This is a genomic window from Streptomyces sp. P6-2-1 (genome assembly GCF_050613165.1).
Lineage (GTDB): Bacteria > Actinomycetota > Actinomycetes > Streptomycetales > Streptomycetaceae > Streptomyces.
In genome coordinates this window covers 4,986,389-5,217,074 of record NZ_CP192513.1, presented here as the reverse complement: position 1 = coordinate 5,217,074, position 230,686 = coordinate 4,986,389, and the positions used below count along the sequence as shown (strand labels likewise).

The following is a 230,686-nucleotide window of genomic DNA, read 5'->3' as shown; positions in this document are numbered from 1 at the left end:
GAGCGAGGAGCCGGGCGATCTGCTGAGCGCCGAGGAGTACACGGCCTTCGCGGGCTCCGACGACTGACGACGCCACCGATCGCCCTCGATCTCGATAGGGACTGCACTCTTGTCTTCGCTCCTCAACACCCCGCTCCACGCACTCGACCCCGAGGTGGCCTCGGCCGTCGACGCCGAGCTGGGCCGCCAGCAGTCGACGCTGGAGATGATCGCCTCCGAGAACTTCGCCCCCGTCGCCGTCATGGAGGCGCAGGGCTCGGTTCTCACCAACAAGTACGCCGAGGGTTACCCGGGCCGCCGTTACTACGGTGGCTGCGAGCACGTCGACGTCGTCGAGCAGCTCGCGATCGACCGGGTCAAGGCGCTCTTCGGTGCCGAGCACGCCAATGTGCAGCCGCACTCGGGTGCGCAGGCGAACGCGGCGGCGATGTTCGCGCTGCTCAAGCCGGGCGACACGATCATGGGCCTGAACCTGGCCCACGGTGGTCACCTGACCCACGGCATGAAGATCAACTTCTCCGGCAAGCTCTACAACGTGGTCGCCTACCACGTCGACGAGGAGACCGGCCGGGTCGACATGGACCAGGTCGAGAAGCTGGCCCGCGAGTCGCGCCCGAAGCTCATCGTGGCCGGCTGGTCCGCGTACCCGCGCCAGCTCGACTTCGCCGCGTTCCGCCGGATCGCGGACGAGGTCGGTGCGTACCTCATGGTCGACATGGCGCACTTCGCCGGGCTGGTCGCGGCCGGGCTGCACCCCTCGCCCGTGCCGCACGCGCACGTCGTCACGACGACGACGCACAAGACGCTCGGCGGCCCGCGCGGTGGCGTGATCCTGTCGACGGCCGAGCTGGCGAAGAAGATCAACTCGGCGGTCTTCCCCGGTCAGCAGGGCGGCCCGCTGGAGCACGTGATCGCGGGCAAGGCGGTGGCCTTCAAGATCGCGGCATCCGACGACTTCAAGGACCGCCAGGCGCGGACCCTGGAGGGCGCGCGCATCCTCGCGGAGCGCCTCGTCGCCGCCGACGTCACCGAACACGGCGTCTCGGTCCTGTCGGGCGGTACGGACGTGCACCTCGTCCTCGTCGACCTGCGCCACTCGGAGCTGGACGGCCAGCAGGCGGAGGACCGGCTCCACGAGGTCGGCATCACCGTCAACCGCAACGCGGTCCCGAACGACCCGCGGCCCCCGATGGTCACCTCGGGGCTGCGCATCGGCACCCCGGCGCTCGCGACGCGCGGCTTCGGCGCGGCCGACTTCGCCGAGGTCGCGGACATCATCGCCGAGGCTCTCAAGCCGGGCTACGACGCGGCCGCGCTGCGTGCCCGCGTGACGGCGCTCACCGAGAAGTACCCGCTGTACCCGGCGCTGGGCGCCTGAGTCCCGGCACAGCCGCAGGGGTCTTTTCGCCCCTTTACGGCCCGTCCCGCACACTGGGGAGTGACCCCGGCGTGCGGGACGGGCCGCGCGCCCCTGCCCCTTCGTCCCGCGCGCCCCGTACGCCCCTCGTCCTTCCACGCATCCCCCTGTTCTTCCGCACGTCCCCCCGTTCCCGGACGGACAACGACGTCCGTCTTTTGAGGAGTGTCCCGTGGCCATCTCGGTCTTCGACCTGTTCTCCGTAGGCATCGGCCCCTCCAGCTCGCACACGGTGGGCCCGATGCGGGCGGCGCGCATGTTCGCCCGCCGTCTCAAGAACGAGGGGCTGCTCGTGCCGACCGCGCGGGTGCGCGCCGAGCTGTTCGGCTCGCTCGGCGCCACCGGGCACGGGCACGGCACCCCGAAGGCGGTGCTCCTCGGCCTGGAGGGCGCCTCGCCCCGTACGGTCGACGTCGAGCACGCCGACGAGCGCGTCGACGCGATCCGCACCGGCGGCAGGATCGCGGTGCTCGGCGCGCACGAGATCCCCTTCGACTACGACGAGGACCTGCTCCTGCACCGGCGCGAGGTGCTGCCGTACCACGCGAACGGCATGAGGATGTTCGCGTACGACGAGACGGGCGCGGTGCTCCTGGAGAAGACGTACTACTCGGTCGGCGGCGGTTTCGTCGTGGACGAGGACGCGGTGGGCGAGGACCGCATCAAGCTCGACGACACCGTCCTGAAGTACCCCTTCCGCACGGGCGACGAGCTGCTGCGGCTCACCCGGGAGACGGGCCTCTCGATCCCTGCGCTCATGCTGGAGAACGAGAAGGCCTGGCGCACCGAGGACGAGATCCGCGCGGGGCTCCTGGAGATCTGGCGCGTGATGAAGGACTGCGTGGCGCGCGGCATGTCGCGCGAGGGCATCCTCCCGGGGGGGCTGAAGGTCCGCCGCAGGGCGGCCGCCTCGGCGCGCCAGCTCCGCGCCGAGGGCGAGCCGCTCGCCCGCGCGATGGAGTGGATCACGCTCTACGCGATGGCGGTGAACGAGGAGAACGCGGCGGGCGGCCGGGTCGTGACGGCGCCGACGAACGGTGCGGCGGGCATCATCCCCGCGGTCCTGCACTACTACATGAACTTCGTGCCGGGGGCCGACGAGGAGGGCGTCGTGCGCTTCCTGCTCGCGGCGGGCGCCGTCGGGATGCTCTTCAAGGAGAACGCGTCGATCTCGGGCGCCGAGGTCGGCTGCCAGGGCGAGGTGGGCTCGGCGTGCTCGATGGCGGCCGGGGCGCTCGCCGAGGTCCTGGGCGGCAGCCCCGAGCAGGTCGAGAACGCCGCCGAGATCGGCATGGAGCACAACCTGGGGCTGACCTGCGACCCCGTCGGCGGCCTCGTGCAGATCCCGTGCATCGAGCGCAACGGCATGGCGGCCGCGAAGGCCGTCACGGCCGCCCGCATGGCCCTGCGCGGCGACGGCAGCCATCTCGTCTCGCTCGACAAGGTCATCAAGACGATGCGCGACACGGGCGCCGACATGTCCGTGAAGTACAAGGAGACGGCGCGGGGCGGGCTCGCGGTGAACATCATCGAGTGCTGAGCCGGGGCCCTGCCGCGGCCCGAGTGGACCTCGTGGGGCGTGCTCCCGCTGGTCGTACGGGTGGGACTCGGTGCGGCGTGCGGGGGTGGGCGGGGGTGCGCGCGCTAGAACTTGGTCATGCGTGCGACAGAAGCCCTCCGGCGTGCGCGGGCCCTGGTCCCGCGCCGCCCCCACAGCCTCGCGGGTCAGGTCTTCGTCCTCCAGTTGCTCGTGGTCGTCGTCTTCGCCGTGGTGATGGCCATCGTGTTCGTGTACGAGGTGCACGACCGGGCGAGGCGGGAGGCGTACGACCGTTCCCTCGCCGTCTCCGAGGCCTTCGCGCACGCCCCGGGCACCGTCGCGGCGATGCGCTCGCGCGACCCGAGCGCGATCCTCCAGCCGCGCGCCGAGGCCGCGCGCAAGGAGGCGCGCGTGACGTACATCGTGGCCTTCGACCCGGACGGCGTCCGCTGGAGCCACCCCGATCCCTCGCTCATCGGCGGGCGCGTCTCGGGGGAGTTCGCCCCGGCACGTTCGGGCGAGCCGTTCCAGGAGACCTTCGACAGCACCCAGTTCGGCAAGGCCGTCGACTCGACCACGGCGGTGCGCGACGCGCGGCACGGGATCGTCGGCTTCGTCTCCGTGGGCATCAAGCTGCGCAGCGTCAACGACGTGTTCCAGGGGCAGCTTCCCGTCATCGGCGGACTGCTCGCTGTGGCGCTCGCCCTCGCGGTCGGCGCGACCGCGCTCGTGAGCAGGCGCCTGCGGTCGCAGACGCACGGGCTCGGCCCCGCGGGCATGACCCGGATGTACGAGCACCACGACGCGGTGCTGCACGCGGTGCGCGAGGGCGTCGTCATCGTCGGGCCCGACGGGCGGGTGCTGCTCGTCAACGACGAGGCGCGCAGGCTGCTCGGCCTGCCCGCCCAGGGGGTGACGGACCACCATGTGCACAAGGTCGGCATGGCACCCGCCATCGCCTCGCTGCTCGCCTCGGGACGCGCGGCCAACGACGAGGTGCGCGCGGTCGGTGACCGGCTCGTCTCCTTCAACCAGCGCCCCGTGGGCGGCAGCGGCGGCGGGCGCCCCGGCTCGGTGGCCACGCTGCGCGACACCACCGACCTGCGCGAGCTGGCCAGCAGTGCCGCCTTCGCGCACGACCGCCTCCAGCTCCTCTACGACGCGAGCGTGGGGATCGGGACGACGCTCGACACGGTGCGCACGGCCGACGAGCTGGCCGAGATCGCGGTGCCGCGCTTCGCGGACTACGTGAGCGTGGAACTGCTCGAACCGGTGCTGCGCGGCGAGGAGCCGACGCTCCCCGGCACCGAGATGCGCCGGGTCACCGCGCGCGGCCTGCGCACCGACCACCCGCTCGTCCCCGCCGGTGAACTCATCGACTTCCTGCCCGGCAGCCCTGTGGCCGACGCGGTGCTGACCGGGCGGACGCAGCTGCGGACCGATCTCGCCGATTCCTCGGGCTGGCACGCGCAGGCCCCCGAGCGGGCCGAGCGGGTCCTGGAGTTCGGCATCCACTCGCTCCTCTCGGTGCCCTTGCGGGCCCGGGGTGTCGTCCTCGGCATGGCGGACTTCTGGCGCGCGGAGCAGGCCCCGTACGACGCCGATGACGTGTCCTTCGCCGAGGAGCTGGCCGCCCGCGCCGCTGTCGCCATCGACAACGCGCGCCGGTTCACGCGCGAGCACTCGATGGCCGTGACGCTCCAGCGCAGCCTGCTGCCCAGGGCGCTGCCGGAGCAGACGGGGCTTGAGGTGGCGTACAGGTACCTGCCGACGAAGGCGGGGGTCGGCGGGGACTGGTTCGACGTCATCCCGCTCTCCGGGGCCCGGTTCGCGCTGGTCGTCGGGGACGTCGTGGGGCACGGGGTGCACGCGGCGGCGACGATGGGGCGGCTGCGTACCGCCGTGCACAATTTCTCCGCGCTCGACCTCGCCCCCGACGAACTCCTCGCCCATCTCGACGAGCTGGTGGCCCGGATGGACGAGGACGAGGAGAACGCCGAGACGCCGGGCGGCGACGGTCCCGTCGTCACCGGCGCCACGTGCCTGTACGCGGTCTACGACCAGGTCACCGGGGTGTGCGCCATCGCGAGGGCCGGGCATCCCGGGCCCGCGCTGGTGACCCCGGACGGGGTGGCCTCGTACCCGGACATCCCCGGTTCGCCGCCGCTGGGCCTCGGCAGCGGGCTGCCCATCGAGAAGACGGAGCTGTCCGTGCCTCCGGACAGTCTGCTCGTGCTGTTCACGGACGGGCTCGTCAAGGACAGGGAGCGCGACATCGGCACCGGGCTCGCCCTGCTGCGCGGCGCGCTCGCCGTGCCGGGGCGCGGTCCCGAGGAGACCTGCGCGGCCGTCATGGACCGCCTGCTGGTGCCGGAGCCCGCCGATGACGTCACACTCCTCGTGACCCGTACCCGGCGCATGCCGCCCGAGCGGATCGCGGAGTGGGACATCCCCACGGACCCGGCCGCGGTCTCCCGGCTGCGTGGCGAGGTGCTGGCGCGGCTCGACGCGTGGGGGCTCGAAGACCTCTCGTACACGACCGGGCTGATCACCAGTGAGCTGGTCACCAACGCGATCCGCTACGGGGCCCCGCCCGCCAGGCTCCGGCTGCTCCACAACGGCTCGGGACTCATCTGCGAGGTCGCCGACAGCAACAGCACGGCCCCGCACCTGCGGCGTGCCAGGAGCAGTGACGAGGGCGGCCGCGGGCTCTTCCTGGTCGCCCAGTTCGCCGACCGCTGGGGCACCCGCTATTTGAACCGCGGCAAGGTCATCTGGACCGAACAGCTCCTGACGAACGGGACCGGGGACCCCGGGGAACAGGACGAGGACGCCCTGCTCGCCCAGTGGTCGGACGAGGACCCGGACGACCTGTGAGCTGTGACGTGTGACCTGTGATGTGTGACCTGTGGCTTGTGACGTGTGGCTTGTGACGTGTGAGCTGTGAGCCGTGACCGCCTGCGCCCCGGGGGACGCGGAGCCTGTCTGTGTGCGGGGGAGGGGGGGGAACGCGGCGCCCGTCGGGGTGCGGGAGCTGCTCGCCGGTGCGGACGACTGCGGTGTCGCCCGGACGGTGCCGCGAGCCGAGCCGACGCACCCGTCACGAGGCCACGGGCTCGCGAGCGGTGCTCCCGGCGGCCGGTGCTCCCGGCGGCCGGTGCTCCCGGCGGCCGGTGCTCCCGGCGGCCGCGTAGGCGCCGGGCCCTGGGGCAGGCGTTCTTCCGGGCGGGCCCGGCGCGTGTGATATTTGTCGGGCGGCAATTGTCCTGGGTTTTGCCGGGGCCCGGGCCGGGCGGCGTAGGGTCGGGTGCTCAGCCGGGGCGTGGTCCCCGTACCCGTGACGCCGAGGAGGAAGCGAGCCGATGGCGACTGCCGGGAACGTGGAGAGGCTGGCGGAGCTGCTGGCCGCAGAACAGGAAAGACTCACCGCGGAGTGGGTGGAGCGGGCGCTGCCCGCGCTCCGGGGCCGGGTGAGCGCACCCGAAGTGGGGCAAGAGCTGCGGGAGTTGTACGCGGCGGTGCTCGGCGCCCTGCGCGAGGGCTCACTCGACCACCGCACGGAGCGGTACACGGAGGTGCGCGGGCTGCTCGTGGAGCTGTCGCGCAACCGGGCCAGGCAGGGGTTCACGCCGACCGAGACGGCGCTCGGCGTCTTCCTCCTCAAGGAGGTCGTGCAGCCGGAGCTGGCGGGCTCGCGCGCGGACATGGACGCGTTCCTCGACTTCTCGCGGCTCGTGGACGGTCTCGGGCTCTTCACCGTCGAGGCGCACGCCACGACGCGCGAGGCCATCATCACGGCGCAGGCCGAGCAGCTCCTGGAGCTGTCCACGCCGGTCGTGAAGGTGTGGGACGGGGTCATCGCCGTGCCGCTCGTCGGGACGCTCGACTCGGCCCGTACCCAGGTCGTCATGGAGAAGCTGCTCCAGGCGCTCATCGACCACAACTCGACCCAGGCGATCATCGACATCACCGGGGTGTCGGCCGTGGACACGCAGGTCGCGCAGCACCTCCTGAAGACCGTCGTCGCGGCGCGGCTCATGGGCGCCGAGTGCACGATCTCCGGTATCCGTCCGCAGATCGCGCAGACCATCGTCGGGCTCGGCATCGAGTTCGGCGACATCGTCACGAAGTCCTCGCTCGCGGACGCGCTCGCGCACGCCCTGCGCCGTATCAAGGCGGAGCACGAGGCGGACGAGGCGGACGGCTCGATCGTGCCCGGGGGGCTGCTGTGAGCGAACGTGTCCCGATCCTGCGGATCGGCGGGACGCTCCTCGTACCGATCCAGGTCGAGCTGGACGACCAGAGCGTCCTCGATCTCCAGGAGGACCTTTCGGAGGAGATCGTGCGGACGGGGGCGCGGGGGGTCGTGATCGACATCTCGGCGCTGGAGATCGTCGACTCCTTCGTGGGGCGGATGCTCGCCACGACGGCCGCCGTCTCGCGGGTGCTCGACGCGGAGACGGTCGTCGTCGGGATGCGCCCGGCGGTCGCGATGACGCTCGTGGAGCTGGGGCTCTCACTCGGCGGCGTCCGCACCGCGCTCGATCTGGAACAGGGGCTGCGGGTGCTGCGCCGCGCGGGACGGACGGGTCCGGAACGCGGATGACGAGTCCTCAGCCGGCGGCCGCGCCGGCCCAGACGATGACCATCGCCACCAACAACGACGTGGTCAAGGCCCGTCAGCTGGTGCGCGCGCTCGCCCAGGAGAGCGGGCTCTCCCTCGTGGAGCAGACGAAACTGGTGACAGCGGCGAGCGAACTGGCCCGCAACACGCTCGTGCACGCGGGGGGCGGTGAGCTGCTCGCGCGCCGAGTCAGCGCGGGCGGGCACGAAGGCGTGCGGCTCGTGTTCCGCGACGAGGGCCCGGGCATTCCCGAGCCGGATCTCGCCCTCACCGACGGCTGGACCTCGGGGGACGGCATGGGGCTCGGGCTCAGCGGTTCGCGACGGCTCGTCGATGACTTCGCCCTCGACACGGCGGTCGGAGAGGGAACGACGGTGACGGTGACGAAGTGGGCGCGCTAGAAGGACCGTACGAGCAGGAGCCGGACGGCCGGGAGCCGGACGAGCAGGAGCCGGACGGCCAGGAGCCGGACGGCCGGGAGCCGGGCGAGCGCGGCCCGTACGGGCGGGGGCCGTACGGGCAGGAGCCGCACGGGCGGCAGGCCGACGCGTACGACATGCCGCGCGCCGAGGACGTCGCGTGGCTGCGCGTGGACGTCGCGCTGCCCGCGGCGGCGAGGAGCGCGGCGGCCGATCTGTGCCACCGGCTCGGTTTCGGCGAGCGCCGCACCTCGGAGGTCGCGCTCGCGGTGACCGAGGCGGCGACGAACCTCCAGCGCCACGCGGGCGACGGCTCGCTGCTCCTTCGCCTGGTCCGCACCCCCGACGAGGCCGCGCTCGAATTCCTCGCGCTCGACAGCGGCCCCGGGATGTCCGACGTCGCCTACGCGCTGCGCGACGGGGCCTCCTCGGCGGGGACGCTCGGCGTGGGGCTCGGCACGATCGCGCGGCTCGCCGACAGCTTCGGCATCCACTCGCTGCCCGGGCGCGGCACGGTGCTCACGGCGCGGTTCTGGCCGGACCGCGAGCGCGGCCCGCACCGGCCGGAGCCGCTCGTCGCGGGACTGACGCGGCCGATCAGCGGCGAGACCGTGTGCGGGGACGCGTGGGCCGCGCGGCCGCTCGCGACGGCGGACGGCGGGCCGGGTGCCGTCCTCGTGATGATGTGCGACGGGCTCGGGCACGGGCCGCTCGCCGCGCGGGCCGGGGAGCTGGCCGTCGAGGCGTTCCGCGGCACGGCGGCGCGGGAGCCCGAGGAGGTGCTGCGGGTCCTGCACGAGGCGCTGCGGGGCGGGCGGGGCGCGGCGGTGGGCGTCGCGCGGCTCGATCTCGCGACGCGGCGGGTGCGGTTCTGCGGGGCGGGGAACATCAGCGCGTACGTGATCGGTGAGGGGCGGCGGCGGTCGCTGGGCTCCGCGCCGGGGATCGTGGGGCACCAGCTGCCGAGGCTGCGGGTGTTCGATGAGGTCATGGCGGGCGTGGACGGGACGCTCGTGCTGCACTCGGACGGGCTGACGTCGCGGTGGGAGCCGGGGGATTTCCCGGGGTTGTTCGCTTTGGCGCCGTTGACGGTGGCGGGGCAGATCTTCAACCAGGCGGGGGTCCGCAGGGACGACGGGGGCCTGGTGGTGGTACGGGTCTCCTGACGGGGCCGGGGTACGGGGCGGGCGCCGCCGGGCCCCGTACGCGCGCCGCCGCCCGCCGGGTGCGGGGGTCCCTGTCCCGCGTGCGGCCCGCCCGAGTGGTGGCCGCGGCGCCGGGGCAGCAGGCTGGGGGCATGACGACGGCGACGGGTGAAGTCAGCGGGGCGCGGCAGGAGCCGCCGGAGCTTCCCGAGGCGCGCGGTGATCTCTCCGCGCACCTGCTCACGGCCCTGCGCGCGGGGCGCGACGCGCCGCCCTGGGGTCCGCAGGCCGCGCGCGTGGACCCGCTCGGCGAGGACCTGCACCTCACCCTCTTCGTCCTCTACGGGCTCCAGCGCGGCGGCTGGGCGGGGCTGCCGCCCGCCGCCGAGTGCGATCCGCACCTCCTCGGCCTGCGCCGCCCCCTGGAGCGGCGCTTCCTGGAGGCGCTGCGCGGCCTGACGCGCGGGGCCGACGACGTCTCCGCGGCCTTCGCCGATCTGCTCGTACAGCCCGAGGGCGGTGATCCGACGAGTGTGAGCGGGGCACTGGAGCGGGACGGGAAACCGTGGCAGATCCGCGAGTACGCGGTGCTGCGGACGCCCGCGCGTGCCTTCGAGGACGACGGGCCCGCCTGGGCGCTGCCCCGGCTGCCCACGCTGCCCCGCGCCGGGCTCCTCTCCGTCCTGCACGCGCGCGCCGGGCACGGGCAGCCCGCGCGCGGCCACGCGGCGCTCGCCGGGGAACACCTGCGCGCGCTCGGCCTCGACCCGGCACCCGGCAGGTACGTGGACGCGGTGCCCGGCGAGTCGCTGGCGCTCGCCAACCTGGGCGCTCTGTTCGGTCTGCACGGGTCGCTGCGCGGCGCGCTCGTGGGGCACGCGGCGGCGTGGGGCGTCCTGCTGCCGCGCGCGGCGGGCCGGGTGCGCGCGGCGCTGGAGCGGACCGGGGCGCCGGACGAGGCGCAGCGCTACCCGAGGGCGCGGGCCGAGTCGGGCGCGGCCGAGGAACAGGTGCTGCGCTCCGAGGTGCTCGCCCAGCTCCTCGTCGCCGAGCCGGGGCTGGAACGGGACGTCGTGCTCGGCATCGAGGCGACGAGTCTCCTGGAGGACAGGCTCGCGGGCGTCGCGCTCGCCGCGTGGGGCGCGGGGGAATCGGCGCTGCGGCTCCCGGTGGCGGTCGCGGAGGACTGAGCGCGCGGGGAGGGGGAGGGGCGGGGCGGGGCCGTGCTGCGCGTGACGGCGCCCCCTCCCCCGTACCGTCGCGGGCTCGTCCGTATCGTGAACGGCCCGGGCGGGCGCCGCGCGCACGGGCGTACCTTTCGGTGCACTATGACCACCACTCCCGTACACGAAACGGCAGCAGAGGACGAGGCCCGGGCGACAGCGGTACTGCGTGCCGACGAGGTCGCGCTCGTCAGGGACGGCGCGCTCCTCCTGGACCGGGTGTCCCTCACCGTCAGCGAGGGCGAGCACTGGGCGCTGCTCGGCGCCAACGGCGCGGGCAAGACGACGCTCCTGAGTCTGCTCGGCGCGCTCGCCCATCCCACACGCGGGCAGGTCGACGTGCTCGGACGCCGGCTCGGGCGCGTGGATCTGCGCGAACTGCGCACGTACGTGGGGCATGTGAACCCGCGCCACCCCTTGCGCAGTGCGCTGAAGGTACGGGACGTGGTGCTGACCGGGCTGACGAACAGCGTCGAGCCGCTGCCGCGCTGGCGACCCGAGGCGGAGCAGCGCGAGCGCGCCGAACGGCTCATCGCGACGCTCGGGCTCGCGCACCGCGCCGACGCCACGTGGCCGACGCTCTCGCAGGGCGAGCGGGGGCGCGCGCTCATCGCGCGGTCGCTCATGCCGGAGCCCCGGCTGCTGCTGCTCGACGAACCGGCGACCGGGCTCGACGTCGCGGGCCGTGAGCAGCTCATCGAGAGCATCGAGGCGCTGACGGCGGGGCGGCCCCGGCTCGCCTCGGTCCTCGTGACGCACCACCTGGAGGAGCTGCCGCCCGGCACGACGCACGCGCTGCTGCTGCGCGGCGGGAAGGTGCTCGGGAGCGGGCCCGTGGACGAGGTGCTGACCAGCGAGTCGGCCTCGGAGTGCTTCGGGCACCCGCTGCGGCTCGAACGGCACGAGGGACGGTGGAGCGTGCGGACGGCGGGTCGGGCGCGCGCCGTGGAGGTCTGAGCGACGCGGGGCCCCCGGCGGGCGCACCGCCGGGGGCCCCGCACGCCACGGGCCGCGCGCCACGGGCCGCGCGCCACGGGCCGCGCGCCACGGGCCGCCCGTCACGGGCCGCCCATCACGCGCCGTGCGTCTCAGCCCTTGTGGACGCCCGCCCAGAACTCCTCGAAGGAGAGGAGCTTGTCGCCGTTGGCGTCCTTCGAGGCGATGATGGCCTCGGCGACGGAAGCGGTGACGTAGAAATCGCCCATGCGGGCCATTGCCGACTTGTACTCGTCGGCGGTGATGAAACCGTCCCCGTCGGCGTCGAACTGCTGGAACGTCTTGCGTGCCTCTTCGATGTCGGCCATCGGCCCGTCCACCCCTTCTCGGTGCTGCTGTACGGCGGTCAGGGTATCCGGCCCGCACGCGCCGCAGGGGGACGAGACCGCGACGGGCAGAAGGAGTACGGATCGTGACGGACCTGAGCACGCTCTTCAAGGGCCTCGCGCAAGGGCGGTTCCCCGCGGCCGACGGGTCGACGACGGTGTGGCCGCTCGACGGGGAGCGCGACGCCGGGGTGCTCGCGCTGACGGCGCGTTCCTTCGTCTACGCCGACACGGACGAGGAGTGGATACGGGACCGGCTCGCGCGCACCGGGACCGACCCGCTCGCCGCGAGCCTGCACCCGTCCTTCCTCGCCGCGCTGATGGAGAGGACCGGGCGGCGGATGGAGGTGGTGGACCTCCTGACGGTCGCGCCCGCGCTCCCCGGGCCGCCCGCGCTGGAGCTGCGCGAGGTCGGGCCGACCGCGCACCCGCGTGTGGCCAGGGCGCTGCGGCGCCGTACGGAGGTACGGGTGTGGGAGACCGCCGAGGGCGACGTGGTGCTCATCGGCAGGGGCCCGGGCGGGCGCTGGGAGACGGCGATCGAGACGACGCAGGGCGTGGGGGCGGTACGGGGCAGGGGCCGCGCTCTCGCACTGGCGGCCCGCCACCTCGTCCCGGACGCGGCGGTGTGGGCGCAGCAGGCGCCGGGGAACGCGCGCAGCGTCCGGGCCTTTCAGGCGGCGGGGTACCGGCCGGTGGGCGCGGAGGCGCTGCTGTGGCGGGCGCCGGAGGGGGCGGCGTGAGCAGGCGGGGCGTCAGGTGGGGCGCGGTCGCAGGAGTTCGCCCGCGGGGACCGGCTGGAGCGTGCGGTCGCCGAGCGCGCCGAGGAGGGCGGGGAGAGCCTGGAGGGTACGGGGGCGGCCGAGGTGGAGGGTGACGATGCTCCCCGCGCGGGCGGCGGCCAGGACGCGGGCGCGGATCGTGGCGGCCGCGGGGTCGCGCCAGTCGACGGGGTCGGTGTCGTAGGCGAGGAGATGGGGGTATCCGGCGCGCTGGGCGGCGCGTACGACGCGGGGGTCCGACTCGCGGTGGCGCGGGGAGCGCAGCCACGGGCCGATGCCGCCGCCGAGGCGGTACAGGCGGTGGGCGCACCGCTCGATCTCGGCGCGGAGGTCCGCGTCGGGGAGCAGGCTCAGGTCCCTGTGGTGCTCGGTGTGGTTGCCGAGTTCGTGGCCTTCGTCGATGAGGCGGCGCGCGAGGGCGGGTGCGGCGGCGAGCCACGTGCCGACGGCGAGGACGGTGACGCGTACCCCCCGGTCGCGGAGCACGTCGAGGGTGCGCGCGGCCACGGCGGGGTCGCTGCCCGGCTCGGCGTTGAAGGTGAGCGCGAGCCGCGTGCCGGTGCGCGGTCCGTGGGTGAGCTGGGCGGGGGCGCCGGGGATGCGCAGGGGCGCGCGGCGGGCCGGGGTGATCGCGAGGGGCTGGGCCGCCACGGGGGCGGGCTCGGCGCCCGGCCCCGTACCGGTGGCCGGGGAGGCCTCCGGTGCCGAGCAGCCGCCGAGCAGCGCGGGGGCCAGGGGGAGGGCGGAGAGCGCGGCGCCCGCGCGCAGCACGGCACGACGCCCCGGATCATTGGTCATATCGGCATTCAATCTGCCGTATACGAGGGAGGTGGGAGCGACACGAGGCACCCACCCGCGCGGGCGAGGCGTCTCAGCGGTCCGTCACGCGCAGCTCGAACCACGTCTTCTTGCCGACGGGCAGCAGGTCCACGCCCCAGCGCTCACTGAGCCGTTCGACGAGCGCGAGCCCGTACCCGCTCGTGACGGCCTGGCCGAAGGACGGCATGACGCAGGGCAGGGCCCGTGAGGGGTCGCGGAACTCGACGCGGATGCGCCCGGGCCTGCGGGTCATGCGGAGCCCGAAGGAGCGCGCGCCCGCGTGCCGTACCGCGTTGCCGAGCAGCTCCGAGACGAGGAGCGCCGTGGTCTCGGCAAGTGCCGGGGACAACCGCCACTCCTCCGTGACCACGAGCGCGGCGAGGCGGCGCAGCTCGCCTCCCGACTCGGGAGTCGCGGCGACCCGGATCTCCGACTCCGCCGGATTCCCGTGCGCGTCCAAGGCCGCCAGGGCGCGCTCGTCCTTCGCGCCCGGCGTCCACCGTGCCGCGGCCCCTGCCTGCTCGGCCCGCCGCGTGTGCTCTGTGCCCTCCAGCCCCGCCATGCCCCCCATGATGGCGCTCCCCAGCCGTACGCGGGCGCGTTCCCGCGGAATATGACGGAGCCCCGGGCGGCTCGTGAAGACCACGTTCGGCATATGCCGAAGGCAAAAGGAAAGCTCCGGCGGGGGTCACCGGGGGTGATGACGCTGTGCGGGCGAGTGATCACGCCCCGGGTGCGCACCGTTTCTTAAGGTTCACTTAAGGCGGACATAAGACGTCGCACGCGGGGCGTGCGCGCCCCTGCGCTCCCGGGGCGGTGGCGGACGCGGAAGCGCCCGGGGCGGCGGCGCCGGAGGCTGCGCGGCCTGGGACCGGCTCAGCCGAACTGCGCCTTGCCCGGCCCGTCCTCGACGAAGCTCCGCATCCCGGTCTCGCGGTCCTCGGTCGCGAACAGCCCGGCGAACCATGTGCGTTCGAGTGCGAGCCCGGTGTCGATGTCCGTCTCCAGGCCGCCGTCGACGGCCTCCTTCGCCGCGCGCAGCGCGAGCGCCGGGCCCTTGGCGAGCTTCGCCGCCCACGCGTGCGCGGCGGCGAAGACCTCCTCGGCGGGCACGACCTGGTCCACGAGCCCGATCCGCAGCGCCTCGTCCGCGCGGACCTGCCGCCCGGTGAAGATGAGGTCCTTGGCGCGCGAGGGACCGACGAGGCGCGCGAGCCGCTGCGTACCGCCCGCGCCGGGGATGAGGCCGAGGAGGATCTCCGGCTGCCCGAGCTTGGCGTTCTCGGCCGCGACGCGGTGGTCGGCGCACAGCGCCAGTTCGCAACCGCCGCCGAGCGCGTAGCCGGTGACGGCCGCGACGACGGGCTGGGGGATGCGCGCGACGGCGGTGAACGCCTCCTGTAGGGCGCGCGAGCGCAGGACCATGTCCTTGTGGCTCATGTCGCGCATCTCCTTGATGTCGGCCCCGGCGGCGAAGACCTTCTCGCTGCCCCGGATCACGACGGCCCGCACGTCGTCCCTGCGGGTGATCTCACCGGCCAGCTCGTGCAGGCGGTCCTGCACGGCGACGTTGAGCGCGTTCATGGGGGGCCGGTCGATGCTGAGGGTGGCGACACCTTCGTCGACGTCGAAGAGCACAGTCATGCCTGCACCTTATGTGCCGAGGTCACGGGCGCGGACGTGCGCTTTGCCACAGGGGCGGGACGGGGCGCGGTACGCGGCGGGGGACCCGCCGTACGGGGACGGGGCGCCGCCCGCGCGAGGCGCCGCCCCGTCCCCGTACCGCCGCGGCGGCCGAACTCAGCTCTCCCACTGGTCCCACGGCAGATTCCAGCCGTTGAGGCCGTTCCACCACTGGATCTGCTTGTCGTCGGAGTGCGAGACGACGACGACGTCGCCGAGGAGCGAGTGGTTGTAGAACCAGGCCGCGGGCGTCGAGGGGTCGCCGCCGCCGCGCACGTCGCGCAGCCCGACGCAGCCGTGGCTCGCGTTCTGGTGGCCGAAGACGCCGGGCCCGGCCCAGTAGTTGCCGTGCGCGAAGGTGCCCGATGTGGACAGGCGCATGGCGTGCGGGACGTCGGGGATGTCGTACTCGCCGCCGTAGCCGACCGTGTCACCGTTCATGCGGGTCACCGGGTACTTCTCGCTGATGACCATCTGCCCGTTGTACGTCGTGCTGCTGGGGGCGCCCGCCGTGATCGGGATGTTCTTGACCGTCTTGCCGTCGCGGGTCACGCGCATCGTGTGGGCGCGCGCGTCGACGTAGGAGACCTGGTTGCGGCCGATCGTGAAGCGCACCGTCTTGGCCTGCTTGCCGTAGACCCCCGGGCGGCCCTCGACACCGTCGAGCGCGAGCGTGAGCGTGACCTTCGTGCCGGGCGCCCAGTACTTCTCGGGGCGGAAGTCGAGCCGGTCGTTGCCGTACCACTTGTGGCGGATCTCGACCTCGGGCTCGGACGTGACCTCGATGCCGCGCTCGACGGCCTTCGGGTCGGTGATGCCGCGCGAGAAGGTGAGCGAGACGGGCATGCCGACGCCGACGGTCGAGCCGTCCTCGGGCGTGAAGCGGCCGATGAAGGTGTTCTTGGGCACGAGCGTCGTGAACGTCGTGTCCTTCGCCGACGCGCGGCCGTGCGCGTCCTTCGCGACGGCGTGCACCTTGTACGTGGTCGAAGCGGCCAGGTGCAGCTTCGGCTTCCAGGCCGCGCCGCCCCCGACGATCTCGCCCGCCACCTCGGTGCCCTTGGCGTCGGCGACCTTGACCTCCGTGAGCTTCCCCTTGCTCGCGGTGATCTTCAGGGCGCCGCTCGTGTCCACGTTCTTCGCGCCGTCCTTCGGCGCGACCGTCACGACCGCCTGCGACAGGGTCGGGCTCGGCCTGACCCGGCCGCCGCTCTTGCCCTCCGTGCCCGCGCTGTCCCCGTCGCCGCCCCCACTGCACGCCGTCACGAGCAGCAGGAGCACCCCGAGCAGCAGCGCGCCGAGGCCCCGCGCCCCGCCACCGCTCCCCCGCAGCCAGCCCGCACCCGCGTACCCCGTCGGTCGCCCGCTCACTCCCGTGTCTCCCCTCGCACACACGCGCGGGGACCGCCTGTGCGCCCCCCGCGTTCGATCCGCACAGTCAGATAACCACACCCCCGGACGGGCGAGACCCCCGCGTTTGTCACCGTTGCGTTCCAACTCCCGCCCCCCACCTGCGCTCTTCCCGAAGGGCGTCCCTGAGCCCGCCCCGCGCGGGGGCCGGAGCCGGGGCGAACGCCCCGCGTCGCGAAGGGGAAACGTGAGCGAAGCGCCGGGGAGGGGAAGAACAGGGGTGGGACGAAGCCGCCGAGCCACGGCCGGAACGCGCCCCCTGCCTGCGGCCGGGGGCGCCCCCGCACGCCGTACCGCGGGCACACCACGCGCCACGTGCCCCTGCGTCGCGCGGCATCCGCGTCCCCGGAGCCGCCAGGAGGCCGGAAGTGACGAGCGCAGCCGAGCAGGAGGAGACCGGGGCCCGCGGGGACGGGACGGACCCCGGACCGCCGCCCACGACCGGCGCGGGGCACGGCCCGCCCCCGCGCCCCGCGCGGCCCGCGGCACTCGCCCGCGACGTCGCCCGGCCCGGCGCCCCGACGCCGCTGGGAGCGCGCCGGCACCGGGGCCCCGAGGGGCGCACGGGCACCAACTTCGCGCTGTGGGCGGGCGGCGCCGAGGCCGTCGAGGTGTGCCTGTTCGCCGAGGACGGCAGCGAGCGGCGCGTGCGGCTCGCCGAGTGCTCGGACCAGATCTGGCACGGCTTCGTGCCCGGCGTCGCACCGGGCACGCGGTACGGCTACCGGGTCCACGGCCGCTGGGACCCGTGGACGGGCGCGCGCTGGAACCCGGCGAAGCTCCTGCTCGACCCGTACGCGCGCGCCGTGGACGGCGACTTCACGCTGCCGCCCGAGGTCTACGGGCACGTACGCGACTGGCCCGAGCAGCACCTCGCCGACACCGTGCGCGACGACCGCGACTCGGCCCCGTACGTCCCCAAGGGCGTCGTCGTGCACGACGAGTCCCCCGCCGCCGAGTGGATCGACGACCGCAGGCCGAAGACGCCGTGGGCGGACACGGTGCTCTACGAAGTGCACGTCAAGGGCTTCACGATGCGGCACCCCGGCATCCCCGCGCACCTGCGCGGGACGTACGCGGGCCTCGCGCACCCGGCCGCGCTCGCGCACCTCAAGCGGCTCGGCGTGACGGCTGTCGAACTGCTGCCGGTGCACCAGTTCGCGCACGAGGACCACCTGCTCCGGCGCGGCCTCACCAACTACTGGGGCTACAACTCCATCGGCTACTTCGCGCCGCACGCCGCGTACGCCTCGCGCGGGACGCGCGGCGAGCAGGTCGGCGAGTTCCGCGACATGGTGCGCGCACTGCACGCCGCGGGGATCGAGGTCATCCTCGACGTCGTCTACAACCACACCGCCGAGGCCGACGAGCGCGGGCCGACGCTCTCGCTGCGCGGCATCGACAACCGGGGCTACTACCGGCTCACGGAGGACGCGCGCCGCTACCGCGACTTCACGGGCTGCGGCAACACGCTGAACGTCGTGCAGCCGCACGTCCTGCGCCTGCTCACGGACTCGCTGCGGTACTGGGTCGGCGAGATGGGCGTCGACGGCTTCCGCTTCGACCTCGCCGCCGCGCTCGCGCGGGCGGGCAGCGACGGCGAGGAGCAGCGCTTCGACATGCTCGCGCCCTTCCTCGCCGTCATCGCGCAGGACCCGGTGCTGCGCCGCGTCAAGCTCATCGCCGAGCCGTGGGACGTGGGCTCGGGCGGCTACCAGGTGGGCGCCTTCCCGCCGCTGTGGGCGGAGTGGAACGACCGCTTCAGGGACGCGGCCAGGGACTTCTGGCGCGGGGCGCTGCCCGACGTACGCGACCTCGGCTACCGGCTCTCCGGGTCGAGCGACCTGTACGCGTGGAGCGGGCGCAGTCCGCAGGCGAGCGTCAACTTCGTGACGGCGCACGACGGTTTCACGCTGCGCGACCTCGTGAGTTACGACCACAAGCACAACGAGGCGAACGGCGAGGACAACAGGGACGGCACGGACGGCAACCGCTCCTGGAACCACGGCGCCGAGGGCGAGACGGAGGACGCGGGCATCCGCGCGCTGCGGCGGCGCCAGCTGCGCAACCACCTCACGACGCTGCTCCTCGCGACGGGCGTCCCGATGCTCGTCGCCGGTGACGAACTGGGGCGCACCCAGGGCGGCAACAACAACGCGTACTGCCAGGACAACGACATCGGCTGGCTCGACTGGTCACTCCTGGACGCGCCCGAGTGGCGCGCGCAGTGCGCGCTCGTCGCGCGGCTCGTCGCGCTGCGCCGCGCGCACCCGGTGCTGCGCAGGCGGTCCTTCTTCACGGGCCGCGCGCTCTTCGCCGACGGGCGGCGCGACGTCGCGTGGTTCACGGCGCGCGGCGAGGAGCTGACCGAGGACGACTGGTACGCGCCGGGCCGCAGCCTCGGCATGTACCTCTCGGGCCGCGACCTGCCGGAGCGCGACGCCGGGGGCGCGCCCGTCGTGGACGACAGCTTCCTGCTGTTCTTCCACGCGGACCCCGAGCCCGTCGGGCTGACGCTGCCGGGCCCGCCGTGGGCGGCGGCGTACGAGGTCGTGGTCGACACGGCGGCCGAGGAGCAGGAGACGGCCCCGGGGACGGTGCACGCCGCGGGCGCGACGGTGCCGGTGGCGGGGCGGTCGGTGGTGGTGCTGCGGGTGCGGGAGCAGGAGCCCGACGCCGCGGTTACGCGAGCGGTTCGTACGCGGTCGTGACGAGGCACGAGGCGTCGCCGTCGACGCGCAGCTCCGTGTTCTTCGGGAGCCGCGCGGGCGGCGTCCCGCGCCACTGCCTGGGCTTGCCGTCGGTGCCGACGACCGCGTAGCGCAGGCCGTCGCGGGTCACGGTGAGCGTCTTCGGGTCCGGCGCCCCGTTGACCGGCTCGGCGGCGGCGAGTCCGGCGCGGCAGGCGGCGAGCGGGAGGCCGTCGAGCCCGTCGACGCTGTGGAGGGTGCGCGTGTACGTGCCGCTCGGGAACTTCCACAGGTCGTGCGGGTCCGCGCAGTCGACGGGGACGAGGGCGCGGCGGCCGAGGCCGAGGAGCTGCGTGTCGGCGCAGGCGCCGGGCCGGAGGCCGCGCGCCGTGCGGACGGTCTCCGTCGAGGTGACGAGGCGGTGCGCGCCGGGGAAGTCCTCGCGCTGCCAGCGTCCGTAGCGGCTCAGGCGCAGCTCCGAGCGGAGCGTCGTGACGTCGCTCAGGAGGCCCTGCGCGTGCAGCGGGGCGAGCAGCGGTGCGAGGTCGGCGGTCATCGTGACGACGCGGCCCTTGCCGTCGGTCGTGACGGTGACGGTGAAGCCCTTGGCGTGCCCGAGGCGTTCGGCCTGGCGCAGGGGGCGGGCGAGGTCGGCGGGCAGCACGTCGGGGGCGTGCGCGGCAGGCACCCTCGCGGTGTAGCGGCGGCCGCCGCCCGAGAGGTGGACGGGCTCCTTGGCGGGCTTCGCGTAGGGCAGGACCTCGGCGAGGGTGCCGCCGTAGGGCAGGACGGCGCCGTTGAGGCGGTTGAGGTCGCTGTCGCCGTTGAGGCCGCGCTTCTCGCGCTCGGCGGGCGTGAAGCGCACCCAGGTGCGGCCCTGCTTGCCGTCGACGGCGACGTACACGCTGCCGTGGCCGCGTACCGCGTACGTCTGCCGCACGTCGCGGCGCCCCTCGCGCCCGCCGATGACGCTCGCGTCGGCAGCGGCGAGCGGCGCGGGCACGTGGACGGCGCGCTCGGCGCGGGCGACGTCCTGGTCCCAGTCGAGCGTGCCCGCGACGACGTCGGTGGCCTTCGTGCCCGTACCGCCGTAGTCGAGGCGCGCGGTGAAGCGGGCGGTGAGCCCTTCCTGGCTCGCCCGTGAGGCGGCCTTGAGCTGCTGGGCGAGCGGCTTCCCGAAGACGGCGTGCCCGTCGTCGAAGGGGCTGTCGCAGGCACTCAGCCCGCCGAGCACCCCGGCGAGCGCAAGGCCGCTCCCGGCCACTCGCACCACACGCCGCATGGCCGCCGCCTCCGCTCCGCTCCGTGATTCCGCCGGGGAAGGACCCCGCCCGGGACGCCCCACCCGGGCTCCCGCGCGTCACCGGTACGGGGCGCGGGGGTGTCCTGGGGGTGAATCCTACGGGGCGGGGGAAGCGGAGCGGGCCCCGCGTCCCGCACTCCGGGAGGGCGTCGCTCCCCCGGCGCCGTCACTCGCCCGCGCGCCCCGTCCCGAGGATGCCGCGCTCGTAGCCCGCCGCGACGGCGGCGGCACGGTCGGCGACGCCGAGTTTGGCGTAGAGGTGCGTGAGATGGGTCTTGACGGTGGCCTCGCTGAGGAAGAGGGCGCGGGCGATCTCGCGGTTCGGGGTGCCGCGCGCGACGAGCACGAGGACTTCGCGTTCGCGGGCCGAGAGGGCGGTACGGGGCGGGGCCCCCTCGGTACGGGGCGCGCGCAGCGAGGTCACGAGGCGTGAGGCGACGGCGGGCGAGAGCACGCTGCGCCCTGCGGCTGTGGCCCGTACCGCGGCGAACAGCTCCTCGCGCGGGGCGTCCTTGAGCAGGTAGCCCGTCGCGCCCGCCTCGATGGCGGGCAGCGTGTCGGTGTCGCTGTCGTACGTGGTGAGGACGAGGACGCGGGCCCTGGCGCCGCGGGCCCGCAAGGCGGCGATGGCGGCGACACCGCCGCCCTCGGGCATGCGCAGGTCCATGAGCACGACGTCGGGGTCGAGCGCGAGCGCCCGCTCCACGGCCTCGCGCCCCCCGGCCGCCTCGCCCACGACCAGGAAGCCGGAGTCCCCGGCGAACATGCCGCGCAGCCCGTCCCTGACGACGGGGTGGTCGTCGGCGATGAGGAGCGTGAGCGGGGCGCCGTCCCCGTCCGCACCGCTCGCGCCGTCCGCACCGCTCGCGCCGTGCGTGCTGTGCGTGCTGTGCGTGCTGTGCGTGCTGTGCGTACCGTCCGCGCCGTGCGTGCTGTGCGTACCGTCCGCGCCGTCCGCGCCGTCCGCGCCGTCCGCGCCGTCCGCGCCGTCCGCGCCGTCCGCGCTTCGTACCGTGTCCGTCCCCACAGCCCGCTCCCCCGCTTTTCCCACCGGCCTCACTGCCCCGCGTCCCTCCCCGGCACGGGCGCGGCTACCGGCGCAGGCGCAAGCACCGGCACCGGCACCGGCACCCGTGCCGAGATCGCCGTTCCGCCGCCCGGTTCCGACTCCACCGCGAGCGTTCCGCCGAGGCGCTCCGCGCGGGAGCGCATCGCGGCGAGGCCGTAGCCACCCGTGTGGTCCGGGCCGCGGGGCGGCCCCGAGGGGTCGAAGCCCTTGCCGTCGTCGCGTACGTCGAGGGCGAGTTCCGTGTCCATGAAGGAGAGTGTGACCCCGAGGCGGGCCGCGCCCGAGTGGCGGGCCGCGTTGGCGAGGGCCTCCTCCGTGATCCGCAACAGCGTCGCCTCCATGTCGCCGCGCAGCGGCACGGGCGTGCCGGTCACCGTGCACACCGCCTCGATGCCGGTCCGCGCCGCCCACGAGCGCACCGTCTTGGTCAGCGCCTCGCAGAGCCCGTCGTGCTCCAGGGCGGCGGGGGCGAGGTCCTGCACGGAGCGGCGGGCCTCGCCGAGCCCGTGCCTGGCGAGCGCGGCGGCACGATCGATGTGGGCACGGGCCGCCGCCCGGTCGGCGGTCGCCGTCGCGGCCTGGAGCTGGGTGATGACACCGGTCAGCCCTTGCGCCAGGGTGTCGTGGATCTCGGCCGCCAGCCGCCGCCGCTCGTCCGCGACGCCCGCCTCGCGCGCCTGCACGAGCAACTGCGCCTGGAGGCCCGCGTTCTCGGCGAGCGCGGCGGCGAGCCGCTCGTTCGTCTCCTCCAGCGCGTCGATGGTCTCGCGCTGCACGCGGGCGCGCCGCTCCTCGGTGATGCTGAGGTGCCAGAACACCGCGCAGAGCCCGGCGTGCAGCGCGTACATCACGGGGAAGGCGGCGATCCCCCACGAACCGAGCGGGAATCCGCCGGAGTTGGAACCGGCCATCACGACGGCGGTGAGCAGCATGCCCCCGTAGGGGAGCCGCCCGGGGAGGTAGCGGAAGGCGCCGAAGTAGCCGATGACGGCGTAGGCGGAGAGGAAGGGGTTGCACCACGTGAGAGCGAAGGAGAGCGCCCAGCGCAGGAAGTAGTACGCGATCCCCGCGGGCCCCCGCGCGGGGCGCGCCCACAGCGCCCACGCCTCCAGGAGCCCGGCGCCGCCCGCGAGCCAGGGGAGCGCCCGCAGGTCCCCTTCGCTCATGATCGCGTCGGCGGTGAGCACGGAGGCGCCGAGACTCACGGCGAGCAGCGCGAGCGGACCCCAGCGGTGGAAGGCGTCCCACCGCCGGTCGAGGGTCGCCGTGGCGGAGCGGTGCGCGGGCATCCCGGCAGCGGCCGCCGCCTTCGCCCCCGGTACGGGCACCTCGTTCACTCCCACCGGAAGAAACGTACGGCTCCCACGAGGAGCAGTACAGACCACAGGACGAGGACGCCGAGGTGGCTCCAGGCGGGGAAGTGGCCCGCTGCCGCCTGGTCGAGGGCGCGGGCGCCCGCGCCGAAGGGCGTGTACGTCACGACGCGGCGCAGGGCGTCGGGCATCGCCGCGACGGGGAGCCAGACGCCGGAGCAGAACATCGCGGGGAAGTAGACCGCCGAGCCGACCGCCTGCGTCACCTTGATGTTCGAGGAGACGGAGGTGACGACGCAGCCGAGGGCGAGCGCGGCGAGGACCACGAGGAGCAGCGCGAGGACGTAACCGCCCGGCTGCCGCGGCAGCGCGACGCCGAAGGCGAGGCGGCCGACGGTGAGCGCGAGGCACACCGAGACGAGCGCGGCGACGGCGTGCACGACGAGTTGCGCGCCGAGGAGCGTCGCCGGGCTCACGGGCGTCGTGGCGAGGCGGCGCAGGATGCCGCGCTCGCGGTACATGCCGAGGACGCCCGGCATGACCTGGAGCCCGCTCGTGACGAGGGCGAGCAGGACGGCGACCGGGACGTAGAGGTCGATGACCCGCAGGCCGCCGAGGCCGTCCTGAGAGGTGCGGAAGGAGGGGACGAGGCCCAGGATCGTGAGGAGGAGGGTGGGGAAGAGGAGGGTCCAGAAGTTCCCCGCGGGTTCGCGCAGGAAGAGGCGCGTCTCGGTGCGCAGGACGGTGGCGGTGGCGCGCGTGGGCATGGGGCTGGGGCTCCTTCGGAGGTACGGGGTGGGGGCGGCCTTGCGCGGGCGCGCGGGAAGCGGCGGGGCGGTGTGGCGGCGGGAACGGCAGGGTGGCGGACGGGCAGGGGCGGGACGGGCAGGGGGGGCGGAGGCGCCGGATGGCGGGGCGGTGTGGCGGCGGAAGCGGCGGGGCGCGGGGCCGGGCGTCAGGCGCCCGTGAGATCGAGGTAGGCGCTGTCCAGGCCCGCGTCCGTCACGCGCAGCCCGTGGGCCGTGATCGCCGCGCGCGCCAGGAGCGAGAGGAGGGCCTGCACCGTCTCGTCGGTGCCCTCGACGGTCCAGCGCTCGCCCCGCACCCGTACCGCCGCCGTGCCGGGCAGTGCCTCGACGGCGGCGCGGTCGGGCGGGACCGAGGGCGTGAAGGAGGCGACGGTGGTGACGCTCGTGGCCCGCACGAGCCGGGCCGGGGTGTCGAGGGCCCGTACCCGCCCGCCGTCGATCACGGCGACCCGGTCGCACAGGCGCTGGGCCTCCTCCATGAAGTGCGTGACCAGGAGGACGGTGACGCCGCTGTCGCGGATCTCCTCGACGAGTTCCCAGGTCTCGCGCCGTGCGCGGGGGTCGAGGCCGGTGGTGAGTTCGTCGAGGAGGAGGACGCGGGGGCGGCCGACGAGGGCGAGGGCGATCGAGAGGCGCTGCTTCTGCCCGCCCGAGAGCTTCCCCCAGCGTGCGTCGAGGCGTGCGCCCAGCCCGAGCCGCTCCGCGAGGGCGCGCCAGTCGGCGGGCTCGGGGTGGAAGGAGGCGTAGAGCACCAGGGCCTCACGCACAGTGATCTTCGGCGGGAGGGCGCTCTCCTGGAGCTGTACGCCCAGGAGGCGGCTCACCGCGGGGTGTTCGGCGCGCGGATCGAGTCCCGCGACGCGGACGGTGCCGCTGTCGGGGGCGCGCAGTCCGGCGACGCACTCGACGGTCGTCGTCTTCCCCGCGCTGTTGGGGCCGAGGACCCCGAAGACCTCCCCCTCGTGCACGCGGAAGGAGACGCCGTCGACGACGGTGCGGCCCTCGTAGCTCTTGCGCAGGTCATGAACGTCGACGAGGACGGGCGCCGAGCCCGTGGCGGGGCCTGCCGGGCCCGGGTGTGCGGTCATGGCACCAGGCTCGCGCGGCGGACGGCCGCTCGGTATCGGCCAGTTCGCCAGGGGCCATCATCCGATCGGCTGAGGGTGTCCCCGCGACGGGTCCCCGGAGCCGCGGGGCGGCCGAACCGCCGTGCCGTGGCCGAATGGTGGGGGCGTACTTGGGGCGTACAGGGAAACCCGGTGGGCATTGTCAGTGGCGGAACGTAACCTCGCCGATGTGACAGCAGAACTTCCCGACTCCCCCAAGGGCCGCTCGGCGGCGCGGACCCTGGCGCGCCTGTGGCCGTACGTCAGACCGGTGCGGGCCCGGATCGCGACCGCCGCGGTCATCGCGGTGCTCGCCTCGTGCGTCGGCCTCGTCGTGCCACTCGTGCTCAAGGCGATCGTGGACGGCCCCGTCGCCGACCACGACCCGGGCGGGGTGTGGCTCGGGGCGCTCGGGCTGCTGCTGCTCGGGATCGCCGAGGCGGTGCTCTTCGGGTTCCGGCGCTGGCTCGTGGCGCGACCGCTCGCGGGGGTCGAGGCGGAGTTGCGGCGGGACCTCTTCGGGCGTCTCCAGCGGCTGCCCACCTCCTTCCACGACCGCTGGGCCTCGGGCCAGTTGCTGTCGCGCGCGACGACCGACCTCATGATGCTGCGCCTGTTCCTCGCCTTCCCGCTCACCTTCCTGCTGGTCAACGGCGTGACGATCGTGGTCGGCGTGGTGATCCTGGTGATCCAGGACTGGGGGCTGGGACTGCTGCTGCTCGTCCCCGTCGCGCCGCTGGTCCCGCTGTGCACGTACTTCGAGCGCAGGTACAGCATCGCCGCGCGCCGGGCGCAGGACCAGATCGGGGACGTCACGACGCTCGTCGAGGAGAGCGTCCTCGGTATCCGCGTCGTGAAGGGCTTCGGCCGGCACCGCAGTCAGGCGCGCGTCTTTCGCGCGCGGGCCAAGGAGCTGCGGGCCACGGAGCTGCGCAAGGCGCATCTGCTCGCGTGGATCTGGGGCGTCATCACGACGCTCCCCGAGCTGGCGATCGTGACGGCGCTCGTGCTCGGCACGATCCGGGTCGCTGACGGTGACCTCTCGGCGGGCACCCTCGTCGCCTTCCTGTCCACGGCGCTCGCGCTGCGCTGGCCCGTCGAGTCGATCGGCTTCCTGCTCGCGATGTGCCAGGAGGCCGCGGCAGCGGCGGAGCGGTACTTCGAGGTCATGGACGAGCGGCCGGAGGAGGACGTCCCCGCCCCGGCCCGGGCGGGGGACACGGCGGACGCACCCGCTCCCGCGGCGAAGGCGCTGGTACGGGGCGGACCGCCGCGCGAGCGCGACGGGCTGCGCTTCCAGGGGGTCGGCTTCCGCTTCCCGGACGCGGCGCCCGGTTCGCCCGCGCTGCTCGACGGCGTGGACCTGCACGTGCGGCCGGGTGAGACGGTCGCGCTCGTGGGCGCCACGGGCTGCGGCAAGACGACGCTGACGCACCTCGTGCCGCGGCTCTACGAGCCGAGCGCGGGACGGATCACGCTCGACGGCGAGGACATCACGGCGATGCCGCGCGAGCGGCTGCGTGCGCTCGTCGCCGTCGCCTTCGAGGAGCCGACGCTCTTCTCGGCCTCGATCGCGGAGAACGTGCTGATGGGCGCGGGTGCCGACGCGGGCCCGAAGGACCTGGCGCGGGCGCTCGACGTGGCGCAGGCCGGTTTCGTGAAGGACCTCCCGCACGCGGAGCGGACCGAGGTGGGCGAGCAGGGGCTGAGCCTCTCGGGCGGGCAGCGGCAGCGGCTCGCGCTCGCCCGCGCGGTGGTGGGCTCGCCGCCCTTCCTCGTGCTCGACGACCCGCTCTCGGCACTCGACGTCGCCACCGAGGCGGCCGTCGAGGCGGCGCTGCGGCGGGTCCTGGAGGGCACGACGGCGCTCGTCGTGGCGCACAGGCCGTCGACGGTGCAGCTCGCCGACCGGGTCGCGCTGCTGTCGGGCGGCCGGATCACGGCCGTGGGCACCCACCATCAACTGCTGCGCGAGAACGCCGAGTACGCCTGGCTCATGTCAGGCGCGGACCGGGCCCTGGAGGGACAGGCATGACGACGGGAGCCGAAGAACGCGAACCGGAGGAAGCACTCGCCGATCCGGGCACGCCAGGAGGAGGCCGGACGGCCTCGGGCACGGGTACCGGTACGGGCACGGGCACGGGCACGGGTGCCGGTACGGGCGCGGGCACGGGTGCCGGTACGGGCGCGGGCACGGGTACGCAGGCGCCGCCGGCCCCCGCGCCCGCGCGCCCCGCCGGGACGTCCCCCTCCCCCGACCCCTTCGACCAGGACGATCTGCCCGTCGCCGAGGGCGCCACGCGCGCGCTGCTCGGCGCGCTCCTTCGCCCGCACCGGGGGCGCGTCGCCGGTACGGTGCTCTTCCTGCTGCTCCAGCAGGCGGCCATGCAGGCGGGCCCGCTGCTGGTCGCGTACGCGATCGACCACGGCGTCCCCGCGGTGCGGCGGAACGACTACGGGCCGCTCATCGCGCTCGGCGTGGCCTACGCGCTGTGCGCGCTCGGCTCGGGCGTCTTCCAGTTCGTGTACACGAAGCTGTCGGGCCGCGTGAGCCAGGACGTGCTGCTCGATCTGCGCGGGCGGATCTTCCGGCACGCGCAGATCCTGAGCGTGGACTTCCACGAGCGGTACACGTCGGGGCGGCTCATCTCGCGTGCGACGACGGATGTCGAGTCGTTGCGCGAACTGCTCGACGAGGGCTTGCAGGAGCTGATCAACACACTCCTCTCCTTCTTGTCGATCTCACTCGTGCTGCTCGTGCTCGACGGGTGGACGGGCGCGCTCGCCGTGCTGTCCTTCGTACCGCTGTACCTGCTCGTGCGGCTCTACCAGCGGCGCGCCGGACGGGTCTTCGCCCGGCGTTCGACGGCGATCGCCTCGGTCATCGTGAAGTTCGGCGAGACGATGAACGGCATCCGCCCGGTGCGGGCCTTCCGGCGCGAGGCGGTCAACGACGCGGAGTTCGACGCACTCAACAGGAAGCACGAGCGCAGCAACGGCGACGCGCTCATCGAGATGGCGCGGTACGTGGTCGGCTCGCGGCTCGTGGCGAACACGACGATCGCCGCGATCGTGCTGTGGGACGCCTACCGGGTCGCGGACGGGACGCTCGCGCTCGGCACACTCGCGGCGGCGGCGCTGTACCTGCGGCGCCTGTACGACCCGATCGACCGGCTCGGCCAGTTCCTCAACGCCTACCAGTCGGCGGCGGCCTCGCTGGAGAAGGTCGCCGGGCTGCTCGCGCAGGAACCGGGCGTGCCGGAGCCGGCCGTACCGCGCGAGCTGCCCCCCGCGCGGGCCGACCTCCCGGGCCGCCAGGTCGACTTCGACGGTGTCTCCTTCTCGTACCGCACGGGCGGCGAGGTGCTGCCGCGCTTCGACCTGCGGCTGGAGGCCGGACAGACGGTCGCCGTCGTGGGCTCGACGGGCGCGGGCAAATCGACGCTCGCGAAGCTCCTGGCGCGCTTCTACGACCCGACCGAGGGCCGCGTGCTGCTCGACGGGACCGATCTGCGGGACCTGCCGATGCCGGAGCTGCGGCGCGGGGTCGTGATGGTGACGCAGGAGGCGTTCCTCTTCTCGGGGACGATCGCCGACAACATCGCGATCGGCCGCCCCGACGCGGGCCGCGCCGAGATCGAGCAGGCGGCGAAGGCGATCGGGGCGCACGAGTTCATCGCCGCGCTCCCGGAGGGCTACGACACGGACGTACGCAAGCGGGGCGGCCGCATCTCGGCAGGTCAGCGGCAGCTGGTCGCCTTCGCCCGCGCCCTGCTCGCCGACCCGGCCGTCCTGATCCTCGACGAGGCGACCAGCTCGCTCGACATCCCGGGCGAACGCGCGGTCCAGGAGGCGATGGAGACGGTCCTCCACGGCCGCACGGCCGTCGTGATCGCCCACCGCCTCTCCACCGTGGCGATCGCCGACCGCGTCCTCGTCATGAGCCAGGGCCGCGTCATCGAGGACGGCTCCCCCGAGCAACTCATCGCCGGGACGGGCACGTTCGCCGGGCTCCACAGGACATGGCGGGAGAGCCTGGCCTGACAGCGCGCGGAGGCGGGGGCCCTCCGGGAGCGGCGGGGGCGCCGGGAGCGGGCAAAGGGGGGCGGCCGCGCAGGACGAGTGCGGCGGTCCCGCGGGAGAGTACGGCGGTCCCGCGGGACGAGTACGGCGGCCGCCCCTCCGTCGCCGTGCCCCCCACCCGCCGCTTTCCAGCCAACGGCGCGTACCCATCAGGCCCTTGACAGTTCCGCGCACAGCCCTCGCACAGGCCCCGGCGAACCTCCTTCCGGCATGTGCGGGGAAACCGCTCCCCCGGCCTCGTTGAGCTACCGACGCGTAACCAGGGCGCACCCGCGCGCCGCGCGGAACGCCCGCCACCGCCACCACAAGCGGGTGACACGGTTCCGGCCAAGCTCTCCTCGTGGTCATGACACGCGGTGCCCCGCGATGCGAAGGTGGCGATGCGCCACCCCCCACGGTCGGCCACACCCCCCACCCCCCGGGGTCGGGTCGCCCTCGGACGATCCGGCCCCGCAGCACCCGCACACCCGTCAGTTCACCGCGCGGCCCGTCGCCCGCCTCCCGCGGGAGGCACGACCCCGCCGAGGCGCCGCCCCTTCGGGTCACCACCCGCCGGGCCGCGTCCCGCCCGGTCACGGCACCGGTCCGCGCTCCCCCCACTGGAACGAATCGACTGGGAGTCAGCGTTGTCCCGTAACCCCGGCACGTCCCGTACCTCCCGTTTCTCCAGAACGGCTCTCGTGTCCGCCACCGCGGTCGCCTCCGCCGCTCTGCTCGCCGGCGCTCTCGGCGCCCCCGCCACGGCGGCGGACCGCACCCCCTCCGCGACGCCGCTCGCGATGAGCGTCTCGCTGCGGGCCGACCTCCTGAAGGAGGCGAAGGCGGACACGGCGGAGACGGCGCGCACCCTCGGGCTCGGGGCCCAGGAGGAGTTGCACGTCAAGGACGTCGTGAAGGACCGCGACGGCACTGTCCACACCCGCTACGACCGCACGTACCAGGGCCTCAAGGTCCTCGGCGGCGACCTCGTCGTGCACACCGCGAAGGGCGGGAAGCAGCTCGGCGTCAACCGCGCGAGCAAGGCCGAACTCCAGGTCGACACGAGCCCGAAGACGCTCAAGGCGGCGCCCGAGAACGCCACGAAGGTCGTGTGGGCGCCCCGCCACGGCAGCCCCGTCCTCGCCTACGAGTCCGTCGCGAAGTCCGTCGAGAAGGACGGCACTCCGAGCGAGACCCACACCGTCACCGACGCGACGAGCGGCGCGCGCCTCGCGAGCTGGGACGCCGTCGAGACCGGCCTCGGGCACAGCGAGTACAACGGCGACGTCGAGATCGGGACCAGCCCCGCTTCGGGCGGCGGCTACGAGCTGACCGACGCGGACCGGGGCGGCCACAAGACGTACGACCTCGGCAACAGCTCCGCCGGGACCGGCACGCTCTTCACCGACGACGACGACGAGTGGGGCGACGGCACGGCGAGCGACCCGCAGACCGCCGCCGTCGACGCCGCCTACGGCGCGGCCGAGACGTGGGACTACTACAAGGACGTGCACGGCCGCTCCGGGATCGCCGGGGACGGCAAGGGCGCGACCTCGCGCGTCCACTACGGCAACAACTACGTCAACGCCTTCTGGCAGGACAGCTGCTTCTGCATGACGTACGGGGACGGGGCGGGCAACGCGGCGCCGCTCACCGCGCTCGACGTCGCCGCGCACGAGATGAGCCACGGCGTCACCGCCGCGACCGCGGGGCTCATCTACAGCGGCGAGTCCGGCGGGCTCAACGAGGCGACGAGCGACATCATGGCGACCGCCGTCGAGTTCTACTCGAACACCGACGAGGACCCGGGCGACTACCTCATCGGCGAGAAGATCGACATCAACGGCGACGGCAGCCCGCTGCGGTACATGGACGAGCCGAGCAAGGACGGCGCCTCGCGCGACTACTGGTCCGCCGACCTCGGCAACACCGACGTCCACTACTCCTCGGGCCCGGCGAACCACTTCTTCTACCTGCTGTCCGAGGGCAGCGGAGCGAAGACCGTCAACGGCGTCTCCTACGACTCGCCGACGTACGACGACTCGACGGTCACCGGGATCGGCATCGAGAAGGCCGAGCAGGTGTGGTTCAAGGCGCTCAGCGAGTACATGACCTCGACGACGGACTACGCGGACGCCCGCGAGGCGACGCTCAGCGCCGCCGGGGACCTGTACGGGACCGACTCCACCGAGTACGCGGCGGTGGACGCGGCCTGGGCGGCCATCAACGTGAGCTGACCGCGGGGCGAGTGACGTGAGGTGAGGGGCGTTCACGCGGTGAACGCCCCTCACCCGTGCCTCTGTGCGCCGGATCAGCGCATCAGCACGCCTCCCGCGTCCCCCTTCGCCTCGGCGGGTACCGCCACGAGCCCCAGTTCGGCGGGCGAGGCGAGCAGCCGGTGGGCGGGCAGGACGCGCACCGTGTAGCCGAAGCTGCCCGTGCGGTCGAGCGCGAGAGGGCCCTCATACGTCCAGCGGCCTTCCAGATCGGGCCCCGCACCCACCGGCTTGAGCGGTACCGTGTGCGGCTCGCCGATCCGGTCGTCGGCGTCGACGCGCCCGGAGACCACCTGCACCTCGACGTCCTCGGGCGCGAGCGCCCCGAGCGAGACGTGCACGCGCAGCCCGAGACTCGCCCCGTACTCGGTGCCCGCGCCCGCCGCGGTCGTCTCCGGCTGCTCGATCGCGACCTGTCCCCAGGCCCCGCGCACCTTCGTCTTCCACGCGGCGAGCCCCGCGGCCGCCTCGGGCGTGAGGGCGCGGTGAGCACGCGCGGCCGGGGCGTAGAGGTCCTCCACGTAGGACCGCACCATGCGTCCCGCGAGGACTTTGGGGCCCAGGCTCGTGAGGGTGCGGCGGACCATCTCGATCCAGCGGCCCGGCAGGCCCTCGGCGTCGCGGTCGTAGAAGCGCGGCGCGACGCGCTCTTCGAGGAGGCGGTAGAGGGCCTCGGACTCCAGGTCGTCGCGCCGGTCCTCGTCGAGGTGGGCGCTGCCGTCAGCGGTGGGGATCGCCCAGCCGAAGTCGGGCTCGTACCACTCGTCCCACCAGCCGTCGAGCACGGAGAGGTTGAGCGCGCCGTTGAGGGCGGCCTTCATGCCGCTCGTGCCGCAGGCCTCCAGGGGCCGCAGCGGGTTGTTGAGCCACACGTCGCAGCCGGGGTAGAGGGTCTGCGCCATGCCCATGCCGTAGTCGGGCAGGAAGACGATGCGGTGGCGCACGCGCGGGTCGTCGGCGAAGCGGACGAGTTCCTGGACGAGGCGCTTGCCGCCGTCGTCCGCGGGGTGCGCCTTGCCCGCGACGACGATCTGCACGGGGCGCTCGGGGTGGAGCAGGAGGCGCGTGAGGCGCTCGGGGTCGCGGAGCATGAGGGTGAGGCGTTTGTAGGAGGGGACGCGGCGGGCGAAACCGATCGTGAGGACATCGGGGTCGAGCACCCCCTCGATCCAGCCGAGTTCGGCCGTGCCCGCGCCGCGCTGGCGCCAGGACGCGGCGAGGCGGCGGCGCACCTCGCCGACGAGGCGGGTGCGCAGCTGCCCCCGTACCCCCCAGATGTCCGCGTCGGGGATGTCGGCGACGGCGTCCCAGCGGGGCGAGCCGCCGACCGCGAGTGCCTCCTCGGCGCGGCCTGCGCCGATGCGTCCGGCGCCGAGCGCGAAGACCTCGGGGGCGACCCAGGTCGCCGCGTGCACGCCGTTGGTGACGGAGGTGAGGGGCACCTCCTCGGCGTCGAAGCCGGGCCAGAGCCCGGCGAACATCTCGCGGCTGACCTGCCCGTGCAGGGTCGAGACGCCGTTGGCGCGCTGGGCGAGGCGCAGGCCCATGACCGCCATGTTGAACAGGTGCGGCTGCCCGCCCTCGTACGTCTCGCGGCCCAGGCGCAGGACGTCGTCGACGTCGAGCGCGGGCAGTTCGGCGCTCGGCCCGAAGTGGCGGGCGATCAGCTCGGCGTCGAAGCGGTCGATACCGGCGGGGACGGGGGTGTGGGTGGTGAAGACGGTCCCGGCGCGTACGGCTTCGAGCGCGGTGGCGAAATCGGGCCCTCCGGGGTGCGCGGCGGTCAGGATCTCGTGGACGCGCTCCAGGCCGAGGAAACCGGCGTGTCCCTCGTTCGTGTGGAAGACCTCGGGCTCGGGGTGCCCGGTGAGGCGGCAGTACGCGCGCACGGCGCGGACCCCGCCGATGCCGAGGAGCATTTCCTGGTGGAGGCGGTGCTCGCTGCCGCCGCCGTAGAGCCTGTCGGTCACCTCGCGGGCCGCGCGGTCGTTGTCCTCGACCTCGGAGTCGAGGAGCAGGAGCGGTACGCGGCCGACCGCGGCGTGCCAGATCCTCGCCCGCAGGACGCGCCCGGCGGGGAGCGTGAGGGCGACCTCGGCGGGGCTCCCGTCGGCCTCGCGCAGCAGGCTGAGGGGCAGCTCGCCCGGGTCGAGCACGGGGTACGTCTCCTGCTGCCAGCCCTCGCGCGAGAGGGACTGGCGGAAGTAGCCGTGCCGGTACAGGAGGCCGACGCCGATGAGCGGGACGCCGAGGTCGCTGGCCGATTTGAGGTGGTCCCCGGCGAGGATGCCGAGGCCGCCCGAGTACTGCGGGAGCGCGGCGGTGACCCCGAACTCGGGCGAGAAGTAGGCGACCGCGCGGGGCAGTGCCGCCGCGTCCTGCTCCTGGTACCAGCGGCCGTCGGCGAGGTAGGTGTCCAGCGCGGCGGCCGCCTCGGCGACGCGCCGCACGTACCGCTCGTCGGCGGCGAGGGTGGCGAGCCGGTCCTGTGTGAGCGCGGCGAGCAGCCGCAGCGGGTCCTGGCCCGTCTCCTCCCACAGGACGGGGTCGGCGGCGCGGAACACCTCACGCGTCGGGGGGTGCCAGGACCAGCGGAGATTGCGGGCGAGCGCGTCGAGGGGGCGCAGGGGTTCGGCGAGTACGGGACGCACGGTGAATCGTCGGATGGCCTTCACGTTGCCGCCTTCGCGTCAGGAAGCTGAACAGACGGCCCGTCACCGGTCGGCTGCGGGAACCGTCACCGGGACTGCCACCGGCTCCGTTACCGGGACAAAGGCCGCTTCCCGGCGACCCTAGCGCGGGGTGCGCCCGGCCAACCACGGCGCGCGCGATCGGCCCGTACGCTCCCCGCGCCCCTCCAATGCGCCCGCCGAATCGCCGCGTCCCCGCTCACCAGCCACAATCCGAGAGGCGGGGCCGTACCCCCGGGTGTCGTGTGACGTGGCCGGAATCGTGTCCGTGTTGACGAGCGAGTAGTTAACACGCCGCCGGGTTGCCCATACGGATACCGGGGGAAGGCTTCCGCGGTAGCCCACCGCAGCACCCCCTTTTCATCCGCCCACTCGGGTGAACGCGGACAGGAGCGGCCATGCCTCAGGGACGCCGGCGAGCGAATCGGGTGAAGGCCCGGTCAACGGACGGCTCGGCGCTGCCGATAGACGGTGCGAAGGCGCAGGCGGGCCCCGAGGAGCCCGCGCGCGACGTACGGCCCGGACGAGCCGTGGGTCGCGGGCGGCCCGTACAGCCCGTACGCGACGCACCCCCGAAGCCACGCCGTGCCGCCTCACCACCCGCACCCGCACCCGCTACGTCACCAGGTGATGCCGTGAAAACCCCGATCGGCCGCATCCCCGTGCTGGATGTGTCCCCGCTCGTCGACTGCGGCCGCAGGCCCGCCAAGGCCGTCGTCGGCGAGACCTTCGAGATCAGTGCCACCGTCTTCCGCGAGGGCCATGACGCGGTCGCCGCCAATGTGGTCCTGAAGTCCCCTGACGGCCGTCCGGGCCCCTGGACCCCGATGCGGGAACTCGCGCCCGGCACCGACCGCTGGGGCGCCGATGTGACCCCGGACGTCGAGGGCCGCTGGACGTACAAGGTGGAGGGCTGGAGCGATCCGCTCGCCACCTGGCGGCACGCCGCGGGCATCAAGGTGCCCGCGGGCATCGACACCGCGCTCGTCCTCGAAGAGGGCGCGCTGCTCCACGAGCGGGCCGCGCGCAAGGTCCCCAAGCAGGACGGCAGACGCGAGGTGGTGCTCGCGGCCGCCGACGCGCTGCGCGACACCTCGCGCACCCCGGGGCAGCGGCTCGCGGCCGCGCTCGCGCCCGAGGTGGTGGAGGTCCTGGACCGGCACCCGCTGCGCGAGCTGGTCAGCTCGTCGAAGCCGCTGCCGTTGCTCGTCGAGCGGCGCAGAGCGCTCGTCGGCTCGTGGTACGAGTTCTTCCCGCGCTCCGAGGGCGCGCGGGTCACCGCCGAAGGGCACAGCCGTTCGGGGACCTTCCGGACAGCGGCGGAGCGGCTTCCCGCGGTCGCCGCGATGGGCTTCGACGTCGTCTACCTGCCCCCTGTCCACCCGATCGGGACGACGCACCGCAAGGGCCGCAACAACTCGCTGGACCCGGCCCCCGACGACGTGGGCGTGCCGTGGGCGATCGGCTCCGCGGACGGCGGGCACGACGCGGTGCACCCGGACCTGGGCACCCTGGAGGACTTCGACGCGTTCGTGGCGCGGGCGAAGGAGCTGCGGCTGGAGATCGCGCTCGACTTCGCGCTCCAGTGCTCGCCCGACCACCCGTGGGTCAAGGAGCACCCGGAGTGGTTCCACCACCGCCCCGACGGCTCGATCGCGTACGCCGAGAACCCGCCGAAGAAGTACCAGGACATCTATCCGATCGCCTTCGACAAGGACATGCCGGGGCTGATCGCGGAGACGTGCCGCATCCTGCGCTTCTGGATGGACCACGGGGTGCGGATCTTCCGTGTGGACAATCCGCATACGAAGCCGGTCGTGTTCTGGCAGAAGGTGATCGCGGAGATCAACGGGCGCGATCCCGACGTCATCTTCCTGGCGGAGGCGTTCACCCGCCCGGCGATGATGCGGACGCTCGCCGCCGTCGGCTTCCAGCAGTCGTACACGTACTTCACCTGGCGGAACACGAAGCAGGAGCTGACGGAGTACGCGCAGGAGCTGGCGGGTGAATCCGCGTGGGTCATGCGGCCCAATTTCTTCGTCAACACGCCGGACATCCTGCACGGCTACCTCCAGCACGGCGGGCCCCCCGCCTTCGCGACGCGGGCCGTGCTCGGGGCGACGCTCTCCCCCACGTGGGGGGTGTACGCGGGCTTCGAGCTGTACGAGAACCAGGCGCTGAGGCCCGGCTCCGAGGAGTACCTGGACTCGGAGAAGTACCAGCTCAGGCCGCGTGACTGGGAGGGGGCCGAGCGCGCGGGACGCTCGCTGGCCCCGCTGATCACGACGCTCAACCGGCTGCGCCGGCTGCACCCCGCGCTCCAGCAGCTGCGCCGGGTGCACTTCCACCACGCGGATCAGGACCAGGTCATCGCGTACTCCAAACGGGCGGGCAACGACGTCGTCCTCGTGGTCGCGAACCTCGATCCCCACCACACCCAGGAGGCCACGATCTCGTTGGACATGCCGGCGCTCGGCCTGGACTGGCACGAGACCGTCCCGGTGCGCGACGCGCTCACCGGCGAGACCTACCACTGGGGCAGGGCCAACTACGTGCGCCTTGAGCCGGGCACCACGCCCGCGCACGTGTTCACCCTGCGACCGTCCCCGCTGATCGGAGGGTCACCCGCATCATGATCGTCAACGAGCCCGTCCCCGACACGTTCGAGGACACCCCGCGCAAGGACCGTGATCCCGACTGGTTCAAACGCGCCGTCTTCTACGAGGTCCTCGTCCGGTCCTTCCAGGACAGCAACGGCGATGGCGTCGGCGACCTCAAAGGCATCACAGCGAAGCTGGACTACCTGCAATGGCTCGGCGTGGACTGCCTGTGGCTCCCGCCGTTCTTCCAGTCCCCGCTGCGCGACGGCGGCTACGACGTCTCCGACTACACCGCCGTGCTCCCCGAGTTCGGCGACCTCGCCGACTTCGTCGAGTTCGTGGACGCCGCGCACCAGCGCGGCATGCGCGTCATCATCGACTTCGTCATGAACCACACGAGCGATCAGCACATGTGGTTCCAGGAGTCCCGCAAGGACCCCGAAGGCCCGTACGGCGACTACTACGTCTGGGCCGACGACGACAAGGCGTACAGCGACGCCCGCATCATCTTCGTCGACACCGAGGCGAGCAACTGGACCTTCGACCCGGTCCGCAAGCAGTACTACTGGCACCGCTTCTTCTCGCACCAGCCGGACCTCAACTACGAGAACCCGGCGGTGCAGGAGGAGATCATCGCGGCGCTGCGCTTCTGGCTTGACCTCGGCATCGACGGCTTCCGCCTCGACGCGGTCCCCTACCTCTACGCCGAGGAGGGCACCAACTGCGAGAACCTGCCCGCGACGCACGAGATGCTCAAGCGGGTACGGGCCGAGGTGGACGCGCACTACCCGGACACCGTGATCCTCGCGGAGGCCAACCAGTGGCCCGAGGACGTCGTCGACTACTTCGGCGACTTCTCCAAGGGCGGCGACGAGTGCCACATGGCCTTCCACTTCCCGGTCATGCCACGCATCTTCATGGCGGTACGGCGCGAATCGCGCTACCCCGTCTCCGAAATCCTCGCCAAGACCCCGGCGATCCCCGCCGGGTGCCAGTGGGGCATCTTCCTGCGCAACCACGACGAGCTGACCCTCGAAATGGTGACGGACGAAGAACGCGACTACATGTACGCGGAGTACGCGAAGGACCCGCGGATGCGCGCCAACATCGGCATCCGCCGCCGTCTCGCGCCGCTCCTCGACAACGACCGCGACCAGATCGAGCTGTTCACGGCGCTGCTGCTCTCGCTGCCGGGCTCTCCCATCCTCTACTACGGGGACGAGATCGGCATGGGGGACAACATCTGGCTCGGCGACCGCGACGCGGTGCGCACGCCGATGCAGTGGACGCCCGACCGCAACGCGGGCTTCTCCTCCTGCGACCCGGGACGGCTCTTCCTGCCGACCATCATGGACCCGGTCTACGGCTACCAGGTGACGAACGTCGAGGCGGCCATGTCGGCGCCCGCCTCGCTCCTGCACTGGACCCGCCGGATGATCGAGATCCGCAAGCAGAACCCGGCCTTCGGGCTCGGTTCGTATACGGAACTGCCGTCCTCGAACCCGGCGGTGCTCGCCTTCCTGCGCGAGCTGCGCTCGGAGGACGGGACCTCGGACGACCTGGTGCTGTGCGTGCACAACTTCTCGCGCTTCGCCCAGCCGACCGAGCTGGACCTCCGGGCCTACGCGGGCCGCCATCCGGTGGAACTCATCGGAGGCGTGCGCTTCCCCGCGATCGGTGAACTGCCGTACCTGCTCACCCTCGCGGGCCACGGCTTCTACTGGTTCCGGCTGCGCAAGGACCCCGCCGAGCGCTGAACGGGCGCGGCCCCCGCCCCGCGCGGGGGCCGCGACACGCGTGCGGGGCCGCGGCGCTGCGGTCGCCGCCACCGGCACGTACCCGTATGGTTTCGGCCAGGGAAATCCCGTACCAGACCCGTACGTCCGTTGGGTCCCGACCCGCATACTGTGTCCCACCCCGGGCACCCTCCCGGAATACCGGCACCATCGACGGGCCGGCGGACGAACGGCCCGTCACCGTACGGAACTTCCCTACTGCCCCACCGGTCACCGTGGGGCCTGCGCGCCAGGGTCTTACCGCTTCGCGCGGGGCGCGTGAACCTGCTGGTGTACCCGGGGAAAGGACACGACCGCCGCCATGTCGGATGCCCCAAGGACGCGCGTCCCTTCCCCCAGCCCCGTCCCTGACGCGGGGGAACTGCTCGCCTCGCTCGACCCGCTGCTGCGCGGCTGGCTGCCCCGGCAGCGCTGGTTCGCCGGCAAGGGCCGCCCCGTCACCGGCTTCACCCTCGTCTCGCTCACCGAACTGCTCCCCTGGCGCGGCGGCCGCGCCGGAACGCCCGGGCTCCTGCACCTCCTGGTCCGCGCCGACCAGGAAGCGGACCGCCCGGGCGACTGCTACCAGCTGTTCCTGGGGGTACGGGCCGAACTGCCCCCGCACCTCGCGCACGCGCTCATCGGCCGCCCGGAGGCGGGGCCCCTCGCCGGGCACACCGTCTACGAGGCGCTCCAGGACCCGCGCCCCGCCGAACTGCTGCTGGAACGCATGCGGCTGCCGGGGCGCCTCGGCGAGCTGCGCTTCGGGCGCGACGCGCGGGTCACGATCCCGACCGGGCTCGCCCCGAGGCCGCTCGGCTCGGAGCAGTCCAACTCCTCGCTCGTGTACGGCGATACGTTCATCCTCAAACTCTTCCGGCGGGTCGTGCCGGGCGCCAACCCTGACCTGGAACTGCCCCTCGTGCTCTCGCGGCAGGGCTGCGCGCGGGTGCCCGCGCCCGTCGCGTGGATGCAGGCCGAGCCCGCGGGCGGCGCGGGCGGCGAGCCGTACGTGCTCGGCGTGCTCCAGCCCTTCCTGAAGGGCTCGCAGGACGGCTGGGAGCTGGCGCTGCGGCGGCTCGCGGCGGGTGAGGACTTCACCGCGGAGGCGCGTGCGCTCGGGCGGGCGACGGCCGAGGTGCACACCGCGCTCGCGGGGGCGCTGCCCGCCCTGACGCTCGGGCCCGAGGGGCTCGCCGCGCTCGCCGACGCCATGACGCGGCGCCTGGAGGAGGCGGCAGCGGCGGTGCCCGAGCTGCGGCCGTACGTGCCGGGGCTGCGCACCGCCTTCGCGCGCCTGGGCCGGGCGGGCCGCGAGGGCAGGACGTGGACCGCGCAGCGCGTGCACGGCGATCTCCACCTCGGGCAGTGCCTGCGCTCGGCGGACGGCTACTGGTCGCTCATCGACTTCGAGGGCGAGCCGGCGAGGCCGCTCGCCGAGCGCCGCCGCGCCTTCCCGCCCGTGCGGGACGTGGCCGGGATGCTGCGTTCCTTCGACTACGCGGCCCGCTCGCACGAGCCGTGGGCACCCGAGTGGGCGAGCGCCTGCCGCGCCGCCTACTGCGAGGGGTACGCGGAGATCGCGGGCCGCGACCCGCGCGAGGACGCGGACCTGCTCACCGCGTACGAGACGGACAAGGCGGTGTACGAGGTCCTGTACGAGGCCAGGCACCGCCCCGACTGGCTCCCCGTACCGCTCGCGGCGATCGCGCGGCTCGCGGGCGACTCGCAGGCGCGGGAAGCGCGGGAGGTACGCGGGGCGCGCGAGACGCGGGAGGTGCGCGAGACGCGCGAGACGCGTGCGGTGCCGGATGCGGAGCCCGTGCCGCCGCCCGATCCCGGCCACGTCGCTCCCGCCCGCCAGTCGCCCGCGTCCCGCGAGGAACCCGGCACGGGACGCCGGACCACCAAGCTGCTGTGACCCGCCGGGGCACCCGCCCCTGCTCCCCTCCCCCCACCCTCCGCTCGACCCGCACCGGCCCCAGGAGGTTTTACCCGTGACCCCCCGCTCCTCGTCCTCGTCCCGCCCCGCCGCCAAGAAGCCCCGCCGACCGGCCACCCCGCCGAAGGACGCCGTACCGCACGAGGCCGTACCGCACGAGGCCGTGCCCCAGGACCTCCCGCCGCAGGACGCCGCGCCGCAGGCCCCCGCGGCGAAGCCCCCCGTCCCCGCGCCCGCGCACGAACCCGCCGACGAGTCGCTGCGGCGGCCCGCGCCCGAGTCGCCGTACGCGGTGAGCGCCTGGGACAGGGGGCGGCTGCTCGCCGGGGCGCACCACGACCCGCACGCGGTGCTCGGCGCGCACCCCACGGAGGGCGGCGCGGGAACCGTCGTACGGGTCCTCAAGCCGCACGCCCGGGCGGTGACGGTGCTGCTCGGCGGAGGCGAGGAGGCGCGGGTGCCGCTGCACTCCGACGGGGACGGCTTCTTCTCGGGCCGGCTCCCGGCGGGGACGCGGCCCGGTGCCCCGTACCGGCTCCTCGTCGCGTACGACGAGGGAGAGGGCGCGCCGGTCGACGACCCGTACCGCTTCCTGCCCGCGCTCGGCGAGATGGACCTGCACCTCATCGGCGAGGGACGGCACGAGGAGCTGTGGACGGCGCTCGGCGCGCGCGTCATGGAGCGGGACGGCGTGGTGGGGACGCGGTTCACGGTGTGGGCGCCGAACGCGCAAGGGGTGCGCGTCATCGGGAACTTCAACTACTGGGACGGGACCGGGCACCCGATGCGCTCGCTCGGCGCGACGGGCGTGTGGGAGCTGTTCCTGCCCGGGCTCGGGGCGGGTGAGCTGTACAAGTACGAGATCACGACGCCCGAGGGCCACCACGTGCGCAAGGCGGACCCGATGGCGCGGCGCACGGAGGTGCCGCCCGCGACCGCTTCGGTCGTCGACGAGTCCGCGTACGCGTGGGGTGACGCCGAGTGGCTCGCGCACCGCGGCGACCGCCCGGTGCACGAGGCGCCGTTCTCGGTCTACGAGGTGCACCTGGCCTCGTGGCGGCCCGGACTCACGTACCGGGAACTCGCCGAGGAACTGCCCGCCTACGTGAAGGACCTCGGCTTCACGCACGTGGAGCTGATGCCGATCGCCGAGCACCCCTTCGGCGGCTCCTGGGGCTACCAGGTCACCGGTTTCTACGCGCCGACGTCGCGGCTCGGCACGCCCGACGACTTCCGCTTCCTCGTCGACAGCCTGCACCGCGCCGGGATCGGCGTCCTCATGGACTGGGTGCCCGCGCACTTCCCGCGCGACGCGTGGGCGCTCGCGAACTTCGACGGCCGCCCCCTCTACGAGCACGCCGACCCGCAGCGGGCCTCGCACCCGGACTGGGGCACGCTCGTCTTCGACTTCGGGCGCACCGAGGTGCGCAACTTCCTCGTCGCGAACGCCACGTACTGGTGCGAGGAGTTCCACATCGACGGGCTGCGCGTGGACGCGGTCGCCTCGATGCTCTACCTCGACTACTCGCGCGAGTACGGGCAGTGGTCGCCGAACGCGTACGGCGGGCGCGAGGACCTGGACGCGGTGCGGTTCCTCCAGGAGATGAACGCGACCGTCTACCGCCGCAACCCGGGGGTGGTCACGGTCGCCGAGGAGTCGACGGCCTGGGACGGCGTCACGCGCCCGACCGACCGGAGCGGGCCCGGCGGCTTCGGCGGCCTGGGCTTCGGCCTGAAGTGGAACATGGGCTGGATGCACGACTCGCTCGAATACCTCGCGAAGGAGCCCGTCCACCGCAAGTACCACCACAACGAGCTGACGTTCTCGATGGTGTACGCGTACAGCGAGAACTACGTGCTGCCGATCTCGCACGACGAGGTCGTGCACGGCAAGCAGGCGCTCGTCTCGAAGATCCCGGGCGACTGGTGGCAGCGCCGCGCGACCGCGCGCGCCTACCTCGGCTTCATGTGGTCCCACCCGGGCAAGCAACTCCTTTTCATGGGGCAGGAGTTCGCGCAGGGTTCGGAGTGGTCGGAGGCGCACGGGCCCGACTGGTGGGTGCTCGATCCCGCGTACGAGGCGGCAGGGGACCACCGCGGCGTGCAGCACCTCGTGCGCGACCTGAACACCGTCTACACCGCGACGCCGCCGCTGTGGCAGCGCGACACGGACCCGGGGGGCTTCGCCTGGGTGGTCGGCGACGCGGCCGAGGACAACGTCCTCGCCTATCTCCGCTACGACCACGAGGGCACCCCGTTCCTCGCGGTGTGCAACTTCTCGCCCGTCGTCCGCGAGCACTACCGCGTCGGCGCCCCCGAGGGCCACTGGACGGAGGCCCTCAACACGGACGCGACGCGCTACGGCGGCGGGGGCGTCGCGGCCACCCCCGAGGGCGGCGCGACCACGGAGCCGACCGGCGCGCACGGGCACGCGCAGAGCCTGGAGCTGACCCTCCCGCCTCTCGCGACGGTGTGGCTGCGGAGGTCCTGACCAGGCACGTCCTCGCTGTTACAGGGCCCTGACAGTTTTTCGTGAACTGCGCGGGGGGCGGTGATCATCAGAGAGACCGTACGCATCGCTACGGAAAGAGATCCCATGTCGCTCCTCACCCCCCGCGCAGCCCGTACCACCGCCGCCGCCCTCGCCGTGCTCGCCTTGGGGGCCGGGGTCGCCGCCTGCGACTCCGGTGACGACTCGCCGAAGGCGGCGTCCGCCGCGACGCCGAGCGGGGGCGCTCCCGCGCAGGACGCCTCGCAGGAGGACGACGGCGGCCGGGGCGCGGCGTCGGGCGCCGCCCCGCAGGAGAAGGGGCAGAACGACGACGGGATCAACGGGCCGACCGAGCAGGCGAAGCCGCGCGGCGCGCACTGCGATACGAGCGAGCTGAACTTCGACTTCCACGCCCCGCACGGCGGGAAGCCCGACATGGAGCAGGAGAAGTACCAGCAGTCCGTGACCGTGCGGCTCACGAACCACGGCGAGCGCAGCTGCACGCTCAAGGGCTTCCCCGGCGTCCAGCTCGTGAGCGCCAAGGGCGAGCGCTGGGACCTCGCCCGCTCCGGGGACCGGCCCGACCTGATCACCCTGAAGCCCGGCGACGACACGGCCGCCATCAAGTTCACCGTCATGCCGTCGACGGACCCCGAGGCGAGGACCTTCGTCCCGCAGGACGTCGTCATGACGCTCCCGGACGAGACGGAGCACATCACGCTGCCCTGGGAGTTCGGCGGCGCGATCCTCGACCAGTCGGGCGCCACGCACCCGGGCACCTTCGTGGACCCGATCGGGTACTGAGCGCCCGGGCGGTCCCCGCCGCGCGGGGAAGGGACCGCCCTCGCGCCTCAGGCCTTGAGCGCTATGGCCAGCGCCTCGGGCAGCGGCTCGCTGTGCAGGAGGCCGAGCCGCTGCGTGGGCCGGGTGAGCGCCACGTACAGGTCCGACTCCTCGTACCGCTGCGGCTCCACGGCCAGCACCTCGTCGAATTCGAGGCCCTTCGACTGGCGCGGCGTCAGCAGGACGACGGGCCTGGTCAGATCCGGGCTCTCGCCCGCCGAAGCGCCCGCCAGGTGCGGGAGCAGGACGTGGTGCAGCTCGCGCGGCGCGATCACCGCGACGCGCCCCTCGTCCTCGGTCGCGCGCGCGGCCGCCTCGCCCACCGCGCGCGGCAGTCCCTCCGCCTCGTACGCGCGCGCCCACGGCCGTACGCCCGTCGAGCGGACCGAGCGCGGCGGCGCGAAGTCCGGGTCCGTGGCGCGCGGCACCGCGGCGGCGACATCCATGATCTCGGCCGGGGTGCGGTAGTTGACGTCGAGACGGCGGTAGGCGTAGCGGTCGCCGACGTACGGGGCGAGGATGCGGTCCCAGGAGCGGCAGCCGGCCGGGTCGGCGGTCTGCGCGGGGTCCCCGACGAGGGTCATCGAGCGGTTGGGGCCGCGCCGCATGAGCAGCCGCCACATCATCGCCGACAGCTCCTGCGCCTCGTCCACGATGATGTGCCCGAAGGCCCACGTGCGGTCCTCAGCCGCGCGCTCGGCGGCGCTGCGCCGGTCCCGCTCCTCGTGCCGCTCGGCGAGCCGTTCGGCGTCCACGATGTCCTGCGCGCCGAGGACCTCGGACTCCTCGTCCTCGAACTCGTACGTGCGCGAGGCGGCCGCGACGTCGAGGACGCCCTGCGCGTACGCGGCCTCCTCGCGCCGCCGCCGCGCCTCGGCGGCGCGCCTCATGCTGTCGTCCTCGCCGAGGAGTTCGGCGGCCTCGTCGAGGAGCGGGACGTCGGCGGGGGTCCACGGCGCGGGCGTGAAGACGCTCCCCGACCAAGTGCCGGGGGCGCGGCGGATGGCGTCGGCGTCCTCGGCGGGCAGGTGCCCGCCCGCGTCCGGTGCGGCGAGGAAGCCGGTGAGGAACTTCTCCGGTGTGAGCCGGGGCCACAGCGTGTCGATCGCCGCCTGCACGGCGGGGCTCGCCGCGATCTCCTTGCCGAGTTCCGCGACGTCGGTGGGGTCGAGGAAGTTGGGCCCCCCGAAGGGGTCGGCGCCGAGCCGGTCGGCGAGCTGCGCGGTGAGCGCGTCGATGACGCGGAAGGCGAAGTGGGGGCGCGCGAGGTTGTGCGGCACGAGCGCGTTACGGGCCCGCTCGCGCGCCTCGGCGGCGGTCTCGCGGTCGAGGGTGAGCGTTCCGTAGTCCTCGTGCGCGATCTCCAGGACGGGCTCCGGCAGCGCCTGGAGGTCGGCGAGCGTCTTCGCGAGCACGTCCGCCATGCGCACGTCGCCCTTCACCGCGGTCGCGCGCGGCGTGTCCGTGCCCGTCGCCTTGATGCCCGGGTACAGCTCGCCGGGCGTCGCGAGCCACACGCCGGTCTCGCCGAGCGAGGGCAGGACCTCGCCGATGTAGTTGAGGAAGGCGCCGCCGGGGCCGACGATCAGGACCGCGCTGCGGTTCAGGCGCTCGCGGTCCGCGTAGAGGAGGTACGCGGCGCGATGCAGCGCGACGGCGGTCTTGCCGGTGCCGGGGCCGCCCTCGACGACGAGCACACCGCGATGGGGGGCGCGGATGATCTCGTCCTGCTCGGCCTGGATGGTGCGGACGATGTCGCTCATGCGGCCGGTGCGCGCCGCGTTGAGCGCGCCGAGCAGCACGGCGTCACCGCTCGGGTTCTCGAAGGCGCCGGGCGCGCTCTCCTCGATGTCCAGGGTCTCGTCGTGCAGCGCGGTGACGGTGCGGCCCTTGGTCGTCAGGTGCCTGCGGCGGCGCAGGCCCATCGGGCGCAGCCCGGTGGCGAGGTAGAAGGGGCGCGCGACGGGGGCGCGCCAGTCGATGAGCAGCGGCGTGCGCTCGGCGTCCTCGGCGCGCAGGCCGACGCGGCCGATGTGGTGGGTCACGCCGTCGCGCTGGTCGATGCGGCCGAAGCAGAGTCCTTCCTCGATGCCGTCGAGTTCGGCGAGCGTCCTGCCGTACTCGAAGGCGGCGATCGAGCGCTCCAGCTGCGCCTGGTGCCCCTTGCCGACCGGGCGCAGGGCGTCCTCCGCGGCGCCCGCGGCCCGGTCCCTGAGCGCGTCGAGGCACTCGTGCAGGAGATCCACGTACGCCTGCTCGGCGCGCAGCTCCTCCTGGCCCCGCTCCTCTTGACCGTTCCCGGCCGTGCCGGTCTCGTTTGACAAGACTGCTCCCTGCCCGTTAATATTCGAGTACATGCACTTCCGCGTGCCCTTATTCGTGCTGCACGGAATTGCCCAATATACGCGTCGAAACGCCCCGGCCTCAAGTGGCCGGGGCGTTTTCGCGTAGCGGGAGCCGTCTCCTCCGGGCGCTTCTCCGAGCCTTCCGCGGGCGTCAGGCGGTCATCCGGTCCAGTTCCTCGCGCAAGCGGCGGCCCGAGCGGGCGCCGACGAGCGTGCCGAGCGGCTCGCCGTCGCGGAAGAGGATCATCGTGGGCGCGGCGAGCACCCGGTAGCGCGCGGCCGTGAGCGGCGCCTCGTCCACGTCGAGCGCGAGGACCCGCAGCTCCCCGGCGCGCTCGCGCGCGAGGCCGGCGAGGACGGGCGCGAGCTGACGGCACGGCGGGCACCAGGTCGCGGTGAACTCGACGAGGACGAGCCCCGGGGCGTGGAGCACGTCGCTTTCGAAGCGGTCGTCGGTGAGGTGGGGGACGTCAAGGGCGTCGAGCACGGCGGGTCTCCTCGGGCTGTCGGGACATCGGGGGGTCGGGTACGACGGGTACCGGTACGGGGGCGAGGCCGCAGCCGGGCTCCGGGGGCGCCTTGCCCGCCAGGGCCCGTACCGCCTCTTCCGCGCGCGCCAGTTGCGCGGCGACGCGGGCGCGGGCCGTGCGGACCTGGGCGACAAGGGCGTCCATCTCGGCGAGCTTGCGGCGGTAGACGCCGAGCGAGGCGGGGCACGTATCGCCCTCCTCGTGGCCCGCGCGCAGGCACTCCACGAAGGGACGTGTCTCCTCCAGGCCGAAGCCGACCTCCTGGAGTGTGCGGATGCGGCGCACGAGGCGGAGGTCCTCCTCGCCGTAGACGCGGTGCCCGTGCGCGTCGCGGCGCGCGGCGAGCAGCCCGCGCGCCTCGTAGTAGCGCAGGGCCCGCGTCGTGGTCCCGGCACGCTCCGCCAGCTCGCCGATGCGCATCTCGCCGTCGTCCATGCACCCGACCGTAGGGCTTGACCCCGGCGTCAAGGCCAGCCCGGGGCGTGGCCGCCGGTTCCGCGAGCGGTCAGCGCGGGCCCGGATGCTGTCGATGACGCGGGTCCAGTCGTACATCGCCCGGTAGTCGGTGAGGCCGAGGATCACGAGGTCACCCGCCTCGACGGCTTCGGCGGGTGTCGCCGCCCGTCGCGCTCCGTCGGTGCCGACGCCTTCGGCCCGGGCGGGGGTGCGGTTCCAGACGGTGACCGGGTGTCGGCGGTGAGGAAGGCGCGGGCCGTGCAGCTGCCGCTCACCACGTCGCGCTCGACGTGGTGAGCGGCAAGGGGAAGGGGCTGATCCTCTGGAACTCGACACCCATCGCGTACGCCGCTTCGCGCGGCTCCGCCGTGGTCTGCCGGGCGTGAGCGAGAAGCTGCTGACGCAGCACCTGCGCGAGAGGGAGGAGGACGGTCCGGTGCGCCGGGCGGTCCACGCCGAGGTGCCACCGCGCGTGGAGTGCTCCCTGACCGCGCACGGGCGCACGCTCCATCAGGCGCTCGGGCCGCTCGGCGCCTGGGGGACCGAGCGGATACGCCGCGAGGACGCGGCCGCGGCCGACGTGCCAGGGACCTCAGGAGTCCCGGGCCGGGCGGCAGTTGATCCGGGCCATGAGTTCCGGGTGCGCGGTGCGTGAGGCGGGACCGCTTCGGTTCGACGGGATCGGCACGGGCGGGCGGTGACGCGGACGGGTACGCCGCCGAGCGGCCTGCGCCCTTCGGGCGGTGGCGCGCGGGGGGGGCGGGGTGACTCGGCCGCGCCGGGCGCGTGCCGACGGGGGTCCTCGTGACCGCGACGGCCTTCGCGGGCTCCGGCGACCTCCAGGACGCCCGGGCCGAGCCCGGTGACGACCCCGCGTTCGACACGGGCGCGCGGGAACGCGTACGGGTCTCGCGGGAGCGGTACGAGGAGGTACGGGCCGCCGGGCGGCGCGGCTCCCTCGCCCCGCGGCACGCTCCTCGCGGCGAGCGGCACGCCGGCGCTCGCGCGGGGCGAGCGGAACGCGGCCGGCCCGGCGGGGCGGACGGCTGAGGCGGGCCGGGCGCGAGCGACCGGAAACGGGCGCGGCGCCACGTAGAGCCGCGGCGCGCGCAGGGAAGCCCCCGCACGCGCGGGGATGCCCCCGCCGGTCCCTCGCCGCCGTCTCCCCCGCCGCCGCGAGCCCCCTCAGCCCAGCCCGAGCCTCCGGTTCCCCAGCACCGGAATCGCCTTCCTCACCCTCTCCACCTCGGCCACGTCCACCTCCGCGAACACCACCCCCGGCTCCGCCCCCGCCGAGGCCCGCACCACTCCGTCCGGCCCCGCCAGCAAGCTGTGGCCGATTCCCGTCGGGGCCTTGCCGGAGCGGGGCAGGCCGCTCGCCCCCGGGTCGGCCTGGTCCACCGCGGCCACGTACAGCGTCGCGTCCAGGGCCCGTGCCCGGACGAGGAGTTCCCACTGGTCCCGTTTGCCGGGGCCCGCGCCCCAGGAGGCCGGGAGGAGGCTCAGGACCGCCCCCGCGTCCGCGTGGGCGCGGAAGAGTTCGGGGAAGCGGACGTCGTAGCAGGTGGCGAGGCCCGTACGGACGCCGTCGACGTCGATCGTGACGACGTCGGAGCCCGGCGCGACCGTGGCCGACTCGGCGAAACCGAACGCGTCGTAGAGGTGGATCTTGTCGTACGCGGCCTCGACCCCGGGCCCGGTGGCGAGCAGCGTGTTCGTCACGCGCCCGTCAGGGGCAGGCGTGAACATCCCCGCCACCACGACGATCCCGTACTCGGCGGCGATCGCGCGGACGCCCTCCGCCCACGGCCCGTCCAGGGGCTCCGCCACCGGGCCCAGCGGGATGCCGAAGCACGCCATCGTCGCCTCGGGGAAGACGACGAGCCGTGCGCCGCCCCCGGTGGCCTCGCGCGTGCGCTCGCGCACGAGGTCCAGGTTGGCCGCGGGCTCGGGGCCCGAGGTGAGCTGGCCGAGGGCGAGCCTCAGTGGTGTCGCGGTCATCGTCGTACGTCCTCCCTGTCGCCACCGTCCGCCCCATCGTCGCCCCTGCCCGCCACGAAGGCACCCGCCACCCCCTTGACTCCCTCTCAGCCTCGGCACAGACTCCTCAGCGACACGTGACAACGATGTCAGCCATCACGCCGGTGCCGCCGCGATGGAGGAGAACCACGTATGTGGGGATTCAGGAACAGAGCGCGCGCGGTGCGCGGGACCGGGGCCGCCGCCCTGGTGCTGGCCGTGTGCGGGCTCGCCGTACCGCCCGCCGCCGCTGCCACGCAGCACGGGCACGGGCACGGCGGCAGGGACAGCGGCGGGGCCGCGCTCGTCGCCGACCCGAGCCGCTACGTCGACCCGTTCATCGGGACGCAGAAGGGGAGCGACTGGGAGAACACCTGGCCGGGCGTCACCGCGCCCTTCGGGATGATGCAGTTCAGCCCGGACACGACCGAGGGGCCGACCGGGTACTCGTACGACTCCGACGAGATCAAGGGTTTCAGCGTCGACCACTTCTCGGGCGGCTGCTCCTCGTTCGGGAACATCCCGCTGCTGCCCGTGACGGGCGCCGTCGGGGAGAAGCCCGCCGCGCGGACCGAGCACTACTCGCACGCGAAGGAGAAGGCCGGGGCGGGCGCGTACGAGGTCAGGCTGGCCGACTCGGGGATCGACGTGTCGATCGGGGCGCGCACCCGTGCGGGCATCGCCTCCTTCACGTACCCGAAGGGGTCCGAGGCGCAGGTGCTCGTGAAGTCGGGGACGAGCCTGGGCGGCGACTACGCGGCCGAGGCGCACCTCGTCGGTGACCGCGAGGTCGCCGGTACGGTCACGCCGCACGGGCTGTGCAACAACAGCAGGTACACGCTGCACTTCGACATCAGGTTCGACCGTCCGTTCACCGCGCACGGCACATGGGACGGCGCGGGCGAGGTGACCGAGGGCGCCTCGAAGGCCGAGGGGCCCGACTCGGGCGCGTACCTCACCTTCGACACCGCGCGCGAGCGGAAGGTGACTGCCAAGATCGGTATGTCGTACGTGAGTCAGGACGGCGCGGCGCGCAACCTGACGACGGAGATACCGGGGTGGGACACCGGCAAGGTCCAGGCGCAGACGCGCGCGGACTGGCGCACGGCGCTCGGGAAGGTCGAGGTGGGCGGCGGGACGACCGGCCAACTGACCACCTTCTACACGGCCTTGTACCGCTCCCTCCAGTCGCCGAGCATCTTCGACGACGTCGACGGCCGCTACATCGGCTTCGACGACAGAATCCGCCGGGTGGCGCCGGGGCACCACCAGTACGGGACCTTCTCGGACTGGGACATCTACCGCTCGCTCGCCCCGCTCCAGACGATGCTGTACCCCGGGCGCGCGGGCGACATGGCCAACTCGCTGCTCAGGGACGCCCAGCAGCAGGGCGGCTGGTGGCCGAAGTGGCCCGCCCAGAACATGACGGGCAACGTCATGAACGGCGACAACGGGGTCCCGCTCTTCGCGCAGTACGTCGCCTTCGGCGCGAAGGACGTGGACATCGAGTCGGCGCTGCCGATCATGAAGAAGAACGCGACCGTGTCCGAGAAGGTCGGCTGGGGCTGGATCGCCCGCCCGGGCGTCGAGGACTACGTACGGCTCGGGTACGCGCCCAACAACAGCGACTCACAGGGCGATCACGGCCTCCAGGGCGCTTCCGAGACGCTGGAGTGGGCGATCGACGACTTCTCGATCTCGCAGCTCGCCGAGCGCGTCGGGGACAAGGCGACCGCGCGCGAGTACGCGAAGCGCGGGCAGAACTGGCAGAACATCTACGACCCGGCGACCGGCTACCTGCGCCCGCGCGACGACAACGGCTCCTTCCCGGCCGGGCCCGGCTTCGTCAAGCCGCCGGACAGCGCCTTCGGGCAGGACGGCTACGACGAGGGCAACGCGGCGCAGTACAACTGGCTCGTCCCGCAGAACCTCGCGGGGCTCGTGACGGCGATGGGCGGCAAGGACAAGGTCGTTCCGCGCCTCGACGCGTTCTTCACGCAGCTCAACGCGGGCGGCAACGAGCCGTACGCGTGGATGGGCAACGAGATCGACACGGCGGCGCCGTGGGTCTACGACTACGTGGGTCAGCCGTGGAAGACCCAGGAGGTCACGCGGCGCATGGTCAACGAGATCTACACGACCGCGCCCGACGGGCTCCCCGGCAACGACGACAACGGGGCGCAGTCCTCGGTCTACGTGTGGGCGGCGCTCGGCATGATGCCCGCGACGCCCGGCACCCCTGTCCTCGCGCTCAACAGCCCCCTGTTCAAGCGCGCCGAGATCCACCTCGGCACGGGCCGCACGCTGAGCGTCCACGCCCCGAAGGCGGCGACGAACACCCCGTACGTCACCGGCCTCAGGCTCAACGGCCGTTCCCACGAGGCGACTTCGCTGCCGGACGAGGTCGTGACGCGCGGCGGGGAGCTCGACTTCTCGCTCTCGACGCGCCCCGACAGGCACTGGGCGACCTCCGCGAAGGCGGCACCGCCGTCCTGGCGGCAGTACGAGAAGTCCGCCGTCGGCTACCTCACGCCGAACGGCACGCGGGTCACCGAGGCGGGCAAGGGCCTCAAGGGCACGGTGGGCGTCTCGGCGCTCGCGGGCCGGCCCTCCTCCGTACGGTGGACGGCCTCGACCGACGACCCGCACGTCAAGGTCTCGCCGTCCTCCGGGACACTGAGCCTGAAGCACGCGCGGACGGCCGAGGTGCCGGTCGCGATCAGCACGGCGAAGGACACGCCGTCCGGGTACCACCCGGTGAAGGTGTCCTTCCGTACGTCCTCGGGCGAACAACTCCCGGGCGGGGCGGTCGTGGTGACCGTGCCCGACCCGGACGGCACGGCCACGGCGTGCGCGACGCTCGGCACGGAGGACACGGAGTGCGGGCTGCGCGCGCGGGACAACGGCGACGGGCACTGGAACGCCGTCGAGAAGGCGGGCCGTTCGGGGCACGAGACGACGGACGGGTCCCCGTTCCAGTACTTCGACGTCGACAACACGACCGTTCCCGGCGGGAATTACCACGCCACCGTCACCGTGGACTACTTCGACCACGGCACCGGCGGCTGGAGTCTCCAGTACGACGCGGTCGGCGACGCGTACACGTCGACGCCCGAGGTCGCGAAGACCGGGACCGACACGTGGAAGACGGCCGTCTTCGAGGTCGACGACGCGGCCTTCCACAACGGAGAGAACGGCGGGACGGACTTCCGCCTCGCCAACAGCGGGGACGCGGGGGTCGTCGGCAAGGTGACGGTCGCCACGCGGGGGGACGGGGTGCTCGCACTCCATCTCTGCCCTGAGGCATGACGGGACCGGAGGGGCTGAGGAGTTCAGCCCCTCCGGGGTCTCCCCGTCCGCAGGCGGGGCGTTGCGACGCGCGGGGGTCCGGGGACGGAGCCCCTGGGGGCTCAGGCGTTGACGGGTTCCCTCTGCTCGGGAACCTCGGTCTCCGCCTCCCCCTCCTCCACAAGGGTCTTCTCGTCGAACGGCAGCTTCCCCGCGAGGACCTGGTCCACGCGCTCCTTGTCGATCTCCTTCGTCCATGTCCCCACGAGGACCGTCGCCACCGCGTTCCCCGCGAAGTTCGTCAGGGCGCGGGCCTCGCTCATGAAGCGGTCGATGCCGACGATCAGGCCGACCCCGTCGACGAGTTCGGGACGGTGGGACTGGAGGCCGCCCGCGAGCGTCGCGAGCCCCGCTCCCGTGACGCCCGCCGCGCCCTTCGAGGCGATGATCATGAAGACGAGCAGGGAGATCTGCTGGCCGATCGAGAGCGGCTGGTCCATCGCCTCGGCGACGAATATGGACGCCATCGTGAGGTAGATGGCGGTGCCGTCGAGGTTGAAGGAGTAGCCCGTCGGGACGGTGATGCCGACGACCGGGCGCGATACGCCGAGGTGCTCCATCTTCGCGATGAGGCGCGGCAGCGCGGACTCGGACGAGGAGGTGGACAGGATGAGCAGGAATTCGCGGGCGAGGTACTTCAGGAGGAGCAGGATGTTGACGCCCGCGACGAGCCTGAGCAGCGCCCCGAGGACGAGCACGACGAAGAGGACGCACGTCACGTAGAAGCCGATCATGATGACGGCGAGCGATTTGAGCGCGTCGACACCCGTCTCGCCGACGACGGCGGCCATCGCGCCGAAGGCGCCGACCGGGGCCGCCCACATGATCATCGACAGGACGCGGAAGACGAGCTTCTGGATGTGGCCGATGCCGCGCAGGACCGGCTCGCCGCTCTTGCCGAGCGCCTGGAGCGCGAAGCCGACGAGGAGGGCGACCAGGAGCGTCTGGAGGACCTTCTCGCTCGTGAACGCGGAGACGAGCGTCGTCGGGATGATGCCGAGGAGGAAGTCGACCGTCGACTCGGGGGCCTTCGGGGCCTGCGCGGCGCCCACCTCCCGCACCGACTCGGTCAGGTGCAGTCCCTGGCCCGGCTCCAGGAAGTTGCCGACGAGGATGCCGATCGCGAGCGCGACGGTCGACATCACGAGGAAGTAGCCGAGCGCGAGCCCGCCCACGGCGCCGACCTTCGCGGCCTTGCGCACCGAACCGATGCCGAGCACGATCGTGCAGAAGATGATCGGCGAGATCATCATCTTGATCAGGTTCACGAAGCCGGTGCCGAGCGGCTTCAGCTCCACGGCCACCCCGGGCGCGGCGAAGCCCAGGATGATGCCGAGGATCACGGCGCCGATCACGGCCAGGTAGAGGTAGTGGCTCTTGTCGCGGCGTCTCGGCGCGGCGGGCGGCGGGGTCGTCGGCCCGTGTCCCTCGGGCTCGGGGACGGCTGCCTCGGTGGCTGACACGGGTTCCTCCTGGGGACGTCATCGTCTGGGGCGGCGTGCGGGGACTGCGGCTCGCTCCGCACGCCGGGCTGCGGCGACTATCCCGCACGGTGTGACCGGGGTCACGGTTTCGTTCATTACGGTCGTGCCCCCGCGACCGCGCGCTCGCTCGCCTTCGGCACACTGGCCCGATGCGCCTCCCCCGTCCCCGGAGCCTGGCCGGTCAGCTCTTCGCCATGCAGGTGCTCCTCGTGGCGCTCGTCGTCGCGGGCTGCGCCCTCTTCACGTACGTGAGCGACCGCCGCCAGGCCCGTACCGCAGCCGAGCGCCAGGTCACCGCCGCCGCGCTCGCCATCGCCGCCGCGCCCACGGTGCGCGAGGCGATCAGCGCGCCCGAACCGACCCGCACCCTCCAGCCCTACGCCGAGAAGGTCCGCCGCGAGGCCGACCTCACCTTCGTGACGATCATGTCCCCCGAAGGCATCCGCTACACGCACCCGACGCCGGGGCAGATAGGCGAGCGCTTCCTCGGGCACCGCGCGGCGGCGCTGCGCGGGCGGACGTTCTCGGAGACGTACCGGGGGACGCTCGGGGTCTCGGTACGGGTCGTGACGCCCGTCAAGGACGGCGAGCGCGTCACGGGGCTCGTGAGCGCGGGGATAGACGTCACCGCGATCAGCGAGCGCCTGCGCCACCAGGTGCTGCTGCTCCTCGTGACAGCGGCGGCGGCGCTGCTCCTCGGCGGTACGGGCACGTACGTGATCAACCGGCGCCTGCGACGGCACACGCACGGCATGAACGCGACCGAACTCGCCCTCGTGCACGACTACCACGAGGCAGCGCTGCACGCGGTGCGGGAGGGGCTGCTCATGCTCGACGGGCACCGGGCCGTGGCGCTGCTCAACGACGGGGCGCGCGAACTGCTCGGGCTGCCCCCGGGCGCGTATGTGGGGCGCCCCGTCGCGGAGCTGGGGCTCCCGCGCGGGCTCACCGGGGCGCTGCTCGCCTCGGAGCCGCGCGTCGACGAGGTGCACCTCACCGAGGAACGCGTCCTCGTCGTCAACACCTCGCCGGTCTCCGGGGGCCAGCGCTCGGGAACGGTGGTGACCTTGCGGGACCACACGGAACTGCGGGCGCTCATGGGCGAGCTGGACGCGGAGCGGAGTTTCGGCAAGGCGCTCAGGGCGCAGGCGCACGAGGCGGCGAACCGGCTGCACACGGTGGTCTCGCTCGTCGAACTCGGGCGCCCCGGCGAGGCGGTGGACTTCGCGACGGCCGAGCTGGAGCTGGCGCAGGCGCTCACCGACCGCATGACGGGCGCGGTCGGTGAACCGGTGCTCGCCGCGCTCCTGCTGGGCAGGACGGCGTACGCGCACGAGCACGGAGTGGAGCTGGTCCTGAGCGAGGACAGCGGGCTCGATGACGGACTGCTCCCCGCGAGCCTGCCGCCCCGCGACCTCGTGACGATCCTCGGCAACCTCGTCGACAACGCGGTGGAGGCCGCGCAGGGCACCCCCGGCGCCCGTGTCACCGTGACCGCGCGCCCCGAACACACCCCGCACGGCGATGAGTTGCTGCTCCGCGTCACCGACAACGGCCCCGGGCTCGACCCCGCGCACAGGGAGGACGCCTTCCGCGACGGCTGGTCCACGAAGGCCCACGAGCCGGGCGCGCACGGTCTCGGCCTCGCGCTCGTGCGGCAGGCGGCCGGGCGCGCGGGCGGCACGGTGGTGGCGCGCCAAGGCCCGGAGGGCGGCGCGGACTTCACCGTACGGCTGCCGCTCGCGGCGTCCGCGGGAGGGACGCGATGAGCGAGCCCGTGCGGGTCCTCGTCGTGGAGGACGAGGCCGTCGCCGCCGACGCGCACCGCCTGTACGTCGAGCGCGTTCCCGGGTTCACGGTCGCCGCGGTGGCACACTCGGCGGCGGCCGCGCGCCGAGCCCTGGAGCGCACGCCGATCGACCTCGTCCTGCTCGACCTGTACCTCCCCGACGGGCACGGGCTCCAGCTGCTGCGCGGGCTGCGCTCGGCGGGGCACCGCGCCGACGTCATCGCCGTCACGTCCGCGCGGGACCTCGCCGTCGTGCGCGAGGGGGTCTCGCTCGGGGTCGTGCAGTACGTGCTCAAGCCGTTCACCTTCGCGACGCTGCGCGACCGGCTCGTGCGGTACGGGGAGTTCCGGGCCGCGGCGGGCGAGGCGGCGGGCCAGGACGACGTGGACCGCGCGCTCGCCGCGCTGCGCGCCCCGCGTCCCGCCGACCCGCCGAAGGGCCTGAGCGCCCCGACGCTCGACCGCGTGACGCTGGCCCTGCGCGCGGCGGGCGAGGAAGGGCTCACCGCCCAGTCGGCCGCGACCCTGGCAGGGCTCTCCCGCATCACGGCCCGCCGCTACCTCGAACACCTCGTCACGACGGGCCTCGCGACCCGCGCCCCGCGCTACGGCCAGGTGGGCCGCCCGGAGTTGCACTACCGGTGGGAGGCGCGGGGGTGAGGCAGCAGGCGGCGGCCCGGCCTTCTCACGCCTCCGGGGCAGCCGCCGCCTCCCGCGTGATCCGCGCGAACCGCGCCCCCATCGCCTCGGCGAGCGCCCGCGCGCCGGACAGGGGGCGCACCATGACCGTGAACCCGTCGATCAGCCCGGCCTCGTTGACGTGCAGGACGTCGCAGCCGGTCAGCTCGCGGTCGCCCACGCGGGCCGCGAAGACGAGCGCGTGGTCGGCCCCGTCCTCGTCGCCGATCTCCCGCACGTACCGGAAGTCCTCGAAGACGCGCGGCACCCCGCGCAGGATCGCGGCGGTGATCGCCCTGCCCCGGTACGGTTCGTGGACCACCGGACTCGTGAACACGACGTCCTGGGCGAGCAGGGCATCGCCGGCCGCCATGTCCCGGGCCTCGACGGCCGCACGGAACGCGCGCATACGCACACCTCTTCCTCGGGGAACAACGCCGGCGTCACACTGGACCCGGCCCTCGCACACGGCACCGTAGTCCCCGCCGACGCGCGGTCCCGGGGGACCGCGACCGCATCGACCCCGAGGAGACGCGACCCGATGCCTGTCTCCCCGCCCCGAGCGGAGCACACGGACCGGTCACCGGTCCGCCTGGGCGCGCTCGTCCCGCTCACGCGGCCCGGCTGGACCGCGGCGGGCCGGCACCTGCTCGCCGGGCTCGACCTGGCCGTGCGCGAGGTCAACGACGGCGGCGGCATCGACGGCAGGCCGCTGGAGCTGGTGGTCAGGGACACCGCCGCCGACCCGGAGCGGGCCGCGGCGGCCGTGGCGGAACTGGCCGCTCTGGACGTGGCGGCCGTGGCGGGCGAGTACCACAGCGTGGTCGCCCGCGCCGCCGCCGCCCGCGCCGCCGCGCTCGGCCTGCCGTTCCTCTGCTCGTCCGCGGTGCTCGACGCGCTCACCGACGCGCCGACGCGGTGGGTCGCGCGCCTGGCACCGGCCCAGTCCCGGGGCTGGCGGGTCTACGCGGACTTCCTCATCGGTGCGGGCCTGGACCGGATCGCCGTGGCCGCCCAGCCCGGTGTCTACTGGGCGTCCGGGGCGCGCGTCCTGCGCGACCACCTCGCTCCCCGCGGCGGCACGCTCCTCGCACTCGACGCGAACGCCCTCACCCCCGGGGCCCTGTGCGACGCGCTCGCCGGCCACGGCGCGACGGCGCTGCTCCTGCTGACCGGCCATCCGGAGCCCGCGGTACCGCTCGTCGAGGCCGTACGCGGCGACCGGCGGCTCGCGCAGATCCTGATCGGCGCCCCGGCCGGGCAGCCGGAGTTCGCCGCATGGGAGACGGCGCTGGGCGGGGAAGGCGCCGCGATCCCGTTCCTGCGCTACCTGCCCGGGCGCCTGGGCCCGCTCGGCGAACGCGTCGGCAAGGCGCTCGGGGAACGGCTGGGCCAGGTCCCCTCCTTCGTCGCCTTCGAGGGCTGGGACACCATCGCCGTCCTCGCCGCGGCGATGCGCTCCCACGGCACGGACCGGGCCGCCATCGCCGCGTCCTGGCCGCACGTGGCCATCGAGGGCACCCGCGGACCGATCCGGTTCTCCCGCACGCCGGGCATCGAGGTCTGGCAATGGGCGTGGCCGCCGATCCAGGTCGTCGACCGCGACCCGGCGGACCCCCGCCGTTTCCGGGTGCTCCACACCGGCTGAGGCCACGTGGCCGGAGGAGGGCAAGGCGCGAGGGGCGGGTACGGGGCAGGGTACGGGTACGGGGCGAGCGGCGGGGGCGGCCCCGTACCCGTACCAGCGCACGACCCCCGTACCGCCGCCGCACGACCCCCGTACCGCCGCCGCGAGGCCCCCGTACGGCCACAAGGGCCGCGCCGCCGTACCGCCGGGGCCGCCTAGAACACCGACTCCGCCTCTTCCATCCGTTCCGCCGGCACCGTCTTCAGCGCCGTCACCGCTTCCGCCAGCGGGACCATGACCACGTCCGTGCCGCGCAGCGCCGTCATGTTGCCGAAGTCGCCGCGGTGGGCGGCCTCGACGGCGTACCAGCCGAAGCGGGTGGCGAGGACGCGGTCGTAGGCGGTGGGGGTGCCGCCGCGCTGGACGTGGCCGAGGATGACCGGGCGGGCCTCCTTGCCGAGGCGGGTTTCGAGTTCGTAGGCGAGGGCCGTGCCGATGCCGCGGAAGCGCTCGTGGCCGAACTGGTCGATCTCGCCCTTGCCGTAGTCCATCGTGCCCGCGGCGGGGTGGGCGCCCTCGGCGACGCAGATGACGGCGAACTTCTTGCCGCGCGCGAAGCGTTCCTCGACCATCTTGACGAGGTCGGCCGGGTCGAAGGGCCGCTCCGGCAGGCAGATGCCGTGCGCGCCGCCCGCCATGCCCGACTCCAGCGCGATCCAGCCCGCGTGGCGGCCCATGACCTCGACGACCATGACCCGCTGGTGGGACTCGGCCGTGGTCTTGAGGCGGTCGATCGCCTCGGTCGCGACGCCGACGGCGGTGTCGAAGCCGAAGGTGCGGTCGGTCGAGGAGATGTCGTTGTCGATCGTCTTCGGCACGCCGACGACGGGCATCCCGCTCTCGGAGAGCATCCGCGCGGCGGTCAGGGTGCCCTCGCCGCCGATCGGGATGAGGACGTCGATGCCCAGTTCGCGGGCGAGTTCGGGGGCGTTGGCGCAGGCCTCGGCGAGGCGGCCGCGCTCCAGGCGGGCCGAACCGAGGATCGTGCCGCCCCTGGCGAGGATGCCGCTCACCGCGTCGAGGTCGAGTTCGCGGTAGTGCCGGTCGAGCAGGCCCTTGTACCCGTCCTCGAACCCGATCACCTCGTCGCCGTGATGCGTGACGGCACGGTGCACGACCGACCGGATCACTGCGTTGAGGCCCGGGCAGTCGCCGCCTGCGGTGAGAATTCCGATGCGCATCGTGCTGTTCTCCTGCTCGCTTACTAGAGGTGCGCGGGGGTTGAGAGGACGGGAAGGGACGCGAAGAACGCGGATGGACGGTGCGGGTTCCCCCTGAACTCGGGCCGATTCTCGCACGCCTGTGGAAAGCCCGGAACATACGTCCGTCCCGGGGGCGCGCGTTTACCACCGCCGGAGCGGAACAACGGTAGGGGGCGCGCGGAAATACGGACGCGCCGGGGGGCCCGCGGAAGCGGCATACCGAGTGCTGTGGGTAGTGTCAAGGGGGCAGGTTCAGCAGATCAGGTGTTTTTGTCCTATGAGTTCTCCGGCATTCTCTTGCGCTTGGCGCGAGATGTCGAGAACGATTCCGGGTGCTCTGATGAGTACTCCCGAATTCGTATGAGTAGGGAAAGGGAGAAATACCGGTGGCGCGCAGTGTCTATGTGACCGGGACCGACCGGGGGGACGGGCGGCAGGTCGTCGAGCTGGGGGTCATGGAACTGCTGACCCGCAGGGTCGACCGGGTCGCCGTCTTCCGGCCGCTCGTCCACGACGGCCCCGACCGTATGTACGAGCTGTTCCGCGAGCGCTACCGGCTCCCCCAGCCGCCCGACTCGGTCTTCGGGATGCACTACGCGCGGGCGAACGCGCTCCAGGCGGAGCAGGGCCTGGACGAACTCGTCTCGCGCCTCGTGGAGCGCTACCAGCGGCTCGCCGCCGCGTACGAGGCGGTCCTCGTGATCGGCACGGACTTCGCGCACACCCAGCTCCCCGACGAACTGGGCTTCAACGCGCGGCTCGCCAACGAGTTCGGCGCCTTCGTCCTGCCCGTCGTGGGAGGCAAGGAGCAGTCGGCCGAGTCCGTGCGTTCCGAGGCGCACAACGCGTACCACGCCTACGCGGGCCGCGGCTGCGACGTCCTCGCGATGATCGTCAACCGTGTCGCGCCCGCCGACCGCGACCTCGTGCAGGAGCGTCTGACGGGCCGGATCGGCGTACCCGTGTACGTGCTGCCCGACGAGCCGAGCCTTTCGGCGCCGACCGTCGCGCAGATCACGCACACGCTCGGCGGAACGGTTCTGCTCGGTGACGAGGCGGGCCTCTCGCGCGACGCGCTCGACTTCGTCTTCGGCGGCGCGACGCTGCCGAACTTCCTGCACGCGCTCACCCCCGGCTGCCTCGTCGTGACCCCCGGCGACCGCTCGGACCTCGTCGTGGGCGCGCTCGCCGCGCACTCGACGTCGGCGCCCGCCATCGCGGGCGTCCTGCTGACCCTCGGCGAGCGCCCCGACCAGGGTGTCCTGCACCTCGCCGAACAGCTCGCCCCCGGCACGCCGCTCGTCTCCGTACCGGGCAACAGCTTCCCGACGGCGACCGAGCTGTTCACCCTCGAAGGGCGCCTCGGCGCGGCGACCCCGCGCAAGACGGAGACGGCACTCGGCCTCTTCGAGCGCTGGGTCAACGGCCCGGCGCTCCTGGACCGCATCCGCGTCGCGGGCAGCGGCCGTGTCACGCCGATGATGTTCGCGCACAAGCTCATCGAGCAGGCCCGCGCGCACCCCCGCCGCGTGGTGCTGCCCGAGGGCACCGAGGAGCGGGTGCTGCGCGCGGCCGACATCCTGCTGCGCCGCTCGGTGTGCGCGCTCACGCTGCTCGGTGACCCCGCGGTCATCCGCAAGAAGGCCGCCGACCTCGGCGTGGACGTCGAGGGCGCCGAGCTGCTCGACCCGCGGGACTCCGAGCTGCGCGGGCGCTTCGCGCGCGAGTACGCGGCGCTGCGGGCGCACAAGGGCGTGACCGAGGAGCTGGCGCACGACGTCGTCGCCGACGTCAACTACTTCGGGACGCTGATGGTGCGGGCCGGGCTCGCCGACGGCATGGTCTCGGGCGCCGTGCACTCGACGGCGGCGACGATCCGCCCGGCCTTCGAGGTCATCAAGACCCGCCCGGACGCGAAGCTCGTCTCCTCGGCCTTCTTCATGTGCCTCGCCGACAAGGTCCTCGTCTACGCGGACTGCGCCGTCAACCCCGACCCGGACGCCGAGCAGCTCGCCGACATCGCGATCCAGTCGGCGGCCACGGCCGCGGCCTTCGGCGTCGAGCCCCGCATCGCGATGCTCTCGTACTCGACGGGGACCTCCGGCTCGGGCGCCGACGTCGACAAGGTGCGGCAGGCGACGGAGCTGGTACGGGCCGAGCGCCCCGATCTGCTCATCGAGGGCCCCATCCAGTACGACGCGGCCGTCGACCCGTCCGTCGCGGCGACGAAGCTCCCCGACTCGCCCGTCGCCGGGCGCGCGACGGTGCTGATCTTCCCCGACCTCAACACGGGCAACAACACGTACAAGGCCGTGCAGCGTTCGGCGGGCGCCGTCGCCGTGGGCCCGGTGCTCCAGGGCCTGCGCAAGCCCGTCAACGACCTCTCCCGCGGCGCGCTCGTCGAGGACATCGTGAACACGGTCGCCATCACCGCCATCCAGGCGGGGCAGGCGGCGAACGGGGACGGAGCGCCGTAGCGTGCCGGTGTCCCGCCCCGCGCCCGCCCACGGCTCCGACGAAAGGCCCCCGTGTCCGCCTCACCCACCCGCGTGCTCGTCCTCAACTCCGGCTCCTCATCGGTCAAGTACCAGCTCCTCGACATGCGGGACGGGTCGCGGCTCGCGACCGGTCTCGTGGAGCGGATCGGGGAGCGCACCTCGCGCGTCGAGCACACCCTCCTGACCGGCACCGAGCCCAGGACCCGCGGCCGTGACGGCCGCGTCGCCGACCACGACGAGGCGCTCGACGCGGTCGCCGCCGAGCTGTCCGGCGACGGGCTCGGCCTCGACTCGCCCGAGCTGCTCGCCGTCGGCCACCGCATCGTGCACGGCGGGCGGCTCTTCGACGGGCCGACCCTCGTGGACTGGCACGTGGAGCGCGAGATCGAGCGGCTCATCCCCGTCGCCCCGCTGCACAACCCGGCGGGGCTCGCGGGCATCCGTACCGCACGGCGCCTGAACCCCGCGCTGCCGCAGGTCGCCGTCTTCGACACCGCCTTCCACGCGCACATGCCCGACGCCGCCTCGCGGTACGCGCTCGACACCGCCGTCGCCGAGGCGCACCGCATCCGCCGCTACGGGGCGCACGGCACCTCGCACGCCTACGTCTCGCGCGCGACGGCGGAGCTGCTCGGACGGCCCTACGAGGAGACGAACACGATCGTCCTGCACCTGGGCAACGGGGCCTCGGCCTGCGCCGTGCGCGGGGGCCGCAGTGTGGACACCTCGATGGGACTGACCCCCTTGGAAGGGCTCGTGATGGGCACCCGGTCGGGGGACATCGACCCCGCAGTGGTCTTCCACCTGATGCGGAACGCCAGTATGTCGGCCGAGGATGTGGACGTGCTGCTGAACAAGAAGAGCGGCCTGTACGGCCTGTGCGGTGACAACGACATGCGCGAGATCACCCGCAGGGCCGGGGAGGGCGACCGCACCGCGCGGCTCGCCTTCGACGTGTACGTGCACCGCCTGCGCAAGTACATCGGCGCGTACACGGCGGTGCTCGGCCGCGTCGACGCGCTCGCCTTCACCGCCGGTGTCGGCGAGAACTCGGCGCCCGTGCGCGCGGCCGCCGTGGAGGGACTGACCGGTTTCGGGCTCGCCGTGGACCCGGAGCGCAACGCGGCGCGCGAGAAGCGGGCCCGGGTCATCTCGCCGGAGGGAACCCCCGTCACCGTCGCCGTCGTACCGACCGACGAGGAACTGGAGATCGCGCGGCAGACGTACGGGCTCGTCGCGGAAGGAGCGGAAGGGGGTGTACGGGGCTGAATTTCGCGCGAGGCGGTCGCGCCGCGATTTCGGGCCGTGTTTCCGGGCCGTTCTCACGGTATTCCGGGCGGCCCACCTGAGCGCGACAGCGCCCATGTGTCGCTCTCCCGCGCGGTTCTCGCGGCCTGGGAAACCCTTTCGTCTGAGCGGCCCCGCGCCCATGTGTTCTTCCGGTAGTCCGTTAATCCCGCCCCGAAACAAACCGATAGGATTTGGCTCATGCGCCGTTCCAAAATCGTCTGCACTCTCGGTCCAGCGGTCGACTCGTACGATCAGCTGAAGGCCCTTATCGAAGCCGGCATGAACGTGGCCCGGCTCAACATGAGCCACGGCTCGCACGAAGAACACCTCGGGCGTTACCAGCGCGTCCGCCAGGCCGCCGCCGACGCGGGGAAGACCGTCGGTGTCCTCTTCGACCTCCAGGGCCCGAAGATCCGCCTGGAGACCTTCGCCGACGGACCCGTCGAGCTGACCCGGGGCGACGAGTTCACGATCACCGTGGAGGACGTGCCGGGCGACCGCACGATCTGCGGCACGACGTACAAGGGCCTCCCCGGCGATGTCGCCAAGGGCGACCCGATCCTCATCAACGACGGCAACGTCGAGCTGAAGGTCACCTCGGTCGAGGGACCCAAGGTGCACACGATCGTCATCGAGGGCGGTGTGGTCTCGGACCACAAGGGCATCAACCTGCCCGGCGCGGCCGTCAACGTGCCCGCGCTCTCCGAGAAGGACGTCGAGGACCTCCGCTTCGCGCTGCGCACCGGCGCCGACATGATCGCGCTCTCCTTCGTGCGCGACGCCTCGGACGTCAAGGACGTGCACAAGATCATGGACGAGGAGGGCACGCGCCTCCCCGTCATCGCGAAGGTCGAGAAGCCGCAGGCCGTCGCGAACATGGAGGAGGTCGTCCTCGCCTTCGACGCCGTCATGGTGGCGCGCGGCGACCTCGCCGTGGAGTACCCGCTGGAGAAGGTCCCGCTGGTGCAGAAGCGCCTCGTGGAGATGTGCCGGCGCAACGCCAAGCCGGTGGTCGTGGCGACCCAGATGATGGAGTCGATGATCACCAACTCGCGCCCGACGCGTGCCGAGGCGAGCGACGTGGCGAACGCGATCCTGGACGGCGCCGACGCGGTCATGCTCTCGGCCGAGTCGAGCGTGGGCGCGTACCCGATCGAGACCGTCAAGACGATGTCGAAGATCGTCACCGCGGCCGAGGAGGCGCTGCTCGCGCAGGGCCTCAAGCCGCTCGACGAGGGCAAGAAGCCGCGTACGCAGAGTGGTTCGGTCGCCCGTGCCGCCGCAGAGATCGCGGACTTCCTCGACGCGAACGCGCTCGTCGCCTTCACGAAGTCGGGCGACACCGCGCGCCGCCTGGCCCGCTACCGCACGGCGCAGCCGGTCCTCGCCTTCACGACGGACGAGTCCACGCGCAATCAGCTCGCGCTGAGCTGGGGCGTCACCCCGTACCTCGTGCCGCACGTGGACACGACGGACGCGATGGTCGACCTCGTCGACGGCGAGGCGGTCAAGCTGGGCTCGCTCAAGGACGGCGACACCGTGGTGATCACGGCGGGCTCGCCCCCCGGGGTCCCCGGCTCGACGAACCTCGTCAGGGTCCACCACCTGGGCGACAACCGGCAGGGCTGAGCGAGGCTCCGGCCGCGGAACGGCATACGAGTGAGGGGCGCCTCCCGGTCTTCCGGGGGCGCCCCTCGCGCGTGTCTCAGCTGCCGCTCTTGTCCAGGTAGTTGTGGAGTCCGGGGATGGTGAGCGTCCCGCCGAACTGACCGGCCTGGACGACCGTCACGTCCGTGAAGAACAGCTCGGGCAGCGTCAGCGGCGGCGGGCTGTCGGGGGTGAAGTCGACCGGGATGAGGCCGAGCAGCTTCCCCTTCAGCTCCTCCGTGTACATCGTGACCTTGCCGTCGCGGATCTTCGACGTGGAACCCGGAGCGCCCTTGACGTGCGTCGTGTACTCGCCGGGCCCGACGGCGGTCTGGTGCAGGTCCTTGATGTCGATGCCGCTCGCGGTGAACTTGAGGACGTTCTTGATCCTGCCGCTCGACGTGCGGACCTTGACGATGCCGTCGTAACCGAGCCCGTGCAGGCTCAGCTTCGTGGTGTGCAGGGTCCAGGGGTCCTCGGCGACGCGCGGGTAGCTCTCGTCCACGTCGGCGTCGGCGAGCGCCTTGGCGTCGTGGGTGGGGCAGGGGTAGGGCTCGGGCCCGTCGCTCGTGCCCGCGTCGGCCTTGCCGGCCTTCTCGGTCTGCGGGCCCTTGGCGTTCTGCTCCTCGGCCTTGCGGGCGCCCTCCGCGATGTCCTTCTCGGAGGCACCTGCGGCGCGCGCGGCGTCGCTGAGGTCGTCCTTGAGGGTACGGGGTGCCGCGGCGCCGCCGGACGTGTCGCCGCCCGCGGTGTCCTTGGTACCGGAGTCCTGGGTACCGGAGTCCTTGGCAGCGGAGTCCCCGGCCTTGTCCCCGGCCTTGTCCCCGGCCTTGTCGTCCGCCTTGGTGTCCGCCGTCTTGTCGTCCTCGGCGGTCTTCTCCTCGCCGGACGCGTCGGTGTCCTCGGCCTTCTTGTCCTTCGGCGTGAAGAGGTCCTTGAGGGCGTCGCCGAGACCCAGCGGGTCGAGCGGGTTCTTCTTCTCGGACGTGCTGGGCGAGGGGCTCGCCGATGGCTCGTCCTGCGCCTCCTTCGCGGACTTCGCCCCGGGGCCCGTGTCCGCCTTGTCGTTCGCGGCGGCATCGGAGCCCGAGGCGTCCTTCGCCGCGTCGTCCTTCGCCTCGTCCTTCGCCGCGTCCCCCTTCGCCTCGTCCTTCGCTTCGTCCGAAGCGGTGGGCCGCGGCGTCGTGGAGGGGCTCGGCGAGGTGGACGCGGAGGCGGAGGGCGAGGGCGAGGGCTTCGCCGACGCGGAGCCGCTGGGCTCCTGGCTCGGCTCGTCGGAGCGGGTCACACAGGGGCCTGGCGCGAACGGCAGGTCGGTCTTGTCGTCGGCGAGGGCGAGGCGCGGAGTGAGGCCCATGCCGACGAAGACGGCCGTCGGCATGGCCGCGAGGGCCATCGCCTTGCCCGCGGGTATCCGGAACTTGGTCAGGACCGACTTGCGCGGCGCCGCGTGCCGGGGACCCGATCCGCGCTCCCCCGGGGACAGCTCGTCATTCGGCACGGTGCCCACCACCGTCGGCCAGGTGCGCGAGGGGCCGCCCGCCGTCCCCGGCCGGGGCGTCGTCCCCCGCGGGTCCTGGCTGGCGGGGCAGTGCGGGCCCGGGGCCGGCGTCCGGGCCCTGGCCCTCGGGCGCGGGATCACCGCCCGGCTCGCCGCTCGGGTCTCCCGCCGGGTCACCGGCCTCGGCGTTCTTCCCGTACGGGCCCTTCTTGTCCGGCACCCAGGCGAGCGCGAGGCTGCCGCCGAAGAGGGCGAGAAGGAAACCGACGAGGAAGCCGCCGAAGTTGGAGACCGGGAGCGAGACCAGGGCGAGGAGGATCGCCGCGACTCCGGCGAAGACCCGTACCTGCGCCTGGTACCACATCGTCAGGCCGAGGGTGATGAGCAGAACCCCGATGATGAGGGAGCCCGCACCCGCCGTCGTCGACATGCGGACGGTGAGCTGCCCCAGCTTGAGGTCGTGATAGGGGATGTAGGCGATGGGTATGCCGCCCAGCAGTGTCAGCACACCTGCCCAGAAGGGCCGGGTGCCCCGCCAGTCGCGGAACCGCGTTCGCCAGACGTGCAGTCGGTCGTCGCTCAGCCCTGGGGACTCGGCGCTCATGGAAAACAGCTCCCTGGAACCGGCTATGCGTGGATGAGGGGGCACGGGGTCGCCCGTGCGGGGCGGGACGGTGACGCCGCCCCGGCCCGTACGGAAGGAACCCGCGTGCCGAAGGGCCCGCGCCCCGCGGGCGGCCCGCCGGGGCCGCCCACGGTCGCGAGGTCAGAGCACGGCGGGACGGGAACGCGTGGGACCCGTCCCGTCGGGAGTGCTCAGTAGCACTCCTTGACGCCCTTGTGCAGCGACATGTGCAGCCCGCTCAGCTTGAACGTGCCGGCCGTGGTGGCCCAGGCCGTCTGCTTGACGTTCTCGATCGTGGCCTTCCTGGCCTGCTGCGCGAAGGCACCGGTGGGGGTGTTCTTCGCGAGCGCGGGACCGCGGGTCTTGGCCCCCGCCGCCACGCCGATGTCGATGTCCTCGAACGTGGCCTCACCGGAGAGGTCGTCCAGGTCGACGTAGAGGTTCTTCGCCTCCGCCGGGGTGCCCTTGGTGCCGGCGTTGAGCCTGAGCGTGATCGTGCCGACGAGCGGCACGTTCGGCGTCACGACCGACTGGCACATGTTGTACAGCTTGGCGTTCTCGAACGACGAGACGGCCACGGCGTGACCGGTCTTCCCGTCCGACTCGACGTCCATGCCGCCGTACTGGGCGAAGCCGTCACCTTCGAGCTTGTCCGCCGAGACCTTGAACTGCTGGCCCGACACACTGAACGAAGCCGCGAGCGCGCCCTGCGCCACCGCGACCCCGATCGCCGCCGTGGCAGCGACACCCGGGACCATGACGACGGCGAAGCGACGCCATCTGGTCCCGCCACGAGCGACAGATTCCATGATTTCCTCCTTCTCGGACGTACATCCCCGGCCCGTGCCTGCCGCCGCTCGGGCGGCGACTGGGGGCAGGGATGGGAGAAGCGCTACGTCCTCGGGAAGAAGCGCCGGGGACTCGCTGCGCGTGAAGCGCGCTGATCTCCGGCGATCACCCCCGAGCGACAACCACTTGGCTGCGCCTTCACGCAACCCGCGGACAGGCCCCGCCACCGGCGGAGACCCCCCTGTCCCGGCCGGCGCCCGCGAGGACCCCGGCCCGCCCGGTGGGGACCCATGAACCCCCGGGCGCCGATTGGCTGTCGGACCGGAGGCAGTGGACCGAGCGTGCCCGATCGTGGTGCATTCGGCGGTCCCGCACAAGGGGTTCGTTACTGACTAGTAACGCCGATATGACCGCGAGGCATCACGCACACCCCCCGGCGGCACGGAAAGTCGCTTCGCACAAGGGCGCATAACGGGACATCACCCCACGGCGAGCGACGGAAGGTCGGGCTCCTCTTACTGCAAGTAACAGCACCCCCTCTTTGCCAAGTTTTGGCAAAGAGGGGGTGCTGAAGTCGCCGTGTCGCCAAATCACCGGGGCGCGGAACGCGGGCATATGCCCGGTTACCGCGCGCTCCGGCGCCCCGCATGGACCGTTACCCGCTCAGAAGAGCACCCGCGCGAGGGCCTGACGGGCCGCCACGACGCGCGGGTCCTCGGGGCCCACCACCTCGAAGAGGTCGAGGAGGCGCAGGCGCGCGGTGTCGCGCTCCTCGCCGAAGACCTGGCGGATGGTGTCGACGATGCGCCCGAAAGCGTCCTCGACGTGGCCGCCCGCGAGATCGAGGTCGGCGGCCGCGAGCTGGGCGGCGACGTCCTTGGGGCGCTCGGCCGCCTCACCGCGGACCTTCGCCGGGTCCAGGCCGGAGACCCGGCTCAGGAGTTCGGCCTGCGCGAGCCCGAGCTTGGCCTCCGTATTGGCCGGGTCCTCGCTCAGGACGTTGCGGTACGCCTGGACCGCACCGGCGAAGTCGCCGGAGTCGAGGGCGTCCACGGCGGCCTGGAGGAGGTGGTCATAGGGCCCCGCGGGCTCTTCGGCGGGTGCCTGCTCGGCGGCCGAGGCGTCGACCTGGACACCGGTGAGGCCGAAGCGCTCCTCACCGACCTGGATGAGCTGGTCGAGGAGCTGGCGGACCTGCTCCTCGGGCGCGGCCCCCTGGAAGAGCGGCAGGGCCTGACCTGCGACGACGGCGAAGACGGCGGGGATGCCCTGGACCCCGAACTGCTGCAACAGCATCTGGTTCGCCTCGGCGTCGACGCGCGCGAGGACGAAACGGCCGTTGTACTCGACGGCGAGGCGTTCGAGCACGGCGCTCAGCGCCGCCGACGGCTCGGCCCGCGGGACCTGGAAGTCGATGACGACAGGGACTTCGGTGGAGAGCTGGAGGACTTCGCGCTCGAAGCCCGCCTCGTCGACGTCGATGACGAGCCCCGAGGGCGGGACCGCTCCCGTGTCGCCCGCGCGGGCACGCTCGGCGCGGGCCTGCTCGGCCTTGGCCTTGGCCTCCTGGGCCGCCTTCACCGCGGCGAGGTCGACGACCCCGCTCATGGACATGTTCCGTGGCTGCATGAACCCATCCTCCCCCTTCGGCCGCCACAGCGGAAAAGTCAGGTGCAGGATGCACCGGCTCTCCCCGCGTCCCCCCGGGGGCGGACCGTTCCTTCGACCGCACGACGTCACTCGTACGGGGTGTGCGCGCACCACGCGGGGCGGCGGGTGCGGCACGGGTTCCCGGGGTCCCCACCCCGGGCGCGGTTGTCGCTCGAAGCACTCGCCCAGGGCGAGAAGCCTTTCGCTACGAGTCGTAGCGTAACTCCTGAAGCTCTCGCGCGCGCGGTGATCTCGTTCACACGCCGCAGTGCTACTGGCCGGTATGGTCACGCCATGCCCGCCTCCGACCTCCCTCCGTCCGGCGCGAAACCCGCCGCTGCCCCGGCCGCGCCGCCCGCTCCGTCGCCGCCCGAGCGGCACCGCTCCGGGCGGCCGCGCAGTGCCGCCGCCGACGCGGCGATCCTCGCGGCGACGCGCGAGGTCCTCGTCGAGTCGGGGTGGTCGGGGCTGACGCTCGGGGACGTGGCGGCCCGCGCGGGCGTCGCGAAGACGACCCTGTACCGGCGCTGGGCCGGAAAGAACGAACTCGTCGTCGACGCGGTGGCGGTGCTCTTCGACGAACTCGAACTCCCGGACTGCGGCAGCCTCGCGGGCGATGTCTCCGCCGTCGTACTGCGCTTCGCGCAGCTCCTGGACCGCCCGGAGACCCGTACGTCCCTCATGGCCGTCATCGCCGAGTCGACGCGCGACGAGGCGCTGCGCGACCGCATCCGCTCCGCCATCGTCGACCGCCAGAAACGCCTCGTCCTGCTCGGCCGCCGCCGCGCCCAGGACCGCGGCGAGATCCCCCGCGACACCGACCCCGTCTCGGCCGCCCGCAACGCTGACCTCATCTTCGACGTCATCGCCGGCACGGTCGTGCACCGCGCGCTGGTGAGCGCGGAGCCGGTCGACGAGGAGTGGTCACTGCGCCTCGCCGCCCTCCTCATCGAGGGCCTGGAGCACTGAACACGGAGGTGATCGGGGGGGACTTCCGGCCCGCGGCAGCGAGGCCCCGGGAGGCGAGCGCGAGCGCGGGCCCAGGCCCGAAGACGAGGTTGCCGGGGGTGCGGGAGCACGGGGGTGCGGGAGCACGGGGGTGCGGGCGTGCGGGCGTGCGGGCGTGCGGGGGTGCGGGGGTGCGGGCGTGCGGGCGTGCGGGGGTGCGGGCGTGCGGGGTGAGCGCTCACGCGCCCCGCGCGAGGCCCCCCGGGCCCGAACCACCGGCCCCCGGGCCCGTACCGCTGCCGCCCGGCCCCGTACCACCGCCCGGGACCGTCGTCCTCGGCGCCCGCTCCGTCAGCCCGCGCAGCAGGGCCTCCTCGCGCGAGCCGGGTGCCGCCGTGTAGAGGACGACGCGCTGGTCGTGCTCCTCGTCGAGGAGCACGTCGCAGTCGAGCGTGAGGGGGCCCGCGTCGGGGTGGTGGATGGTCTTGCGGTCCTCGCGGTGGCGGCCCACGAGCCCCTCGTCCCACAGCGCGGCGAAGCGCGCGTTGCCCGCACGGGTCTCGGCGAGGAGGGCGAGCAGGTCCGGGTCGCCCGGGTAGCGCGCGAGGGCGCGGCGCAGGTCGGCGACGAACGTACGGTCCGTACCCGCCGGATCGCTGAACTCGACCGGGACGGGGCCGTCCGCGCGCGTCGCGCCCGGCACGGGGAAGCGCCTGCGGATGAGGTTCAGGCGGCCGGGGCCGGGGTCGCCGAGCAGCGCGGCCCACGCCGGGTTCCACCACAACAGGGTCCAGTCGGCGGCGAAGACCGAAGCGGGCGCGTCACCGAGCCTGCGCAGCAGACGGCGCACCCCCGGCGAGACGGTACGGGGCACGGGACGGACGCCAGGAGGGCGGAGCCCGGCGAGCAGGTGCAGGTGCTCGTCCTGGTCGGCGTCGAGGCGCAGGGCGCGGGCGAGGGCGGCGACGACCTGCGCCGAGGGGTGGTCGGCGCGGCCCTGTTCGAGCCGTACCACGTAGTCGACGGAGAGCCCGGCGAGCGCCGCCAGTTCCTCGCGCCGCAGCCCCTTCGCGCGCCGTCCGCGGCCCGCGGGCAGCCCGGCCTCCTCGGGGCTGACCCGGTCGCGCCACCTGCGCAGCGTGGCGCCGAGCCCCTCGGCATCCGTCGTGGTCATACGGCCAGCCTACGAGCGCACGGCCTCCGGGGGCGCGGCGAAGGTGGTACGGGCGTTCCTACCGTCGAAGGGTGCCTGGATACGGGCGTACCGGAGACGCACTCTCGAAGACATGACGACCACGATCACTCTCATCAGCGGGGCCGCACGCGGCCTCGGACGCGAAACAGCGCGCCGCCTGTCGGCACTCGGCCACACCGTCCTCGTCGGCGCCCGTGACCCGGAGCGGGGCCGGGCGGTCGCCGAGGAGGTCGGGGGCCGCTGGGTGGCGCTCGACGTCACGGACGCGGCGTCCGTGGAGGCGGCGGCGAAGGACGTCGCCGCGCACGAGGGCCGCATCGACGTCCTGATCAACAACGCGGGCATCACGGGCCCCTTCAAGGAGGCCGCCGCTCTCACCGGGGACGACGCGCGCGCGGTGTACGAGGTGAACGTCCTCGGCGTCGTGCGCATGACGCACGCCTTCCTGCCGCTGCTGCGCGAGTCGGCGGACCCGCGCGTCGTGAACGTGACGAGCGGGCTCGGCTCGCAGACGCTGACGCACGACCCTGAGCGGGTCGAGTACTCGGTCGTCTCGCCGCTGTACACCTCGTCCAAGGCGGCGGTGACGATGCTCACGACGCAGTACGCGCGCGGCGTCGAAGGCGTCCGCTTCAACGCGGCGGACCCCGGCTACACCGCGACGGACCTCAACCACCACACGGGCACGCAGACGGTGCGGGAGGGCACCGACGCGATCGTGGCGCTCGCCACGGAGGACGCCTCGGCGGGCACGGGGCGCGCGGTGGACCGCGTGGGAACGCTGCCGTGGTGACGCGGGGCTGGTGACGCGGGCGTGGTGACGCGGGGCTGAGGCAGAACGGCTACGGGCACGAGGAGGCCGGGCACCGCTCAGGAAGCGGGGCCCGGCCTCGTACGCGTAGCCTGCCGACGCTCGCACCCGTGCGCGGCGTGGGCGCGCGGGCGGCGTGGGCGCGCGGGCGGCGTGGGTGCGCGGCCCGTGCGAAGAGGCTTCTCCGGCCTCAGCCCTTCTTGGCCTCGGCGCCGGCGGCGGCGCGGGCGGGCGGGACTGCCTTCGCCTCCTGGGCGGCGACCTTGGCCTCCAGCTCGGGCGTGATCCGGCGCTCGACGAAGAACGCGGCCGTGGGGATCGTGCCCGCGATCAGCACCCAGAGCTGCTTGCCGACCTTCCACTTGGCCTTGGAGCCGAGGTCGAAGGCGACGACGAGGTAGACGACGTAGAGCCAGCCGTGGGCGATGGCGATGACCCGGGTCGGGCCGGAAGCGCCGTCGATGTCGAGCACGTACTTGGCGATGACACCGAGGGTCAGCAGGACCAGCAGCACACCGGTGACGTAGGCCATCACGCGGTAGCGGGTCAGCACGCTCTTCTTCATGGGGCGAGCCTAACCGGGCGGATCGGGCGAACGGTACGCGGGTCCGGGCGACGGGTGTCGTCGCTGGTCAGCTCTCGAAGTCGCCCGCGGCGACGCGCAGCGGGCGCAGGAGCGCGAAGATCTCCGCGCACTCCTCGGCGTCGTAGGCGCCGAGGCCGAAGTCCATGTCCATGAGGTCCTTCGTCGCCGTCTCGACGACCTCGCGGCCCTTGGGCGTGATCGAGGCGAGGGTGCCGCGCCCGTCCTGCGGATTGGGGCGCTTGGCGACGAGACCGGAGCGCACGAGGCGGTCGACGGTGTTGGTCACCGAGGTGGGGTGGACCATGAGCCGCTCGCCTATCTTCGACATCGGCAGCTCACCCGCCTTGGAGAAGGTGAGCAGCACCAGCGCCTCGTAGCGCGCGAAGGTCAGTCCGTACGGCTTGACGACGGCGTCGACCTCGGCGAGGAGGATCTGCTGGGCCCGCATGATCGAGGTGATCGCGGCCATCGAGGGGACGTGTCCCCACCGCTGCCGCCAGGAGTCATCCGCGCGGGCGATCGGGTCGAAGGAGAGACTGAGCGGCTTCGGCACACCCCCGACCCTACCGGCCGGTCATATTGTGGTCAGCCCCGTCTCACCCTTCGGCCCCGGGGCGTCCGCGGCACGGCGCGCGCGGCGCGCGGCGAGGGCGAGCGGGAGGCAGCAGACGGTACCGGCGAGCCCGGCGCCGGCGACGACGAGGTGCGGCGCGAGGTGCTCGGCGACGGCACCGGCGAGCGCGGTGCCGAGCCCCTGCGCGGTCATGAGCCCTGCGGTCTGCACGGTCATCGCGCGGCCGCGCAGGGCTTCCGGCACGGAGTCGACGAACCAGCGGTCGAGGCCGAGGGTGTACGCGGCGGAGGCGCCGGTCACGAAGAGGAGTGCCAGAAGCGGTACGTAGCCGGGGCGCAGCAGGCACAGGGCGAGCGGGAGGGTGCCGAGCGCGGCGAGCGGGAGGGCGATGCGGGCGCGGGTCACGGGGCTCGCGAGGGTGCCGGTGAGGAGTTCGCCGGTGATCATCCCCGCGGAGAGCGCGGCGAGGAGCAGCCCGAGACCTGCTCCGCCGACGCCGAGCGAGGCGGCGTAGGGGGCCGCGAGCCCTTCGGGGACGACGGCGAAGGCCGGGGGCAGCCAGAAGAGGAGAAGCGCGAGGCGGGGCGCACGCAGGGCGAGCACGGCACGGACGCCGGAGAGCGAGTCACGGACGAGGCCGCCCGCGCCGGTACGGGCCCGGGCGGGCCTGTGCCGCGTACCCCAGCGCAGGAGCGCGGCGGAGCCGAGGAAGGTCGCGAGCGTGACGAGGAGCGCGCCGCGCGGCGGCACGAGCACGAGGAGCAGCCCGCCGACGCCGTACCCGCCGAGGAGTGCGGTCTGCGAGACGATCCGCAGCAGCGAGCGCCCGAGGACGAAGGCGTCCCCGTTCCCGAGGATGTCGCCGAGCGTGGCCATCCGGGTCCCGGCGAAGACGGGCGCGACGAGCGCGAGCACGACGCGCAGCGCGAGCAGCCCGGCGACGGGCGTGACGGGCAGCGCCATGACCGCGACGCAGGCGGCGCAGACGAGATCGCACCCGACGAGCACGCGCCGGGGCGGACAGCGATCGGCGAGCCCGGCGAGGAGGGTCCCGCCGACGAGGTAGGGCAGGAAGCCGAGCGCGAAGGCGAGGGCGGAGAGGAAGGGGGAGCCGGTGAGCGAGAAGACGAGGACGGTGAGGGCGATCTCGCTGACGACGGTGCCGAGGAGGGAGCAGAGGTGGGCGAGGAAGACGGCGCGGAACTCGGGGAGGCGGAAGAGGGTGAGGTAGCGGGGGCCCGGCGCGGGGGCGGGGGCGGACGTGGGGTTCGGCGCGGGGGCGGGAGCAGGTGCGGGGTCCGGCGCGGGAGCGGAGGCAGACGCGGCGTCCGGCGCGGGAGCGGAGGCAGACGCGAGGTCCGGCGCGGGAGCGGAGGCAGACGCGAGGTCCGGCGCGGGAGCGGGTGGCGAGGCGGATGGGGTGGGTTGCGGGGTGGCGAGGGGTGGGGTGTCGGGCATGGGGTGAGCTTCGGGGGGCGGGCGCGTGGCGCGTATCGTTTCGGCCTCTGCCGAATCGGGGTGGTGAGCGATGCCGCAGCGTCTGCACCTGGGGGACCGGGATTTGTTGCGGTGCCGGTTCGCCGTCTCGCCGTTGTGGGAGACGCAGGAGGCCGTCCGTACCCTGACCAGGCCCGACCGTTTCCCGTACCACCAGGGGCGCCTGGAGTGGATGCGCGAGGCGGCCGCGGGGCTCGACCTGCGCCCGCTGTGGCGGCTCATGCCGCACCGGGGGCACTCCCCCGACTTCTGGGCGCCGCCCCCGCTCGGCGCGACGGCGGAGATCGGCGACGAACTGGCGCGGGTACGCGCGACCGATCCGCTCGACGCGCGCAGGGACACCTCGCGGCGGCGTTGCGCTCGGTGCGGGGCGGTACGGAGTCGGCGTGGGGGCGGAGGCTGCTCGCCGATCCCGCGCGGGCCGTGGCGGAGACGGCGGACCTCCTCGAACGGGCGTGGCACGCGCTCGTGGAGCCGGAGTGGCCCCGGCTGCGGGCCCTGCTCGAAGCGGACGTGGCGCACCACGCGCGGCGGCTCGCGGAGGTGGGGCTCGGAGGGCTGCTGCCCGAGCTGGACACGCGGGTGCGCTGGGAGGGCCGGACGCTCACGGTGGACAAGGCGTATCACCACGAACGGTGGTTGCGGGGCGAGGGCCTGGTGCTCATGCCGAGCGTCCACACGTGGCCCGACATCGTGACGGGGGTGGAGGAGCCCTTCCAGCCGACGCTGGTCTATCCGGCACGCGGACTGGCCTCGCTGTGGACCGGCGTCCCCGAGCGGGCGCCGGACGCGCTCGTCGGGGTCCTCGGCACGGGCCGCGCGACGGTGCTCGCCGCACTCGCGGTCCCGGGCACGACGAGCGGCCTCGCCCAGCGCCTCGGCCTCGCCCCCTCCTCCGTCTCGGCGCACCTGACGGCCCTGCGCGCCGCGGGCCTTCTGCACGCGCGGCGGTACGGGCGGGAGGTGGTGTACCGGCGGACGGGGCTGGGGACGGCGTTGGCGGAGGGGCGGGGGTGAGGGGGGAGCAGAGGGTGGGCGGCGCCGGCGGTGGGGCGGCTCGCGGCACAACCCCCGTGTGGGCAGCCCCCTCCCTCCCGGGGGGCGACCCCAATACCATCCTCCCCCACATCTCCCCCCGCACCGCCCCATCCCGCCGAATCTGTGGATAACTCGGCGAAACTCGCCCACCGTCTCACTCTTCGCGGTGACGCGAATTCCCGGCTTCCACGACAGCGGCGTGGCTCCTTGACGCACTCCGCGCACGCCACGCGCCGGCCACACGGTCCGTCCGTACGGGACCGAGCCGCCGCCCCTCGCCTCGGGCACCCCGCCCGCTCCGCCCCGTACCCCGGACAGCACGTGGCCCCCTCGCACACGTGCCAGGGGGCCAGGGCCGGGAAGGACGGGTCAGGACTTCGGGGTGTCCTCGCCGAGGATGCGGTCGATCGTCTCGACCTTGCGGGTGAGGCCGTCCTCGACGCCGGGGCGGATGTCCGCCTTGAGGACGAGCGAGACGCGTGAACTGCGGGCCTCGACGGCGGCGGTGGCGCGCTTGACGACGTCCATGACCTCGTCCCACTCGCCCTCGATGCTCGTGAACATCGCGTCGGTACGGTGCGGCAGGCCGGATTCGCGCACGACGCGGACCGCCTCGGCCACGTACGCGCCGACCTCGTCGCCGACGCCGAGCGGGGAGACGGAGAAGGCGACGATCACGCGTTCACGATCCCTTCGCGGCGGGCACGGCCCGCGATGACGGCGTCCTCCGCCTCGCGCTTGAGCTTGCGCTCGGCGAAGAAACCGCCGGTGGGCAGGACGGAGAGGACGAAGTAGAGGATGCCCCGCCCGGCCGACCACTTGGCGCGGTTCCAGGCGTCGATCCAGAAGATCACGTAGAGGACGAAGAGGACGCCGTGGACCATGCCCATGACGGGCACGGCATTGAAGTCGGTGGTGCGCTTGAGGACCGAGCACACGAGAAGGAGGAGGAAGGAGACCGCCTCGGGGGCCGAGACCAGGCGGAGGCGGCGGAGGGCGGAGGCTGTCTTGATGTCCACGGCGCGGAACTTTCGGTCGGGGGGCAGGGGAGAGCGGACGGGATGGGGATACCCGTGCGGGCACTCACGCGATCTTGTGAACGCGCGCACAAGCCGCCTCATTCTCGCAGCCGACCGGGGCGGGGAGCGACGGGGGTGGGGTGGCTCCGCTCACTCCGACGCCTCGCGGCCCCCCGCTCACGGCTCCCGCTCACTCCGGCCGCTCACGGCCCGCCCGCGCCCCCGCTCGCCCCGGCCCCTCACGCCCCCGCTCACGCCACCCGTCCGCCCGCAGCCGGGGCGCGCCCCTCACGCGCCGCACGCCGCCCCGCGCGCCCCGCGCGCCCCTGAGGTCTCTCGGGGTCGGATCTCAGGGTCGAATCAGGGTCGAAACGGCTCCCCGTGCCGCCCCGCGCCCAGTACCTTCGAAGGCGTGGCTCACCTCCGACTCCAGGGCAGCAAAGTGCTCGCCGTCCAGCTCACCGGCGACGCCGTGCGCGCCAAGAACGGCTCGATGGTCGCGTACGACGGGCGGATGAACTTCAAGAAGCTCACCGGCGGCGGCGACGGCCTGCGCGGCATGGTCACGCGCCGGCTCACGGGGGAGCAGATGGAGGTGATGGAGGTACGCGGCGAGGGCACCTGCTGGTTCGCCGACAAGGCGACGGAGATCAGCGTGGTGAGCCTGCGCGGCGAGAAGCTGTACGTGGAGGCGAGCAATCTGCTGTGCACGGACGGCGGGTTGCGGACGGGGACGACGTTCACGGGGCTGCGCGGGGCGAGCCAGGGGCAGGGGCTCTTCACGACGACGGTCGAGGGGAGCGGGCAGGCGGCGCTGCTCTCGGACGGTCCGGCGATGGCGCTGCGGGTCAGCTCCGCCTACCCGCTCCAGGTCGACCCCGGCGCGTACGTGGCGCACCAGGGGCAGCTGCGCCAGCAGTTCCAGTCCGGCGTCAACTTCCGCACGGTGATGGGAGAAGGCGGTGGCGAGGCCTTCCAGATCCGTTTCGAGGGCGAGGGTGTCGTGTGGGTGCAGCCGAGCGAGCGGAAGACGTTCGGGGGTGACCTCTGATGCCGTTCAGGGAGATCAACTCCAAGATGGTCGAGGCGCAGGTGCTGCCGGGGCAGCGGCTCTTCAGCCAGCGCGGCGCGATGCTCGCGTACCGGGGCGAGGTGAGTTTCACGCCGAACGTGACCGGCGGCCAGGGCGGGGTCATGTCGATGATCGGGCGTCGGGTCGCCGGGGAGGCGACGCCGCTCATGACGGTCGAGGGGCACGGCACGGTGCTCTTCGGGCACGGCGGGCACCACGTGCAGGTCGTCAACCTGTCGGGCGACACGCTGTGCGTCGAGGCGGACCGGCTGCTCGCCTTCGACGGCTCGCTCCAGCAGGGCACGCTCTTCCTCGGCGCACAGGGCGGCGTGAGGGGGCTGGTGCGCGGCCAGGTGACGGGCCAGGGGCTCTTCACGACGACGCTCAAGGGGCACGGCGCCGTCGCGGTGATGGCGCACGGCGGGGTCATCGAGCTGCCGATCACGCCCGGGCGCTCCGTGCACGTCGATCCGCAGGCGTACGTGGCGCACTACGGCGAGGTGCGGAACAAGCTCTCCACGGCCCTCGGCTGGCGCGACATGGTGGGCCGGGGCTCGGGCGAGGCGTTCCAGCTGGAGCTGTCGGGGCAGGGCGCCGTCTTCGTGCAGGCATCGGAGGAGAAGCTGTGAACCCCCTCGTCCCCGACGGCACGCCCGTCCTCGACCCGCGGTCGCTGCCCGCCGATGACAACGTCAACGCGTACACGTTCTGCGTGGAGTTGCGCGGCTCGCAGTGGTTTCTCCAGAAGGGGAAGATGATCGCCTACTACGGGCGGATCTCCTTCGACGGGATCGGCAGCGGGCGCTTCGACCGGCTCCTGCGGACGAGTTTCCACTCGCCGTTGCACGCGAGCGACTGGGTCGTGGCCGAGGGCGAGGGCAAGATGCTCCTCGCGGACCGGGCCTTCGACGTCAACAGCTTCGACCTGGAGGACGGCAACCTCACGGTCCGCTCGGGCAATCTCCTCGCCTACGAGCCGAGCCTCGCGCTCAAGCAGTCGATCGTGCCCGGCTTCCTCACCCTCATCGGCACGGGAAAGTTCATCGCCGCTTCCAACGGTCCCGTCGTCTTCATGGAGCCGCCGCTGCGCGTGGACCCGCAGGCGCTCGTGGGCTGGGCGGACTGCCCCTCGCCGTGCCACCACTACGACCACGGCTACCTGAGCGGTTTCCTCGGCGGCGTCCGCGCCCTCACCGGGCTCGGCGGCGCCTCCGGCGAGGAGCATCAGTTCGAGTTCGTCGGGGCCGGGACCGTACTCCTCCAGTCGAGCGAGCAGCTCATGGCGGAGAAGGACATCGGTACGGCACCCGCGGAACCGGGCGTGCCGGGCGGCGGGGCCCCCGGCCGCCCAGGAATGCCCGGCCACACGCCGGGCGGAACGCAGGGCAAGCCCAGGATGCCGGGGCAGCTGGGGGACATCCAGCGGAGATTCGGGCTGTAGCGGGCGGGTTAAGGTGGCTGTTCGTGGGGCAGCTCACCCCCAGATTTCGTACGGGTTTCAACTTCTTCGGTAGAATGTCCTCATGGACACGGAGAAGACGACGAGCGAGGCCACACCGTGGCTCAGCCAGGACGAACAGTGCGCCTGGCGCACCCACCTGGAAGTGAACCGGCTCCTCACCCACCAGCTCGAACGTGATCTCCAGCCGTTCGGGCTCACGATGAACGACTACGAGATCCTGGTGAACCTCTCGGAGGCCGAGGAGCACCGGGTGCGGATGAGCGATCTCGCCGCGGCGACCCTCCAGTCCAAGAGCCGCCTCTCGCACCAGATCACCCGCCTGGAGAAGGCGGGCCTGGTCCGCAGGGAGAACTGCGAGTCGGACAGGCGCGGCCTCTTCGCCGTGCTCACCGAGCCGGGCCTCACCACGATGCGCCAGGTCGCCCCGCACCACGTGGCCTCGGTGCGACGCCACTTCATCGACCGTCTCACGCCCGAGCAGCTCACGACCCTGCACGGCTTCCTGCGCCCGATCGCCGAAGGGCTGCGCGAGGCACGCGGGGAACGCTGAACGGCCCCGGCCCTCCGCGCACCCCTCGGCCGCGGCACCACGCTCCCGCCCTCCTCGCCTCCTCACTGCGCCAACGGCACCCGCACCACGAACTCCGCTCCCCCGCCCCGCCGTTCGCCCACCGTCAGCGATCCCCCGTGGCGGTGGGCCGCGTCGCGGGCGATGGCGAGGCCGAGGCCCGCGCCGCCCTCGTCCCTGGCGCGGGCGTCGTCGAGGCGGACGAAGCGTTCGAAGACGCGCGCGCGTTCGCCGGGCGGGACGCCTGGGCCGTCGTCGGAGACCGTCACGACCGCCTCGCGACCCTCCTGGCCCACCTGCACGGTCACTTCGGAGCGGGCGTGGCGGCGGGCGTTGTCGATGAGGTTGCCGAGGACGCGCCCGAGCTGCGGGGCCGAGCCGCGTACCGCGTAGCCGTCCGGCCGCTCCGGCTCGATCGTGGCGCGCAGGCCGTGCTCCGCCGCCTCCCGGGCGGCGAGGTCCGCGAGCCGTACCAGGCGGTCCGGGGGCCGCTCCCCCGCGTCGAGCCGGGCGAGGAGCAGCAGGTCGGCGGCGAGGTGCTGGAGTCGCACGGTGTCCTCCACCGCCCCGTCCAGGTCGAGCAGCTCCGGGTGTGCCGCGCCCACTTCGAGCTGGGTGCGCAGCGAGGCGATGGGACTGCGCAGTTCGTGCGAGGCGTCGGCGACGAAGCGGCGCTGCTTGTCGACGGCGTCTTCGAGCGCGGCCAGCGTCGCGTTGGTGGTACGGGCCAGGGCCGCGATCTCGTCGTGGGTCGCCGGTTCGGGGACGCGGCGGGCGAGGTCGCGCGAGCCGGTGATGGCGTCGAGTTCGGCGCGGATGCCCTCGACGGGCCGCAGCGCGCGCCGCGTCACGGCCCAGGTGACGGCGGCGACGACGCCGAGCAGCACGGGCAGCCCGATGAGCATGACGGTGAGCGCGGTGCGCACGGCGCCGTCGGCGGCGTCGAGGGGCGCCCCCGCGTAGACGGTGAACGTCCGCGCGTCGTCGTCCCCCGGGGAGCGGGAGGCACCCGAGGAGCCCGAGCCACCCGAGGAGCCCGGGGAGTCCTCCTCGTCGTCGTCCCTGGAATCGTCGTCCTCCTGCGGCTTCACCTCGACGGCCGCCCACCGGTACGTGTCCCTGTCGCCGTCGATGACGGCCTCGCCGTCGCTCAGGCTCACGTCGTCGTCGAGCGCGCCGGGCCGGGGCGCGGGGCCGGCGAACGGCTTGACGCCGCTCGTCCCCGTCCCGCTGACGGCTTCCAGGTCCTCGCTGACGGCCCGCACGCGGCCCGTGCCGTCGACGATCTGGACGGGTTCGTCGTCATCGTCGGGGAGGTCGAGCGCGTCCCAGGGGGTGCCGCTCGCGAGGCGCGCGGCGACCTGGCGCGCCGCGGACTCGGCGTCGGCCCCGGCGCGGTCGACGAGGTTGGCGCGCAGCGAGAGGACCACGGCGGTGCCCGCGGCGACGAGGACGAGGGCGACGACGAGCGTCGCCGCGACGGTGGCCCTGGCCCGTACGGAACCGAGGAGGCGCCTCACGGCCGTTCCAGGAGGTACCCGGCGCCGCGCACGGTGCGGATGAGACCGGCGCCGAGCTTGCGGCGCAGCGCGCTCACGTACACCTCGACGATGTTCGGGTCGCCCGTGTAGGCGAAGTCCCAGACGTGTTCGAGGATGTCGGCCTTGGGGACGACCTGCCCGGCGCGGAGCACGAGGTGTTCGAGTACCGCGAACTCCTTCGCCGTGAGCGGGATCTCCTCGCCCGCGAGCCGGACGCGGCGCGCGCCGGTGTCGACGCGGAGCGCGCCGAGTTCGCGCACCGGCGCCGCTCCCGTGCCGCGGCGCCGGAGCAGCGCCTTGACGCGGGCGCGCAGGACGACGTACGAGAAGGGCTTGGTGAGGTAGTCGTCGGCGCCCGTGTCGAGTCCCTCGGCCTCGTCGTACTCGCCGTCCTTCGCCGTGAGCATGAGGATCGGCGTCTCGTCGCCCGCCGCGCGGAGCGCCGCGCAGACGCGGTAGCCGTTCATGCCGGGGAGCATGAGGTCGAGGATGATCAGGTCGTAGCCGCCCCCGGTCGCCCGGTGCAGGCCCTCGGTCCCGTCGTGCGCGACGTCCACGGCGTATCCCTCGGCACCGAGGCCCAGGGCGAGGGAGCGGGCGAGACGGCGTTCGTCCTCCACGATCAGCAGGCGCATGCCGCACAGCCTGCCAAATCCTCCCTGAAGCGGCCTTCAGGAAGCTTCACGCGGCCTCCGGGGCCCTCGCCGCCCCGGCCCGTCCTCGCTCCCGCCGCCCTCACCGCCCTCGCCCCCGTCCCCGCCCGCGGCGCCCTCACCGCCCCGCCCCGACCCCACTTCCGCCGCCCTCGCCCCCGCTCCCGCTCCCGCCACCCTCGTCACTCACCCGCCCCGCCCCGCCCCCGGCGTCGGGCGGGCTCGCCCTGGCGGAGGGTCCCCGCGGCCGAGTCCTGTCACGTTCGCGCCCCCTGCCCGGTCATCCCGGCGAAGCCGCCCGCTCCCGCACCGGAGGCCCGCCGTGGAATGGCCGCAGCACGCGCATCCCGCCCCTCTCGCCCCGCTCCTCGCCCTGTCCGCCCTCGCGCTCGTCCAGCTCGTCGACGCCGTGCTCTGCTTGCGTCCGGTGGGCTTCGTGCGCGACTGCCTCACCGATGTCGGGCTGCCGCGCCCCTGGTGGCGCCTGCTCCCGGTGGTGAAGACCGCGTCGGCGGCCGGGCTCGTGGCCGGGATCTGGTGGCGGCCGCTCGCCGTCGTGACCTCGGCGGCGCTCGTCCTCTACTTCCTGCTCGCGATCGGTGCGCACGTGCGGGCCAGGGACTTCGGCCGCAACCTCTTCCTGAACGCGAGCGGGATGCTCGTGCTGTGCGCGGCGACGCTGGTGAGCACGCTGACGGCGTGAGGCCGGGCGGGCAGGGGAAAGGGGCGGACTCTCCGCACGGAGTCCGCCCCTTTCCCCTGCCTCCTACTTCTTCGGTACCCGCACCACCAGCGCGTCGCCCTGCCCGCCGCCCCCGCACAGGGCCGCCGCGCCCACGCCGCCGCCGCGGCGCTTCAGCTCCAGGGCGAGGTGGAGGACGAGGCGGGCGCCCGACATGCCGATCGGGTGGCCGAGGGCGATCGCGCCGCCGTTCACGTTCACCTTTTCCGGGGTGACGCCCAGGTCCGCCATCGACTGCACGGCGACGGCGGCGAAGGCCTCGTTGATCTCGATGAGGTCGAGGGCCTCGACGCCGATGCCCTCCTTGGAGAGCGCGTGCTTGATCGCGTTCGACGGCTGGGAGTGGAGGGAGTTGTCCGGCCCGGCGACGTTGCCGTGCGCGCCGATCTCGGCGAGCCATTCGAGACCGAGTTCCTCGGCCTTGGCGCGGCTCATCACGACGACGGCGGCGGCCCCGTCGGAGATCTGCGAGGAGGTGCCCGCGGTGATCGTGCCGTCCTTGGTGAAGGCCGGGCGGAGCCTGCCGAGCGTCTCGGCGGTCGTGTCGGCCCGTACGCCCTCGTCCGTGGTGAACAGGACGGGCTCGCCCTTGCGCTGCGGGATCTCGACGGGTGTGATCTCCGCGTCGAAGGTGCCGTTCTTCTGCGCGGCGGCCGCGCGCTGGTGGCTCAGCGCGGCGAACTCGTCCTGCGGGGCGCGCGCGATGCCGAGTCGGGTGTTGTGCTTCTCGGTGGACTCGCCCATCGCGATGTTCTCGAAGGGGTCGGTGAGCCCGTCGTGGGCCATCGCGTCGAGCATCTCGATCGCGCCGTACTTGTGGCCCGCGCGGGAGTTCGGGAGCAGGTGCGGGGCGTTGGTCATGGACTCCTGACCGCCCGCGACGACGATGTCGAACTCACCGGCGCGGATGAGCTGATCGGCGAGCGCGATCGCGTCGAGCCCGGAGAGACACACCTTGTTGACGGTGAGCGCGGGCACGCTCATGGGGATGCCGGCCTTGACGGCGGCCTGGCGCGCGGGGATCTGCCCGGCGCCCGCCTGGAGCACCTGGCCCATGATCACGTACTGGACCTGGTCCCCGCCGATCCCGGCCCGCTCCAGGGCCGCCTTGATCGCGAAGCCGCCGAGGTCCGTGCCGGAGAAGGTCTTGAGCGAGCCGAGGAGGCGGCCCATCGGGGTGCGGGCGCCCGCGACGATCACGGACGTGGTGCCCTGGGTTCCAGCTGTTCCAGCCATGACGCACAGCCCCTATGCAGTGAGAGTGAACGAGGGTTTACCTCAATGTACTGAGCGGTGAGCGGGCGGTCACCGGCCCGTACGTGTGACGGGGCGCACCCCGCGCACGAGCGCGCCCGAGCACGTACGCGGCGCACCACCGAGCACGTACGCGGCGCACCACCGGGCACGTACGCGACGCCCCCCACACACACGTACGCGGCACGCCGCCCCGCACGTACGCCGCCCGCCGCCCCGCGCCTGCGCGGCACACCGCCGAGCGCCTGCGCGCCGGTGTGCCTGCCACGTGACAGAGCCTCGCCTGGCGAGAAGCTGACGGAGGACTGACCTCCGGATAGGGGTGCCGGTAGGGTTGGCCCCCGGCTCCCGGTCGCGACCGTGGGCCCGGCCACGCGGTCGTGATCGCGGGGTCGCGGGCCGGGGTCCGGGTGGCGGGGCGTTGTCGGGGCGGCGGTGCGCGCCGGGGCGGCTGTCTGACACCATTCCCCGGAAGACGGGAGCACGTCCGCAGGACGGGTACCCGCACAACGGGAGCACGCCCGCAGGGCGGGCACCCGCACGAAGGGAACCGGTCCGCCGGACGGGTCCCCGCAGGACCGGAGCACGTCCGAAGGGCGGGCGGGCTCGCTCGGAGTGTCACGACCAGGGGACGGATGGGACCGCGCGGTGCGGGGCTACGAACGCCAGGAGAGCCACCAAGCTGCTGACGACGACCACCTCTCACGGTTCGAAGCCGAGATGAAGCGGCTGAAGACCGATCGGGAGAAGGCCGTCCAGCACGCCGACGACCTCGGCTACCAGGTCGAGGTCTTGCGCGCCAAGCTGCACGAGGCGCGGCGCGCGCTCGCGCTCCGTCCTCGGTACGAGAACGGCGACATCGCCTACCAGGCCGAGCAGATGCTGCGTACCGCGCAGATGCAGGCCGATCAGCTGCGCATCGACGCCGAGCGCGAGCTGCGCGAGGCCCGTTCCCGCACCCAGCGTCTGCTCCAGGAGCACGCGGAGCAGCAGGCGCGGCTCCAGGCGGAACTGCACCAGGAGGCGACGAGCCGCCGTCAGCAGCTCGACCAGGAGCTGGCCGAGCGCCGCGCGACCGTCGAGTCCCACGTCAACGAGAATGTCGCCTGGGCCGAGCAGTTGCGCGCCCGCAGCGAGGCGCAGGCCAGGCAGCTCGTGGACGAGGCGCGCGCCGAGTCCGAGCGGGCGCTTGCCGCCGCGCGCGCCGAGGCGCAGCGCCTCGTCGAGGAGACCAGGCAGCGCATCGGCGGCGAGGCGGACAGTGCCCGCGCCGAGGCGGACGGCCTGGTCCGCCGGGCCCGCGCCGAGGCGGAGCGGCTGCTCTCCTCCGCGGCCACGCAGGCGCAGGAGGCCACCGAGCACGCCGAGCGGCTGCGCGCCTCCGCCGCGAGCGAGACCGAGGAGGCGCGCCGCCAGGCCGCCGAGCAGGCCAGGGCGGCCGAGAAGCGGCTCGCCGAGGCCGAGCGGGTGCTGCGCGAGGCGCGTACCGCCGCCGAGAAGGTCACGGGCGAGGCCGACGAGCGGGCCGCGAAGGTCCTGTCCACCGTCGAGGCGGACAACGAGCTGCGCACCCGTACCGCCAAGGAGCAGATCGCGCGCCTGGTGAGCGAGGCCACCAAGGAGGCCGAGGCGCTCAAGGCGGACGCGGTACGGGAGCGGGACGAGGCCGTCGCCGAGGCGGAGCGCGTCCTCGCCGAGGCGGCCGAGAAGGCCCGCAGCTCCGCCGCCGAGGACGCGGCCGCGGCGCTCGCGAAGGCGGCGCGCAGTGCCGAGGAGGTGCTGCACAAGGCCGAGGAGGACGCGCGCGCGACGACGGGCGCCGCCTCCGACGAGGCCGAACGGATCAAGGGCGAGGCGCAGGCGGAGGCCGACCGGCTGCGCGCCGAGGCCGAGGCGGCGGCCGACGAGCTGCGCGGCGCGGCGAAGGACGACACCAAGGAGTACCGGGCGCGGACCGTCGAGCTCCAGGAGGAGGCGCGGCGGCTGCGCGGCGAGGCCGAGCAGTTGCGCGCCGAGGCGGTCGCCGAGGGCGAGCGCATCAGGGGCGAGGCGCGGCGCGAGGCGGTGCAGCAGATCGAGGAGGCCGCCGGTCGCGCCGAGGAGCTGCTCACGAAGGCGCGTTCGGACGCCGAGGAGCTGCGCGGCACGGCGGCGGAGGACGCCGAGAAGGCGCGCGCCGAGGGTGAGCAGAAGGCCCGCGCGCTGCACGAGCAGGCCGAGGAACTCCTCGCCGAGGCCCGGACGGAGGCCGAGCGGCTCACGACCGAGGCGGCCGAGCGCGGCGAGGCGGAGCGGGTACGGGCCGAGGAGGCCGCGGCGGAGCTGCGCGCGGAGGCGGAGCGGGCCGCGCAGGCGCTCAAGGACGACGCGGCCGAGGAGCTGACGCGGCTGCGTGCCGAGGCCGAGCAGCGCCTGACGAGCGCGGAGGAGGCGCTGAGCGAGGCGCGTGCGGAGGCGGAGCGGCTGCGCGCCGCGAGCGCGGAGGACGCGGAGAAGGTACGGGCCGAGGCGGCCGAGCGGGCCAGGGCGGTGCGCGAGGAGGCCGAGGCCGAGGCGGAGCGGCTGCGCACCGAGGCGGCCGAGGAGGCCGCCGCCTCGCGCGCCGAGGCCGAGACCACCGCCGTACGGCTGCGCGCCGAGGCCGAGACCGAGGCGGCGCGGGTACGCAACGAGGCGCGGGAGACCGGCGAACGGCTGCGCGCCGAGGCCGCGGCGGCTGCCGAGCGGGTCACGACGCAGGCGGCCGAGGAGCTGGCCGCCGCGCAGGAGGAGGCCGAGCGGCGGCGGCGTACGGCCGAGGAGACGCTGGAGTCGGCGCGTACCGAGGCGGGCGAGGAGCGGGAGCGGGCGCGCGAGCGGGCCGAGGAGCTGCTGACCAAGGCGCGCACGCGCGTCGAGGAGGCGGAGGCCGAGGCCGTACGGCTCGTCGAGGAGGCGGAGACCAGGGCCGGGGAACTCGTCTCGGCCGCCGAGCAGGCCGCGCAGCAGGCGCGCGAGGCCGTCGCGGGCATAGAGGAGCGGGCCGAGGAAGCGGCGAAGGGGCTGCGCGCGGCCGCCGAGCACGCCGCCGAGCGGACGAGGAGCGAGGCGCAGGAGGAGGCGGACCGGGTCCGCGCGGACGCCTACGCGGAGCGCGAGCGGGCGGGCGAGGACGCGGCGCGGCTGCGGGCCGAGGCGCGCGAGGAGCGCACGCAGGCCACGGAGCTGGCCGAGCACACGGTGCGCGAGGCGGCCGAGGAGGCCGAGCGGCTGCGCACCGGGGCCCAGGAGACGGCCGAGCGGCTGCGGACGGAGTCGGAGCAGGCCGCCGACGAGCTGCGCACCGAGACCGAGCGGGCCGCCGAGGCGCTGCGGACGGAGACGGAGCGGGCCGCCGACGAGCTGCGCACCTCGACCGAGCGGCACGCGGAGCAGGTACGTGCCGCGCTGGCCGCCGAGCGCGAGAACGCCGAGCGCGAGGCGCAGGCGGCGCGGGCCGAGGCCCGCGAGGACGCGAACCGTATCCGTACCGAGGCAGCCGAGGCGGCGGACACGCTCCTGACCGGGGCGCGCACGGAGGCCGAGGAGCTGACGGCGCGGGTCGCGGCGGAGACGGCGCGGCAGCGCGAGGAGGCGGCGGCCGAGGCCGAGCGCGAGGTCGTCACGGCGACGGCGGAGGCGAACCGGCGGCTCACGCGCGCCAAGGACGAGTCGGAACGGCTGCTCATCGAGGCGAAGGCCGCGGCCGAACAGCTGCGCGGCGAGGCCGAGTCGGCCGCCGCTGACGCCCGGGAGGCCGAGCGCGGGGCGAAGGAGCGCGCGGCGGAGCTGACGGCCCGTACGGCCGAGGAGGCGGAGCGGGTCAGGACCGAGGCGCGTGCCGAGGCGCAGCGGCTGCTCGACGAGGCGCGCGCGGAGGCGAACAAGCGGCGTACCGAGGCGGCCGAGCAGGTCGACCGGCTCGTGTCGGAGGCGAGCGCGGAGGCCGAGAAGCTGTCGAACGAGGCGCTCGAAGCGGCGCTCAAGACGACGGCCGACGCGGAGGAGCAGGCCGACCGGATGGTGGGCGCCGCGCGCTCCGAGGCCGAAAGGATCGTCGCCGAGGGCCGTGCCGAGGGCAACGCGGCGGTCGAGAAGGCCCGCGCGGACGCGGACGAACTCCTCGTCGGCGCGCGGGGCGACGCGACCCGGGTGCGGGAGCGTGCCGAGGAGCTGCGCGAGCGGATCACGACGGAGATCGAGGAGCTGCACGAGCGGGCGCGCCGCGAGTCGGCGGAGGCGATGCGTACGGCGGGCGAGCGCTGCGACGCGCTCGTCAAGGCGGCCGAGGAGCAGCTCGCCGAGGCCGAGGCGAAGGCGAAGGACCTCCTCGCCGACGCCAACTCGGAGGCGGGCAAGGTCAGGATCGCCGCGGTCAAGAAGGCCGAGACGCTCCTGAAGGAGGCCGGTCAGAAGAAGACCGAGGCGGAGGCGCTCGCCGACCGGCTCATCGCCGACGCGAAGACGGAGGCGGAGCGGATCACGACGGAGGGGCAGCGCGAACTGGACATCCTGGTGCGGCGCCGGCAGGACATCAATGCCGAGATCGGCCGTGTCCAGGACGTACTGGAGGCGTTGGAGAACTTCGAGGCCCCCGGCGGCAAGAGCGCCGGCGGGTCGGGCGAGGGGTCCGGGAAGGGCGCGGGCGGCAGGGACGCGCAGAGCGGCGTCAAGGCGGGGGCCGTGGCCGGATCGACTCGTTCGGGTGGAAAGCAGACGGAGCGGTAGTCACAGTGTCAGGAGTGCGCACAACGTCCGGAGTGCCGCGGGTGTGCGAGCCGGAGAGACGGTGCCCCCGGTGACGACGGCAGGTCAGTCGTCCTGTGGGGGCGCTGTGTTGACGGTGGATCGGAAGATTACGGTCCACGCACGCACAAAAGGGGTGGCATTCTCCAGATCAAACGGGCATTTACTCGATGACACGCCGCCCCGACCCCTAGGATTCCCCCTATCACCTCACCGGTCTCTTTCGACAGGAACCCCATGAGCGACACTTCCCCCTACGGCTTCGAGCTTGTGCGGCGTGGGTACGACCGCGCTCAGGTGGACGAACGCATCTCGAAGCTCGTCTCCGACCGTGACAGCGCCCTGAACCGCATCACCGCCCTGGAGAAGCGGATCGAGGAGCTGCACCTCGAAACGCAGAACGCCCAGGCGCAGGTGAGTGACGCGGAGCCTTCGTACGCGGGCCTCGGCGCCCGGGTCGAGAAGATCCTGCGGCTCGCCGAGGAAGAGGCCAAGGACCTGCGTGAGGAGGCCCGCAGGGCCGCCGAGCAGCACAGGGAGCTGGCCGAGTCCGCGGCGCAGCAGGTGCGCAACGACGCCGAGTCCTACGCCTCCGAGCGCAAGGCGAAGGCCGAGGACGAGGGCGTCCGGATCGTCGAGAAGGCCAAGGGCGAGGCCGGCAACCTGCGGGCCGAGGCGCAGAAGGACGCGCAGTCGAAGCGCGAGGAGGCGGACGCCCTCTTCGAGGAGACCCGCGCCAAGGCCGCGCAGGCCGCCGCCGACTTCGAGACGAACCTCGCCAAGCGCCGCGAGCAGTCCGAGCGTGACCTCGCCTCGCGTCAGGCGAAGGCCGAGAAGCGTCTCGCGGAGATCGAGCACCGCGCCGAGCAGCTCCGCCTGGAGGCCGAGAAGCTCCGTACGGACGCCGAGCGCCGCTCGCGCCAGACGATCGAGACGGCGCAGCGCCAGGCCGAGGACATCGTCGCGGACGCCAACGCGAAGGCCGACCGCATCCGCAGCGAGTCCGAGCGCGAGCTGGCGGCCCTCACCAACCGCCGCGACTCGATCAACGCGCAGCTCACCAACGTGCGCGAGATGCTCGCGACGCTCACCGGGGCCGCTGTCGCCGCGGCGGGCGCGCCGGCCGAGGACGAGACCGTCACGCGGGGTGTCCCCGCGCAGCAGTCGCGCTGACACGGCACCACCTCGTACGGGGTGACGACCGGATGACCGGGCGGAGGCAGGATGCCTCCGCCCGGTTTCCGTACGGCGGTGTTCCGCTCCCGCGAGGCGGCGTTCCGGTTTCCGTTACGGAGCCGAGTCCGTCTCGCGCGCCTGCCGCCGGGCGTTCGCGCGGGGACTTCGTTAGCGTGGACACATGATCGAGGTCTCAGCGCTGACGAAACGCTACGGCGACAAACTCGCCGTGGACGACCTGTCTTTCACCGTGCGCCCCGGCGTGGTGACCGGCTTCCTCGGCCCCAACGGCTCGGGCAAGTCGACCACCATGCGCATGATGCTCGGTCTGGACAAGCCGACACGGGGCCGCGTGCTCATCGACGGCAAGCCGTACGCGGCACTCGACGATCCCCTCACGCAGGTCGGCGCGCTGCTCGACGCGAAGGCGATGCACGGCGGGCGCAGCGCCCGCAATCACCTCCTGTGCCTGGCCCAGTCCAACGGCATTCCCGCCAGGCGCGTCGACGAGGTCCTGGACGTCGTGGGCCTGACGGCGGTCGCGAAGAAGCGCGCGAAGGGTTTCTCGCTCGGCATGGGCCAGCGCCTGGGCATCGCGGGGGCGCTCCTCGGTGATCCGCGCATCCTCATGTTCGACGAGCCGGTGAACGGTCTCGACCCCGAGGGCATCCACTGGATCAGGAACCTGATGCGCTCGCTCGCCCACCAGGGCCGTACCGTCTTCGTCTCCTCGCACCTCATGAGCGAGATGGCCCTGACGGCCGAGCACCTCGTCGTCATCGGGCGGGGCAAACTCATGGCCGACACGTCGATGGCCGACTTCATCCGCGACAACTCGCGGACCTTCGTCCGGCTCCGCTCCCCCGAGCGCGAACGCCTCCTCGACGTACTGCGTCAGGAGGGCATCTCGGTGACGGAGGGCGCCGAGGGCACCCTGGAGGCGGATCACGCCGACCCGGCGCGCCTCGGCGAGCTGGCCCACGAGCACGGCCTCGTACTGCACGAGCTGAGCCCGCAGTCGGCCTCCCTGGAGGACGCGTTCATGCAGCTCACGGCCCAGACGGTCGAGTACCACGCGCACACGGGCGCGGGGCGGACCGCGCCGCCGCCCGGCAGCCAGCCACCGCCGCCCCCCGCGGGCGGCCAGGGCTGGGGCGGGAACCGGGACCGGAAGGGGAACTGAGCGATGGCCGTGCCACAAGTACTCCACTCGGAGTGGACGAAGATCCGCTCCGTCGCCTCGACCGTGTGGACCCTCGGTCTCGCCTTCGTCGTCACGCTGGGCCTCGGCGTGCTCATCAGCGTCGTGTCGCTCAACGACTTCGACTCCATGAGCCGCGAGGACAAGCTCACTTTCGACCCCACCTTCATCAGCTTCGCGGGGATGGGCCTCGGCCAGCTCGCGATGATCGTCTTCGGCGTACTCGTCGTCTCGAACGAGTACTCGACGGGGATGATCCGCACCTCGCTCGCCGCGGTGCCGCGCCGGGGCGTGTTCTTCTTCTCGAAGGTCGCCGTCGCGACGGCGCTCGCCTTCCTCATCGGCCTGATCACGGCCTTCGTCTCGTTCTTCGTCGGCCAGCTCATCCTGGGCGACCACGGGACCTCGATCGGCGACGCGGGCGTGCTGCGCGCGGTCTTCGGCGCGGCGCTCTACATGACGCTCATCGCGATGTTCTCGATGGGGATCGCCGCGATGCTGCGCAGCCCGCTGCTCTCGCTCGGCATCCTCATGCCGTTCTTCTTCATCATCTCCAACATCCTCGGCAACGTGAACGCGACGAAGAAGGTCGGCCAGTACCTCCCCGACCAGGCGGGCACGAAGATCCTCCAGGTCGTTCCGCCGCTGCACGACGACGCCCCGTACGGTCCCTGGGGCGGGCTCCTCATCATGGTCGCCTGGGTCGCGGCGGCGCTGATCGTCGGTTACGCGCTGCTGCGCCACAGGGACGCCTGACGCCCGGCGCCCCGGGCCGCCCCGCCGTTCTTCTTTGCCCGATCTTGGCGGGAACCGCGGGGCGCCCGATAGCCTCCTCACCCATGCGGGGCGACATGTGCCCGCACGGGGACAGAGGACGGCGAGGACGGGTGCGCGGATGATCGAGGCGAACGGCCTCAGCAAGTGGTACGGCGCGAAGAAGGCCGTGGACGACCTCACCTTCACGGTGCGGCCCGGGGTCGTCACGGGCTTCCTCGGGCCCAACGGCTCGGGCAAGTCCACGACGATGCGGCTCATCCTCGGCCTGGAGCAGCCGTCGGCCGGGCACGTCACGATCGGCGGCGTCCCCTTCCGGCAGCTCGCCAACGCGCCCCGCGAGGTCGGCGCGCTGCTCGACGCGAAGGCCGTGCACCGCGGCCGCACCGCCCGCAACCACCTCCTCTCGCTCGCCCAGCTCTCCGGCATCCCGGCCCGCAGGGTCGACGAGGTGCTCGGCGTCGTGGGCCTCCAGGACGTCGCGAAGCACCCGGCCGGGGGCTTCTCGCTCGGCATGGGGCAGCGCCTCGGCATCGCCGCGGCGCTCCTGGGCGACCCCCGTGTCCTCCTCTTCGACGAGCCGGTCAACGGTCTCGACCCGGAAGGCATCCTGTGGGTGCGGCGCCTCATGCGCGCGCTCGCCGCCGAGGGCCGTACCGTGCTGGTCTCCTCGCACCTCATGAGCGAGATGGCGCTCACGGCGGACCACCTCGTCGTCATCGGGCGCGGCCGGCTCCTCGCCGACATGAGCGTGCGCGACTTCATCGCGCACAACGCCACCGACTTCGCACGGGTACGGGTCCCCGACGACGCCCCCGGCGAGGCGGAGCGGCTCGCGGGCCTGCTGCGCGGGGCGGGCGGGCAGGTGCTGCCCGAGCCGGACGGGGCGCTGCGCGTCACGGGGCTCGCGCTCCCCGTGATCAGCGATCTCGCGCACGAGGAGCGGGTGCGGCTGTGGGAGCTGTCGCCGCACCACGCCTCGCTGGAGGAGGCGTACATGCGGCTGACGCAGGCGGAGGTGGACTATCGCTCGACGGCCGACTCGCTCGAAGGCTTCGAGGAGCCGGACCCGTTCGGCGAGAGGCCGCCCGCGCAGCCCCCGGCGCCCGGCACGGGCCAGCCCGGCTGGTACGCCCCGCACACCCCGTACCCCCGCACCGCCGACGCCCCCGCCGCCGACGCCCCCGCCGCCGCGCCCTGGCCCGCCAAGGCTCCCGCGGGCGGCCCCCAGGAGCACGAGGAAGCCCGATGAGCACCCCGCAGCAGCCGCACCCCGCCCCGTACGCCTCCGCCGAGGCGTACACGGCCCCCGCGCCGTACGAGTCGCCCATCCCGATCGTGCGGGCGCACCTCGGGCACGCCCTGCGCGCCGAGTGGACGAAGATCCGCAGCGTGCGTTCGACGCTGTGGACCCTCGGCGTCTTCGTGCTGCTCGTCATCGGCGTCGGGCTCGCCTTCGCGGCGACCGTGGGCGATCACATGGGCCACGACGACCGTGTGACGCTCTTCGCCTTCCCCGGTCTGCTGCTCGGCACGATCTGCCTGCTGACCCTCGGCGTCCTCGTCGTCTCGTCCGAGTACGGGACCGGGCTCATCCGCCCGACGCTGACCGCCGCGCCGCAGCGCCACCGCGTGCTCGCCGCGAAGTTCCTCGTCTTCTCGGCGATCAGCTTCGTCGCCGTGCTCGTCTCGACGGGGATCGTCTCGACCGCGAGCGCGCCCTTCGCCTCGTCCGGCGCGGACCTGCACTGGGGGCGCCCCGCGCTCCTCACGAGCCTGTACGTCTCGCTGCTCGGCGTGTTCGCGCTCGCGATGGGGACGATGCTGCGGCACTCGGCCGGGGCGATCGCGGCGATGCTCGGCGTCTACCTGCTGCCGACGATCCTCCCCGTCTTCCTCGTCGGCATCGAGGCGACGAAGGAGTTCGGGCAGAAGATGATGGAGTACAGCGCGCCGACCGCCCTCTCGCTCCTGCTCACCCCGGGGGAGGAGGGCGACGGCACCGCTCAGCTCGGTTTCCTCGCCGTCATCACGGCCGCGATCGTCGGCTGCGCCTTCACCGTGCTGCACCGGCGGGACGTGTAGCCCGGGCCCCGCTCAGTAGCGGGGCGCGTTGCGCGGGCGCCGCACGCGCGTCGCGCGGCGGTCGCGGGCGTTCCAGCAGGCCTTGTGCCAGTGTCTGCGCTCGTCGACACCCGAGTACTCGGACCAGGCGACGACGTGCGGGACGCCCGAGGGGATCTCCTGGTCGCAGCCGGGGCAGCGGTACGTCTTGCCCACGGCGCTCGCGCCCGCGACGTGCCGGACGGACCACTCCTCGCCCTGCCAGGTCTCGGTCTGGTGCAGCCCGTAGCGCTTGCCCGGGTCCTCGTCGGCCCGCTGGCCGGAGCCAGGGGCTCCCTTGGGGCGGTTGCGGCGGGGGGACACTGAAACACCTCGCAGGGCTGCGGCCGGACGGGAATACCGTCCAGCGTACGCGCGCGCCCGCGAGGGCACCGCGCGCCGGGGGCGCACGCCGGGAGCGAGGAGCGAGCCCTGCCCCGTCCCCCGCCCCGTGCCCTCAGGGGCCCGGTGCCGAGACAAGCGGCCCCCGATCCCGCCGCTTCCCGGACAATCCGCCAATCCTCCCGGCAGGCCGTGCCTTTGGCACGTGTCAGGCGTTGTTGCCGTAAGCGGGCGATCCTGCCCGTACGGCACGAAGGAGGCGTCAACGGCTCATGCGGATAGGGAGTTTCGTCCTGGCGGGGCAGTACCCGGGCCAGGGCCACGGAGAGGCGCTGCACCGCGCGGTGCGCTCGGCGGAGGTCGCCGAGGAGGCCGGTTTCGACGCGGTCTGGCTCGCCGAGCACCACTTCGTGCCGTACGGCACCTGCCCTTCGGCGGTCACGCTCGCCGCGCTACTGCTCGGCCGCACACGGCGGCTGCGCGTGGGCACGGCGGTGAGCGTGCTGCCGACCGCGCACCCGGTCGCGCTCGGCGAGCAGGCCGCGCTCCTGCACCTCGCCGCCGAGGGACGGTTCTCGCTCGGGGTCGGGCGCGGCGGGCCCTGGGTGGACCTGGAGGTCTTCGGGGCCGGGATCGACGCCTTCGAACGGCACTTCCCCGAAGCACTCGACCTGCTCCTGCGCTGGCTGCGCGAAGGCCGCGTCGGCGCGAGCGGCGAGCGCTACGCCTTCCGCGAGGTGAGCGTCGTGCCCCGCCCCGCGCAGGCGCTGCTGCCCGGACAGCCGGGCCCCGAGGTCGTCGTGGCGTGCACCTCGCCGGGTACGGTGCGGCTCGCCGCGCGGCGCGGCCTGCCGATGCTGCTCGGGATGCACGCGCGGGACGAGGAGAAGGCCGCGATGGTCGCGTTGTGGCGCACCGAGGCGCGCGCGGCCGGGCTCGCGCCCGAGCGGATCGCGGGCGCCGCGCACATCAGCGCGGGCGTGCTCCAGCTCGCCGACCACGACGCCGAGGCCCGCGACACCCTCGTCAAGGCGATGCCCGAGTGGTTCCGCGAGGGGCTCGGCGCGCACGTCACGGTGGACGGCAGGCAGCGCAGGATGCGCGATCCGGTCGCGTACACCGAGTTCCTGTGCGGTATCCACCCGGTCGGCACCCCCGAGACGGCCGCGCGGCGGCTCGCGACGACGGCGGAGCGCACCGGGATCACGCGGTTCGCGCTGCTCGCCGAGGGCTCGGGCGATCTCGCGACGACGGAGGCGAACCTGCGACGGGCGGGGGCCGAGCTGCTGCCGTTGCTGGGCTGAACGGAGTGCCGTCCGGGACGTACGGGCGGCGAGTGGCGTAGGAAACGTGCTCCACGTGGCCTGAAAACAGACGGACGCGAGGCGACGGAGTGATGAGTTCCGGCTACGCCGGGGGACGGAGTGCCCCCCGACGCGGCGGGAGAGCGGTGCGGGGTCAGCAGTCGCGCAGCTCCGGGGACTGGTTGAGGAGCTGGGCGCGGACCGAGGTGAAGCGCGTGAGCCGTTCGTCGACGGCGGGGTCGAGGGGGAAGACCGCGACCCTGTGGCAGTTCTGGAAGGCGAGGCGGACGCCGAAGTGGCGCTGGAGCGCGCCCCTGATGGCGTCGCTGGCGAGCGCGCGCAGCAACTGGCCGCGCTCCTTCTCGCTGGGCGGAGGCGTCTGGTTGTCGGCGAAGTCCCCTCCGTCCACCTTCAGCTGAGCCACCAGGGAGCTGATCATCTCCCAGGCGTAGGGCAGCGAGGTCCGGACGCAGTCGACGAATTCGGCCTCGTCCACCTCGCCTCGCTCGGCCTGTGCCAACAGTGCCGGTGAGACGTCGAGCGACATGGATACTCCTCTCGCACCCCCGAGCGGCGGGGGTCCACGGACAGGGCGGGAGGCCCGGACACGCAGCGTGCTCGTGTCGCGACCTCCTGCCAACACGTTATGCACGCCTTCGGGAGCACACCAGGAGCGCGCGCACACAACCGGCCACCGCGCGGGCCCCCGTTCCGGGGCGGATCGCGAGCAGGGGTCCGGGTCGGATAGCGTTGCCGACCATGCGCCTTGTCATCGCCCGTTGCTCCGTGGACTACGCGGGGCGGCTCACCGCTCACCTCCCCCTCGCGCCCCGGCTGATCCTCGTGAAGGCGGACGGCAGCGTCTCGATCCACGCGGACGACCGGGCGTACAAGCCCCTGAACTGGATGTCCCCGCCGTGCACCCTCAAGGAGGGCGAGGCCGAGGGCACCCCGGTGTGGACGGTGGTCAACAAGGGCGGCGAGAAGCTCGTGATCACGATGGAGGAGGTCCTGCACGACTCCTCGCACGAGCTGGGCGTCGACCCCGGCCTCATCAAGGACGGCGTCGAGGCGCACCTCCAGGAACTCCTCGCCGACCGCCTGGACACCCTCGGCGAGGGCTACACGCTCATCCGCCGTGAGTACATGACGGCGATCGGCCCGGTCGACATCCTGTGCCGGGACGGCGAGGGCCGCACGGTGGCGATCGAGCTGAAGCGCCAGGGCGGCATCGACGGTGTCGAGCAGCTCACGCGTTACCTCGAACTCCTCAACAGGGACCCCCACTTGGCGCCCGTGCGCGGTATCTTCGCCGCCCAGGAGATCAAGCCGCAGGCCCGTGTCCTCGCGACGGACCGCGGTATCGACTGCGCGATCCTCGACTACGACGCGCTGCGCGGCATCGAGGACGACAAGCTCCGGCTCTTCTGATCCGGACGCCCGCCGGTCCCGCCGCAGCCCGCACGTCCCGCCGCAGCCCTTGGCATATGCCATGCGACTGTGTGGGTTCGGCCAAATCACGCGCCTGTCCGGGCCCCGAACGGGGAGAAACCCGGCAGGCGCTCACGCGGGGCGATCCGGCGGACGCTCACGGTGTGTGGTCGGCGTCCGGGGACCAGGGGTCTTCGAGCACCGGGAAGGGCTCGCCGTTCGCCCCGCCACCGCTCGTCACCCCTCCTACGCCTACGGGCTCACGCGACCTGCGGCCCCTGCGGGTCGTCCGGGTCCCCCGCCGTGACGGTCGCGACAGGTTCACTCGCGGAATTGCTCGTCTCGGGCTCGGAGGGGCCGGTCTCGCCGGGGTCGCCCGGGTCCGTGGGGTCGTCGGTGGGGTCGGTGGGCTCCTCCGAAGGCTCGCCCGAGTCGCTGGGGGTGCCGGTGGGAGACGTCTGGCTCGGGCCGGGGCCCGTCGGGGGCTTCGTGGTCTTGCCCGGACCCGAACCCCCGGGCTTGTGCGAATCGCTCGGCTCGGAGTCCGGCGTGGACTGCTCGTCGCCCGGCGCGGAGGCCGAGGTACCGGGCGCCCCGCTCGCGTCGGTGGAGGGCGCGGGGTCGTCGGCCGTGCCGAGCACACCGTCCTCGCCGGGGTCGGTCGCCGAGGCCGAGGGGGCCGGCCGCTCCGTGGTGGAGCCGCTCTCGCCCGGCGGCGTGTCGGCGCTGAGCCCGTCGCTGTCGTCGTCGGTGCTCGCGGAGTGCTCGGTCGTGACGCGGTCGGCGGGGGCGTCGTCGTTGTCGGAGAGCGTGCCCAGCGTGACGACCGTGCCGAGCACCGCGACGAGCAGCGCGCCCGCCCCTGCCGCGACGAGGTTGCGGCGGCTCCCCGCGAGGGCCGAGCGCCGCACACTCCCCTTGGGTTCGCTCCCGGGTGCCGCCTCGGGGTCCTGGCGCGGGAAGATCTCGGTGGCGGCCCGCGGGTCGAAGAACGGCTCCGCCGCGTCGTAGCCGCCGGGAAGCTGCGCGACGACGGCGGTCGCCGCTGTCGTCGTCTCGGGCGGCTGCGGTACGAGGCCGCCTTCCGCCTCGTCGGCGTCGGGCCGCCGCGGGAGTCCCGCGCGGTCGTCGGCGAGCGCGAGGGTACGGCGCCCGGCGAGGGTGCCGCGCCGGTCGGAGAGCGCGCCGCGCAGCCCGATCGCGGACTCCAGCTCGGCGCGGGCCGCTTCGGGACGGTCCTCGCACAGCGCGAGAACGCCGAGTTCGTGGTGGAAGTACGCCTCGTCGGCGACCCGCCCCGCGCGCCGCGCGGCGTCCTGCCCGTATCGCAGCACGCGGTCCCAGGCACCCCAGCGCAGCGCGGCGGCGAAGGCGGGCGCGACGGCGCGGGCGAGGAGCACCGCGGCGCCCGGGTCGTCGTCGGCGCCCTCGCCCTCGACGGGCGGGAGTGGTTCGGCGACGCAGGCGGCGAGCGCGGCGAGCACCGCCTCGGCCTCGGCGGCGACCCGCTCGGGGGTCACCGAGGGGTGCGCGGCCCACCAGGCGTAGTGCCGGGCGACGGCGTCGGCGCGGGCGGGCGCGTCCTCGGCGTACCCCGCGGCCTCCAGCTGGACGAGGACGCCGGTCGCGAGGCGGTGTCCGCTGCCCGCCGGGGTGACGAGGACGGTCGCCGTGAGGTCGGCGAGCGCCGCGTCGGCGTGGGTGTCGCCGGTGAGCGCGGGCAGGTGGGCGGGGTGCGGGAGTTCGCCGCCGAGCGCGACGGCGTGCCGCAGGGTCTCGCGGGCCGCCTCGCTCAGGCGGGCGGCGAGCGCCGCCGCAGGGGCCGCGCCCTCGGCGAGGGTCGGCAGCGGGATCTCGCCCTCGGGGCCGGGGCGGGCCTGGTCGGGCTGGCTGTCGGCGAAGTACGCGAAGTCCTCGTCACCGGCGTCCTCGGTCCGGGCGAGGAGCTGGTCGCGCTGCTGGAGCAGGGCACCGGCCTGGACGAACCGCAGCGGGAGGCCCTCGGACTCGAACCACAGGTCACCCGCCCAGTTGGCCTCCTCCTCGGTGAGCGCGCGGCCCACGGCGCGCTCCAGGAGGGCGAGGCCGCCGGAGCGCCCGACGCCGGGCAGCGCGATCTCCTCCAGGCGGGCTTCCGCGGAGGGGGCGGGGACGTCGGGGGTCGTGGCGACGAGGAAGGCGCACTCGGGGGTCGCGTCGAGTATCTCGTCGAGCGCGGCGGCGCCGAACTCCAGGTCGTCGACGATCACGACGGCGCCGATCTCGGCGAGGAGTTCGCGCAGGAGCGCGGGGCCGGGGCGGTGGCGGGTGAGTTCGAATACCTCGGCGGCGAGGTCGCCGAGGAGGTCGGCGGGGGTGCGGCCGCGGCCGCTGAGCAGGACGACGCCGTCGGGGGCGAGGTCGGCGCAGGCGTCGACGAGTTCGGCGAGCAGGGCGCTCTTGCCGCTGCCGCCGGGGCCTGTGAGCCGTACGGAACGGCCGCGGGCGAGCAGCCGCGTGACGCGCTCCCGTATCTCCGTGCGCTCCAGGAGGCGCCCCGGGCCGCCGGTGGCGCCGCTGGGCAGCGGCGGCCTGGCGGCGCGGGAGCGCTCGGCGCGGACGGCGGGGCCGCGCTTGGCGGGGCGTTCGGGCAGCTCGCCCGGCGGGCAGAGGGTGACCTCGGAGCCGTCGACCGGGTTGACGGTCAGCAGGAGGTCATCGGCGACGATGCGGGTGGTCCTGGCGGGCCCGGTGGGCGGCCCGAAGTCGGGCCCGAGCGGGTCGCGCGCGGGGCGGGGGCGCCGGCGCAGCGCGGAGGTCATGTCCCGTACGGGCTCGGGCGCGGCCTCCGCCGCTTCCGCGGCGGGCGGCGGGGTGGGCTCGGGGCGCGGGGCGGGCGCGGAGCCGAAGAAGGAGGGTGCCGCGGTCTCCTCGGGGGCGGAGCCGAAGACGGACTCCCGCTGCGCGGGGCCGGAGTTCCTGGGGGCCGAGGTACGTCCCGGTTCGCGCTTGGGCAGTCCGCTGGGCAGGACGACGGGGGCCTGACCGCCGGGCGTCCGCTCGCCGGGGGCCTGACCGCCGGGCGTCAGGTCGCCGGGGGCCTGATCGCCGGGCGTCCGCTCGCCGGGGGCCTGATCGCCGGGCGCCCGCTCGCCGGGTGCGGGCTCCGCGGGCTTCCCGGCGGCGGGAGGCTCCCCGAAGGGGGCGAGGAGGTCGGTGACCTCGTCCTCGACGGACTCGGCCTCGGCCTCGTCCCGTACCCCGAAAGCGTCGAACGGCGTGCCGCCCCCTGATGCGGCGGCGGCCTCCACGGCCTCGATGGCCTCCGCCGCGGTCGCCGGAAGCTCAGGCTCGCGCTCGTCCATTGGTCCTGTGCCCCCCAAGAAGCGTCTGAGCGTCTGTACCGTCGGTAAGCGAAGGCACCCTAAAACCTCAGGCCAGTATTGCCGACCCCGCCCGTCGGAACAGCTGCGGGTACATCACGGTCTCGTGTGGATTCGAGGAGGATGAATCGCCGGGACCGCGGCAGCCCCTCCGGCGTGCGGGGAGCGGCGCGGCGGCGGAGCCCCGGGACGCGGGGCCACCTGCGGGGGCCACCGCCCCGGTCTACGGGGCGACCGCCTCGATCGCCAGAATCCGGTGCAACCGCGTCGCCACCAGGAGCCGCTGCATCTGCGCGGGAACCGCGCGGAGGACGAGCCGCCGCCCGCAGCGCCCCGCCCTCCGGTGCGCGCCCATGATCACCCCGAGCCCCGTCGCGTCCCAGGAGTCCAGCTCGGAGAGATCGAGCACGAGATCCCCCACCCCGTCGTCGACGGCCGAGTGCAGGATCGAACGGGCGTCCGCCGCGCTGCGGACATCGAGGCGGCCCCCGACGACCAGCTCGCTGTGGTCGCCCCTGATGTGCATAACCCACTCCCCGATGTGTTCATGTCAGCGATCGCGTGTCCCTGTATGTCACAGCAACTGACTGCCGTCCCGGAACAGAAGTTGCCGCCTGTGAGCGAACCGATACCGAATTCACCCCGAAGGGTGAGGCGGCGTCCGCGCGGGACGCCGCCACCCCCCTCACCCGAAGGCCCGTGCGAAGCCCCGCGCGAAGGCCCGTACGAAAGCCCGTCCGAAGCTCAGTGCTTGTAGAAGCCCTGCCCGCTCTTGCGCCCGATGTCACCGGCGTCCACCATCCGGCGCATCTGCTCGGGCGCGGCGAACTTCTCGTCCTGCGACTCCGTGTAGATGTTGTCGGCGGCGTGCAGCAGGATGTCGACGCCCGTGAGGTCGGCGGTGGCGAGCGGACCCATCGCGTGGCCGAAGCCGAGCTTGCAGGCGAGGTCGATGTCCTCGGCGCTCGCGACGCCCGACTCCTCCAGCTTGGCCGCCTCGACGACGAGCGCGGTGATGAGACGGGTGGTCACGAAACCGGCGACGTCGCGGTTGACGACGATGCAGGTCTTGCCGACGGACTCGGCGAACTCCTTCGCGCGCGCGAGGGTTTCGTCGCTCGTCTTGTATCCCCGCACCAGCTCGCAGAGCGCCATCATCGGCACCGGCGAGAAGAAGTGCGTACCCACGACGCGCTCGGGCCGCGAGGTGACGGCGGCGATCTTGGTGATCGGGATGGCGGAGGTGTTCGAGGCGAGGACGGCCTCGTCCTTCACGATGCCGTCGAGGGCGCGGAAGATCTCGTGCTTGACGTCGAGCTTCTCGAAGACGGCCTCGACGACGATCTCGGCCTCGGCCGCGACATCGAGATCGGTGGTCGTCGTGATCCGCGCGAGCGCGGCCTCCGCGTCCTTCGCTTCGAGCGTGCCCTTGGAGACGAACTTGTCGTACGAGGTCTTGATGGCGTTCGTGCCCCGGGCAAGCGCCGCGTCGGTCACGTCCCGCAGCGCCACCTCCCAGCCGGCCTGCGCGGCGACCTGCGCGATACCCGACCCCATGAGCCCGGCTCCGACGACGACGAGCTTCCTTGCCACTTCCGCACCTCTTTGTGTTGATTCGGCTGTGTTGGACCGGCCGCATTGTCCCGGCTTGTGGCCGCATTGTTCCGCCTGCCGCGGAGCCGCCTCGCGGTCGTGCCGCCCTGGCGGAGACGGGGAGCCGCCCGTGCCGCCCCGCGTGTGACGCCGGTTCAGTCACCGGCCCCCGGCGGAGATTAGCGCCGTTGCGGCGCCCGGTGGCGCCGAAGAGATGCGCGTCACGTCCCCCGGGACGTGCATCACACGCTCGCCCCGTCCGGCTCGCGCGCGGCGCCCCGGATAGGCTGCCCGCATGGTCCACCTGACCCGTATCTACACGCGCACAGGCGACAAGGGCACGACGGCGCTCGGCGACATGTCCCGTACCGCCAAGACCGACCCGCGTATCGCTGCCTACGCGGACGCGAACGAGGCGAACGCGGCGCTCGGCACCGCGCTCGCGCTCGGGAACCCCGGCGCGGACATCGCCGCGGTGCTGACGCGCGTGCAGAACGACCTCTTCGACGTGGGCGCCGACCTGTGCACGCCCGTCGTCGAGAACCCCGCGCACCCGCCGCTGCGCGTCGAGCAGGCGTACATCGACCGCCTCGAAGCCGATTGCGACCGCTTCCTCGCCCCGCTCCCCAAGCTCGACAGCTTCATCCTCCCGGGCGGCACCCCTGGCGCGGCGCTCCTGCACCAGGCGTGCACGGTGGTACGGCGCGCGGAGCGCTCGACGTGGGCGGCCCTGGAGGCGTACGGCGCGTCCATGAACCCCCTCACGGCGACGTACCTCAACCGCCTCTCCGACCTGCTCTTCATCCTGGCCAGGGCGGCGAACGCGGAACGCGGGGACGTGCTGTGGGTGCCCGGCGGGGAGCGCTAGACCGGGGAGCGGCGGGTTCGCTTACGCTGGGGGCATGCCTCGTGGAATCACCGCCAAGGGTCTCGCGACCCGACACCGCATCGTGGAGCACGCGGCGGCGCTGGTGCGGGAGCACGGAACGGGCGGGACGGCCCTGGAGGACGTCCGGCACGCGGCCGGGGTGAGCAGCAGCCAGCTCTTCCACTACTTCCCCGAGGGCAAGTCCGAACTGCTCCTCGCCGTGGCCCGCAGGGCCGGCGAGCAGGTCCTGCTCGACCAGGAACCCCAGCTCAGCGCGCTCGCCGACGGCGGCTCCTGGCGCGCGTGGGCGGAGCGGGTCTACGCGCACTACGAGGCGCAGGGCCCGAACTGCGACCTGAGCGCGCTCACCGCGCAGCTCGGCATGGGCGACCCCGGCATCCGCGAGGTCGTCTCGGGGATGCACATCCGCTGGCAGGCCGCCCTCGCCGCCGGCCTGCGCGCCCACCAGTCCCGGGGCGCGGCCAGGCAGGACGCCGACCCGGACCGCGCCGCCGCGGCGCTCCTCGCCGCCGTCCAGGGCGGCGTGCTCATGATGGCGAGCACGGATTCCTCGGCGCACCTGCGCGCGGCGGTGGAGACGTGGCTCGACGGCATGGGGCTCACCGCCGCCCCTCCGGCTCAGGCGCCGCCCCACCCGTAGGCGTGGTCGATGGTGAAGGAGACGACCAGGCGGCCGTCCTCGACCATGACCCTGCGGTACTCGTCCCAGTCGGGGTGCTCGCCGCGCACCGCGCGGTACAGGTCGACGAGTTCCTCGACGGCCGCGTCGTCGGGGGCCGCGGCGACGTCCGTGAGCGAGGCGGTGCCCTCGTAGACGCCGTAGGCCCCGCCGTCCTCGCTCGTGACGTAGAGGCTGACGCGGGGGTCGCGGCGCAGGTTGCGGACCTTGGCGCGGTCGTGGGTCGTCGAGAAGCGGATACGGCCCGTCGCCGGGTCGTGGGCGAAGTCGACGGTGGAGACCTGGGGGCGGCCGTCCTTCTTCAGGGTGAGCACACCGCCCCGGCCACGCTCGCCGAGGAGTGCGAGGACGGGGGCGCGGTCGTCGTTCGAGGGCATGTCCGGTCCTTCGTTGGTCGCTGCGACAGCGGTCGCCCCGGGTGGCGGCGACCGCACCCGGCACAACGCGGGAACCGTCAACTTCGTTCCGCGGGCGGCGCCTTGTCGTCCGAGGCGCGATGGGGCCAGATCACGAAGGAGAGCGCGATGAGGCCGTGGACGACGAGCACGCGCCGGGCGAGGGACTGCCAGGAGCGGAGCGGGGCGGAGGCGTCGGCGTCTCCGACGTAGAGGATCGCGAGCTGGAGGAATCCCCAGGCGAGGGCGGCGGCGAGGAGGGTACGGAGCCAGAGGCGGACCTCGTGGGCGGCGCGGGCGCGGCCGTACCTGGGCGGTTTCGGCGGGCGCGGGCCGCCCGCGAGGCGGTGGCGGGCGTGGCCGTCGAGCCACTGGAGGGTGTAGTGGCCGTAGGCGAGCGTGAAGCCGACGTAGAGGGCGGCGAGACCGTGCGACCAGGAGGGCTCCGCGCCCCGGCGCAGGTCGAGCGCGGTCACGGCCAGGAGCAGCACCTCAAGGAGCGGTTCCACGAGGAGCACGGCGAGCCCGGCCCGGGGCTTGCGGGCCGCGTACCGCAGCAGCAGCCCGGCGACGAGCAGCACCCAGAAGGCGACCTCGCAGACGATGATCAAGGCGAAGACCACGGCAACTCCCTCCGGCCACGTCCCTGCGGCCACGTCCCCGCGGACACGTTCTGGCCCTCTCCCCGAAGCCTCCCCGCCGCCCGCCCCCGCCGCCTCGGCCCCCGTGCCGATTCCCGGCTCAACGAAAGGTGCAGTTCCCCCGCCCCGGAGCCCTGGCCGGGGAACGATGCCCTCGCCGCGCCCTTCGTGCTGTGATGGCCGCATGTCCCCCGCGCCCGGCCGGCTCCCCCGCCCCCACCGCGCTGACGCGCTGCTCGCCGCCGCCGGGCTCGCGGGCGGGGTGCTCCTGTGGGCGCTCGGCGTGGCGAGTTACGGCGGGGCGCGGCCGCTCGGCGGGGCATGGGTCCTCGTACCGCTCACGGTGGCCTCGCTCGCCGAGCTGTACCGGCGGACGCTGCCGCGCGCGGGCTTCGCCGCCGGGTGCGCGGCGGTGCTCGCCGACCTGTGCACGAGCGGCTCCATCGCCACCGTGCTGCTCGGCACCGACCTCTGCTACGCGGTCGTCGTGTACGGGCCGCCGCGCTGGGCCCGCGTGCTGCCGCGCGCGACCGCGCTCGTGACGCTGGGCGGGACGGCCGCGCTGCTCCTGTGGCTGCGCGAACCGGTGGCGCTGCTGCTCGGCGCCTTCCTCGGCATCGTGAGCTTCCTGCCCGCGTCCTCGGGTGCCGTCGTGCACGGCCACCGCGAGGAGGCGCGCGCGGCGCGGCTGCTCGCCGAGCGGACCGCGCAGCTCGCCGAACGCGACCGCGTCGAAGCGCTCGCGGCCGAACGGGCGCGGATGGCACGGGAGTTGCACGACATCGTCGCCGGGCACCTGTCCGCGATCGCCGTGCACTCCTCGGCCGCGCTCGCCACCGATGACCCCGTGCTCGCGCGCGAGGCGCTCGGGGTCGTCCGCGCGAACAGTGTCGCGGGCCTCACCGAGATGCGCCGCCTCATCCACGTCCTGCGCGCGGAGGACGAGGAGCCGGCTCCCGAGCCGCGTCTCACCGGTGTGGGCACGCTGCTGCGGCAGGCGGACGAGGAAGGCGCTCCGCACGGACTGCGGTTCCGCCTGGAGGAGGCGGTGCGGGTCCCGCTCCCCGCGCCGGTCGAACTCGCCGCGTACCGCATCGTGCAGGAGTCCGTCACGAACGCGCTCAAGCACGCGGCGCCCGGCGAGGTGCGCGTGCGCCTGCGGCACACGGACGGGCTGCTCCGTATCGACGTCACGAGCCCCCGGGACCCGGGCGCTGCATCCCGCGCGCCCGGCGCGGGGGCCGGGCTGCTCGGCATGGGCGAGCGCGCCGCGCTCCTCGGCGGCACCTTCCACGCGGGCCCCGGGCAGAGCCTGTGGACCGTACGCGCCACCCTCCCCACCCAGGAAGAGACGCCCCTCCCATGACCACTCCGCCGCCGTCCTCGCCCCCGCCGTCCTCGCCGCCGCCCTCGCCCCCGTCGCCGTCCTCGCGGCCCCTCCGCGTCCTGGTCGCCGAGGACCACGCCTCCGTGCGTGCCGGGCTCGTGCTGATCCTGCGCGGTGCGCCGGGCATCGAGGTCGCGGGGGAGGCTGCGGACGGCGAGGAGGCGCTCGCGCGGGCGCGCGCGCTGCGCCCCGACGTCGTCCTCATGGACGTCCAGATGCCGCGCGTCGACGGGGTCGCTGCGACCCGCGCGATCGTCGCCGAAGGGCTCGCCGACGTACTCGTCCTGACGACCTTCGACCTCGACGCGTACGTCTTCGGCGCGCTGCGCGCGGGCGCGGCCGGGTTCCTGCTCAAGACCGTCGAAGCGGCGGAACTCGTCGCGGCGGTACGGACCGTGGCGGCCGGGGACGGCGTCGTGGACCCGGGCGTCACGCGCCGGCTGCTCGCCGCGTTCGCGCGCGGCGGCACGGAGCCGGGGCGTGAGCCGCCGGAGGGCCTCGCGCGGCTCACACCCCGCGAGCGCGAGGTGCTGAGCTGCCTCGGCGAAGGGCTCGGGAACGCGGAGATCGCGGAGCGGATCGCTGTCGCCGAGGGCACGGTGAAATCGCACGTGAGCCGCCTGCTCGCGAAGCTCGGGCTGCGCAACCGCCTTCAAGCATCGCTCCTGGCCAGGGACTTGGGCCTTTAGGCGGAGCAGCCCGCGGGCCACCCGTCCGGGGTCCGCGCCCCCGTACACCCCGCGGGCACTTTTGGTCCAGACCTCTTGACCGCTGGTCCAGACCTTTCTACGCTCCCCCCATCTGCGGTGAACATGCCACCCCTCGCCCGAGGGGCCGTGTTCACGGGCGTCGCAGGGTTCCACCCCCACCATCGGTACTCAACTCCTGGAGTACGCCTTGAGTTCAGGAACCCCCCGCAGACCGGGCCGTCTGCGCAACAGAGTCCTCGCCGGGCTCACGACCCTGCTCCTTCCTCTGACCGCCCTCGTCGGCCTCGGCGCCTCCCCCGCGCAGGCCGCCGAACAGGCCACAGCGAGCTACACCCGTACCCAGGACTGGGGCAGCGGCTTCGAGGGCAAGTGGACGGTGAAGAACACCGGCACCACGCCCCTGAACGGCTGGACCCTGGAGTGGGACTTCCCCTCCGGCACCGCGGTCACCTCGGCGTGGGACGCCGACGTCACCAACACGGGCGACCACTGGACGGCGAAGAACAAGAGCTGGGCCGCCGACCTCGCCCCCGGTGCCTCCGTCTCCTTCGGCTTCAACGGCACGGGCAGCGGCTCCCCCGCCGGGTGCACGCTCAACGGCGGTTCGTGCGACGGGACCTCGACACCGGGCGACACCCCGCCCACCGCGCCGGGCACGCCCACCGCTTCCGCGATCACGGACACGTCGGCGAAGCTGAGCTGGAGCGCCGCGAGCGACGACAAGGGCGTCAAGAACTACGACGTGCTGCGCGACGGCGCCAAGGTCGCGACGGTGACGACGACCTCGTACACCGACTCGTCGCTCACGGCCGGCACGGACTACTCGTACACCGTCCAGGCACGTGACACCGCCGACCAGACCGGCCCCGTATCGGGCGCCGTCAAGGTGCGCACGACGGGCGGCGGCGGCACCGAGCCCGGCAACCCGGGCGCGGGCGGCGACAAGGTCAAGCTCGGGTACTTCACCGAGTGGGGCGTCTACGACCGCAACTACCACGTCAAGAACCTGGACAGCTCCGGCTCCGCGGGCAAGATCACGCACATCAACTACTCGTTCGGGAACGTCACGGGCGGCAAGTGCGTCATGGGCGACTCCTACGCGGCCACCGACAAGGCGTACACCGCCGACCAGTCCGTGGACGGCGTGGCCGACACCTGGGACCAGCCGTTGCGCGGCAACTTCAACCAGCTCCGCAAGCTCAAGGCCAAGTACCCGGACCTCAAGGTCCTGTGGTCCTTCGGCGGCTGGACCTGGTCGGGCGGCTTCACCGACGCGGCGAAGAACCCCGCGGCCTTCGCGCAGTCCTGCAAGGACCTCGTCGAGGACCCGCGCTGGGCCGACGTCTTCGACGGCATCGACATCGACTGGGAGTACCCCAACGCCTGCGGCCTGAGCTGTGACACGAGCGGCCCCGCCGCGCTCAAGAACCTCGCTTCGGCGCTCCGTACGACCTTCGGCAACGACTACCTCGTCACCGCCGCCATCACGGCCGACGGCAGCGACGGCGGCAAGATCGACGCCGCCGACTACGCGGGCGCCGCGCAGTCCTTCGACTGGTACAACGTCATGACGTACGACTTCTTCGGCGCCTGGGACGCCCAGGGCCCCACGGCCCCGCACTCCCCGCTCACCTCGTACAGCGGCATCCCCGCCGCCGGCTTCAACTCCGCCGACGCCATCGCCAAGCTCAAGGCGCAGGGCGTCCCCGCGGCCAAGCTCCTGCTCGGCATCGGCTTCTACGGGCGCGGCTGGACCGGCGTCACGCAGGACGCCCCCGGCGGTACCGCGAGCGGCCCGGCGCCCGGCACGTACGAGCAGGGCATCGAGGACTACAAGGTGCTCAAGGCGAACTGCCCGGCCACCGGGACGATCGCGGGCACCGCGTACGCGCACTGCGGCACCCAGTGGTGGAGCTACGACACCCCGGAGACGATCAAGAGCAAGATGGCGTGGGCCAAGAGCCAGGACCTCGGCGGCGCCTTCTTCTGGGAGTTCAGCGGCGACACCAGCAACGGCGAACTCGTCACGGCGATCAACGACGGTCTGAAGTGACCCACCGGGCACGCCGGGCAGGCCCAGCACACCGGACACGCCCAGCACACCGGACACGCCGAGCACGCCAAGCACCCCAGGCACGTCCGGGGCACCGGGCACCGCACCGGCCGCACCACTGAGCCACCCCCCGAGGACGAAGCCGGGGAGACGGGAACGCCCCCCGTCTCCCCGGCTTCTCGCTCGTACGCCCGAAGTGCCCCCGTACGACGTGAGGTTGACGACACCCGTCGGCCCCGCCGCCGCGCGGCCTACGCCACGTTGACCCGCTGCCCCGGAGGCGCCGCCTCCAGCCACGCGAGGAAGCCGGTCAGCGCGTCCTCGCTCATCGCGAGTTCGAGCCGCGTACCCCGGTGGAGACAGCCGAGTACGACCGCGTCCGACAGGAGCGCGAGTTCCTCCTCGCCCTCCGGCAGGCGCCGGTCGGTCACCTCGATCTCGGAGCGCTCCAGGAGCCTGCGCGGGCGGGGCGAGTACGAGAAGACGCGGAACCACGCGACCCGGTCGCCGTTGTAGCGGGCGACCCCGTAGATCCAGCCCTTGCCGCTCGCTTCGCCGCGCGCGGGCGCGTTCCAGCGCAGCGAACAGTCGAAGGTGCCGCCCGACCGCTGGATGAGCCGTCTGCGCAGCCCGAAGACGAACAGCCCCGCCGCCACCAGGACCACGACCAGCCCGCACACCAGGAGAGTGAGGAACACCAGTACCGACCTCCTCGCCTCTTCGATGACGGTTGTGCGGGGCCCGGGGAAAGGGCTGACCCTATGGTTTCAGCCGCGGCCCGGTCTGGACGAATCCAGGCCGGGCCGCGGCTGAGGTACTACGTTATCGCGCGTGCGGTCAGTGCGACGCCGCCGCCCGCAGCCGGACCTCGGCCCGGCGCTCGGCGTGGGCGTCCGCCTCGGACTTCGCGCGCTCCAGCGCGCGCTCGGCGCGCTGGACGTCGATCTCCTCGGACAGCTCCGCGATCTCCGCGAGCAGCGACAGCTTGTTGTCCGCGAAGGACAGGAAGCCGCCGTGCACCGCGACGACGACGGTGCCACCGTCGGTGGTACGGATCGTCACCGGGCCCGACTCCAGCACACCAAGGATCGGCTGGTGACCGGGCATGACGCCGATGTCCCCGGAGGTGGTGCGGGCGACGACGAGGGTGGCCTCGCCGGACCAGACACTGCGGTCCGCGGCCACCAGCTCGACATGCAGTTCAGCAGCCAAGAGGTGCTCCTCGGGTCACCACCCGGCGCGCCGGCCGGGTGTGGGAAAAGATTCTACGGGGCGGGTACGGGCCCCGGGCCGGGGCGTGCGCCCCGGGTGCCGCCGGCCGGGACGGTGCCCGGCCGGACGGCGGTGAAGCGCGGGGGTCAGGAGACGCCCAGCTCCTTGGCGTTGGCCTTCAGGTCCTCGATGCCACCGCAGAGGAAGAACGCCTGCTCCGGGAAGTGGTCGAACTCGCCGTCGCAGATCGCGTTGAACGCGGCGATCGACTCGTCCAGCGGCACGTCCGAGCCGTCCACGCCGGTGAACTGCTTGGCGACGTGGGTGTTCTGGGAGAGGAAGCGCTCGACACGACGGGCGCGCGAGACGACCAGCTTGTCCTCCTCGCCCAGCTCGTCCATACCGAGGATGGCGATGATGTCCTGGAGGTCCTTGTACTTCTGAAGGATGTTCTTGACCCGCATGGCGGTGTCGTAGTGGTCCTTCGCGATGTACCGCGGGTCCAGGATGCGGGACGTGGAGTCCAGCGGGTCCACGGCCGGGTAGATGCCCTTCTCGGAGATCGGGCGGGAGAGCACCGTCGTCGCGTCGAGGTGCGCGAAGGTGGTCGCCGGGGCCGGGTCCGTGAGGTCGTCGGCGGGCACGTAGATCGCCTGCATCGAGGTGATGGAGTGACCACGGGTCGAGGTGATGCGCTCCTGGAGGAGACCCATCTCATCGGCCAGGTTCGGCTGGTAGCCCACCGCGGAGGGCATGCGGCCGAGCAGCGTGGAGACCTCGGAACCGGCCTGCGTGAAGCGGAAGATGTTGTCGATGAAGAACAGCACGTCCTGCTTCTGGACGTCGCGGAAGTACTCGGCCATCGTCAGGCCGGCGAGCGCGACGCGCAGACGCGTCCCCGGGGGCTCGTCCATCTGGCCGAAGACCAGCGCGGTCTTGTCGATGACGCCCGAGTCGCTCATCTCGTCGATGAGGTCGTTGCCCTCACGGGTGCGCTCACCGACACCGGCGAACACCGAGACACCGTCGTGGTTGTTGGCGACGCGGTAGATCATCTCCTGGATGAGCACCGTCTTGCCGACACCGGCACCACCGAACAGACCGATCTTGCCGCCCTTGACGTACGGGGTCAGCAGGTCGATGACCTTGATGCCGGTCTCGAACATCTCGGTCTTCGACTCAAGCTCGTCGAACTTGGGCGCGGTGCGGTGGATCGCCCAGCGCTCGCCGACGTTCGCGTTCTCCTCCGGCTTGTTCAGCACCTCGCCGAGGGTGTTGAACACCTTGCCCTTGGTGAAGTCGCCGACCGGGACCTTGATGCCCTCGCCGGTGTCGGTCACCGCGGCCTGGCGCACCAGGCCGTCGGTGGGCTGCATGGAGATCGCGCGGACCAGGCCGTCACCCAGGTGCTGGGCGACCTCAAGGGTCAGCGTCTTGCGCGTGCCCTCCTCGGCCGGGTCGTCGATGTCCACGTGCAGCGCGTTGTAGATCTCCGGCATCGCGTCGACGGGGAACTCCACGTCGACGACCGGGCCGATCACCCGGGCGACGCGGCCCGTCGCGACGGCCGTCTCCACACTGGTCGTCATTACTTTTCACTCCCCGCGTTCGCGTCGGCCAGGGCACTGGAGCCACCGACGATCTCGCTGATTTCCTGGGTGATTTCGGCCTGGCGGGCCTGGTTGGCAAGCCGGGACAGCGTGTTGATCAGCTCTCCGGCGTTGTCCGTGGCCGACTTCATCGCGCGCCGCGTGGCAGCGTGCTTGGAGGCGGCGGACTGGAGCAGCGCGTTGTAGATCCTGCTCTCGACGTACCGCGGCAGGAGGGCGTCGAGTACGTCCTCCGCCGAGGGCTCGAAGTCGAAGAGCGGGAGGATCTCGCCCTCCGGCGCCGCTTCCTTCTTGACCTCGTCGAGACGGAGCGGCAGCAGCCGGTCGTCTCGCGCGGTCTGCGTCATCATCGAGACGAACTCGGTGTAGACGAGGTGGAGTTCATCCACGCCGCCCTCGGCCGTGTCCTTCTCGATGGCCTCGATCAGCGGTCCTGCCACCGTCTTGGCGTCGGCGTAGGTCGGCTCATCCGTGAAGCCGGTCCACGAACCCGCGAGGGCACGCTCACGGAAGTTGTAGTGCGCGATGCCGCGCCGGCCGACGACATAGATGTCGACCGTGCGGCCCGCGGCCTCCAGCTTCGCGGTCAGCTGCTCCGCCTGCTTGAGCGCGTTGGCGTTGAAGGCACCGGCCAGACCGCGGTCGCTGGCGAGTACCAGGACAGCGCTGCGGACGGGCTTCTCGGCCTCGGTGGTCAGCGGGTGCTGCGTGTTCGAGCCGGTCGCGACCGCCGTGACCGCGCGGGTCAGCTCGGTCGCGTACGGGGTCGACGCCGCCACCTTGCGCTGCGCCTTGACGATGCGCGAGGCGGCGATCATCTCCATCGCCTTGGTGATCTTCTTGGTCGCCGAGACGGACCGGATACGCCGCTTGTAGACCCGGAGCTGGGCTCCCATGAGTCAGGTCCCTTCGGTCGTCACTTGGCGGCGGTCGCGGAGGCGTCGTCGCCCAGCAGCTTGCCGTCCGAGGTCTGGAACTGCTTCTTGAACTCCTCGACCGCGTCGCCGACCGCCGTGATGGTGTCGTCGGACATCTTGGCGCCCTCCTTGATGGAGGTGAGGAGCGGCTGCCGCGTGCTGTGCAGCCAGCTGAGCAGCTCCTTCTCGAAGCGGCGCACGTCGGGGACGGGCACCTCGTCCATCTTGCCGTTGGTACCCGCCCAGATGGAGACGACCTGGTCCTCGGTCGCCATCGGCTGGTACTGGTCCTGCTTGAGCAGTTCCACCAGGCGCTGACCGCGGGCGAGCTGCGCCTTCGACGCGGCGTCCAGGTCGGAACCGAAGGCCGCGAAGGACTCCAGCTCGCGGTACTGGGCGAGGTCCAGGCGCAGACGCCCGGAGACCTGACGCATCGCCTTGTGCTGTGCGGAGCCACCGACGCGGGAGACCGAGATACCGACGTTCAGCGCGGGGCGCTGACCGGCGTTGAAGAGGTCGGACTCCAGGAAGCACTGGCCGTCGGTGATGGAGATGACGTTGGTCGGGATGAACGCCGAGACGTCGTTGGCCTTCGTCTCGACGATCGGCAGACCCGTCATCGAACCGGCGCCCAGGTCGTCGGAGAGCTTCGCGCAGCGCTCCAGGAGACGCGAGTGCAGGTAGAAGACGTCACCCGGGTACGCCTCGCGCCCCGGCGGGCGGCGCAGCAGGAGGGAGACGGCGCGGTAGGCGTCGGCCTGCTTCGACAGGTCGTCGAAGATGATCAGGACGTGCTTGCCGTCGTACATCCAGTGCTGGCCGATGGCCGAGCCGGTGTACGGGGCGAGGTACTTGAAGCCGGCCGGGTCGGAGGCCGGCGAGGCGACGATGGTCGTGTAGTCGAGCGCGCCGGCCTCTTCGAGGGAGCTGCGCACCGAGGCGATGGTGGAGCCCTTCTGACCGATGGCGACGTAGATGCAGCGCACCTGCTTGTTGGGGTCGCCCGACTCCCAGTTGGCGCGCTGGTTGATGATCGTGTCGACGGCCAGCGCGGTCTTGCCGGTCTGGCGGTCGCCGATGATCAGCTGACGCTGGCCGCGGCCGATCGGGGTCATGGCGTCGACGGCCTTGTAGCCCGTCTCCATCGGCTCGTGGACCGACTTGCGCTGCATGACGGTGGGAGCCTGAAGCTCCAGCGCGCGGCGCCCCGTGGTCGCGATCTCGCCGAGACCGTCGATCGGGTTGCCCAGCGGGTCGACGACACGGCCGAGGTAGCCGTCGCCGACGCCGACCGAGAGGACCTCGCCGGTACGCGTGACCGGCTGCCCCTCCTCGACGCCGCTGAACTCGCCGAGGACGATGGCACCGATCTCGCGCTCCTCAAGGTTGAGGGCGAGGCCGAGGGTGCCGTCCTCGAACTTCAGCAGTTCATTCGCCATCGCCGAGGGCAGCCCCTCGATACGGGCGATGCCGTCGCCCGCGGTGGTGACAGTGCCGACCTCCTCGCGCGAGGCCGCGTCCGGCTTGTACGACTGGACGAAGTTCTCCAGTGCGTCCCGGATCTCCTCCGGCCGGATCGTGAGCTCCGCCATCTGAGTTCCCTGCTCTCCTTGTTGGGCCCGAAGTCTTTGGGGGTTCCTGGGGGAACCCCCCAGAACTTCTTCATCCTGTGGACGGCCCAACCGGGCCGTTTGATCGTGCATGTCTCAAGCTGCTCGGTGTCGGAGGCCTTCAGGCCCCGAAGCCTCGCAGCCGCTCGGCGTCCGAAGCCGCTCGGTCTCCGCGACCGCTCGGGTCCGCGAGCCCGGCCGCGCAGGGCCGGGCGGCGCCGACCTGGTCAGCCAGCCATCCGGCGGCTGACCTCGTCGATGCGGTCGGCGAGCGAGCCGTTGATGACCTCGTCACCGATCTGGACGCGGATGCCACCGAGGACTTCCGGGTCCACATCGAGGTTGAGGTGCAGCTCCTTGCCGTACAGCTTCGCCAGGGACCGCGCGAGGCGGTCGCGCTGGGCATCGCTGAGGGGTACCGCGGAGGTGACCACTGCCACGAGCCGGTTGCGTCGCTCGGCGGCGAGCCGGGCGAGCCTTTCCAGTCCGCTTTCCAGGCTACGTCCTCGGGGGTGTGCCGCGAGCCGGGCGAGAATCCGCTCGGTGCTCGCGTGGGCACGGCCCGCGAGGAGGGTGCGCACCAGGCTCGCGCGCGCCTCGGCCGGGGCCGAGTCGTCGGTGAGCGCGGCACGCAGCGCGTGATCGGAGACGACGATCCGGCCGAAGCGGAAGATCTCGTCCTCCACGTCGTCCAGGCCGCCGGCCCGCTGCGCGGCGGTCAGCTCGGCGAGGGTCGCCAGCTCCTCCAGGGCGTCCGTGAAGTCGCGCGAACGCGACCAGCGGGAACGCACCAGGCCGGCGACGAGGTCGGCGGTGGGACCGCTGACCTGGCCGCTGAGCAGGCGCTCGGCGAGCTGCGCCTTGGCCTCGGCGGGCTGCGCCGGGTCGGTGAGGACCCGACGCAGGGACACCTCGCGGTCGAGCAGCGTGGTGGTCGCCGTCAGCTCCTCGGCCAGCGTCGTGGCGTCGGCGGACGTCGAGTCCGTCAGCGCGTCGAGACGCTGGACCGCGGCCGACAGCGCCTCGCGGCTCGCTCCGTTCATCGTGCCGCCTCAGCCTTCGCGTCGAGTTCGTCGAGGAAACGGTCGATCGTGCGGCTCTGGCGCGCGTGGTCCTCCAGGGACTCGCCGACCAGCTTGCCGGCCAGCTCGGTCGCGAGGCGGCCGACGTCCTGGCGCAGAGTGTTCGCCGCGGCCTTGCGGTCCGCCTCGATCTGGGTGTGGCCTGCGGCGATGATCTCCTCACGCTGCCGCTGGCCTTCCGCGCGCATCTCGGCGATGAGCGTGGCGCCCTGTTCCTGGGCCTCGGACCGCAGCCGGGCGGCCTCGTGCCGTGCCTCGGCGAGCTGGGCCTTGTACTGCTCCAGCACGCTGTCGGCCTCGGTACGAGCGGCCTCGGCCTTCTCCATCCCGCCCTCGATGGCCTCACGGCGCTCGTCCAGAACCTTGTTGATGTTCGGGAGGAGCTTCCAGGCGAGGAGGCCGAAGACGATGACGAAGGCGAGGGCGCCGATGACCAGCTCGGGGATCGGCGGAACGAGGGGGTTCTCCTCTTCCGCCGCGAGCATCAGCAGTGAGCTCACTTGGGTGCCTTTCGTCTAGTGGGCGTACGAGATCGGGTGATCAGGAGCCGTAGACGAACGGCATGACCAGACCGATCAGCGCGAGCGCCTCACAGAAGGCGAAGCCGAGGATCTGGTTGGCGCGGATCAGGCCGGCCGCTTCGGGCTGGCGGGCGAGCGCCTGGGTGCCGTTGCCGAAGATGATGCCGACGCCGACGCCGGGGCCGATGGCCGCGAGGCCGTAGCCGATGGAGCCGAGCGCCTTGAGGTCACCGGTGAGGCCGTCGGCGGCGAGGGTCTGGAGAGCGGACATGCCGGTTCTTCCTTCTCTTTACAAGGGCCGGTGGGGGTTGACCACCGGACGATCAAGGTGGGGGCGGGCCGAGGTCAGTGGTGCTCGGCGACGGCACCCTGGAGGAAAGTGCAGGTGAGGAGCACGAAGACGTACGCCTGAAGGGCCTGGATGAACAGCTCGAAGGCGGTCATCACGAGGGTCATGATGAAGGAGACGCCCGCGTAGGCGATCCCGATGCCGTTGAGCAGGTACCAGCTCGCGATCGTGAAGAGCAGGATCAGCGTGTGGCCCGCGAACATGTTGGCGAAGAGTCGCACCGCGTGCGTGAAGGGACGCACGAGCAGGTTCGAGAACAGCTCGATGAACGCGGCGAGGTAGGCGACCGCGCCGAGCGACTTGTCGAAGCCGGTGACGTTCTTCCAGAAGCCCGTCCAGCCGTGCCGCTTGAACGTGAGGCTGATCCAGGTCACGTAGACGACGAGCGCGAGCACCGCGGGGTACGAGATGACCGACGTGACCGGGAACTGCGCGACCGGAATGATCGACCAGAGGTTCATCATCCAGACGAAGAAGAACAAGGAGACGATGAGCGGAACCCACTTCTCGCCTTCCTTCTTGCCCATCGTCTCGTAGACGACCCCGCGCCGGATGAAGTCGTAACCGGCCTCGGCGACCATCTGGACCTTGCCGGGAACGACCTTCGGCTTGCGGAAGGCGACCCAGAAGAAGCCGATGATGATGATCGAGCCCAGGAGGGCGAGCAGCATCGTCTTGTTGAAGTAAAGATTGCTGTCCCCGTCGCCCCAGAGCGGCTTGAACAGGAACGAGTGCAGGCCCGGAGCCGGGAAACCGCATCCGTCGAAGATGTGGCAGTCGGTCTCGAAGGCGAGCACCTGCGTCGGGTCAGCACTCACCGCGGGCTCCTTCAGCGTGGCGCATAGGTACGGCAACCTCGTTGTGTCGGCGCGGCGCGGAGCCGCTGGTCGGCACGGGACTGGTGTTACGGGTGTGGGGACGGCTCTCGCTCGACGAGCCTCGCGGTCCAGCAGGACAAGGCTCGGATGGCCGCGTCCGCGATGCCGCAGTTGGAACCGGACAATAGCAGTCGCGTCCGCGACCCTTTATCCCGCCCCTACCCCTCATGCGCGGGACCCCGACTTCGTCGCGCTCCCGGCCTTGTTCGCGGCCTCGGGGTCGACGTAGAGGATCTTCGCCTTCGTGTGTGCGCGGGCCTGCGCCGCGACCCAGATCAAGGTTCCCGCCACGATGACGGCGGCGAAGACCTTGGGGTCGAAGAGATCGGTGTTCTTGAACGCGGCCACGAAGACGAAGAGGAGCAGGAGCTGGCCCGTGTAGAGCGCGAGCCCCATGCCCTGGAAGATCTGCGGGTAGGTGCGGCCGACCCACTGGAGGAGCGCGAGGCCGCCGCCCATGAAGAGCAGCACGATGACCGTCGCGACCACAGCGCCGAGGGCTCCCTTTCCGCCTGCCACGATCGCGGCGACAACGGCTGCGATCGCGCCGGCGGCGGCTGTGGGCACAGCGGTCCGCTGGAGGAGGAGGGTTTCCTGGGAGGGCATGGCGGCAACTCCGCTACGTGGGTGGGCAAAGCACAGGGGTACTGCACAAGGGGGACTCGTCGGGGACGAGCGTAGACCGGGTGGGAGACGGGAGCCTCCGGGTGACAGGGGTCAACGAGCCGTCTCAGCACGGCCCTTCGACCCTGTTCCCCCGGCCTCGTGAACGCTATCACAAACTATTTGATGAGGTCTTTACCTCGAACGTGTGCTAGTTGTCACACGTGAGCGTTAATTCGCCGCTCAGCGCGTGACCTCCCCTCAACTTGTCTGCTATTAAGGGGATTTTGCCATCGGTTGAGGCGACCCGGCACGTCCAGGTGAACTCTCGGTGGAGCCCGTGACCTTTCCGTATTCAGTGCCGCGAGCCCGCCGAGGGCGCGGGATCGCGCTTCTCGTACGCGCCGAGTGCCGTCGCCCCGTGGGCGGTACGCGCCGGAGCGGCCCCCTCCGCCGCCGCGTCCACCGCCGCGGCCGCCGCCTGCGCCCTCGCCCGCCGCAGCGCCGCCCTGCGCCGTCGGTAGCGCGGCGGCACGGCCTTCTCCGCCCAGTGCGGCACGCGGGGCTGGAAGCGCGGCAGCAGGAGCAGCACGAGGCCGACCGCGCTCCCCGCCATGATCGCCAGCACGATCCACATCGAGGCCGAGTTCACCGAGTACGCGAGCGTCCCGAAGGAGATGAGCGCGCACCAGAAGTACATGATCAGCACGGCCCGGGACTTGGAGTGCCCGAGCTGCAACAGACGGTGGTGGAGGTGGCCCCGGTCGGCGGCGAACGGCGACTGCCCGCGCCAGGTGCGCCGCACCACCGCGAGCACGAGGTCCACCGCGGGCACCGCGATGATCGAAAGGGGCAGCAGCAGCGGGATGTACGAGGGCACCATCTCGTGGACCGAGGCGCGCTCCGAGCCCGTGAAGAGGTTGAGCGCGTCCGGCTCGACCTGCCCGGTGATCGAGATGCCGCCCGCGGCGAGCACGAGCCCGATGAGCATCGAGCCCGAGTCGCCCATGAAGATCCTCGCCGGTGGCATGTTGTGCGGCAGGAAACCGAGGCACATGCCGATGAGGATCGCCGAGAAGAGCGTCGCCGGCGCGGCCGCCTCGATGGCGTGCCCGTACCAGATCCGGTAGGCGTACAGGAAGAACGCGGTCGCCGCGATGCAGACCATCCCGGCGGCGAGGCCGTCGAGCCCGTCGACGAAGTTGACCGCGTTGACGGTGACGAGGACGAGCGCGACCGTGAGCAGATTGCCCTGCCAGGCACTCAGCAGGATCGTGCCCTCGCCGGGGATCGGCAGCCACAGGATCGTGAGGCCCTGGACGACCATGACACCGGCGGCGATGAGCTGGCCGCCGAGCTTCACGAGCGCGTCGATCTCGTACTTGTCGTCGAGCACCCCGACGATCCAGATGATCGCGGCCCCCGAGAGCAGCGCCCTGGGTTCGTGCGAGGTCACGAAGACGCTGTTGAGATTGGTGAGGTGATCGGCGACGAGCAGCCCCGCGCACAGCCCCGCGAACATCGCGATGCCCCCGAGCCGGGGGGTCGGTTCGCGGTGCACGTCCCGGGCCCGGATCTCGGTCATGGCGCCCGCGACGATGGCGAACTTCCGCACCGGTCCGGTCAGCAGATAGGTCACCGCCATCGTGATGCAGAGCGTCAGCAGGTATTCACGCACGGGCTTCCCCACAGATCGAGCGGCCATCCTCCAGCGCACACCTTAGCTTCGCGCGCATACCGCCCTGACCTTCCGGGTAGCCCCTCTGGTTGCCCCGAAACGCCCCCGTAGCGGGTCACGGGACCCCCGAACGCCCCAAATCCCCCGCACCGCACATCCGTCGCACGGGGGACGTTCCGCGCCTTCCCGCGCGGGCCCTCCTCGCCCCGCGCACCGGGCGCAGCGAGCCCGTAACCGCCGGGCCCTGCCCCGGATCACCGGGCCACTTCGGCCCCTGTCAGCGCGTTGATCACGGGGTCGAGCGCCTCGCTGATCTCCCCGCCGATGGCCTCGAAGAACGTCAACGGAGCCCCGTAGGGGTCGTGCACCTCGTCCGCCTCGGGGGTGGGCGCGAGCAGCCAGCCGCGCAGCGCGGCGGCGGCCCGTACCAGCGCCCGCGCGCGGGCGGCGAGATCGGCGGTGTCCGGCAGCGTCGCGGGGTCTATGGCGCGTACGAGCCGGGTGAACTCCTTGAGCGTGAAGGTGCGCAGGCCCGCCGAGTGTCCCATCGAGATCACCTGCGCGCGGTGGTCGCGGGTCGCCGTGAGGACGAGGTCGGCGTGGATGACGTGCGCGTCGAGCAGCTCCCTGGCGCGGAAACCCACCGGGTCGGCGCCCAGTTCCCGCAGTACGGCGGCCGCGTTCTCCTCCATCGGCGCGCCCTCGTGCCCCCAGGTCCCCGCGCTCTCCACGAGCAGCTCGGCGCCCGCGCGCTCCCCGAGCCTGGCCATGAGGGCATGGCGGGTCAGCCGCTCGGTGATCGGCGAGCGGCACACGTTCCCCGTGCTGACGTGGAGGATGCGGAAGGGAGGGTCGGGCGGGTCCCCGGGTATGTCCCGGCCTTCGCCGGGGGCCGTCAACTGGCCACCTTGAGATGGGGTACCACCTTGCGCAGCTCTTCGGCGTCGATGACACCGGCACGCAGCAGCACGGGCACCTCGCCGCTCACGTCGACGATCGAGGAAGGAACGTTTCCCGAGGTGGGGCCGCCGTCGAGGTAGACGGAAACGGAGTCGCCGAGCATCTCCTGCGCGGCATCGCAGGTCTCGGGCGCCGGGTGGCCCGTGAGGTTGCCCGAGGAGACGGCCATCGGGCCGAAGTCGGTGAGGAGTTCGATCGCGACCGGGTGGAGCGGCATCCGGATCGCGACGGTGCCGCGGGTGTCCCCGAGGTCCCAGGCGAGCGAGGGCTGGTGGCGGGCGACGAGCGTGAGGCCGCCGGGCCAGAAGGCGTCCACGAGGTCCCAGGCGGTCTCGGAGAAGTCCGTGACGAGACCGTGCAGGGTGTTCGGCGAGCCGATGAGCACGGGCGAGGGCATGTTGCGCCCGCGGCCCTTGGCGGTGAGCAGGTCGCCGACCGCTTCGGCGCTGAAGGCGTCGGCGCCGATGCCGTAGACGGTGTCGGTCGGCAGGACGACGAGTTCGCCGCGCCGGACGGCGGAGGCGGCCTCGCGCAGGCCGGTGGCGCGGTCGGTCGCGTCGTCGCAGTCGTATCGCCGTGCCATCAGCGGGTCTCCTGTTCGCGGGGAAGGTGCGGGGGGTCGTACGGGGCGTGGGAGGGGCCGTACGGGGCGTGGGGCGGCTCGTACGGGCGTGCGTGCGGGTCGTGCGGGCCCGGGCGGCTCACGGCAGGGCCTTGCGGGCCGTCGCGAAGCGCGGGCGGTTGTTGAGGTCGGGGTGGTCGGCGGCGTCCGCCCAGCCGCGCTCCTCGGTGAAGAGCCACGGCACCTGGCCGCCCTGCGTGTCGGCGTGCTCGACGACGACGACACCGCCCGGGCGCAGCAGGCGGTGCGCGGTGCGCTCGATGCGGCGGATCGTGTCGAGTCCGTCCTCGCCGGAGAAGAGCGCCATCTCGGGGTCGTGGTCGCGGGCCTCGGGCGCCACGTACTCCCACTCGGTGAGCGGGATGTACGGCGGGTTGGAGATCACCAGGTCGACCTGCCCGTCGAGCGCGGGCAGGGCCGCGAAGGCGTCGCCCTGGTGGAGGTGGACGCGGGAGCCCTCGACGTTCTTGCGGGTCCACACGAGGGCGTCCTCGCTCAGCTCGACGGCGTGCACCGTGGAGCGCGGCACCTCCTGCGCGAGCGCGAGCGCGATGGCACCCGAGCCCGTGCACAGGTCCACGACGAGCGGTTCGACGACGTCCATCGCGCGCACGGCGTCTATGGCCCAGCCGACGACGGACTCGGTCTCGGGCCTGGGCACGAAGACGCCGGGGCCGACCTGGAGTTCCAGGTAGCGGAAGTAGGCCCGCCCGGTGATGTGCTGGAGCGGCTCGCGCGCCTCGCGGCGGGCGATCGTCTCCCAGTAGCGGGCGTCGAAGTCGGCGTCCGGGACGGTGTGCAGTTCTCCGCGCTTGACGTCGTGCACGTACGCGGCCAGCTCCTCCGCGTCGTTGCGGGGAGAGGGCACACCGGCGGCGGCGAGCCGCTGGGTGGCCTGGGCCACCTCGGCGAGCAGGAGGTTCACGCGCCTGTCCTTCCTCTGGCGCCGGCGCCGCCGGCTGCCGCGGCCCTGCGGCCGCTCTCGGTCACGCTTGCGCGCGCTGTCACGGGTGCGCGCCCGCGGTCACGCCGCGGCGAGCTTGGCCGCGGAGTCCGCGTCCACGCACGCCTGGATGACCGCGTCGAGGTCCCCGTCGAGCACCTGGTCGAGGTTGTACGCCTTGTAGCCGACGCGGTGGTCGGAGATGCGGTTCTCGGGGAAGTTGTACGTACGGATCTTCTCCGAGCGGTCCACGGTGCGCACCTGGCTGCGGCGCGCGTCGGCCGCCTCGCGCTCGGCCTCCTCCTGGGCCGCCGCCAGGAGTCTGGAGCGCAGGATGCGCAGGGCCTGCTCCTTGTTCTGGAGCTGGCTCTTCTCGTTCTGGCAGGAGGCGACGACGCCGGTGGGCAGGTGCGTGATGCGCACGGCCGAGTCGGTCGTGTTGACGGACTGGCCGCCGGGTCCCGAGGAGCGGTAGACGTCGATGCGCAGGTCGTTCGGGTTGATCTCGACGTCGACCTCCTCGGCCTCGGGGGTCACGAGGACCCCGGCGGCCGAGGTGTGGATGCGGCCCTGGGACTCGGTCGAGGGGACCCGCTGCACGCGGTGCACGCCGCCCTCGTACTTCATCCGCGCCCAGACCCCGTGCCCGGGCTCGGGGTTCGCGTTGCCCTTCGTCTTCACGGCGACCTGGACGTCCTTGTAACCGCCCAGTTCGGACTCGGTGGCGTCGAGGATCTCGGTCTTCCAGCCGACCCGCTCCGCGTACCGCAGGTACATGCGCAGCAGGTCCCCCGCGAAGAGCGCGGACTCGTCGCCGCCCGCGCCCGCCTTGATCTCCAGGATGACGTCCTTGTCGTCGCTCGGGTCGCGCGGGACGAGCAGGAGGCGCAGCTTTTCGGTCAGCTCCTCGCGGCGCTCGTCCAGCTCCTTGACCTCGGCGGCGAACTCGGGGTCCTCGGCGGCGAGTTCACGCGCGGTGGCGATGTCCTCGCCGGTCGAGCGCCAGGCCCGGTAGGTGCCGACGATGGGGGTCAGCTCGGCGTAGCGCTTGCTGAGCCGCCTGGCGTTGGCCTGGTCGGCGTGGACCGAGGGGTCGGCGAGTGTCCGCTCCAGTTCGGCGTGCTCGCCGATGAGTTCCTCGACCGCCTCGAACATCTCCGGGCTCCAAATCGCGTGCGTGGAAGGGCTGCGGGGCTGGGCCGCAAGGGGGACCGCGGGGGCGTGGCGCGCGGGACGGCGTGCCACCGCCGAAAAAGCGCCGGCCCCGGCCGCCCCGAGGGGCGGCCGAGGACCGGCGCGTTCGGCTCGCTACTTCTTGGCGGAGCCGGTGGCGGCCTTGCCGAAGCGGGCCTCGAAGCGGGCCACGCGGCCGCCGGTGTCGAGGATCTTCTGCTTGCCCGTGTAGAACGGGTGGCACTCGGAGCACACGTCGGCGCGGATGGTGCCGGACGGGACGGTGCTACGGGTGGTGAACGACGCGCCACAGGTGCAGCTGACCTGCGTCTCGACGTACTCGGGGTGGATGTCGCGCTTCAAGGTGTCTCCTAGGTTCTGGAGGGTGCCGGGTCGCGGAGCCGGGAATGGCGCCACGTGAACCGGGACCGACGTACCAGTTTGCCAGCACTGGCCGTATCCCCCAAAACCGGGGTCGGGGCGCTCGTATTCCCGTACGGAGGGTCGCCCGCCGGCACCGGCCGGTGACCCCTTCCGGGCCTCAGCCCTTGACGACCCCGTCGGCCCCGCCCTCGGTCGTGCCGTGCCGCGCGGCGGCGGGGACCGGGGCGTCGGCGCGCAGCGCCTTCCACAGCAGCGTGTCCTTGGCGGCGTCGGGCAGGACGCGGTTGGCGTTCTGGGGGTCGTAGCCGACGGGCAGCGTCACCATCGTCATGCCCGAGGTCCTGACGCCCTTGAGCGAGGTGCCGAGCTTCGCGAGCCCGCTCACCGAGTCGAGACCCGAGTCGGTCGTGAGGGCGCTCGTGGCCGCCCCGGCGAGCTTGTACGCCTTCGCGGGGTTGCCGAGGACGCCGACGTGTTTGACGCGCTCGATGAGCGCCTTGACGAAGGCCTGCTGGAGCTGGATGCGGCCGAGGTCGCTGCCGTCGCCCACGCCGTGCCGGGTGCGCACGAGGCCGAGGGACTGCTCGCCGTCCAGGGTGTGCTTGCCCGCGGGGAGGTTCAGGTGGCTGGAGGCGTCCTGGATGGGCTTCGTCGTGGTGAGCGGGACACCGCCGAGCGCGTCGATGAGCTTCTTGAAGCCCGTGAAGTCGACCTCGACGTAGTGGTCCATGCGGATGCCGGACATCGACTCGACGGTCTTGACGGCGCACGCGGGCCCGCCGGCCGCGTAGGCGCTGTTGAACATCGCCTGACGGGCGGCGGCGACGGTCTTCCCGTCGTCCGTCGTGCACGCGGGGCGGTCGACGAGGGTGTCGCGCGGGATGGAGACGACGCTCGCCTTCTTGTGGCCCTCGTAGACGTGCACGACCATCGCGGTGTCGGAGCGTGCGGCGCCCTCGTCGCGCCCGTACTTCCCGTTCGCGCCCGAGCGCGAGTCGGAGCCGAGGACGAGGATGTCCATCGAGCCGTCGTCGGTGTCGGCCGGCCTGTCCTTGCCGAGCGCCGCGTCGATGTCGACGCCCTTGATGTTGTGGTTGAGGTGCCAGTACGCGTAGCCGAGGCCCGAGCCGCCGAGTACGACGAGTCCCGCGGTCGCCCAGGCGGCGATCAGCAGGCCCTTGCGGCGGGCGCGCGGCTTGCGGCGGCGCCCCTTGCCGCCCCGGCGGGGGCGGGACCCCTCCTCGGGGCTCGCGGGGGTGTCGGTCATGCGCTCCTCAGCTCTGTCGCGTGGCTCCCCCGTCCCGGCGTGCCCACGTCAGCACGACGCCGGATCTCGCCAGCGTCGCACAACGCGCTGTGATCACGACGGGGCCCGATTCAGCCGATCGCTGCGCCCTCCACGCGGACTGCCTGGGGTTTTCCGGTGCGGCGAGGGGACGGGGTCGCTCACGGGCTGTGGCGAAGGACACGCGGGCACGGGGTGCGGGGGTACGGAGCGCGAGGTACGGGGAGCGGGGGTACGGGGAGCGAGGTACGGGCCGACGGGCCCGCCGCACGCGAGGGCGCGTCCCCGCGGGTCCCCGTACGTGTCTCCGTGCGTGGCTCCGCGCCTGTCTTCGTACGTGTCTCCGTGCGTGTCTCCGTACCGCCGCCGTGGCAGCGCGAAGGCCGGGGGCCGCCCTCCCTGGTGGGAAAAGCGGCCCCCGGCCTTCGTCATACGGTCCCGCCACGGGTCCCGCGGGCCCTTGGGGCCTCAGGTCCTCCGGACCTCACTCGCCGCCGTTGCTGCCGGTGCCGGGCGTGGTCTTCTGGATCTGGAGCAGGAACTCCGCGTTGGACTTGGTCTTCTTCATGCGGTCCAGGAGCAGTTCGATCGCCTGCTGCTGGTCGAGCGCGTGGAGCACCCGGCGCAGCTTCCAGACGATGCCCAGCTCGTCACCGGCGAGGAGGATCTCCTCCTTGCGGGTGCCGGAGGCGTCGACGTTGACCGCGGGGAAGATGCGCTTGTCGGCGAGCTTGCGGTCGAGGACCAGCTCCATGTTGCCGGTGCCCTTGAACTCCTCGAAGATCACGTCGTCCATGCGCGAGCCGGTCTCGACGAGCGCGGTGGCGAGGATGGTGAGCGAGCCGCCGTCCTCGATGTTGCGCGCGGCGCCGAAGAAGCGCTTGGGCGGGTAGAGCGCCGTGGAGTCGACACCGCCGGAGAGGATGCGCCCGGAGGCCGGGGCCGCCAGGTTGTAGGCGCGGCCCAGGCGGGTGATCGAGTCGAGGAGCACGACGACGTCGTGGCCCAGCTCGACGAGCCGCTTGGCCCGCTCGATCGCCAGCTCGGCGACCGTGGTGTGGTCCTCGGCGGGCCGGTCGAAGGTCGAGGAGATGACCTCGCCCTTCACCGAGCGCTGCATGTCGGTGACCTCTTCGGGCCGCTCGTCGACGAGGACGACCATGAGGTGGCACTCGGGGTTGTTCGTGGTGATCGCGTTGGCGACCGCCTGCATGATCATCGTCTTGCCGGTCTTCGGCGGGGCCACGATGAGCCCGCGCTGGCCCTTGCCGATCGGGGCGACGAGGTCGATGATCCGCGTGGTCAGCACCCCGGGGTCGGTCTCCAGGCGGAGCCGGTCCTGCGGGTAGAGCGGGGTGAGCTTCTGGAACTCGGGGCGGCCGCGCCCGGTCTCGGGCGCCATGCCGTTGACCGAGTCGAGGCGCACGAGCGCGTTGAACTTCTCGCGCCGCTCGCCGTCCTTGGGCTGGCGCACCGCGCCCGTGACGTGGTCGCCCTTGCGCAGGCCGTTCTTGCGGACCTGGGCGAGCGAGACGTACACGTCGTTCGGGCCCGGCAGGTAGCCGGAGGTCCTGATGAACGCGTAGTTGTCGAGGATGTCGAGGATGCCCGCGACGGGGATCAGGACGTCGTCCTCGTTGACCTGCGGCTCGTTGATCTCGTCGCGGCCGCGACGGCCCCTGCGGTCGCGGTAGCGGCCCCGGCGCCCGCGGCGTCCGCCGTCGTCGTCGAAGTCGTCCTGCGGGCGGTTGTCGTGCTGCTTCTGGCGGTTCTGGTTGCCGCCGCCGCCCTGCTGGTCGTCGCCCTTGTTGCCGCGGCGGTTGTTGTCCCGGTCGCGGTTGTTGTCGCGGCCGTCGCGGTCGCGGCCCCTGCGGCGATCACGGTCGCGGCCCGAGCGGCCCTCGGCGTTGTCGCCGTCGTTCTGGCCGTGCTGGCCGCCCTGCTGGCCGTGCTGGCCGCCGTCCTGGCGGTCCTGCTTGGCGCGGTTGTCACGAGTGTCGCGGTTCTCGCGGCCTTCGCGGTTCTCGCGCTGCGGCTGCTCGGCGGCCTGCGGCTGCTCGGCGGCCTCGGGGCTGCCCGCCTCGGCCGTGGCGCGGCGCCTGCGGCGCTCGCCGCCCGGGGCCTCGTTGGCGGGCTGCCCGGGGATGTCGATCTGCTGCTGCCCGCCCTCGGACGCCTGCGCCTGCTCCTTGGCGGGAGCGGCGGCGGGAGCCGAGGCCGCGGCCTCCTTCGGGGCCTCCTCGCCGGTGCGCGCCTTGGAGGTCGCGCGGCGCTTGGGCTTGGCCTCGGCACTCGGCTCGGCCGCGGGCGCGCCTCCGCCGGACTGCGCCTCCTTGATGGCGTCGATCAGCTGGCTCTTGCGCATCCGCGCGGTGCCCTTGATCTTGAGCCCTGAGGCGACCTGCTGGAGTTCGGCCAGCACCATGCCCTCAAGCCCTGTGCCGCGGCGGCGCCGGGTCCCGGCGGAGGGGGCGGCGTCCGTGGTGGGCGCAGCCTCAGCCGTGCTGTCGGCACTCACGCCCATCAGATCGGTGGTGTCGCTCACGAAGGGTCCTTCCCTGGAGCGGACGTCGGCCTGTCTGGCTCGGCGACCGGTTGTGCTGTCCGGCTGTGGTCCTCTGTGAAGGGGATGCGCCGGGGCGATGGACCGCCAAAGAGGCGGAGGAATACGGTGGTGAAGACGCCTGACTCAGCCGTGTCACCAGAAGTGCGTGTCACGGGATGGGGTCACGCCCGTTCCGGAGCGCTTCGCTGTCGCTCTGTGCGTGGCACGGCGCGATACGGGGACTCCCGGAAGATGAGGTGTCCCGCCCCTGTGGCCCGAGAAAATTCGGCGCTCCGGGTGGCCCCGGATGTGCTCCGAGTGGCCCCGGATTCCTGGCGAAGACACGCGGCACCTCGCCGTAGGGCGATTGGGTGCGCAGTTGAGATTAACAATACCGTATCCCACACATATTCCCCCTCTCCTGTGCGGCGACCGTGGAGTCACGGCGCCAGCGGCAGCACACTCGCGCCCGCGGTGTCGACGGGGACGCGGGCCGCTGCCCACTCCTCGCCCGCGAGCCCGGCGACCTTGTCGGCCGCCTCCTCGTCGACCAGCGCGAGGACGGTGGGTCCCGCGCCGGAGATCACTGCGGGCACCCCGTCCGCCCGCAGCCGTTCCACCAGGGCGAGCGACTCGGGCATCGCAGGGCCCCGGTACTCCTGGTGGAGGCGGTCCTCGGTCGCCGTGAAGAGCAGCCCGGGGCGCCTGGTCAGGGCCTCGACGAGCAGCGCGGCACGGCCCGCGTTCGCCGCCGCGTCGGCGTGCGGCACGGTACGCGGAAGAAGTCCCCTGGCGGTCTCGGTGAGCACCGGGCGCCCGGGGACGAAGACGACGGGGACGACGGAGTCGGCGGGCGTCATCCTGACCGCCCTGGCGAGCCCGCCCTCCATCCACGAGAGCGTGAACCCGCCGAGCAGGCAGGCGGCGACGTTGTCGGGGTGGCCCTCGATCTCGGTGGCGAGTTCCAGGAGGGCCTGCGTGTCGAGGCGGCTCTCGCCGCCGGTCGTCACAGCGCGCGCGGCGACGATCCCCGCGCAGATGGCGGCCGAGGAGGAACCGAGCCCGCGGCCGTGCGGGATGCGGTTGGCGCAGACGATCTCCAGGCCGCGCGGCTGCCCGCCGAGCAGGTCGAAGGCGGCGCGCAGGGACCGTACGAGGAGATGCTTCTCATCACGCGGCAGCGTCTCGCTGCCCTCACCGGCTATGTCGATGCGCAGCCCCGAGTCGGCGACCCGCACCACGACGTCGTCGTAGAGGCCGAGCGCGAGCCCGAAGGCGTCGAAGCCGGGACCCAGGTTGGCGCTTGAGGCGGGGGTGCGCACCCGGACGGCGGCGGCGCGAAAGGCGGGACCGGCCATCGCGTGGGGACTCTCCTTGTGTTCCTCGGGCGGGGACTGCACCGTACGGCGCGGGGCGGGCCGCTGGAGGCGGCAGCCCTCACGGTGACTGTCGCGGGGCGGGCTGGTGGGGATTGGTGTGCGGGGGCGGGGATGGTCCACGCTTCCGGCGAATCCCCCCGGAACGTCCGGATCACATCCGGGCGCGTGGGATCGTACGGCCACAACGGCAGCGGCACCGCGGCACAAGCGGCGGGGCAGGTGGGGCACAGCCTATCGAAGGAAGCGTCCCCCGCGACATAGGGCGCACGGGAGGCGCATGACGCGTGTCGCCCGGACGCCGTGCGACCCCCGCCACTTGGGCCGGGTCCCGTATGTCTTGTCCTGATTCGGCCGGGCGTCCCCCCGCTCCCCGCGGGCGGATCGCGGGGCGCCGCTGTCCCTCGTACGAGGAAAATCCGCGTACGAGGGACGGCGTCGCCCGCGCGTGTCAGCCCCGTGCCGGGCCGTCGGGACCGGAATCGCGGACCGTCCGGCCGAGAACCGGGACCGTCGGACCGAGGTCTCAGCCCGTCAGGCCGAGGTCTCAGCCCGTCAGGTCGAGGTCTCAGCCCGTCAGGCCGAGGCGCCGCGCCGCCGCCGCGGCGTCGACCGGGATGACCGTGGGGCGCGGGGCGCCCTCGGTCGCGCGGTCGGGGTCCTTGAGGCCGTTGCCCGTCACCGTGCAGACGATGCGCTGCCCCTTGTCGACGAGGCCCTGCTCGGCGGCCTTGAGCAGCCCGGCCACGGACGCGGCGGACGCGGGCTCGACGAAGACACCTTCCTGACCGGCCAACAGCCGGTAGGCGGCGAGGATCTGGCGGTCGGTCACCTCGTCGATGAGACCGCCCGACTCCTCGCGCGCGGCGAGCGCCTGCTGCCAGGACGCCGGGTTGCCGATGCGGATCGCCGTGGCGAGGGTACGGGGGTCCTTGACGACCTCGCCGCGCACGATCGGCGCCGAACCGCTCGCCTGGAAGCCCCACATGCGCGGGGTGCGGGTCGCGACCTTGTCGGCGGCGTACTCGCGGTACCCCTTCCAGTACGCGGTGATGTTGCCCGCGTTGCCGACCGGCAGGAGGTGGAGGTCGGGCGCGTCACCGAGCGTGTCGACGATCTCGAACGCGGCGGTCTTCTGTCCTTCGATCCGGACGGGGTTGACCGAATTGACCAGCGAGACGGGGTAGTTGTCGGCGAGCGCGCGGGCGAGCGTCAGGCAGTCGTCGAAGTTCCCGTCGACCTGGAGGATCTTGGCACCGTGCACGAGGGCCTGGCCCATCTTGCCGAGCGCGATCTTGCCCTGCGGCACGAGGACGGCGCTGACCATGCGGGCGCGCACGGCGTAGGCGGCGGCCGAAGCGGAGGTGTTGCCCGTCGACGCGCAGATGACGGCCTTCGCGCCTTCCTCCTTGGCGCGCGTGATCGCCATCGTCATGCCGCGGTCCTTGAAGGACCCGGTCGGATTGGCGCCCTCGACCTTGAGGTACACGTCGCAGCCGGTGCGCTCGGAGAGCACCTGCGCGGGGACGAGAGGCGTGCCGCCCTCGCCGAGCGTGACGACCTCGGTCGTGTCCTTGACCGGGAGCCGGTCCCGGTACTCCTCGATGATGCCGCGCCACTGGTGGACCATGACTGCCTACTCTCCTTCAACCCGCATGATGCTGGCGACGCCCCGGACGGTGTCGAGCTTGCGCAGCGCCTCGACGGTGCTGCTGAGGGCCGCGTCGGGGGCCCGGTGGGTGACGACGACGAGGCTCGCCTCGCCGCTGCCGTCGCCCCTGCCCTGCTGACGCACGGTGTCGATCGACACGCCCTGTTCGGCGAAGACCGTCGCCACCTGGGCGAGCACGCCGGGCTTGTCGGCGACGTCCAGGCTGATGTGGTACCGCGTCACGACCTCGCCCATCCCGGAGACGGTCAGCCCCGCGTACGCGGACTCGCCGGGCCCGGTGGCCCCCGCGAGCCGGTTGCGGCACACGGCGACGAGGTCGCCGAGCACGGCGGAAGCGGTCGGCGCGCCGCCCGCCCCCGGCCCGTAGAACATGAGCCGCCCGGCGGCCTCGGACTCGACGAAGACGGCGTTGTACGCCTCGCGGACGCCCGCCAGCGGGTGGCTGAGCGGGAGCATCGCGGGGTGCACGCGCGCGCTGACGCTCCTGCCGTCGGCGGCGCGTTCGCAGATCGCGAGGAGTTTGATGGTGCAGCCCATCGCGCGCGCGGAGGCGAAGTCGGCGGCGGTCACCTCGGTCATGCCCTCGCGGTGCACGTCGTCGATGCCGACACGGGTGTGGAAGGCGATCCCGGCGAGGATCGCGGCCTTCGCCGCGGCGTCGAAGCCCTCGACGTCGGCGGTCGGGTCGGCCTCCGCGTAGCCGAGCGCGGTGGCCTCGTCCAGGGCCTCCTGGTAGCCCGCCCCGGTGGAGTCCATCTTGTCGAGGATGAAGTTCGTCGTGCCGTTGACGATGCCGAGGACGCGGTGCACGTGGTCGCCCGCGAGGGATTCGCGCAGCGGGCGCAGCAGCGGGATGGCGCCCGCGACGGCGGCCTCGTAATAGAGGTCCTGGCCGTGCTCGACGGCGGCGGCGTGCAGCGCGGGGCCGTCCTTGGCGAGGAGCGCCTTGTTCGCCGAGACGACCGAGGCGCCGTGCGCGAAGGCCGTCGTGATGAGGGTGCGGGCGGGTTCGATGCCGCCGATGACCTCGATGACGACATCGAGGTCGCCGCGTTTGACGAGCGCGGTCGCGTCCGTCGTGATGAGCGCCGGGTCGATGCCCTCGCGCACCTTGTCGGGGCGGCGCACGGCGACCCCGGCGAGTTCGACGGGGGCCCCGATGCGGGCGGCGAGGTCGGCGGCGTGCGTCGTCATGATGCGCGCCACCTCTGAGCCGACTACCCCACAGCCAAGGAGCGCCACCTTCAGCGGACGCGTGCGCATCATCCGACCTCGTTTCGTCTTTCCGTGTCGTTCCGCGGGCCGCCGCGTGTTCCGTGGCGCGGAGCCTGTGTGTCGCGGTGGGTCCAGTCTCACGCACGGCCCCGGGGTTTCAGCCCCCGCGTCCGATGCGTGAGACAAGCATTCCGTACGGGTGCGGGGCGCCGTGACCCGCCCCGTCACGGCGCCCCGCACCCGCGTGCGCGCTCAGCCGACGTCGAGCCTGAGCAGGTCTTCCTCCGTCTCGCGGCGCACGATGACGCGGGCCTGCCCGTCCCGTACGGCCACGACGGGCGGCCGCAGCGCGTGGTTGTAGTTGCTCGCCATCGAGCGGCAGTACGCGCCCGTCGCGGGCACGGCGAGCAGATCGCCCGGCGCGAGGTCGGCCGGGAGGAAGGCGTCGCGCACGACGATGTCGCCACTCTCACAGTGCTTGCCCACGACGCGGACGAGCATCGGCGCGGCGTCCGAGGTCCGCGAGGCGAGCGCGACGGAGTACTCGGCGTCGTACAGCGCGGTACGGATGTTGTCCGACATGCCGCCGTCGACGGACACGTACGTGCGCAGCCCCTCAAGCGGCTTGATCGTGCCGACCTCGTAGAGCGTGAAGGCCGTGGGCCCGACGATGGCGCGGCCCGGTTCGACGGAGATACGGGGCACGGCCAGCCCGGCGCTCTCGCACTCGCGCGTCACGATGTCGCCGAGCGCCTTGGCGATCTCGTGCGGCTCGCGCGGGTCGTCGTCGGAGGTGTACGCGATGCCGAGGCCGCCGCCGAGGTCGATCTCGGGCAGTTCGACGCCGTGCTCGTCGCGGATCTCGGCGAGAAGCCCGACGACGCGGCGCGCGGAGACCTCGAAGCCCGCCATGTCGAAGATCTGCGAGCCGATGTGCGAGTGGATGCCGACGAGTTCGACGCCGTCGAGGCTCAGGGCCCGGCGCACGGCCTCGGCGGCCTGTCCCCCGGCGAGCGCCAGGCCGAACTTCTGGTCCTCGTGCGCGGTCGCGATGAACTCGTGGGTGTGCGCCTCGACGCCGACCGTGACGCGGATCTGCACGCGCTGGACGCGGCCGAGCGCCTGCGCGGTGTGCGCGACACGTACGAGTTCCTGGAAGGAGTCGACGACGATGCGGCCGACCCCCGCGGCGACGGCGCGCTCGATCTCGGCCGCCGTCTTGTTGTTGCCGTGGAACGCGATGCGCGCGGCCGGCATCCCCGCGTCGAGCGCGGTGAGCAGCTCGCCGCCCGAGCACACGTCGAGGTTGAGGCCCTCCTCATGGAGCCAGCGCACGACGGCGCGGCTGAGGAACGCCTTGCCCGCGTAGAAGACGTCGGCTCCCTCGCCGAAGGCGGCGCGCCAGTCGCGGCAACGGGCCCTGAAGTCCTCCTCGTCGAGGAAGTACGCGGGCGTGCCGAACTCCTCGGCGAGGCGCGTGACGGGCACACCGCCGACGCTCAGCGCGCCCTCGGCCGCGGGCTCGCGGCGGACGGTACGGGCCCAGACCTTCGGGTCGATGGCGTTGAGGTCGGCGGGCGGGGCGCTGTAGTGCCCCTCGGGCAGGACGTCTCCGTGGCGGGGCCCTGCGGGGTGGGCGGAACGACTCATGCTGTCGTGCTCTTTCTCGTTCAGACGTACAGGGGTGCGCTGACGCCGAGCAGGGTCAGGCCACCGGCGAGCACCGTCCCGGCGGCTTCGGCGAGGGCGAGCCGGGCGCGGTGGGCGGCCTGGGGTTTGAGCCCGCCGAGCGGGAGCAGCCCGCCGGTGCGGTCGTGGAAGTCGAGGAGGGCACCGGCGACCCGGACGAGTCGGCGGGCGAGCCGGTCGGGCGCGCGGTGCTCGACGGCGCGGCGCAGCACGGCGGGCTGTTCGGCGAGCAGCGCGAGGAGCGGAGCGGCGTGCGGCCCGCTGTCCCCGGCGCGCGGCCCGTACCCGAGGTCGGCGGCGTTGCGCACGAGGGCGCGGGCCCGGGAGTGCGCGTACCGCACGAGGAAGAGAGGGTTTTCGACGCGCTGCACGAGGAGCGGGGCATCGAGGCGCGGCCGGTCGGCGGGGGCGGTGTGCAGCAGGGCCCAGCGGCGCGACTCGGGGTCCAGCGGCGCGGTCCGCTCGTACGGGGGCGCGGCCCGCAGGGGTTCGCCGTGCCGGTGGTCGACGTGGAGGTCGCCCCCCTGCGCGCGGGCGATGCGCACGAGGGCCTCGGCGAGGACCTCCGCGCGCGCGTCGCACGGCCGGAGGGTGACGCTGAGGCCGGCGAGGGCGTCGCCGGGGCGGCCGGCCTCGGCGACAAGGTCGCGCTCGTACGTGGCGGGGTCGGCGAGCGCGAAGTTGAGGAAGCCGGGACCCGTGACGCGGATGTCGGCAAGGCGCGGATCGTGCCGCAGCCGCTCGCGGAGCAGGGCGGCGAGGGCGAGCGCGCCGACGCGGGCGGGCCCGGCGGCGACGAGCGCGACGTTGCAGGCGTAGTCCCCGTACCCCCCGGGCCTCGGCACGGCAACGGTGACCCGCCCGAGCACCTCCCCCGGCACAGCGGAAACCTCCCCCGCGGCAACGGCATGCCGCAGCGCACCGAGCACGGTGCGGGAGAGCTCTGCGGGGGTCACGGGTCCAGCGTAGGCGAGGGGGGCGGGGTGGAGGCGAACGGATACGGGCGAGGTCCCGGAATGTGGACGGGGTGGGGGTGAGGCGGGGGCGGGGGGGGCGATGGGGGCGGTGCGGAGGAGGAGGAACGGGGACGTGCGGGGCGGAGCGGGGCGAGACGGCACGAGGCGGAGGCGCCGGCGGAAGGCGGAGGGGGGTGCGGGAGGGTTCTGGGGGGTGCGGGGCGAGGGGGCGAGCCGAGGCGGGGCGGAGCGGGGACGTGCGGGGCGGGGGCGGAGCAGGGACGGTGCGGAGCGAGGGCGCGAGCCGCGCCGGAGCGGGGAGGGGCGCATCGGGACGAGACGGCGCAGGGACCGGGTCGGCACGGAGGAAGGTGGGAGGGACGGGGGCGGCGTCGGCGGAGACGGGCGGAACGGGCAGGGTGAGGCCGGGACGGCGCGGGGGCGCGGCGGGGCGGCGGAGGCGGAGGCGGGGGAAGCCCTGGGGCGCGGGGCGAGGGAGCGAGCCGCGCTGGGGCGGGGCGGAGCTGGTCGTATCGGGACGAGAGGGTGCGGGCGCGACTGGAACGGAAGCGGGGCGGGACGGGCCGAGACGGCACGACGCGGGGCGGCGCCCGGGGCGCCGACGGAGACGGCGGAGACGGCGGAGACGGCGGAGACGGCGGAGACGGCGGAGACGGCGGAGGGCGTATCGGGAGGAGACGACGCGGGGCGCGATCGGGACGGCGCGGAGGGAGGCCGGACGCGGCAGCGCGGGAGCGGGGCGGGGCGGAGGCGGGGCAGCGCGGCGCGGAGACGGGGCAGCGCGGCGCGGAGGCGGGGCGGGACGAGACGGGTGAGGCCGAGACGGGTGAGGCCGAGACGGGTGAGGCCGAGACGGGTGAGGCCGAGACGGGTGAGACGGGGCGGCGCCAGCGGAGACGGGGTGGAGCGGGGGGGCCAGCCGCGCCGGGGCTGGGGGGAGCGGGTCGGCACGGGGTATATCGGGACGAGACGGCGCGAGGGGAGGCGACCGGGACTGCGCGGGGAGGTGGGATGGGGAGAAACGGGCCGCGACGGCGCTGAAGCGAGACGGGACAAGCCAGAGCGGAAGCGGGACGGGACAGGCCCGGGGCGGGACGGGGCGGCGCGGGGGCGGGAGCGGAAACCGGCGCAGGGCCGTTACTCCCCCTCCTCCTTCTCGACGGAGACCTGGCGGCCGCGCTCGGCGAGTTCCCGCACGGCGGCGACGAGGCTCTCGGGCTCGAAGGGCTTGGCGAGAAAGAGATCGACCTCGGGCAGGGACCGGTCGACCTCCTCGGCGCTGGAAGCGCTGACGAGGGCGAGCGGCACATGACTCGTCCGCGGATCGGCACGCAGCCGCTCGGCGGTCCGCACCCCATCGAGCCGCGGCATCGCGATATCGAGCGTGATGACGTCGGGCCGCACCTCGTGCACGATCTCCAGGCACTCGGCACCATCGGCCGCGGTCACCACCTCGAAGCCTTCGAGTTCGAGATTGACCCTGATCAGCTGCCGGATCATCTTGTTGTCATCGACCACAAGAACCCGGCCGGTCGCCCCTGGCACAACCCCGAGACTAGGCGCGCCCCCCTCCCCCCGTCCCGACTTTCCCCACATCCACCCCGACGGAGGGACCCACCCGGACACCCGTACGGAGCCCCTCATACCTGGTCACGCCCTCCCACCCGAAGCTGGTACTGTTCTACCCGTCGCCGCCCCACAGCGGCCGACACGCCCCCGTAGCTCAGGGGATAGAGCAACGGCCTCCGGAGCCGTGTGCGCAGGTTCGAATCCTGCCGGGGGCACCTGATCAGGTGTTTTCCTTCCAGACAGCGGCGAGCTGCCTACCCATCCATCGTGTTGGGCAAGGTGCCTCGCCGCTTCTGCGTTCTCTAGGTTCCTTGCTGACACAGACAACGGGAGCAGTCCCCATGTCGGCACGTCGCAGCACAGTCCTCAAGTCCCCGATGGCAGCCACACAGTCCAAGGGGGCGCCCGTGAGGGGCGCCCGTACGAAGACGGCAACTCCCCCTGTCCGACTGCTCATGACAGAGGAGAAGGACGTTTCAGCCGTTCGCCGGGAATTCCTCTCCGAGTTCCGTACGCACCTGCGAGCCAGCACCAACAAGCAGAACCGCCCCTACTCCGAGAAGACCATCACGGCGTACTGCAAGGCCGTTGAACGGCTCACGGTGTGGATGGAAGAAGTCGAGTACCACGGGGACTACCTGACTCTCGACGCTCCCACCCTGAACACCTTCTTCCGTACGTACTTCAACGAGCACGAACAAGGGGGAACGAACACGGTGCAGAGGAACCTTCGGAACTTCTTCAACTGGCTTGAGGAGGAGTACGACACCCCCCACCCGTACAAGGACCGACGATTCCAGAGGTACGCGCCCATCAAGGGCGCGAAGCCCAAGACCCTCAGCACTGAGTTTGTGGCCGACATGCTCAAGACCGTTGGCAACGGTCATCCGAGGATCAGGGACTTTGAGCGACTGAGGGACTACGCAATGATGCGTGTCCTTACGGAAGGAGTGAGGGCGGAGGAGCTGCTTTCTCTCCGAATCGATTCCCTCTTTCTTGAGCAGGGGCTCATGCAGGTGGTTCCCCTCAAAGAGGCTCGGGCTGCCGGAGAGGGAAGGATCGTCCCCTTGCAGCCCAAGACCGTGATTGCCCTCAAGCGCTACATCCGAGCCCGCGAAAGTCACAAGCTGAGCAGAGACCCTTGGCTTTGGCTGGGAACCCGAGGAAGGGCCAAGCTCACCTACTCCGGTCTCTATCGGATGCTCAAGCGTCGGGCAGAGGAGGCAGGTTACGAAGGAGTCGGGGCCCACGCATGGCGTCACATGACGGCGAACGAACTGCTTGAGAGCGGAGTACAGGAGACCGATGTCATGACTCTGCTCGGCTGGAAAGATCCCACGATGCTTCGGGTGTACGCGGCTGACATGGCTACGGGAAGGGCCGTGAAGGTGGCTAGAGCAATGGGAGACCGACACTAGATACCCGGCAGCTCCCTGGGCGGGAGCGGCCGTCAGACAGTCTCACAGGGGTTCTTGTTCAAGCAGGGACCCCTGTGTCATTCCCTCAAGACCCGCAAAGGATTTGCATCACATGTCCAATTCCTCTACTATAAGTGCTTGAGGAACCCTGCCTGAAAACAGGGGAGACTTCAGGTCTCAGGGCTTCCTCTCCCCGTTGGTGGTTCCTCGGGTCTCTCTCGGATCAGGGTCCGGCTCTCACGAGTCGGGCCCTTTTCTTTTGCCCGCAGTCATCCAAAACCCCGCATCCTGCATGGAATGAACCACCACATCCATCAAGCGAGGTACCCAAACCTCAAACCCGAAAGGACCGCCATTATGACTCGACACTTCACTCTCACTGATACCGGTTGGCGCTGCGTTGCCTGTCGCAATGAGTTCGAATTGCTCAAGAATCTGTGCGACCACTACGCCAAGGGCGGCAAGTGTAAGCATCCGATCACCATTGGCTGTGTCATAGCAGTTGAGGTCAATGACTACCACTGGCGAGAGGCAGCAATATGAGTTTCGGGAACACTCGCGTGAAGCAGTGGGGAGAGAGGAATCCCAACCCTTTCAAGGCATGGCAATGTCCGCGCTGCCACAAGTGGATACGGAGTAAGGCACAAGAGATCGAGCACACCAACCCTTTGACGCGCAACAGAGTGTGCTTCATTCCTGATCCCGACCGCTTCCGCTTCTACGCAACAACCAGTTGGCCGAAATCTCCCACACACTCGGGAAATCCTCAGCTCCCTGAGAGAGACCCGCTCCCGGGAGGAGCGGTCATCTCCCCGATACCCAATCGAATCTAGCGGTACTCATAACTGAACATCGAACCTGCAAGCCCTCAGCAATCCCGCTGGGGGCTTTTCTCATGCCCGCATGGAGTGAGCAGGAATGCCATAGCAGAGAAGGGCCGGGGGCAGCGAGCCCCCGTCCTCATTCCGAAAGAGGAATCACTAATGAAGAAGAACAAAGCCCCGGAAGGGATGACCTGTGTAATTGTAGTCGATGGAAAGTTCTGCGGAGAGGAGCCGAACAGAGGACAGCTTTACGGGGCACCCAATGCAAAGGTCCCTCTGTGTGGTCGTCACGCGGCGGAGACCTACGCATGGAGCACAAGCCAGTACCGAGACAAACTCATTGCTCAGCTAGTAGAGATAGGGGCGCTCAGCTTCCATTCCCCGGGGGTCACCTACATCGTCAAGCTCCCCAACGGCAGGGTCAAAATCGGCATGGCGGGAGAAGAACGCATTGCCAAGCGACTTGAGGATGTGAGCAGGGAATACGCCAAGGCCGGATACAAGGAGCCGCTGACTGTCCTTGCCCTGATCAAAGGAGGGGGAACCGTGGAGGCATCGCTACATCACAAGTATCAAGAACTGCGCGTGACTGATGAGCTTGGCGAACAGTTTCGGGCTGAGCCGGAACTACTGGACTTTGCCACTGAGACTGGAGTGTCTGAGGAATTCGCTTGGGTCGTTGTCTCGTACGAGCAATGGTGGAACAAGTGCAGTAAGAAGTACACAGGGCAAGACCCGACCGAGAAAGCACCCACGATTGATGATGATGAGTGGGACTTCTGAGAGGAGCAGCATGTACAAGGTGACGGCAACAGACTTTCGCGATGAGGTAGCAGCTCTCATCCGTAGAGCGGAAGCAGGCGAAAGCGTAGGGGTGACGAAGTATGGAGAGGTGAGGGCAGTCCTCATCTCCTCCGAGAGATACGAACGACTCACCCGAGAACTCATGAGCAAGTAAGTAGCTCTCAACAGTTAGGGGCACGGCGGCGAGCCGTGCCCCTTTCTCATGCCTACACACAAGCCCCCGCCATGAGGGCGGGTGCTTCTCGTAACTGGAGGGAAAGCAGACATGCCACGGAAGAAGAAAGAGCGTCCCCAGGTTCCACCGTTCCTCACCCTGTACGCAGACGAGATAGAGGAACGCAGAGAGAAGTACAGGAAGCGTAAGGCCCCTATGGCTCAAGAGAACATGCCGCCAGTCGGCTTCTCGTACGTCTGGTATCAGACCGTTGTTCACTATGTGCCTCGCAGTGGGATGGCTGTAGCTAAACAACTGGCACGGCTGGCTAAAGGGGAGGCCACGGTAACCATTTCCAATCGCTCTCTTGCGGACGCTGTAGGAATATGGAACAAGGCCGGGAATCTTCGCTCATACACAGAGCGGGGAGTGGAGATCTTGATAGAGGCAGGGTGGCTCAAGAAGGAGATTGCAGGAACGAAGAGGGGAGCGACGACCACCTACTACCTGAAAATGGGTGACTTCACCGATCAGAGCCGGTCTGAAGAGGAAGAAGACGGCTTCACTGAGGAAGACCTCTTGGAGTCGTTCTAGGCAGGTGCAACTTATGGCCCTAAGAATGTGAGCGAAGCGAACTGACAAGCAGGTACAACTTATGGCCCTAAGTATGTAAGCACTACGAGCGAAGGATCTGAGGAAGGTGTGAGCACTGTAGGCATCTGTTTGGGACCCGCCCCCTGGCGGGGACCTAGGTACAACTTATGGCCCTAAGAATGTGGACGCCTATGATACGGGGCTCGCCGTCAAGGCGACCCCGGAGTGTGTAGACATACTGCAACTCAAACGCCGTGCGGCTCATCTGAAGCGCTGCGCTGCGCTTCGCTGTATCGGAGAGGAATAGACAGCATCGACACTACCGAGGTCATGAAAGGGGGTAGTCGTTACCGACACCCTCTCATGTCTTCTTCTCTCCGATGCTCAGTAACACGGGGGGCATCCAGCCCCCCGGGAACCTCTCTCAAGAGGGCAAGGGACAGATAAACACATCCCACCCACTTTCTCTCCGGTTAGCAATGCGGGGGGCGTCCGGCCCCCCGGACATTGTCTTTGACCTTCTCTCAAACTCTCCTGCCACTGGAGAGTTGCCCTGTCTCCTTTCGGCACCAAGAGCGGGAGGCGTCCGGCCTCCCGATCCATCTTTCACACAGCCGCAAAACCCGTTGATTCCCAATCTCACGACGTCGGCGGAACCGACGTCTTGGCTAACCCAATACATCCACGGTGCGGATATGTGAACACCGTCTCTGAGTCTGAGTGGAATACCAGACATCGGTAGTACCGACCCCAGCTCTAGAGCTGACCTCCACACTACGGACCTCAGCTTCCCTCCGGTACAAGACGGCACCCGTCAGGGGTGCCGTTACTCATTCCATCAAGCGTTACTTACGCGTTAGCACTCTCCCAGTTACGCGCAACCGTTACCAACCATCTGCGTAACCCGTCAGGGGTTACGCGTTAACACTCACTTTGTTACGCGTAACTAACTCCGTCACTCGTGTAGCTCGCCAGGAGTTACGCGTTACCCGAACCACCATCAACGTAAGGAAAAAACCATGACTGACGTTACTTCTGAGCTTCGCTCTATCCGCAGAACTGCCAAGGTCGTTAACACCATGCTTTGGCTCATCGTCTCCGTAGCGGTCTTCTACTCTCTCATGACCTCCACTCCCCTAGTGGCTTCTCACTCACAATGGGAATGGTCTGGTTGGGCTCTAGGGGTTCTTACGGATGCCGCATTCATCCTGTCCATCACTGCTGACGCAGTTCTGTCCAAGCATGGAATGAGGGCCGGTCCTTGGGGGACCGGCTTTAGGTGGGTAACAGGATTCTCCTCCCTGTTCCTCAACGCTTGGTCTTCCTTCTCCGAAGATGATTGGGTCGGTGTGGCCATTCACTCCATAGCCCCTGCCATCCTTATATGCGCTGCGGAGGTAGCCCCCAGCTACCGACGTAAGTTCAAGGAACTAGAGGTAACGCTTACGCGTAAGTCCGAAGAGGTAACGGTTTCGCAAGCATTGGTTACGCGTAAGTCGAACACCAGTAACGCCAAGCCGAACGTAACTAACGCCGTAACCAAAGACAGTGACGCCGTAACTAACACTCCCGTAAGTAACGCCAGGACTAAGGCCACCCCTGCGGGGGGTGGCACAGCTGAAGGGAAGTACAAGCAGCCCCGGAAGGGAAATGCCCAGTCGGAGAAGAACAAGGAAGCCATCCAGAAGGCATTCCTTGACAAGCTCTCCCCGACCGAAGCAGCCGAGAAGATTGGCGTAAGCCGCTCCTACGTTTCTCAGAGGTACAAGAAGATTCGTGAGGAACTAGAGAAGGCAGCGTAACTAGTTGGGGGTGTGGCGCCCGGGGCGCCATCCCCCCTTCTCATGCAGTCGGCCAGCCGGTAGCGTCCCTCGCATGATCACAGTTCAATGGATGATGTTGACGCCGAAAGGCCCTGCTGTCGGAGAGAAGGACGTAGCCACGCTTGAAGAGGCATGGCCTGTCATCGAATCCGAAATGCGAGGTTCGTACGGAAAGTCTTGGGGAGAGCATCACGAACTGGCACTAAGGCAGATGAAGAATGCCTTTGGCAACATGGCAAGCCCCTCCCTGGCGGAGCATGGCGAATGGGGAATCCGAACGCTTGGCGTCTCGATCACCCTTACGGAGAAGAAGCCTTAGCGGTATCCTCCCGAGTCATGAAGTGGAACTATGACATGAACTTAATTCGCAGATCCCGGTATGAGGCCCGACTCATCGACGGGACAAGCAAGTGGGGAGTTTGGGACAACGAACTCCGAGCGTTCTGCACTCTCCCTGATCGTCCTTGGTCCGGAAGTCCCAAGGATGAAGCACCCAACCTTCTCCCCCTGGAATGGGACAGGCGTGCCCCCGCACAGGCGTGGATCTTCCGTTGCCGTCTCGCTTGGGGGGCCGGGACAGTCCCGGCCCCCAGGAATTGGGCACCCGTCTACGTGGAACCCAAGAGGCCAGTAAGCAAGCGGCGACAGAGGTCTTAGTCCCTTGTCGGTCGAGAACGGGTCCACCCTTGAGGGGTGGGCCCTTCTCTTTGCCTAAAAAGGATTCCCCAGGAAGAGCAAGATGCTTCCCGTGTGTGACAATTCCTCTCCGAAGTGTAATTACGCCGGAGAGAACGAGGGACTGTACCTTCCTACCCATTACCCATCACACACCCTAACCATCGCAGTACACCATCCTCCCTACCCCTTGAGGACGTACCCCAATGAGGGCACACCCGGGTAAAGCGTGACCCAATATGTATGCTAGAAATTTCAGAGGACTCTACTATCACATGAGGACGCGCTTTTAATAACCTGGGGTCAGGATTCCACCTTACTTCTCTCCTGAGAAATGCAAGCCCTTTGTCTGCTTCCCTCCGGGACCTTCTCTCATTCGATGGAGAATGCCCAGAAAAGGAGGGCGGAGCAGGCAGAGACTTTCTTTATCAAAGAAGTGGCCATGCTCCTTCTATCTATTGGGACAGCAACTCGACGGCCCGTGCGGGGCCGTCCCTCTCTCATCGGAGGAGAACAGGGACACTCAGCTCACGAGTCCTCAGACAGCCCTCACAGCCCTTCTTGACAGCTCCCACCCCCTCACTCCTGCCTAACCCCCTCCCTACCCCCTACGGCCTCTGGTGGGCCTTCTCTCTCCGAGCCCATCTGGCAGCCCGTGCAAGGCCGCCTCAGGTCCACAGAGAGTGACGAAGAGGCGTGGCAGCGACAGAGGTTGGCAGACACTCAGACGGGCGCACAGAGCCTCAGAGGGAGCCTTCCAGGTCAGAGCAGGTACACGCTTCCGAGGAGTGCTACCAGGCAGCACAGCTAGGCATCTTCACTAGGGAGTCTTAGGCAAGGTGCCTACAACGGTCTAACAACGATCCGCTCGTGGGGGCGTCTCGGACTAGCTCTAGAGAAAACCCCTGGTAGATTCGTTTTCGGCTCGCTAATCGATGGCGGTCCGGAGCCCCCGTAGCTCAGGGGATAGAGCAACGGCCTCCGGAGCCGTGTGCGCAGGTTCGAATCCTGCCGGGGGCACTCGCCAGAGATCAGCGGAAATATCGCGCTGAGCTGGGCGGATGCCGACAGAGGAGAGCGGGAGCCAGTCTCACTGGCTCCCGCTCTTTCTCGTTGTCTCGCAGAGTTCACGCATCACCTGCGATACACCCGCTACGCCGTATCGCCGTCCTCTTCCATCGCTCGCGCGATCTTGTCGTTGGCCACCTGCTCGTGGCCGTCGATGCAGCCCTGGTACCGGCGATGGATGACCTCCGGGGAGTTCCCGACGCGACGGGCGACCTCGGCGACGGGGACGCCGGCGTTGAGCCAGCGGGTAATGCAGGCGTGGCGGAGGTCGTACGGGCGCCCCGCGAGCGGGGAGGCGGCCCGGTCGGGCGGGAGGGCGAGTGTGCGGGCTTCCTCCCACACGCGCCAGTACGTCGAGGAGCCGACGACGTCCCCGCGCTCGTTGCCGAAGACGCGGCCCTCCTTCGCCGTGCCGAAGGTGTCCAGGTGCTTGCGGAGGATGGCGACGAGGACGGGCGGGATCGGGACGGGCCGGTCGGTCTTGACCTCACGGGCTTTCAGGCCGCGCCTGTCGTGCCGCTCCCCCGAATCCGTCCACTGCTTCCCCGCCACGGGACGCGTCTCCCACAGCGTGAGCGTGCCCCACCCCTCCTTCGGCAAGTCGCAGTCAGCCCGCCGGAGCCCGACGACCTCGGCGGGGCGCAAGGCGGCGCAGTACATGACGGCGGGCCAATCGGCCCCGGCCGCACGGGGACGCTCCGGCGGGCTTGCGGGGCCCTCCTGGGGGGCGTCAGGAGGCCTTCTTGCGCGCGGACGCCGTCTTCTTCTTCGGTGCCGGCTTCTTCGCCGCGGTCTTCTTCGCCGGGGCCGACTTCTTCGCTGCGGTCTTCTTCCCCGACGCCGCCGTCTTCTTCTTCGGCGCCGCCTTCTTCTTCCTGTCCTCCAGCTTGTGGACCTCGGCGACCTCCTCGTCCGAAGGGTCGCCCCCGCGTGACTCCTGGGCCGCCTTCACGCTGCTCTCCAGGGCCGCCATCAGGTCGATGACCTTGCCGCCGCCCGCCGGGCGCTCGGGGGCCGGGAGTTCGTGGCCCTGCGTCTTCGCCGCGATCATCTCCTCGACGGCCTCGCGGTAGTCGTCGTGGAGGTCGTTCACGTCGGCCTCGCCGAGCGTGTCCATGAGGGATTCCGCGAGGTCGAGTTCCTTGTCGCGGACCGTGACGTCCTCGTCGGGCGCCACGCCCTCGGGGACGCGGATCTCGTCGGGCCAGTGCAGCCCGTGCAGGACGATGACGTCGCCGACGACGCGGAGCATCCCGAGGCGTTCCTTGCCGCGCAGGGCGAACTTCGCGAGCGCGACGCGGTTGCTGCGCTTGAGCGCCTCGCGCAGGAGGGTGTACGGCTTGGCGGCGTTCGCTCCGCCCGACGCGAGGTAGTAGGCGGCGTCCATCTGGAGCGGGTCGATGCTGTCGGCGGGGACGAAGGCCACGATGTCGATCGTCTTCGTGGTCGGCAGCGGGAGCGAGGCGAGGTCCTCGTCGGTGATGGGGATGAGGCTGCCGTCCGCGTCCTCGTACGCCTTGCCGATCTCGTCGCCGGGGATCTCCTTGTCCTCCAGTTCGCACACCTTGCGGTAGCGGACGCGGCCGCCGTCCTCGGTGTGGATCTGGCGGAAGGAGACGGTGTGGTTCTCGGTGGCGTTGACGAGTTTCACCGGGATGCTGACCAGGCCGAAGGAGACCGCGCCGTTCCATATCGATCGCACGTCGCTGCCTTTCGCCGGGGGCGGGGCGGGGGCCGGGGGGCCGGTCCCGGGGGGGCCGGTCCCGGGGGGCCGGTCCCGGGGGGGGCCGGTCCCGGGGGGCCGGTCCCGGGGGGGGCCGGTCCCGGGGGGCCGGTCCCGGGGGGGGCCGGTCCCGGGGGGCCGGTCCCGGGGGGCCGGTCCCGGGGGGGCCGGCCGGTCTTTCCCCGGGGGCCGGGAGTCGGGCTGGGAGTCGGGCGGGCGGGGCGGGTGCCACTGCCCGCTTTGCGTGGAATTCTTATCGTATGACGCCGATCACGCATGTGGCGGGGCGACGGCTCGCGCTGAGCAATCTGGAGAAGGTGCTGTACCCGGGCGACGGCTTCACGAAGGGCGAGGTACTGCACTACTACGCGGGGGTCGCCGACGTCATGCTGCCGCACCTGCGCGCACGCCCCGTCTCGTTCCTGCGGTATCCGGACGGCCCCTCCGGGCAGCGTTTCTTCTCCAAGAACCCGCCGCCCGGTACGCCCGACTGGGTGCGGATCGCGCGGGTCGAGCGCTCGGAGGGGGCGGGTGAGCAGGTGGTGATCGACGACCTGGCCCCGCTCATGTGGGCGGCCAACCTGGTGACGGAGTTCCACACGCCGCAGTGGCGCCTGGACGCGCCCGCGCAGGGACGCGCGGACCGGCTCGTACTCGACCTCGACCCGGGAGAGCCCGCGACGATCGTGGAGTGCGGGACCGTGGCGCGGTGGCTGCGGGAGCGGCTCGCCGCGGACGGGCTGACGGCGTACGTGAAGACGTCGGGCTCGAAGGGCCTGCACCTGCTCGCGCCGCTGGTCCCGACGCCGTCGTCCGACGTCACGGCGTACGCGAGGCGGCTGGCCGTCGAGGCGGAGAAGGAACTCCCCGGCCTCGCGCTCCACCGCATGACGAAGAAGCTCCGCGCGGGCAAGGTCTTCGTCGACTTCAGCCAGAACGCCGCCGCGAAGACCACGGCGACCCCGTACACGCTGCGCGCCCGCGACTACCCGACGGTCTCGGCCCCGCTCACCTGGACGGAGATCGAAGGCTGCACGCGTCCGGAGGACCTGAGGGTCCTGGCCCAGGACGTCACGGGCCGCCTGGACCGGCACGGCGACCTGCTCGCCCCACTGGTGGCGGGCGAGGGAGCGGGGGAACTGCCGTGAGGGGCGGCCGGGGGGAGGAGGCGCGGGCGGGCGGGCGGGGCGCGAGGTCATGGGCGGGTGGAGGGGGCCGCAGGGTACGGGCGCGCGGCCGGGGCAAGCCGTCCCACACGGGTGGCCAGGACACGGCACCGCACACGGGCTGCCGGTGCAAGCCGTCCCACACTGGCTGCCGGGGCACGGCATCGGGCACGGACCGCCGGGACAGAGCGCCGGGCACAGGCGGCCAGGGCGTGGCATGGCGCCCAGGCGGCCGAGACACCGCAGCGCACGCAGACGGCCAGGACAGGGCAGCGCGCACAGACGGCCGGGACACGGCGTCGCGCACAGGCCGCCTTGGCAAAGCACCCCGCGCAGGCGGCCGAGGCGCGGCGTCGCACACAGACGGCCACGGCGGGGCACCGCGCGCGTGCGACCCGGGCGAGACACCGCGAACAGGCGACCGCGACGAGGCACCACGCGCGGACAGCCGGGACACGGCAGCACGCACAGACGGCCGGGACGAGACACCGCGCGCAGGCGGCCGCGACGAGACACCGCGCGCAGGCGGCCGCGATACGGCGCCACCCCCCGGCGGCCGGAACGCGGCGCCGCGCACAGGTGGCCCGGACACCGCGTCGTCCCCCAACGGCCGTCATGCCGTGCCGCGCCTACGCCGTCGGGGGGAATGTTCGCGGGTGCGTGTGGGGTGGGGGTGCCCGTGAGTTCTCTGCCCTGTGGGTTCGGCTTGCCGCTGCGGGTCGCGCTTGCCGAGGCCGTCGACCTGCTGCCGTCCGGGGGCGGGTGGGTGTACGAGCCGAAGTTCGACGGGCATCGGCTGCTCGTGGTGCGGGGGGACGAGGTCGTGTTGCAGGCGCGGTCGGGGCGGCGCGTGACGAGGGCCTTTCCCGATCTCGTGGCGGCGGCGGAGCGTCTGCCCCGGGGGACCGTGCTCGACGGGGAGGTCGTGGTGTGGACCGACGGGCGGACCGATTTCGCCGCCGTGCAGCGCCGCGCCGCTGCGACCGCCGCGCGGGCTCCCGTGCTCGCGCGGGCGCTGCCCGCCTCGTACGCCGCCTTCGACGTGCTCGCGCTCGGCGGCGATGACCTGCGGCGGCGCCCGTACGAGGAGCGGCGCGCGCGGCTCGTCGAGCTGCTGGAGCCGCTCGGGCCCCCGCTCCAGCCCGTCCCCGCCACGGACGCGCGCGACACGGCGCTCCAGTGGTACGAGGCGCTCGCCGGGACCGGTGTCGAGGGCATCGTCGCCAAGCGCGCGCGGCAGGGCTACCCGGCGGGGCGGCGCGCGTGGCGCAAGGTGCGGCACCGCGACACGAAGGACGCGCTCGTGCTCGGGTACGTGGGGAGGCGGCGCGCGCCGCGGCTGCTCGTGCTCGCCCTGCCGGGTGACGGCACCCCCGTGGCCTCGCGGCCGCTCGCCCCCGCGCTGCGGGCCGGGGCGGCGCAGGCGCTTCCCGCCGACGACGAGCGGGCGGCCGAAGCGGTGGTCACGGCGGCGGGGGTCGGCGAGGTCGCGTACACGCCCGTACGGCCCGGCGGGGTCGTCGAGGTGCGGCGGGAGACGACGCGGCAGGGGACCGTGGAGGCGGTGCGGTTCCGGGGCGGGCCCGGGGAGTGAGCGGCGGCGTGACGCCTTGTGGTCTTTTGCGATCTCTCTGTGCGGCTTTTATGTTGATTCGTGACTGTTCGTGGTCATTTCCTCGCACCTCAGGAGCCTTCCCCATGCCGTACAGGAAACCCGCCGCGCTCGCCCTCCTCGCCGCCACCGCCACCCTGCTCTCCCCCCTCGCGACGGCCCACGCCGACACGAGCCCCCGCGCGGCCTCCGGCGAGACGGAGCCGAGCGCGCACGGGCGCGTCATCGCGCGCGAGGGCCTGAGCCTGCGCGACTCGCCGCGCAGGGCAGGGACCGAGGTCGGGCGCCGCCCGTACGGCGACAGCGTCGCGATCCACTGCGCCATGCGCGGCGAGCGCGTCCAGGGCGAGGACCGCTGGTACCTCCTCACGGACGGCACCTGGGTCCCCGCGCCGAGCCGGTCGATCGCGACCGAGGGCGCCGCGCCCCGTACCTGCTGAGCCGACCCCGTACCGGCCGGGCCGCCGCGGAACCGGGCCCGCGCCACGAGGCCCGCCCACGCCACGGACCCCACGCCACGGACCCCGCACCACGAGCCCGCGCCACGGGCCCCGGATAACGAGGCCCCGCATAACGGGACATTCCGTACCCCGCTTGCTACGTTCCCGGCATGACCGGAACCAGGACGGCCGACGCGGCGGCGGGCCTCGCGGCGCGCGCCGTGCCGCCCGTCCACCGGCGCGGGGTCGAGCTGGGGCTGCTCGTGCTCGCTGTGGGGCTCGTGCTGCTCGGATACGTCGCCGTGGGGCTCACGCGCGAGGACCGCGTCCCGCCCGACGCGCTGCGCAATCTCGCCGGGCTCGCGGGCCTCGCGCTCCTGGCCCACCTCGTCGTCCGCCTGCGTGCCCCGTACGCGGACCCCCTCCCGCTGCCGATCGGCGTGCTGCTCAACGGCATCGGCCTCGTCCTCATCTACCGCCTCGACCTCCAGACACCAGGCGATCGCGCGGCGCCCGCGCAGCTCGTGTGGTCGATGACCGGTTTCGCGCTCTTCCTCGCCGTCGTGGCGCTGCTGCCCGACTACCGCGTCCTCCAGCGCTTCGCGTACCTCGCGATGGTCGCCGCGCTCGTCCTGATGATCGTGCCGATCTTCTTCCCGGCCGTGAACGGGGCGCGGATCTGGCTGCGGTTCGGGGACTTCTCGCTCCAGCCGGGCGAGTTCGCGAAGGTGCTGCTCGCCGTCTTCTTCGCGAGCTACCTCGCGGCGAACCGCGAGGCGCTGCGCCACACGGGCCGCAAGCTGCTGTGGACACGGCTGCCGAGCGCGCGCGTCATCGGCCCCGTCCTGACGGTGTGGCTGCTGAGCGTCGGTGTCCTCGTCCTGGAACGCGACCTCGGGACGTCGCTGCTCTTCTTCGGGCTCTTCGTCGTGCTGCTGTACGTCGCGACGGGGCGTACGGGCTGGATCGCCGCCGGGCTCGTCCTGGCCTCGCTCGGGGCGTGGGCGGTGGGGACGCTCGAACCGCACGTGCACCAGCGGGTCGAGGACTGGCTGCACCCCTTCGCGTCGATCGACGCGGGCGAGGGCCCGGGGCAGCTCGCGCAGTCGCTCTTCGCCTTCGCCGCGGGGGGCTTCACGGGCACGGGGCTCGGCGCGGGCCACTCGATCCTCATCGGCTTCGCGACGAAGTCCGACTTCATCCTCGCGACGGCGGGCGAGGAACTGGGCCTCGCGGGCCTCACGGCGCTCTTCCTGCTCTACGCGCTGCTCGTGGCGCGCGGCTTCCGTACGGGTCTGGAACTCCCCGACGCCTTCGGGCGGCTGCTCGCGACCGGGCTCGCCTCGATCGTCGCGCTCCAGGTCTTCGTCATCGCGGGCGGCGTGACGGGCCTCATCCCGCTCACCGGGATGGCGATGCCCTTCCTCGCGCAGGGCGGCTCGTCCGTCGTCACGAACTGGGTCATCGTGGCGCTGCTCCTGCTCATGAGCGACCGCGCCGCGCGCGTGGGGAGCGCACACGCGGGGGGCGAGGCATGAGCCGCTACCAGCGGCGTGCCGCCTTCTTCTGCCTCCTGCTCCTGATCGCCCTCGTGCTCAACGCCGTCCGCGTCCAGCTCGTGCGCGCGTCGGCCTACGAGGCCAGCCCCGCCAACCGCCGCGCCGCGATCGCCCGTTGGGACCGCCCGCGCGGCGACATCCTCGTCGGGGGGCGGGCCGTCACCGGCTCGCGGGACACGCACGAGCAGCTGCGGTACGAGCGCACGTACACCGACGGCCCGCTCTACGCGCCCGTCACCGGCTTCGCTTCGCAGGTGTACGGGAGCACGCTCCTGGAGCGCGCCGGTGACCGGCTCCTGACCGGCACGGACCCGGATCTGAGCGCGTTCCCGCTGTGGAACGACCTCGTGCGCGCGCGGCCCGCGGGCGGGAACGTCGCCACCACGATCGACGCGAAGGCGCAGCGGGCCGCGTACGAGGGGCTCGCGGGCCGCACGGGGGCCGTCGCCGCGCTCGACCCGTCGACGGGCCGCGTCCTCGCACTGGTCAGCTCGCCCTCGTACGACCCCGGCGTGCTGTCGGGCACGAGTCGCGCGGTGACGGCGGCCTGGGCGCGCCTGACGGCCGATCCGGCGCAGCCGCTCCTCAACCGCGCGCTGCGGCAGACCTATCCGCCGGGCTCGACGTTCAAGATCGTGACGGCGGCCGCCGCGCTGGACGCGGGAACGGTACGGGACGTGGACGACGCGACGCGCGCGCCCGATCCGTACCGCCTCCCGGGGAGCGACACGACGCTCACCAACGAGGTGGACGGCTGCGGCGACGCGAGTCTGCGGTACGCCTTCCGCTGGTCGTGCAACACGGTGTTCGCCGCGCTCGGGGTACGGACCGGGCTCGACGGGATGGTGCGCGCGGCCGGGCGCTTCGGCTTCAACGACGCGGGCCTGAGCATCCCCTCGCCCGTCGTGCGCTCCGCCTTCGGCACCCGGCTCGACAAGGCGCAGCTCGCGCTCTCCTCGATCGGTCAGTACGACACGCGCGCCACGCCGCTCCAGATGGCGATGGTCGCCTCGGCCGTCGCCTCGGGAGGTGCGGTGCCGCGCCCGCGTCTGGTCGAGCGCACCACGACGCACGGCGGGCGGCTCGTGGACGCGCCGCCCTCGCGCACGCTGCGGCAGGCGATGACTCCGTCGACGGCGGCCCGCCTGCGCGACCTCATGGTGGACGCGGTCCAGAAGGGCACGGGGCGGCGCGCGGCGATCGCGGGGGCGACGGTGGGCGGCAAGACGGGCACCGCGCAGCACGGGGTGGGCAACGAGGGGACTCCGTACGCGTGGTTCGTCTCGTGGGCGCAGGGGGCGCGGGCGCCCTCGCCGCAGATCGCCGTGGCCGTCGTGGTCGAGGACGCGTCGGCGGACCGGGGCGAGATCAGCGGGGGCGGGAACGCGGCCCCGATCGCGCGGGCGGTGATGGCGGCGGTGGTGGGCGAGGAGAGGAAGAAGGCGAAGCGGTGACGCCTTCGGGCCGCGCCCGATCGCGGGACGGGCCCGGGCCGGGCAGGCCCCGGCGGGGGCACGCCGCCACCGGGCAAGCCCCCGCCCGGCGCGACTTCGCACGGCGCGCCTTCGCACGGCGCGCCCTCGCACGGCGCGCCCTCGCACGGCGCGCCCTCGCACGGCGCGCCCTCGCACGGCGCGCCCTCGCACGGCGCACCTTCGCCGCGCCCTCCCCTCAGCACACGCCCTTCTCGCCCGGGCAGTACGGCTTCGTCATCTGTGAGCGCACCTTCGCGACGCGCTTCGCCGCCGCCGCCAGGTCGACGTCGGCGACCTTCGCGCCGACGCTCTTCGGGGTGATCTCGGCGACCGTCGCCGCCGTATTGCCGTCCGCCCAGGCGCACATGGGGAAGACCACGGTCACGGAGCCCTGCGTCGTGGACATCGTCTGGCAGCTCACGACCATGTTCCCCGTCTCCGCGCCGTCCGCGCCGCCGAAGCTCTTCGCGGGCGCGAGCAGTTCGGCGCCCTTGGCGCCCGCCGCGCCCTTGAGCATCGCCGCGCGCGTGTCGTCGGGGTTGCGGATGCGGCCGTTGAAGCCCGAGACGACGAGCGAACCGCCCCCGCCCTCGGCCGGTTCGCCGACGTACGTGACGACGACGGCCGAGGCGTCGCGCACGTCGCGGGCACCGCGCGCCTCGGTGTTGATCTTCGCGCCCTCGTTCCGCGAGAGGTCCTGGTCGCGCGTGTAGGCGCCGTCGAGCAGGACGTCGGGGGGCGCGAGCCGCTGGTGGACCTGCGGGAAACCCGCGTCCGGGTCGGAGCCGCCGCCCCCACCCCGCAGCGCGAGCAGCGCGCCCACGACGACGAGGACGGCGACACCGGCACCGATGCCGAGGAACAAGGGGCGCCTCGACCTGCGCGGGGGCGCGGGTGGATCGCCGAAGGCGGGAGCGGCGGTCGTGGCGGCGCCGGGGGGCGCCTCCGGGCCGTACAGCGCGTCGTAGGCGGTCCCGTACGAGGGCGGCGGGCCCGAGGACGGCGGCGGGCCGGGCGGCTGGGGGCTCGTGTCCTGCGCCGCCGACGGGGCTTGGCCGTAGGGGGCCTCGGTGCCGTGGGGGGCCTCGGTGCCGTAGGGGGCCTCGGTGCCGTACGGGGCCGGTTCCGGCGCCCCGTAGGCGGGCTGCGGCGCCGAGTCCGGCGTGCCGTAAGGGGGCTGCGGGGCCTGCGACCAGTTCCCGTAGGCGTCGGGGGCCGCGGCGGGCTGCCCGCCGTACGGCGCGGGCGCCTGCTCCCCGTACTGACCCCCCTGGTGGCCTCCGTACGCCTGCTCCCCGTACGCCTGTTCCCCGTACGCCTGCTGGGTCCCGTACGGGTCCTGGGCCGGGTAGCCGTAGCCCGCCCCCTCCTGCGGGTAGGGCTGCTGCTGCTCGTAGGGGTACGGGGGCTGCGCGGGCGGCTCGCCGTAGGGGGCTCCGTGGGGATCTCCGTAGGGGTCCCCGTACGGGTGCTGCGGCGGCGGAGGCGTGGACATGGCCAAACGGTAGGCGATACGCGGGACGGCCGGGACACGTATCCCCCGCCGCTCACCCCAACGCAAAGTTCGCGCAAGGGGATTGACGCCCTTACTGACGCGGAGTCTCATAGTGGTGTGACCGCCGGTAACGCGGCCGGAGCCGGCACGACGGAGAACGAGGGTGGCAGGACATGGCGACGGTGACGGACTTCGAGCTCCTCCGTGACGCGCTGGGGACGCTCAAGAACAGGGAATCGGTGGCCGAAAGGCTCCTGGAGTCCTCGGCCAGGCACTCCTTCGACCCGGACAAGGAGCTGGACTGGGACGCGCCCTTCGAGCCGGGCAAGTGGTTCTGGCCGCCCGAGCTTGTCTCGCTCTACGGGACGCCGATGTGGGAACGGATGAGCGAGGAGCAGCGCATCACCCTCTCGATGCACGAGGCCGCCTCGCTCGCCTCGCTCGGGGTGTGGTTCGAGATCATCCTCATGCAGCTGCTCGTGCGGCACATCTACGACAAGGACATCACGAGCGCGCACACGCGCTACGCGCTCACCGAGATCGCCGACGAGTGCCGGCACTCGATGATGTTCGCGCGTCTCGTGAAGACGGGCGGCGTGGACCCGTACCCGGTCACGCGCTTCAACCACAACATGGGCCGCGTGCTCAAGACGATCTCGACGACGCCCGGCTCCTTCGCGTGCACGCTGCTCGGCGAGGAGATCCTCGACTGGATGCAGCGGCTCACCTTCCCCGACGAGCGCGTGCAGCCGCTCGTGCGCGGCGTGACGCGTATCCACGTCATCGAGGAGGCGCGGCACGTGCGCTACGCGCGCGAGGAGCTGCGGCGGCAGATGGTGACGGCACCGAAGTGGGAGCGGCACCTGACGCGGCTCTCGGCCGGTGAGGCGGCGCGGATCTTCTCCGTCGCCTTCGTCAACCCGGACGTCTACACGAACGCCGGGCTCGACAAGCGCGAGGCGCTGCGCCAGGTGAAGGCGAGCGCGCACCGCCGCGAGGTGATGCAGAACGGTGCGAAGCGGCTGACGGACTTCCTGGACGACATCGGGCTGCTCGAAGGCGTGGGCAGGCGCATGTGGCGCTCTTCGGGGCTGCTGGCCTGAGCGGAGCGGCACGGGGCCGGGCGGGGCGGCACGGGGCCGGGTGGGGCGGCACGGGGCCGGGTGGGGCCGTACGCGGAGTCGGGCGGTACGGGGTACGGGGGCCGGGCGGCCGGTACGGCGTGAGCGGCGGCGGTACGGGCCGGGCGGCGGGCGGGGTGCCTGCCGCTCGGGGACACTGGACGCGTGAAGACCGAGAACGTCGTGTTCGTGGGCGGCCCGCTGGACGGCCGGACCCTCCCCGTACTGACAGGCCCCACCGGCCAGCCCCCCAAGCAGTACAAGGTGCCCGTCCCGGCTCCCGCGGGCGAGACCCTGCTCGTCTACAACCGCGAGCCGCTGCTGCGCCCCGGCAGCAGGCTCGGGACGCCGCGCGGCTGGCGGTACGTGTACGACCCCGAGGGCGTGGTCGAGCGGCGCCGGTGGCCGTGGCGCCCCCGGCCCAAGGAGGCGTGAGGAGGGACGTGCCCCTCACACGGTGCCAGCCGTTCGGCTCGGGGGCGACGGTCCGCCCGCCTCCCGGGGCCCCGTGCCACGCCCTGCCTCCTCACGGAGGCCCCCGTGTCCACGCCGTACCTCGGTTCCGGCCCGTACTGCTGCGCGAACGCGCTCGGCCGGGACCCCGAGCGGGGTACCCGCTGGTGCGGCGGGGGCCCGGGCCGAAGCGGCCGGCGCCGAGGTCGTCGGCGGGCAGCGGTGGCGCCTTCGGGAACCGTGCGGTGCTCGCTCGTGATCCGCGCCGGAAACACACGACCGTACGGACGAGGCGAAGAGCGCCGGGCCGGGGGTCCGCCCCGCGGACGGGAGGAGGGCGGACCCGGCCCGCTCACGGCAGGCGGTCAGGCCGCCGCCCGCACCGACTCCAGGTAGGCGTTCGTCTTCTCCGGCTCGAAGAAGAAGTTCTCGAAGTCCGACGGGTCGTTGAAGCCGTTGGCGAAGCGGTCGGCGACCGGCTGCAACTGGCCTGCCGCGCCTATCAGGTTGAGGACGTGCTCCGGGGGGACGCCGAGCATCGCGTTGGTCCACTTGACGACGGGCTGGGCGGTCTCCCAGTAGCGGTCGAAGGCGGACCGCATCCACGCCTCGTCGAAGGGCCGGTCGCCGTGCTCGATGATCGAGGACAGGTAGCTCGCGGCGCACTTGGACGCGGAGTTCGAACCCTGCCCCGTTATCGGGTCGTTGGCCACGACGACGTCGGCGACCCCGAGCACGGCGCCACCGCCCGGCAGCCGCCCTATCGGCTTGCGGACCGTCGGCGCGTACCGGCCCGCGAGGGTGCCGTTCGCGTCCGTCAGCTCGACCTTGGTGGCGCGCGCGTACTCCCACGGCACGAACTTCTCCATCAGCTCCAGCGTCAGCGCGAGGTGCTCGGAGGGGTCCTTGACGCCCTTGAAGGCGTCCAGCGGGCCGCCGGGGACGCCCTCCCAGAAGAGGATGTCGGCGCGGCCCGTGTTCGTGAAGGTCGGCATGACGAACAACTCGCCGATCCCGGGCACGAGGTTGCAGCGCACGGCGTCGAAGTCCGGGTGCTCGGGGCGGGGTCCGAGCCCGTGCACGTAGGCGACGGCGAGCGCGCGCTGCGGGGCGTCGAAGACGGAGCGCGAGGCGTCCCGCTCGAACATCGAGACCAGCTCGCCCTTGCCCGCGGCGACGAGCACGAGGTCGTACGTGCGCGAGAAGTAGTCGAGGTCGCCGACGGCCGCGCCGTGGATGACGACCTGGCCGCCGCGCTGCGCGAAGGTCTCCATCCAGCCCGCCATCTTCACGCGCTGGTCGACGGACTGCGCGAAGCCGTCGAGCTTGCCGACCCAGTCCACGGCGCGGCTGGAGTCGGGCGCGGCGACCGAGACGCCGAGGCCCTCGATGTGCGGCGCCTGGTTCTCCCAGAAGTTCAGTTCGAGGTCGCGTTCGTGCTGGAGCGCGGTGTGGAACATGCACTGCGTCGACATGACCCGTCCGGAGCGGATCTCGTCCGCCGTACGGTTCGACATGAGGGTGACCTCGTAGCCGTGGGACTGGAGGCCGAGAGCGATCTGGAGACCGGACTGCCCGGCCCCCACGATGAGTACCTTCCGCATGCCTTGCGGTTCTCCTTGCCTGGGCGGGCGTCCGTGGGCCGCGAGGCGGGGCGCCCGGGGTGTACGGGAGCGTCGTCGCCGGCCCGGTTTCCGTACGGGCCGTCATGCCCCGTACGGAAACCGGCACCCCGCCTACTCGGGCAGGGCGTCGAGCGCGTGACCGACGAGCGCGAGCAGGGTCTCGACTACCGATATCCTGCGCCGCGCATCCATGATCATCACAGGTACGTGCACGGGGATCGTCAGCGCCTCCCGTACGTCGTCGGGCTCGAACCGCTCCGAGCCGTCGAAGTGGTTGACGGCGACGACGTAGGGCAGCCCGCAGCTCTCGAAGTAGTCGAGCGCGGGGAAGCAGTCCCCGAGCCTGCGCGTGTCGGCGAGCACGACGGCGCCGACGGCGCCGCGCACGATGTCGTCCCACATGAACCAGAAACGCTGCTGGCCCGGGGTGCCGAAGAGGTACAGCACGAGGTCGTCGTCGAGCGTGATGCGCCCGAAGTCCATCGCGACCGTCGTCGTCGACTTCTCCGGGGTCGCCGAGAGGTCGTCGGTGTCCTCGCTCGCGCGGGTCATGACGGCCTCGGTCTGGAGCGGCACGATCTCCGACACGGCGGCGACGAGCGTCGTCTTGCCGACACCGAAGCCGCCCGCGACGACGATCTTCGTCGAGGCGGGGGCGCGGCTCGTGTCCAGCTGCCAGGGTTTCAGCTCCTCCTCGGCGGGAGCCGGGGCCCGCGTGCCCACGTACGCGGGACGGCCGAGGAGATCAGAGGCGGCGGAGTCCACTCAGCACCCTTTCGAGCAGCGCGCGGTCGGGCTGCCCGGGCTGCTGCCCGGTGCCGTAGACGCGGATCTTTCCCTGGTCGGCGAGGTCGCTGAGCAGCACGCGGACGACCCCGAGCGGCATGCGCAGGAGGGCCGCGATCTCGGCGACCGTGCGCATCCTGCGGCACAGTTCGACGATCGCGCGCATCTCCGGCATGACCTTCGTGCGCAGGTCGCCGTTGACCAGCTCGGGGCGCTCCTGGGGCGCTTCGAGCGCGGCGACGAAGGTCTCCACGAGCAGCACGTGCCCGAAGCGGGTGCGGCCCCCGGTGAGCGAGTACGGGCGCACCCGCGAGGGTTTGCGATCGGCCCCCCTCGTCGGGAGCTTCGGACTCTTGGGCTCGCTCACTGCGCGGCTCCCTTCGCCGTGCCCTGCCCCGGCACCGTGCCGGGAGCCGTGCCGGGGGCCTCGTCAGGGGCCGGGCCCTCCATCGACTGCCGCAGCTCGCTGCGGAGTTCGGGTGTCAGGACGTGCCCGGCACGGCCCACGAAGAGCGCCATGTGGTAGGCGACGACGCTCATGTCGCAGTCGGCCGCCGCGTGCACCCCGAGGAGGGAGCCGTCGCTGATCGCCATGACGAAGAGCGCGCCTTCGGCCATCGAGATCATGGTCTGCTTGACGCCGCCCGCGTCCATGAGCCGAGCCGCGCCGACGCACAGGCTGCCGAGCCCGGAGACGATCGTGGCGAGGTCGGCGCTGGAACCGCGCGGGCCCTGCGGGCGGTCCGCCTCGGAAGCGGCGCGCTGGTGGGCGGGGTCGGAGGAGAGCAACAGCAGCCCGTCCGAGGAGACGACAGCGACCGAGAGGAGCCCTGGTACCTCCTCGACGAGGTTGGTGAGCAGCCACTGGAGGTTACGTGCCTCTTTGCTGAGGCCGTAACCGGTCCGGTCGCCGCCCGGCGTGGTTGAGTCGACGGTGCGTGCCGTACCTGTGGTACGGCCGGGCGCAGTCACCTGCGTTCCTCCTCGGCTGAGTCCCCCTCGGCTGATACCTCGCGCGCGTCCGCCGTGGTCGGGGCGGCGGGCGGTCGGCTGCTCCCGGGGCGCGCTGCCGCGCTGTCCCCGGCGGGCTCCCCGTCCTCGGCTCCGGGAAGGGTCAGGCTCCCGGTCTCCTCGGCGAGGGCGGCCTCCACGTCCTTGCGGCCCTGGGTGGCCCCTTGGTGGAAACCGCCGAGCCTGCGGCGCAGGGCCTCGGCGTCCACGCCCGGAGCGGCCGCACGGGGTGCGGGCGCGGGCGCGGAGATCTTCGGCGTGCGCTTGGGCAGGCCCTTGTCGGTGACCCGGTCCCAGCTCTCCACCCGCTCCGCGGCGGCGGCCTCCGCCTCGGCGGTGTCCGGGATGCGCGCGTGGGCGTCGGGCCCTATGGCGTAGGGGGAGGCGGGGGGTTCGGGTACCGATGCTGGTTCCGGTGCGGATGTTGGTTCCGGTACGGATGCTGGTTCCGGTACGGATGCTGTTGCTGGTGCGGGTCCGGCGGGCTGGGCGGCGGGGGGCGCCTCGCTCGCGGGCGCCTCGCCGGTCGCGCCGGGCTGTTCGGGTACGGAGGCGGGGGCGCCGTCCCGCGCGGGTGCGCCCGTGCCGTCCTGGCCCTGGGGTGTGCCCTCCGGGGTGAGCGGGAGGTGGAGCACCATCGTGGTCTCGGTCGGCGGCTCGACCGTGGGGGCGGGGGCGACACCGGGACCGGAGGCGGCGGACGCGGGCCGCTCGGTGGCGGGCTCCTCGGCGGGGGCGGCCTGGGCGGGGGGCTCGGCGGCGGGCTCCTCGGCCGGGGTGCCCTGGGCCGCGGCGACGCTCGCCTCGGCCGCCGCGATGAGCGGGTCCGTGCCGGGCGCCGTGGCGGGGGTGACGCGGCCTTCCGCGGCGGGGGGTTCCTGCTCCGCACCGGCGGCGGGGGCGGCGGCGCCCGTACGGGTGCCGGGGGCGGCGGCGCCCGCACCGCTGGCGGGGGCGCCCGTACGACTGGCGGCGTCGGCGCCCGTACGACTGGCGGGGTCGGCTCCCGTACCGGTGGATTCCGTGCCCGTACCGGCGGCCGACGGCGCCGCGGTCTCCCTGCCGGGGAGTTCGTTCGAATTGGCCTCGGCCTCGGAGCCGGGGAGCGCGACGGCCGGGGCCCCGCCCGGGATGTGGCCGCCCGCGTGCGGGGTGACGACCCCGGCTGCCGGGGTCGCGAGTATCGGCGGCGGCAGGACCACGACGGCCGCGATACCGCCCTGCTTCTGCTCGCGCAGCCGGACCCTGATGCCGTGCCGCGAGGCGAGCCGCGCGACGACGTAGAGGCCGAGCCCGAGCCCTTCCTGCTCCTCCTTGAGCGTGTCGCCCGGCTCGAAGGAGGAGAGGCGTTCGTTGACCTCGTCGAGGCGCGCGGCCGACATGCCGATGCCCTCGTCCTGCACCGAGAGCATCACCTCGCCGTTCTCCAGGAGCCAGGCCGAGACCTCGACCTGCGCGTCGGGCGGCGAGAACGAGGCGGCGTTCTCCAGGAGTTCGGCGACGAGGTGGCTCAGGTCGTCGGCGGAGAAGCCCGCGATGTGCGCGTGCGGGGGCAGCGCGGCGATCCGTACCCGCTCGTACCGCTCGATCTCGCTGACCGCCGCGCGCAGCACGTCCACGAGCGGCACCGGGTTCGGGTTCTGCACACCGTGCTCGGCGCCCGCGAGGACCAGCAGGTTCTCGCTGTGGCGGCGCATGACGGTCGCGAGGTGGTCGAGCTTGAAGAGCGTCGCGAGGCGGTCGGGGTCCTGCTCGCGCTCCTCCAGGTTCTCGATGACGCCGAGCTGGCGCTCGACGAGGCCGAGGGTGCGCAGCGCGAGGTTGACGAAGGTCCCGTTGATCGAGCCCTTCGCCAGCTCCAGCTGCTCCTGGACCCCGGCCAGTTCGGCGCGGAGCGTGTCGCGTTCGGCGGCGACGGACTGCCGCTGACCGATCAGGTGCTTGCGGTCGCCCTCCAGCGTCCCGATCCGCTCGTGGAGCGAACCCGCGTGCGCGTGCAGGAGGTTGACGGAGTGCACGACCTGGGCGAACTCGTCGTTGCGGCCCGTGAAGCGCACCGGCTCCTCGGCGGCGGGGTCCTCGGCGTCCGCGAGGCGCTTCGCGCCGAGGCGCAGCACGGCGAGCGGACGGGTCAGGGAGCGCGCGGTGGCCATGCCCACGCCCGCGGCGGCGAGCAGCAGGACCCCGACGAGCAGGACCCGCAGTTCCAGGGACTGCACCTCGTCGTCGCGCAGCGCCTGGGCGCGGTGCGAACGGTCCACGGCGAGCGCCGCGTCGGCCGAGCGCATCAGCTCGATCCTGGCGCCGAGCGCGGCCGAGACCTTCGACGTCTTGAGCCCCGCTTCGCTGTCCGCGAGCTTCGGCTCGTCGGTGAGGCGGTCGAGGTACTTCTCCGCGTTGTTGACGTCGGCACCCGTGACGGTGGACGTGTACGCGGAGAGGTCGGCCGGGCGCGCGGTGGCGCGGAAGGCGCTGAGCGCGGCGTCGGAGCGGATCTGCGCCTCGTGGGCGGCGCGGCTGAGCGCGTCGCGCTGCCGCTCGCCCGCGGGGTCGGAGACGGGAACGGTGGTGTTGAGCCCCGTCATGGGGTCGTAGCGGGTCTCGGTGGCGGTGGGACGGGGCACGGCGAGCGCCGCGAGGAGCAGCCCCCGTACCGCCCCGGCCTCGGTCACCGCGGTGTCGAGGTCGACGAGCGCGTGCGGCGCCTCGGCGGCGTCCTTCGGGAGCGCGTCCGCGAGCGAGGCGACGCGGGCGTGCAGGTGGTCGATGATCCGGCTGTACGAGGTGTGCGCGGCCAGCGCCGTGCCCTTGCCGGTGAGCGCCTGGCGCCGTACGCCGCTGATCGCGTCGAGCTGGTCGCGCAGCGCCTTCGGGATGTCGGCGGCCTCCAGCTCCTGCACCCCGCGGTCGACGCGGGCGCTGCGCTGCTCGCTCAGCCCGTCGCCGCGCGGGCGGCCCGCCGCGATGTAGGAGCTGACCTCGTCGCGCTCGTCGGCGAGGGCCTGGGCGAGCGCCGTGGACTGCTGCGCGACACCCGCGTCGTCCACGAGCCGCTGTGCCTCGTGCACCCGGTCGCTCGCGTCGACGAGACCGGGGACGCCCGCGCCCACGACGGCGGCGGCGACCACGGCGACGGCGATCACGAGGCGGGAGCGGACGCGCTTGCGCCGTCCGGCGGGCGGGGCAGGCGGGGGCACGGAGCCCTCGGGCCGCCGCGGGCCCGGGATACGGAGCGAGGGGGCGGCGGAGGGGGAGCCGGCGGGGCCGGCGGGGTGACCGACGGGACCGGCGGGACCGGCGGGGTGGCTAGCGGCCGGTGCGCCCCGGCCCGGGGCCCCGGCCTCCTGGTCCCGGCCGGAGGACGGCTGGTCCTGGCCGGGGACCGGCTGGTCCTGACGGGAGGACGCCTGGTCCTGGCCGGAGGGCTGGTCCTGAGCGGAGGGGTGGTCCTGGCCGGGGGGTGTCGCTTCCCGCCCGGGGACCTGACCGGGAGTCGGCTCGTCCGGCACCGTCGCCTGACCGGGAATCGGCTGGTCCTGCGCCGTGGCCACCTCCTCCTCGCTCCGTGCTCCGCCCTTGCCCCGAGGCCGCGTTTTCTGCACCGGTGCTCACATTCCTGACTCGTCCTGCCCCTGCGCCTGGGTGACGGGTTGTCAGCGCAGGCGCCCCCGCGTTGCGTTCGCGACCATTCCAGTGCCTTCGGGAGGCGGCCGCGCGCATCGCCTGCCCCGCCACCCGAAGGAGTGAACCGTCCAGGGGAGTTGGTGGGCAAGTTTCCCATTCCCCGGATGGCCGCGTGCGTGGTGCGCCGGTTGGACGCGCACGGCGGGCTTTGGCAAGATACCGCGCCGCAGCGGCCCCGGAATTGATCATTCCGCCTCAAATCAGGCGCTGACCAGGCAGAATTCACCCGCGCCGGGGTCTGGGCCCGGCGCTGTGAAGGGCTCGTGCAGACTGTCGGGATGCGCGCCGAACTGGTCACCGAGCCCGGCGGGAGCGACCGGGCCGACGAGGACTTCACCTGCGTCTCGCTCCCCGCGTCCGGGCAGGGCGGTTTTCTCGTCCTCCTTGACGGGGTCACACCACCCGAAGGAGCGACGGGCTGCGTACACAGCGTTCCCTGGTACGTGTCGCGACTCGGCGGCGCTCTCAACGAACTGTCCGTTTCGCGCCCCGATCTGACGCTCCGCGAGATCCTGGCCTCGTCCATCCGGCGCACGGCGGAACTCCATCGGGCGACCTGTGACCTTTCTCACCCCCGCACCCCGCAGGCCACCGTGGTGCTCGCCCGCTGGGACGGCGCACGCGCCGAACACCTCGTCCTGTCGGACTCGGTACTGCTGCTCGTGGAGCAGGACGGGGCGGTGCGGGCCGTGCTCGACGACCGCATCGAGCGCCTGCCGCTCGCGGCGGAGCGCGCGGCGGTGCGGGACGCGACGGAGGACGGGGAGCGGGAGGCGGCGCGGGCCGCGTACGTGCGCGCGGTGGAGTCCCTGCGCAACGCCGAGGGCGGCTTCTTCACGGCGGCCGCGGACCCCGACGTCGCCGCACGCGCCCTGACCGGCGAGACCCCGTTGGCCGGGCTCCACTGCCTCATCGCCCTGAGCGACGGCGCGACCCGCTGGACCGAGCGCTTCCACCAGGGCGACTGGACGGCCCTCGCGACGCTCCTGCGCAACCGCGGCCCCCGCGCCCTCCTCACCGAGGTCCGCCGCCTGGAACGCTCCCCCGAGGGAACGGCGAAGCGAGGAAAGCAGCACGACGACGCGAGCGTGATCGTGGCGGAGGTGGGCGGCGGGGCGAGATAGCGCCACGGACGAGGGCACGCCCGGAGCGGGACCGCCGGAGCGGGACCGCCGGAGAGACGGCCCAAGAGCCGACCACCAAGCACGCCCACCGGCGGGGACTGGGGGGAGCGGCGGCGACTGGGTGGGGCGCGGACTGGGGGGGGGCGGGTGGCCGGACGGTGGGCGGCAGGTGACGGGTGACGGGCCGCGAGTGGCCGCACGGCAGACGGCGAGCGGCAGGACACCAGGCCGACGACGGCCGACGGTGGGCGGCAGGCGGAGGCGGCAGGCGGCCGCACGACAACCGGCGGGCGGCAGGCGGCAGACCGCGAGTGGCCGCACGACAGACGGCGGGCGGTGGGCGGCAGGCGGCAGGCCGCGAGCGACCGCACGACAGACGGCGAGCGGCGGGCCGCGAGTAGCCGCACAGCAGGCGGCGAGCGACCGCACGACAGGCGGCGGGCGGCGGGCGGCAGACGGCGGGCGGCAGGCAGCGAGCAGCCGCACGGCAGACGGCGAGCGGCAGGACACCAGGCCGACGACGGCCGACGGTGGGCGGCAGACGGCCGCACGACACACGGCGGGCGGTGGGCGGCAGGCGGCCGCACGGCAGGCGGTGGGTGGCAGGGCACCAGGCCGACGACAACAGGCGGCAGACGGCAAGCAGCCGCACGACCGGCGGCGCACGGCAGGCGGCAGGCGGCCGCACGACAGACGGCGGGCGGCAAGACACCAGGCCGACGACAACAGGCGGCAGACGGCAAGCAGCCGCACGACAGGCGGCGCACGGCGCACGGCAGGCGGCGAGCGGCGAGCGGCCGTACGACAGACGGCGGGCGGCGAGCCGCGGGCGGCCGCACGACAGGCGGCAGGCCGCGAGCGACCGCACGACAGACGGCGAGCGGCGGGCCGCGAGTAGCCCCACAGCAGGCGGCGAGCGACCGCACGACAGGCGGCGGGCGGCGGGCGGCGGGCCGCGAGTAGCCGCACAGCAGGCGGCGAGCGGTGGGCGGCGAGCGGTGGGCGGCAGGCGGCGAGCAGCCGCACGGCAGACGGCGAGCGGCAGGACACCAGGCCGCTGGCAGCAGGCGGCAGACGGCGAGTGGCCGCATGGCAGGTGGCAGGATCTCGGGCCGCGAGGCGTCCGACAGGCGGGCCGTGTGCACTGTGCCGGTGCCGGTACCGGGGGGCGTGCTCGGGGGCAGGCGGGCGGGCGGCCTGACGGCAGGCAGCAGGCGGCGAGTGGCAGCACGACAGACGGCGGGTGGCAGGACGACAAGTAGCCGACGGCGGCGCGGCAGCAGGCAGCAGGCAGCAGGCAGCAGGCAGCAGGCAGCAGGCAGCAGGCAGCAGGCAGCAGGCAGCCGAGGGTGGCCAGCGGATGGCCGGACGGCAGCCGACAGCGGGCGGCAGACAGCGGGCGGCAGACAGCGGGCGGCAGGGCGACAAGCAGCCGACCACAAGAAGCGGGTGACCTGACGGAAGGCAGCTGACGGCGAGCGGCCGCACGACAGACGGCGGGCGGCCGCACGGCAGACGGCGGGCGGCCGCACGGCAGGCGACGAGGCGTCCGACGGCTGGGCCGTGTGCCGTGCCGGTGCCGGTACCAGCGGGATGGGCGGCGGGCTCTCAGGGTTTTCCCCTAAGGGTCGCGTGGGCCCCCCGACGGGCCCAACGGGCGGGGGTCGGGCCGGGTTCCCGGCCGCGGTCGGTTCCGCTCGCGGCCTCCTCTCCCTTCCCCCTCCTCCCCCTGCCCCCTCTCCCTCCCCCCGTCCCGCTCCCCCGCCCCTCGTCCCTCTCCCCCTGCCCCCGCCCCTCTCCCCCGCCTCCCTCCCCGCCCCTCCCCCTCACAAGCGGTTCAGCCGGTGCAGGAGGCGGGCCAGTTCCGCGACCTCGCCCGGGGGCCAGCCGGACATCGCCTCGACGTAGCCGGCGCGGCGGCGTTCCCGCACTTGGCGGAAGCGGGCCTCACCCTCGGGGGTGAGACGTACGAGGCTGGCGCGGCCGTCGCCGGGGTCGGGCGCGCGGGTGACGAGACCGAGGCGTTCGAGGGCGCGGATCTGGCGGCTGACGGTCGCTTTGCCGACACCGAAGTACAGCGCGAGATCCGTGGCGCGCTGGGGTCCGTCGCCCTCCAGACGGGCGAGGAAGCCGTACGCGGCCGGTTCGAGGTCCGGGTGGACCTCGCCCGCCAGCTCGCTCGACGTGGCCCTCGCTCTGCGCAGGAGGAGGCTCAGTTCGCGCTCCAGGGCGAGAAAGGCGTTCTCGGTCATGGCGTCCGTTCCTGGCGGCTGAAAAACAGCCCTCTCTCGGGGGTGAAACCGCAGCCTGTCCAGTATTTCCCAGGACTGGACCAGTGACGGCCAAAAGGTGCCCTACCCCACCCCCGCTCTACTCGCGTAGCTTCCGTCGTTGACATGACCACGGCGCCCGACCCGGCCGTGGCACACACCGCCAGGTTCCCCCCAACCCGGACTTCTCGGAGGCACGCTGTGTCCGTGCACACGATCCGATCATCCCGCCGCTCTCGCTTCAGAGCGGCCGGAACCCTCCTCGCAGCCCTGTCCCTCCTCCTCGCCCTGCCGGTGGCGGCCCAGGCCGCCGACGAGCCCTCCGTGCCCGAGCGCGGCAGCGCCTACCTCGGCATCGGTGTCGCCGCCCATGACGGGGTCGGCGGCCTCCCCCGCGACAGCCGTGCCGCCCAGACCGAGGGCGTCGACGTCGCGAGCTACCAGGGCAGCGTCAACTGGACCACGCTGTGGAACAGCGGCGTCAAGTGGGCGTATGCCAAAGCCACCGAAGGGACGTACTACACCAACCCCTCCTTCGCCCAGCAGTACAACGGCTCCTACAACGTCGGCATGATCCGGGGCGCGTACCACTTCGCGACCCCGGACACGACGAGCGGCGCCACGCAGGCCAACTACTTCGTGGACCACGGCGGCGGCTGGTCGAAGGACGGCAAGACGCTCCCCGGTGTCCTCGACATCGAGTGGAACCCGTACGGCGACCAGTGCTACGGCAAGTCCGCGTCGGCGATGGTCAGCTGGATCAAGGACTTCACCGCCACCTACAAGGCCCGCACCGGGCGCGACGCCGTGATCTACACGGCGACGAGCTGGTGGCAGAGCTGCACGGGCAACTCGTCCGCCTTCGGCTCGACGAACCCGCTGTGGGTGGCCCGCTACGCCTCGTCGGTGGGGACCCTGCCGGCCGGCTGGGGCTTCTACACGATGTGGCAGTACACATCGACGGGCCCGACGGTGGGCGATCACAACAAGTTCAACGGCGCCCTCGACCGGGTCCAGGCCCTCGCCAACGGCTGAGCGCCACCCCGGACCCCGGTGGCCGGGACCCGCGCGGCGGCGCGGGCCCCGGCCACCGGGCCGTCAGGCGGCCACCGCCTCGCGCTCGCTCGCGGCCGCCGGGGCGAGCGCCAGCTCCAGGACCTGGCGGACGTCCGTGACCGGGTGGACGTCGAGCTTCGCGAGGATCTCGGCGGGCACGTCGTCGAGGTCGGGCTCGTTCCGCTTGGGGATCACGACGGTCGTGATCCCGGCGCGCTGGGCGGCGAGCAGCTTCTGCTTGAGCCCTCCGATCGGCAGGACGCGCCCGGTGAGCGAGACCTCCCCCGTCATCGCGACCTCGGGCCGCACCTGGCGTCCGCTCAGGAGCGAGGCGAGCGCCGTCGTCATCGTGATGCCCGCGCTCGGCCCGTCCTTCGGGACCGCCCCGGCGGGGAAGTGGATGTGGACGCCCCGCTCCTTGAGGTCGCCCACGGGCAGCTCCAGCTCCGCGCCGTGCGAGCGCAGGAACGAGAGCGCGATCCGCGCCGACTCCTTCATGACGTCACCGAGCTGACCGGTCAGCGTCAGTCCCGCGCCGCCCGTCTCCGGGTCGGCGAGCGAGGCCTCCACGTAGAGGACGTCACCGCCCGCTCCCGTCACCGCGAGCCCGGTCGCGACGCCGGGCACCGCCGTGCGCCGCTCGGCGGGGTCCTGCGCGGCCTCAGGTACGTGGTGGGGCCGCCCGAGCAGCGGGCGCAGCTCCGCGTCGGTCACCGTGAACGGCAGCTCGCGTTCGCCGAGTTCGTGCTGTGCGGCGAGCTTGCGCAGGAGCCGCGCGAGGGCCCGTTCCAGGTTCCGTACACCCGCCTCGCGCGTGTACTCGCCCGCGAGCTTGCGCAGCGCGGACTCGTCCACGGTCAGCTCGTCCTCGGCGAGACCGGCGCGCTCGCGCTGGCGCGGCAGCAGGTGGTCGCGCGCGATGACGACCTTCTCGTCCTCGGTGTAGCCGTCGAGACGGACCAGCTCCATGCGGTCGAGCAGGGCCTCGGGGATCGCTTCGAGCACGTTGGCCGTGGCGAGGAAGACGACGTCGCTGAGGTCGAGTTCGACCTCCAGGTAGTGGTCGCGGAAGGTGTGGTTCTGTGCGGGGTCGAGCACTTCGAGCAGGGCCGCCGCGGGGTCGCCGCGGAAGTCGGAGCCGACCTTGTCGATCTCGTCGAGCAGGACCACCGGGTTCATCGACCCGGCCTCCTTGATGGCGCGCACGACGCGGCCCGCCTGGGCGCCCACGTACGTACGCCGGTGGCCCCTGATCTCGGCCTCGTCCCGTACGCCGCCGAGGGCGACGCGGACGAAGGAGCGGCCCATCGCGTGCGCGACCGACTCGCCGAGCGAGGTCTTGCCGACGCCGGGCGGCCCGACGAGCGCGAGCACCGCGCCGCCGCGCCGGCCTCCGACGACACCGAGGCCCCGGTCGGCGCGGCGCTTGCGCACCGCGAGGTACTCGGTGATGCGGTCCTTCACGTCGTCGAGGCCCGCGTGCTCGGCGTCGAGCACCGCGCGGGCACCGCGGATGTCGTACGTGTCCTCCGAGCGCTCGTTCCACGGCAGGCCCAGAACCGTGTCGAGCCACGTGCGTATCCAGGCGCCCTCGGGGCTCTGGTCGCTCGCGCGCTCCAGCTTCTCGACCTCCTTGAGCGCGGCCTCACGGACCTTCTCGGGCAGATCGGCTGCCTCGACGCGGGCGCGGTAGTCGTCGCTCTCGTCCTCGCCGTCCTCGCCGCTCAGCTCGCGCAGCTCCTTGCGGACCGCTTCGAGCTGACGGCGGAGCAGGAACTCGCGCTGCTGCTTGTCGACGCCGTCCTGGACGTCCTTGGCGATCGTCTCGGCGATCTCCTGCTCCGCCAGGTGCTCGCGGAGCTGGAGCGTGGCGAGCCGCAGGCGCGCGACGGGGTCGGCCGTCTCCAGGAGTTCGGTCTTCTGGGCGGTCGTGAGGAACGGCGAGTACCCGGAGTTGTCGGCGAGCGCGGCGACGTCGTCGATCTGCTGGACGCGGTCCACGACCTGCCAGGCACCGCGCTTCTTGAGCCACTCGGTCGCGAGCGCCTTGTACTCGGTGACGAGTTCGGTCACCGCGCCGGGCAGCGGCTCGGGGACGGTCTCCTCGACACGGGTCCCCTCGACCCAGAGCGCCGCTCCCGGGCCCGTGGTCCCGGCGCCGATGCGGACGCGGGCGCGGCCGCGTACGAGCGCTCCGGAGTGGCCGTCGGCGAGCCTGCCGACCTGTTCGACGGTGCCGAGCACACCCGTGCCCGCGTAGTCGCCGTCGACGCGGGGCACGAGCAGCACCTCGGGCTTGCCGGTGGAGCCGCTGGAGCGGGCGGCGGCCTGGGCGGCCTCCACGGCCGCGCGCACCTCACCGTCCGAGAGGTCGAGCGGCACGACCATGCCGGGCAGGACGACCTCGTCGTCGAGCGGCAGCACGGGCAGGGTGAGCGGTGCGGACGTCAGAGCCATGATCTCCCCTTCGGCAGTCAAGTTGAGCTGTATCGACTCAATGTCCGGGGAGGCTCTGGTGTTCCCGCTTCCTTGTTCGCCCACAGCGATCAACCGGAAAGCGGGGCCGAAGACGCCTTCGTCGTACGCAAGCGCTCCCGCCGCCCGCACTGTTCCCGGCCCGTACGAGACCCACCGCCCCCTGCCCGTACGAAATTCGTACCGCCAACCGTGAACCGCCCCGCCCCCGCCCGGCGATAGAGGGGCTGTGAGACGTGAACGCCCCGCCGGGGCCGGTGAGGACACCGCGCTGCTGCGTGCCGTCGCCGCGGGCGACGCCGACGCCCTCGCGGCGCTCTACGACCGGCACGCGGGCTGGCTGCACGCGCGACTCGCGCGGCGCTGCCCCGACCGGGAACTCGTCGGCGAGGTCCTCCAGGACACCTTCCTCACCGTGTGGCGCTCCGCCGCGCACCACCGCGGCACCGAGACCGGCGGCTGGCTGTGGACCCTCGCGAGCCGCCGACTCGCCGACGCGGTGCGCCGCCAGGAACGCGCCGCGCGCCCCCTGCCCGACCCCGCGCCGCCCGCCCCGTCCGCGGAGGACCGCGTCCTGGCCGGGCTCGCGTACGGGGACGCGGGCGCGGCGCTCGGCAGACTGCCCGCCGAACTCGGCGAGGTGCTGCGGATGACCGTCCTGGACGGCCTGAGCACCCGCGAGACCGCCCGCATCCTCGGCATCCCCGAAGGCACCGTCAAATCCCGGGCCCTGCGCGCCCGCCGCCGCCTGCGCACCGCCCTCACCACCGGACCTGGCCACCCGGGAGGCACCCCGTGACCCCGACGCCCCGCCACCCCGCCGCCGCCGACGCCGCGCGCTACGCGCACGGCACCCTGCCCGGGCCCGCGGCGCGCGTAATGGAAGCCCACGTCGAGACGTGCGGCGCCTGCGCCGCACGCGTCTCCGCCGAGGTCCGCCGTACGGAGGCGGGTCCCGCGCTCGCCGCCGTACGGGCCGGACTCCTCGCCGCGGTAGCCCGCGAGACGGCCGCCGCGCGGGCGGCGGCCGCGCCACGCGCGACCCCCTCCCCCGGGCCCGCGCACCCCGGCCCCCCGACGCCCGCGCACCCCGGCCCCCCGACGCCCGCGCGGACCGCCGGGGGGCGGTTCGCGCGGCGCCGGGGCACGTCCCGCCGCGTACCCGCTGAATCCCGCACCCGCCGCCCTGGCAGGCCCCGGAGCCCGTACCGCCCCCGTGCCCGCACGCCGCTCGCCGCCCTTTTCGCCGCGCTTTTCGCCGTGCTGCGCCCCGGCTGGTGGCTCGCGCTGGTCCTCGTCCCCGCGCTGTGCCTGCTGCTCGGGCGCGGGGCGGGGAACCCGGACGCGCGCGTACTGCTCGTCGCGTGCGCGCCCCTGCTGCCGCTCGCCGGGGTCGCGCTCGCCTACGGGCCGGGGGCCGATCCCGCGCACGAGATCGCCCTCGCCAGTCCGCGCGGCGGGCTGCGGCTCTTCCTGCTGCGCGCGGCGCTCGTGTGCGGCGTGAGCGTGCCCGTGCTCACCGCCGCCGGGGCCCTGCTGCCCCGCGTGCCCGAAGGCCCGGGCGCCGCCGCCTGGTTGCTGCCCGCGCTCGCGCTGACCCTGGTCGCGCTCGGTGCGGGGCCCGTGCTCGGGCAGGGCGGCGCCGCCGCCGCCGCTGCCGCCGGGTGGGGCGCGGCACTGCTGCTGCCCGGCGGCGCGGGCGGCGGCTGGCAGGGGCTGCCCGCACGGATCGCGCTCGTCACCGGCGACCCCGCGGCGCGCACCGCGTGGCTGCTGCTCGCCGCGCTCGCCGCGCTCACGGTCCTCGGCCGCCGTGAGCGCTACCACCACACCTGACCTCGCCCGTCCCACCGACCCCAGGAGCCCCATGTCCTCGCTCGCCCCTTTCCTCCCGGCTCCTCCCCCGCCGCCCCCGCCGACGGAGCCGACGATCGCCATCGAGGAGCTGACCGTCCGCTACCGGCGCCGCACCGCGCTCGACGGGCTCGGTCTCTCGCTCGGCCCCGGCGTGCACGGGCTGCTCGGGCCCAACGGCGCGGGCAAGTCCACGCTCGTCCGGGTCCTCGCCACGGTCGTGCGGCCCGGCGCGGGACACGTGCGGCTGCACGGCCACGACCTCGCGAGCCCGCGGGGCCGCACCGAGGCGCGGCGGCTGCTCGGTTATCTCCCGCAGGAGTTCGGCTACTACAAGAGCTTCACGGTGCGCGAGTTCCTCGCCTACGTCGCGTGGCTCAAGGAGGTCCCCGCCGACGAGGTGCCCGCCGCCGTCGAACGGGCGCTGACGCGCACCGGGCTCGGCGAGCGCGGCGACGCGCGGATGCGGGAACTGTCCGGCGGCATGGTGCGGCGCGCGGGGATCGCGCAGGCGCTCGTCAACGACCCCGCGCTGCTCCTCCTCGACGAGCCGACGGCGGGTCTCGACCCCGAGCAGCGCGTGGACTTCCGCGCACTGCTGCGCGAGGTGGGGCGCGAGACGACGGTGCTCGTCTCGACGCACCTCGTCGAGGACGTCGCGCGGGCGTGCACCGAGGTGACGCTCCTGGAGGCGGGCCGTCTCGTGCTCCGTACGACCCCCGCCGACCTCGCCGCGCTCGGCGCCTCGGTCCCCGAGGAGTGGAGCGGCGGCGGCAGCGAGACCGAACGCGGCTACACGGCCGCGCTGCGCGCGCACCGCGACGACGCGGGCTGGGGGGCGGGCGCGTGACGACAGCGGCGCTGACACGGCCTGTCGCGGTACGGCCGGTGGCGGTGCGCGGGCCCCTCGCGACGGAACTGCGGCGCGGACCCGGGCCCCTCACGGGAGCCGTCACGGCCGTCGTGCTCGCCCTGATGCTCGGCACGACGCTCTTCACGTGGCTCGGCGTATGGGCGGAGACCGCCGAGTTCACGCACCTCGCGGCCGCGCAGGTCGGCCTCCCGCTCGCCCTCGCGGCCGGTTGCTGGTCGGGCGGCAGGGACCGCGCGGCGGGGATCGACGAGCTGCGCGCGACGATGGTGCGCCCGCGCGGGCGTCAGCTCGTCGTCGCGGCGCTGCCCGTCCTCGTGTGGACCGTCGCCGCGTACCTCCTCTTCATGCTCCTCGCGTACGGGGCGACGTGGGCGACCTCGCTCGGCGGCGGCCCCGAGGGCGCGCGCCTCCTGCTCGTCCCCGCCGACGCCGCGGGGCTCTGCGCCGCCGCGCTCGCGGGCGAGTTCCTCGGCCGCCACGTGCGCTGGCGGCTCACCGCGCCCGGGGCCGGGGTCCTGCTGTACGGGCTCGTCGGGGTGCTGCGCGGCGACACCCCGGCCCGGGTCGACCCGGCCGTCTGGGAGGCGAGCGAGACCCCCGCCCCGTGGCTGCCGCTCCTGTACGGGGCCGGGGCGCTCTCCCTCGCCTGCGCCCTCTTCCTGCTCCTCGCCCGCCACCGCGCCGCCGCGCTCCCCGCGCTGCTCGCGGTCCTCGCCCTCGTCCCGCCGCTCGTGCACGACGGGCGCCTGTGGCACGGGGAGCCGAGGCCGTGGGCCCAGGTGTGCGCGCGGCAGGGGGTGCCCGCCGTGTGCGTGCGGTCGAGCCTCGCGGGGCTGCTGCCGGACATGGAGCGCGTCGCGCGGCCCCTCCAGGAGCGGCTGCGCGGGGTGCGGGGGCTGCCGGAGCGGTACGACGACGGGGGTGAGGGGGGCGGGAGGAAGCGGCCGCTCCCGCAGGCCCCGGGCATCGTGCCGGGCCAGGACTTCCGGCTCGCCGGGCTCACGGAACCGCAGCGCTACACGCGCGACCTGGCGTACTCGCTCCTGCCCTGCTTCGACTCGGGTTCCGCCGGCGATCTCCCCACGGAGCACGCCGTCATGTCCTGGCTCACCGGCGAGCGCGACGTCTTCGCGGACGACAAGGAGTCCGGCGCCGCCGACCGCAAGCTCCGCGCCATGACCCCCGCCGCATGCGCCGACTGGCTCACCGCCTACTTCGGCGCCCGCGACGCCTGCCACGCGAAGCGGCCCGGGAAGGTCCCGGCGCTGTGAACGGCTTCCCGTCCCTCACGGGCCTCCGCCTGCACGCGCGCGCCCGGCACGTCCCCGGCGTGCTGCTCCTCCTGCTCGCGAACGCGCTCCTGTGCGGCGTGCTGAGCCGTACGGTCGAGGTCTATCCCGACCCCGACGCCGTCACCCCGCTCATCGCGCTCGGCCCGCTGGTCGCCGCCGCCGCGCTCGGCTCCGCGACCCTGGAGCCGCTCCCCGAGATCGCGCCCACGACCGCCCGTTCGGGCCCCCTGCCGCGCCTCGCGCTCTACCTCGCCCTCGCGCTCGCCGGGGCCGTGCCGCTGTCCCTCGTCACCCCCGCCGGGGACGCGGGCACGACCTCCTACGGGCCCGGCGTCATGGCCCGCAACACGCTTGGCGTCTCGGGGCTCTGCGCGGCCTCCGCGGTGGTCCTCGGTGCCCGGCTCGGCTGGCTGCCCGTGCTCGGTTACGGGGCCGCCGTCTTCCTCGGCGGCCGCACGCTGCGCCCGTACGCGACGACGACCCGCGTCTGGGCCTGGCTCAACCAGCCCGTCGGCGACCGCCTCGCCCTCGGCGTCGCCCTCGCGGTCTTCCTCGCGGGCGGCGCGCTCTACGTCGCGAAGGGGGCGCGCACCGTGCGGGAGTGAGGAGCGGTTTGCCCGGGCGGGGGCCGCCGCCGGAGGATGGCGGGGCGCGATCGATCCAGGAGGTACGTGCGATGAGCACCGCTCTGCCGGACGAGGAGTTCCCCGGCACCCGCTTCGGCCCCGGCCCCGGCACCCCGCCCGAGGTGCTCGACCGGCGCGAGGGACCGTACGGCGAGGTGGTGCTGCGGCGGCACGGGGACCTGCTCCAGATCATCGCCAACGGCACGTTCCTCATGGACACATCGGACGGGCGCTCCGAGCGGCTCCTGCTCGACGCGGCGCTCGGCGCGCTCGACGGGCGGCCCGCGCCCCGCGTGCTCATCGGCGGCCTCGGCGTGGGCTTCTCGCTCGTGCGCGCGGCGGGGCAGGAGCGCTGGGGGCGGATCGTCGTCGCCGAGCGCGAGGAGGCGATCGTGGAGTGGCACCGTACGGGCCCGCTCGGCGCGTACACGGCGCGGGCGCTCGCCGACCCGCGTACCGAGATCCTGCGCACCGACCTCGTCGCGCACCTGCGCGCCCCGGGGGAGCGCTTCGACGCGCTGTGCCTCGACATCGACAACGGCCCGGGGTGGACGGTCGACGAGGGCAACGACGGGCTGTACGACGCGGCGGGACTCGCCGCCTGCCGGGAGCGGCTGACGCCCGGTGGGGTGCTCGCCGTGTGGTCCGCGCAGCCCTCGCCCGCCTTCGACGAAGCCTTGCGGAATGCCGGGTTCCAGGGGGTGCGTACCGAAGAAGTCCCTGTTGCCCGGGGCGTTCCGGACGTCGTGCATCTCGCCCTGCGGCCCGCATAGCTAAGCGGCGCCCGGTGCCCGTACGCTCTGACGGACCGCGGACCCCCCACCCCCGGCCCCGCACTGTCGGCCGGGCGCGCGCGTCGGACGGACGTGTTCCCGTGCGTGTTCCCGTGAGTGAGCAGGCTCATGTCTGGCCTCCCGGGCTCGGGGCAGAAGCGGAACGGACGACACACGTACCTTCAGGGCGGGGCGATGGAGCAGACACAGACCTCCCACAGCGGCACGGCACCGGCCGCCGGGGCACAGCGGCGCGTACTCGTGGTCGAGGACGACCCGACGATCGTGGACGCGGTCGCGGCCCGGCTGCGCGCCGAGGGCTTCCTCGTGCAGACCGCGCAGGACGGGCCGTCGGCGGTGGAGACCGCCGAGGCGTGGCAGCCGGACCTGCTGGTCCTCGACGTCATGCTGCCCGGATTCGACGGCCTCGAAGTGTGCCGCCGCGTGCAGGCGCACCGGCCGGTGCCCGTCCTCATGCTCACGGCGCGCGACGACGAGACGGACATGCTCGTCGGGCTCGGTGTGGGCGCGGACGACTACATGACCAAGCCGTTCTCGATGCGCGAGGTCGCCGCGCGCGTGCACGTGCTGCTCCGCAGGGTCGAGCGCGCCGCGCTCGCCGCGGCGACGCCGCGCAGCGGTGTCCTTCGCCTCGGCGAGCTGGAGGTGGACCACGCGCAGCGGCGGGTGCGGGTGCGCGGCGAGGACGTGCACCTGACGCCGACCGAGTTCGACCTGCTCGTGTGCCTCGCCGGCACCCCGCGCGCGGTGCTCTCGCGCGAGCAGCTGCTCGCCGAGGTCTGGGACTGGGCGGACGCCTCGGGGACCCGTACCGTCGACAGCCACATCAAGGCGCTGCGCCGCAAGATCGGCGCGGAGCGGATCAGGACCGTGCACGGCGTGGGATACGCGCTGGAGACCCCGGCGCCGTGACGCGGCGCGGGGCCGTGGCGCGGTGCGGGGACGCGGGTTCCCGGGCCGCGCGAGGGGGAGGAAAGTGATGGCGCAGTACCAGGACGGGGCGGGGACGCGGCTGCGGCCCTTCCCGATCAAGGCGAAGCTCGGCACGCTCGTCGTGCTCTCCGTCTTCATCACCACCGGGCTGCTGCTCGTGGCCCTGCGCACCGACACCGAGCTGCGGTTCATCACGGTCTTCTCGGTCATCGCGACGCTCCTCATCACGCAGTTCGTCGCGCACGGCCTCGCGTCCCCGCTCGCCGAGATGACGACGGTCGCGCGGGCGATCTCGCACGGCGACTACACCCGCAGGGTCTCGGGCGCCGACCGCGGCGACGAACTGGGTTCGCTCGCCGAGACGATCAACCGCATGGCGGACGACCTGGAGGCGCAGGACCACCACCGCAAGGAGCTGGTCGCGAACGTCTCGCACGAGCTGCGCACCCCGATCGCGGCGCTGCGCGCGGTCCTGGAGAACGTCGTGGACGGCGTCTCGGCCGCCGACCCCGAGACGATGCGCACGGCGCTCAAGCAGACGGAGCGGCTCGGGCGGCTCGTCGAGACGCTGCTCGACCTCTCGCGGCTCGACCACGGCGCCGTCCCGCTGCGCGCGCGGCGCTTCGAGGTGTGGCCGTACCTCTCGGGCGTTCTCAAGGAGGCGCAGCTCACGGGGGCCGCTGTGGCGCGCCGCAAGCTCGCCTCGGACTCGGGGAGCCACACGCGCAGCGACGTGCACCTGGCCCTGGACGTCTCGCCGCCCGAGCTGACCGCCTACGCGGACCCCGAGCGGCTGCACCAGGTCGTGGCCAACCTCATCGACAACGCGGTCAAGCACAGCCCGGCGGCGGGGAAGGTCACGGTGCGGGCGCGCGCGGGGGCAGCCCCTGACTCCCTGGAGCTGGAGATCATGGACGAGGGCCCGGGCATCCCGCGCTCCGAGTGGCACCGCGTCTTCGAGCGCTTCAACAGGGGGGCCCTTCCGCACGTGCAGAAGGCGGGCTCCCCCGGGGGCGACGGCGGTACGGGGCTCGGCCTGGCGATCGCCCGCTGGGCCGTGGACCTCCACGGCGGCCGTATCCGCGTGGCCGAATCAGCGCGGGGCTGCCGCATGCACGTCACACTTCCGGGGAAGTCGTTGGACGGGCAGTTGACGTAGGCTGCCAGGGGAGCCCGTTCTTCCGTATGTGAACAGGTCAGGGGCCTCGCGCCGGGTCGATCACCCGGTTCAGGGCCCGGGCAGGGGCACGTACCGGCACCGGGTTGCCCAGCCCCCGGCGGGAAGGCCCGCCGCCGGCGCGCCAAGGGAGTCGCGGGGGCCGGAAGCGAAGGTCAAATTCACGGTTGTTTCCCGCCAATCACAGCGGCGAAACACCTTCTTGGATGTGACTTACGCGACGGATCACCGGCCCGGCCTGCATCCGCGGGCCCCGGAGGCGTAGCCTTTATTCCCGCTGTCCATCACCTTGTGAGAAGCGGAAGAGGGCGGTTACCGCCGTGTCGCCACAGTCCCCCAGTAACTCGACGAGCATCTCGACCGAGCCGGTCGGCCAAGGCAAGCAGGGCTCGGACCCTGCTGCTGCCTTCGGCGCGAACGAATGGCTCGTGGACGAGATCTACCAGCAGTACCTCCAGGACCCGAATTCGGTCGATCGTGCCTGGTGGGACTTCTTCGCCGACTACAAGCCGGGCAGCGCCCCGGCCCGTACGAGCACCTCCGCCGCGCCCGCGGCCCCCGCCGCCCCTGCCCCGCAGGCCGCCGCGCCCGCGCCGCAGGCCGCGCCCGCGCAGGCCGCTCCGGCCCCGGCGAAGCCCGCGCCCGCGCAGGCCGCGCCCGCCGCGCCCCAGGCCGCGGCGAAGCCCGCGCCCGCGGCGAAGACCCCGGCGCAGCCGCAGCCCTCGGCGAAGCCGGCCGAGACCGAGCCGACGGGCCCCGAGTTCGTGACGCTGCGCGGCCCCTCCGCCGCCGTGGCGAAGAACATGAACGCCTCGCTGGAGCTGCCGACGGCCACCTCGGTGCGCGCGGTCCCCGTGAAGCTGCTCTTCGACAACCGCATCGTCATCAACAACCACCTCAAGCGGGCCAGGGGCGGGAAGATCTCCTTCACGCACCTCATCGGCTACGCGATGGTGCAGGCGATCAAGGCGATGCCGTCGATGAACAACTCGTTCACGACGAAGGACGGCAAGCCCACCCTCGTCAAGCCCGAGCACATCAACCTCGGCCTCGCCATCGACCTGGTCAAGCCGAACGGCGACCGGCAGCTGGTCGTCGCGGCGATCAAGAAGGCCGAGACGCTCAACTTCTTCGAGTTCTGGCAGGCGTACGAGGACATCGTCCGCCGCGCCAGGGACAACAAGCTGACGATGGACGACTTCTCCGGCGTCACCGTCTCGCTCACCAACCCCGGCGGCATCGGCACCGTCCACTCCGTGCCGCGCCTCATGCCCGGCCAAGCGGTGATCATGGGCGTCGGCGCGATGGAGTACCCGGCCGAGTTCCAGGGCACCTCGCAGGACACCCTGAACAAGCTGGGCATCTCCAAGGTGATGACCCTCACCTCGACGTACGACCACCGCGTCATCCAGGGCGCGGCATCGGGCGAGTTCCTGCGCATCGTCGCGAACCTGCTGCTCGGCGACAACGACTTCTACGACGAGGTCTTCAAGGCGCTGCGCATCCCGTACGAGCCGATTCGCTGGAACCGCGACATCGACGCCTCGCACGACGACGACGTCACCAAGGCCGCCCGCGTCTTCGAGCTGATCCACTCCTACCGGGTCCGCGGCCACGTCATGGCCGACACCGACCCGCTGGAGTACCACCAGCGCAAGCACCCCGACCTCGACATCACCGAGCACGGGCTGACGCTGTGGGACCTGGAGCGCGAGTTCGCCGTCGGCGGCTTCGCCGGCAAGACGATGATGAAGCTGCGCGACGTCCTCGGCGTGCTGCGCGACTCGTACTGCCGCACCATCGGCATCGAGTTCATGCACATCCAGGACCCCAAGCAGCGCAACTGGATCCAGGACCGGGTCGAGCGCGGTGCCACGACCGCGAAGCCCGAGCGCGAGGAGCAGCTCCGCATCCTGCGCCGCCTCAACGCCGCCGAGGCGTTCGAGACCTTCCTCCAGACGAAGTACGTCGGCCAGAAGCGCTTCTCCCTCGAAGGCGGCGAGTCCGTCATCCCGCTGCTCGACGCCGTGCTCGACGCGGCCGCCGAGTCACGCCTCGACGAGGTCGTCATCGGCATGGCCCACCGCGGCCGCCTCAACGTCCTCGCCAACATCGTCGGCAAGTCGTACGCGCAGATCTTCCGCGAGTTCGAGGGCAACCTCGACCCGAAGTCGATGCACGGCTCCGGCGACGTCAAGTACCACCTGGGCGCCGAGGGCGTCTTCACGGGCCTCGACGGCGAGCAGATCAAGGTCAACCTCGCCGCGAACCCCTCGCACCTGGAGACCGTCGACCCGGTCATCGAGGGCATCGCGCGCGCCAAGCAGGACATCATCAACAAGGGCGGCACCGACTTCACCGTGCTGCCCGTCGCGCTCCACGGCGACGCGGCCTTCGCCGGCCAGGGCGTCGTCGCCGAGACGCTCAACATGTCGCAGCTGCGCGGCTACCGCACCGGCGGCACCGTGCACGTCGTCATCAACAACCAGGTGGGCTTCACCGCTCCCCCGGAGTCCGCGCGCTCCTCGATGTACGCCACCGACGTGGCCCGCATGATCGAGGCACCGGTCTTCCACGTGAACGGCGACGACCCCGAGGCCGTCGTCCGCGTCGCGCGGCTCGCCTTCGAGTTCCGTCAGGCGTTCAACAAGGACGTCGTGATCGACCTCATCTGCTACCGCCGCCGCGGCCACAACGAGTCGGACAACCCCGGCTTCACGCAGCCGCTCATGTACGACCTCATCGACAAGAAGCGCTCGGTGCGCAAGCTCTACACCGAGTCCCTCATCGGCCGGGGCGACATCACGCTGGAAGAGGCGGAGCAGGCGCTCCAGGACTTCCAGGGCCAGCTGGAGAAGGTCTTCACGGAGGTCCGCGAGGCGACCACGACGCCCGGCGAGACCGAGGTCGTGCAGCCGCAGGCCGAGTTCCCCGTCAACGTGGACACCGCGATCTCCACCGAGGTCGTCAAGCGGATCGCCGAGTCGCAGGTCAACATCCCCGAGCGGGTCACCGTGCACCCGCGGCTGCTCCCGCAGCTCCAGCGGCGCGCGGCCCAGATCGAGGAAGGCGCCATCGACTGGGGCACCGGCGAGATGCTCGCCTTCGGCTCCCTGCTCATGGAGGGCACCCCGGTCCGCCTCGCGGGCCAGGACTCCCGCCGCGGCACCTTCGGCCAGCGCCACGCGGTGCTCGTCGACCGCGTCACGGGCGAGGACTACACGCCGCTCCAGTACCTCTCCGAGGACCAGGCCCGCTTCAACGTCTACGACTCGCTCCTGAGCGAGTACGCGGCGATGGGCTTCGAGTACGGCTACTCGCTCGCCCGCCCCGAGGCGCTCGTGCTGTGGGAGGCGCAGTTCGGCGACTTCATCAACGGCGCGCAGACGATCATCGACGAGTACATCACCGCGGCCGAGCAGAAGTGGGGCCAGACCTCCGGCGTCACGCTGCTCCTGCCGCACGGCTACGAGGGCCAGGGCCCGGACCACTCCTCGGCCCGCATCGAGCGCTTCCTCCAGCTGTGCGCGCAGAAGAGCATGACGGTCGCGATGCCGACGCTCCCGTCCAACTACTTCCACCTGCTGCGCTGGCAGGTCCACAACCCGCACCACAAGCCGCTCGTCGTCTTCACGCCGAAGTCGATGCTGCGCCTGAAGGCGGCGACGTCGAAGGCCGAGGAGTTCACCTCCGGTCAGTTCCGCCCGGTCATCGGGGACACGACGGTGGACGCGGCGAAGGTCCGCAAGATCGTGCTGTGCTCCGGGAAGGTCTACTACGACCTGGAGGCCGAGCGGACCAAGCGGGGCGCGGACGACACCGCGATCATCCGCCTGGAGCGGCTGTACCCGCTGCCCGGCGCGGAGATCCAGGCCGAGTTCGCCAAGTACCCGAACGCCGAGAAGTTCCTGTGGGCCCAGGAGGAGCCGGCGAACCAGGGTGCCTGGCCGTTCATCGCGCTCAACCTGATCGACCACATCGACCTCTCGGTCGGCGCGGCGATCCCCCACGGCCAGCGGCTGCGCCGTATCTCGCGCCCGCACTCCTCCTCCCCCGCGGTGGGCTCGGCGAAGCGCCACCAGCAGGAGCAGGCACAGCTCGTGGCGGAGGTCTTCGACGCCTGAGGCGTGCGAGGCCCCGCGGCGCGCCGAAGCGCCGACGCGTGAGCGGGAAGGCCCCGCTCCCACCGGGAACGGTGGGGGCGGGGCCTTCCCGCGTCCGGCACCCGCTCACGTCGTGTACGCCTCGAAGTCCCACAGGGGCAGCCCCGCGCGGGCGGCGCGGGCGAGGGGGTGCGCGGGCCCGGGTGTCCCCGCCGCGGCACCGGTCGTACGGGCGCGGAGCCGGGCCGCCGCCTCCCGCTCGCCGAGCGCGGCGCGGCAGGCGGCCGCGTTGAGGCCCGCAGCGGGGGTCCAGGGGTGCGCCGGGCCCACGGCGGCCTCCAGGTCCGCGCGGGCCGCTTCGGCGAGGCGGAGCGCGGTACGCGGCCCGCCACGCCGGTACGCGACCAGGGCGACGTTCCCGCGCGCGCCCGCGGCGAAGGGGTGCCGGGGGCCGAACGCGCGCGCGTAGTCGTCCGCCACCGCCTGCGCGAGCGCCCCCGCCTCCCCCAGGTCCCCGTGTTCGCGCAGGTGGCAGGCGAGGCTGTTGCGGAAGAGCAGCGTCAGCGGGTGCCGGGCGCCGTAGGAGCGCCCCGCCCTCGCGGCGACCCGGGCGAGCACGGCCCCTGCCTCCGCCGCCTGCCCGAGCGCGGCCAGGCACAGGGCGCGGTTCTGTTCGGCGCGCAGGGTCTGGAGGTGCTCGGGCCCGAGGTGGCGCGCGTGCGCGGCGGCGTTCTCCGCGAGGAGGGCGTGGGCCTCCTCGTACCGCCCGAGCGGGCGCAGGTCCATCGCGTGGGAGAGACCCGAGAAGAGCGTCCACGGGTGGGCGGGGCCGTGCACGGCGCGGCGGGCGCGCAGTGTCCGCGCGTCGAGGGCGAGGGCGCCCGCGTAGTCGCCGCGCAGCCGCAGCGTGGCGGCGATGTTGTTGTCCGCGTTGAGGGTCTGGGCCGCCTGCGCGCCGAGGAGCCGCCGGTAGGTCTCGGCGACGCGTACCGACAGGCCGTACGCCTCCTCGTAGCGGCCGAGCCCGCGCAGGTCGGCGGCAAGGCCGCTGAGGGCGCGGGCCGGCGTTCGTCGTCGATGCAGAGGAGGCCGCGGCCCCCTGCCTCGGCGAGCAGGCCCGGCTGTTCGCTCGCTCTGCCGCGCAGCAGGGCATCGAGTTCCCAGCCGCCGAGTACGCGGTCGTCGGTGGCGTTGATGGGGAGGGTGACGGGGAGGAGGCCCTCGGCCATGAGGTCGAAGGCGCGCACGACGGTGGACTTGGCGGTGCCGCGCGGGCCGCTGAGCAGCACGCCGCGGATCGCCGGTTCCACGTACTGGAGTTCCAGGGCGCGTTTCGCGTCCTGCTGGCCGCCGACGAGGCTGTACGGCAGGATGCCCGCCCCGGTGTCCTGCGGGGAGGGGTGCTCGGGGGCGGTCATCAGGGCGCGTCCGCTTCCGCGGGCGGCGGCACGATCGTCTCCTCGCGGGCCTCCGCTTCGGTGAGTGCGGGCGCGGTGCGCCCCGGGGCCCAGCGGAAGGTGAGCTGGAGCTGTGCCTCGGCGGTGGACTTGGCGAGGCCGACGGTGCCTCCGGCCTCGACGCGGATGGCGAGTTGCAGTTCGACCTCCTCGGGGCGCACCGCACGGCCGAGCGCGTGGAAGCGGGTGGCGGCCTGGCGGGCGCAGCGCTCGGCGAGGTCGAGTGCCTCGCCGTAGGAGTTGCGGACGACCGCGCCGACGCGTTCCGCGCCGTTTCCCCGCGCGCGGACGTCGTCCCACAGGGCGTCGCCCTCGCGCGGCGCGGGCACGCCCGGGTCGACGAAGATCGGGATGTCGTCGTCCGGTGCGTTCGCCGGCTCCGCCGCTTCCGTCATGCTCTCCCCCTCGCCTCGCACGCCACGCGCGCTTCAACTCCATTGTCCCGTAAGGGAGTTGAATATTACGCCCGGGCCCACGACATGCCCGCGCCCGGCGCGAGGCCCCCCCGGGGGGGCATCCCGCGCTCCCCGGGGGCCCTCGCCGTGTTCCCTCAGGTCGTCTGCGGCTCGAAGTCCCAGAAGGGGCGCTGCCGGGAGCGGGCCGAGACGGTGTGGACGTGCTGCGGGCCGAGCGTCTGGGCGAGGTCGTCGAGCGCGGCCGACTCCTCCTTGTCCGCCGCCTCGCGCTTGCGCAGCGCCCGCAGATCGGCGGCGTGCGCGATACGGGCGCTGAGGGTGAGCGGGTGGGTGCGGCTGAGGGACTCGGTGGCCTGCACCGCCGTCTTCGCCGTGAGGCGCTCCGCGCCCTCGACGTCGCCGAGGACATTGCGGATGGCGGCGGTGTTGATGGCGCAGCCGAGCGACCACGGGTGCCAGGGGCCGACGGCACGCTCCATCGTGGCGAGCGCGTCCTCGCTCAGCTCCAGGGCCTGCTCGCGCTCGCCGAGGTTGCGCAGGACGAGGGCGAGGTTGCCGCGCACCCCCGCGGTGTAGGGGTGCGCCTCACCGAGGGTCCTGCGGTACGAGGTCACCAGACGCTCGCCCGTCCTGCGCGCCTCGTCGATGTCGCCGTGCTCCCGCAGGTAGGAGCTGAGGCTCGCGAGGAAGAGGAGCGTGGTGGGGTGGCGGCCGCCGATGACGCGTTCGCAGCGTTCGACGACGGAGGCGAGCGCCGCGCCGGCCTCCTGCCGCTGGCCCATGCGGTAGCGGCCCATCGCGAGCCCGAACTCGGCCCGCAGGGTCTGCGGGTGGTCGCTCCCCATGACGAGCTGGTTCTCGCGGACGCTCATCTCCAGGTTGGAGCAGGCCTCCTCGTTGCGGCCGAGCAGGCGCAGGTCGGTCGCGTAGGAGATCTCCGAGAAGAGGGTCCAGGGGTGCCGCCTGGCGAGCAGCCTGCGGCGGTCCTCCAGGATCTGCCGGTCGATGGTGAGGGCGCCCTCGTAGTCGCCGAGGAGCTGGAGCGAGACGGCGACGTTGTTGTACGCGCTGAGGTAGCGGGAGTCCTCGGGCCCGACGAGTTCGCGGTAGGCGTCGGCGAGCCAGAGCGACAGCTCCTTGGCCTCCTCGAAGCGGGCGAGCCCGCGCAGGTCGGCGGCGAGCCCGCCGACCGCGCGCAAGTGATCGAGGTCGTCCTCGCCCTTGGTACGGCGCAGGAACTCGACGGCGGGGCGCTCGATCCGCTCGGTGGGCCCGTACTCGCCGAGGGTGCGCAGGACGTTGGCGTAGTGGTGGGTGACGTCCCAGACCCTGGGGTGCTCGGGGCCGAGGACCTCGCGCCAGGTCTCCAGGGCGCGCTGCCCGAAGGTCCGCCCCGCGTCGTACTCGCCCGAGAGGTACATGTATCGCAGGCAGTTGAGGACGAGGCGCTGCACGTCGACGTCGGTGCTGTGCAGGACGTCGGCGTACTTGAGGTGCGGGACGATCTCGGCGTAGCGGGGCCAGTTGCGGGTGTCGGTGGGGCGGCCGGGGTCGGCGAGCGCGAGGGCGCGCCGCACCGTGTCGGCGAGACCGAGGCCCTCCTCCGCCGAGATGTCGCTGTGCACGATTTGATGGACCATTCGGTGCAGGTAGAGGGATTCTCCGGACTGGGCGTCCTCGGTGGCCCCTTCGTGGGACTCCAGGCGGACGACCGAGTACTGACGCAGCTGGTTGACGGCCCTGTTCCAGCGGAGCGGGTCGTTGAGCAGGCCGACGAGCTGTTCCGGTACGCCCTTCGACGGCAGGTCGCGCAGGAACCACACGGGGATGAGCCCAGGGGCGAAGTACGTGCACAGGCGCAGCAGGTCGATGGACTCGGGCACGGTGTCCCGCAGCCGGTTGAGCAGTATGCTCCACGCGGTCTGGAAGGCCGCGGGGAAGTCGGCGGAGACCTTGACGACGCTCGTGTCGCCGCCCTCCTCCAGCAGTTCGATGTACTGCTCGATGGAGATGTCCGAGTCCTTGAGCCAGCCGGCCGCCTGGTCGAGGACGAGCGGCATGTCGCCGAGGGCCTCGGCGAGCTGGTTCGCCTCCGCCTCGTCGAGACGGGGCGCGCGGCGGCGGATGAAGGCGACGGACTCGTCGCGCGCGTAGACCGGCACGTCGAGCAGACGGCTGTTGTGCTGGCTCCAGTCGGTGTTGCGGGAGCTGATCAGGACGTGGCCGGGTCCGGTCGGGAGCAGGTCCCAGACCTCCTCGGGTTCGTCGGCGCCGTCGACGACGATGAGCCACCTGGCGTACGGGTCGCCGCGCCGCAGCGCGTCGAGCGCGGCGCGCAGCCGCTCGCCGTACTCGTCACCCGTGCGCAGGCCGAGCGCCGTGGACAGCTCGGCGAGGCCGCGCCGGTAGGTGCCGCGGTTCTCCGCGCTGATCCACCACACGACGTCGTACTCGGAGCCGAAGCGGTAGACGTACTCGGCGGCGAGCTGCGTCTTGCCGACCCCCGACATGCCGTTGAGGGTGAGGACGCCCGCGCCCTCACCGGCCTCCGTGAGGTAGTGGTACGCCTCGCCCAGGAGCGTCTCGCGGCCCGTGAAGCGGGTGTTGCGGCGCGGGACCGCGCCCCAGACCTCGGGGGTGTCGAGCGGGAAGCGGGGTCCTGGGGTGGCGTGGACGCGCGCGGGGAGGCGGTCGGTCGGCAGGCCGAGGGCGAGCAGGACGCGGCGCTCGGCCTCGCGCTCGCCGATGCCGGTCAGCTCGGAGGGGGCGAGCGCCGTGGTCGCCGTGGGCAGGGCGCCGCTCGCGACGCTGACCGCCGCGAAGCGCTCGCGGTGCGGCGGGACGACGGAGCGCAGCGCGGCGTTCCACTCGGGCGAGGTGCGGGGGCCGAGCTGGAAGTACCAGTCGCTGAGGATCAGGAGGATCTTGCCGGGGGCGAGCACCAGGTCGGAGAAGCTCGTCTCCAGGTTCTCGGTGACAGGGGGGTCCCAGCGCTGGAAGGACACCTGGTACCCGCGCAGGTTGAGGCGGTGGCCGATCCAGGCGGCCCAGGCGCGGTTGAAGCCGGCGAAGCTGATGGTGATCGGCTCCGTGGCCAGCGGCCGGCCCGCGCCACCGCTCGTCCCTGTCCCCGTGGTCATACGACACCCTCCCGGCTGCGTCCCGGCCCCGCGGCGCCGGGCCCTTCGCATGCCCCGCGATGGACACACCGCGGGTGGTTCGATTCCCCTCAACGTACCGTGCGACGAAGTGTTTTCACGAGCCGTCAGAAGCCTTCGCGGTCACCTTTCCGCGCGGTTCGCCCGAACGTGTGAACGGCTGTCCGGTCCCGCTCCCTGCGCCACGCGCTCCGCTTCGTGTCCACGTAGGCACGCGCCCGCGCGAGGTGTCCCGCGGGCGGATCGGTGCGGGACAGCTCGATGTGCACGGCGACCATCCCGTCGGCGAAGGCGCGGCCCTCGGGGGTCAGCGCCTCGGAGCCCACGAGCGGGGGCAGCGCGGCGGCGACCATCTCGCGGCAGCGGGCGTGTTCCGCCCAGGCGTGGTCGCGTTCGGGTCCCTCGGGGCCGCGCAGCGCGTACGCCTGCCACCACTGGGCCAGGGCGAGGTGGCTGTAGACGCCCTGGAGGAGGCCGTCGAAGGGGCGCGGGTCGGGGCGCCAGGGGGCGAAGTAGACCGCGGCGGGGCCCGCCTCGTGCAGCGGGGTCAGCTCGCCGAGCGCGGAAAGCTTGGCGTGCCCCAGCTCGTGGACGAGGAGCGCGGCGAAGGCGACGGGACTCGGCGGCACGCTCGCCAGGACGACCCCGAAGGCGTCCTTGCGGGTCGCGCTGCAACTGCCTCCCGCCCGGTCCCCCGCACGGCTCGCCGGGGTGCGCAGCGGGACGAGGGAGTGGAGCAGCCGCGTGGCCTCGGCGAGCCGGTGCGGCCCGCCGAGGGCGAGGAGCGGCGCGGTGCCCGCCCAGCTCTCGTACCAGGGCTTGCGGCTCGCGTCGTCGAGCGTCACCGGCTCGCTCAGGGAGTGGTGACGCACCCCGGGGGCCGCGCGGTAGGGCCCCGTGTCGTCGAGCGGTACGGGGACGCCGCCGGGGACGAGCGGGGGCAGGGCGTGCGGCGGGAGCCAGTCGGCGTCGGCCGACCAGGCCTCGTGGCCCGGGCGCGTGAAGACGGTGACGCGCGGCGCGCCGCGGGGCGTGAGGCGTATCGCGCCCGCGGAGTGCGCGGCGGTGACGCGCACGGGTGCCGTGCCGGGGACGCGCAGGGTCCCGATCCCCGGGAGGGTCAGGGCGCCGTCGTGGGCGGTGAGGTCCGTGGTGACGGGGAGCCCCGCGGCCACGGCGGCGGCGAAGGCGAGGGCGCCGAAGTGCGCGAGGCCGAGGTCGCGGTCGCCGGGGGCCGGTTCGCCGGCGGTGACGGCGGCGAGGGTCTGGCGGGCCCAGGGTCCGGTGAGCGGGTGGAGGAGCAGGGCGCGGACGCGGGCGGCGGCCTCGGGGCCCTCGGCCTCGGCGGCCTCCAGGAGGGCCCAGTCGGCGGCGGCGCGGCGGCGTTCGGCGGGCGTGACGCGGGCCGACGAGGCGTCGGTGACGGTGTCGAGCAGCGCCCGGAGCAGCAGGAGCCTGCGGTTGGCCTGGTCGTGGACGAGGTGGTCGAGTGTCGCCTCGCCGCCCTCGGTCCTGGCGAGTTCGCCGAGGACGGACGGCGGGACGAGGGACGAGGCGGCGAAGGGGCGGGCGGACGGCGGTACGGCAAACGGGCCGGAAGGCGGTACGGACGGCGGGACTGCGCGCGTCATCGGCGGGCTCCTGGGACGGGTGCCGGCCGCGGCTCGCCGGGCGCTCCCCGCGCCGCCCGGTCCAGGGCGACCGCCACGTGGCGGATGAATTTCTTCAGGTCGGCGCAGTACACCGAGGGGTTGGCGAAGCCGGTGCCCTCGCGGTAGCGGTGCGCGTAGTGCCCGCCGCCGCAGACGCGGAGCAGGGGGCAGGCGCGGCACTCGGCGGCGAGCGCGGCGGCGCCTGACTGGCGGGCGCGGACGCCGGGGTGGCCGAGTGCGGCGTCGAAGGAGTGGTGGAAGACGTCGAGGCCGGTGGCCGCGGCGCCCTCGTAGGCGGATTTGAGGGAGTCGACCTGCTCGATGGCGCCGTCCGTTTCGACGACGACGGCGGTGAAGGGGTCGAGTCCGAGCGACTCGGTCGCCGCGGGGCGGCCGAGCAGGAGCGCGAGGCACTCCTCGAAGAGCCGTATCCGGGTGGTGCGGCGCGGGGCTCCCCACCAGGCGTCGAAGACGGCGCAGAGCCAGTCGGCGTAGGGGGTCGGCCCGCTGGCGGGGCGGCGGGCGCCGTCGAGGCGGGGCGGCGGCTTCGACCAGTTGCCGTGCGGGAGGAGCAGGTCGAGCGCGGGCGGGCCGAGCGCGAGGAGCGAGGTGTACAGCTCGACGGGGTCGGTGTCCGTGTCGACGACGGTGAGGATGCCCGCGTACGCCTCGGGGTGCGCGGCGAGGAGACGGGCCGCGTCGCGCGCGGCAGAGAAGGAGGGGCGCCCCGCGTGGTCGACGCGCTGCCTGTTGTGCGCGGCCCTGCCGCCGTCGAGACTCAGGCCGATACGGATGCCCGCGTCGGCCAGGGCGCGCACGGCGGCCTCGGTGAGGAGGGTGCCGTTGGTCTGCACGGTGACGTGCACCTCGCACCCCGCGGGCACGGATTGTCTCACCAGCGCCACGAGTTCGGTGAGCGGACCGGCGCCGCCCAGCAGGGGCTCCCCGCCGTGCAGCACGAGCGAGACGGCGGGCAGCGCGTGCGCGGCCGCGTGCTCCCCGATGCGCCGCGCGGTACGGGCGCGCACCTCGGGCGACGCGGCGGCCGGGCGGGACCGCCAGCTCGTGTCGGGGCCCTCGTAGAGGTAGCAGTAGCGGCAGGCGAGGTTGCACCTGCTGTGCGTCTTGAGGATGAACTGCCGGAAGGGGTACGGGGCTTCGCCCGCTCCCCCGCTGCCGTCCCGGTGCCCGCGGCCCGGTGCCGAGGGGGTGGTGGCTGGCACTGCTCGCTCCCCCAGGTCCGGTCGATGGGCGGTCCCGTGCCCCGTGTGGTGGGTCTCCCGCCCGTCGTACGGGGCGAAACCTCCTAGGGCCCCGATGTCCGGTTCGCCGCTCCGCCCGTCCGAAACGCGGAGTCCGCGCGGGTCCTCACATCGCGTTGTTGAACCCCCACAGCATCTCGGTCGAGTTCCCCGCGCGCTCGCGGAGCCCGTCGATGACCTCGCCGAGCACCGGGTGGTCGAGGGCGCGCAGGGCACGCAGGTCGAGTGCGGTGAGGTCGGGGAGCGCCTCGGGCGTGCCGGGTGCTCCGCTGCTGTCGTGCGTCATGTGGTCCCCCTCGTCGATGCGGCTCGGTGCGGAGCGGGACGGCACTGTCCCGGTTCCTGGCGCGCCCCAACGGCCCCGTCCTCCCGCGGCGTGCCCTCGGCCCGGCGCGCGCCGCGGTCAGTTCGCGGGCCGGTCGGCCAGGTCCGCCAGCTCCTGCGCGGTCTGCCGGGGAGTGGGTTCGCCCATGACCTCCATGCCCGTTGGCAAGCGTTTCCATTCCTCCAGGGCCGCGAGGTAGGCGGTACGGGCCGCGCGCGGCTGGGCGGCTCCGGCGTAGTCGCGCCCGAGCCAGTGGTGGGCCTGGGCGGTGCGCGAGACGGCCGTGGCGCGGTCGCGGTCGTCGGTGGCCTCCTCCTGGGCGCGGCGCCCGGCACGGGCCGCCGCGCGGAAGACGTCGGCCGCCTCGCCGTAGCGCGCGAGGCGGCTGGCGCCGGTCGCGGCGAGCAGGAGGCACTGCCCCCATTCCAGGTGCGCGGTCGCCGCGGCCAGCGGCGCGCGGGTGCGGCGCGCGGCGATGCCGAGGTGGAACTCGGCCTCGCGCAGGTCGACGCGGTCGCCCGTGAGGTGGTGGCGGTGGACGAGGGCGCGGCCGAGGAGGAGTTCGCGGTGCGGGGCCGCGCTGTGCTGGCTGCCGGTCTCGGTGAGGCAGCTGCGGAGCACCTGGACGGCGCGGTTGGCGCGGGCGACCCTGGCCGCGTGCTCGCCGTCGCCGAGACGGGCACGGTCCAGGAGGGTCTGGCCCCACTCGGCGAGGAGGCGCGCGTGGGCCGCGCTGTCGCGCGGGATGCCGGGCAGCGCCTGCCCGAAGTGCTCGGCGGCCGCGTCGAGTTCGGCCGGATCGGCGTTCTCCGTGTAGCGGGCGCGGTGCAGGCGCGCGGTACGGGCGAGCAGTTCGCTGCGGTGGCGGCCGCGGGCGGCGGGGAGCGCGGTGGCGAGTCGGCGGGCGGCCTCGGCGAGCCCTTCGGGACCCGAGGCGAGGAGGGCGTCGACGAGGTCGAGCACGACCGCGGGCCGGTCGTCGGGGCGCAGCGCGGACTCGTCGTGCGCCGGGGGCGCGAGGTCGAGCGCGGTGCGCAGCGAGTGCGCGGCGCGGCGGGCCCGCGCGCGCGTCTCGGCGCTCTCGCCCGCGAGCCCCGCGAGGCGCAGGAGGAGCCGCCCGTGGGCGAGGGCGAGCAGGGCGGGGACCTCGTCCTCCTCGCCCGCGCGCGCGTCGGCGAGCGCTTCGAGCATCCCGACGCCGCTCTGGAGCAGCGAGCTGTCCCCGCTGATGCGGAACTGGCTCTCCAGGACGCCGACGCGCTCCAGCGTGAGCCGCAGCGCGTGCGCGGGGTCGAGCCCGGGCGCGGCGCACGCGGCCGCGTACTGGCGTTCGGCGGCGCGCAGCAGGTCGAGGCCCTCGGCCCTGGCGCCCCGGCGGCGCGCGTCCTCGGCGAGCGCGGCGAGGACCTGGGCGAGTACGGCGCGGTGCGCGGGCGCACGCGAGGCGGCGACGGCGGCCTCGGCGTGGCCGCGCGCCTCCTGGAGCATCGCCTCGCCGCGTTCGACGCGCCACAGGCGCAGCAGGGTCGCCGCGCACGTGGCGAGGAGTTCGGGCGCGGGCTGTTGCTGCTGGCGTACGGCGCTGCGCAGGAGCTGGGCGGCGTCCATGAGCGACTGGACCATGCCGTGCCGCTCGTACTCGGCGACGAGGCCGTCCGCGGCGCCGAGCGCGGGGTGCGGGAGGCCGCCCTCGCCCTCGGGCACGGGCGATACGGGCAGGAACCGCCGCAGCACCTCGGCGGCGACCTCGGCGAAGGGCTGCGGTACGCCCCCGGGGCCGCGCGCGGCGGACTCCTCCTCCTCGCCCCTGCCCTCGTACCCCTCGCCGTCCCTGCCCTCGTAGGGCTCGCTCCCGCCGGCGGGCAGCCGGTCGCCCTCGGCGGGGGGCGGCAGCGCGGGGCCGCCGTCGAGCTGGGCGAGGGCGAGGGCGGGGAAGTTCGGTCCGCCCTTGCCGAAGTGCTGGGTGACGTACTCGGAGCAGTGCTTGAGGATGAGTGCGGCCTCGTCCCTGCCGAGCGGGCCGAGCAGCGCCTCGCGCACGCCGGGCGCGAAGGCGTACCAGGGCCCGGTGGCGGGGTCCTCGTCGCACTGCTTGAGGAGTCCGCCGAGGAGGACCTCGGCGAGTTCGGCGGGCCCTGAGCCGGGGAGCATCGTGCGCTGCACGAGTTGCATGACGGGCAGCGAGAGCGGGGCGGCGGCGAGGTGGGTCGCGAGGCGCCCCGCGAGGGGCGAGGCCGCGGCGCGGAAGCGGCTGACGCGCTGGAGCGCGGGGACCTCGGCGCTGCGCGCCGGAGCCGCCCCCACGGGCTGGTCGGGGCGTACCCAGCCGATCGCCCCGGTGACCGCGGCGCCGCCGCGCCCGGTCATGAGCCGCGCCCAGGAGGCGAGCGCCGCGGGCACGGGCGGGACGACGGGCACCGGCAGGGCCTCGGGCGAGGGGCGCGTGGTGCGTTCGGCGACCTGGAGCCGGCCGGTTCCCGCGCGGGTGAGCCGGCCGAAGACGACGGGGAGCCTGGTGCGGTTCCACAGGCGTTGCGGGAGCGGCTGGAGGACGGAGACGGGGCCCGAGCGGGCGAGGCGGTGCAGCAGCCGGTGGCCCTGCCCGGTGCGCCACAGCTCGCCCGCGCAGTCGCTCACGACGAGGGTGAGGCTGCGCCCGGTGGGGTCGGCGAGGCGTTCGGGTCCGTAGCGGGGTCCTTCGCCCGGTGCCGCGGCGAGGACGGGAGGGGCGGCGGCATCGGGGCCCTCGTGGAGGTAGTGGCAGCGGATGCCGGAGAAGGCGCCGAGCTGCGAGAAGACCTGCCGCAGCTCCTCGAACATGCGCTCCCAGACGCGCATCGAGGGGGAGGCGTCGAGGACGAGGTGGAGGGTCGCCTCGCGGCGCTCGACGGTGCGGTAGACCGGGAGGACGAGGCCGCCGGCGCGCGCGGAGAGTTCGGCGGTCGCGGTCTCGTCGAGCACCTTGCGCCGCCGGGTGCCCGCGGTGCGGAAGCGCTGGAGGGGGCGCAGGGCGCGCTGGAGGTCGAGCGTGGAGCCGAAGGCGGGCGCGGCGGGCACGCCGATGCGCAGCCCGCGCCCGGGCACGGCGTCGCCGACGGCGTAGCCGGGCCCCGCGGTCCCGCCGCGCGGGCCTCCCGCCCCTTCGCCGCGCCCCGCGTAGAGCCCGACGGTCCCGCCCGAGCCGCCGGTCTCCGGCACCGCGGGCGAGGGCGTCTCGTCGGGCGCCGCGGACGGTACGGGCGGTACGGGGCCCGGGGGCGGCGGCAGGGGCGGGCCGCCGCTCTCCCGCCGCGTGCCCTGTTCCCCCCTGCCGCGCTCGCCGGTGGCCCCGCCGATGCGCCCGGCCAGCCACAGCGCGTCGCCGAGTTGTTCGGCGTCGGGGTCGAGCCCGGCGGTGCGCAGGGTGAGGACGAGCGAGGAGAGCGGGGACGGGGCGGCGCGGGGCGCCTCGGGCGCGCCGTCGGCGGGGGACCTCCGGGCGGGCCCTGGCGGCTCGCTGGGCGCGGGGCCGGGCGGTTCACCGGGCGCGGGGCCGGGCGGTTCACCCGGCGCGGGGCCGCCGTCGGGGCCGGTCGCCGGGGCTTCGGGCGCGTGCGGCCTCATCGGCTCGTGTCGCGGCCCCTGGCCCTGTACGGCGCCGCCCGTCCCGTACCCCGTCCCGTACCCCGTCCCCGTGCCGGACGGCGAGCCGCTCGTCCGGCGCGGGAGGGGGCCGGGCTCGACCGGGCCCCCGGCGTTGTCCTCCCCGTGGTGCGGCATGGCGGCGAAGTCGCGCATCGGGCTCACCTCGGGCGGTCGAGTCGCTGGATGAGAAGCTCGGCGAGGCGGTCGCGGTCGAGCCCCGGGGCCGCGCCGGTGAGGTGGATGGCGTTGAGGAGCTGGTCGGCCGCGAGCAACTCGGTGCGCGAACGCTCCAGGAAGCGCGTGATGAGGTCGTCGGCGTCGCGCTCGCGCTCGCGGCCGAGGTGGGCGCGCACGAAGTTGGCGAGGCGTTCGTGGTCGGGGCGGCCCAGCTCCAGGTGGATGCAGCGGCGCAGGAGCGGCGCGGGGAAGTCGCGTTCCTCGTTGCTCGTGAGCACGACGAAGGGGAAGTGGGTGCAGGCGACCCTGCCGTCCTTGATCCGCACCTTCCGGCCGTCCGAGGTGAGGACCTCCGCCTCGTTGCCGGGGAGCCGGTCGGCGAGCCGCTGGAGTTCGGGGATGACGAACTCGCCCTCCTCCAGGATGTTGAGGAGGTCGTTGGGGAGGTCGATGTCGCTCTTGTCCAGCTCGTCGACGAGGAGGACGCGGGGGCGCGCGGAGGGGAGCAGCGCGGTGCCGAGCGGGCCGAGCCTGATGTAGTCGCCGATGCGCGCGGGCGAGCCGGGGCCCCCGGCGGCGGCCTCCGGGTCGTGGGCGGCGATCTGCACGTCCTGGAGGCGCGCTATCGCGTCGTAGTGGTAGAGCCCGTCCTGGAGCGTGGTGCGGCTGACGATGGGCCAGCGCAGGACGTCGCCGAGACGCAGTTCGTCGGCGACCGCGTGCGCGAGCGAGCTCTTGCCGACGCCGGGGCCGCCCGTGACGAGGAGCGGGCGGCGCAGGTAGAGCGCCGCGTTGATCACTTCGAGTTCCTCGGCGCCCGGGCGCAGCGAGACGGTGTGGGCGCGGTGCGCGCCGAGGCGGCGGGTCTCGGCGCCGCCGGGGGTCTCGCTCGCGCGGTGGCGGAAGTCGCGCCACGGCGGCGGCGCGGGGAGCCTGTCGATCCCGTCGTGGGGTTCCCCGGCACCCCGGTAGACGAGCCACTCCCCGGCCACGGCACCGGGCTCCTCGGACACTGCGGCCTCACTCATGATCGGCTCCCTCGTCACTGGTCTGCGGCGTCGCTCGGTCGTCTCGTCTCGTCGTCGGGCCCGCCGGGGCCCCCGGCGCGGGGCGCTCCGGCCGTACGGGGCACGGGCCACACGGTAGCGAGCGGCCCGACGCCCCGTCAGGTCTTTCACGGGGGAGCAAGCAGCGCGGGGGCGGCGCGCGGTGGGTCGTACATCAGCACGACGCCCTCCGACCAGCCCTGCCCGTGCTCGGCGGCGCGCCGCCAGTCGTGCAGCACGTAGGGCAGTTGTGCCGCGCTGTGCGCCGCGCGCACCTCCTGTCCGACCCGGGTGTGGAAACCGGAGCAGTTCCCGTCGTACGCGTACCCGGGAACCATCCCGTACGTGCGGGAGAACTCCCCCCTGCGCCGCCACAGCGCGACCCCGTACCCGGCGCGCACGAGGCGCGGGAGCGCGTCGTGGGTCACGGGGTGCTTGGGGCCCCGGTACTGGCACAGGACGGGGATCTCGGCGGGGAGCGTGACGAGGTCGTCGGCGAGCGTGCGCGGCAGCCCTCCCGCGCAGTCGAGGACGCTGCCGTGGACGCCGTCGGCGCCGGGACCGCTCGGGTGCAGGGCCGCCCAGCGCACGGGGTCGACCTCGGCCGAAGGGCCGAACTGCTCGCGGCTCGCGCAGCGCACGACGACGGGCCGTACGGTGCCGAGCGCGCCGCCGCCCGAGGGATCGGCCCACGTGTCGATCTCCAGGCCGAGCAGGTCGTGCGGCAGGGCGACGTGGAGCATCGCGGGGGCGCCGGGCTCGTCGCAGCGCTGGAAGGCGTCGGCGAGCGGTGCGGCGAGCGCGGCGGGCAGGGCGCGCAGCGGTACCGCGTCGGCGCTCTCGTGGACGGACTCGGTGAGCGGTTCGGGGCCGCCCGGCTCGCCCTCCTCCACGGCCAGGCCCCAGGTGACGTGCCCGGGCTGCCAGCCGAGCGCGTCGACGCGGAGCACGACGGCCCGGCGCGCGGTGCGCCTGCGGGGGCGCGGGAGCGGGGGCACGGGGCGTTCGTGAACTCGCCACCAGTCGGCGAGTTCGGTGTGGTAGAGGGCGCGGATCTCCGGGGGCAGCTCGTCGGCGGCGGCCTCCGCCCAGTCCCGCAGCCTGCGCAGGGCGTCCGCGGCCTCGCGGGGCGCGGCGGCGGCCGGGCCTCCCGCCAGCGGCGGGGTCCCTGCGACGAGCGGGGTCACCGCGTGGAGGACAGCGAGGACGTAGCGCAGCGCGAGCGCGTACGGGTCCCGCGCGCCGCCCGCCCGGTCGCGCAGCACGCCGAAGCCGTCGCGCCAGGCGCGCGGCAGGTGCGGGCGGTCGGCCCCGTAGAGGTCGAGGGGCAGGGCGCGCAGGAGCGTCGCGAGTTCGGCGGGCGCGGCGGGGTGCGGGAGCCCGGCGAAGAGGCCGTAGAGGCGGGCGCGGTCGAGGGGGCCCGGGCGGGCGCCCTCGCCCCACAGGGCGCGCTGGGCATCGGTCCAGGTGGGCGCGCCGCCCCCGAGCTGGGACGCGTGGTAGCGGTCGTGGTCGCGGTAGAGGGCCTGGTACAGGTCCTCGTCGGGTTCGGGCGGCTCCGGTACGGGAGCGGGTGCGCCGCCGTGCGCCTCGGGGTCCCGCGCGCGCGGCCCGGGGAGTCCCGCGGCGGGGGCGGGCGCCGCGATGTCGGTCCCGACGGGCCCCGTACCCGCGCCTTCCCACCAGGGTCCCTCGGGGAGCATCGTGCCGAAGGGCGGGGTGGCACGCTCGGCGAGGAGCCCGGGCACGGCGAGGGAGCGCAGGCAGGCGATGTCGACGGCGGAGCCGCTGCCGCCGTCGCGCAGCCGGGACTTGACGACGGCGACGACCTCGCCGCGCCGCAGGTCGACGACCGGGCCGCCCGACGAGCCCGCGATGAACCCCTCGCCCTTGAGCAGCAGTTGCTCGGCCTCGCCGGGACCGCCGAGCGTCCCGGCGACGGTGACGGCCCCGCCGCGCAGGGTCAGCGTGCCGCCGTTGTCGATCCAGCCGACCTGGTAGAGCGCGCTGCCGTCGAGCTGGGTGGCGGCGGGGCGGTCGGAGAGGTACGCGCACGTGTACGGGGCGGGTCTGCGCAGCCGTACGAGCGCGAGGTCGGGGGCCGGCCAGGAGCCGGTCGCCGGGCCGTGCTCGGGGAGGACGGCGGCGACCTCGCCTTCGAGGGCGAAGGGGAGACCGCTGGGACCCACCTGGCAGACGGTCACCCGCTCCCCCTTCCCGATCGGCCGCTGTGCCGCCCCGTCGTAGAGGACATGCGCGCAGGTCAGGACCCATTGCGGCGCGGCGAGAAAGCCGCTGCCGAGAAACAGCCCGGCCTCCTGGACGGTGTCGAGAGGGCTATACCCGGCTCGGGGAACGTGGATGCGGACGGTCGCCGCCTTCGTCAGATCCTCCAGGATCTCCCACACCGGCTGCCCCTCGCCGCCGCTCACCGCCCCGCACCCCCGGCGTTCCGCGCCCCGCACGCCGGAGCGGGCCCGCCCGCGCGGGCGGCACGCGCCGCGCACGCGCCCGCCGCAGGTCCCCGTGCCCCTCGCACCGGGCCGTCGGCATCGGCCGACGCTGCCACCGCGGCCGCCCCGGTGGCCCGTGGCGCGTCCTCACCCGCACGAGTGACACCCCACCCGTCGGCGCCGGCCGACGCGTACCGCGCGCGGGTGTCCCCTCCCGCGGGCCCCGTGGCCACCGGGCGGTCCGTCCTGAGCCGCGTCTTCCCGCTTGTCCCGCGGGTCGCGTGGTCCCCCATGCCGTGTGTCCCCCGTTCCTCTCCCGCGTGCCTGGCGGGGGCCGGTGGGCCGCCGTTCGGTCGTGGCGCGCGGGCAGAGCAGATTAGCCCCTGTGCGGTGCGGGGGCGAGGAGGAAACGGGACACCTGGCCCGCCTATCCTGTGCCTCGGGCACCTGCGATGCCTCGGGCACCCGGCGCGCCCGGCACGCCTCGGGCCCCTGCCCGCCGCCCTTACCCCTTCAGCCACCGGCCCAACCACACGGAGCAGCACGCCATGTACTTCACCGACCGCGGTATCGAGGAACTGGAGCGGCGGCGCGGCGAGGAAGAGGTGAGCTTCGAGTGGCTCGCCGAGCAGTTCCGCGTCTTCGTCGACCTCAACCCGGACTTCGAGGTCCCGGTCGAGCGCCTCGCCACCTGGCTCGCCCGCCTCGACGACGAGGACGAGGACTGACGGGCACTGACGAGCACTGACGACGACTGACGAGGACCGGGGAGGACGGGCCAGGAGCGGGGAGGACCGGGGAGGACGGGCCAGGAGCGGGGAGGACCGGCGAGGACCGGGGGCCCTCGTCGTCGGCGTGGGCGCGGGTGTGGGCATCACGCGGGACGCCGACGACGCGGCGCGGCGGGCGCGGTGCGGCGCGGTGCGGCGGGCGCGGCGCCACCCGCCCGCTCTCGGCGAGCCGCGCGTCCGCCGTCCCGGGCCGCTCGCGGGCGACGATCGGCCCTGGGGGCCCGGGCCCGTACCACACCCCCGCCCGACGTGAGGGGCGCCGAGGGCGTGCGACGCGTGGGCGGGCGCGAGGCGTCCCTCCCGCCGTACCGCCCCGGCGGCGGGGCCGCGCCCGCCTGTCCCCCGCGTCCCGCTCCCGGCCCGCCCCGGCCGCCCCGCCTCACCCGGCCGCCCAGCCCCGTACCGCCCGCATCCGGTCGTAGGCGAGCGCGGAGAGACCGTGTGCGACCAGCAACGTGCCCGCGCACGCCCAGCCGTGGTCACGGCGCCGTATCCCGTACGCGAGCAGCGGCAGCCCCGCCGCGCACTGGGCACCCGCCAGCAGGCGGGCGCCCGGGCCGCGCAACCAGGGGCCCAGGGCGCCGTGTTCGACCGCGTCCAGCTCGCCCCGTACCGCGTCGCGCCAGCCCGACCAGGACAGCGGGCGGTTGCCGGGGACCACGGCGGCGACCGAGCGGAGGCGGTCGGCGGGCTCGCCCGGCAGCAGCCCGGCGGGCAGGCGCAGTCCGGCGCGCGCGAGCACCGCGAGCACGCCGCGCAGCCGGGCGCGCGCGTCGCGCTCCGGGTCCTCGCGGGTCAGCGGCCCCAGTTCTTGCAGATCGAGCACGGGATCGAGGCCGAGCCTGAGCACGAAGGTGCGCATCGCCTCGTCCTCGCCGAGCGGTGTCCCGTCCGCCGCCCACTCGTAGCCGACCGGCCGCCGGAAACCGGAGCAGAGCACGAGACCGGCGCGCTCGTTGTCCCACCACAGGGCGATGACGGGCCACGCGGCGCCCACAGCGAGCGCCGTCGCCCACCCGGTGAGCACCCGGTCGACCGGCTCGCCGCCGTGCAGCCACGGTTTGTCCTCCGGTACGAGGGCGCTCCACCGTGCCGCGCCGCCGGGCCCGGGCTCCCCCGCGGGGCACAGCACGAGCGGCCTGCGCAGGAGCCGCGCGACGTGCGCCACCTCGTCGGGCTCCGCCCGGCACAGCAGCAACGCCCCCGCAGCGCGCTCGGCGTCCGTCGCGTCGGAGGGGGCGGCGGGCGAGACGGCGGCGTGCGGCGTGGGGCGGGACCCGCCCGGGGGATCGGCCATGCGTCCCACGCTAGGTCGGCGGCGGTCGCGCGGCCCGTGGTCGGCGTCCTTCCGTGGACCGCCCCCCGCTTCCCCCGTCCCCGTGCTTGTCCCCGTCCTCGTCCGCGCGCTTGACGCACACCATCCGCGATATATCGTGTTCGGAAGAGAACGCGATATGACGCGAAGCGCCTGTCGCGTGCTGCCGGTACGCCGCGCCCGCACGCACCACGCGCACCGCACCGCGCACACCGCGCACCGCGCCGCGCCACCGCGCACCGCGCACCGCGCGAGACACGTACGAGTGACACACGGACGAGGGAACGGGGAGGTTCGGCATGGCCGAGTGGTCCGTGGCGGAAGCACGGAAACTGAGGATCGAGGACCCGGTGCGGACCGTGCGCGTCGGGCTCATGGGCGGCGAGGTCAATGTCGTCGGGCGCCCGGGTACCGGCGCGGGGATCGGCCTCCAGGTCTCCGAGGTGGACGGTCCGCCCCTCGATGTAAGCAGCACGGACGGGGTACTCACCGTCGAGTACCCGGACGTCCCCTGGCGCGGTCCCCTCAAGTGGCTCTCGCCGCGCGTGCGCGAGCGGCACGCGGTGGTCTCGCTCGTCGTGCCCGCCGGTACCCACGTCGAGGTGCACGTCGCGGGCGCGGGGGTCACGGTCTCCGGGCTCGACGCGCCGCTCCTCGTGCACAGCGTCTCGGGCGGCGCCACGCTGACGCGCCTGAGCGGCCCCGTCGAGGCCGAGACGGTCTCCGGCGCCTTCGAGGCGCAGGCCACGAGCGGCCCGCTCCGCTTCGCCTCGGTCACGGGCACCCTCACCCTCGTCGACGGCACGGGCCCCTCGGTGCGCGCCGATTCGGTGAGCGGCGACATCATCCTCGATCTGGCCCCCGGTGAGACGCCCGCCGACATCCGGCTCGCGAGCGTCTCGGGACAGGTCGCGATCCGCCTTCCGCACCCGGCCGACGCGGTCGTCGAGGCGGACACGGCGAGCGGTTCGGTCTCCAACGCCTTCGAGGACCTGCGCGTCAGCGGCGCGTGGGGCAGCAAGAAGGTGACGGGAAGGCTCGGCCCGGGGCATGGCAGGCTCAGGGCCACGACGGTCTCCGGCTCCCTCGCGCTCCTGCGCAGGCCGCCGCGCGCGGAGGAGGGCGACCCCCGGGACCCGGGCGTCCCGCCCGAGGGGCCAGGCCCCGGCGACCGGCCCGACCAGCCCGACCGCCCCGACCAGCCCCACAGGAAGGTGCTCTGAGATGGCCCCCGTCTTCGCCCACGGCCGCCTGCGGCTGTACCTGCTCAAGCTCCTCGCCGAGGCCCCGCGCCACGGCTACGAGGTCATCCGCCTGCTCCAGGAACGCTTCGAGGGGCTCTACGCGCCCTCGGCCGGCACGGTCTACCCGCGCCTCGCCAAGCTGGAGTCCGAGGGCCTCGTCACGCACACGACCGAGGGCGGCAGGAAGGTGTACGCGATCACCGGGGCCGGTCGCGCCGAACTGGCCGCGCGCGGCGGCGAACTGGCCGAGCTGGAGCTGGAGATCCGCGAGTCGGTCGCCGAACTGGCCGCCGAGATCCGCGACGACGTACGGGGCGCGGCGGGCGAGCTGCGCCGTGAGGTGCGCGCCGAGACGGGCCGCTCCGACGCCCCGGGCGGCGCGGGTACGGGTACCGGGCGCGGCGAGGGCGAGCGCGAGGCGTGGCGCGCGGCGAAGGAGGAGCTGCGCAGGGCGAAGCAGGAGTGGCGCGAACAGGCGCGCCAGGCACGCGACGAGAGCCGCCGCGCCCGCGAGGACGCGCAGCGGGCCCGCCGTCAGGCGCGCGACGCGCAGGCGCGGGCGAAGGCGCAGGCGAAGGAGGCGCAGGAGCACTTCCAGCACATGGCCCGCCAGGTCCAGCAGCAGATGCAGGAGCACTTCAGCCGGGGCGACTGGCCGACCGGCCTGCGCGAGGGGCTGAGCGAGCTGACCCGCGAGTTCGGCCGCTTCGGGCGCGAGAGCGGCTTCGGCCAGGGGCAGGGCGGCGGTCCCTGGGGGGCGTGGGGAGGCGGCCGGGCCCCGTGGGAGGCGCGGAACGAGAAGGCCGACCGGGCCCGTGAGGAGTCCCCCGACCTGGAGAAGCACTTCGCCGAGGACCTGGACGACGCCGCGGCCGACCTGACGGGCGGGGGGCCGGGCCCCGTACTGCCCGAGTGGGCCACGGGCCCTCTCGCCGACGGCGATCCGATCCGTGAGCTGGAGCGGCTTCTCGACCGGTTCCGCGACGACGTCAGGGACGCGGCGCGCGACGGCGGCGTCACCTCCCCGCAGCTGCGCGCGGCCCGCGAGCAGCTCGCGAAGGCGGCGGCCCGTATCACCGCCCTCCTCGGGGAGCCGTCCGCTGAATGACCACCATCGCCTGGGGTCCGCTGGGCCGGGCCCCTCTCTGGCAGGCGGTGCTGCGGCTCGCGGCGGAGGAGGCGAGGGAACCCTCGCGCGACCGCACGGGACCGGCGGCCCCCGTCCGTACGGAGCCCGGGCCCCCCGCCGCCCCGCGCGCCCCCGAGATCGGCCCCGCCTCCGCGCCTCCTCCCTCGCCCACCCCCCGTCCCCACCGGAGCGGACGGGCCCTCAGAGCCCCCCGGCCCGGCGCGAGACACGGCCACCCAGGGCGTGAGCAAGGAGGGTGACGGCACCCCCGGACGGCCCCGGACGACCACGGACGGCACGGGACGGCCCCGGACAGCCAGGGAACGCCCCCGCGAAGCACCCCGGTGCGGATCGCCCACCACCCCACGAGCACGTGACCGCCCCCGGCGCGCCGGCCCGTCCCCGTTTCCCCGGCCGGGACCGACGACCACCGGCCCCGGGGCCCGGCGTCACGGGCGCGGGGAGCACTGGGGGAAGCACTGGTACGCGCCGCGCCGGGGCCCTCGCCACCGCCCCGCGTCAGCGGACCCCGGCCGCGGCGGACCTGCCCGACGGCGCCGGACTCCCGTACCGGCACCCCGGCACCCCGGCACCGGCGCGAGGCACCGGCGCGGGCCCGCGGCGCGAGGCACCGGCCGCCGCGCCGCACCGCCCGCGCCCTCGTCACCTCACCGCCGTGCGACCCCGTCCTCCCGGGCCGCGCGCGCGACCGCCTCGGTCACCGCGGGGGCGACGCGCTCGTCGAAGGGCGAGGGGATGACGTAGTCCGCGGCCAGTTCCTCGCCGACCACGTCGGCGAGCGCCTCGGCCGCCGCGATCTTCATGCGCTCCGTGATGTCCGATGCCCGGACCTGGAGGGCGCCAGCGAAGATGCCGGGGAAGGCGAGCACGTTGTTGATCTGGTTCGGGTAGTCGCTGCGCCCGGTCGCGACGACGGCCGCGTACTTGTGCGCGACGTCCGGGTGGACCTCCGGGTTCGGGTTGGCCATCGCGAAGACGAAGGAGTCCTTCGCCATCGTCGCGACCGCGGTCTCGGGCACCGTGCCGCCCGAGACACCGATGAAGACGTCGGCCCCCGCCAGCGCCGCCTCCAGCGAACCGCTCAGCCCCGCCAGGTTGGTCAGCTCGGCGATCTCCCGCTTGACCGGCGTCAGATCGGCGCGGTCCGTGCTGAGGACGCCCTTGCGGTCGCAGACCGCCACGTCCCCGATCCCCGCGGCGAGCAGGAACTTCGCGATGGCCGCGCCCGCCGCTCCCGCGCCCGAGATGACGGCGCGCAGCTGCCCGATCTCGCGTCCCGTCAGCTTCGCGGCGTTGCGCAGGGCGGCGAGCGTGACGACGGCGGTGCCGTGCTGGTCGTCGTGGAAGACGGGGATGTCGAGCCGCTCCTTGAGCCGCCGCTCGATCTCGAAGCAGCGCGGCGCGGAGATGTCCTCCAGGTTGACGCCGCCGAAGGAGGGCGCGAGCCGCGCCACGGTCTCGACGATCTCGTCCGTGTCCGTCGTGGCGAGCGCGAGCGGCACCGCGTCGACGCCGGCGAACTGCTTGAAGAGGATCGCCTTGCCCTCCATGACGGGCATCGAGGCGGCCGGGCCGATGTCACCGAGGCCGAGAACGGCCGTGCCGTCCGTGACGACGGCGACGACCTGGGACGTCCAGGTGTACTCGTGGGCGAGTTCGGGGCGCTCGGCGATGGCCGTGCACACCTCGGCGACGCCGGGCGTGTAGGCGAGCGAGAGGTCGTCGCGGTTCTGCACGGGGACCGTCGCGGTGATCTCCATCTTGCCGCCCCGGTGGAGGGCGAAGGCGGGGTGGAGACCGGCGTCGGCGTGCGCCGCGTCCGGCTCCGGCGCCTCCGGGTGGTTCGCGGAACCGTCGACCGCGCCCGCGACGCCCGCACCGGCGCCGGTATCGGGTGTGGCTTCGGCAATGTCCGCTTGAGCTGACATGGGAGGAACCCCTTTGTTCGTACATCGTCAGTTGAGGGTGTCCGCCCCCTGGTGAGGAGGGCGGGCGGGCACCGCGCAGCCCGCCGGCGACCCGGGTCCCCGGTCGGGAACCACGGCTTCCACGCTTTCGGGAAACACTTCCGGCAGGGGAAACACTTCCGCGAAGGAATAGGCCACAGGTACGGGCACATGCGCGCGGACGCGCCGCACACGCGTCCTGAGCCCCTGATGAGGGGTGTAGCCGTCTTTTCTACCGGATCGTGCCCGCCTCGTACGAGTCCTTTCGGACGAGTGCCCGGTCACACACGGCCCCGCGCGCCCGCGCGCGCCCCACGCCCGGGCCCCGCGAACCACCCCACGTGCCCTCAAGAACCCCCAAGAAACGAGGAAATCCCCAAGAGACCCACAGTGCGTCAAGCCGCTCAGGCGGCACGAGAAGCGGCAAAGCGTCTCGCATCCCGAGATAGCGACTCACGCCAGGCATCCCGCACCTTTGCGCGCCGCGAAATCCCCTCGGGCCGACACCCCGTCAACTCGTCACAGACCCCGACGCGTTACGCGCCGGAACACCACCCGTTCGATCCCGTTATCCGATTTTGACATCGGCGACCCCCTGAGCACTCTCGTCCGAATGGCAAGATGCCCTGCATCGCACAGGGTCACGACACTCGAAGGCGCGTTCACCGTGACCCCCGTCGGCAATTCCAGACTTCCGCCGGAGGGACCCTCATGACCACCAACTTCCCGCGTCGCCCGTTCGCCGTGAAGCCCCGTGCAGCGACGGCCGCCGCTGTCGTGGTCGCGGGTGCCCTGCTCCTCGGCGCCTGCGGCGACCAGACGAAGGACGACGACAAGAAGGAGCCCGCCGCTTCGGCCGGTTCGTCGAAGGCCGCCGGAGCCTCGCTCAAGGACCAGCTGCCCGCGGAGATCCGCGACAAGGGCGTCATCAAGGTCGGTTCGGACATCGCGTACCCGCCCGTCGAGTACAAGGACAAGTCCGGCAAGGTCGTCGGCATCGACATCGACCTCGCCGAGGCGCTCGGCAAGGAGCTGGGCGTCACGTTCGAGTTCCAGAACGCGACCTTCGACACGCTCCTCACCGGTCTGCGTTCCAAGCGCTACGACCTCGCGATGTCCGCCATGACCGACACGGCCGACCGCCAGAACGGCGTCGACGGCGACACGGGCAAGAAGGTCGGCGAGGGCGTCGACTTCGTCGACTACTTCACGGCGGGCGTCTCGATCTACACGCCGAAGGGCAAGACCCAGGGCATCAAGACCTGGTCCGACCTGTGCGGCAAGAAGATCGTCCTCCAGCGCGGCACCGTCTCGCACGACCTCGCGAAGGCCGAGTCGAAGAAGTGCGCGGGCGGCAAGAAGATCGCGATCGAGGCCTACGACAACGACCAGCAGGCCCAGACCCGCCTGCGCGCGGGTGGCGGCGACGCGGGCTCGTCCGACTTCCCCGTCGCGGCCTGGGCGGTCAAGACCTCGGGCGGCGGCAAGGACTTCGAGCTGGTCGGCGAGCAGGTCGAGGCCGCCCCGTACGGCATCGCGATCGCCAAGTCGAACACCCAGCTGCGCGACGTGATCAAGGCTGCGATGGACGCGATCATCGCCAACGGCGAGTACGACAAGGTCATCAGCAAGTGGGGCGTCGAGGACGGCAAGGTCACCGAGGCCACCGTCAACGCCGGCAAGTGACCTGACGGGGCGCGGGTTTCCCGTACGGCGGCGGGTTGCCGTCCCGTACGGGAAACCCGCGGCCCCCGTCCCCCGCGCGGGCCCGCGCCCGCGCCCGACCCCACCCCCGGAGCGAAGGCAGTACTCGTGTCCCCCGAAGAGCCCACCACTCCCCCGGAGCCGGACCGCGCGTCCGAGCCCGGGGACGCCAGGCCCACGGACCTGGAGAAACCGGCCACCGACGCCGAAGCGGCCGACGTGACGAAGACCCCGCAGCCCCCGGCCACCCCGGAGGCCCCGAAGAGCCTGGCCAACCCGGAGGCCCCGAAGAGCCCGGAGGGCCCGGCCAGCCCGAAGAGCCCGGAGCCCAGGGCCACCCCCGGGTCCCCTGCCGCCACGGTCACCACGAAGGCCCGGGGCGCCGAGGCCATCCGCGCCGTTCCCGTACGCCACTACGGCCGCTGGGTCGCCGCCGTCGTCTCGCTCGCCGCCCTCGCCGCACTGGTCTACGCCTTCTCGCAGGGCAAGATCAACTGGGGTGCCGTCCCCGACTACTTCTTCGACGACCGCATCCTCAGCGGCCTCGGCAAGACGCTGCTCCTGACCGTCATCGCGATGCTCATCGGCATCGTGGGCGGTGTGGTCCTCGCCGTCATGCGCCTGTCGAAGAACCCGGTGACCTCGTCGATCGCCTGGTTCTACATCTGGTTCTTCCGCGGCACCCCTGTCCTCGTGCAGCTCATGGTCTGGTTCAACCTGGGCCTCGTCTTCGAGTACATCAACCTCGGCCCGGTCTACAAGGACTACTGGGCCAACTTCATGACCCCGCTGCTCACCGCGCTGCTCGGCCTCGGCCTCAACGAGGCCGCGTACATGGCGGAGATCTGCCGCGCCGGGCTGCTCGCGGTCGACGAGGGCCAGACCGAGGCGTCCCACGCCCTCGGCATGAGTCACGCGAAGACACTGCGCCGCATCGTGATCCCGCAGGCCATGCGCGTCATCGTGCCGCCGACGGGCAACGAGGTCATCAACATGCTCAAGACGACCTCGCTCGTCGCCGCCGTGCAGTACCCGGAACTCCTGCGCGCGGCCCAGGACATCGGCCAGGTCTCGGGCGCGCCCGTCGAGATGCTCTTCCTCGCCGCCGCCTGGTACCTCATCCTGACCTCGGTCCTGAGCATCGGGCAGTTCTACATCGAGCGGTACTACGCGCGCGGCTCCAGCCGGGCGCTGCCCGCGACCCCCTGGCAGAAGGTCAGGGCGAGCGTCCTCGCCGTGGGCCGCCCGAACGGAGGCATGGCATGAGCGACCGCATCCCCCCGATGACGACCGGCGGGCAGGTACCGATGGTCCGCGCCGAGTCCGTGCACAAGTCCTTCGGGCCCGTCGAGGTCCTCAAGGGCATCGACCTGGAGGTCCGCCAGGGCGAGGTCTTCTGCCTCATCGGTCCCTCGGGCTCCGGCAAGTCGACCTTCCTGCGCTGCATCAACCACCTGGAGAAGATCAACGCGGGCCGCCTGTACGTCGACGGCGAACTCGTCGGCTACCGGCAGCGCGGCGAGAAGCTGTACGAGCTGAAGGACAGCGAGGTCGCGCTGCGCCGCCGCGACATCGGCATGGTCTTCCAGCGCTTCAACCTCTTCCCGCACAAGACGGCCCTGGAGAACATCATCGAGGCGCCGACGCAGGTCAAGGGCGTCACGAAGGCGGCCGCGCGCGAGCAGGCCCGCGCACTCCTGGCGCGCGTGGGGCTCGCCGACAAGGCCGACAGCTACCCGGCGCAGCTCTCGGGCGGCCAGCAGCAGCGCGTCGCGATCGCCCGCGCGCTCGCGATGGAGCCGAAGCTCATGCTCTTCGACGAGCCGACTTCGGCCCTCGACCCCGAACTGGTCGGCGACGTACTCGACGTCATGCGCGACCTCGCCGAGAGCGGCATGACGATGATCGTCGTGACCCACGAAATGGGCTTCGCCCGCGAGGTCGGCGACTCGCTCGTCTTCATGGACGGCGGCGTCGTCGTCGAATCCGGCCACCCCCGCGAGGTCCTCACCGCCCCCCGCCACGAACGCACCCGCGCCTTCCTCTCGAAGGTGCTGTGAGGCGAACGGAAGCCCGATGAGCCGGGCACGCGGCACGGGCCACAGAACCCCGCACGCCACCACGAACCGCAGACGGGGCAGGACGCGGTTCGGCGTGGGCGTGGGCGCGGCACCGAACGGCGCCGGGGGCCGCGGGCAGAACGGGACGTCGTACGGCGCCGCGTGCCACCGGCAGAACGGCCCCTCACACGGCGCCGCGAGCCGCGGGCAGGGCGTGGCCTCGTACGGCGCCACCGGCCGCAGGCGGTCCGGCACGCGACGCGGCGCCACCGACCACGGGCGGGACGTGGCACCGTACGGCGGCGCGAGCCGCACGACCGGCCGGGACACCGTGGCGCGCGGCCCGGCACGGGGCATCGCGCGGCGGGCGGGGGCGAGGTGGAGTGCGGTCCGATCCCTGGGGCGGGACAGCGCCGGGCGGCGCCTCGCACGGGGCATCACCGCGCGGCACTCGTCGGGGAACGTCCCCACCCGGTGCCCGCACCGGGACGCCACACGGCGGTACGTGGCGCGGGACCTCGCACGGCCGCATCTGGCACGGGGCGTCGCACGGCGGTGCCTGGCGCGGGACGCCGAGCGGCGGCGTCGGGCGCGGAACGTCGCACGGCGGTGCCAGGACCGGGATCTCGTGCGGCGGCGGCGCGGGGGCAGGGCGTCCTGTGGCGAGCGGCCCGCGTGAGGCGGTACGTGCCCGGGAGGAGCACACGCCGCGACTCCGCACCCGCACGCCCCTTCCCCTCCGCCGCGGGCCCGTGCCCGTGCTCAGCGCAGCCCGAGTACCAGGGCGTCGGAGGGCGAGGCCCAGACCGTACGGGCCTCGGCGAAACCCGCCTCGCGGAGCGTCGCCGCGTGCCACGTGGGCGGCTGCGTATCGCCCTCGGAGTGCACGCCGAAGAGCTTCATGCGCTCAGCGACGGGCCCGGCGAACGCGGGCTCATCGGCCAGCGCCGCCCACCACGCGTCCCAGTCCTGCGCCCCCGCGGCCAGCGCCCGGTCCATCACGGCATGCCGCCAGGCGCGCTCGGCCGCGTTGATCCGGGGCGTGGCCGGGTCGGGCATGTGGTCGGCGTTCATGAAGGCGCCGCCTTCGCGCACGAGCGGTGCGAGCTGCCCGTACAGCGTGCGCAGGGCCTCCGTGGGCATCCAGTGCAGCGCCGTCGCGGTGAGGACGACGTCGTACGTGGCGTGCGGCAGTGCCTCGCGCCAGCCCGGGTCCGTCAGATCGGCGTCCACGACGTCGACGCGCGCGTCGCCCGCGAAGGTGCCGCGCGCGAGCGCGAGCAGCGCCGGGTCTCGGTCGACAGCCGTCGAGCGGGCCTCGGGGAACCTTCGCAACACGCGGTCCGTAATACTTCCCGTACCGCAGGCGAGGTCGAGGACCCGCGGCGCGGTGCCGACGAGCGCCTCGGCCATGTCGAGCATGACGCGGAACCGCTCCTCGCGGTCCGGCATGTACCACTCCTGCTGACGGTCCCAGCTCTTCTGCCAGGCCCCGAAGTCGGTGCCGCCGTCGCCCGTACCCATCTCCGCCTCCACCTCGTCCGCACGAGAGCCGCACGAGAGCCGCGCAAGTCCCGCGCGAGCCCCCGAGAAGTAATACCCTCTACAGATATCCGACCATTACGGCCGGTCGACATGCGCACCCTAGTCCGCCCCTGTAAGGACAACAAGTGGAACTGGCCTATTACTCGGACTACGCCGTACGTCTCGTGAACACCGAGGAACCGGGACGCCGCAAGGACACCCTGACCTCGGTCGACGCGGTACGCGCGCTCATCGGTGCGGACACGCAGGCCGCCCGGCGCGCGGGCGAGGCGGACGTGACCCGCTTCCGCAGCGTGCGCGCGCGGCTGCGCGCGATCTTCGAGGCGGCCGAGGGCGGCGAGGAGCACGAGGCGGTCCACCTGCTCAACTCGCTGCTCCTCGAATACCCCGTCTCGCCGCAGATCTCCGGCCACGAGTACCTCGACGCCTCGGGCCGCCCGCGCTGGCACATGCACCTCGCCGAGCACCCGTCGAACGCGACCGCCGGGTACGCGGCCGTCGCCGCGATGGGCCTGGCCTTCCACCTCACCGAGTACGGCGTCGACCGCCTCGGCATCTGCGAGGCGGAGCCCTGCCGCAACGCCTACCTGGACACCTCCACCAACCGCTCGCGCCGCTACTGCTCCGACCGCTGCGCCACCCGCGCCAACGTCGCCGCCTACCGCGCCCGCAAGCGCCGCGCCGCCGCCGAGCCGGAGACGGAACGCACCGAGCCGAACCCCCAGCGCACGAAGGAGGCGGCGGCCGCGAGCCGTCCCGAGGAGACCTGACCGAAGGCGCCCCGGCCCTTGGCCTCGGGCCCCTCCGGCTCCCGGACTTCCAGCTCCCGGCCCGGCGTCCCCGCACCGCTCGCGACGCCCGCTCCCGCACCGCCCGCCGTCGCGGCGACGAGCTGGTCCTCGCTGTCCGGCCGACGCGGGCGGTACCGCCCGAGCACCCGTCCGAGCACGAGTTCCTGCGGCACGACGCCGTAGTCGTTGCTGTCGCCCCCGGCCCAGGGATTGTCCGCGAGGACCCACCAGCCCGCGCCCCGGCGCTCAGCCGCCCGCTTGACGATGAGCAGGTCCTGCTGGAAGGGATGACGCAGCACCACCACGTCACCCGGTTTGACCCGCGCCCCGTACCGGACGAGCAGCCGGTCGCCGTGACGCAGCGTCGGCAGCATCGAGGGACCCCGCACCTCGGCGACACCGAGCGGAATCCTCGATTCCCCTATGCGCACGCGCCCTTCCGCCTCCGACATCGTCCAACCTCCCGCTCTCCGTGTCGTTCGCCATCGGTTCCTGGACCGAATGGCCCCTAGTCTCACCCCGGACTTTTGGCCTAGGCCCCCGGGGGCACCCGAGAAAACCAGGTCCTCACGGAGTAATGTCCCACCTGAGAAGACGATCACGAGGAAGGACAGCTTCATGCTCTCCCGCCTGTTTGCCCCCAAGGTCACGGTCAGCGCCCACTGCGACCTGCCCTGCGGCGTCTACGACCCGGCGCAGGCCAGGATCGAGGCCGAGTCGGTCAAGGCCGTCCAGGAGAAGTACCAGGCCAACGAAGACGCCGACTACCGCACCCGCTGCATCATCATCAAGGAGCAGCGCGCCGAGCTGGCCAAGCACCACGTCTCGGTCCTGTGGAGCGACTACTTCAAGGCCCCGCACTTCGAGAAGTACCCGGAGCTGCACCAGCTCGTCAACGACACCCTCAAGGCCCTCTCGGCCGCCAAGGGCTCGAACGACCCGGCCACCGGCCAGAAGGCGCTCGACCTGATCGCCCAGATCGACAAGATCTTCTGGGAGACCAAGAAGGCCTGAGCCCCGCTCAGCCCTGACCCCTCCCCCTCCTGGCCCGCCCGGCGGCGGGCGACGAGAGGGAAGGCTTTCCGCACCCGGTCCCGCACGGCCTCCTGGCTGTGGGGGCCGGGTGCGGTGCTGTGTCGGCTTCCGCGCCGATGACCTGCCGCGCCGTCACCGCGGCTCCCCGCCGAGCGCCCTCCAGTGCCGGTCTCCCGCTCCTGGCGGGGCGTCGCCCACCGGGCGGCCCCCGGAGGGGACGCGGCCCCTCCGGCCCCGCCTCGGCCGAAGGGACACCGCCGCACCGGCTACCGTTCTTCGCCGCCTCGCCCAGCGCGGCGACGCTCACCCGACCCCCGCTCCACGCCCCCCGGGGGGCGCTCGGCACGCTCACGCCCCGGAGCGGCCCGGAGCGGCCCGGAGCGGCCCTACCCGGCCGTGGGCGCACGGCCGCAGGTCGTCACCGGGGCCGCCCCCGGGATCAGGCCTCCTTCGGGGACGGGTGGGAGGTGAGGGCGAGGCGGACCAGGGAGAGGAGTTCCTCCTCATCGACGCCGAGGCGGCGGGCCTCGGCGGCGAGTTCGACGGCGCGGGCGAGGAGACCGGCCCGGAAGCGGGCCCCCTCCATCTCGACGACGACGGCTCCGCGCCCTCGGCGCAGCTCGATCAGGCCCTCGTCCCGCAGCCGTTGGTAACCCCGGAGCACGGTGTGCACGTTGACGTCGAGCGAGTCGGCGAGTGCCCGCGCCGCCGGGAGGCGCTCGCCCGGGCTGAGGGAGCCCTCCGCGAGGGCCGCGCGGACCGAGGCGGCGATCTGCTCGCCGAGCGGGACCTGTGACGAGGGGTCGGTGCGGAAGAGCATCAGCCGCCGCCTGGTCGTGGGGAGGAGCCGTCCTCTCGCGCCGCGAGGGTGTTGAGGAGCGCGGCCGCCGTGCGGGCGTCCCGCGTCGTGACGGCGAAGTCGCGCCCGTCCTCCCTGCGCACCACGAGCGCCTCGCCCGAGTGCAGGATGACTCCCGTCCCCCGGGGGCTCACCCGATACCCCCAGCCGCCCCACTCCAGAGCGCGGACGTGCTGCGCGCGGGCCGTGGCGACCTGGTCGAGGCCGATGCGGGTGCGGGGCCAGGGCAGGTATCCGGCGGCGACCGTCAGGCCGTGCCGGTCGACGGTGACGCGCACGGCGCTCAGAGCGAAGGTCAGCAGCCCCGCGAGCAGGAGCGGCAGTCCCGCGCCGACGAGTCCGGCCGCGAGCAGGCCCACACCCAGCAGGAAGATCCCCGCGCCCATCCCCGTGAGCACCGCGGAGGTGTTGTGCGCCGACCAGCCGGCCAGCTCCCCTGGACGCAGCGTCAGCCGCTCCGGGGCGCCGGGCAGTGGTCCGCGCTCCGGCCCGCGCAAGGCAGGGGGCAGCAGGCGGCGCACGAGTGCCCCCAGCCCGGCGGCGAGAAGGGCGGCACCCAGCCCCGCCACCAACTGCACCCAGGACAGCCGCACATCCCCTTCGGCGGACGCCTGCGTGTTCACGACGAGCACCGCGCTGAGCAGGTAACCGAGCAGCCCCGCGGTCCCCCACCCGATCACGGTCCACGCGCTCCGCGCCGCGCGGCCCGCCCCCGGGAGGGCCGCGCCGAGGCCGAAGACGAGCGCGAGGCCGCCGAATACGGCGAGGCACACCCACGGATAAGTGCTCGTGGCGCCCCAGTCGTCGGCCGTGCCGCTGCCGGAGAAGTGGGTGGCGATGCGGTCTCCGAGCTTGTCCCGCGTGCGCAGGTAGAAGACGACGGTGACGGCGAGCCCGACGAGGAACGGTGCCGCGTCGAGCAACATGCCCGGCCAGCGCGCGCCGCCCCCTCCGGTCCCGACGCCGCCCGTACGCGGCGGTCCGCCCGTGCTGTTCCCGTCCGGCCTCTTGGCCTCGTGTCCCCCGTACACCCCTCACTCCTTTCGTGTCGCACCGCTGGCCGCCCTGTGCGTGCCCGCTCCGTACGACTTGTTCGCAAGCTATGCGAACAACTATCGGGTGCTTGCCCGGCGAACAGCTCTTCGAACCTCGATGCGCGAAGAAACTTTCGCGAGATGCGGAGGGACACCTTCCGCATCTCGCGCGGATCTTTTCGCCGGGCCGGGAACTCGCCCCGCCCGGCGGCCGTTGGACCGGACACACAAGCACACACAGACACACACCGCACGCTCGCGGACAGGTGGCGTGAACAGGCAGAATTCGACCTGCCGGTTCGTCACCGCCGGGAAGCGCGGTGCAGGAGGGGGATCGTTCTCATGGCAGGTTTTCTCGACCGCGCGAAGGAACAGGCGCAGCGCGGACTGGCGCAGGGCAAGCAGAAGTACGACGACGTGCAGACCCAGCGCACGGGGAACGAGCTGCTGAAGAAGCTCGGCGCCGCGTACTACGCGGAGCGCAGGGGCAGCGGCGACCCCGCGGCCACCCGGCGCGCCCTGGAGGCAGTGGAGTCCCACATAGTCACGCACGGCGACGGTTTCCTGCCCCGCTGAGCCGGGGCGGGTCCCGCACGGCCCGTCCGTACACGCGAGCGATTCGCGTACGACAATGGGCGGATGCCGTCCGCAGTCTTTCCCGGTGCCTCGCAGCCGGAGGCCCCCGCCTCGCTCGTCGAGCGGCTGGGCGCGCCCGCCCTGCCCTCTCCCTTGCGGGAGGTCGTGGACGCACCCTTCGCCCGCAGGGGAGTACGTCTCTTCCTGAAGCGGGACGATCTTGTGCACCCGGCGATTCCCGGCAACAAGTGGCGGAAGCTGGTCCCGGCACTCGCGGGACTGGTCCCGGGGCAGACGCTCGTGACCTTCGGCGGCGCCTGGTCCAGCCACCTGCGGGCGACGGCCGCCGCCGGGCGGCTTCTCGGGGTGCCGACAGTGGGTCTCGTACGGGGCGAGGAGCTGGCCACGCGGCCGCTCAACCCGGCTCTGGAGCGGTGCCGCGCGGACGGCATGCGCCTCCACTTCGTGGACCGCTCCCGCTACCGGCGCAAGCGCGAGCCGGGGACCCTGCGCTCCCTGCTGGACGAGGCCGGAGTCGCGCAGCCGTATCTCGTGCCCGAGGGCGGGAGCAGCCCGGCGGCCGTACGGGGTTGCGCGGAGCTGGGCAGGGAGATGCGTGGCCTGGCGGAGGTGGTGGCGCTCGCCTGCGGCACCGGTGGCACACTGGCCGGCCTCGCGGCCGGGCTCGGCCCGGGGAGCAGGGCTCTGGGCATCCCGGTCGTGAAGGGCGGCTTCCTCGCGGAGGAGGTCCGGTCCCTGCAAACCGCGGCCTTCGGCTCCGTCCTGGGCCCTTGGTCGCTCGACGAGCGCTTCCACGCCGGGGGCTACGCCCGGCTGCCGACCGCGCTCGACCGCTTCGCCTCGGACTTCGAGGACCGCCACGGCCTTCCGGTGGAGCGCCTCTACGTCGCCAAGCTCCTCCACGCCCTCACGTGCCTCGCCGAGGAAGGCGCCTTCCCCCCGGGCACGCGTGTGGCTGCCGTCGTCACAGGCCTCCCCGGGCCGGGCCTCAGCTCCGGCCTGGGCACCCGCTGACTGACGACGAGGCGGGACGGAGCACGCGGCCCGGGGGCGAGGGCGATGACCGCACGCGCCCGGGGCTACGTGGTCCCGGCGGCGCTACGGCACCACGGCGCAGGGCTCCGGCCGGGCCCGGCGGACGGTGTCCGTCGGGGCAGCGGGTGGGCCGACAGCTCTGCCAGGAGTCAGGCGCGCTCCTGCGGCGTCGCGGGGGCGGATCGCCACGACGGTGAGCCTGAGCGGGCGCGTTCCCATCACGGGGGGACCGATCAGCCGCAGAGACACGGGACCGGCGCTGGGGCACCTGGCCGGGCGGAGGTGCGGGGAACGCGTCTTCCCGGCGTCATGTGGTCCGGTGGGGCGGCGCCTCACTCTCCGCGTGATGGGGCCTGCGCGGCCGGTGTCGGCGCCCTTCCGTCTGGGCACCCGTTCCCGCCGGAGAGGGGACCAGCCCACCCGTGGGGGACCACCCTGGCCCGCGCCGACGGGTCCGAAGACGTGGCCGCCGCTCCCCCACCACCGAGGCCGGCCCCTGGCGGCTCGCGCTCCGCGGCCGACGGGTCGTCCGCCGTGGCACCTCTCCGCCACGGCATCAGGGGGAGAGCCCAACGCCCCCGGTGGCGGGCGCGCTCGGGCCGGCCGCCGCCCGCCACCGCAGGCGGAGAGGGGACCGCCGTCGGTGGCGGGCACGGGCGGCGGCCCACCGGTGACGGAGGCGACGCCCGTGAGGAGGCACCGCCTGCGGCCCCGCGCGAGGACGGGCACTGCCCGCGCCCCGGCGGGGAAGGGCGTCAGTCCCCGCTTTCCTCGCGGTAGGCCGCCGCCTCCTCCAGGTCCAGCCGGTGCAGGAGGGTGCGGAGCATTTCGTCATCGATGCGGCGGTGGTCGCGGAGTTCGACGAAGACGGCGCGTTCGGCGCCGATCATCTCGCGGGAGAGGCGGCGGTAGGTGGCGTCGGCGGACTCGCCCTCGTCGTTGACGGCGCCGAGGCGTTCCCAGGGGGCATTCCTGCGGCGTTCCAGGACGGTACGCAAACGGTCCAGGAGGGGGCCGGGAAGTGCGTTGTTCTCCTCGGCGAGCAACGCTTCGAGGCGCTTCTCCGCGGCGGCGGACGCCTCGCTCTGGGCCTGCGCCTCGATGAGCGTGTCCCGTCGCGCCTCGGGTTGCGGAAGGCGGAGCAGGCGGATGAGCGGGGGCAGCGAGAGGCCCTGCACGACGAGGGTGCCGATGACGGTCGTGAAGGTGAGGAAGAGGATCAGGCTGCGGGCGGGGAAGTCCGAGCCGTCGTGGACGGTCATCGGGATGGAGAAGGCGATGGCGAGCGAGACGACGCCCCGCATCCCCGCCCAGCCGATGACGAAGGGCCCCTTCCACGTGGGTTCGGGCTCCCTGCGGCGCACCCGGGCGGAGAGGAAGCGAGGCAGGTAGGTGGCCGGGTAGACCCAGACGAAGCGGGTGGCGACGACGACCAGGAAGAGGGCGAGCGCGTACCAGATGACGATCGGGCTGTCGTAGTGACCGAGGTCTTCGAGTACGACGGGGAGCTGGAGACCGATGAGGGCGAAGACCGTGGACTCCAGGATGAAGGCGACCATCCGCCACACGGCGTCCTCCTGGAGCCGCGTGGCGAAGTCGACCTGCCACGAGCGGTGCGCGAGGTACAGGGCGACGACGACCACGGCGAGCACGCCCGAGCCGCCGAACTTCTCGGCGACGGCGTAGGCGAAGAAGGGGGTGAGCAGGGACAGGCTGTTCTGGAGCAGCGCCTCCGTGAGGTGGGTGCGCAGCCAGTGCAGCGGGACCATCAGGAGCAGCCCGACGGCGATGCCGCCGAAGGACGCGAGCAGGAACTCGCCGATCCCCTCGCCCCAGCTGGCGCCCTCGCCGACGGCGGCGGCTACGGCGACCTTGTAGGCGGTGATCGCGGTGGCGTCGTTCACGAGGGACTCGCCCTGGAGGATCGTCGTGATCCGTGCCGGCAGCCCCACCCTGCGGGCGACGGCCGTCGCGGCGACGGCGTCCGGCGGGGCGATCACGGCGCCGAGGACGAGGGCGGCGGTGAGCGGGAGGGCGGGGACGAGGAGGTAGATGACGTATCCGACAACGAGGGTCGCGAAGAGGACGTACCCCACGGAGAGGAGCCCGATCGCACGGGCGTGCGCGCGCAGTCCGAGATAGGAACTGTCGGCGGCGGCGGTGTAGAGCAGGGGCGGCAGCAGGAGGGGGAGGACGATCTCGGGATCGAGGCCGTAGTCCGGAATGCCGGGCAGGTAGGAGATGGCGAGCCCCACGGTGACGATCAGCAGCGGGGCCGGGATCGGGGTGCGGCGCGCGGCTCCCGCCACGGCGGCGCTTCCGGCGACGAGGAGCAGCACGGGCAGGGCGTCCATGAGCGCGGGGGTTCTCCTTCGGGAGGGACGGGGGCATCGGGCGTACAGGGGAGGGCGGGCGGAGACGGCGAGCGGGGACGGGCGGGAGGGTCGGCGGGAGCAGCGGCGCACGGGCGGGGGCGGGAGGCGGACGACGGAGCGGGAGACGGTACGGGCCGGGCGCCGGGGCGCCGTGCAGGACGCCGGACGGGCGTGTTCCCGCGGACCGGCGGAAGCGAAGCGAGGGGCGGGACACGCGGGCGGACGGGCGGGGCGGGGTGCGGCGGATCGGATCGAGTCGGTTCTCGGCTCGGGTCGAGTCGGGTGACGTCGGGTCGGGTCGGGTCGGGTCGGGTGACGTCACGTCGGGTCGGGTCGGTGGTGGAGCCGTGGCAGGCGGGGCGGGCGGGTCTGTCGTAGTCTGACAATCTTGACCCCCTTGCCTCACTCCACGTAGGTGTCCGCGCGGAACGGCGGGTGTTGGCGGGTGGGTGCGGGAGTGTCGTGGCGTCCCGGCAGGGGCCGGGCGCCGGAGCGAGGAGCGCGTGGTGTTGAAGGACTGCCCCCACCTGCCCGGGCTGCCGGACCCGGAGCCCGAGGCGCTGAGCGAGACCTGCCTCGAATGCCTGGCGGTGGGCAGCCATCCGGTGCAACTGCGCAAGTGCCTCGTGTGCGGGCGGGTGAGCTGCTGCGATTCCTCGCCGTACCGGCACGCCACCGCGCACTTCGACGAGACGGGCCACGCCGTGATGCGCTCCTTCGAACCGGGCGAGGACTGGCGCTGGTGCTACGTGGACAACTCGCTGGTCTGAGCGCCCCCCGCGGCCCGAGGAACCGGAGAGGTCTGAGCGCGAGAGCCGGGGGAAGGTTCGATGGGGCGGGGGCTGGGTACGTCACCCCGGCATCGCGTCGCGCGGATCGAGGGCGCCGCACCGCCCCACCGATCGTGCCCACGGTCTTACGATGAGTGACGCGAGGGCCGGGGGTCCCCGGGACAGGGGGCCCGGGTGCGCGGTAGCGTCACGGCTGAACGACGAGGCATGCGATCCGGGGGTGGCACATCCCCGGAGCCCCGAAAGAGCTTGTACCACCTTGGAGGTGAGGGTGTCCCCTATCGCAGGCGAGCCCGGGACCGAGGACTTCGTGGAAGTCCGGCTGCCGGCTGCGGGTGCCTACCTGTCGGTGCTGCGGACGGCGACGGCCGGTCTCGCGGCGCGTTTGGACTTCACCCTCGACGAGATCGAGGATCTGCGGATCGCGGTCGACGAGGCGTGCGCGATCCTGCTTCAGCAGGCGGTGCGGGGCTCCGTGCTCCGCTGCGTCTTCCGGCTGATCGGTGACGCGCTGGAGGTGATTGTCGCGGCGCCGACCACGGACGGGAGGGCGCCGGAGCGGGACACCTTCGCGTGGACGGTGCTGTCCGCGCTCGCGGGAAAGGTGGAGTCGTCGGTGTCCGAGGACAAGACGGTGTCCATCTCCCTCTACAAGCAGCGTGGTGCCGGACCTGGTCCGGTCTGAGACGGACGGGGGCGGGCCGGTGCGTGAGAAGAAGCGGGATGCCGCCCGGGGCCGTTCGCGCGAGGGCGCCGCGAGCGGTACCGGGCCGGCCACGCCGGCCGGTCCCCCGGGGGCCGGCCGGGCTCCGGGCCCGGCGGGCGGCTCCGATGCGGGAGCGCCCGGGGCGGGCGACCGCGGACGGGGGAACGAGCGAGGGGGTCTTCCTGACCCCAGGGACGCGGTGGAGCGGGCGGGACGGATGAGCGAGCAGGAGCACCCGCAGGGGGAGCGCAAGCCGGACGACACGGGGCAGTCCCCGCCGTCGCCCGGGCAGCCGGTGCCGCACGGCGGGGAGCCGTCGGCGGTACGGGGCGAGGCGCCCGCAGGGTCCGTACGGGACGAAGCAGCCGTCGGCGCGGCCCCGCCCGTATCCGAGGCGACCGTGCCGCACGAGACCGACGTGCCGCACGCCGACGTGCCGCACGAAGCCGACGCCGTGCACGAGACCGACGCGGCGCACGAGACCGACGCGACGCACGAGACCGACGTGCCGCACGAGCCGGACACGGCGCACGAGCCGGACGTACCGCACGAGCCGGACGCGGCGCACGACGAGGAGCGGGCGCCCGGCGAGTCCGCTTCCGGGCGGCCGGGGCACCACCGTGCCCGCGGCGCGCGGGAGAGCGAGGACCGCAGCGAGGCGCGGGCGCTCTTCGTACGGCTGCGGACGCTGGAGCCGGAGTCGGCGGCGTACGCGGAGCTGCGCAACCGGCTCGTGCGGATGCACCTGCCGCTCGTGGAGCACCTGGCACGGCGTTTCCGCAATCGCGGGGAGCCGCTCGACGACCTGACACAGGTCGCGACGATCGGCCTGATCAAGTCGGTGGACCGGTTCGACCCCGAGCGGGGCGTCGAGTTCTCGACGTACGCGACCCCGACCGTCGTCGGCGAGATCAAGCGGCACTTCAGGGACAAGGGCTGGGCGGTACGGGTGCCGCGCAGGCTCCAGGAGCTGCGGCTCTCGCTCACCTCGGCGACGGCGGAGCTGTCGCAGCAGCACGGGCGTTCGCCGACGGTGCACGAGCTGGCGCAGCGGCTCTCCATCTCCGAGGAGGAGGTCCTTGAGGGCCTGGAGTCCGCGAACGCCTACAGCACGCTCTCGCTCGACGTCCCCGACACCGACGACGAGTCGCCCGCGGTCGCCGACACGCTCGGCGCGGAGGACGAGGCGCTGGAGGGTGTCGAGTACCGGGAGTCGCTCAAACCGCTCCTGGAGGACCTGCCACCGCGCGAGAAGCGCATCCTGCTGCTGCGGTTCTTCGGCAACATGACGCAGTCCCAGATCGCGCAGGAGGTCGGCATCTCCCAGATGCACGTCTCCCGTCTCCTCGCCCGCACGCTGGCCCAGCTCCGCGAAAAACTCCTCGTGGAGGAGTGAGGGCCCGCCCGCCGCGCGGAGCCTGCGGCCGGGACCCGGCCCGCCGCGGGACCGCGCCCGTATCAGCGGGTACGGCGGGCCTGTGAACGTATGCGGACGGCGAAACGAACCGGCACACGGTCCGGCACGCGGCGGGCCAGGGCGGTCAGCCGACCGGGGCGGCGGCGCAGAGCGGCGGACTCGGGCGGGGAGCGCGACGGACGGCCGGGCGACGGGCGGCCCGGGCGACGGGCGCGGCTCCTGCCCCAGGACGGCGCACGGGCTCAGGCCCCGGCGGTACCCGCCCTGTGCCTCCCTACGAGGCCCCGCGCCTCCGTACGAGGCCCCGCGCCCCCGTACGAGGCCCCGCGCCCCCGTACGAGGCCCCGCGCCCCCGTACGAGGCCCCGGGCAGCCGTACGAGCAGCCGGGGTGACGCCGGTGCCCCCGCGCCCGCTTCACCGACCGCGCGCGGCTGTTCACCGCCGTAGCGACCGGGGGTTACGGGCTGCCCGCCGTCGCGTTCGCGGACGAGGAGGCTCGCTCGACCGCGGCGCCGGATTCGTACGCTTCCGCGCGAGCACTCCGGGGAGTTCCGTGTCATGTTCACGCTGGGGCCGCCGCGCGACGCGTACACGGGGCCGCGCGCGGAACGACAGCGGCTCGCCGACGCGCCGCGGTCGAGCGTCGCGGACCGCGACTCCGGGGCTGGGAGCCGCGGGCCTGGAGCGGGAACAGGAGGGACACCGCCTCGCCGCGTGGCCGCGCGCGTGGCGCGATTCGGTGGGGTGCTTCCGTACGGTGGCGGCCGGCGTCTTCCCGCGAGGGTGACCCGAGCGCGCGCTCGGGTCACGCCGTACGGCGCTCAGGGCCCGTACGAACGGTGCCGAGGTCGCCTGAGGGCGCAGGTCAGGAGGCGGCGTCGCTCGGGGCGCGGATGCCCAGGGTCTCGGTCGTCTCCCTGTTGAGAAGGCAGACGAGGCCCGCGATCGAGGCGGCGGCGAGAACGATGCCGCCGGGGATGAACAGGCTGTCGGTCTTGAGCAGGGTCCAGGCGACGGGGAGGCCCATGAGCTGCATGATGACGGCAGGGCCGCGGCTCCAGCGGCGCAGGCGCCACAGGCCGCGTGCGGCGATTCCGGGAATGGCGCCGAGGACGACGAGCATGATGCCGACGGTGGCGGTGTCCCCCAGGTCGCCCGAGCCCGCGAGACCGCGGATGAGGACGTAGAGGCCGCCGACGACGAGGGCGAGGGCTTCCAGGGCGCAGATGAGGGTGGCGAGGAAGAGGCGCCGGGGGCGGGGGGCGGGTGCGGTGGAAGGCTGCTCGCTGCTCACGGATGCCAGGGTAGCGGGGCGGGGGTGGGGGATGTCCCCTAGGGGTGTCCCTTACATGCGGGTTTCTCCCCCTGGGGCCCACAACGCGCAACGGGACAGCGGAGTTCCCGGGCGCGAAGGCGGGGCGGGCCCTGCGGCCTCTCGCCCGTCAACACGGAGTTCCCGGGCGCGAAGGCGGGGCGGGCCCTGCGGCCTCTCGCCCGTCAACACGGAAGGGCTCACCGCCCGCCCCCACGGCCCCACTCCCTCCCCACCCCACCTCACACCGCTTCGCTCACGGGTGCGTGGGAGCAGTTGGCGCTACCGATGGGTACTCTGCCTTTCATGCGTGCTCTTCTCGTGGTCAATCCGGCGGCTACCACCACCAGTGCGCGCACGCGCGATGTGCTGATTCACGCGCTGGCCAGTGAGATGAAGCTGGAGGCCGTGACCACCGAGTACCGGGGGCACGCGCGGGACCTGGCGCGGGAGGCGGCCGAGGCGGCCGATATCGACCTCGTCGTGGCGCTCGGCGGCGACGGCACCGTCAACGAGGTGGTCAACGGGCTGCTGCACCAGGGCCCGGCCCCGGAGTCGCTGCCCGGGCTCGCGGTCGTGCCCGGGGGTTCGACGAACGTCTTCGCGCGGGCACTCGGGCTGCCCAACCACCCGGTCGAGGCGACGGGCGCGATCCTGCACGCGCTGCACGAGCGCTCCGAACGCACGGTCGGCCTCGGTCTCGCCTCGGGCACGCGCGGCAGCGAGGACGAGTCGGTCCCCGCGCGCTGGTTCACCTTCAACGCGGGGCTCGGTTTCGACGCCGGAGTCGTGGGCCGGGTCGAACAGAAGCGGGAGCGCGGCAAACGCTCCACGCACGCCTTGTACGTACGGCAGTTGCTCCGCCAGTTCGTCGACGAACCCTCGCGCAGGGCGGGCCGGATCACGCTGGAGCGGGCCGGCGAGGCACCCGTCGACGACCTGGTCCTGTCGATAGTCAGCAACACCAATCCGTGGACCTACCTGGGCAACAAGCCGCTCTACGCCTCCCCCGGCGCCTCCTTCGACACCGGGCTCGACGTGCTCGGCCTGAGCCGTCTGTCGACCGCCGCCGTCACGAAGTACGGGACGCAGTTGCTCAGGTCCTCGCCCGAGCGCGGCCCGCAGGGCAGGCACGCGGTGTCGCTCCACGATCTCAGTGAGTTCACCTTGCATTCCAAGGTCCCTTTGCCCTTTCAGATGGACGGTGACCACCTGGGGCTCCGGACGAGCGTGACGTTCACAGGCGTTCGCCGTGCACTGCGTGTGATTGTGTGAGTGGAAGCAAGCAAAGACCTTGCACTCGAACGTTTAGAGCACGATCCACCCCATAGAAGTACGGCTGTGACCTAGTCGACACCAAAGAATCAAAAAAAACTTTCCGGAAGGGGTTGTATCCCGCCCGGAGGTTTGGGAATCTCTACGTGGCGATCGGGACGGGCCCCACAAGCGGCCCCCACAGAGAGCCAGAATCCCTCCCTCCCCAGGACCCCGCCAGGGTTAGAACTGGCTGGTCGGTCCTTCCCTCGGGTGGGATTCGTGAAAGCGTTCACATTCACAAGCAACGTGCATGTAATACCAAGGAGAGGTAGCAGCCATGGACTGGCGTCACAACGCCGTTTGCCGCGAGGAAGACCCCGAGCTCTTCTTCCCCATCGGCAACACCGGTCCTGCGCTGCTGCAGATCGAGGAAGCCAAGGCCGTCTGCCGTCGCTGCCCGGTTATCGAGCAGTGTCTGCAGTGGGCGCTTGAGTCCGGCCAGGACTCCGGCGTCTGGGGTGGCCTCAGCGAGGACGAGCGCCGCGCGATGAAGCGCCGCGCCGCTCGCAACCGGGCGCGCAACGCGACCGCCTGAGCAAAGCCCCCCAAGAGCCTGGCGCTTGGCGGCGCGTACAGCGTGTACGCACGACCCGCCCCCGAGCCGCAGCGCGCAGTACGCGGTCGACGCCCTTGAGGCGCTCACCGCAAGCGGTACCCCACAGCAACACCCCCATAGCGTGAACGACGAAGGGCCCGGCCCGGTCAGCGACGACCGGCCGGGCCCTTTGTCTTGCCCGCGCGCGTCCGGCGGGGTCGCGTGCCCGCCCACGACGCGTACGTCGGCACGATGCCGCCGCGCGGTACGTCGGCACGATGCCGCCGCCCCGTACGTCGGCACGGTGCCGCCGCGTGCGGGTCAACAGCCGTGCCCCGTAAGGCCGTACGCACGGCTGTACGTCAACACCGCTCCCCCGCCGCGCGCCCACGCACGGGTGAACCCGCCCGCGACCCGGCACCGTTCACGCCGTGTCGCCCTCCACGGGGATGTCCAGGACGACCCGCGTCCCGCGCTCCGGCGCGGGAACCATGTCGAACGTGCCGCCGAGTTCGCCCTCCACGAGGGTGCGGACGATCTGGAGGCCGAGGTTGCCCGAGCGGTGCGGGTCGAAGCCCTCAGGGAGGCCCACGCCGTCGTCCTGCACGGTGATGAGCAGCCGATGGCCGTCCCTGCCCGCCCCGCCGCCGCGCACAGCGCCGACCTCGACCGTCCCCGTGTCGCCCGGCCCGAAGCCGTGCTCCAGGGCGTTCTGGATGACCTCGGTGAGGACCATCGAGAGCGGCGTGGCGACCTCCGCCGTGAGTATCCCGAAGCGCCCCGTGCGGCGCCCGGCGACCTTGCCCGGGGAGATCTCCGCGACCATCGTGAGCACCCGGTCGGCGATCTCGTCGAACTCGACCTGCTCGTCCAGGTTCTGGGACAGCGTCTCGTGGACGATCGCGATGGAGCCCACGCGGCGCACGGCCTCGTCGAGCGCCGCGCGGCCGCTCTCGGAGTCGATGCGGCGGGCCTGGAGGCGCAACAGGGCGGCCACCGTCTGGAGATTGTTCTTCACCCGGTGGTGAATTTCCCTGATGGTGGCGTTCTTCGTCATCAACTCGCGTTCGCGGCGGCGCAATTCCGTCACATCGCGGAGCAGGACGAGCGAACCGATGTGCGTGCCTTTCGGTTTGAGCGGAATGGCGCGCATCTGAATGACCGCGTCATTTCCCTCGACCTCGGTCTCGCGCGGCGCCCAGCCGCTCGCGAGTTTCACAAGGGCCTCGTCCACCGGGCCCTTGGACGGGGCGAGTTCGGCCGTGGCCTGGCCGAGGTGCACGCCGACGAAGTCGGTCGCGAGGCCGAGACGGTGGTACGCGGACAGGGCGTTGGGCGAGGCGTACTGGACCATACCCTCGGCGTCGAGGCGGATGAGCCCGTCGCCGACGCGCGGCGAGGCGTCCATGTCGACCGACTGGTCGGGGAAGGGGAACGCGCCCGCCGCGATCATCTGCGCGAGGTCGGAGGCGCTCTGGAGGTAGCTCAGCTCCAGGCGGCTCGGGGTGCGCACGGTGAGCAGGTTGGTGTTGCGGGCGATGACGCCGAGTACGCGGCCCTCGCGGCGCACGGGGATCGACTCGACCCGCACGGGGACCTCCTCGCGCCACTCCGGGTCGCCCTCGCGCACGATGCGGCCCTCGTCGAGCGCGATGTCGAGCATGGGCCGGCGGCCGCGCGGGACGAGGTGGCCGACCATGTCGTCCTGGTACGAGGTGGGGCCGGTGTTCGGGCGCATCTGCGCGACCGAGACGTACCGCGTGCCGTCGCTCGTCGGGACCCACAGGACGAGGTCGGCGAAGGAGAGGTCGGACAACAGCTGCCACTCCGAGACCAGCAGGTGGAGCCATTCGAGATCGGAGTCGCTGAGCGCCGTGTGCCGGCGTACGAGGTCGTTCATGGAGGGCACCCGGCGAGCGTACCCGGGCCGTGGGCGAACCCGTGCGCCCGTCCGCCCCCAGGGGCCGCGGCGCCGCGAGGGGACCCTCGACCCCTCCGGCACCGCAGCCCGAAGGCGTGTCCGCACGCCCCGAGGGGCGCGGGACCGCGAGCCCCCGGGTGTGCGGTGCCCGGTGGCCCTGCGGGGAGTCCGCGCGGTCAGGGCAGAGAGCGCGGGTCCCCGGGTCCGCCCTCCTGTGCGGGGAGAACGGAAGCCGATGCCGCGCGAGGCGCGGACTAGACCATTTTCACGGCCACCCACGCCCGCTGTCCATGCCCTGGGGCGAATTACTTGGCCGCGGGCACGGGTCACACCCGCCGGACACGCACGCGGGGCGGCGCACTCGCCGGACACGCACGCGGGGCGCACTTGCCGACCACGTACACGGGGCGCACCCGCCGACCACACCCCGCACGGCCGCGCGGGCCACCCGTGCCCCACACCCGCACAGCCCGGACGCCCCCGCGCCGCACGCCCCCGCGCCGCACGCCCCCGCGCCGCGTGCCCCGCTCACGCGCCCCCGGGCCACACCGCGAGGGCCAGTTCGGCGACCGCCCCCAGTTCGGCGGCCGTGGCGCCGTCCCTGGCCTGCTGCGAGAGCCCCTGGAGAACGGTCGCGACGTACGCGGCGAGCGCCGCCGTATCGGTCCCCGCGGGGAGTTCGCCCGCCCGGACGCCCGCGGCGATCCGCGCCTCGACGGCGCTACGGGTCGCGAGGCGCCGCGCGCGCAGGTCGGCCACGACCTCCGATGTCGAGCAGTTGGTCGCGGCCGTGATGACCATGCACCCCGCGGGGCGGCCCGGAGCCGCGTACTCGACGGCGGCCTCGCGCAGCAGCCGGGCGACGGCGGCGCGGGCGGTGGGCTCCTCGGCGAGCGCGCGTCCGGAGAAGGCGCCGGGGCCCTCCCCGTAGCGGGCGAGCGCCTCGGTGAAGAGGGCGCGCTTGCCGCCGAAGGCGGCGTACAGGCTCGGGGGCTTGATGCCCATCGCGGCGGTGAGATCGGCGACGGACGTGGCCTCGTAGCCACGCTCCCAGAACAGGCGCACGGCGATGCCGAGCGCGCGCTCGCGGTCGAAGGCCCGGGGGCGCCCGCGGCGCCCGGCACCGTCGCTCACTGTGGTGGTGCTGCTCATGCGGGGATTTTATAGCGACCGCTAGACAAAGCACCGGCACCGGCTCTACTTTTCTTTTTCTAGCGACCGCTAAAGAAGTGGTCGGGGACGAGGGGACAGCCATGACCGCAGGCAGGCTCGACGGCACGACGGCGCTCGTCACGGGTGGGGGCAGGGGCATCGGGCGCGGGATCGCGGAACGGCTCGGGCGGGACGGGGCGCGGGTCGCGGTGCACTACGGGTACGACGAGGGGGCGGCGAAGGAGACGGTGGCCGCGATCGAGGCCGCGGGGGGCAGCGCCTTCACCGTGCACGCGCCGCTCGGCGGGGCGGGGGACGCGGACCGCCTCTGGACGGAGTTCGACCGGCTCGCCGACGGGCTCGACATCCTGGTCAACAACGCGGGGATCGGCACGTCGGACGCGTACGAGGACATCGACGAGGCCGCGTACGACCGGCTGTTCGCCGTGAACACCAAGGCGCCGTTCTTCCTCACCCGCGCCGGGCTCGGGCGGCTGCGCGACGGCGGCAGGATCGTCAACGTGTCGACGGGCCTGACGCGCAACGCGATGATGCCCCACCTCGTGGCCTACTCGATGACGAAGGCGGCGCTCGAAGTCCTCACGCGCGACCTGGCCAGGGTGGTCGGCCCGCGCGGCATCACGGTGAACACGGTGGCACCGGGGATCATCGCGACCGACAACACGGCGCCGATCCTCGCCACCGAGGAGCAGCGCGCCGGGGCCGCCGCGCTCTCCGCGCTCGGCCGCGTCGGACGCCCCGCCGACATCGGCGACGTCGTCGCCTTCCTCGCGTCCGACGAGGCGCGCTGGATCACGGGCGCGTGGATCGACGCGACGGGCGGCTCGGTCTGAGCCGGGCGCGGACGGGACGGACGGCGCGAACGGAGGGCCGCGCCGCCCGCCCCGCCCGCACCATCGACACCACCCCCGCCACCCACACCATCGGCACCACCCCCGCCACCCCCCTCACCCCGCCACTCGCCTCGCTCCCGCCACCCGCCTCGCCCCCACCGCCGCCCGCCATCCGGACAACCCCTTCTGCCCCGGGGCCCCATCTGATAAATTGGTCTATACCACATGTGTCTCTTTCAGATCGGCAGGCCCCAGCGTGGAAGTTGTCATCGTCCCGGACGCGCAGGCCGGCGGCAGGCTCGTCGCCGACGCGATCGCGCGGCTGCTGCGGCGCAAGCCCGATGCCCTGCTCGGGGTGGCCACCGGGTCGACGCCGCTGCCCGTGTACCAGGCGCTCACCGGGCTCGTGCGCTCCGGTGAGGCGGATGTCGCGCGGGCGCGGATCGCGCAGCTCGACGAGTACGTGGGGCTGCCCGCCGGGCACCCCGAGTCGTACCGCGCGGTCGTGCTGCGCGAGGTCGTCGAGCCGCTCGGGCTCGACCCGTCCGCCTTCCTCGGCCCCGACGGCTCGGCCGCCGACGTGCAGGCCGCGTGCGAGGCCTACGACCAGGCCCTGAAGGACGCGGGCGGCGTGGACCTCCAGCTCCTCGGCATCGGCACGGACGGGCACATCGGCTTCAACGAGCCGTGCTCCTCGCTCGCTTCCCGTACCCGCATCAAGACGCTCACCGAGCAGACCCGGGTCGACAACGCGCGGTTCTTCGACGACGACATCGCGCAGGTCCCGCACCACGTCATCACGCAGGGCATCGGGACGATCCTGGAGGCGCGTCACCTCGTGCTCCTCGCGACGGGCGAGAACAAGGCCGAGGCGGTCGCGCAGTCCGTCGAGGGCCCGGTCGCCTCGCTCGTGCCCGCGTCCGCGCTCCAGCTCCACCCGCACGCGACGGTCGTCGTGGACGAGGCGGCGGCCTCGAAGCTCAAGCTCGCGGGGTACTTCCGCGCGACATGGGCGGCGAAGCCGGACTGGCAGGGCATCTGAGCCCGCACGCGCGGCCGGAAGCACGCCGAAGGGCCCGGATTCCTCCCCCCGTAAGGAATCCGGGCCCTTCGGCGTGTCTGCCGGGCGGCTAGGCGCCCACGAGGACCTCGGCCGCGGCCTCGCCGCACACGCGAGCCGCGCCGTGCGTGACGACGTACGGGCTGCCCTGGGGGACCTCCTGCGGGACGCCCATCTCGACGACGGCCGTGTCCGGGCGCGCGGCGAGCAGCGCGTCACGCGCCTCGGCCATCCACGGGTGGCGGTGCGCGTCGCGCACGGCGAGGACGAGGCGGCGCTCCCCCGCGGCGGCGAGCACGTCGGCGACGAGCGTCCCGTCCCCCTGCGGCCCGTACGCGTCCCCCGAGGTGCCGGGCAGCCGGCGGGCCAGCGCGTCGGCCGGGCCCCACGGGGTCTCGGTGCCGACGGCGATGTTCGCCTCGTCGCTCAGGAGCGCGACGTACGGGGCGGCCGTGAGCGGCGTGAAGTCGCCGTGGACGCGCACCGCGCGCCGTGCGGCCTCCAGGCCGATCCCGGGGCGCGGTGTCGCGGGCGCCGCTGTGGTGGTACGGGTCCAGCGGGCCAGGGCGCGGACGCGCTCGGCGGCGTCGGCGAGGCGTTCCTCGGGGAGCGAGCCGTCCCGTACCGCGGCGACGAGCGCGTCGCGCAGCGCGAGGACGATGCCCTCGTCGTGGAGCCCGCCGCCCACGCAGATCGCGTCGGCCCCCGCGGCGACGGCGAGGACCGTGCCGCGCTCGATGCCGTACGTGCCGGCGATGGCACGCATCTCCATGCCGTCGGTGACGATGAGCCCTTCGTAGCCCAGTTCCTCGCGCAGCAGGCCCGTGAGGATGCGGCGGCTGAGCGTCGCGGGGACCTCGGCGTCGAGCGCGGGGACGACGATGTGGGCACTCATCAGGGCGCGGCTGCCCGCGGCGATCGCGGCGCGGAAGGGGGCGAGTTCGCGGGCGCGGAGCGTGTCGGCGTCGGCGTCGATGCGGGGCAGCGCGAGGTGCGAGTCGACGTTGGTGTCGCCGTGGCCGGGGAAGTGCTTGACGCAGGCGATGACCCCGGCGGACTGGAGCCCTTCGACGTACGCGGCGGTGTGCCGGGCGACGAGGCCCTGGTCGGCGCCGAAGGAGCGCACGCCGATGACCGGGTTGTCCGGGTCGGAGTTCACGTCGGCGGAGGGCGCCCAGTTGAAGTGCACGCCGCAGGCGGCGAGGCGGCGGCCGAGTTCGGCGGCGACGGAGCGGGTCAGTTCCGGGTCGTCGACGGCGCCGAGCGCGAGGTTGCCGGGGATGAAGGAGCCGGTGGCGACGTCGAGGCGGGTGACGTCGCCGCCCTCCTCGTCGATCGCGACGAGGATGTCCTCGCGCTCGGCACGGAGCTGGGCCGTCAGGGCGGCGAGCTGTTCGTCGCCCGCGATGTTGCGCCCGAAGAGGCCGACGGACGCGAGTCCTTCGCCGATGCGGCGCAGCAGCCAGCCGGGCGCCGTGGTGCCGGCGAAGCCGGGCTGGAGGACGGTGAGGGCGTCACGGGTGAGGGTGTCGGGGGCGCTGATGAGCGTGGTCATGGGGGGTTATCCCTTCACGGCGCCGTCGGTGAGGCCGGACACGGCCCTGCGCTGGAGGAAGACGAAGAGGACGAGGATCGGCACAGCGAAGAGCGAGGAAGCGGCCATCGTGGCGCCCCAGTCGTCACCGAAGTTGGTCTGGAAGGAGGAGAGCCACAGCGGGAGGGTCTGCGCCTCCTTCTCCTTGTTGAGCACCAGGACGAGCGGGAACTCGTTCCACGCGGTGATGAAGCCGAAGAGCGAGGTGGACATGAGCCCGGGCGCGAGGAGCGGCAGGATCACGCGGCGGAAGGCCTGCGGCCTGGTGCAGCCGTCGACCATCGCCGACTCCTCCAGCTCGGCCGGGATCGCCCCGACGAAGCCGCGCAGGGTCAGGAGCGTGAACGGCAGGATCATCACGAGGTAGAAGAGCGTGAGCGGGACGAGGCTGTTGAGCAGGTCCGCGTCGCGCACGATCATGTAGATCGCGATGACCATGACCTCCCAGGGCGCCATCTGGGCGATCATGAAGCCGATGACGAAGCCCTTGCGGCCCTTGAAGCGCATCCGGCTCAGGGCGAAGGCCCCGGCGAGCGCGAGGATCAGCGAGCCGACGACGGCGAGGATCGTCACGGTGAGCGAGTTGACGACGAGGTGCCCGAAGTTCTCGGCGTGCACGGCCGTCTTGAAGTGCTCGAAGGTGAAGTCGGTGGGGAACCAGACCGGGGTCTCGCTGATGACGTCGCCGGTCGGCTTGAAGGCCGTCGAGAACATCCAGTAGACGGGGAAGACGAAGCCGATGAACAGCAGGACGGCGACGATGTTGGGCCACACGCGGCCGAAGAGTGAGCGCTTCACAGCTCGTCCTCCCCTTGCTTCAGAACGATCCGGAGGTAGTACGAGGTGAGGCCGAGCAGGATGAGCAGCGTCAGGAAGGAGATCGCGGCGCCCATGCCGAAGTGCTGGTTGCCCATGCCCTCGATGTACGCGTAGACGGGCAGGATCTCGGTGAGCCTGTCGGGGCCGCCCTGGTTGAAGGCGAAGACCTGCGCGAACGCCTTGAAGACCCAGATGACTTCGAGGAACGTCGTGGCGAAGAGGAAGGGCCGCAGGAAGGGAAAGGTGACGTTCTTGAAGGACTTCCAGACCCCGGCGCCGTCGAGCGAGGCGGCCTCGTACAGCTCCTTCGGGATCGTCGTCGTCGCGGCGTAGAGGTTGATCGCCACGAAGGGGATCGACTGCCAGACGATGAGCCAGGTGATCACGAAGAAGGTCGAGAACTGGCTGCTCGTCCAGGAGAAGTCGGCCATCGAGTGCCAGCCGAGCTTGTCGAGCACGTAGTTGACGACGCCGAAGCGCTCGGCGAAGAGCCACTGGTAGACGGTGGTGGCCGCGATGACCGGCATCGCCCAGGCGAGGACGAGGCCGATGAGGAGGAAGACGCGCATCCGGCGGCCGAGGCGCGCGAGGAGCAGCCCGATGAGGGAGCCGAGCGCCATGATCAGGATGACGTTGACGCCGGTGAAGAGCACCGAGCGCAGCGTGACGCGCCAGAACTCGGAGCCGCCGAGCACGTCCTGGTAGTTGTGGAAGCCCGTCCACTCGGTCACGCGCTGGATGAACTGGCGCATGTTGAGGTTCTGGAAGGACAGCACCAGGTTCTTGACCAGCGGCCAGCCGAGCAGCACCAGCGTCGCGAGGACGGCGGGCAGCAGCAGGAGGTACGGGGTCAGGGCCTTGCGCCGCGCGGCCTTCGCCGCTCTGGCCGAGGGGGACCCGGGTCCGCCCCCGGGCTTCGCCTCGACCAGTCCCGGGTCCGTGCCCGGGAGTGGGGTCTCCACTGTCATGCTCGCCTTCGCTTTCTGGGCCTGCCGCCCGCGCGCCCGCTCCTGGGGGCGGTCCTGCTCGTACGGGCCTGTCCTGCTGCTACGGGTACGGGGCCCTGTCCTGCTCTACGGGTACGGGGCGGACCCGCGCGGACCGGCGCGGGGTCCTGGGCGGACCGCCCGGGTCCGGGGGCCCGGGCTCGTACGTACGCGGCGCCGGGCACGCCCCGGACCCGTACGCGGCGGGGCCGGAGGCCGGGACGAGGGGGCACCGCTCCCGCGGTGGGTCCCCCGCCCCCGGCCCCCGGCCTGGGTGCTGCTTACTGCTGCTGCGCGAGGCGCTTGTTGAACTCGCCCTCGACCTGCTTGGCCGCGTCCGCGGGGGACTTCCCCTTGAGGACGGCGGTCATGTAGGTCTTGATCGGGTTCGGGGCGTTCTCGACCGGGGCCCACTCCGGGATGAGCGGCGTGGTGCCGCCGCTCGCGGCGGCCGGTGCGGCGGCCTGCGCCGCGGCGTTGCCGTCGAGGTTGCTCTCCAGCGAGGTCTTGTTCGGGATGACCCCGCCTTCCTTGGCGAGCTGGCCCTCGAACGTGTCGGAGAGCGCGAGCTTCAGGAACTCCTTGGCGAGGTCCTGCTTCTTGCTGCCCTCGGCGACGGCGAGGTTCGAGCCACCGAGGAAGACGCCCTCGGGCTTGTCGGCGGTGGCGCCGGGGATCGTGAAGTAACCGAGGTCCTTCTCGATCGCCGGGTTCGCCTTGATGGCGGTGCCGGCCTCCCAGCCCATGCCGATGATGGCGCCGGTCTTGCCCTTGGCGAAGACGTCGGCCTGCTGCGGGGTGGCCTCGTCCTTGTCCTTGGGCGCCTTGGAGAGCGCCTGGAACTTCTTGTAGGTCTCCATCGCGGCGGCGACCTTCGGGTCGGCCAGGTTGGAGACGTACTTGTCGCCGTCCTTCTTGACCAGCTCGGCACCCTCACCGATGGTCAGGCCGACGAAGTGGTACCAGTTCTGGCCCGGCAGGTAGATCGGCTCGGCCTTGGTCTTCTCGCCGATCTTCTTGAGGTCGTTGTAGAACTCGTCCCGCGTCTTCGGGGTGTCGGTGATCCCCGCGTCCTTCCAGATCTTCTTGTTGTAGAGGACGACGCGGTTGAGCACGAACCACGGGGCGGCGTACTGCTTGCCGTCCACGATCGCGGACTTGTTCATCGACTCGGTCCAGTCGGAGCCGATCGAGGACTTGAGGTCGCCGAGGTCCGCCAGGCCGCCGCTCTGCGCGTACGAGGGGGTCTGCGTGTTGCCGACCTCGAAGACGTCCGGCGGGTTCGACTCGGAGAGCGCGGTGGTCAGCTTCTGCTGGATGCCGTTCCACTGCTGGATCTCGAACTTGACCTTGGCCTTGGTCTTCTTCTCGAAGGCCGCCGTGAGGTCCTTCTGCCACTGGTCGGGCGTCGAGCCGTCCATGACCCATACGGTCAGGGTCTGGCCCTTGTAACCGTCCTTGCCCGACGACGCCTTGTTCGACGACGAGTCATCGTCCGAGCCACACGCCGCGACCGAAGTGATCATCGCGGCCGCACCGATCGCCGCTATGAGCTTG

The 230,686-nt window shown here is 73.1% G+C and carries 182 protein-coding genes, 2 tRNA genes and 6 pseudogenes (2 of these 190 cut by a window edge); 93 read left to right on the top strand and 97 right to left on the bottom strand.

Going from position 1 to position 230,686, the window contains the following annotated elements:
* The 10 genes from gcvH to ACQYWQ_RS22300 all read left to right on the top strand — a co-directional run.
* On the top strand, positions 1-67 hold the 3' portion of the coding sequence (gcvH, locus tag ACQYWQ_RS22345) for a glycine cleavage system protein GcvH (RefSeq protein WP_431036940.1). 317 nt of this gene lie to the left of the window's left edge; 67 of the gene's 384 nt are visible here — the last part of the coding sequence; its start codon lies beyond the left edge, outside the window; the stop codon is at positions 65-67.
* A gap of 42 nt (positions 68-109) precedes the next feature.
* Positions 110-1,378, top strand: coding sequence for a serine hydroxymethyltransferase (gene glyA, locus ACQYWQ_RS22340; protein ID WP_431036938.1), 1,269 nt, complete (start codon positions 110-112; stop codon positions 1,376-1,378).
* A gap of 211 nt (positions 1,379-1,589) precedes the next feature.
* Positions 1,590-2,957, top strand: coding sequence for an L-serine ammonia-lyase (locus ACQYWQ_RS22335; RefSeq protein WP_431036936.1), 1,368 nt, complete (start codon positions 1,590-1,592; stop codon positions 2,955-2,957).
* Positions 2,958-3,074: 117 nt separating this feature from the next.
* Entirely contained in the window at positions 3,075-5,834 is a 2,760-nt protein-coding gene (locus ACQYWQ_RS22330; RefSeq protein ID WP_431036934.1) for a SpoIIE family protein phosphatase, read from the top strand.
* Between the two features lie 485 nt (positions 5,835-6,319).
* Positions 6,320-7,189 (top strand): STAS domain-containing protein, encoded by an 870-nt coding sequence (locus ACQYWQ_RS22325; protein ID WP_431036932.1) that lies wholly within the window; start codon positions 6,320-6,322, stop codon positions 7,187-7,189.
* Complete coding sequence (locus tag ACQYWQ_RS22320; protein WP_009068791.1) at positions 7,186-7,563, top strand: STAS domain-containing protein; 378 nt, start codon at positions 7,186-7,188, stop codon at positions 7,561-7,563. The genes ACQYWQ_RS22325 and ACQYWQ_RS22320 overlap by 4 nt, the downstream gene beginning before the upstream one ends.
* Positions 7,560-7,982 (top strand): anti-sigma regulatory factor, encoded by a 423-nt coding sequence (locus ACQYWQ_RS22315; RefSeq protein ID WP_431036930.1) that lies wholly within the window; start codon positions 7,560-7,562, stop codon positions 7,980-7,982. The genes ACQYWQ_RS22320 and ACQYWQ_RS22315 overlap by 4 nt, the downstream gene beginning before the upstream one ends.
* Before the next feature lie 155 nt (positions 7,983-8,137).
* Entirely contained in the window at positions 8,138-9,166 is a 1,029-nt protein-coding gene (locus ACQYWQ_RS22310) for an ATP-binding SpoIIE family protein phosphatase (RefSeq protein WP_431039294.1), read from the top strand.
* Between the two features lie 131 nt (positions 9,167-9,297).
* Positions 9,298-10,335, top strand: coding sequence for an iron-containing redox enzyme family protein (locus tag ACQYWQ_RS22305; protein WP_431036928.1), 1,038 nt, complete (start codon positions 9,298-9,300; stop codon positions 10,333-10,335).
* Positions 10,336-10,473: 138 nt separating this feature from the next.
* Positions 10,474-11,325, top strand: coding sequence for an ABC transporter ATP-binding protein (locus ACQYWQ_RS22300; RefSeq protein WP_431036926.1), 852 nt, complete (start codon positions 10,474-10,476; stop codon positions 11,323-11,325).
* A 131-nt stretch (positions 11,326-11,456) separates the two neighbouring features.
* Here the strand turns inward: ACQYWQ_RS22300 and ACQYWQ_RS22295 are convergent, their stop codons facing one another.
* Positions 11,457-11,672: an EF-hand domain-containing protein gene (locus ACQYWQ_RS22295; RefSeq protein WP_010270056.1), complete on the bottom strand. Its 216-nt coding sequence runs from the start codon at positions 11,670-11,672 to the stop codon at positions 11,457-11,459.
* Between the two features lie 104 nt (positions 11,673-11,776).
* Between ACQYWQ_RS22295 and ACQYWQ_RS22290 the strand changes: the two genes are divergently transcribed.
* Complete coding sequence (locus ACQYWQ_RS22290; RefSeq protein ID WP_431036923.1) at positions 11,777-12,433, top strand: GNAT family N-acetyltransferase; 657 nt, start codon at positions 11,777-11,779, stop codon at positions 12,431-12,433.
* 12 nt (positions 12,434-12,445) lie between these two features.
* On the opposite strand, the gene ACQYWQ_RS22285 is transcribed toward ACQYWQ_RS22290, so the two are convergent.
* The 4 genes from ACQYWQ_RS22285 to ACQYWQ_RS22270 form a co-directional block, all read right to left on the bottom strand.
* Positions 12,446-13,270, bottom strand: a complete 825-nt coding sequence (locus tag ACQYWQ_RS22285; RefSeq protein ID WP_431036921.1) for a polysaccharide deacetylase family protein — start codon at positions 13,268-13,270, stop codon at positions 12,446-12,448.
* Positions 13,271-13,343: 73 nt separating this feature from the next.
* The gene (locus tag ACQYWQ_RS22280; protein ID WP_431036919.1) at positions 13,344-13,946 is read right to left on the bottom strand and encodes an ATP-binding protein; all 603 of its coding nucleotides are present in this window, start codon (positions 13,944-13,946) and stop codon (positions 13,344-13,346) included.
* A 221-nt stretch (positions 13,947-14,167) separates the two neighbouring features.
* Positions 14,168-14,935, bottom strand: a complete 768-nt coding sequence (locus ACQYWQ_RS22275) for an enoyl-CoA hydratase/isomerase family protein (RefSeq protein WP_431036917.1) — start codon at positions 14,933-14,935, stop codon at positions 14,168-14,170.
* Positions 14,936-15,091: 156 nt separating this feature from the next.
* The gene (locus tag ACQYWQ_RS22270; RefSeq protein ID WP_431036915.1) at positions 15,092-16,345 is read right to left on the bottom strand and encodes a L,D-transpeptidase; all 1,254 of its coding nucleotides are present in this window, start codon (positions 16,343-16,345) and stop codon (positions 15,092-15,094) included.
* Between the two features lie 407 nt (positions 16,346-16,752).
* On the opposite strand from ACQYWQ_RS22270, the gene glgX reads away from it, so the two are divergent.
* Positions 16,753-19,095 (top strand): glycogen debranching protein GlgX, encoded by a 2,343-nt coding sequence (glgX, locus tag ACQYWQ_RS22265; protein WP_431036913.1) that lies wholly within the window; start codon positions 16,753-16,755, stop codon positions 19,093-19,095.
* On the opposite strand, the gene ACQYWQ_RS22260 is transcribed toward glgX, so the two are convergent.
* From ACQYWQ_RS22260 to ACQYWQ_RS22240, 5 genes are all read right to left on the bottom strand, one after another.
* Complete coding sequence (locus ACQYWQ_RS22260; protein WP_431036911.1) at positions 19,067-20,356, bottom strand: hypothetical protein; 1,290 nt, start codon at positions 20,354-20,356, stop codon at positions 19,067-19,069. The two genes, glgX and ACQYWQ_RS22260, sit on opposite strands and share 29 nt — an antisense overlap.
* A 187-nt stretch (positions 20,357-20,543) precedes the next feature.
* A complete protein-coding gene (locus ACQYWQ_RS22255) occupies positions 20,544-21,185 on the bottom strand; it encodes a response regulator (RefSeq protein ID WP_431039293.1) in 642 nt (213 codons plus the stop codon).
* Positions 21,186-21,433: 248 nt separating this feature from the next.
* Positions 21,434-22,735 carry a sensor histidine kinase gene (locus ACQYWQ_RS22250; RefSeq protein ID WP_431039292.1) on the bottom strand — a complete coding sequence of 434 codons (1,302 nt, stop codon included), beginning with the start codon at positions 22,733-22,735 and terminating at the stop codon, positions 21,434-21,436.
* A 44-nt stretch (positions 22,736-22,779) separates the two neighbouring features.
* The gene (locus tag ACQYWQ_RS22245; RefSeq protein ID WP_431036909.1) at positions 22,780-23,526 is read right to left on the bottom strand and encodes an ABC transporter permease; all 747 of its coding nucleotides are present in this window, start codon (positions 23,524-23,526) and stop codon (positions 22,780-22,782) included.
* Between the two features lie 188 nt (positions 23,527-23,714).
* A complete protein-coding gene (locus ACQYWQ_RS22240) occupies positions 23,715-24,656 on the bottom strand; it encodes an ABC transporter ATP-binding protein (RefSeq protein WP_431036907.1) in 942 nt (313 codons plus the stop codon).
* 208 nt (positions 24,657-24,864) lie between these two features.
* Between ACQYWQ_RS22240 and ACQYWQ_RS22235 the strand changes: the two genes are divergently transcribed.
* The 3 genes from ACQYWQ_RS22235 to ACQYWQ_RS22225 all read left to right on the top strand — a co-directional run bounded on the left by ACQYWQ_RS22235 (position 24,865) and on the right by ACQYWQ_RS22225 (position 30,973).
* Positions 24,865-26,709: an ABC transporter ATP-binding protein gene (locus tag ACQYWQ_RS22235; protein ID WP_431036905.1), complete on the top strand. Its 1,845-nt coding sequence runs from the start codon at positions 24,865-24,867 to the stop codon at positions 26,707-26,709.
* Positions 26,706-28,718, top strand: a complete 2,013-nt coding sequence (locus ACQYWQ_RS22230) for an ABC transporter ATP-binding protein (RefSeq protein WP_431036903.1) — start codon at positions 26,706-26,708, stop codon at positions 28,716-28,718. The genes ACQYWQ_RS22235 and ACQYWQ_RS22230 overlap by 4 nt, the downstream gene beginning before the upstream one ends.
* 719 nt (positions 28,719-29,437) lie before the next feature.
* Positions 29,438-30,973 carry a M4 family metallopeptidase gene (locus ACQYWQ_RS22225; RefSeq protein WP_431036901.1) on the top strand — a complete coding sequence of 512 codons (1,536 nt, stop codon included), beginning with the start codon at positions 29,438-29,440 and terminating at the stop codon, positions 30,971-30,973.
* A gap of 74 nt (positions 30,974-31,047) precedes the next feature.
* Here ACQYWQ_RS22225 and glgP read toward each other — a convergent pair whose 3' ends face one another.
* On the bottom strand, positions 31,048-33,687 hold the full coding sequence (gene glgP / locus ACQYWQ_RS22220) for an alpha-glucan family phosphorylase (RefSeq protein ID WP_431036899.1): 2,640 nt from the start codon (positions 33,685-33,687) through the stop codon (positions 31,048-31,050).
* A gap of 650 nt (positions 33,688-34,337) precedes the next feature.
* On the opposite strand from glgP, the gene ACQYWQ_RS22215 reads away from it, so the two are divergent.
* From ACQYWQ_RS22215 to ACQYWQ_RS22195, 5 genes are all read left to right on the top strand, one after another.
* Entirely contained in the window at positions 34,338-36,338 is a 2,001-nt protein-coding gene (locus tag ACQYWQ_RS22215) for an alpha-1,4-glucan--maltose-1-phosphate maltosyltransferase (RefSeq protein WP_431036897.1), read from the top strand.
* On the top strand, positions 36,335-38,059 hold the full coding sequence (gene treS / locus ACQYWQ_RS22210; RefSeq protein ID WP_431036895.1) for a maltose alpha-D-glucosyltransferase: 1,725 nt from the start codon (positions 36,335-36,337) through the stop codon (positions 38,057-38,059). The genes ACQYWQ_RS22215 and treS overlap by 4 nt, the downstream gene beginning before the upstream one ends.
* Positions 38,060-38,399: 340 nt before the next feature.
* Positions 38,400-39,998 carry a maltokinase N-terminal cap-like domain-containing protein gene (locus ACQYWQ_RS22205; protein WP_431036893.1) on the top strand — a complete coding sequence of 533 codons (1,599 nt, stop codon included), beginning with the start codon at positions 38,400-38,402 and terminating at the stop codon, positions 39,996-39,998.
* Between the two features lie 76 nt (positions 39,999-40,074).
* Complete coding sequence (gene glgB / locus ACQYWQ_RS22200; RefSeq protein WP_431036891.1) at positions 40,075-42,510, top strand: 1,4-alpha-glucan branching enzyme; 2,436 nt, start codon at positions 40,075-40,077, stop codon at positions 42,508-42,510.
* 105 nt (positions 42,511-42,615) lie between these two features.
* The gene (locus ACQYWQ_RS22195) at positions 42,616-43,314 is read left to right on the top strand and encodes a DUF4232 domain-containing protein (RefSeq protein WP_431036889.1); all 699 of its coding nucleotides are present in this window, start codon (positions 42,616-42,618) and stop codon (positions 43,312-43,314) included.
* Between the two features lie 47 nt (positions 43,315-43,361).
* Here the strand turns inward: ACQYWQ_RS22195 and ACQYWQ_RS22190 are convergent, their stop codons facing one another.
* The 3 genes from ACQYWQ_RS22190 to ACQYWQ_RS22180 all read right to left on the bottom strand — a co-directional run bounded on the left by ACQYWQ_RS22190 (position 43,362) and on the right by ACQYWQ_RS22180 (position 46,648).
* A complete protein-coding gene (locus ACQYWQ_RS22190) occupies positions 43,362-45,677 on the bottom strand; it encodes a HelD family protein (protein ID WP_431036887.1) in 2,316 nt (771 codons plus the stop codon).
* Between the two features lie 172 nt (positions 45,678-45,849).
* On the bottom strand, positions 45,850-46,185 hold the full coding sequence (locus ACQYWQ_RS22185; protein ID WP_431036885.1) for a thioredoxin family protein: 336 nt from the start codon (positions 46,183-46,185) through the stop codon (positions 45,850-45,852).
* Complete coding sequence (locus tag ACQYWQ_RS22180; RefSeq protein WP_431039291.1) at positions 46,169-46,648, bottom strand: MerR family transcriptional regulator; 480 nt, start codon at positions 46,646-46,648, stop codon at positions 46,169-46,171. The genes ACQYWQ_RS22185 and ACQYWQ_RS22180 overlap by 17 nt, the downstream gene beginning before the upstream one ends.
* A gap of 326 nt (positions 46,649-46,974) precedes the next feature.
* Here ACQYWQ_RS22180 and ACQYWQ_RS22175 point away from each other — a divergent pair.
* Both ACQYWQ_RS22175 and ACQYWQ_RS22170 read left to right on the top strand, forming a co-directional pair.
* Positions 46,975-47,339, top strand: a pseudogene (locus ACQYWQ_RS22175) (winged helix-turn-helix transcriptional regulator).
* 149 nt (positions 47,340-47,488) lie between these two features.
* Positions 47,489-47,734 (top strand): hypothetical protein, encoded by a 246-nt coding sequence (locus ACQYWQ_RS22170; protein WP_431036883.1) that lies wholly within the window; start codon positions 47,489-47,491, stop codon positions 47,732-47,734.
* A 135-nt stretch (positions 47,735-47,869) separates the two neighbouring features.
* Here the strand turns inward: ACQYWQ_RS22170 and ACQYWQ_RS22165 are convergent, their stop codons facing one another.
* Complete coding sequence (locus tag ACQYWQ_RS22165) at positions 47,870-48,670, bottom strand: carbon-nitrogen hydrolase family protein (protein ID WP_431039290.1); 801 nt, start codon at positions 48,668-48,670, stop codon at positions 47,870-47,872.
* A 186-nt stretch (positions 48,671-48,856) separates the two neighbouring features.
* Here ACQYWQ_RS22165 and ACQYWQ_RS22160 point away from each other — a divergent pair, with 186 nt between their 5' ends.
* Positions 48,857-52,012 (top strand): GH92 family glycosyl hydrolase, encoded by a 3,156-nt coding sequence (locus tag ACQYWQ_RS22160; RefSeq protein WP_431036881.1) that lies wholly within the window; start codon positions 48,857-48,859, stop codon positions 52,010-52,012.
* A gap of 101 nt (positions 52,013-52,113) precedes the next feature.
* Here ACQYWQ_RS22160 and ACQYWQ_RS22155 read toward each other — a convergent pair whose 3' ends face one another.
* Complete coding sequence (locus ACQYWQ_RS22155; protein WP_431036879.1) at positions 52,114-53,514, bottom strand: cation:dicarboxylate symporter family transporter; 1,401 nt, start codon at positions 53,512-53,514, stop codon at positions 52,114-52,116.
* A 170-nt stretch (positions 53,515-53,684) separates the two neighbouring features.
* On the opposite strand from ACQYWQ_RS22155, the gene ACQYWQ_RS22150 reads away from it, so the two are divergent.
* The gene (locus tag ACQYWQ_RS22150; protein WP_431036877.1) at positions 53,685-55,304 is read left to right on the top strand and encodes a sensor histidine kinase; all 1,620 of its coding nucleotides are present in this window, start codon (positions 53,685-53,687) and stop codon (positions 55,302-55,304) included.
* A complete protein-coding gene (locus tag ACQYWQ_RS22145) occupies positions 55,301-55,984 on the top strand; it encodes a response regulator (protein ID WP_431036875.1) in 684 nt (227 codons plus the stop codon). Before ACQYWQ_RS22150 ends, ACQYWQ_RS22145 begins: the two co-directional genes overlap by 4 nt.
* A gap of 25 nt (positions 55,985-56,009) precedes the next feature.
* Here ACQYWQ_RS22145 and ACQYWQ_RS22140 read toward each other — a convergent pair whose 3' ends face one another.
* A complete protein-coding gene (locus ACQYWQ_RS22140) occupies positions 56,010-56,411 on the bottom strand; it encodes a nuclear transport factor 2 family protein (protein WP_431036874.1) in 402 nt (133 codons plus the stop codon).
* Between the two features lie 132 nt (positions 56,412-56,543).
* On the opposite strand from ACQYWQ_RS22140, the gene ACQYWQ_RS22135 reads away from it, so the two are divergent.
* The gene (locus ACQYWQ_RS22135) at positions 56,544-57,650 is read left to right on the top strand and encodes an ABC transporter substrate-binding protein (RefSeq protein ID WP_431036873.1); all 1,107 of its coding nucleotides are present in this window, start codon (positions 56,544-56,546) and stop codon (positions 57,648-57,650) included.
* Positions 57,651-57,844: 194 nt separating this feature from the next.
* Here the strand turns inward: ACQYWQ_RS22135 and ACQYWQ_RS22130 are convergent, their stop codons facing one another.
* Complete coding sequence (locus tag ACQYWQ_RS22130; RefSeq protein WP_431036872.1) at positions 57,845-58,870, bottom strand: ATP-dependent 6-phosphofructokinase; 1,026 nt, start codon at positions 58,868-58,870, stop codon at positions 57,845-57,847.
* A 407-nt stretch (positions 58,871-59,277) separates the two neighbouring features.
* On the opposite strand from ACQYWQ_RS22130, the gene pta reads away from it, so the two are divergent.
* The 3 genes from pta (at position 59,278) to pyk (ending at position 64,308) form a co-directional block, all read left to right on the top strand.
* On the top strand, positions 59,278-61,368 hold the full coding sequence (gene pta, locus ACQYWQ_RS22125; RefSeq protein WP_431036870.1) for a phosphate acetyltransferase: 2,091 nt from the start codon (positions 59,278-59,280) through the stop codon (positions 61,366-61,368).
* 51 nt (positions 61,369-61,419) lie between these two features.
* A complete protein-coding gene (locus ACQYWQ_RS22120) occupies positions 61,420-62,658 on the top strand; it encodes an acetate kinase (RefSeq protein WP_431036869.1) in 1,239 nt (412 codons plus the stop codon).
* A gap of 219 nt (positions 62,659-62,877) precedes the next feature.
* Entirely contained in the window at positions 62,878-64,308 is a 1,431-nt protein-coding gene (pyk, locus tag ACQYWQ_RS22115) for a pyruvate kinase (protein WP_431036868.1), read from the top strand.
* 76 nt (positions 64,309-64,384) lie between these two features.
* On the opposite strand, the gene ACQYWQ_RS22110 is transcribed toward pyk, so the two are convergent.
* The 4 genes from ACQYWQ_RS22110 to ACQYWQ_RS22095 all read right to left on the bottom strand — a co-directional run bounded on the left by ACQYWQ_RS22110 (position 64,385) and on the right by ACQYWQ_RS22095 (position 68,870).
* Positions 64,385-65,836, bottom strand: a complete 1,452-nt coding sequence (locus ACQYWQ_RS22110; RefSeq protein WP_431036867.1) for a hypothetical protein — start codon at positions 65,834-65,836, stop codon at positions 64,385-64,387.
* Positions 65,817-66,431, bottom strand: coding sequence for a DUF6114 domain-containing protein (locus ACQYWQ_RS22105; RefSeq protein ID WP_431036866.1), 615 nt, complete (start codon positions 66,429-66,431; stop codon positions 65,817-65,819). Before ACQYWQ_RS22105 ends, ACQYWQ_RS22110 begins: the two co-directional genes overlap by 20 nt.
* A 212-nt stretch (positions 66,432-66,643) precedes the next feature.
* Positions 66,644-67,261, bottom strand: a complete 618-nt coding sequence (locus ACQYWQ_RS22100) for a DUF6230 family protein (RefSeq protein WP_431036865.1) — start codon at positions 67,259-67,261, stop codon at positions 66,644-66,646.
* A gap of 643 nt (positions 67,262-67,904) precedes the next feature.
* Positions 67,905-68,870 carry a co-chaperone YbbN gene (locus ACQYWQ_RS22095; protein WP_431036864.1) on the bottom strand — a complete coding sequence of 322 codons (966 nt, stop codon included), beginning with the start codon at positions 68,868-68,870 and terminating at the stop codon, positions 67,905-67,907.
* A gap of 315 nt (positions 68,871-69,185) precedes the next feature.
* Here ACQYWQ_RS22095 and ACQYWQ_RS22090 point away from each other — a divergent pair, with 315 nt between their 5' ends.
* A complete protein-coding gene (locus tag ACQYWQ_RS22090) occupies positions 69,186-69,860 on the top strand; it encodes a TetR/AcrR family transcriptional regulator (RefSeq protein ID WP_431036862.1) in 675 nt (224 codons plus the stop codon).
* Positions 69,861-70,077: 217 nt separating this feature from the next.
* Here the strand turns inward: ACQYWQ_RS22090 and ACQYWQ_RS22085 are convergent, their stop codons facing one another.
* A complete protein-coding gene (locus ACQYWQ_RS22085) occupies positions 70,078-71,013 on the bottom strand; it encodes a helix-turn-helix domain-containing protein (RefSeq protein ID WP_431036861.1) in 936 nt (311 codons plus the stop codon).
* A 112-nt stretch (positions 71,014-71,125) separates the two neighbouring features.
* Between ACQYWQ_RS22085 and ACQYWQ_RS22080 the strand changes: the two genes are divergently transcribed.
* Positions 71,126-71,827, top strand: a complete 702-nt coding sequence (locus ACQYWQ_RS22080) for an SDR family NAD(P)-dependent oxidoreductase (RefSeq protein ID WP_431036859.1) — start codon at positions 71,126-71,128, stop codon at positions 71,825-71,827.
* 208 nt (positions 71,828-72,035) lie between these two features.
* Here the strand turns inward: ACQYWQ_RS22080 and ACQYWQ_RS22075 are convergent, their stop codons facing one another.
* From ACQYWQ_RS22075 to ACQYWQ_RS22065, 3 genes are all read right to left on the bottom strand, one after another.
* Positions 72,036-72,410, bottom strand: a complete 375-nt coding sequence (locus tag ACQYWQ_RS22075; protein ID WP_431036858.1) for a DUF3817 domain-containing protein — start codon at positions 72,408-72,410, stop codon at positions 72,036-72,038.
* 67 nt (positions 72,411-72,477) lie between these two features.
* On the bottom strand, positions 72,478-72,984 hold the full coding sequence (locus ACQYWQ_RS22070) for a MarR family winged helix-turn-helix transcriptional regulator (RefSeq protein ID WP_431036856.1): 507 nt from the start codon (positions 72,982-72,984) through the stop codon (positions 72,478-72,480).
* A gap of 21 nt (positions 72,985-73,005) precedes the next feature.
* Positions 73,006-74,463, bottom strand: a complete 1,458-nt coding sequence (locus ACQYWQ_RS22065) for an MFS transporter (protein WP_431036855.1) — start codon at positions 74,461-74,463, stop codon at positions 73,006-73,008.
* A 70-nt stretch (positions 74,464-74,533) separates the two neighbouring features.
* Between ACQYWQ_RS22065 and ACQYWQ_RS22060 the strand changes: the two are divergent.
* Positions 74,534-75,519 (top strand): annotated as a pseudogene (locus tag ACQYWQ_RS22060) (DUF5937 family protein).
* A 390-nt stretch (positions 75,520-75,909) separates the two neighbouring features.
* On the opposite strand, the gene ACQYWQ_RS22055 reads toward ACQYWQ_RS22060, so the two are convergent.
* Positions 75,910-76,218, bottom strand: coding sequence for an MTH1187 family thiamine-binding protein (locus ACQYWQ_RS22055; RefSeq protein ID WP_431036854.1), 309 nt, complete (start codon positions 76,216-76,218; stop codon positions 75,910-75,912).
* Positions 76,215-76,559 carry a DUF3817 domain-containing protein gene (locus tag ACQYWQ_RS22050; RefSeq protein ID WP_431036853.1) on the bottom strand — a complete coding sequence of 115 codons (345 nt, stop codon included), beginning with the start codon at positions 76,557-76,559 and terminating at the stop codon, positions 76,215-76,217. Before ACQYWQ_RS22050 ends, ACQYWQ_RS22055 begins: the two co-directional genes overlap by 4 nt.
* 412 nt (positions 76,560-76,971) lie before the next feature.
* Between ACQYWQ_RS22050 and ACQYWQ_RS22045 the strand changes: the two genes are divergently transcribed.
* From ACQYWQ_RS22045 to ACQYWQ_RS22030, 4 genes are all read left to right on the top strand, one after another.
* A complete protein-coding gene (locus tag ACQYWQ_RS22045) occupies positions 76,972-77,610 on the top strand; it encodes an AIM24 family protein (protein ID WP_431036852.1) in 639 nt (212 codons plus the stop codon).
* Positions 77,610-78,260, top strand: coding sequence for an AIM24 family protein (locus tag ACQYWQ_RS22040; RefSeq protein WP_431036850.1), 651 nt, complete (start codon positions 77,610-77,612; stop codon positions 78,258-78,260). Before ACQYWQ_RS22045 ends, ACQYWQ_RS22040 begins: the two co-directional genes overlap by 1 nt.
* Positions 78,257-79,072: an AIM24 family protein gene (locus ACQYWQ_RS22035; protein WP_431036848.1), complete on the top strand. Its 816-nt coding sequence runs from the start codon at positions 78,257-78,259 to the stop codon at positions 79,070-79,072. The genes ACQYWQ_RS22040 and ACQYWQ_RS22035 overlap by 4 nt, the downstream gene beginning before the upstream one ends.
* Positions 79,073-79,154: 82 nt before the next feature.
* On the top strand, positions 79,155-79,643 hold the full coding sequence (locus ACQYWQ_RS22030; protein WP_431036847.1) for a MarR family winged helix-turn-helix transcriptional regulator: 489 nt from the start codon (positions 79,155-79,157) through the stop codon (positions 79,641-79,643).
* A 62-nt stretch (positions 79,644-79,705) separates the two neighbouring features.
* Here the strand turns inward: ACQYWQ_RS22030 and ACQYWQ_RS22025 are convergent, their stop codons facing one another.
* Both ACQYWQ_RS22025 and ACQYWQ_RS22020 read right to left on the bottom strand, forming a co-directional pair.
* On the bottom strand, positions 79,706-81,181 hold the full coding sequence (locus tag ACQYWQ_RS22025; protein WP_431036845.1) for a sensor histidine kinase: 1,476 nt from the start codon (positions 81,179-81,181) through the stop codon (positions 79,706-79,708).
* Positions 81,178-81,837: a response regulator transcription factor gene (locus tag ACQYWQ_RS22020; protein WP_431036843.1), complete on the bottom strand. Its 660-nt coding sequence runs from the start codon at positions 81,835-81,837 to the stop codon at positions 81,178-81,180. Before ACQYWQ_RS22020 ends, ACQYWQ_RS22025 begins: the two co-directional genes overlap by 4 nt.
* Positions 81,838-82,177: 340 nt before the next feature.
* Here ACQYWQ_RS22020 and ACQYWQ_RS22015 point away from each other — a divergent pair, with 340 nt between their 5' ends.
* Complete coding sequence (locus tag ACQYWQ_RS22015; protein ID WP_431036842.1) at positions 82,178-82,558, top strand: DoxX family protein; 381 nt, start codon at positions 82,178-82,180, stop codon at positions 82,556-82,558.
* Positions 82,559-82,621: 63 nt separating this feature from the next.
* On the opposite strand, the gene ACQYWQ_RS22010 is transcribed toward ACQYWQ_RS22015, so the two are convergent.
* Positions 82,622-83,833: an acetyl-CoA C-acetyltransferase gene (locus ACQYWQ_RS22010; protein ID WP_431036840.1), complete on the bottom strand. Its 1,212-nt coding sequence runs from the start codon at positions 83,831-83,833 to the stop codon at positions 82,622-82,624.
* Between the two features lie 666 nt (positions 83,834-84,499).
* Here ACQYWQ_RS22010 and scy point away from each other — a divergent pair.
* The 6 genes from scy to ACQYWQ_RS21980 all read left to right on the top strand — a co-directional run bounded on the left by scy (position 84,500) and on the right by ACQYWQ_RS21980 (position 93,851).
* Positions 84,500-88,597, top strand: a complete 4,098-nt coding sequence (gene scy, locus ACQYWQ_RS22005) for a polarized growth protein Scy (RefSeq protein WP_431036838.1) — start codon at positions 84,500-84,502, stop codon at positions 88,595-88,597.
* A 255-nt stretch (positions 88,598-88,852) separates the two neighbouring features.
* Positions 88,853-89,788 carry a cellulose-binding protein gene (locus ACQYWQ_RS22000; RefSeq protein ID WP_008745581.1) on the top strand — a complete coding sequence of 312 codons (936 nt, stop codon included), beginning with the start codon at positions 88,853-88,855 and terminating at the stop codon, positions 89,786-89,788.
* Positions 89,789-89,972: 184 nt separating this feature from the next.
* Complete coding sequence (locus ACQYWQ_RS21995; RefSeq protein WP_431036836.1) at positions 89,973-90,974, top strand: ABC transporter ATP-binding protein; 1,002 nt, start codon at positions 89,973-89,975, stop codon at positions 90,972-90,974.
* Between the two features lie 3 nt (positions 90,975-90,977).
* A complete protein-coding gene (locus ACQYWQ_RS21990) occupies positions 90,978-91,748 on the top strand; it encodes an ABC transporter permease (RefSeq protein WP_431036834.1) in 771 nt (256 codons plus the stop codon).
* Positions 91,749-91,887: 139 nt separating this feature from the next.
* Positions 91,888-93,018 (top strand): ABC transporter ATP-binding protein, encoded by a 1,131-nt coding sequence (locus tag ACQYWQ_RS21985; protein ID WP_431036832.1) that lies wholly within the window; start codon positions 91,888-91,890, stop codon positions 93,016-93,018.
* The gene (locus ACQYWQ_RS21980; RefSeq protein ID WP_431036831.1) at positions 93,015-93,851 is read left to right on the top strand and encodes an ABC transporter permease; all 837 of its coding nucleotides are present in this window, start codon (positions 93,015-93,017) and stop codon (positions 93,849-93,851) included. The genes ACQYWQ_RS21985 and ACQYWQ_RS21980 overlap by 4 nt, the downstream gene beginning before the upstream one ends.
* 12 nt (positions 93,852-93,863) lie before the next feature.
* On the opposite strand, the gene ACQYWQ_RS21975 is transcribed toward ACQYWQ_RS21980, so the two are convergent.
* Positions 93,864-94,193, bottom strand: coding sequence for an ATP/GTP-binding protein (locus ACQYWQ_RS21975; protein WP_431036830.1), 330 nt, complete (start codon positions 94,191-94,193; stop codon positions 93,864-93,866).
* A 290-nt stretch (positions 94,194-94,483) separates the two neighbouring features.
* On the opposite strand from ACQYWQ_RS21975, the gene ACQYWQ_RS21970 reads away from it, so the two are divergent.
* On the top strand, positions 94,484-95,515 hold the full coding sequence (locus ACQYWQ_RS21970) for an LLM class flavin-dependent oxidoreductase (RefSeq protein ID WP_431036828.1): 1,032 nt from the start codon (positions 94,484-94,486) through the stop codon (positions 95,513-95,515).
* Between the two features lie 154 nt (positions 95,516-95,669).
* Here ACQYWQ_RS21970 and ACQYWQ_RS21965 read toward each other — a convergent pair whose 3' ends face one another.
* Complete coding sequence (locus ACQYWQ_RS21965; protein ID WP_164287592.1) at positions 95,670-96,062, bottom strand: SCO5389 family protein; 393 nt, start codon at positions 96,060-96,062, stop codon at positions 95,670-95,672.
* Positions 96,063-96,274: 212 nt separating this feature from the next.
* On the opposite strand from ACQYWQ_RS21965, the gene nucS reads away from it, so the two are divergent.
* Positions 96,275-96,946 (top strand): endonuclease NucS, encoded by a 672-nt coding sequence (gene nucS / locus ACQYWQ_RS21960; protein WP_431036826.1) that lies wholly within the window; start codon positions 96,275-96,277, stop codon positions 96,944-96,946.
* A gap of 260 nt (positions 96,947-97,206) precedes the next feature.
* Here the strand turns inward: nucS and ACQYWQ_RS21955 are convergent, their stop codons facing one another.
* From ACQYWQ_RS21955 to ACQYWQ_RS21945, 3 genes are all read right to left on the bottom strand, one after another.
* On the bottom strand, positions 97,207-100,290 hold the full coding sequence (locus tag ACQYWQ_RS21955) for a hypothetical protein (RefSeq protein ID WP_431036824.1): 3,084 nt from the start codon (positions 100,288-100,290) through the stop codon (positions 97,207-97,209).
* A 241-nt stretch (positions 100,291-100,531) separates the two neighbouring features.
* On the bottom strand, positions 100,532-100,834 hold the full coding sequence (locus ACQYWQ_RS21950; protein WP_007821973.1) for an STAS domain-containing protein: 303 nt from the start codon (positions 100,832-100,834) through the stop codon (positions 100,532-100,534).
* A 218-nt stretch (positions 100,835-101,052) separates the two neighbouring features.
* Entirely contained in the window at positions 101,053-101,901 is an 849-nt protein-coding gene (locus ACQYWQ_RS21945) for a 3-hydroxyacyl-CoA dehydrogenase family protein (protein WP_431036823.1), read from the bottom strand.
* A 295-nt stretch (positions 101,902-102,196) separates the two neighbouring features.
* On the opposite strand from ACQYWQ_RS21945, the gene ACQYWQ_RS21940 reads away from it, so the two are divergent.
* The gene (locus ACQYWQ_RS21940; protein WP_431036822.1) at positions 102,197-102,769 is read left to right on the top strand and encodes a cob(I)yrinic acid a,c-diamide adenosyltransferase; all 573 of its coding nucleotides are present in this window, start codon (positions 102,197-102,199) and stop codon (positions 102,767-102,769) included.
* Positions 102,770-102,803: 34 nt separating this feature from the next.
* On the top strand, positions 102,804-103,430 hold the full coding sequence (locus ACQYWQ_RS21935; protein WP_431036820.1) for a TetR/AcrR family transcriptional regulator: 627 nt from the start codon (positions 102,804-102,806) through the stop codon (positions 103,428-103,430).
* On the opposite strand, the gene ACQYWQ_RS21930 is transcribed toward ACQYWQ_RS21935, so the two are convergent.
* Together ACQYWQ_RS21930 and ACQYWQ_RS21925 are read right to left on the bottom strand one after the other, a co-directional pair.
* Positions 103,409-103,846, bottom strand: a complete 438-nt coding sequence (locus ACQYWQ_RS21930; protein ID WP_431036819.1) for a PPOX class F420-dependent oxidoreductase — start codon at positions 103,844-103,846, stop codon at positions 103,409-103,411. The genes ACQYWQ_RS21935 and ACQYWQ_RS21930 overlap by 22 nt on opposite strands.
* A 77-nt stretch (positions 103,847-103,923) precedes the next feature.
* Positions 103,924-104,487 carry a hypothetical protein gene (locus tag ACQYWQ_RS21925; protein WP_431036818.1) on the bottom strand — a complete coding sequence of 188 codons (564 nt, stop codon included), beginning with the start codon at positions 104,485-104,487 and terminating at the stop codon, positions 103,924-103,926.
* 202 nt (positions 104,488-104,689) lie between these two features.
* Between ACQYWQ_RS21925 and ACQYWQ_RS21920 the strand changes: the two genes are divergently transcribed.
* From ACQYWQ_RS21920 to ACQYWQ_RS21910, 3 genes are all read left to right on the top strand, one after another.
* Positions 104,690-105,871 carry a sensor histidine kinase gene (locus ACQYWQ_RS21920; protein WP_431036817.1) on the top strand — a complete coding sequence of 394 codons (1,182 nt, stop codon included), beginning with the start codon at positions 104,690-104,692 and terminating at the stop codon, positions 105,869-105,871.
* On the top strand, positions 105,868-106,581 hold the full coding sequence (locus ACQYWQ_RS21915) for a response regulator (protein ID WP_431036815.1): 714 nt from the start codon (positions 105,868-105,870) through the stop codon (positions 106,579-106,581). The genes ACQYWQ_RS21920 and ACQYWQ_RS21915 overlap by 4 nt, the downstream gene beginning before the upstream one ends.
* Positions 106,582-106,789: 208 nt before the next feature.
* Entirely contained in the window at positions 106,790-108,655 is a 1,866-nt protein-coding gene (locus tag ACQYWQ_RS21910; RefSeq protein ID WP_431036813.1) for a glycosyl hydrolase family 18 protein, read from the top strand.
* Positions 108,656-108,906: 251 nt separating this feature from the next.
* On the opposite strand, the gene ACQYWQ_RS21905 is transcribed toward ACQYWQ_RS21910, so the two are convergent.
* The 24 genes from ACQYWQ_RS21905 to ACQYWQ_RS21790 all read right to left on the bottom strand — a co-directional run bounded on the left by ACQYWQ_RS21905 (position 108,907) and on the right by ACQYWQ_RS21790 (position 135,501).
* Positions 108,907-109,353 (bottom strand): DUF2550 domain-containing protein, encoded by a 447-nt coding sequence (locus tag ACQYWQ_RS21905; RefSeq protein ID WP_431036812.1) that lies wholly within the window; start codon positions 109,351-109,353, stop codon positions 108,907-108,909.
* Positions 109,354-109,492: 139 nt separating this feature from the next.
* Positions 109,493-109,867, bottom strand: coding sequence for a F0F1 ATP synthase subunit epsilon (locus ACQYWQ_RS21900; protein ID WP_431036810.1), 375 nt, complete (start codon positions 109,865-109,867; stop codon positions 109,493-109,495).
* A gap of 146 nt (positions 109,868-110,013) precedes the next feature.
* Positions 110,014-111,456 (bottom strand): F0F1 ATP synthase subunit beta, encoded by a 1,443-nt coding sequence (atpD, locus tag ACQYWQ_RS21895; protein WP_431036809.1) that lies wholly within the window; start codon positions 111,454-111,456, stop codon positions 110,014-110,016.
* On the bottom strand, positions 111,456-112,373 hold the full coding sequence (locus ACQYWQ_RS21890) for a F0F1 ATP synthase subunit gamma (protein WP_431036807.1): 918 nt from the start codon (positions 112,371-112,373) through the stop codon (positions 111,456-111,458). Before ACQYWQ_RS21890 ends, atpD begins: the two co-directional genes overlap by 1 nt.
* Before the next feature lie 20 nt (positions 112,374-112,393).
* Positions 112,394-113,986: a F0F1 ATP synthase subunit alpha gene (atpA, locus tag ACQYWQ_RS21885; protein ID WP_431036806.1), complete on the bottom strand. Its 1,593-nt coding sequence runs from the start codon at positions 113,984-113,986 to the stop codon at positions 112,394-112,396.
* A gap of 245 nt (positions 113,987-114,231) precedes the next feature.
* Positions 114,232-115,047, bottom strand: a complete 816-nt coding sequence (locus ACQYWQ_RS21880; protein ID WP_431036804.1) for a F0F1 ATP synthase subunit delta — start codon at positions 115,045-115,047, stop codon at positions 114,232-114,234.
* Positions 115,044-115,586 (bottom strand): F0F1 ATP synthase subunit B, encoded by a 543-nt coding sequence (locus ACQYWQ_RS21875; protein WP_431036803.1) that lies wholly within the window; start codon positions 115,584-115,586, stop codon positions 115,044-115,046. Before ACQYWQ_RS21875 ends, ACQYWQ_RS21880 begins: the two co-directional genes overlap by 4 nt.
* A gap of 40 nt (positions 115,587-115,626) precedes the next feature.
* Positions 115,627-115,878 carry a F0F1 ATP synthase subunit C gene (locus ACQYWQ_RS21870; protein WP_431036801.1) on the bottom strand — a complete coding sequence of 84 codons (252 nt, stop codon included), beginning with the start codon at positions 115,876-115,878 and terminating at the stop codon, positions 115,627-115,629.
* A gap of 74 nt (positions 115,879-115,952) precedes the next feature.
* Positions 115,953-116,774 carry a F0F1 ATP synthase subunit A gene (atpB, locus tag ACQYWQ_RS21865; protein WP_431036800.1) on the bottom strand — a complete coding sequence of 274 codons (822 nt, stop codon included), beginning with the start codon at positions 116,772-116,774 and terminating at the stop codon, positions 115,953-115,955.
* A 225-nt stretch (positions 116,775-116,999) separates the two neighbouring features.
* A complete protein-coding gene (locus ACQYWQ_RS21860) occupies positions 117,000-117,440 on the bottom strand; it encodes a hypothetical protein (protein WP_431036799.1) in 441 nt (146 codons plus the stop codon).
* Between the two features lie 352 nt (positions 117,441-117,792).
* The gene (locus ACQYWQ_RS21855; protein WP_431036798.1) at positions 117,793-119,142 is read right to left on the bottom strand and encodes an MraY family glycosyltransferase; all 1,350 of its coding nucleotides are present in this window, start codon (positions 119,140-119,142) and stop codon (positions 117,793-117,795) included.
* Positions 119,143-119,369: 227 nt separating this feature from the next.
* Positions 119,370-120,014, bottom strand: coding sequence for a protein-tyrosine-phosphatase (locus ACQYWQ_RS21850; protein ID WP_431036796.1), 645 nt, complete (start codon positions 120,012-120,014; stop codon positions 119,370-119,372).
* A complete protein-coding gene (locus tag ACQYWQ_RS21845) occupies positions 120,011-120,658 on the bottom strand; it encodes an L-threonylcarbamoyladenylate synthase (protein WP_431036795.1) in 648 nt (215 codons plus the stop codon). The genes ACQYWQ_RS21850 and ACQYWQ_RS21845 overlap by 4 nt, the downstream gene beginning before the upstream one ends.
* Positions 120,659-120,776: 118 nt before the next feature.
* Positions 120,777-121,622 (bottom strand): peptide chain release factor N(5)-glutamine methyltransferase, encoded by an 846-nt coding sequence (prmC, locus tag ACQYWQ_RS21840; RefSeq protein WP_431036794.1) that lies wholly within the window; start codon positions 121,620-121,622, stop codon positions 120,777-120,779.
* Between the two features lie 99 nt (positions 121,623-121,721).
* Positions 121,722-122,795: a peptide chain release factor 1 gene (prfA, locus tag ACQYWQ_RS21835; protein ID WP_431036793.1), complete on the bottom strand. Its 1,074-nt coding sequence runs from the start codon at positions 122,793-122,795 to the stop codon at positions 121,722-121,724.
* A 153-nt stretch (positions 122,796-122,948) separates the two neighbouring features.
* Positions 122,949-123,176, bottom strand: a complete 228-nt coding sequence (rpmE, locus tag ACQYWQ_RS21830) for a 50S ribosomal protein L31 (protein ID WP_007822028.1) — start codon at positions 123,174-123,176, stop codon at positions 122,949-122,951.
* A 178-nt stretch (positions 123,177-123,354) separates the two neighbouring features.
* A complete protein-coding gene (locus tag ACQYWQ_RS21825; RefSeq protein WP_431036792.1) occupies positions 123,355-124,464 on the bottom strand; it encodes an LCP family protein in 1,110 nt (369 codons plus the stop codon).
* 502 nt (positions 124,465-124,966) lie between these two features.
* A complete protein-coding gene (gene rho / locus ACQYWQ_RS21820) occupies positions 124,967-127,027 on the bottom strand; it encodes a transcription termination factor Rho (RefSeq protein ID WP_431036790.1) in 2,061 nt (686 codons plus the stop codon).
* A 440-nt stretch (positions 127,028-127,467) separates the two neighbouring features.
* Entirely contained in the window at positions 127,468-128,385 is a 918-nt protein-coding gene (gene thrB / locus ACQYWQ_RS21815; RefSeq protein ID WP_431036788.1) for a homoserine kinase, read from the bottom strand.
* A 586-nt stretch (positions 128,386-128,971) separates the two neighbouring features.
* Positions 128,972-130,033 (bottom strand): threonine synthase, encoded by a 1,062-nt coding sequence (thrC, locus tag ACQYWQ_RS21810; RefSeq protein WP_431036786.1) that lies wholly within the window; start codon positions 130,031-130,033, stop codon positions 128,972-128,974.
* Positions 130,034-130,039: 6 nt separating this feature from the next.
* Positions 130,040-131,341: a homoserine dehydrogenase gene (locus tag ACQYWQ_RS21805; protein ID WP_431036784.1), complete on the bottom strand. Its 1,302-nt coding sequence runs from the start codon at positions 131,339-131,341 to the stop codon at positions 130,040-130,042.
* A gap of 201 nt (positions 131,342-131,542) precedes the next feature.
* A complete protein-coding gene (gene lysA / locus ACQYWQ_RS21800; RefSeq protein WP_431036782.1) occupies positions 131,543-132,940 on the bottom strand; it encodes a diaminopimelate decarboxylase in 1,398 nt (465 codons plus the stop codon).
* A 20-nt stretch (positions 132,941-132,960) separates the two neighbouring features.
* Positions 132,961-133,935, bottom strand: a complete 975-nt coding sequence (nrtL, locus tag ACQYWQ_RS21795; protein ID WP_431036780.1) for an ArgS-related anticodon-binding protein NrtL — start codon at positions 133,933-133,935, stop codon at positions 132,961-132,963.
* Between the two features lie 1,158 nt (positions 133,936-135,093).
* Positions 135,094-135,501 carry a response regulator gene (locus tag ACQYWQ_RS21790; RefSeq protein ID WP_431036779.1) on the bottom strand — a complete coding sequence of 136 codons (408 nt, stop codon included), beginning with the start codon at positions 135,499-135,501 and terminating at the stop codon, positions 135,094-135,096.
* A 167-nt stretch (positions 135,502-135,668) separates the two neighbouring features.
* Here ACQYWQ_RS21790 and ACQYWQ_RS21785 point away from each other — a divergent pair.
* The 8 genes from ACQYWQ_RS21785 to ACQYWQ_RS21750 all read left to right on the top strand — a co-directional run bounded on the left by ACQYWQ_RS21785 (position 135,669) and on the right by ACQYWQ_RS21750 (position 142,837).
* Positions 135,669-135,740 (top strand) — tRNA-Arg (locus ACQYWQ_RS21785).
* Between the two features lie 240 nt (positions 135,741-135,980).
* Complete coding sequence (locus tag ACQYWQ_RS21780; protein ID WP_431036777.1) at positions 135,981-136,943, top strand: tyrosine-type recombinase/integrase; 963 nt, start codon at positions 135,981-135,983, stop codon at positions 136,941-136,943.
* 983 nt (positions 136,944-137,926) lie between these two features.
* Positions 137,927-138,550 carry a hypothetical protein gene (locus tag ACQYWQ_RS21775; protein ID WP_431036775.1) on the top strand — a complete coding sequence of 208 codons (624 nt, stop codon included), beginning with the start codon at positions 137,927-137,929 and terminating at the stop codon, positions 138,548-138,550.
* The gene (locus tag ACQYWQ_RS21770; RefSeq protein WP_431036774.1) at positions 138,528-138,725 is read left to right on the top strand and encodes a type II toxin-antitoxin system Phd/YefM family antitoxin; all 198 of its coding nucleotides are present in this window, start codon (positions 138,528-138,530) and stop codon (positions 138,723-138,725) included. Before ACQYWQ_RS21775 ends, ACQYWQ_RS21770 begins: the two co-directional genes overlap by 23 nt.
* A 111-nt stretch (positions 138,726-138,836) precedes the next feature.
* Positions 138,837-139,319: a hypothetical protein gene (locus ACQYWQ_RS21765; protein ID WP_431036772.1), complete on the top strand. Its 483-nt coding sequence runs from the start codon at positions 138,837-138,839 to the stop codon at positions 139,317-139,319.
* Between the two features lie 1,019 nt (positions 139,320-140,338).
* On the top strand, positions 140,339-141,121 hold the full coding sequence (locus ACQYWQ_RS21760) for a sigma factor-like helix-turn-helix DNA-binding protein (protein WP_431036770.1): 783 nt from the start codon (positions 140,339-140,341) through the stop codon (positions 141,119-141,121).
* A gap of 73 nt (positions 141,122-141,194) precedes the next feature.
* Positions 141,195-141,461: a hypothetical protein gene (locus tag ACQYWQ_RS21755; RefSeq protein WP_431036768.1), complete on the top strand. Its 267-nt coding sequence runs from the start codon at positions 141,195-141,197 to the stop codon at positions 141,459-141,461.
* 1,304 nt (positions 141,462-142,765) lie between these two features.
* Positions 142,766-142,837, top strand: a tRNA-Arg gene (locus ACQYWQ_RS21750).
* A gap of 132 nt (positions 142,838-142,969) precedes the next feature.
* Here ACQYWQ_RS21750 and ACQYWQ_RS21745 read toward each other — a convergent pair.
* Together ACQYWQ_RS21745 and ACQYWQ_RS21740 are read right to left on the bottom strand one after the other, a co-directional pair.
* Positions 142,970-143,551: pseudogene (locus ACQYWQ_RS21745) on the bottom strand (tyrosine-type recombinase/integrase); the annotation flags it as partial.
* Between the two features lie 64 nt (positions 143,552-143,615).
* Positions 143,616-144,587, bottom strand: a complete 972-nt coding sequence (locus ACQYWQ_RS21740; RefSeq protein WP_431036767.1) for a Ku protein — start codon at positions 144,585-144,587, stop codon at positions 143,616-143,618.
* 281 nt (positions 144,588-144,868) lie between these two features.
* Between ACQYWQ_RS21740 and ligD the strand changes: the two genes are divergently transcribed.
* From ligD to ACQYWQ_RS21715, 5 genes are all read left to right on the top strand, one after another.
* Positions 144,869-145,756 carry a non-homologous end-joining DNA ligase gene (ligD, locus tag ACQYWQ_RS21735; RefSeq protein WP_431036765.1) on the top strand — a complete coding sequence of 296 codons (888 nt, stop codon included), beginning with the start codon at positions 144,869-144,871 and terminating at the stop codon, positions 145,754-145,756.
* A gap of 697 nt (positions 145,757-146,453) precedes the next feature.
* Positions 146,454-147,368 carry an ATP-dependent DNA ligase gene (locus ACQYWQ_RS21730; RefSeq protein ID WP_431036764.1) on the top strand — a complete coding sequence of 305 codons (915 nt, stop codon included), beginning with the start codon at positions 146,454-146,456 and terminating at the stop codon, positions 147,366-147,368.
* Positions 147,369-147,472: 104 nt separating this feature from the next.
* On the top strand, positions 147,473-147,826 hold the full coding sequence (locus ACQYWQ_RS21725; RefSeq protein WP_431036762.1) for a hypothetical protein: 354 nt from the start codon (positions 147,473-147,475) through the stop codon (positions 147,824-147,826).
* A gap of 170 nt (positions 147,827-147,996) precedes the next feature.
* A complete protein-coding gene (locus ACQYWQ_RS21720; RefSeq protein ID WP_431036760.1) occupies positions 147,997-149,364 on the top strand; it encodes an FtsW/RodA/SpoVE family cell cycle protein in 1,368 nt (455 codons plus the stop codon).
* Positions 149,361-150,839, top strand: a complete 1,479-nt coding sequence (locus tag ACQYWQ_RS21715; RefSeq protein ID WP_431036758.1) for a peptidoglycan D,D-transpeptidase FtsI family protein — start codon at positions 149,361-149,363, stop codon at positions 150,837-150,839. Before ACQYWQ_RS21720 ends, ACQYWQ_RS21715 begins: the two co-directional genes overlap by 4 nt.
* Positions 150,840-151,056: 217 nt before the next feature.
* On the opposite strand, the gene ACQYWQ_RS21710 is transcribed toward ACQYWQ_RS21715, so the two are convergent.
* Positions 151,057-152,355 (bottom strand): hypothetical protein, encoded by a 1,299-nt coding sequence (locus ACQYWQ_RS21710; protein ID WP_431036757.1) that lies wholly within the window; start codon positions 152,353-152,355, stop codon positions 151,057-151,059.
* Between the two features lie 173 nt (positions 152,356-152,528).
* Between ACQYWQ_RS21710 and ACQYWQ_RS21705 the strand changes: the two genes are divergently transcribed.
* Together ACQYWQ_RS21705 and ACQYWQ_RS21700 are read left to right on the top strand one after the other, a co-directional pair.
* The gene (locus ACQYWQ_RS21705; protein WP_431036755.1) at positions 152,529-153,458 is read left to right on the top strand and encodes an AurF N-oxygenase family protein; all 930 of its coding nucleotides are present in this window, start codon (positions 152,529-152,531) and stop codon (positions 153,456-153,458) included.
* A gap of 183 nt (positions 153,459-153,641) precedes the next feature.
* Positions 153,642-153,911, top strand: a complete 270-nt coding sequence (locus ACQYWQ_RS21700; protein ID WP_431036753.1) for a hypothetical protein — start codon at positions 153,642-153,644, stop codon at positions 153,909-153,911.
* A gap of 383 nt (positions 153,912-154,294) precedes the next feature.
* On the opposite strand, the gene ACQYWQ_RS21695 is transcribed toward ACQYWQ_RS21700, so the two are convergent.
* The 5 genes from ACQYWQ_RS21695 to ACQYWQ_RS21675 form a co-directional block, all read right to left on the bottom strand.
* The gene (locus tag ACQYWQ_RS21695; RefSeq protein WP_431036752.1) at positions 154,295-155,533 is read right to left on the bottom strand and encodes a styrene monooxygenase/indole monooxygenase family protein; all 1,239 of its coding nucleotides are present in this window, start codon (positions 155,531-155,533) and stop codon (positions 154,295-154,297) included.
* 132 nt (positions 155,534-155,665) lie between these two features.
* Positions 155,666-156,319 carry a GTP-binding protein gene (locus ACQYWQ_RS21690; protein ID WP_431036751.1) on the bottom strand — a complete coding sequence of 218 codons (654 nt, stop codon included), beginning with the start codon at positions 156,317-156,319 and terminating at the stop codon, positions 155,666-155,668.
* Positions 156,300-156,707, bottom strand: coding sequence for a DUF742 domain-containing protein (locus ACQYWQ_RS21685; RefSeq protein ID WP_164287373.1), 408 nt, complete (start codon positions 156,705-156,707; stop codon positions 156,300-156,302). The genes ACQYWQ_RS21690 and ACQYWQ_RS21685 overlap by 20 nt, the downstream gene beginning before the upstream one ends.
* Positions 156,704-157,312, bottom strand: a complete 609-nt coding sequence (locus ACQYWQ_RS21680; protein ID WP_431036750.1) for a roadblock/LC7 domain-containing protein — start codon at positions 157,310-157,312, stop codon at positions 156,704-156,706. The genes ACQYWQ_RS21685 and ACQYWQ_RS21680 overlap by 4 nt, the downstream gene beginning before the upstream one ends.
* Positions 157,309-160,902, bottom strand: a complete 3,594-nt coding sequence (locus tag ACQYWQ_RS21675; RefSeq protein ID WP_431036748.1) for a nitrate- and nitrite sensing domain-containing protein — start codon at positions 160,900-160,902, stop codon at positions 157,309-157,311. The genes ACQYWQ_RS21680 and ACQYWQ_RS21675 overlap by 4 nt, the downstream gene beginning before the upstream one ends.
* A gap of 411 nt (positions 160,903-161,313) precedes the next feature.
* Here ACQYWQ_RS21675 and ACQYWQ_RS21670 point away from each other — a divergent pair, with 411 nt between their 5' ends.
* Entirely contained in the window at positions 161,314-162,159 is an 846-nt protein-coding gene (locus ACQYWQ_RS21670; protein ID WP_431036747.1) for a hypothetical protein, read from the top strand.
* A 1,826-nt stretch (positions 162,160-163,985) separates the two neighbouring features.
* On the opposite strand, the gene ACQYWQ_RS21665 is transcribed toward ACQYWQ_RS21670, so the two are convergent.
* Positions 163,986-164,411 carry a MarR family winged helix-turn-helix transcriptional regulator gene (locus tag ACQYWQ_RS21665; protein WP_431036746.1) on the bottom strand — a complete coding sequence of 142 codons (426 nt, stop codon included), beginning with the start codon at positions 164,409-164,411 and terminating at the stop codon, positions 163,986-163,988.
* A gap of 312 nt (positions 164,412-164,723) precedes the next feature.
* Between ACQYWQ_RS21665 and ACQYWQ_RS21660 the strand changes: the two genes are divergently transcribed.
* Positions 164,724-165,464: a lysozyme gene (locus ACQYWQ_RS21660; protein ID WP_431039289.1), complete on the top strand. Its 741-nt coding sequence runs from the start codon at positions 164,724-164,726 to the stop codon at positions 165,462-165,464.
* A gap of 63 nt (positions 165,465-165,527) precedes the next feature.
* Here ACQYWQ_RS21660 and lon read toward each other — a convergent pair whose 3' ends face one another.
* Positions 165,528-167,942, bottom strand: a complete 2,415-nt coding sequence (lon, locus tag ACQYWQ_RS21655; protein WP_431036745.1) for an endopeptidase La — start codon at positions 167,940-167,942, stop codon at positions 165,528-165,530.
* A gap of 247 nt (positions 167,943-168,189) precedes the next feature.
* Here lon and ACQYWQ_RS21650 point away from each other — a divergent pair, with 247 nt between their 5' ends.
* The 9 genes from ACQYWQ_RS21650 (at position 168,190) to ACQYWQ_RS21610 (ending at position 179,634) form a co-directional block, all read left to right on the top strand.
* Positions 168,190-168,759 carry an RNA polymerase sigma factor gene (locus ACQYWQ_RS21650; protein ID WP_431036743.1) on the top strand — a complete coding sequence of 190 codons (570 nt, stop codon included), beginning with the start codon at positions 168,190-168,192 and terminating at the stop codon, positions 168,757-168,759.
* Positions 168,756-169,796, top strand: coding sequence for a zf-HC2 domain-containing protein (locus ACQYWQ_RS21645; RefSeq protein ID WP_431036742.1), 1,041 nt, complete (start codon positions 168,756-168,758; stop codon positions 169,794-169,796). Before ACQYWQ_RS21650 ends, ACQYWQ_RS21645 begins: the two co-directional genes overlap by 4 nt.
* 31 nt (positions 169,797-169,827) lie before the next feature.
* Positions 169,828-170,664: an ABC transporter ATP-binding protein gene (locus ACQYWQ_RS21640; RefSeq protein WP_431036741.1), complete on the top strand. Its 837-nt coding sequence runs from the start codon at positions 169,828-169,830 to the stop codon at positions 170,662-170,664.
* Positions 170,661-171,959, top strand: a complete 1,299-nt coding sequence (locus tag ACQYWQ_RS21635; RefSeq protein ID WP_431036740.1) for a hypothetical protein — start codon at positions 170,661-170,663, stop codon at positions 171,957-171,959. The genes ACQYWQ_RS21640 and ACQYWQ_RS21635 overlap by 4 nt, the downstream gene beginning before the upstream one ends.
* Complete coding sequence (locus ACQYWQ_RS21630; protein WP_431036738.1) at positions 171,956-172,585, top strand: hypothetical protein; 630 nt, start codon at positions 171,956-171,958, stop codon at positions 172,583-172,585. Before ACQYWQ_RS21635 ends, ACQYWQ_RS21630 begins: the two co-directional genes overlap by 4 nt.
* A 71-nt stretch (positions 172,586-172,656) precedes the next feature.
* Positions 172,657-173,379 (top strand): spermidine synthase, encoded by a 723-nt coding sequence (locus ACQYWQ_RS21625; protein WP_431036737.1) that lies wholly within the window; start codon positions 172,657-172,659, stop codon positions 173,377-173,379.
* Between the two features lie 195 nt (positions 173,380-173,574).
* The gene (locus ACQYWQ_RS21620) at positions 173,575-174,312 is read left to right on the top strand and encodes a response regulator transcription factor (RefSeq protein WP_164283088.1); all 738 of its coding nucleotides are present in this window, start codon (positions 173,575-173,577) and stop codon (positions 174,310-174,312) included.
* A 67-nt stretch (positions 174,313-174,379) separates the two neighbouring features.
* Positions 174,380-175,492, top strand: coding sequence for a HAMP domain-containing sensor histidine kinase (locus tag ACQYWQ_RS21615; RefSeq protein ID WP_431036735.1), 1,113 nt, complete (start codon positions 174,380-174,382; stop codon positions 175,490-175,492).
* Between the two features lie 338 nt (positions 175,493-175,830).
* A complete protein-coding gene (locus tag ACQYWQ_RS21610) occupies positions 175,831-179,634 on the top strand; it encodes a multifunctional oxoglutarate decarboxylase/oxoglutarate dehydrogenase thiamine pyrophosphate-binding subunit/dihydrolipoyllysine-residue succinyltransferase subunit (RefSeq protein ID WP_431036734.1) in 3,804 nt (1,267 codons plus the stop codon).
* A gap of 105 nt (positions 179,635-179,739) precedes the next feature.
* Here the strand turns inward: ACQYWQ_RS21610 and ACQYWQ_RS21605 are convergent, their stop codons facing one another.
* From ACQYWQ_RS21605 to ACQYWQ_RS21555, 11 genes and pseudogenes are all read right to left on the bottom strand, one after another.
* Complete coding sequence (locus tag ACQYWQ_RS21605; RefSeq protein ID WP_431039288.1) at positions 179,740-180,450, bottom strand: tetratricopeptide repeat protein; 711 nt, start codon at positions 180,448-180,450, stop codon at positions 179,740-179,742.
* Between the two features lie 30 nt (positions 180,451-180,480).
* Positions 180,481-180,645 (bottom strand): annotated as a pseudogene (locus ACQYWQ_RS21600) (tetratricopeptide repeat protein); the annotation flags it as partial.
* A gap of 71 nt (positions 180,646-180,716) precedes the next feature.
* Positions 180,717-181,031: pseudogene (locus tag ACQYWQ_RS21595) on the bottom strand (magnesium chelatase); the annotation flags it as partial.
* Positions 181,031-181,465, bottom strand: a complete 435-nt coding sequence (locus tag ACQYWQ_RS21590; RefSeq protein WP_431036733.1) for a CU044_2847 family protein — start codon at positions 181,463-181,465, stop codon at positions 181,031-181,033. The gene ACQYWQ_RS21590 and the pseudogene ACQYWQ_RS21595, both read right to left, overlap by 1 nt.
* A 155-nt stretch (positions 181,466-181,620) precedes the next feature.
* A complete protein-coding gene (fxsT, locus tag ACQYWQ_RS21585; RefSeq protein ID WP_431036732.1) occupies positions 181,621-184,626 on the bottom strand; it encodes an FxSxx-COOH system tetratricopeptide repeat protein in 3,006 nt (1,001 codons plus the stop codon).
* A 125-nt stretch (positions 184,627-184,751) separates the two neighbouring features.
* Positions 184,752-186,275, bottom strand: coding sequence for an aKG-HExxH-type peptide beta-hydroxylase (locus ACQYWQ_RS21580; protein WP_431036730.1), 1,524 nt, complete (start codon positions 186,273-186,275; stop codon positions 184,752-184,754).
* Positions 186,272-187,519: an FxsB family cyclophane-forming radical SAM/SPASM peptide maturase gene (locus ACQYWQ_RS21575; protein ID WP_431036728.1), complete on the bottom strand. Its 1,248-nt coding sequence runs from the start codon at positions 187,517-187,519 to the stop codon at positions 186,272-186,274. Before ACQYWQ_RS21575 ends, ACQYWQ_RS21580 begins: the two co-directional genes overlap by 4 nt.
* A 145-nt stretch (positions 187,520-187,664) precedes the next feature.
* Positions 187,665-187,844 carry an FxSxx-COOH cyclophane-containing RiPP peptide gene (fxsA, locus tag ACQYWQ_RS21570; RefSeq protein ID WP_431036727.1) on the bottom strand — a complete coding sequence of 60 codons (180 nt, stop codon included), beginning with the start codon at positions 187,842-187,844 and terminating at the stop codon, positions 187,665-187,667.
* Between the two features lie 117 nt (positions 187,845-187,961).
* Entirely contained in the window at positions 187,962-191,660 is a 3,699-nt protein-coding gene (locus ACQYWQ_RS21565) for an SAV_2336 N-terminal domain-related protein (RefSeq protein WP_431036725.1), read from the bottom strand.
* A gap of 5 nt (positions 191,661-191,665) precedes the next feature.
* Positions 191,666-192,712, bottom strand: a complete 1,047-nt coding sequence (locus ACQYWQ_RS21560; RefSeq protein WP_431036724.1) for an AAA family ATPase — start codon at positions 192,710-192,712, stop codon at positions 191,666-191,668.
* Positions 192,713-192,858: 146 nt separating this feature from the next.
* Entirely contained in the window at positions 192,859-195,162 is a 2,304-nt protein-coding gene (locus tag ACQYWQ_RS21555) for a trypsin-like peptidase domain-containing protein (protein ID WP_431036722.1), read from the bottom strand.
* Positions 195,163-195,731: 569 nt separating this feature from the next.
* On the opposite strand from ACQYWQ_RS21555, the gene ACQYWQ_RS21550 reads away from it, so the two are divergent.
* Positions 195,732-195,911 (top strand): DUF6104 family protein, encoded by a 180-nt coding sequence (locus tag ACQYWQ_RS21550; RefSeq protein WP_007822171.1) that lies wholly within the window; start codon positions 195,732-195,734, stop codon positions 195,909-195,911.
* Between the two features lie 442 nt (positions 195,912-196,353).
* On the opposite strand, the gene ACQYWQ_RS21545 is transcribed toward ACQYWQ_RS21550, so the two are convergent.
* Positions 196,354-197,271, bottom strand: coding sequence for a hypothetical protein (locus ACQYWQ_RS21545; RefSeq protein ID WP_431036720.1), 918 nt, complete (start codon positions 197,269-197,271; stop codon positions 196,354-196,356).
* A 317-nt stretch (positions 197,272-197,588) separates the two neighbouring features.
* Here ACQYWQ_RS21545 and ACQYWQ_RS21540 point away from each other — a divergent pair, with 317 nt between their 5' ends.
* Positions 197,589-198,512, top strand: coding sequence for a DUF4097 family beta strand repeat-containing protein (locus tag ACQYWQ_RS21540; RefSeq protein WP_431036719.1), 924 nt, complete (start codon positions 197,589-197,591; stop codon positions 198,510-198,512).
* A gap of 1 nt (position 198,513) precedes the next feature.
* Positions 198,514-199,641, top strand: coding sequence for a helix-turn-helix transcriptional regulator (locus ACQYWQ_RS21535; RefSeq protein ID WP_431036717.1), 1,128 nt, complete (start codon positions 198,514-198,516; stop codon positions 199,639-199,641).
* A gap of 689 nt (positions 199,642-200,330) precedes the next feature.
* Here the strand turns inward: ACQYWQ_RS21535 and ACQYWQ_RS21530 are convergent.
* Entirely contained in the window at positions 200,331-201,611 is a 1,281-nt protein-coding gene (locus ACQYWQ_RS21530) for an NAD(P)-dependent malic enzyme (protein ID WP_431036715.1), read from the bottom strand.
* A gap of 729 nt (positions 201,612-202,340) precedes the next feature.
* Here ACQYWQ_RS21530 and ACQYWQ_RS21525 point away from each other — a divergent pair.
* From ACQYWQ_RS21525 to ACQYWQ_RS21515, 3 genes are all read left to right on the top strand, one after another.
* Positions 202,341-203,315: an ABC transporter substrate-binding protein gene (locus tag ACQYWQ_RS21525; RefSeq protein WP_431036714.1), complete on the top strand. Its 975-nt coding sequence runs from the start codon at positions 202,341-202,343 to the stop codon at positions 203,313-203,315.
* A 408-nt stretch (positions 203,316-203,723) separates the two neighbouring features.
* Positions 203,724-204,599 carry an amino acid ABC transporter permease gene (locus tag ACQYWQ_RS21520; protein WP_431039287.1) on the top strand — a complete coding sequence of 292 codons (876 nt, stop codon included), beginning with the start codon at positions 203,724-203,726 and terminating at the stop codon, positions 204,597-204,599.
* Positions 204,596-205,393, top strand: coding sequence for an amino acid ABC transporter ATP-binding protein (locus tag ACQYWQ_RS21515; RefSeq protein WP_431036713.1), 798 nt, complete (start codon positions 204,596-204,598; stop codon positions 205,391-205,393). The genes ACQYWQ_RS21520 and ACQYWQ_RS21515 overlap by 4 nt, the downstream gene beginning before the upstream one ends.
* Positions 205,394-206,155: 762 nt before the next feature.
* On the opposite strand, the gene ACQYWQ_RS21510 is transcribed toward ACQYWQ_RS21515, so the two are convergent.
* Entirely contained in the window at positions 206,156-206,917 is a 762-nt protein-coding gene (locus ACQYWQ_RS21510) for a class I SAM-dependent methyltransferase (protein ID WP_431036712.1), read from the bottom strand.
* A gap of 146 nt (positions 206,918-207,063) precedes the next feature.
* Between ACQYWQ_RS21510 and ACQYWQ_RS21505 the strand changes: the two genes are divergently transcribed.
* Positions 207,064-207,708 carry a CGNR zinc finger domain-containing protein gene (locus ACQYWQ_RS21505; RefSeq protein ID WP_431036711.1) on the top strand — a complete coding sequence of 215 codons (645 nt, stop codon included), beginning with the start codon at positions 207,064-207,066 and terminating at the stop codon, positions 207,706-207,708.
* A 137-nt stretch (positions 207,709-207,845) separates the two neighbouring features.
* Here the strand turns inward: ACQYWQ_RS21505 and sodX are convergent.
* Positions 207,846-208,181 (bottom strand): annotated as a pseudogene (gene sodX / locus ACQYWQ_RS21500) (nickel-type superoxide dismutase maturation protease); the annotation flags it as partial.
* A 166-nt stretch (positions 208,182-208,347) separates the two neighbouring features.
* Here sodX and sodN point away from each other — a divergent pair.
* Positions 208,348-208,743 (top strand): superoxide dismutase, Ni, encoded by a 396-nt coding sequence (sodN, locus tag ACQYWQ_RS21495; RefSeq protein ID WP_008745663.1) that lies wholly within the window; start codon positions 208,348-208,350, stop codon positions 208,741-208,743.
* A 460-nt stretch (positions 208,744-209,203) separates the two neighbouring features.
* Here the strand turns inward: sodN and ACQYWQ_RS21490 are convergent, their stop codons facing one another.
* The gene (locus tag ACQYWQ_RS21490; RefSeq protein WP_431036709.1) at positions 209,204-209,584 is read right to left on the bottom strand and encodes a GntR family transcriptional regulator; all 381 of its coding nucleotides are present in this window, start codon (positions 209,582-209,584) and stop codon (positions 209,204-209,206) included.
* The gene (locus ACQYWQ_RS21485; RefSeq protein WP_431036708.1) at positions 209,584-210,654 is read right to left on the bottom strand and encodes a DUF1648 domain-containing protein; all 1,071 of its coding nucleotides are present in this window, start codon (positions 210,652-210,654) and stop codon (positions 209,584-209,586) included. Before ACQYWQ_RS21485 ends, ACQYWQ_RS21490 begins: the two co-directional genes overlap by 1 nt.
* Positions 210,655-210,999: 345 nt before the next feature.
* Here ACQYWQ_RS21485 and ACQYWQ_RS21480 point away from each other — a divergent pair, with 345 nt between their 5' ends.
* Together ACQYWQ_RS21480 and ACQYWQ_RS21475 are read left to right on the top strand one after the other, a co-directional pair.
* A complete protein-coding gene (locus tag ACQYWQ_RS21480) occupies positions 211,000-211,233 on the top strand; it encodes a hypothetical protein (RefSeq protein WP_431036707.1) in 234 nt (77 codons plus the stop codon).
* Between the two features lie 63 nt (positions 211,234-211,296).
* Positions 211,297-212,268, top strand: a complete 972-nt coding sequence (locus ACQYWQ_RS21475; RefSeq protein WP_431036706.1) for a 1-aminocyclopropane-1-carboxylate deaminase/D-cysteine desulfhydrase — start codon at positions 211,297-211,299, stop codon at positions 212,266-212,268.
* A 776-nt stretch (positions 212,269-213,044) separates the two neighbouring features.
* Here the strand turns inward: ACQYWQ_RS21475 and ACQYWQ_RS21470 are convergent.
* A complete protein-coding gene (locus tag ACQYWQ_RS21470) occupies positions 213,045-214,643 on the bottom strand; it encodes a Na+/H+ antiporter (RefSeq protein WP_431036705.1) in 1,599 nt (532 codons plus the stop codon).
* A gap of 530 nt (positions 214,644-215,173) precedes the next feature.
* On the opposite strand from ACQYWQ_RS21470, the gene ACQYWQ_RS21465 reads away from it, so the two are divergent.
* The 3 genes from ACQYWQ_RS21465 to ACQYWQ_RS21455 all read left to right on the top strand — a co-directional run bounded on the left by ACQYWQ_RS21465 (position 215,174) and on the right by ACQYWQ_RS21455 (position 217,557).
* Positions 215,174-215,434: a UBP-type zinc finger domain-containing protein gene (locus ACQYWQ_RS21465; protein ID WP_431039286.1), complete on the top strand. Its 261-nt coding sequence runs from the start codon at positions 215,174-215,176 to the stop codon at positions 215,432-215,434.
* Positions 215,435-215,726: 292 nt separating this feature from the next.
* Positions 215,727-216,140: an anti-sigma regulatory factor gene (locus ACQYWQ_RS21460; protein ID WP_431036704.1), complete on the top strand. Its 414-nt coding sequence runs from the start codon at positions 215,727-215,729 to the stop codon at positions 216,138-216,140.
* A 238-nt stretch (positions 216,141-216,378) separates the two neighbouring features.
* Complete coding sequence (locus ACQYWQ_RS21455; protein ID WP_431036703.1) at positions 216,379-217,557, top strand: SigB/SigF/SigG family RNA polymerase sigma factor; 1,179 nt, start codon at positions 216,379-216,381, stop codon at positions 217,555-217,557.
* Between the two features lie 887 nt (positions 217,558-218,444).
* Here the strand turns inward: ACQYWQ_RS21455 and ACQYWQ_RS21450 are convergent.
* Positions 218,445-218,873, bottom strand: a complete 429-nt coding sequence (locus ACQYWQ_RS21450) for a hypothetical protein (protein ID WP_431036701.1) — start codon at positions 218,871-218,873, stop codon at positions 218,445-218,447.
* 324 nt (positions 218,874-219,197) lie between these two features.
* Here ACQYWQ_RS21450 and ACQYWQ_RS21445 point away from each other — a divergent pair, with 324 nt between their 5' ends.
* Both ACQYWQ_RS21445 and ACQYWQ_RS21440 read left to right on the top strand, forming a co-directional pair.
* Positions 219,198-220,166 carry a diacylglycerol/lipid kinase family protein gene (locus ACQYWQ_RS21445; RefSeq protein WP_431036699.1) on the top strand — a complete coding sequence of 323 codons (969 nt, stop codon included), beginning with the start codon at positions 219,198-219,200 and terminating at the stop codon, positions 220,164-220,166.
* Positions 220,167-220,485: 319 nt separating this feature from the next.
* Positions 220,486-220,743 (top strand): WhiB family transcriptional regulator, encoded by a 258-nt coding sequence (locus ACQYWQ_RS21440; protein ID WP_008745686.1) that lies wholly within the window; start codon positions 220,486-220,488, stop codon positions 220,741-220,743.
* Between the two features lie 424 nt (positions 220,744-221,167).
* On the opposite strand, the gene ACQYWQ_RS21435 is transcribed toward ACQYWQ_RS21440, so the two are convergent.
* Both ACQYWQ_RS21435 and ACQYWQ_RS21430 read right to left on the bottom strand, forming a co-directional pair.
* Positions 221,168-222,643 (bottom strand): histidine kinase N-terminal domain-containing protein, encoded by a 1,476-nt coding sequence (locus ACQYWQ_RS21435; protein ID WP_431039285.1) that lies wholly within the window; start codon positions 222,641-222,643, stop codon positions 221,168-221,170.
* Positions 222,644-223,192: 549 nt separating this feature from the next.
* Positions 223,193-223,816, bottom strand: a complete 624-nt coding sequence (locus ACQYWQ_RS21430; RefSeq protein WP_431036697.1) for a TetR/AcrR family transcriptional regulator — start codon at positions 223,814-223,816, stop codon at positions 223,193-223,195.
* 101 nt (positions 223,817-223,917) lie between these two features.
* Between ACQYWQ_RS21430 and ACQYWQ_RS21425 the strand changes: the two genes are divergently transcribed.
* Both ACQYWQ_RS21425 and nagB read left to right on the top strand, forming a co-directional pair.
* On the top strand, positions 223,918-224,670 hold the full coding sequence (locus ACQYWQ_RS21425; RefSeq protein ID WP_431036696.1) for an SDR family oxidoreductase: 753 nt from the start codon (positions 223,918-223,920) through the stop codon (positions 224,668-224,670).
* Between the two features lie 256 nt (positions 224,671-224,926).
* Positions 224,927-225,712, top strand: coding sequence for a glucosamine-6-phosphate deaminase (gene nagB, locus ACQYWQ_RS21420; protein WP_431036695.1), 786 nt, complete (start codon positions 224,927-224,929; stop codon positions 225,710-225,712).
* Positions 225,713-225,800: 88 nt separating this feature from the next.
* Here nagB and ACQYWQ_RS21415 read toward each other — a convergent pair whose 3' ends face one another.
* The 4 genes from ACQYWQ_RS21415 to ACQYWQ_RS21400 form a co-directional block, all read right to left on the bottom strand.
* Positions 225,801-227,285 (bottom strand): glycoside hydrolase family 3 protein, encoded by a 1,485-nt coding sequence (locus ACQYWQ_RS21415; protein ID WP_431036694.1) that lies wholly within the window; start codon positions 227,283-227,285, stop codon positions 225,801-225,803.
* A gap of 6 nt (positions 227,286-227,291) precedes the next feature.
* Entirely contained in the window at positions 227,292-228,122 is an 831-nt protein-coding gene (locus ACQYWQ_RS21410; protein WP_431036693.1) for a carbohydrate ABC transporter permease, read from the bottom strand.
* Complete coding sequence (locus ACQYWQ_RS21405; protein ID WP_431036691.1) at positions 228,119-229,111, bottom strand: carbohydrate ABC transporter permease; 993 nt, start codon at positions 229,109-229,111, stop codon at positions 228,119-228,121. Before ACQYWQ_RS21405 ends, ACQYWQ_RS21410 begins: the two co-directional genes overlap by 4 nt.
* A 299-nt stretch (positions 229,112-229,410) precedes the next feature.
* Positions 229,411-230,686, bottom strand: partial view of an extracellular solute-binding protein gene (locus ACQYWQ_RS21400; protein WP_431036690.1) — the 3' portion only. It continues 8 nt past the right edge of the window; 1,276 of the gene's 1,284 nt are visible here — the last part of the coding sequence; its start codon lies off the right edge, out of view — the gene reads right to left on this strand; the stop codon is at positions 229,411-229,413.

Coding starts and splice junctions, on each gene's coding strand:
- ACQYWQ_RS22275 (WP_431036917.1), bottom strand. CDS start 14,935: ATGACTGTGCTCTTCGACGTCGACGAAGGTGTCGCCACCCTCAGCATC.
- ACQYWQ_RS22000 (WP_008745581.1), top strand. CDS start 88,853: ATGAGCGACACTTCCCCCTACGGCTTCGAGCTTGTGCGGCGTGGGTAC.
- ACQYWQ_RS22195 (WP_431036889.1), top strand. CDS start 42,616: ATGTCGCTCCTCACCCCCCGCGCAGCCCGTACCACCGCCGCCGCCCTC.
- ACQYWQ_RS22280 (WP_431036919.1), bottom strand. CDS start 13,946: ATGCCGAACGTGGTCTTCACGAGCCGCCCGGGGCTCCGTCATATTCCG.
- ACQYWQ_RS21955 (WP_431036824.1), bottom strand. CDS start 100,290: ATGGACGAGCGCGAGCCTGAGCTTCCGGCGACCGCGGCGGAGGCCATC.
- ACQYWQ_RS22305 (WP_431036928.1), top strand. CDS start 9,298: ATGACGACGGCGACGGGTGAAGTCAGCGGGGCGCGGCAGGAGCCGCCG.
- pyk (WP_431036868.1), top strand. CDS start 62,878: ATGCGCCGTTCCAAAATCGTCTGCACTCTCGGTCCAGCGGTCGACTCG.
- ACQYWQ_RS21490 (WP_431036709.1), bottom strand. CDS start 209,584: ATGCTCTTCCGCACCGACCCCTCGTCACAGGTCCCGCTCGGCGAGCAG.
- ACQYWQ_RS22310 (WP_431039294.1), top strand. CDS start 8,138: ATGCCGCGCGCCGAGGACGTCGCGTGGCTGCGCGTGGACGTCGCGCTG.
- ACQYWQ_RS21540 (WP_431036719.1), top strand. CDS start 197,589: ATGGCCGAGTGGTCCGTGGCGGAAGCACGGAAACTGAGGATCGAGGAC.
- ACQYWQ_RS21455 (WP_431036703.1), top strand. CDS start 216,379: ATGAGCGAGCAGGAGCACCCGCAGGGGGAGCGCAAGCCGGACGACACG.
- ACQYWQ_RS21775 (WP_431036775.1), top strand. CDS start 137,927: ATGAAGAAGAACAAAGCCCCGGAAGGGATGACCTGTGTAATTGTAGTC.
- nucS (WP_431036826.1), top strand. CDS start 96,275: ATGCGCCTTGTCATCGCCCGTTGCTCCGTGGACTACGCGGGGCGGCTC.
- ACQYWQ_RS21870 (WP_431036801.1), bottom strand. CDS start 115,878: ATGTCCGCTCTCCAGACCCTCGCCGCCGACGGCCTCACCGGTGACCTC.
- ACQYWQ_RS22285 (WP_431036921.1), bottom strand. CDS start 13,270: ATGACCAATGATCCGGGGCGTCGTGCCGTGCTGCGCGCGGGCGCCGCG.
- ACQYWQ_RS22135 (WP_431036873.1), top strand. CDS start 56,544: ATGCCTGTCTCCCCGCCCCGAGCGGAGCACACGGACCGGTCACCGGTC.
- ACQYWQ_RS21710 (WP_431036757.1), bottom strand. CDS start 152,355: ATGTCCACGCCTCCGCCGCCGCAGCACCCGTACGGGGACCCCTACGGA.
- ACQYWQ_RS22205 (WP_431036893.1), top strand. CDS start 38,400: ATGTCGGATGCCCCAAGGACGCGCGTCCCTTCCCCCAGCCCCGTCCCT.
- ACQYWQ_RS21625 (WP_431036737.1), top strand. CDS start 172,657: ATGAGCACCGCTCTGCCGGACGAGGAGTTCCCCGGCACCCGCTTCGGC.
- ACQYWQ_RS21950 (WP_007821973.1), bottom strand. CDS start 100,834: ATGCACATCAGGGGCGACCACAGCGAGCTGGTCGTCGGGGGCCGCCTC.
- ACQYWQ_RS22130 (WP_431036872.1), bottom strand. CDS start 58,870: ATGCGCATCGGAATTCTCACCGCAGGCGGCGACTGCCCGGGCCTCAAC.
- lysA (WP_431036782.1), bottom strand. CDS start 132,940: ATGAGTCGTTCCGCCCACCCCGCAGGGCCCCGCCACGGAGACGTCCTG.
- ACQYWQ_RS22250 (WP_431039292.1), bottom strand. CDS start 22,735: ATGCCCGCGCACCGCTCCGCCACGGCGACCCTCGACCGGCGGTGGGAC.
- ACQYWQ_RS22260 (WP_431036911.1), bottom strand. CDS start 20,356: ATGCGGCGTGTGGTGCGAGTGGCCGGGAGCGGCCTTGCGCTCGCCGGG.
- ACQYWQ_RS21990 (WP_431036834.1), top strand. CDS start 90,978: ATGGCCGTGCCACAAGTACTCCACTCGGAGTGGACGAAGATCCGCTCC.
- ACQYWQ_RS21715 (WP_431036758.1), top strand. CDS start 149,361: ATGAGCCGCTACCAGCGGCGTGCCGCCTTCTTCTGCCTCCTGCTCCTG.
- ACQYWQ_RS22090 (WP_431036862.1), top strand. CDS start 69,186: ATGCCCGCCTCCGACCTCCCTCCGTCCGGCGCGAAACCCGCCGCTGCC.
- ACQYWQ_RS21995 (WP_431036836.1), top strand. CDS start 89,973: ATGATCGAGGTCTCAGCGCTGACGAAACGCTACGGCGACAAACTCGCC.
- ACQYWQ_RS21615 (WP_431036735.1), top strand. CDS start 174,380: ATGGCGCAGTACCAGGACGGGGCGGGGACGCGGCTGCGGCCCTTCCCG.
- ACQYWQ_RS21415 (WP_431036694.1), bottom strand. CDS start 227,285: ATGACCACGCTCATCAGCGCCCCCGACACCCTCACCCGTGACGCCCTC.
- ACQYWQ_RS21695 (WP_431036752.1), bottom strand. CDS start 155,533: ATGCGGAAGGTACTCATCGTGGGGGCCGGGCAGTCCGGTCTCCAGATC.
- ACQYWQ_RS21755 (WP_431036768.1), top strand. CDS start 141,195: ATGATCACAGTTCAATGGATGATGTTGACGCCGAAAGGCCCTGCTGTC.
- ACQYWQ_RS21545 (WP_431036720.1), bottom strand. CDS start 197,271: ATGGCCGATCCCCCGGGCGGGTCCCGCCCCACGCCGCACGCCGCCGTC.
- ACQYWQ_RS22105 (WP_431036866.1), bottom strand. CDS start 66,431: ATGAGCGCCGAGTCCCCAGGGCTGAGCGACGACCGACTGCACGTCTGG.
- ACQYWQ_RS22020 (WP_431036843.1), bottom strand. CDS start 81,837: ATGCGCCTGCTGATCGTGGAGGACGAACGCCGTCTCGCCCGCTCCCTC.
- ACQYWQ_RS22095 (WP_431036864.1), bottom strand. CDS start 68,870: ATGCAGCCACGGAACATGTCCATGAGCGGGGTCGTCGACCTCGCCGCG.
- ACQYWQ_RS21535 (WP_431036717.1), top strand. CDS start 198,514: ATGGCCCCCGTCTTCGCCCACGGCCGCCTGCGGCTGTACCTGCTCAAG.
- ACQYWQ_RS21965 (WP_164287592.1), bottom strand. CDS start 96,062: ATGTCGCTCGACGTCTCACCGGCACTGTTGGCACAGGCCGAGCGAGGC.
- ACQYWQ_RS21915 (WP_431036815.1), top strand. CDS start 105,868: ATGACCACTCCGCCGCCGTCCTCGCCCCCGCCGTCCTCGCCGCCGCCC.
- ACQYWQ_RS21470 (WP_431036705.1), bottom strand. CDS start 214,643: ATGGACGCCCTGCCCGTGCTGCTCCTCGTCGCCGGAAGCGCCGCCGTG.
- ACQYWQ_RS21860 (WP_431036799.1), bottom strand. CDS start 117,440: ATGCCCTCCCAGGAAACCCTCCTCCTCCAGCGGACCGCTGTGCCCACA.
- ACQYWQ_RS22240 (WP_431036907.1), bottom strand. CDS start 24,656: ATGACCGCACACCCGGGCCCGGCAGGCCCCGCCACGGGCTCGGCGCCC.
- sodN (WP_008745663.1), top strand. CDS start 208,348: ATGCTCTCCCGCCTGTTTGCCCCCAAGGTCACGGTCAGCGCCCACTGC.
- ACQYWQ_RS21935 (WP_431036820.1), top strand. CDS start 102,804: ATGCCTCGTGGAATCACCGCCAAGGGTCTCGCGACCCGACACCGCATC.
- ACQYWQ_RS21530 (WP_431036715.1), bottom strand. CDS start 201,611: ATGTCAGCTCAAGCGGACATTGCCGAAGCCACACCCGATACCGGCGCC.
- ACQYWQ_RS21425 (WP_431036696.1), top strand. CDS start 223,918: ATGACCGCAGGCAGGCTCGACGGCACGACGGCGCTCGTCACGGGTGGG.
- ACQYWQ_RS21825 (WP_431036792.1), bottom strand. CDS start 124,464: ATGACCGACACCCCCGCGAGCCCCGAGGAGGGGTCCCGCCCCCGCCGG.
- ACQYWQ_RS21760 (WP_431036770.1), top strand. CDS start 140,339: ATGACTGACGTTACTTCTGAGCTTCGCTCTATCCGCAGAACTGCCAAG.
- ACQYWQ_RS21770 (WP_431036774.1), top strand. CDS start 138,528: ATGATGATGAGTGGGACTTCTGAGAGGAGCAGCATGTACAAGGTGACG.
- ACQYWQ_RS21930 (WP_431036819.1), bottom strand. CDS start 103,846: ATGCCCTCGAACGACGACCGCGCCCCCGTCCTCGCACTCCTCGGCGAG.
- ACQYWQ_RS22030 (WP_431036847.1), top strand. CDS start 79,155: ATGGACACGGAGAAGACGACGAGCGAGGCCACACCGTGGCTCAGCCAG.
- ACQYWQ_RS21845 (WP_431036795.1), bottom strand. CDS start 120,658: ATGGCACGGCGATACGACTGCGACGACGCGACCGACCGCGCCACCGGC.
- ACQYWQ_RS22080 (WP_431036859.1), top strand. CDS start 71,126: ATGACGACCACGATCACTCTCATCAGCGGGGCCGCACGCGGCCTCGGA.
- treS (WP_431036895.1), top strand. CDS start 36,335: ATGATCGTCAACGAGCCCGTCCCCGACACGTTCGAGGACACCCCGCGC.
- ACQYWQ_RS22075 (WP_431036858.1), bottom strand. CDS start 72,410: ATGAAGAAGAGCGTGCTGACCCGCTACCGCGTGATGGCCTACGTCACC.
- ACQYWQ_RS21765 (WP_431036772.1), top strand. CDS start 138,837: ATGCCACGGAAGAAGAAAGAGCGTCCCCAGGTTCCACCGTTCCTCACC.
- ACQYWQ_RS22330 (WP_431036934.1), top strand. CDS start 3,075: ATGCGTGCGACAGAAGCCCTCCGGCGTGCGCGGGCCCTGGTCCCGCGC.
- ACQYWQ_RS21525 (WP_431036714.1), top strand. CDS start 202,341: ATGACCACCAACTTCCCGCGTCGCCCGTTCGCCGTGAAGCCCCGTGCA.
- ACQYWQ_RS21940 (WP_431036822.1), top strand. CDS start 102,197: ATGGTCCACCTGACCCGTATCTACACGCGCACAGGCGACAAGGGCACG.
- ACQYWQ_RS21855 (WP_431036798.1), bottom strand. CDS start 119,142: ATGGCCGCTCGATCTGTGGGGAAGCCCGTGCGTGAATACCTGCTGACG.
- ACQYWQ_RS21725 (WP_431036762.1), top strand. CDS start 147,473: ATGCCGTACAGGAAACCCGCCGCGCTCGCCCTCCTCGCCGCCACCGCC.
- lon (WP_431036745.1), bottom strand. CDS start 167,942: ATGGCTCTGACGTCCGCACCGCTCACCCTGCCCGTGCTGCCGCTCGAC.
- ACQYWQ_RS21980 (WP_431036831.1), top strand. CDS start 93,015: ATGAGCACCCCGCAGCAGCCGCACCCCGCCCCGTACGCCTCCGCCGAG.
- ACQYWQ_RS21640 (WP_431036741.1), top strand. CDS start 169,828: ATGTCCTCGCTCGCCCCTTTCCTCCCGGCTCCTCCCCCGCCGCCCCCG.
- prfA (WP_431036793.1), bottom strand. CDS start 122,795: ATGTTCGAGGCGGTCGAGGAACTCATCGGCGAGCACGCCGAACTGGAG.
- ACQYWQ_RS21435 (WP_431039285.1), bottom strand. CDS start 222,643: ATGAACGACCTCGTACGCCGGCACACGGCGCTCAGCGACTCCGATCTC.
- ACQYWQ_RS22180 (WP_431039291.1), bottom strand. CDS start 46,648: ATGCGCATCGGCGAGCTGGCGGAGCGTGCCGGGACCACGACGCGGGCC.
- ACQYWQ_RS22150 (WP_431036877.1), top strand. CDS start 53,685: ATGCGCCTCCCCCGTCCCCGGAGCCTGGCCGGTCAGCTCTTCGCCATG.
- ACQYWQ_RS21445 (WP_431036699.1), top strand. CDS start 219,198: ATGCGTGCTCTTCTCGTGGTCAATCCGGCGGCTACCACCACCAGTGCG.
- ACQYWQ_RS22040 (WP_431036850.1), top strand. CDS start 77,610: ATGCCGTTCAGGGAGATCAACTCCAAGATGGTCGAGGCGCAGGTGCTG.
- ACQYWQ_RS22300 (WP_431036926.1), top strand. CDS start 10,474: ATGACCACCACTCCCGTACACGAAACGGCAGCAGAGGACGAGGCCCGG.
- ACQYWQ_RS21580 (WP_431036730.1), bottom strand. CDS start 186,275: ATGACGCGCGCAGTCCCGCCGTCCGTACCGCCTTCCGGCCCGTTTGCC.
- ACQYWQ_RS21480 (WP_431036707.1), top strand. CDS start 211,000: ATGGCAGGTTTTCTCGACCGCGCGAAGGAACAGGCGCAGCGCGGACTG.
- ACQYWQ_RS21780 (WP_431036777.1), top strand. CDS start 135,981: ATGACAGAGGAGAAGGACGTTTCAGCCGTTCGCCGGGAATTCCTCTCC.
- atpA (WP_431036806.1), bottom strand. CDS start 113,986: ATGGCGGAGCTCACGATCCGGCCGGAGGAGATCCGGGACGCACTGGAG.
- ACQYWQ_RS21670 (WP_431036747.1), top strand. CDS start 161,314: ATGCGCGCCGAACTGGTCACCGAGCCCGGCGGGAGCGACCGGGCCGAC.
- ACQYWQ_RS21510 (WP_431036712.1), bottom strand. CDS start 206,917: ATGGGTACGGGCGACGGCGGCACCGACTTCGGGGCCTGGCAGAAGAGC.
- ACQYWQ_RS22085 (WP_431036861.1), bottom strand. CDS start 71,013: ATGACCACGACGGATGCCGAGGGGCTCGGCGCCACGCTGCGCAGGTGG.
- ligD (WP_431036765.1), top strand. CDS start 144,869: ATGACGCCGATCACGCATGTGGCGGGGCGACGGCTCGCGCTGAGCAAT.
- ACQYWQ_RS21560 (WP_431036724.1), bottom strand. CDS start 192,712: ATGAGTGAGGCCGCAGTGTCCGAGGAGCCCGGTGCCGTGGCCGGGGAG.
- ACQYWQ_RS21805 (WP_431036784.1), bottom strand. CDS start 131,341: ATGATGCGCACGCGTCCGCTGAAGGTGGCGCTCCTTGGCTGTGGGGTA.
- ACQYWQ_RS21565 (WP_431036725.1), bottom strand. CDS start 191,660: ATGCGCGACTTCGCCGCCATGCCGCACCACGGGGAGGACAACGCCGGG.
- atpD (WP_431036809.1), bottom strand. CDS start 111,456: ATGACGACCAGTGTGGAGACGGCCGTCGCGACGGGCCGCGTCGCCCGG.
- ACQYWQ_RS21970 (WP_431036828.1), top strand. CDS start 94,484: ATGCGGATAGGGAGTTTCGTCCTGGCGGGGCAGTACCCGGGCCAGGGC.
- ACQYWQ_RS21985 (WP_431036832.1), top strand. CDS start 91,888: ATGATCGAGGCGAACGGCCTCAGCAAGTGGTACGGCGCGAAGAAGGCC.
- ACQYWQ_RS21550 (WP_007822171.1), top strand. CDS start 195,732: ATGTACTTCACCGACCGCGGTATCGAGGAACTGGAGCGGCGGCGCGGC.
- ACQYWQ_RS21665 (WP_431036746.1), bottom strand. CDS start 164,411: ATGACCGAGAACGCCTTTCTCGCCCTGGAGCGCGAACTGAGCCTCCTC.
- thrB (WP_431036788.1), bottom strand. CDS start 128,385: ATGGCCGGTCCCGCCTTTCGCGCCGCCGCCGTCCGGGTGCGCACCCCC.
- ACQYWQ_RS22100 (WP_431036865.1), bottom strand. CDS start 67,261: ATGGAATCTGTCGCTCGTGGCGGGACCAGATGGCGTCGCTTCGCCGTC.
- fxsT (WP_431036732.1), bottom strand. CDS start 184,626: ATGACCACGGGGACAGGGACGAGCGGTGGCGCGGGCCGGCCGCTGGCC.
- ACQYWQ_RS21720 (WP_431036760.1), top strand. CDS start 147,997: ATGACCGGAACCAGGACGGCCGACGCGGCGGCGGGCCTCGCGGCGCGC.
- ACQYWQ_RS22145 (WP_431036875.1), top strand. CDS start 55,301: ATGAGCGAGCCCGTGCGGGTCCTCGTCGTGGAGGACGAGGCCGTCGCC.
- ACQYWQ_RS22065 (WP_431036855.1), bottom strand. CDS start 74,463: ATGCCCGACACCCCACCCCTCGCCACCCCGCAACCCACCCCATCCGCC.
- ACQYWQ_RS21430 (WP_431036697.1), bottom strand. CDS start 223,816: ATGAGCAGCACCACCACAGTGAGCGACGGTGCCGGGCGCCGCGGGCGC.
- ACQYWQ_RS22245 (WP_431036909.1), bottom strand. CDS start 23,526: ATGCCCACGCGCGCCACCGCCACCGTCCTGCGCACCGAGACGCGCCTC.
- ACQYWQ_RS22010 (WP_431036840.1), bottom strand. CDS start 83,833: ATGGCTGGAACAGCTGGAACCCAGGGCACCACGTCCGTGATCGTCGCG.
- ACQYWQ_RS22295 (WP_010270056.1), bottom strand. CDS start 11,672: ATGGCCGACATCGAAGAGGCACGCAAGACGTTCCAGCAGTTCGACGCC.
- ACQYWQ_RS22140 (WP_431036874.1), bottom strand. CDS start 56,411: ATGCGCGCGTTCCGTGCGGCCGTCGAGGCCCGGGACATGGCGGCCGGC.
- ACQYWQ_RS21590 (WP_431036733.1), bottom strand. CDS start 181,465: ATGACGGAAGCGGCGGAGCCGGCGAACGCACCGGACGACGACATCCCG.
- ACQYWQ_RS22315 (WP_431036930.1), top strand. CDS start 7,560: ATGACGAGTCCTCAGCCGGCGGCCGCGCCGGCCCAGACGATGACCATC.
- ACQYWQ_RS21440 (WP_008745686.1), top strand. CDS start 220,486: ATGGACTGGCGTCACAACGCCGTTTGCCGCGAGGAAGACCCCGAGCTC.
- ACQYWQ_RS21705 (WP_431036755.1), top strand. CDS start 152,529: ATGGCGACGGTGACGGACTTCGAGCTCCTCCGTGACGCGCTGGGGACG.
- ACQYWQ_RS21405 (WP_431036691.1), bottom strand. CDS start 229,111: ATGACAGTGGAGACCCCACTCCCGGGCACGGACCCGGGACTGGTCGAG.
- ACQYWQ_RS21880 (WP_431036804.1), bottom strand. CDS start 115,047: ATGAACGGAGCGAGCCGCGAGGCGCTGTCGGCCGCGGTCCAGCGTCTC.
- ACQYWQ_RS21920 (WP_431036817.1), top strand. CDS start 104,690: ATGTCCCCCGCGCCCGGCCGGCTCCCCCGCCCCCACCGCGCTGACGCG.
- ACQYWQ_RS21890 (WP_431036807.1), bottom strand. CDS start 112,373: ATGGGAGCCCAGCTCCGGGTCTACAAGCGGCGTATCCGGTCCGTCTCG.
- ACQYWQ_RS21475 (WP_431036706.1), top strand. CDS start 211,297: ATGCCGTCCGCAGTCTTTCCCGGTGCCTCGCAGCCGGAGGCCCCCGCC.
- ACQYWQ_RS22230 (WP_431036903.1), top strand. CDS start 26,706: ATGACGACGGGAGCCGAAGAACGCGAACCGGAGGAAGCACTCGCCGAT.
- ACQYWQ_RS21620 (WP_164283088.1), top strand. CDS start 173,575: ATGGAGCAGACACAGACCTCCCACAGCGGCACGGCACCGGCCGCCGGG.
- fxsA (WP_431036727.1), bottom strand. CDS start 187,844: ATGACGCACGACAGCAGCGGAGCACCCGGCACGCCCGAGGCGCTCCCC.
- ACQYWQ_RS22325 (WP_431036932.1), top strand. CDS start 6,320: ATGGCGACTGCCGGGAACGTGGAGAGGCTGGCGGAGCTGCTGGCCGCA.
- thrC (WP_431036786.1), bottom strand. CDS start 130,033: ATGGTCCACCAGTGGCGCGGCATCATCGAGGAGTACCGGGACCGGCTC.
- ACQYWQ_RS22160 (WP_431036881.1), top strand. CDS start 48,857: ATGTGGGGATTCAGGAACAGAGCGCGCGCGGTGCGCGGGACCGGGGCC.
- ACQYWQ_RS21515 (WP_431036713.1), top strand. CDS start 204,596: ATGAGCGACCGCATCCCCCCGATGACGACCGGCGGGCAGGTACCGATG.